Here is a 167358-nt window from a genome sequence, read left to right on the forward strand (position 1 = left end):
CCAGCCAACTCGGCTTCGGCTTTCTCCCGGATCGGCGCATCCACCCACACCGGCAGATCCGTGAAGAATCCCCGAATGATCGCACTATGCTCGCCACCAATAACACCGGCAGCTTGGCCGGCCGCGACGTGCGGCATCCGCGGCGCCAACAGCTCACCAGTCAACGACCTACGCTCACCCAACTCCTCGGCATCCCTGAGCCGCCGCTTGGCGTCTTTGGGGCTGATGCGTAGTGCGGTGGTCAACACATCGCTGAAATTCTTCGCGCCCAACTCTTTCGCCGACCCGTCGCGGATCAACGTCCCGATCAGGCGGTGTTCGATCACCGCCTGGCGGCGGGTCAGCGTCTCCAACCGGGCCAACACCTGCACCACGTCAGGACCGGCCAACCCGTCCCACGACACCCCGGCCAGCGCCTCGACCGCACCCTCCAGCCCCGCCAGCGCCTCCAGCACTGCCTCCCGACCAGAACTCATACCCCGAAACTAGCCCGCCCCACCGACAGAACCTGATCACCTGAAACTAAAGTGACACAAGTGATCTCGGTGATTTCAGTACGGCCGGTGAAGGTGTGCAGAACACGCGAAACCGTCGGTGCGCTGGTGGGCGGCATGCACTGTCGCAGCCGAGTTCTACGTCAGTGCGAGGTAGGCGCCGAGGGCGATCATTGTGGCGGCGATGACGCCGTCGAGGATCCGCCACGTCATCGGTGCGGCGAACAGGCCGCTGAGCCGGCGGGCGCCGAACCCGAGGCTGGCGAACCACACCGCGCTGGCGGTGGCGGCGCCGATCCCGAAGAGCCAGCGGCCGTCGTTGTGCTGATTGGCCAGCGTGCCGAGGAGCACCACGGTGTCCAGGTAGACGTGCGGGTTGAGGAAGGTCAGCGCCAGGCAGGTCGCGAGCACACCGGCCAGGCGTGCCGGTGCGGTCTCGGTCGGATTGAGGGCGCTCGGCCTCATCGCCCGCCGTGCCGCGAGCATTCCGTAGACCGTCAGGAACACCGCACCGCTGATCTTGGCGACTGTGACGATATCGGGGTGGGTGGCGATCAGGGCGCCGAAGCCGCCGATACCCGCCGCGATCAACGCCATATCCGAGACCGTGCACACCGCCACCACGGGCAGCACGTGCTCCCGCCGAATACCTTGGCGCAGAACAAAAGCATTCTGGGCGCCGATCGCGGCGATCAGAGTGAACGCCGTGACGAAGCCGGTGCAGAAGACGATCAGCGGGGGAGCCACCCGTCTGACGGTAGGGACTCCCAGTGGGTCAGTACAGCTAAAGTTTATTGTGTTGCATTAGAAGGTCTAATGTGGCTGCCAACCTGTGGGGCGCGCGGGTGCGCGACGTGTAGGTTCTCGATCTCGATGTCGAAATTCTCAACTTCGTGTCGGACGGATATCGGATCCGACACCACGATGAGAATCTAATTAGCCGCATTGAGCGCTTCGTTCCAGGTCATTTCGGAGTTTCCGCTCAACGCAGACTGCAGCCTGACACGCTGTACTCACGGCGCCCATGCCCTTCTTGCAAGCTTCACCTAGGACTGACCCGTACGGCATCGTGCGCGGAACTCCTCTGTGCCCTAGTCATTTGGAGTGGTATCTGCCCATGTATCACCACTGCTGACCACCCGGCATAGCCCTACGAGCTGGTGGCTACAGGCGCGCTGCTTCGCCCACTTGACCGCCCCGTCATCTCAATGTCAAAGGTCTGCTGCGCCGTGCGCATGCGCTCGGCGTACACAGGATCTTGCAGACGCGCCCACATCTCGGTTTCGGGAACATCTTCGACGTGGCTCGTGACCCACCAAATATTGCCGAAGGGATCCGCGATCCGGCCACCGCGTTGGCCAAAGGCGTCATTCGCGATTGGGGTGACGATGCGACCGCCGGCAGCAGTCGCACGAGCAAATGCATCGTCTGCATCGTGGACGAATACCCTGAGCAGACTTGGCATCACGGGCCAATCTGGACGACGGTCGAAGGCCAGCAAAATGGTGTCGCCCACCTTCACCTCGGCGTGCCCGATCAAGCCATCAGCCGTCGAGACCCGGCCCAGCTCCTCCCCATCGAACGCCTGCGAGACGAAGTCAAGTAATGCCCCGGTGTCGTCGGTGACTACCCAGGGGGCGACCGTGGTGTAACCGGAAGGGGCGGCGTTTGGCTGCTGACTCATGGGATGCCTCTCATTGACTTGAATCGCTTCGGATTTGATGTGTCGATTTCATCAACTTGGGGATCGTCACAGCTCAGTGCCGCTCGTCGTTTAAAGCTGGTTAGCCGCGTATTTACTGGAGACATATTGTGCTGCAGCATATTCCACTGCGGTGACGTCAGCGCTGAACTCGAAAGAAAGTAGCCTCGGCGCGGGCTCGATCCTTCCAGCAAAGACGAATCCTCACCGGTCAGGGCATCCAACCGGGGAGCAGTCCCAGACTTTGTTTGAGCGGGCAGTGTCGAGACGGTAGTCGGTGACCCGACTGGTGTAGAGCCGCTCGCCCAGATTGGCGGCCGCTGACACCGGATCGGTTGGATCATTGACGATCTCGCCCCGAGAGTTCGCGTTTCCGACGACGACTCCGACGAGATCCTGGTTCAGATAGCGCGTGAGTTCCTGGAATTGGGCGATCACGCCCTGCGTCGCACCCAGATAGCTCTCCTCACAGGAGATGACGACGCCCACCTTCTTGTTCATGATGCCGTTGATGACCTGATCTTGTTGCGGCGCACTGTTGGCGGTGTAGCAGAAGAGACGGTCGAACACGGTCTTGAGCCGTGCGGGCATCCCGTAGAAGTACAGCGGCATCGCGAAGACGATGCCGTCAGCGGGCAGCATCTTCTCCAGTAGGAGCGTTTCGTAACGATCATCGAGGCTGCACAGGCCATCTGAGCTGCGCCGGCAGTGCCGGCAGTTGCCCAGCATCCGTTCCACGTAGTCGCCGAGGAACACGTGCTCGGCATCGTGTCCGGCACGGACGGTCCCGTCGATGGCCGATTGGGCCAGGACGTGGGAGTTGCCGTCTTCGCGTGGGCTTGAGCTGATGACCAGCGTCTTCATGGTTACCTTTCGGAGATAAAAGCTTTTTTCATCGGGCTGGGGAATTGGTCTCGAGAAGCCCGAGACCAGAGGTCGGCTGTTACGGGGAGGTGCGAAGCGTCGAGCGGCGGACGTTGAGTTCGGTGGGTACGGTCACTGTCTGTTCGGCCGGCTCGTTGCCGTCGAGGAGATCGATGAGCAACGCCACAGCACGTTCTCCGATGGTGCGCGGGTGACAGAACACGCCGGTGATCTCCGGAGTGGTCAGGTTGAAGGTGCTGCTGTCGACGCAGCTACACAGCCCCAGGTCGTCGGGGATCCGCACGCCGAGGTTAGTTGCCTCGTGCATGACGTCCAGGGCGATGTCCTCCGAACCCGCATAGATGGCGTCGGGAGGGTGGGGACCCTCGAGTAGCTGTCGCAGTGCGGCTTTCGCGGAGGTCTCCGATCCGGTTTCGATGGTCTGGGCGGGAAGGCCGTGGTGGCGGGTGAACTCCGTGTAGCTGTCGAGGACGTCGCGGGTGTAGGAACGATGACGGTCGGTGATCATCGCCGCCGGCCGGTGAAAGCCCTGCGCCCACATCTGTTCGAGGGCGTGGATGGTCGCGCTGCGATGGTCGTTGTCGACGACGTACGCGCGGTGTTGGCGGGTGGCGGTCCGCCCCGCGGTGACGACGGGATGTGAGGCTGTCCACTGAGGTTCGAGTAGGCCTTCATCACCGTGGGGATCGACGATGATCGCACCGTCGACACCGAAGCCGCTGATGGCCATTGGGCCAACTCCGGCGGGGGTGAGGACGAGGGCGTATCCGCGGCTGCGTGCCTCGGCGGAGGCACCGTTGAGCACTTCGAGGAAGTACTCGGAGTTGGGGATCAGCAGACTGGACTGGCTGGTCGAGTCGAACGGTGCGATCTGGATGGCGATGGTGCGGCTGCGGTTGGTGACCAGTTGTTGTGCATGCACATTCGCGGTGTAGCCGAGGTCGGTGGCGACCTGCAGGACACGCCGTCGCGTCGATGCTCCGATGCGTCCCTGGTTGCTCAATGCGTGGGAGACGGTCGTCAGCGAGACTCCGGCAGCGGCCGCGACGTCGCGGATGGTCACCGCCACTTCGACCTCCTCCGCCGGTACCCGGTCCATTGTGTCAGAGGTAGGAGTGGACAACACTCAGCCCTTTCGGGGCGTCGTCGCGTCCGGCAGCGGCCTGAACAGCTCGGGACGTTCCGGATACATGCGTAGGGCGAGCGGGTAGAGAGCAGCGGCCACGACGCCGGCCACCAGAAAGCCGGTGTCCAACCCTCCGAGAAGAGCCGCCCCTGGGCCGGTGAACCACTGATTGTTGGTGAACATCAGTCCGGCGGTCAGTGCGACCAGCCACACCCCGATCCCCACGAAATTCAGTCCGCCGGTGAACCAGTAGACGCCGCCTTTTTCGCCTCGGTTGAAGACCTGCAGGTCGTCGGTGCGGTAGTAACCGCGCCGATGGAAATGTCCGATGGTCAAGATGACGATCCAGGGGATCGACGAGCAGGCCAGCAGCGTGAGGAAGACGGCCACACCGTTGGCCAGGGCGGAGTTGAAATGTCCGAGGTAGACCAGGATGGTGGCCAGCGAGCAGGCCAGCAGTGTCGCTTGGACGCGGTTGAGTTTCGGAATGATCGCCGAAGTGTCGAGCCCGGTGCCGTAGGTGTTGATTACGGCCTGGGCGGTCCCTGATGCGAGGCCGACGTAGATCAGGGCGGGGACGAACCACAGTGGAGAAGCGTCCACCAGCGCCAGCACATACGACGTATCCGCACCGGGAACGGCACCGGCGAACAGTGCCACCGAGGTGAACACGCCCCACATGAACGGGCCACCCATGCCGAACAATCCGCCGATGAACAGTGCTCGCGCGATCGAGATGTCGGGGTGTTTGCGCGGGGAGATGTGTCGGGTCCAGTCGCCGGCGTAGGGGCCATAGGATGCGACGGTCGAAGCGCACAGCAGCGCCGAGAGCAGCCACGCGGCGGGCATTGATCCCAGCGCGTACTCATGGGTGCCGGTGTAGTCGGGGTCGAAGTGCCCGCCGAAGACGAACAGCCCGACGATCAGACATGCTCCGGCCGTTGGGATCATGACCCGCTGACAAAACACCATGCTGGAGTGTCCGAGCACCGACACGATCGTGACGACGACCGCCAGCACTGCGTAGGCGATGAGGCGGACTGTATCGGTGTCGGTCAGACCGAAGAATCGTGTCAAGGCACCGGCCAGGGCATCACCGCCGGTCCAGATGCTCAGTGCGGCAAAGGCCACCGATGCCGAGGCTTCCAGAATCGAACCGATCAGCCGACCGGCGACACCGAAGAATGCCCCGCTGGCGACCGGGTTGTTGGTGCCGCTCCGGGGGCCCATCAGGCCGGTCGGGGCCAGCAGCGCTGCGCCGACGGCAGAGCCGACCACGACCGCAGAGGCTGCCTGCCACCATCCGAGGCCGAAACTGACGGGGAACCAGCCGATGATGATCACGCTGAAGGTCAGCGATCCACCGAAGAGGATGCTTGTCAGATTGCGCGGTGACGAGTGGCGTTCTTCTTCGGGAATGAACTCCACACCATGTTGCTCGATACGCCCGACTCGGTCTTTGATGCCCGGGGTATCACCGGTCAACGGTCGCTGCGCGTTGGGCGCAGACTCGGGGCTGTGACGGGTCATGTCATTTCCTTGTGATTAGTGTCCGTGAACCAGCCACCGAAACGGCTCGAGATGGCGTTCGTCGTCATTGATCAGCGCTTCGGGATGCCACTGCACACCAAGCACTCCGGGTGCCTCCACCGCTTCGATCACACCGTCATGGGCCCACGCGGTCGCGGTGAGTAGGCCGCCGACGTCCTTGATTGCTTGGTGGTGATGGGAATTGACGTGATCAAGGCCCGCCAGGACGTTGTCGGCCAAGGATCCGACCTCGGCTTTGATGCTGTGCCGCAGGGTCGCGTATCCGCGGTCGTGGCGCTCGTCGATGTGGCCGTCGAAACCCTCGGACGTGAGATCCTGGATGAGGCTCCCGCCGGTGGCCACCGCAAGCAACTGCGCCCCACGGCACACGCCGAGGATTCGCTTGTCGGTGTGCAACGCGTGCACAACCGCCCGCACCTCCATTTTGTCGCGCTGGGAATCCACGGCATCGAGGGTGGTCCGTCGTTCTTCGCCGTATTGCGCTGGGTGGATGTCACCGCCGCCGGAGAGCAACAGTACGTCGACACGACTGAGGGCGTCGTCGACCAGGTCCGAGCCGCCGACACTACTGGGGAGCAATAGCGGTGTCCCACCGGCTTTTAGGACTGCGGAGGTGAAGGCGGCGATGACGTCACCACGTTCGGTGGGCCCTACGCAGATGCCGACGGCGGTCACAGGTTCAGGAGGTAGGTCGCGCGCTCGGCGTCGCTGACTTGGCCGTGGCTACGCTGCCACTCACTACGCTTCATCGCGACGTAGTCGGTGACGAACGCGGGGTGAAAAACGCTGTGTGTCAGTGGGTCTGCTTCGAAGGCATCTATTGCGTCGATGAGCGTGCGGGGAAGAACATCGATGGCATCGTCGGTGTAGGACACGATATCTTCTGGCCGGCCGGGGTCGACGCCGTCGCGAATCCCTTCCAGTCCTGCGGCCAGCATGAATGCCGCTGTCAGATAGGTGTTCGCGGACGTATCTACGCTGCGGTTCTCGATGGCCGGCCGATTGGCGGGAAGCCGCAACATGCAGGACCGATTGTTGTGACCGTAGCTGATCTTCGTCGGTGCCCAGGAGAAGTTGCCGTCGGCAAGGCGTGGCACCAGTCGGCGGTAGGAGTTGGTGGTCGGATTCGACAGCGCCGCCAGTGCTTTGGCATGTTTGAGAACTCCACCTGCGAAGTGGAGCGCCTCCTTGCGCCAGCCGGAATTTCCTGTTCCGGTCTTGAAGACGTTCTCGCCACTGTTGCGATCTTCGAGGCTCATGTTGAAATGCGCACCCGAGCCCCAGAGCTCGGCGAACGGCTTGGGCATGAAGGTGGCTAACAGGCCCGTCTCTTTGGCAGCCTGCTTGACCAGAAGGCGGAACAGGGTCATCCGGTCAGCCGATGCCACCACTTCGTCATGGGCGTAATCGAATTCGTACTGCCCCTCGCCTCCCTCGGCGTCGAAGCTGAACAGCCCGAAACCAAGGTCCTCCATGTAGCTGGTGACCTTGTCCAGGAACGGCATCGCGTCCAGCGCGACTTCAAGATCGTAGGCGGGGGTGGGCTGCAGAGCTCCGCTGATCGCGATCGGATTGAGGCGCCCGGCGCTGATCGATTCGGGCTTGAAGACATAGAACTCCGGCTCGATACCCAACTGGCAGACGTAGCCCATGTCTGCGGCCTCGGCGGCGATCCGCTTGAGCACAGAGCGGGGACATAGTGCGAACGGATCCTGCCCGCCGACAGTCATATCCGCGACCATCCAGGCGAAGCGCCGATCCCAAGGAAGGATCTTCAGCGTGGACAGATCAGGCAGACCCACCACTTCGTCTTCGACGGGATTCATCCGGCCGATGCCACCCATCCCACGCGGCGTGTAGCGTTCGGAGCCGGCGACCAGATTCGGTAGATGGTCGATGGGAACGACTTTCGACTTGGGACGCCCCAGAACATCGATCCAGCAGCCGACAGCGTATTTGACGCCCTGCTCGGAGAGCTGGTTGGACAGCGTGGTGTGCTCGGTCGACAACTCGGTAAGTGTATCCATGTCTATCTTCCTTCGGTGGTGTGCTGGGTGGAAATGGCATCGAGTGCGGCGGCGGCATCGATGAAGGGCTGCAAGGGCGCTCGCGCGAGTCCGGCGCCGATTTGGCCGCCGTGTGCCCCGGCGATGCCGATATCCATCACCGGTGAAATGCCGGTCTCGACGACGTACCGAACATCGATACCTGTCGGTGTTCCGCGAAAGCCGAAGAACGGCAAGCGGAATATCGGACTCGTCGTGTGTGTGATGGCATACATGTCGGTGTTGGCGCCGATCATGTTCTGCACTCCGCCCTGATAGTCCTGCAAGGTGAATGCGGCGGTTTGCGCGAATGCGCCCAGGCCGGCAACCTCGGTGATGATGCTCTCCCCACCCATGAATTGCGCGTCGGCAATGGTGTACCCGTCGGTCAGCTTGTAATGCTCGAACTGGGGGAGCGGCCCGGTGAACCATTGGCCGTCCAATCCGGAGACCTGAACGCCAAAGCTCTTGCACGACATGGCCATCGAAGTGACAATCGAGGACCCGGGCACGCCTGCCATCCGCTTTGTCATCACCTTGGCGGCGGCCATGGCCGGGCGGAGAAAGAAGTAGTCGCCTGCGGTCAGGTAGCTCACCAGTGCCGAACCGTGTTCGCCTGCTGCCAGAAGAGCGGGCATGATTTCGCGCAACAGCAGCAGAGACGCCGCGGTGTTGCGGCTGTGCAATTCGTCGCCCTGACGTAGTGCGCGCTGCATGATCGGCAGCAGGGCGATTCCGCCGGTCTGCCGGATCACCTCGCCCAGGGCCGGGCCGATGACGTCGGCCAGGAAACGTAGGTTGTCCGCTACTGCGTTGTCCCAGACTCCATAGTTGAGACGGTTCGGAAGTTCCCCTTCGAACAGGGTGCAGAATGCCCGCTCGCCGCCGACGCCGTCCTCGACGACCACCACGGGCATCGAGGCCGAGGTCACACCCGCGAGTGATCCGACACACGAGTAGTCCTGGCAGCCGGCCACATCGACCTCGCCACGGTCCAGGGCGGCGGCTGCCGACTCGAGGTCCGGTGCCAACCCTTCGTAGATCACGCTGCCGAGGATCGCGGTGCGCTGTCCCCCGCTGTAGTCACTCCAGGCCATCGTGGGCCCCGACGTCAGCACGAGTGAACGACGCATGCCGGGGATGGCGTCACCGGCGGGTCGGACGTCGACAAGCCGGGGTTCGGCTGCCTGAAGTCCGGCAAGGGCGGTGTCGTTGGGGGATGAGGCGAGTTCGGGGGCCGGGGCGACAGCAGTCATCTGAAAACTCCTTGGTTAAGCGTTTTGGCAGTGGTAGTTCACCGCTTTGAAAAAACGTTTTGTCAGATGATCCACGCCACAGTAGGACGTGTCAATAGGTGATCAACCGCATGTGTCGCGGCGGCTTGCGCATACAGCTGACAGCCGCCCCGGCACCAACCGGGGCGGCTGTCAGCTGTCGCGGGGCCTCAATTTGGCGAGCCTGACCTCACAAACGTGCGCAGGCGGGTCAGACGGCCTGTTGGAGAAGTCGGCGGGTGTGCTCGCCGATGACGTCGGCACCGACCGGGTCGGTCCCACCTCCCGCCTGGTGCCCCCACACGCTGGGTATGCGTACAGCGGTTCCGTTCGGGATGTGTTTCGACGCGGCCTCCTCGTCCTCGGGAGGGAAGTACAAGTCGGTCTCGCATGGCAGCGTGATGAGTTGGGCCTCAATCGATTCGAGCGCCGCGGCGAGGTCGCCGCCGAAGCGTGGACCACGGGACACGTCAGCGGTGATCCAGGTGTTGAGTTGACTGAGCACGTTGGTGATGTCCAGACCGGAGAAGTTCGCGATCCAGAAATCAGTGGTGGTCTCTTCCGAGGATGTGAAACCGAGTTGGCGGTAGACCTCTTCGCGATGAAACGCCTGGGAGAATCCCCAACTCGCAAAGACCCGAGCGAACGTCTCCAGGGCAGCGGGGGTCGAGCCGCTCGGATTGGGATCTTCGACCATCGGTGCGCCAAGTGTCGCTCGCAAGCCGTCGACGAAAACCCTGCAGTGCGCTGGCGTTTTGGGCGCTCCGCAGAAGGGGAGCGCACGTTTGACCATGGTCGGGTGGTCCACGGCCCACTGGTAGGTCTGGATCGCTGCCATCGAACACCCGAGCACCAGTGCCAATTCGCTCAGCCCGAACTTCTCGGTGACGAGACGGTGCTGGGCGGCGACATTGTCGCCGATGGTGATGGCCGGGAATCTCGGACCATCAAACGGTGCGGCGGTGTTGGACGGTGAGGAGGACAGCCCATTGCCGAAGGTGTTGGGGACGATCACGAAATAGCGGTCGGTGTCGAGTGGGCGGCCTGGGCCGATGAGCCACTCGTTGGATTCGTGTGTTCCGGCGAACCAGGTGGGGAAGACGATCGCGTTGTCACGGTCGGCGCTGAGCTCACCGTAGGTGGCATAGGCCAGGATTGCCTCGGGCAGCATCGTGCCGCTTTCCAGGGTGAAGTCGTGGAGGGTGAGTTCATGGAAGGCCAATGGTTGCTCCTTGTTTTGTGTTGTGTTGCGGACCAATTGATTTCATGCGAAAAGCTGGAAATCTGACGATGCTCGGACGGCGAGAACGGGTGCCAGGAGGGCGCTTTCCGCAGGTTTGCTCGCAAGGACCTCCATCAGCATTGTGACGGCCTGCCTGCCCATGCCGTGCATGTCCGACCGCACTGAGGTCAACGGCACCGAGAGTTGCCGAGCGATCGTGATGTCGTTGAAACCCACCACTGCGAAATCTGTTCCGACGACCCGGCCGTGTTGACGCGCCGTCGACATCGCACCGATCGCCGCAAAGTCATTGACCGCGAACATGGCTGTCAACGCGGGTCGGCGGCGTAGGAGTTGATCTGCCGCCTCGGCACCGGACTCCGCGTCGAAATTCGATTGCGCCACCATATTTTTGGGAATGTGGATCCCGTGTTCGCGGAAATAGTCGACGAATCCGCGCTGCCGATCGGCGCTGGTGCTGGCGTACGGCTGTGCCGCGACCACGCCAACCTTTCGATGCCCCTGTGCGTAGAGGTGTTCGGCAGCCATTCGACCGCCAAGGTAGTCGTCGCACGTCACTGATGCGTGCCCCTCAGCTCGGCGGTTGACCAGCACGTAGGGAACTTTTCGGGTGCGTAGTTCGAGGGCGATGGCACCGTCGAGATGGGAGTCGGCCAGGATGATGCCATCGACTCGGCGTGAGAGTGCCAGCTCCAGCTTCCGGTTCTGGATCTGCGGATCATCGAACGTGTTCGTGACGAACGTGGAGATGCCGACCTCGGCGGCGGCCTCGTCGATACCTTCATAGATGGTCGACAGGACGAGATCGGACAGCCGCGGCACCAACACCGCAACCTGGTTTGTCTTTCTCGTCCGAAGACCGGAGCCCATCGGATTGGGGCTGTAGCCGATCTCCTTGGCGTACTGCCTGACACGCTCGACCGTGCGCGGCGAAGCCGCCTTTGTGCTGTCAGCGGAGGAGGCGTTCAAGATCCGAGACACGGTGGATACGTGCAGGCCGAGGGAGGCAGCGATTTGCTGCAGAGTAGCCGGGGAGGAGTCTGGCATCGTCATCGGCTCCAATTCGTGGGCTTGACAACATGTTCTGGATCACACTAGCGTTTTCGGCACCGCAACCCAAACGTTTGGGGTATCGCTGTCACCGTACACCCAAACGTTTGGGTAGAGCAAGAATCCTCAGTGGAAAGGGTCATCGATGTCCGTCAGTCCCGTCACGATCGCAGTAGTGCAGATCGACCCCAGCGTCGGTCTGGAGAATCGAGAAACCAACCTCGCGAACGCGATGCGAGCGGCTGAAGAGGCGGCAGCCAACGGCGCGAATCTGATTGTCCTGCCTGAACTGTCATCGTCGGGTTATTCGTTCCGGGACCGCGCGGAGGCATTCGCGCACGCTGAACCAGTGGACGGTTCGTTCATCAGCACGTGGTGTGACTTCGCGGCTCGCCGTGGCGTCCACGTCGTGGTCGGATTCGCCGAACTCGATGGCCGGAGGTTGTTCGACAGCACAGCGCTCATCGATCCTCACGGAGTGGTCGGCACCTACCGTAAGACCCACTTGTGGAACGAAGAGAAACTCTGGTTCACACCAGGTGATCTGGGGTTCCCCGTCTACGAGACGGCGATAGGCAGAATCGGGATGCTGATCTGCTGGGACATCTGGTTCCCGGAGGTGCCGCGGATTCTCACCCAACAAGGCGCCGATATCATCTGCTCAAGCAACAACTGGGTGTGGACACCACCACCGCTGTTCGACGATGCCGGCCGCTGCATGGCCAATTACCTGACCATGACCGCAGCGCACAGCAACAACGTGTTCATCGCCGCTGCGAACCGAGTCGGTATCGACCGCGGAGCCCAGTTTCTGGGTTGCTCGATGATCGCCGGTACGAACGGATGGCCCATCGACGAAATCGCCGGGCCCGAAGAACAGACCATCGTCTACTCGTCGGTCGATCTCACGAGCGCGCGCAGTGCCCCGATCTGGAACAGTCTCAATGATCTGCACCGCGATCGGCGCACAGACTTGTATGACTCCATGCTCGGATACACCCGAGGCCAAGGCTTTCCGCGATGATGCGATCCGCGACCAAGCGTTCACCGAGCAAGGCCGAGTGCGGGTCCCTGCTGAGTGTCGCCGCGGTCGCCGTCGTGCTGTCAGCTGCGGCTGTGTCGGTGCTGCCCGCGCTGGCGCAGGCCGCGGCAGGCGCGAACCACACTCACCATTGGATCGCAGCAGTCTTGTCGCGCAGCGGGCAGACCGGCATTGCCATCCTGGAGAACCTGGCTGATCCGACGTTCTACGGCGCAGCGGCAGCCGGGGCGCTGATGTTGGCCGGCGGGGGAGTTGCGTACTCGCTACAGAAACGGCGGACTCGGTGGGCAGGGTTCGCCATCGCGTGCGATTCCGGCCTATGGCCATGGATGGTGACAGCCGGAATTCTGGCGCTGCTCCTGAGCCATCTTGGGTGGGGCTGGACGCAATCAGCAGCCACCCCATGGCAGCCGCTGTTCGTTGCGTTCGTATCGGTGACGCCCGCGGTGGTGCTGATGTACGGGAGGGGCTGGAAGGTGGCGGTCACCGCGGCATTCTTGGGAGCCGGGATGACGGTACCGGCCGCGATCGCGGCCGCGCGTTACGTGTGTATCCCACTCGGCATTCCGGCGGTCGCCGGATTCACTGCGGCAATGACCGCTACGGCCATCGTGGCGTTCGCCGTATGTCGTTGGCTGCCATGGCTTGAGCGGGGTGCGGGCATCCCTGCGTCGACCACGCACCGGCGCGTGGTCGACGACGCGCCAGACCCGCCGTCGGGCGCTCGCCACCAGCCGGCGTCGTGGATGCTGCGCCGCATCCTCGCAGACTTCACCGAGGCCCCGTTCTTCGGGAATGAGTGGGCCAGTGCAGGACTGATTATCGGTGGTGTCGGTGCGTACCTCGCCGTGCAGCCGACCGACGGTGTGGCCGCTCTTTTTCCTCAGATTCTGGCAGCGCAGCTCGCGGCTAGCACACTGTCGGTCATGGTCTGGCGCGGTCGTTGGCTGGTCCACGGCTGGTACCCCAGTTTCGTGCCCATCGTCTCGGTCGCGCCCGCCGCTGTCATCGCCTACGGTGCATCGATCATTCCCACCGCAGTGGCGGTTCTGCTCGGAGTTCTCGTCGGGCCTCCGCTGGCGTTCAAGATCGGAAACGTTGTGCCCCAGCATGTTCACAGATTCGTCGGCTGCACCGGCGCGATGGCGATCTGCACGGCGACGATCATTCCTGTCATCGGTCTACTCGGATGACCGCCACCAGATTCGATCCGGTCAGCAGTCGTCCGCATGCGCATGGTGAATCACGGTCCATCCGCGGCCTGGCCGCAGACCTCAACACCGGTTCGACCACCTCGACGAAGCTGGTCCAACGCGCGCTCGCGATGATCGACGCGGTAAACGGTCAGCTCAACGCTTTCAGTTACGTCGATCGAATCGGTGCGCTCACGCGTGCGGCGCTGCTGGATCAGGAGCGCCGCACAAAGGCACAGTGCGGGCCGTTACACGGCATCCCCATCGCGGTGAAGGATGTCATCGACGTCGCAGGCATGCCGACCGAATGCGGATCGGCTCACATGGCCGGACACATCGCGGCCGCTTCGGCTCCCGTCGTCCGGCAACTGGAGGCGCTGGGAGCAATCGTGCTCGGGAAAACCGTCACCCACGAGTTCGCCTACGGCCCGACCGGCGACAGCGCCCACCGCGGCGCTTCGAGAAATCCCTGCGATGCCACTCGTATGACCGGTGGTTCCAGCGGGGGAAGTGCGGCCGCCGTCGCAGCCGGCATCGTTGCGCTTGCGATCGGGACCGACACCGGAGGGTCATGCCGCATTCCGGCGGCGCTGTGCGGTGTCACGGGCTTCAAACCGCAGTACGGCCGGTTGAGCATGGCCGGTGTCTTTCCTCTGGCGCCGAGCCTGGACCACATCGGATTCCTTCTGGCCGATCCCCTCGATATCGAAATCGTCAGCCGAGAACTTGGACTGGGATCGCAGGAAGCGGCGCACATCAATCGCCCGGTCACGGTCGGCTGGCTGGACCCTGAACACCTCGGCCCGGCCGATCCCGCAATTGTCGAGTGCTGTCAATCGAATCTGCGCGACCTCGACCGCGCGGGGGCTATCCGTCTCGTCGATGTCGAGTTGCCGGACCCGCAGCGCCTACAGGTGATATTCGAGAAGATCCAGAGTTTCGAGGTGACGGCTGTCCATCGGAACATGATGCGGAGTTCTGCTGATCTCTATCAGCCCGATACGCTGGACCGGTTATCCAACGCGCAGCGGATCACGCGCCACGAGTACATCGAAGCGACAATCGCGCGTTCGAATGCGGTCACAGACGTTCTGCGGGTCCTGCAACGTGATGCAGATGTGTTGGCGACGATCACCACCCCGCTCTCGGCGCCCGTTCTCGGAGAACGTCATTCACACATCGCGGATCGCACTGTCGCCACCAAACAGGCGCTCCTGTCCATGACGGCAATCTGGAATCTTGTCGGGGCTCCGGCCGCCAGTATCCCGGCGGGCCATATCGACGGGCTGCCGATCGGTATGCAGCTGGTGACGGCGCGCTCGATACAGCCAGTGCTGGACTTGGTGACTGCGCTGGCGGCACGCGCGGACCAGATGGCCAATGTCGACGTTGATCTACCCGGCATGTCCGGTGCGTCGTGATGATCAAGGCTTCCGAGGCGGCTCGAGGCGCGACGCAAGAACGGCAGCGCCATCACCGGTCAACTGCCGCAGCGCCCACGGGCGGCCGGCCAGGACTGAGGCGAGGTGCGCGGCTTGGCCGATCACGGTGGGGCCATCGCTACGGCGCGCCCACGTGGAGTCGGTGGTGATGAGGTTCAGGCCTCGCGCGCGGATTGCAGCCGGGACGAATGGGTTGGGTATCCGCACTTCGGTGTCCAGTACCGCAGCGACCGACGCGGCCGGGATTGTGCAATCTCTGCCCAGTGCATAGGTGATGTCCAGTTCGTGAATGATGTGATCACCCAGTAACAGTCGCCGGGGGAAGACACGGCCGACGCCGCGAGCCTGCCGTGTCAGCGCGGTGAGATCATGGAGCAGGTCGGCTGGTTTCCGTTGGGTGGCCAGTGCGTGCGCCATGTCAGTGTTGGCTTGGTCGAATGACCCGCGGTGCCGCAGCGTGCTGGCCACAATCGACGAAAGCGACGCAGAGTAGCCGATCACGAGATGGGCCAAGACATCGTGATTGGTCCACGCGGTGCACAGGCTGGGCTGAGTCCATTCATCGTCGGTGAGGGATGCCAGGAATTCGGTGAGCCGGGTGTCGTTGTCCCGCAGCATGTCAGCCGTTCTGGACATTCAAGTGCTCCTGAAGGAATCGGGTCTGGTCGGCAAGGAGGTCTGCCACCAGTGGCTGGTGATACACCTGGAAATGATCCCCGTCGTAGTGACGGACGACGCCGTGCGCCGCTCGATGCCCAATCTCTTCGGCGTGGCGCGGATCTATCAGCGTCTCCCTCTGCGACACGCACACCAGCAGGGGCGCAGCGATATTCGCAGCCCGGCGTTTGGCGCTGGTCGCAGCGATGGCAACGATGTCGGCGGCGGCGATGCGGTTGTCGAAAGTGGCATCGGGTGGGACGGTCGAGTACCAGCCGTCGGCGGCACCGCTGATGGTGACTGCTGCGGCAGTGCCCGGTTCACCGACGATGGGGACATACCTGCGGCCGGCGCCGCGTATCCGGCGCAGGATGTCGTCGAGGATCGCCGGGGTCAGGCGGATGGCGGACCGCCAACCGCTGCGGACCAAGGTGGCCGGGCCGTGCACGATCGGGCACTGCACGACGACCACGGCAAGGTCGGCACGCGCACCGGCCACCCGGAGTACGTGCATGGCTCCGAGACTGGTGCCCCACAGACCGACTCGAGGCGCGTCGATGCTGTGGTGGCCCCGCAGATAGTCCAGCGCCGCCCCGACGTCCTGTCGGTGCCGGCGCATGCTGAAGTGCTGGCGGGGTACTCCCGCGGATTCGCCGGTATGCCGGTAGTCGAAGGCCAGGGTAGCCACCCCCGCGCGTGCGAAGTGTTGTTCGTACTGCGACAGCGCCATGTCGTGGGTCGCGCCGAGACCGTGGGCAAGGACAAGACCCGGATGGGGCCCCGAATCTTTGGGCAGTGTCAGCCACCCGGAGCAGCGCGAGCCGTTCGAAGCGAATGACACCCTCGAGGTGGTGATGGGTTGGTTCACGTGGCATCCTCCAGTTATAAGTACGGCGTACGTATAGATGTAGAACACGTACGCTGTACGTGTCAAGGGCCGGCGGAGGGAGAATCCGGCGATGCAGGCACGGTTCACTGTTGCTGAAGTTCGCGCTCACAGGACTGGGATCGTCGACCGCCATCGGCTCGGCGCGTTCAGCATGCGGTCATTGGCCACCGCTCTGGGTACCGAGCCGATGACGCTCTGCAACTACGTCAAGGGTCGCGATGAACTTGAGGGACTGGGCGCCGAGGCTGTTCCGGCGGACGTGAAACATCCTCCGCCGTGCGGTGATTGGTTGTTCGACGTCAGCCCCGAAGAGCTGGCCGCTCCTGAGCCCAACCAGGTCCCGCGGTCGCGCCGCCCACCACGTCGAGCGACGCAGTGGTTCGTCCAGTGCAATCCATAGCCATTGGCGATGGATAACGGTGATTGTTCAGGACTGCTGCAAATCAGATACGTTTCGCTGCCGCAACTGGCACAGCGGGCGACTCGGTGGTCGACGATTCACCGTCGACCGGCCTGCGTCTTAAATCAGCACCACCGTGCCGTTCTAGGTCTGTCACGAAGTTGAGAAAGCCGGGTTCGCCAGCAACTTCGAGAACCAACAACGACGGTCGGTGTCGTTTCTCAAGCTGGGTGGCAATGTCGTATCTGGAATGGCGCAGAATGACGACGTCGCTATCTGTATGAACAATCGTCTCCAACGGGCACTGTCGGCCACCGCATCGATCGGTGGGGACAGGCGACAAGAGGTTGGGTTTGAAGGTCACCTTGCGAGCCCGCAATCGCAAAATGGTGCATAGCGAGATCCGACACCGCGACACTGCTTGCGTTCGAGCTGATTGTTCGAGCCGTCACTTCGTAGGATTCGTTCTCGCTGAGATTGATCAACACCCACACTCCGCTGGTCGCGGAGATGCCGCACGGCGGCTTCAAGCATTCCGGATACGGCAAGGACCTGTCGATGTACGGACTCGAGGACTGCACCCGCATCAAGCACGTCACGGCCAACATCGACCTCTGAGCCACGTTTCGCTTCGAAAAGGGCAAACGCTGGCTCTCAAAATGTCGGTGGGTTCTGCGCGGTTGCCCTCCCGTCGGGCGTTGCGGGGATGGACGGAAATGCTGGGCCCGCGCCTATGGTGATGCTCGGAACTCGGTGATCATGAAGGTCTGGCCATCGCGCGCTGCCGGTCGGTCTGGGTCCGGGGCCACGTTCCGCTGACGGCGTTCGGTCACAGCAGCCCTAAACTGCGACGGCCGGAGCCGACCGCCGGGGTCGGATCGGCCCCGAGCGTGTGGGTAAGGATGTCGTAGTAGACGTCGCGGAAGTCGTTGGTGGGCTTGAGATCTCCGTCGTCCAGGTCGGTGAGGCTGGGTTCGTCGCCGAAGAAGCCGCCGCGCACGGGTGCACCCGCGACGAAGACGGGACCGGCGGTGCCGTGGTCGGTGCCCTGTGAGGCGTTGGCGCGTATGCGTCGGCCGAACTCGGAGTACGCCAGGACGACGACGTCCTTGCCGTGTGGATCGGTGGCCATCTGCTGCAGAAACGGAGTGAGGGCCTCGTCGAGGGTCTGCAGCAGTCGCTGTTGGGTGCCGCGTTCGTCGGCGTGGGTATCGAAGCCCCCTAGCGAGACCATGTAGACGCGGGTGGGAGCCGCAGCGGTGATCGCCTTGGCGACCACATCGAGCTGAGCGGCCAACGGGTTGGCTCCGCGACTGGCGGGCTGACCGAGGTGAGCGAAGGCCTTGTCGGAGGCCTGGGTGGTGCGGTATGACGCCGACACGGCGGACATGACGTCGGTGTCACGGTCGTCGGGGGCGCTCAGCGCCTCGATGGTGGAGGCGAACCGGCTCGCCGACGCCGCCGTAGTGGTCGGCGACAGGGCGGCGGCCGTCGTCTTGGCGCCGACGGCCATGGGCGGCAGCACGGCCCCGATGTTGACGGCCCGCAGCGGATCGTCACCAGTACTGTCCAGCCAGCGTCCGATCCAGCCGGTGCTGACGGGTTCGTCCGGCGAGGCGGTCTGCCAGATGTCCATGGACCGGAAATGGCTGTGGTCGGGCTTCGGATAACTGACGCCACGCACGATCGCCAGGTGCCCGTCGCCCCATGCGGTGTGGAGGCCCTTCAGCGCCGGATTGAGACCCAGTTGATCGTCGAGGTGCAGCACGTCGCCGGGCGCGTAGGCCAGGTCGGGACGCGCGTCGTGATAGGCGTTGTCCGCGTAGGGAATCAGGGTGTTGATGCCGTCGTTGCCGCCGTAGAGGGTGACGATGACCGCGACGCCGTCGCCGTCTGCCAGGGGTCGCCGCTGAGCGGCGTCCATCAACTCCGGCCATGACACGGCGGCCGCACCCGACAGCAGGCCCAGCGCACCGACGCCGGCGCTGGCGCGCAGGAACGTGCGGCGAGTCAGTTGCGGCATGGGTCCTCGCTCACGACGTCAGGTATTCGGGGGTGTTGACCGCCGCGGCCACCAGCATGGGTGGCTTGCCGGTCAGCGGCTTGAGCGCCTTGACCGAGCGGTCGGTCCAATCGCCGATGCCGATCAGGTACCCGACGGCGTCGATGCGGTCGGACGCCACTGCCTGCTCGATGGGGGAGAGGTCCCCGGCGGCCGCCAGCGTGGCGGCAGTCGACATGCGCACGCCGGCGCTGACGGTGGACAGCCACACCTGACCGCGGGGCCAGCCGCCGACGTCCGGTGGATAGAAGGGCTGCTGCCCAAGGGTTTTCAGCGCCGCCACCGAGGTCTTGACGCGTTTGTCGTCCATCGGCACGCGCAGCGACCGCGCCACCCCGACCAACCATTCGACCGGGGTGTTGACCAGACCGGGTCGGGCGGTGATGAACTCCTCATCGGTGAGGATCGCCTGCGTCAGCGCGTACAGATCGCGGCCGGGCCCGTAGGCGCCCAGCAGGCGTGCCAACGCGGCCGCCGAAGGCGCCGTCTGACTGGCCAGCTGTTGCCACAGCCGTCCAGTGATGTAACCCGCCGATGCGGGTTGGGCAAGGACCGCGTCGCAGAACCCGGCGGCATCGAGATTGCCGGTAGCACCGAGGAAGGACTTGCCGCTGGAGTCGTGGCGCCCGGGGACCAGGCGCGGATCCCCGTCGCCGAGCACCCATCCGGTCAGTGCTCGCGCACCGTTGCGCACGTCGGATTCGGTGTAGCCGTTGCCGTGTCCTAGCGCGAACAACTCCATGAACTCGCGCGCAAGGTTCTCGTTGGCGGATTTCGCGGTGTTGGTCTGTCCGTCCAACCACTGCATCATTGCGGCATCGGTGAGCATCGAGTAAGCCAGGGTGCGGAAGTCGCCGAGCTTGAGGGTGCGCAGCTTCTGATTCTGTGCGCCCATCCACGCCGCCATCCGTACCTTGGCCGCCGAGGTGGCAAAGTGGTTGTGCCACAACAGAGTCAGCTTTTCGTGGATCGGCTCGTCGACGGACACCATCCGGCGCATCCACCATTGGGACAGCTGGGAGGTCTGTTCGCCGAGTGCGGCGTTGTACTGCTGGTGTGCGGACCGGGGTGCGGCCTTGCCCGGCGGCGTCGGTGGATCCAACGACGGCATTGGCGTCGCACGAGCGCCCTGGTCGGCGTCGGGGTCGACTGCCAGGGCTTGGGCCACCTGGGTCGGCCAGTCCTGCTCCACTGCGGCGTCGACTGCCGGACCGGAGGTGCCGAAACCGGCCCGGCGCAGCATGCGGGCGGTGGCGTTCCACTGCGGGGACTGGATGGGCATCGTTATGGCCGTGGGACGGCAAGTCCGGCGCGCGGGTGTGTGCATCGCATGCCACCAGGGTCACCGCCCAACCTGAGGACGACCTGAAGTGGCCGCAATTGGCAGAAAACACCCAGCTGGCGCGGAACTTAGCCTGCGAGTACCTGTTCGCGCAGGATGTCCGCGTGTCCGCAGTGGTGGGCCAGCTCGCGCAGGACTTGCAGGTAGACCCATCGAAGCGTGCGCGGCCCGGCCGGGTGGCCGGTCACGACAGTATCCAGCGGCAGGTCTGCGACCGCTGTCCGGGCAGTCGCGCACACCATTCGATGGGCGGCCGTGACCGACGCGACAGTGTCGTCTCCGGTGAGCCGAAAGGACTCGTCCGGGCTCTGTACCAGACCGAGCTCCTGGCGGGATGTGCCTCCGACACATTCCTCGAACCACACCCGCTGCATCCACGTTACGTGCTTGAGCAGCCCGAGAAGCGTCGTCGCCGACGGGACGAGGCGACGACGGGCCTGTTCCTCGGTGAGGCCCTCAAGGGTCGCCTCGATGGCCCTGCGGTACTGCTCGACAAACGCGTCGAGCTGGACTCGTTCATCGCCCAGAAGCACATCGAATGAACTCATCGGCTTCTCCCATCATGACGTTGACGATCGTCAACTCCGGATCCGGTCGCGCTGAATCCACCTCCCAGGTCCGCAGCGCGGACCAGGCGACGTCCGGGTTACCGTACCGTCAATCGATAGCCGGTCGCGATCGATAACGGTGTGGGGTAAGACAAAATCGCGCTCCGTGTGCCACCCTGTTTCGATGGTCGAGGTGTTGATCGCCGAACGCGGTGACCTTGGTGGAGCGGAGCTTGATGCCGCGGAGAGGTTGGTGCGGAGCGCATTTGGATCCAGCTTCCGATCCCATGATTGGTTACATGCCGTCGAAGGCGTGCACGTGGTCCTTACCGCCGAGCAGTCCCTGGTGGCTTTCGCCGCCGTGGTCGCCAGGACCCTGCACCACAATGGCATTGCCTTTGATACCGGCTACGTCGAAGGGGTCGCGGTACGTGCCGACCAGCAGGGGTGCGGGTTGGGCCGCCTCGTCATGGACCATGCCGAGAACATCATCCGCACTCGCCACCAGCTCGGTGCCCTCAATGCGGTCGAGACCGCCACCGACTTCTATGCCGCCCGCGGCTGGCGGGCCTGGACCGGACACACCCAAGCAGTTGGCCCCGCAGGCGTCATCGACACCTACGATCACGCCGACCGGATCTACCTGCTGCACCCCGCCGGTGTGGACCAACCATTTGACAGCGAAACCGCTCTCATATGCGACTGGCGGCCCGGAGACCTCTGGTAGATCCATTACGTCTGCGGTTGGCATGGCGTAGGTCGGCCAGACTGCGACGGGGAGGATGAGTCATGCTTCGCGGAAAAGTAGTGATGATCACCGGTGCGGCGCACGGGATCGGTGCCAGCATGGCGCGGCTACTGCACAAGCGTGGTGCGCGCCTGGTGCTCATCGACGTCGACGAGCACGGTCTCCGCACGCTCGCAGGTGAACTCGGAGACGATGTTGTCGTCTGTGTTTGCGCTGACGTCAACGACTTTGACGCGATGCGGGCTGCCGCAGAGACCGCAGTAGACCGATTTGGTGCGATCGACGTGGTGGTCGCCAACGCGGGCATCGAACACTGGGCCCCTGTGCAGACCGTAGAGCCGGCGGCCTTCCGGCGCGTGATCGAGACCAATCTGATCGGCGTGTTCCACACAGTCCGCGCAGCTCTGCCGTCGATCATCGATCAGCGGGGCTACGTTTTGATCGTGGCGTCGGCGTCGTCCTACACCGCCGTGCCTGGCATGGCGGCCTATGGCGCGAGTAAGGCCGGCGTCGAGCAATTTGCGAACGTGTTGCGGATCGAGGTCGCACACCACGGCGTCGGGGTCGGTTCGGCGCACATGTCGTTGGTCGATACGCCGATGCTGCGTGAAACACAGTCCAGTTCAGCCGAGTTCACCATGCTGCTTGCAGCATTGCCGGGACCGTTGCGCCGGACCGTCACGGCCGACAAGTGCGCGGTACGGCTCGTCGACGCGATCGAACACCGAAAGCGGCGCGTCGACGTTCCCAGATGGGTTGCTGCCGCGCGCTGGCTCAAGCCGGCACTGTCGACCCCATTCGCGGAACGCACGCTGAGCAGACAAATGGCCCGCATCGAAGTGACTTGAATCCGGATCTCCAGAGCCGCTTCGCGATTCGAGACTGGATCTGAGCGGCTTCGAATCATCGGTAAGATCCGGTCGTTCTCGTCGGATGCCGAATGCGGCCTTCAGGCCGATGTGTTCTCGTCATCTATGCTGCGGAGCTGCCCCTGGCGGATCAACATGTTCATGGCCTGCTGCCATCGCGTGAGTTGCGCTGTGGTGGCGAAAGATTCGGGAAGATGTCGGTCGATGTGCGTGCGCAGGGTGATAGCGCCGAGTACGAGGATGAGCGGGTTCAATGCCGCCCAGGTGTAGTCGAGGTCGGCACGGGTCAGCTGCTGCTCGGCGTGCTGCTTCCAGCGGGCTTGACCCATGGCCACCAGGCCATCGAAAATGACCGTACCGATCTGGTTACCGTCGATGAGTGTGCGCCCGACGTAGTCGACGACGTCCGGCCGATTCAGGATCAGGTTCGTCACCCGCTGGCCGAATTCTTCCACTGGATCCACCGGCAGGGAGGCGGGGGGCGTGGCCAAGCTGGCGTCGAGCACAGCCATGACATGCTCGTCGACGGCTTTGATCAGGCGGCCCTTGGTGCCGTAATGGTGTTGTACCAATCCGATGGACACCTCGGCTTCGCTGGCGATCTGCCGCAGGGTGGTCGTGGCGGTGCCGTGATCGGCAAAGCATCTCAACGCGGAATCGCGAATTCGCTCCGCACTCGATTGGTCCTCCCTGTCGGGGTCGCCGCCCAGGGGAGGCCGGCTATTCACGGCTCCACGCTAGTTACAGCTGGACAATACGCTCGTACCGTCACACAATATGGGCGTATTGGCGTGCCGGGTCGAGGGGTCTCGGCGGCCAAGAGTGAAAGGCTCTCAATGGTGAAAGCTGGCCTTAGTGCCGAAGAGATCGCGTCACTCAACGCGCGGGCTCGGGTTGTCGGAAACCGGATCGGCTGGGAACTGCGATTTGCCGCGGCCGAGAACCCAGACTTCGCGGGTTTGACGGCCGGTGCAAAGCAGGTTTTCGTGGTGGGGCCCGCGAACGTCGCTGATCTCGTGGTACACGACATCATCGAGATCCTCGATGGGCTGCTGCGTGGCAGCCGCCGCATCCTCGATGAAGAGGTTCCGCGCTTGGTCTGATGGGTTGCTGCGCTACCGACCGGAGCGGGGCTGCCGCACGGCGGAACCTCCAGGTGTGGGCTCCCGGCCGGGATAGCCATGGTGGGAGGTCCTACTCCTGCCGTCCCCGGCGATGTTCTGACCCGGCGGTGGCGTCCGTCATGTCCGCGTCTCCTGTCGTTTGAGTCACGGTTCTCGGGGATAAATCCTAGATCTTCTCGATGGGGCCGGGTGGGCACTGCTCCTGCGGACTTGCTGTCAAGGCGAGCCTGCGACCGGCCAGGAAGAGTGTCATGCGCCGAGAACGTCGTTGCAGCTAAGTTCTGCAGTCGGCTGACGGTCATCTGGGCCGCCGACCTTGCGGTCAGACGGTCGTGAACCACGGGTGATCTCAGGCGATCGGACGCCATGCTGAGAGAACCGCCCCCCGGTACCAACCCTCGCGGCTGCGGATCTGAACACCGACAAGGTTCTGCGCGTTAACGCGGCTGTCGATGATGTGTTGGTCGTCGATGTAGATGACCACGTGCGAAGCCTGATTCGTATTTCCGTCGGGATGCAGAAAGATCAGATCGCCTGGCTCGAACGGGCCGTCTTGCGGAATGCGTTGTCCCATCGGGCCTGCGGTTCCTGCGAACTGGTGGTGGACGTCGCCATCGAACTTGATGCCCAGGCCGTAGTTGTATACCCAGGCGGTGAAATTCGAGCAGTCCAGGCCCCGCCCGGCATCCCATGCAGTGAGCCCGTCTGGCACGTCGGTGTCGGGATTCTCCTCGGGGGCACCGGCGAAGGTCGAGTTCGAGGGGTCCCAGCCCGGGATGTGGTGATGGCGGTACTGCAGCCCCAGCGGGTTGTCCGGTGAGTTGATATAGCGCATGGCCACGGTAAGAATCCGTTCCTGCATCCAGGTGGTGGGAGCGCAGCCCGCATCGTCCGGGACTGCCGGCGGCGGCAAGGTATCGGCCCTTGGGCCCCATCCCCGGTTCGAGTAATGCCCGTCAGCGTCGGTCTGGTACCAGTCGGCCGGCGGGACCTGAGTTTGTGGCAGTTCGTCTCGGCTGGCGAAATCCGCGGACAACGAGGCCTGGTTACAGGTGAAAGCGTAGGGCTGCGCGCCGGGCTCGGCACGAGCGAGACCGGCGGACGCCCCGACGGCCAGCGATGGACCTGCGAAAAGGCCTACGCACAGAACCAAGACGAAAAAGCGCATTCGATTTCTCACAGCCCTCTGCTCACTCTGGGGTCCCACCAACGAGGTAATGCTAAGCGGACAAATAGGTTGGCGAGCCGCAGCACGCCTTCCCGGTGTCCTGCGGGGATCAGATTTCGTCGAGGCGCGGGTAGAGCACCTCTTGGGTGATGAGCTGGACCGCGGCGGCGATGGGGATGGCGACCAGCGCCCCGACGATTCCCAGAAGCGCACCGCCGATGAGGACTGCCACCACGGTGATCAGTGGGGGAACGTTGACGGCGCGGCCGATGATCCTGGGGACCAGCAAGTAGTCCTCGATGAGTCGGAAGGCGACGAAGAAGACGATGGTGGCGAGGCAGACCGGTAGTGACACGGTCAGTGCGACCGCGGCGACCACCACGCCCGCGATCGTGGACCCGACGACGGGAACGAGGTCGAGTAGCCCGACGAAAATCCCCAGCAGGAGTGGATAGGGCACATGGAATACGGTCAGCCAGATGAACGTCGCTGTCCCGGTGATGACCGAGATGAGGACGTTGCCCAGGACGTAGGCGCCGACCTTGGCGAACACCTCGTCGCCGATGAGAATCGCGCGAGGACGGCGGGTGTTGGGTATCAGCCGGTACAACGTGGTGCGGATGCGGGGCATGTCGAACAGGAAGTAAACCGTTAAGACGATGACGATCAGGCTGTCGGCGACAGCGCCGAATACCGCGGTGCCGGCGCTGATGATCTCCTCGAAAGCTGATCCGCCCGAGCTGTTGATGGTGTCGGTGATCCGCTGCTGCAGATGGAATCGGTCGTTGAGTCTGCCGATGGCCGAGGAGTGGTCCTGGGCTCGTTGTAAGTAGTGCGGTGCCTCGGTGATGAGCTGTTGGCTCTGCTGCACCAGAGGAGGGATCGCCGCGGCGACGAAGGCGCCGATCAGGGCCAGAAACAGGACGAAGACGACAGTGGTGGCCGCCCACCGGGGCAGTCTGAATTTGACGAACCACGAGGCGACGGGTTCGAGCCCGAGTGCGAGGAAAAACGCCACGCCGATCAGGATCAGGATCGACGACATCGCCGCGAGCATCTGGACGGCGGCATAGGTCAGCGCGACGCCTGCGGAGGCGACCATCCCGATGTAGAAGGGCGACTGCCGATTGAAGCGGCGGCCGAGCGATCCGAGCGGCTTGTCCTCCGAACTCATTCCGGCGGCGATCACCTCGGCTTCAGCGACGGGCCCTTCGTCGTCGTCGGTCCCGGCTGCGGGGTCGTCGGTGACTCCCGTCATGGCCATCGCCCGTTAGGGGCGTCGGACCAGCCGCAGTACCCACAGCAGGATGACAGCTCCGAGGATTGCCGTGAACAGGGTGAACCACCAACCGCCGTTCGCGGTGTCGACGACGAAGCTCAGCAGGAAGCCGCCGATGAGAGCTCCGATGACGCCCACGACGATATCCACGAGCAGACCATCTTTGGTCTTCATGATCTTCCCCGCGATCCAGCCGGCCAGTGCGCCGATGATCAGATAGCCGATCCACCCGACACTTGTCAGTGTGCTGGAACGGGCCAGAAACTCTGTCGCAGCCAACGGATCCACAGGACTCTCCTCACGCCGTTCCGTCCGGCGTGCTCGACGGACCGTGTCGGTGTAACCATTTGCCGTGCGGACGAAACCAAATCGGCGTTAACCGCCGGCCGGCCGAGATGTCGCCACGTCGAAACCGCCGTCTCGGGGTGACGGGGAACCGAGAACTCGGTGAATTCACAGGTGTCGCTACCTGAATTCTGGTAACTAACTTCGGGTCAGCTGTTGACGGCTGTGTCAATAGCGGAGAGCATAGTGTCGCTAATTGTTGTAATTGCAACATGTGGGACGCCCCTACCGGGCGCTGCTTTGGCCCGCAATGACCGGGGTGAAAGAGGGGGCCGAACGTGCTTTCGCCGTCCAGCGGAGGCGAGTTGTCGACGGCTGCCGCCGGTGTCGGGCTCACGATGGTCTATCAGCCCGTCGTCACATTGTCGACGGGGCAGGTGGTCGGCTACGAAGCGTTGGCCCGCTGGCCCTCGTTGCGCGATCCTGCTCCGCAGTGCGTCTTCTCCCACGCCAAGGCGGTCGGGGCACTGGTCGATCTGGAGCGACAGGTGATGCGAACCGCAATCTCGGGTGCGGCGTCTCAGGGCCTTCCGGACTCGGCGACATTGCTGATCAACTCTGAACCCGCGAGTTCGTACTCTGCCGACTACGGCGATGACGTGATCGACGATGGGCTCGGCCGCTTTCAGATCGTCGTCGAGTTGACCGAACGCCACCTGCTCGCCAACCCGGCAACTCTGCTGAAGAAGGTCGCGGCGCTGCGGGCCCGGGGCTGCCGTATCGCCCTCGACGATGTCGGAGCCTCCCACGAATCCCTTGCGCTGCTTGATGTTGTCGGCCCTGACGTCGTGAAGCTCGATATGACCGTCGTACAGGCAGCGCCGCATGTCGACCAAACCCGCACCCTGGCAGGTGTTCTCGCGTACCGCGAAAACACCGGGGCGGCGATCGTGGCAGAGGGCATCGAAACCGAAGCCCACTACCGTCGAGCGGTGACTCTCGGCGCCACCCTCGGTCAGGGATTCCACCTCGGCCGGCCTGGATCCATCGATCCCGCGGCCGCAGGGGCATCGAATCCGTCGCTGTCTCGCCTCCGGCCCCCGCCCGTTCAGCCGAGGGGATCGGTGTTCGATCTCATCGCCACCGGAGCCCCGACGTTCACCGTCGACTACGACACCGCACAAGCGCTGACTCAGACCATCGCGCGCAAATCGCGGCATCACGTGATCAACCAGCCCATCGTCCTGACGTCAGTGCCCAGTGCTGCCGAATATGCCGAACTGCGAACAGGATTCCGCGCTCTGGGGGTGTCGTCACCACTGGTCGCGGTGTTCGGGATCGACATGCCCGACGGGCCCCTCGGGGACGGCGTCCGCGGGGTCCGTCTGGAGCCATCCGACCCGCTGGGGCGGGAAACGGCATTGGTCACACTCGGTTGTGATGTCGCCACAGCGCTTGCCGCCCGTCCGCGTCGCGACGTCACCACCGGAACTCGTGGGATGCCGCCGTACGACATCACCATCACCCACAACCGGGATCTGGTCACCCAAGCGGCCCGTACGTTCCTGGGCAGGATGACCTGAGTCGAGCGCCGCCCCGTCGGCGATCGAGGGTAGGCGAAGCTCTTGGCCGTGGACCGACACCACTTAGAGTGCTCGTATGCACCACGGGGGTTCGTCATGACTGGGGAGACGTTTGGCAGGTACCGCCTGGAAGCGCTGCTGGGCGAAGGCGGCATGGGCCAGGTGTACCGAGCGTTCGACGTCGACACCGACCGCATCGTTGCACTCAAGGTGCTGCCACCCCAGCTGAACCACGATCCGGAATTCGAGCGGCGGTTCCGGCGGGAGGCGCAGATCGCCGCAGCCCTCAACGATCCGCACATCATCCCCATCCATCAATACGGCGAGATCGAGGGCCGCCTCTATGTCGACATGCGGTTGGTCGACGGTCGCGATCTGAGCAAGGTCATCGCAGAGGACGGCGGCCGATTGCATCCGGCGCGGACGGTCGCCATCGTCGAGCAGGTTGCCACCGCGTTGGACAGTGCCCACACGGCAGGGTTGGTGCATCGCGATGTCAAGCCGTCCAACATCTTGATCGCCGCGCGGGATTTCGCGTATCTCATCGACTTCGGCATCGCGCGCGGGCTGACCGATACTGCGATGACGAGTGCCGGACACACGGTCGGCACGCTGGCCTATATGGCGCCCGAGCGCTTCAGCGGAATTGCCGGACCGGAATCCGACATCTATTCACTGACCTGCGTGCTGTATCAATGCCTCACTGGCCGTACGCCGTACGCGGGTGACAGCGCGGAGCAACAACTGGCCGGGCACCTGTCGGAGTCACCACCTCCGCCGTCATGGGACGGTCCGCACATCCCGCCTGCGTTCGATGCGGTGATCGCCAAGGGGATGGCCAAGAATCCAGCCGACCGCTACCGGTCCGCGGCCGAGCTCGCCGCCGCGAGCCGCGCGGCGCTCGGCTCGGTTGGCCCCACGATCAACGCCCAGCTGTACGTACCGCCCACGACGGGGGCGCCCGCGAAACGTTCGAACGCTGCCCGGTACGCGGTGATTGCGGCGCTGGCACTGCTGGTCGGTGGTTACGTCCTGGTCGCATTCCTGACCAGGGATGCATGGACCGTGGGCGGTCCGCGCGAACGCACTCACACGGCGTTCACGGCGGACTCGGCTGATGGGGCGACGCCGACGGCGACCGACTGGTCCAAGGCGAGAGATGTCATGGCGGCCAGGATCACACAACTGGGCGGCTCGAACACGGCGATTGAGATCGGTGCCGACGGCATGGCTGTCACAACCTCGGGCGTCGACAAAGACCAGCTGGAGGGCATCGGTGCGGTGGGGCAGTTCTACGCTCGGCCGGTGATCCATGCGATCCCGGCGCGGGCTGATCCAGCTCCACTGCCCAAGGACCCCACCGAAGGGGATACGGCGCAACGCATTGGATATGAGAAGCAACTGCGGCAGGCCACCGACCCGGCCATCCAGATGCTGGCGCTGCAGTTCGAAGCCACGCGGTGCGAAGAGCCCGATGATCTTGCCGGACATGATGATCCGAATCTTCCGCTGGTCACCTGTGCTCAGGACGGCAAGTCCGTCTATCTGCTCGACAAAGCGCTCATCCGCGGTGATCAGATCAAGACCGCTCGTTCCGAGCAGGTCAAGGGAAGTGACGACTACGCAGTCGGCGTGGATTTCATCCCCGACGTGGCGGCACAGTGGGCGAAGTTCACCGCCGCCAATATCGGCATCCAGGTCGCCTTCATGATCGACACCAAGGTAGCCACCGCCCCGCAGATCCAGACGGCCGTCCCTGACGGGCGATTGGAGATCACCGGGTTCGACGCGCAACGGGCCTCCGCACTGGCGGCGATGCTGGCCGGTGGCGCACTCCCGATGCCACTGTCACTTGCGTCGGCGACGACGGAGCAGCTGCCTGCACAGCTGTGGACCGTGCCCCGCATCGTCTTGCTGGTAGGCGGAATCGCGGTGCTGCTGGTGGTGATCGGTGGTGTGCTGGTGGTCAGGCGGTTCTGACCCCGAAACGACGAAGGCACCCGCTGCGCGGGTGCCTTCGTCAGGTTGTCCAGCGATCAGTTGTGCACGTTGGTGTCGACCTGCGGGACGACGACGCTCGAGCCACCGTTGACCTGGTTTACCCACTCGTGGTGTCCGAGGTCGGCCTGTGCCGGTGCGGCCAAGCCGATGATGGCGGCGATGAAACCAGTGGCGACAACGCTGGCAAATCCGAACTTCTTCATTGTGGTGCCCTTCTTGTTCTTGCTCATATCTTCGAGCCTGCCGGGTAGAACGCGATGTTCGCGGCCATTAATTCCCATGGCAGCATCTTTGCGACGGTTGGCAGAAACAGGGGCCCCCAACGGCTTTCGCGCTGGAAATCGGGTGACGGGCGCCACATGCTCGACTTGCCGCCGGGTTTGCTTCGTGTGATCCCGGTTACGGCAGATCGGTCTGTGCGGTGCCCTGTCTTGCGGTCAGACGATGTCGAAGTGCGTCGCGCCGAGCCCACCGGCCGGGCTGTAGTCGAGGTAGATCGGGCCCAGGCCGAACGGGATATTGCCGGTGTTGGGACGCGACGAGTTCGCGGTCGTGTCGTCGTAGACGTTCGGACTGTTGGAGTCGGTGATCGTGTAGGTGTAAAGCAGCGTCAGACCGTCGGCGGTGTACACACTCACCCTGGTGCCGGGCTTGAGACCCGACCCGGACTGGGCGCTGCCGGCAACCGAGGACGGGAGGCCGCCGTACACGCCACCGGAATCGATGTTGGTCTTCAGCGGTTGCAGCGCCCCGTCGTTGATCTGCACCCGCACATCACCGATCGGCGCACCGTTGACCGAGCCGCGCGACGGCAGCGGGTTGGGGCCGAACACCACCAGGCCGTAGGAGCCGATGATGTTCTGGTACAACATCACCCCGTCTTTGAGCTCACCGGGGAGCAGTGCGTTCAGCGTGGGGCCGGAGCCGGAGTTCGCCGCTATTCCCAAGGTTCCCGCGACCCCGATTCCGGCGACGCTGTAATTGTCATACGCCGCTTCGGATTCGGGATCGACGATCATGATGTTCGCCGGCGCGGTGATCGCTCCGTTCCCGAAATCGATCGTCGTCTGATAGGTGTGATAGTCGTACCCCACCGACACGGTGTCGTCGCCGTAGCCGCTATGGCCGGACCCGGTGGCCGGACCGAGGTTTTTCTGGCCCACGTACTTGTTCAGGATGGACAGTCCGGACGAGCCGGTGTCGAGTTGTACGGGCACGACGGGACCGCCGTTGACCGAGATGTAGATGATCTGCTGGGTGGTTTCCACAGTGCGCAACAGGCGCACCGCATAGACCTGACCGTTCTGCTGGGCTTGGCCGATGAGGCCGGCAGCCTGCGTAGCTGCCGTCGATGCCCCGAAGAGCCCGACCAGCGGAACGGACTGGGCGGCGGCGCTCAGCGTTACTCCTGCCAGCGAGGGCAACATCAGGGTGCCCAGCAGGGACAGTTGGGCCACCTGGTGAGCCACCGGAATGTTCTCGGTGTTGGCCACTGCGGCCTGGGCGCCGTCGATGGAGTTCTGCCACGTCGTCAGTGACCACGCGGATTGGGCGAGAAGTGCTTGGGGGACAAGAGAAACCAGCCCCGCGACGACGTTGCCCGAACCCCAGGTCTGCGCTTGCAGGAGGCTCTGGGCGGCAGCGATCTGTTCCAACGCCAGCTTCACGGCGGCGCCGGGGACGATGACCTGGTTATCGGGTAGGTAGGACTCGTTTCCCCAGGTGTCCTTGGGCGTCTCCGTCCCGGTGCCGGTCGCCTGAGCTACCGCGGTGGCTTTCGGCTTGACCGCTGCCGGGCGACTGGCGCGGGCCCCTGGTGCGGCGGGTGACACAGACGCTGCCGGCCCCGCTGTGGCTGCCGTTCGCGCCGGGCCGGCGGCCACGGCGTGGTTTGACGACGACGCGACGGTGCCGGCCTGCGGTCGTGAATGCGACCGGCTGGCAGTGGATTTGGAGCTTGCGGCCGAGCTGCTGTTGGATGCGCCCGTCGAGCCGGAGGTACTGCCGGACTGTCCGGTGTCGGCGACAGCGACCGCGCTACCCGATGCCAGCGCGGCGCCGATTCCGAGTGTGATCGCACCAGCGCCCAGCCACGCGTACTGGTGTCGAACCTTCTTCGATTTCTGTGTCATCAATGTCCCCGGCCCTGTGTCGAAGCGTGCTTACGAAGTTCCGCCGTTGTTTCCGCTTGTGCCTCGGTGGCCGGCCACACCCGCGGACCCGCCGCTGCCGCCGGACCCCGGCTCGGCGGAGGCCCCGTGTGGGGCAGAGGCGTTGCCGCCGTTGCCGCCGTTGCCACCGGTACCGGCGAACATCCCGCCGAACCCGCCACTACCGCCGGCCCCGCCCTTCGCGGTGCCGGCTCCATCAGCTGTTCCGCTGCCGCCGCTGCCACCCCGGCCGCCGGTCCCGAGGAACTGGCCGCCAGGGCCGCCTGGCGCGGCAGTGCCGCCGGTTGCATCGCCGTCGCCGGTGGAGCGTGCGTCGCCGCCGTTGCCGCCCCGGCCGCCGGTCCCGAGGACAGTGATGTCGCCGCCGATGTTGTTACCGCCGGTGCCGCCGTTGCCGCCCTGGGCGTTTCCGTGCACGGAATCGGCTTTTCCGCCGCTGCCGCCGGATCCGCCGGTCCCGACAATGGCAGCACCGCCGGAGTTTCCGAGGCCGCCCTTTGCCTCGGCCGTATTGGTAGCGGTGGCTGCTCCGCCGCTGCCGCCGCTACCGCCGGTACCGATTGTGGTGCCCCCGCCCTGACCGCCGGTGCCCCCGGCGGCATACGTGGTCAACTCGCTCGAAGAGTTGGCGGAGCCGCCGATCCCGCCGGCGCCGCCATTTCCGACGACGGTGGTTCCGCCCGTACCGCCGGCGCCGCCGCCCGCCGTCCAGTTGTTCGAGATGCCTTCGCCGCCGCTACCGCCGGTGCCTGCACTGCCCATGACCGCAGACCCGCCCGCACCGCCGGCGCCACCGGTCCCACGGGCGCCATACGAATTGCCCTGCCCGCCTGCACCGCCGCTACCGCCGCTGCCGAATGTGGCCTTCCCGCCGACGCCGCCGACGCCGCCGACGGCGACTTCCTCCGTGGCGTAGGCCGTACCGCCTTCTCCGCCGCTGCCACCGTCACCGCTCCAGGCACCGCCGTTGCCGCCGTTGCCCCCAGCCCCGCCGACCGTGATGATGTCGTTGGCGTACCTGTTGTCGTTGGCGCCACCGGTTCCGCCTGCGCCGCCGTTGCCCAGGATGGCGCCACCGTTGCCGCCGTTGCCCCCATTGGTGGCCGCCGACCGCAGGACCCCGGTGCTGGAATAGACGGCGGCCTCGCCGCTGCCGCCGTCGCCGCCATTGCCGATCAGCAGGCCGCCGTTGCCACCGTTGCCGCCCGCTTTGGCCTCCGTGGCCAGCGAGCCGTTGGGGAAGTAGGTGGCCTGAACGCCGTCGCCGCCGTCGCCGCCGTTGCCGAAGAACAGGCGCCGCCGTTGGCGCCATTTCCGCCGTTACCGCCGAGCAGTCCGCCGTTGCCGCCGTTGCACGCATTTCCGGTGCAGTTCGAAGCTGCGTCCAGGCCGTTGCCGATCAGCCACCCGCCCGGTCCGACGACCGGCGAAGCGGCCTGCACCGCGGCGATGCGATCCGCGGAGGACGCGGCAGCCTGATCGATGGAGCCGTGGCCGCTGAGCAACCAGAAGTCGGTGTCTGTCGAGCTGGTGTCCGGACTCAGCGGGATCAGCGAATACTCGGTCGACGCCAGCTGAATACCGGAGACCGTCACGGGCGTCGCCGCGGTTCCGCCGAGCGCAGCGGCGATGCCGCCGGCCGCGGCGAACCCCACGAATACGCCAGTGGCAAGCCACGGTATCGAGCGTCCGCGATTGTCCAACCGGTGTTCGACCACGGCGTTCCCCCAACCTCCCGCTGGGCGCTCAACCCAGGTGATCACAGCTATGTCCCCAATGGGTATGAATACATATTGACGCGTGTGGACCCTAGGACTCTTCCTTCGGGCCGGTCAAGGCTCGTTACCCTTGCTAATGTGCAGATGGACGGTCAGCAGCTCGCCGCGTTCGCGGCCGTGATCGAGCTCGGCAGTTTCGATGCCGCGGCAGATTGGCTGCACGTGACACCGTCGGCGATCAGCCAACGCATCAAATCCCTCGAGCAGCGGGTGGGCCAAGTCCTCGTCGTGCGCGAAAAGCCCTGCCGGGCCACCGCTGCCGGTATTCCGCTGCTGAGGCTGGCCGCCCAGACCACGATGCTCGAAGGCGAGGCACTTGCCGAGGCGACAGGGGAGCGGCCGGATCTGACCAGAGCTGCGATCGCGGTCAATGCCGACTCGATGTCGACGTGGTTCACCAAGATTTTCGACGAGCTCCCCGATGTGCTGTTCGATATCCGGATCGAGGACCAGGACCACTCCGCACGATTGCTTCGAGAGGGGGCCGTCATGGGCGCGGTGACCACCGAGCGAACTGCGGTGCCGGGATGCCGGGTGCAGAAGCTGGCGGTGATGCGCTACATCCCGGTGTCCACCCCGGCCTACGTCGAGCGGTACTTTCCGAGGGGCTTCACGGCCGAGAGCGTCGCCGGTGCCCCGTCCTTGGCCTGGAATCGTGCCGATGCGCTGCAGGACACCTTGGTACGCAAGGTGTTCCGTCACTCGGTGGCCCGACCGGTGCACTATGTGCCGACCGCAGAAGGATTCACCGGGGCGGTGCGAGCCGGCCTCGGTTGGGCAATGTTCGCCGAACAGCAAGCCGAGTCCGAACTGGCGCAGGGGTCGCTGGTCCGGGTCGCCGATGCATATCTCGATGTGCCGTTGTACTGGCAGTGCTGGAAGCTCGAGAGCAGATTCATCGCCAGGATCACCGACGCAGTCCGGTCGGCCGCGATGCACCGGAACCACGACTGAGTGTCTACCGCTCGATCGTCTCCATCTGCGCATCGGAGCGCACTCTTGGTGTGCGTCCGGCATTTTTTGCATAAGTTCTACACAGCCTGTACCTAACCGGGTCGGCGTACGTTTGAAGGTGGGAGTCGGTGGCAGCTACACCAGCCGCTTCCGTTATCCCGTAACAGCTTTGGATCCGCGGGGCGATCCATGGCACCGATACCGGTACAAGTTACAGAGGTTCTCATGAGCACTATGAAACGCATCGCTGCAGGGGCCGTCATTGCGGGTTCGCTCGGATTGACCGCCCTCGGACTCGGCTCGGGACTGGCCAACGCCGCACCGTCCCCGGCCGCCGTCGGGACCGGCTGGGCGCAATGGGGCCACGGCGGCCCCGGTGGTCCCGGTTGGGGAGGTGGCCCGGGCTGGGGCCCTCCGCCACCTCCTCCGCCACCACCGGCCTACGGCTACGGCGGATATGGATACGGGTACGGCGCTCCCGTGGATGCCTGCGTCAACGGACCGCTTGGATTGCTGCACGTCTGCGTCTAAACGGCCCGACCACACCTGCCCGCTCCCGGTTCGCTCGGAGCGGGCAGGTGCTTCTGTGCAGCTGAGAGCATAAATCAGGTCGGAAAACGATAGGACTGCTACCGTTGAGTTGTACCGACGCACTCCTGTGTTGCCGTCGGATCATCTGCCGCAAGGGGGACGAGAATGTCAATGACCACCAAACTGGTCGCCAGCCTTTGTGGTGCGGCGGCAACGCTGATCGTGGGAGGCGGCCTTGCTTCCGCTACCCCGGACACCAACGCCATCGTCAACTCCACCTGCAGCTACCCGCAGGTGATGGCCGCGCTGAACGCCCAGGACCCGGCGGTTGCCGCCAAGGTGTCGTCCAACCCCCTGGCCACCGCCTGGCTGCAGCAGCTTGTAGCAGCGCCACCGCCGCAGCGGCAGGTGATGGTCGACCAGGCAGCGGGCGTCCCTGAGGTCCAGCAGTACAGCGGGTTGATCGGTCAGGTCGCCACCAGCTGCAACAACTACTGAGCAAGACGACAAAAACCCACCTCCGAGCGATTGCTCGGAGGTGGGTTTTTGTCGTCAGAGGTTAGAGCAGGCCGAGCAGCTGCAGGTCGGTGATGTACTTGACGATCACCGGTGCTGACAGGTGTGGGATGTCCTTGTCCGGTCCGATCTTGTTGTCCTGCACTGCTGTACGGAAGTGGTCAGCCGGTGCTAGTGATCCGTTGATCGGGTGTTCGGGCTTCTGATAGTTGTGAATCAGCGGCAGTAGCGATGCGGCCCGTTGCTTCTCGGGCAGTGCCCGCAGCGTCGTGTCGAAGCGGGCCAGCCATGCCGAGTATTCGGGGACCCGGACCATCGGGTAGCCGGACTCGATCAGCCAGTCGACGAACGTGTCCATACCGATACCGTCGTCGTAGGGATTCATCACGTGGAAGGTTTCGAATCCTCCGGACGCCACCGTGACGTTCACCCCGATAGTCGAGATGGCCTCGGCGATGAATTCCACTGGCAGACCGTCGAAGTGGGCCCGCTGCCGGTTGCCGTCCGCGTCGAGTTCGTAGAACGAGCGCGGAGCCACGCCGGTCGCGACCAGGCTCAGCATCATCCGGGTGAACATGTCCGGCACGTTGAGCTGTCCGGCGTAGGTGGTATCCGCCATGATCATGTCGCAGCGGAACACCGACACCGGCAGGCCGCACAGATCATGGGCTTCGCGCAGCAGGACCTCCCCGGCCCATTTGCTGTTCCCGTACCCGTTAGCGTAGTTGTCTCCGACCGTGCGGGTGGCACTCATCTGCCGGATGTCGGTCTCTTCGACGAAGCGTCCCGGTTCGATACCGTCACCCACACCGATCGTCGAGACGTAGACGAACGGTGTGATTCTGGTGGTCAGCGCGATGCGGATCAGTTCCGCGGTGCCGACTGCGTTGGGGCCGAACAGCTGGCTGTAGGGCAGCACGTGATTGACCAGCGCCGCGGGATCCACGATGAGGTCGACGGTGTCGGCCAGCCGCTGCCAAGTCGCCTGTTCCAGACCGAGATTGGCTTCGCCCTTGTCGCCGGCCAGCACTTCGAGGTGGTCGGCGGCCAGCGACCGGTAATGGTCCAGCAGGCTCGGGTCCCCACTGTCGAAGGTCGCGTCCAGGCGCGCACGGGCATCCGCGTCGGACTTGGCCCGCACCAGGCAGATCACCTTGCCGTCCACCAGGTCCATCCGCTCCAGCCACTGCAGCGCCAGATAACGGCCGAGGAAGCCGGTGGCACCCGTCAGCAAGACCGTGCGGACGTCCCGGCTGGGTCCGGGTAGCGACGGAGCGGCCGCCAGGGTTGCCTCATCGAGGAACTTGTCCAGCGTCAGGTCGGTGGCGTGGACCTCGGTCGCGTCCCGACCGTGCACTGCGTCGTAGGTGGGCCGCTTGGTTCCGCCGGCCCGCTGTGCCTCGACATACGCAGCGATGGAAGACAGATCGCTGGCCGGGCTGACGATCACCCCGACGGGAACATCCACGTCGAAGATCTCGTGTAGCAGATTGGCGAATGTCAAGGCAGACAAGGAGTCTCCACCAAGGTCGGTGAAGGCTGCGTCGGGTGCGATATCGGCCGAGCCGGTGCCGAGCAATGCGCTCGCGGCTCGACCGACGGTCTCCAGCACCGGTTGCTGCGCGCCGCTCTGGCGCAAAGTGCGCAGCACGTCCGCCTGACCGTCGGCCAGGTCGACGTAGAGCTGCTCCAGCGCGGCGCCGTAGTGCGCCTTGAGCTGCGGGCGGGCCAGCTTCCTGATGCCGGTCAGCAGTCCGTTTTCCAGCGTGAACGGTGTGGTCTCGACCAGAAAGTCGCGTGGGATCTCATAGGATTGCAGAGCGGACTCTCGTGCGACGGTCTGAAGTGCCTCGGTCAGAACGGCTTTGACCGCGGCTGGGTCGCCGCCGACACTGGCCAGGGCGTCAACGGTCGGGACGATGACGGCCAACAGGTACGAGCGGGCGCTGTTGCCGTAGACGAAGATCTGCCGCACCGACGGGTGCGCACCGTAGGCCGCTTCGAGTTTGGAGACGGTGACGAACTCGCCCTGGGACAGTTTGAGCACGTTGTTGCGCCGGTCCACGTAGGTCAGGTGATCGGGTGCGATCTCGGCGAACACGTCGCCGGTGTGATACCAACCGTCGGTGTCGAACAGCTCCGCGGTCACTTCGGGTCGCTTGTAGTAGCCGGGGATGACATCGGTTGACTTGACCCATAATTCACCGCGCGGATGCGGGCGGTCGGTGGCGAAGTAGCCGAGTTCCGGCACGTCGACCAGCTTGTAGTCGACCAGCGGTGGGCGGCGGATCTGGTCGTCGACCAGGACGACACCGTCCTCGGTCGAGCCGTAACCGTTGATCAGGTGGATGTCGAGGAATTCCTCCACCCAAGCCCGCAGCTCAGGGGAGATCGGCGCGGAGCCCGTCATCGCCGAGAACTGGCGCCCACCGATCAGGCTCTCGCGCTGCTCGGCCATCACCTGCAGCTCGATCTCGGCTCGCTCGGCCGGAGAAGACCCGCCGGCGCGCCGGTCCACTTCACCCTGCACCTCTTGGAACAGCATCTCCCAGATGCGGGGGACCAGGTCAAGTTTTGTGGGCCGGACCAGCGCCAGATCCTCCAGTAGGGTCGACAGATCACTCTTGGCGGCGAAATACGCTGTGCCACCGACACCCAACGTCGAATACAGGATGACGCGGCCCATCACATGGCTGACCGGCATGAAGCTCAAGGTGATCGCGGGCAGCTTGCCCTCGGTATCCCAGTCGGGCCGGAACCAGCCTCGCCAGCAGTTGGCCATCAGTCGGTCCGTGTACATCGCACCCTTGGGGGTACCGGTGCTGCCGGAGGTGTAGATCAACAGGCGCAGCGCTTCGTTGTCACCGGCTTCGGCGCCTGGGCCTTCGCTGTGCTGGGCGCCTTGGGCGATGACGTCGTCCAGGGCTTCGACGCTGACGTTCAGCTCGGCCAACCGGGCGGCGGCGGACTCGAATGCCTCACGGTGGTCGTCGACCTGGGGGTGATAGTCGAAGACCACCAGGCGCTTCGGCGCGTGAGCGGTCGCGGCCAGCTCGACGGCGTCTTTGAGGTGATCGACACTGGACAGGATCGCGACAGGTTCGGTCTCGACCAGGATCGGGTGCAGCTGCGCCACCGGTGCGCTGGTCTGCAGGGGAACGGCGACTGCTCCGGTCAACGACAGCGCCATGTCGACGACGGCGTAGTCGGCACTGGTGAAACCGAGGGTGGCCACGCGGTCCCCTGGCTGCACGGGGTTGTCGGCCAGGGCGTCGGCGAGGGCACGGACTCGCGCCCAGGTTTCGCGGTAGCTCACGGTGTCGAACCGGGGTTGCAGCTGGGCTACGGTGCGGCCCGAGGCGTCGGTGACGAACTCGACGGCGCGCTGACCGAGCGCGGGCCGGTCGGCGTAGCCGGTCATCACGGTGCGGATCACATCGCGCAGCGCCACGTCGGCACCGGCGACTGCGGCGGCGATTGCTGGATCAGGCTGGGCGGCAATGAGTTGCGCATCGCCAGAGGTCAGCTTGTCGAAACGACGAAATAGCCGGGCCTCACGGCCGGTAGTGGGGGCTGACATGCAAATCTCCTCTGACAATGAAGTATTCAATTCCTGGTCGGGCACATCCGTTCGTGCCACCTCACCGAAAAATACGTAAGCAAAGCTAAATATTCCTGGAGATTTGCTGTGAGGTGCGCGCCTCCGGGTGAAGGTGCTGGTCCAGTTCTCGCCCATCGTGTCGCGGTGACGTTTCTCACCGTCGCGGGGTGCGCCGGCTTGCGTTGTCGGAACCTCGAGGCGGTCGGGTCGACGGCCGACGCTGACACCGCGCAATCGGCGCGAGACCGCGAGGACACCGCGAAGTAACGCGGCTCTGTTTGCCTATCAGGAAGCAAACAAAGGGAGATGTGATGTTCCATCTGGGGTGGTTCCTGAACTTCGTCGCAGACGAGTGGAACGGGAACTGGGGCGACGGCGGGCGCGACTTCACCGGCGACTTCTACGTCGACGTGGCCCGTGATTTCGAGCGGGCGAAGTTCGACTACATCCTGATCGAGGACAAGCTGATGGTGTCCACCGCTTTCGGCGGCACCATGGAACACGACCTCAAACACGGCATCAACCCCAAGCACGACCCGGTTCCGCTGGCCGTCCTGATCGCCGCCGCGACCAAGAACATCGGGGTCATCCCCACCATGTCGACCAGCTTCTACCCGCCGTTCATGCTCGCCCGGTTGTGCAGCACGATCGACCACATCGCGCGCGGACGCTTCGGCTGGAACGTCGTCACTTCCGGCGAGGATCGGTCGGCGCAGAACTTCGGGATGGACAAGCTCTACGAACACGACGAGCGCTACGCGATGGCCAGCGAGTACCTCGAATTGGTGACCAAGCTGTGGGAGTCGTGGGAACCGGATGCGATCGAGCGTGACTACGAGACCGGGACGTACGCAAACTACAAGAAGGTCAACACCATTGACTTCGAAGGCAAGTACTACAAGTCCCGCGGGCCGCTGAACACCGCCCCGTCGCCGCAGTACCGCCCGACCATCGCCCAGGCCGGCGCCTCGCCCCCAGGGCGCGAATTGGCCGCCCAGCACGCCGATACCATCGTCGCTCCGTCCAGCGGAGCCGAGGCGATGAAGGCCTACCGCGACGATATCCACAAGCGGATGAAGGCCAATGGTCGCGACCCGGGAGAATGCAAGGTGCTCTATCTGGTGTCGCCGATCGTGGCCGACACCCACGACGAGGCGCTGGCCAAACGGGACCGCTGGTTCACCACCGATTCCTATATCGAGTACATGCTGGCCGAGATCTCGTCCATCACCGAAATCGACTTCGCCCAATTCGATCTGGACAAACCGGTGCCGCCTGTCACGACCAACGGAGAGCGGGGATCCCTGCAGGCATTCCTCGCCGGAAGCGAGGGGAAGACGTTGCGCGAAATCGTCACCGGCAACGGGCTATCCGGGAAGGTTCCGCTCGTCGGCACGCCCGCCGAAGTGGCCGACGAAATGGGTGAGCTGATGGAAGAGGTTGGCGGCGACGGCTTCCTGATCACCAGCCCGGTGATGCGGCTCAACCGACGCTACGTCACCGAGATCACCGACGGGCTGGTGCCCGAGTTGCAGAAGCGGGGCCTGACCCGGTCGGAGTACACCACCACGACGCTGCGAGAGACGCTGCGCGAGTTCTGACCGTGCGCGAGTTCTGACACGAGGGTGACCGGTCTCCGATGCCGCGCAGGACTCGGGCGAATCAACCAGGTCCGAAGTCGTTGATACAGATCTGAACAACTACCACTGGGATCAGACGAAAGGACGCGAACCGTGCCAACACATGACCGCCCGGTACGCGGCGGTTCGGTCAGGCGGGCCAGCCCCACTATGCCCGTCCGCCCGGAATTGGCCTACCAGCGCCAGCGGCCCCGGCCGGACCGCGTGAACAACTCGGCGCGGCGCACCTACGACCTGCTCCGCTCGACGCTCGTCACCGGTCGCAACACGAGCCTGGGCGAGCGGGAACTCACCGACGCCTTGTCGGCGAGCCGCGATACCGTTCGCGCCGTTCTGCAGCAGCTCGCGCGAGAAGGGATCGTCACCCGTGAGCCCAAGAACGGGACGCGGGCCAACGGCTCGATACTGCTGCGCATCGACGAGCTCAACACCCTCGACCAGTTCACCAGCGATCCGTCCACCCGTGTCGAGGTCCGTGCACTGGAGTGCCGGCCGCTGGGCTGCCCGCCGATGGTGCGGGACCGTCTACGCCTGCCGGACGGCTGGACCGTGCTGATGATCGAAAGCCTGGTGTTGCAGGAGGAGCAGCCTCTGGGACTGACGGTCAACTACATCGCGCTCGGTGAAGACCAGTCAGCCGATTTCCACGTCGACGAGCCGGATGTCCTGCTGATCCTGGAGCGCCAGCTCGGGGTACGGATCGGGGCCAGCAGCACCACAGTCGGGGCTGTCGCAGCGGACGAGCAGAGCGCCGCGCTTCTCGGATTGGAGGTGGGCGCGCCCATCGTGTGGCTGGAGGACGTGATCGAAGACGTCACCGGCCAGCCGCGGGCACTATCCCAGCTCCGGTTGCGCGGTGATCGAGTTGCCTTCTCGGCCACGGCGTATCGGCCCGGCGCCTGACTCCGCGGGGGACCGGGACATTTCGCTCTCGCTAAATGCAAGGGTTGAGCAAGTTTCTGCCTGATGGGAGAGTGCGCACATGACAGTCGTCGTAGTGGGAAATCCGAAACCGAAGTCGCGAACGCGGGCCGCCGCCGAGTTGGTGGCCGAAAAGCTGACAGGCGCCGTGCCCGAGCACGTCATCGATGTCGTCGACCTCGGCCCGGGATTGCTGGGCTGGGGAGACCCGAAAGTGGCCGAGGCCAAGGAAATCGTCAAGTCCGCCGATGCGCTGGTGGTGGCGTCGCCGACGTTCAAGGCCACCTACACCGGACTGCTCAAGCTGTTCCTCGACCAGTTCGGGGCGGGCGAACTCGGCCAGACCACCACTTTTCCGGTCATGCTTGGCGGCTCGTGGGCACACGCGCTGGCCCCGGAGCTCACCTTGCGGCCTGTGCTGGTCGAGATCGGCGCCAGTTGTCCGGCGCCGAGTCTCTACCTGCTCGACTCCGATTACGAGGCATCACCCGAGTTGGAGAAGTGGCTCGATATCGCCCGGCGCTTCGCCCCGCAGGTGTTGTCATGATCACGGCGGTCGACGGCAACTTCGACCAGGCCCTGCTGCGGCAGGCCTTCGGCGCGTTCCCCAGTGGCGTGACGGCTTTCTGCGGCCTGATCGACGGCGTGCCCGAAGGGATGGCGGCGAGCTCCTTCACCTCGGTTTCCCTCGATCCGCCGCTGGTGTCGGTGTGCGTCGCCAACACTTCGGCGACGTGGCCGAGGCTGGCCGAGCTCGAGCGTCTCGGGCTCAGCGTGCTAGCCGACGAGCACACCACCGTCGCGCGGTCGTTGGCATCGAAGTCCGGTGACCGGTTCGCCGATGTCGACTGGACCTCGACCGACACCGGCGCCGTATTCGTCCACGGCTCGACGTTGTGGCTGGAGTGCGTACCGTTCAAGCGTGTCGAGGCCGGCGATCACGAGATCGTCGTGTTGCAGATCGTCGCGCTGGCGGTGTATCCCGACGTCGCGCCGATGGTGTTCCACCGCAGCAACTTCCACGGGCTGGCCACCGCAGGCTGATGTTTCTCGGCGGATGCGCCGTTAGCCGGCCATGAATTCCGAATACGCCGACGCGAGATCCGGCGGCAGTGCCTGGACGTGGCACTCATCCTGCGCGTTACCGATCGGCGCCAGGATGCCCCGCAGGTCGTTGTACTCACCCGGGTTGCTGCCGAAGTAGTTCCGCAGAGTCGCCGACGCCTCGCCGCGCGGCTGGTTCTGCGCGGTCATCACGGCTTGGTTGGCGCCAGGGTGAGCGGCCAGATAGGCCTTCGCCGATGTCGACGTCGTAGCGACGGTCCCGGCGATCCCGGCCGGGCTGCAGTCCTGCGGCTCGGCCATCGCGGACGGTGCCGTCAAGGTGGCAGCCGCGAGGCCGCCGATGGCGCAGGCACTGGCGAAACGAACGAAAGTCATGGTGGTTCCTTACTTGCTCGCTGGCAGGTCATCCCCCGATCCCTGCCAGAGGCCTACCCGAAGCCGGCCGATTCAACACAACGGCCGACATCACCGCAGTTCAGCCGCCGCGAAACCATGATTCGAGTAGGTCGGCTCACGTTCTCCACGGCGAATAGTCGGCGATGAGCTGTTCCTGGGTTGGGCGCTGATCCTCGGGTACATGCTCCAGGTTGATCCGGATCCGGTACCAGATCGAACTCGGCCCGCGCATCCCGTCGACCAGGATGTCCGTCGGTTCCAGACGATCGGCCGGTCCGGGGTAGCGCTGCTTCCAGGTCGCCAACGCGATCATCGCCTCGTCCTTGGTTTTGGTCCGGGCGATCTCGATCAACGGCTTGGACGAGACGCGGTTGCCGCTGCCGTCCGAGCGTCGAGCACCCTTGGGCGCCCTCTCCGCGGGGCCCAGTTCTTCGGCCAGCGCAAGTAGTCGGTCCAAGCCGCCGGCGGCGGAGTCCATGCCGGCCCACGGATCGCCGATGGCGGCGAAGCGTTGGGGCACGGTGACGGCCGTGAACTCCTCGGGCCGGCAGCCGGGCACCTCGGCCCAGTGCAGGGGCGTCGAGACCCTGGCGTCAGGTAGCGCCCGAATCGAGTAAGCCGACGCCACTGTGCGGTCCTTGGCGTTCTGATTGAAGTCGACGAACACGCCATGGCGCTCTTCCTTCCACCAACGACTGGTGGCCAGCTCGGGGGCGCGGCGCTCGACCTCCCTGGCAACCGTCTCGGCGGCCAGCCGAACCTGCCGATACGGCCAGTCCGGTGCGATACGGGCGTAGATGTGGAACCCGCGGGATCCCGAGGTCTTGGGCCACGCGGTGAGGCCGTGGTCCTCCAGGACCGCGCGGGCGACCAGTGCAGTGTCCACGATTTGTTGCCAGTCGACCCCCGGCATGGGGTCCAGGTCGACGCGCAGTTCGTCGGGATGTTCCAGATCGCCGGCCTGCACTGGGTGTGGATTGAGGTCGACGCAGCCCAGGTTGACGGCCCAGGCCAGGCCGGCGGCATCGTGGATGACGGCTTCTTTCGCCGAGGTGCCCGAGGCGTATTTCAACTCCGCGACGTCGATCCAGTCGGGACGCTTCTCCGGGGCCCGTTTCTGGAAGATCGCCTCGGCATTGATGCCCTTGACGAAGCGTTTGAGGATCATCGGCCGCCCTGCGACACCGCGCAGTGCGCCCTCGGCGACTGCGAGGTAATAGTTGACCAGATCGAGCTTCGTCAGGCCCATCTCGGGGAAGACCACCTTGTCCGGATGGGTCACGGACACCTCGCGACCGGCTACCTCCAGCAATAAAGGACCGGCCATACCAGTCATGGTATTTCCCAACCTGGCTGCGACGCCCGTCACATATTGTGGTGGCATGCCGAACCTCACAAATGTGCCGTTGCAGATAGCCGCCAAAGCGCAGCAGTATTTGGAACGAGGGTCGGCCGAGCTGCACTACGTCCGCAAGATGTTCGAAGCAGGCGTGTTCAAGGTGGAGCACCCGCAGAACATCGCGGGCATGGTCGCCGATATCCGCAAGTGGGGCGAGTTCGGCATGATTCCGGCCCTCAACGCGCGCCGCACGCCCGACGGGATCGCGATCATCGACGACGACGGTGAGATGACGTTCCGCGAGCTGGACGAGGCTGCGCACGCGGTGGCCAACGGGTTGCTCGCGATGGGCGTCAAAGGCGGCGACGGCGTTGCGCTGCTGATCCGCAACCACCGCTGGTTCCTGGTTGCCCTCTACGGAGCTGCGCGTACCGGTGCCCGGTTGATCCTCCTCAACAGCGAATTCTCCGGACCTCAGATCAAGGAAGTGTCCGAGCGCGAAGGCGCGAAGGTCATCATCTATGACGACGAGTACACCTCTGCCGTGGCCAAGGCCGAGCCGCCGCTGGGCAAGATTAGGGCGCTCGGCAAGAATCCCGACAAGGACGAGCCGTCCGGGTCCACTGACGAGACTCTCGCGGAGTTGATCGCCCGCAGTAGCAAAGGCCACGCGCCGAAGGCGACGTCGCATTCGAAGATCATCATCTTGACCAGCGGCACCACCGGCACTCCGAAGGGCGCCAACCGCAGCTCGCCGCCGTCGCTGGCCCCCATCGGCGGGGTGCTCTCGCACGTGCCATTCAAAGCGGGCGAAGTGACGTCGCTGCCAGCGCCCATGTTCCACGCGCTCGGCTTCCTGCATGGCACCATCGCGATGATGCTCGGCTCAACCTTGGTGCTGCGCCGGCGGTTCAAGCCGTCGACCGTGCTGGAGGACATCGAAAAGCACAAGGTGACGGCCATCGTGGTGGTGCCCGTGATGCTGTCGCGCATTCTGGACCAACTCGAGAAGACCGATCCCAGGCCGGACCTGTCGAGCCTGCGCATCGTGTTCGTCTCGGGCTCCCAACTCGGGGCCGAGCTGGCCACCAGGGCCATGAAGGATCTCGGTCCGGTCGTCTACAACCTTTACGGCTCAACGGAAATCGCGTTCGCGTCGATCGCGCGCCCGCAGGATCTGAAGAAGAACCCGGCCACCGTCGGGCCCGTCGTCAAGGGGGTGAAGGTCAAGCTCTTCGACGAGAACGGGAAAGAGGTACCCAAGGGCGAGGTGGGCCGGATCTTCGTCGGCAACACCTTCCCGTTCGAGGGGTATACCGGCGGCGGCGGCAAGGCGATCATCGACGGACTGATGTCCTCGGGTGACGTCGGGTACTTCGACGAGCACGGACTGCTCTACGTCAGCGGTCGCGACGACGAGATGATCGTGTGCGGTGGCGAGAACGTATTCCCCGCCGAGGTGGAGGACCTCATCAGCGGCCACCCCGAGGTCGTCGAGGCCACCGCACTCGGCGTCGAGGACAAGGAGTGGGGCCACCGGCTGCGGGCGTTCGTCGTGAAGACCGAGGGCGCCACCGTCGACGAGGACGCCATCAAGCTCTACGTCAAGGAAAACCTGGCGCGTTACAAGGTTCCGCGTGAAGTGATCTTCATGGACGAGTTGCCGCGCAACCCGACGGGCAAGATTCTCAAGCGGGAACTACGCGAGATCGAGGTCGACAGCTAAGGGCGTGAGGGCAGCTGATCACGGCCCGTTGACGTAATTCGACAGACACCACGGGTTGCCCCGGCAGGCGATGATCGCGCCCGCATCCGGGGCAGCACCGCGAACACGGTTCTGCCGCGGTGGCAGGTTGCAGTTCTGCACGTACGGATTCAGCGGGATCACGCCGTTCACGCAGGGTGCCGCGGTGACCGCCGCGGGGGCGGCCAGCTGTGGCACCACGACGAAACCTGCTGTTGCAGCGGCACACACCAGCAGACGTGAAAGTCGTCGAGCGGAAATTCGCATCCTGCCTCGACGGTACGCCTAACTACGGATCGCGCGGCAGGCCGAGGAGTCGTTCGGCGATGATGTTGAGCTGCACTTCGGTGGTGCCGCCGTAGATGGTCGTGGCACGGCTCCCGAGTAGCCACTCCACCCATTTGCCGGACAACGTCTCCAGGTCGCCGACGACGGCGTCGGTGCCGAAGGACTCGACTGCGAATTCCGCGTAGCCCTGGCCCGTCTTCATCGACAGCAGCTTCGAGATCGCCGCCGACGGCATCGCGTCGCCACCGGCGAGCGTCAGCAGCGTCGAGCGCATGTTGAGCAGCTTCGCGGCATGGCCCTCCGCGATCAGTTGGCCCGCTCGGTTCTGAGCGATCTGATCGAGCTGACCGGCCTTGACGAATTCGACGAAACCGTCCAGCGTGGCAAGGAATCCGGGCTCGCTGCTACCGATCGACACCCGTTCGGCGGTCAGTGTGTTGCGACTGACTTCCCAGCCGCGGTTGACCTCGCCGAGCACCATGTCGTCGGGCACGAAGACGTCGTCGATGAAGACGGTGTTGAACATCGCGTTGCCGGTCAGCTCGCGCAGCGGCTTGACCTCGACACCCTCGCTCTTCATATCGAGCAGGAAGTACGTAATGCCATTGTGTTTCGGAGCGCTCGAGTCCGTCCGCGCGAGCAGCGCTCCCCACTGTGAATACTGTGCGCCGGTGGTCCAGATCTTCTGACCGGTGATCCGCCAGCCTCCTTCGACCTTGGTGGCCTTGGTCGACAGGCTGGCCAGATCGGAGCCGGCGCCGGGCTCGGAAAACAGCTGGCACCAAATCATTTCGCCGCGGAACGTCGGCGGCAGGAAGCGTTGCTTCTGCTCGTCGGTGCCGAACGCGACGATGGACGGGATGATCCAGGCGGCGATACCCATCGGGGGCCGCTTGACCTTTCCGGCCGGGAATTCCTGCGCGATGATGATCTGCTCGATCGGGCCCGCGGCGCGGCCCCACGGCTTGGGCAAATGAGGCTGCACCCAACCGCCCTCGGCGATCGCGACCAACCGCTCTTCGCGGGAAAGTGCTTTCAGGCCGGCAACTTCGGCGCGAATCTCCTCGCGGAGCTTCTCCGTGTCCGGGTCGAGATCGATGTCGATGCTGCGCATACCGGTACTGGTCGCCGTGTCGACAACGAGTTGCGGGTAGTCGGTCGCGCGACCGAAACAGGCGGCCAGCAGCAGCGCCCGGCGGTAGTACACGTTGGTGTCGTGCTCCCAGGTGAACCCGATACCGCCGTGCACCTGGATGCAGTCCTCGGCGCAGTGCTGGGCGGCGTGCGGAGCCAGCGTCGCGGCGACTGCGGCGGCGAAGCCGGCATGCGCGTTCTCGTCACCGTTGCGGGCATCGTCGATTGCTCGGGCGGCGTCCCACACCGCCGCCGTCGCACGCTCGGTGACGGCGATCATCTGCGCGCACTTGTGTTTGACGGCCTGGAACTGGCCGATCGGCCTGCCGAACTGTTCGCGGATCTTGGCGTAGGCCGCTGCGGTGTCGGTGGCCCAGCGCGCGACACCGATCGCCTCGGCCGACAGCAGGGTCGACATCAGTGCGCGCGCGTCGTCACGGCTCAGGTTGCTCAGCACCCGGTCTGCCATATCTGCACCGACCTCGACGGCGTTGACCCGCACATGGGCCACCGGCCGCAGCGGGTCGATGCTGGTGACGGGTTCGATCTCCAGGTCGGCGGCGTCGAGGACCACCCACTCTTCACCACTGTCGATAGATACCGGCAACACCAGGATCGAGGCCTGCGCGGCGGCGGGCACCGCGCGCACCTCGCCCCGGATGACGAGTGACTCGCCCTGCCGGGTGGCGGTCAGACCGGAATCGATGGCGTACGCGGCGATCGCGTCACCGGACGCGAGATCGGCCAGCAGGGGTGAGTCGGGGTCGTGTGCGGAGATCAGCGCACTCGCGATCGCCGAGGGGACGAACGGTCCGGGTACTGCGCCGTAGCCGAACTCGGCCAGCACGATCGCCAGCTCGAGGATGCCGAAACCCTGGCCGCCGACGGACTCGGCCAGGTGCAGACCCTGCAGTCCCTGCTCGGCGGCGGAACGCCAGTATGGCGGCGGGTTGACGATCGGAGTTTCGAGTGCTTCGTGCAGGACGTCCGACGGTGCCACACGCTCAACCAGCGAGCGCACCGAATCGGCGAGGTCGACATGTTCGGAATTGACGGCGATCGGCATACGTTGCCCTTCCCTCTTAACCGGTTGGTTGGGAAAGACACTACCTCTGGGTCAGATTCGATTGACCACGGAGTACGGTGCTAATCCGTCGCGCAGCCGGCGGCAGTTGTTGATAGCTGCGACGAGGTAGCGCGTCATGGTGTCGGCGGTGTACCAACTGACATGCGGAGTGAGCAGCACGTTGTCGAGGCTCAGCAGTGGGTTGTCCGGTGCGACCGGCTCTTCGGTGAACACGTCGAGAGCGGCCGCCGCCAGCTGTCCGCTGCGCAGGGCCTCGACCAGTGCGCCTTCGTCGACCACTCCGCCCCGTGAGGTGTTCACCAGAATGGCGCCGGGCTTCATCTTGGCGATCGCCTCCGCGTCGATCAGCCGTTCGGTGGCGGGGGTCAACGGCAGGTGCAGCGAGACGATATCGCTGTTCTTGAGCACTTCGTTGAGTGTTGTCCAGTGCACGTGGAACTCGTCCCGGGTGCTGCTGGTGTGGATGACGTGGGTGCCCATCGTGCGGACGATCTGTTCGACCCGCTTGGCGACGTTGCCGTAACCCACCAGGCCGACGGTGCAGCTGCCGAGGTCGCGCACGTTGTCGCCGAGCTCGGGGTCGGCCGGCCAGCCCCGGCCCTCCCGGGTGAGCCGGTCGAGCTGGGGGAGCCGGCGCAGCGCGGCGAGCATCATCATCACGGTGGCCTCCGCGACCGAGGGTGCGTTGGCGCCGGGCATATTTGCGACCGCAACACCGCGTTTGGTCGCGGCCTCGAGGTCGATGGTGTTCACCCCGGCGCCCAGCTTGTGGATCAGTTTCAGTTTCGGGGCGCGCTCCAGATCGGCATCGGTCAGCGGTCGCAGCACGTGCCAGATGACCGCGGCCTCGGGAAGCTCACGATGCAGTGCCTCGTCATCGTCCTCGGCGACCCATCGAATATCGAGCCAATCCGCTTCCGCGGCAACCTGGTCGGCGACTTTACTGCCTGGCGTAAAATGCGCGAGAACCCTCAGTGCCGCCTTTTCGCTATCCATTGCGCGATCGTATAGGGGGCACCCGACTCGTCGGACCGCCCGCTCGGCGCAGGTTAACCACGGTAGAGCGCCGGGTCGGCGAATCCGTCCAGGATCGACGTCAGCTGATCGACGAGTTCGCCTGTTTCCATGGGTATTTCGCCGGCCAGCCAGGCACTGATGGTTTGGCTGACGCCGCCGACGACGAAGTGGGCGGTCGCGCTGACGCGACTGTTCTGCTCGACGCGCAGCGCCGCCTGGATGTGCTCACCGGACAGCATGGCGAACAGTCCGCCGTGCTCGCTGCGTTTACGTAGCACGATCGCGTTGGAGAGCCGAGCACTGAACAGCAGCCGGCCGATCCGCGGGTCGGCGGCAATGGTCGAGACGATGTTGGTGATGCCGGCACGGTTCTGTTCCTGAAGGGGAGCCGCGGCCACTGCGGCCTGAGTGGTGGCGGCCAGTCCGGCGGTCACCGTATCGACTACTTCGGCGACGAAGGTGTCCTTGTCGGTGAAGCTCTCGTAGAAGTAGCGCAGGGCCAGGCCGGCCTGCTGACACACTGCCCGGACCGTCAGCTCATCCGGCGCTGCCGCACCGCCGAGCAATTCCAGCCCTGCGTCGAGAAAGCTGCTCCTGCGCTGGGCAAGCCGCTCTGGTGCCTCGACCCCGCGATAGCTCCGGACCTGCGCCATGACGACCATCTTGACACCTGTCGGCTGCGCAGGGCAATATCAGGAAACGGACGTTCTCACATTTGGTTCAGGGGTGATCATGGCGGTCAGAAACTCGGTGCGGCAGCTGAGGATGCGCCGGGGCGCCGGCCTCGAAGACGGCATGATGGGCGTTGCCCTGCTGGCCGGGGCCGCGAACGTGATCATGCAGTTGGGCCGGCCCGGTGTCGGTTACGGCGTCATGGAATCGCGCGTGGAGAGCGGGCGTATCGACAAGCATCCGATCAAGCGGGCGCGCACCACCTTCACCTACCTTGCGGTCGCGTCGATGGGAACCGACGAGCAGAAGAAGGCCTTTCGTCGTGCGGTCAACGGCGCTCACGCCCAGGTGTACTCGACCGACGATAGTCCGTTGTCCTACAACGCTTTTGACAAGGATCTTCAGCTGTGGGTGGCGGCCTGCCTCTACAAGGGCGGGGTCGACGTGTATCGGACCTTCATCGGCGAGATGGACGACGAGACCGCCGACCTGCACTACGCGCAGGGCATGTCACTGGGCACCACGCTGCAGGTGCCGCCGGAGATGTGGCCCGCCGACCGCGCCGCATTCGACAGGTACTGGCAGGAATCGCTTCACCAGATACACATCGACGATGCGATCCGGGAGTATCTGTACCCGATCGCCGCCAGTAGGATTCGCGGTGTCCGCCTACCCGCCCGGATGCAACAGGCCTCGGATAACGTCAATCTGCTGATCACGACAGGCTTTCTGCCACAACGCTTCCGAGATGAAATGCGGCTGCCGTGGGACCCGCAGCGGCAGCGCCGCTTCGATCGGCTGATGAAGGTGATCGGCACGGTCAACAACGCCATGCCCCGGTTCGTGCGGCAGTTCCCGTTCAACGTCCTGCTGCGCGATCTGGACTGGCGGATCAAAACGGGCCGACCCCTGGTTTAGCCATCATCGTGTGAGTGGTCGGTGTCTCCCGCTTGACCGGTTCATGTGTGCGAGGCTCGTGGCACCGCAGCTACACGCAGTAGCCTCGGCGGGATGCGTACCGACGACGACAGCTGGGACATCACCACAAGCGTTGGCTCGACGGCATTGTTCGTCGCCGCCGCCCGTGCTCTTGAGGCGCGGAAGCCGGATCCGCTGGCTGTCGATCCCTATGCCGAGGTGTTCTGTCGGGCGGTCGGCGGCAGGTGGGCCGACATCGTCGACGGCAAAGCGCCCGAGAACAGGCTGCGCACCGAATGGGGCAGCCATTTCGTCGATTTCCAGGGCGCCAGAACCCGCTACTTCGACAATTACTTCGTCCGGGCCGCCGATAGCGGTGTGCGTCAGGTCGTCCTGCTGGCGGCCGGGCTGGATTCCCGCGCCTACCGGCTGCCGTGGCCCAAGGGCACCGTGGTTTTCGAGCTGGATCTGCCGCGAGTCCTCGACTTCAAGGGCCGGGTGCTCGCCGATCGTGGTGACCACCCGACGGCGCAGCGCCGCGAGGTCGCCGTCGACCTACGCGACGACTGGGTCCGAGCCCTGCTCGATGCCGGCTTCGATCGGACCACACCGGCGGCGTTCCTCGCCGAGGGGCTGCTGATCTACCTACCCGCCTCCGCGCAGGGAGAATTGTTTGCTGGAATCAACTCGCTCGCCTGCTCGGGCAGCCATGTGGGTATCGAGGAGGGCGAGCCGATGCCAGATCAGGCATTTGAGTTCCTCAAAGCCCGCGAACGCGCCGAGGGCAGTGACGACATCTTCTTCGGGCTCATCTACAACCAGCAGTACGCCCGTGCTGATGACTGGTTCGGCGAGCGCGGCTGGACCGCGAAGGCGACCCCGCTGGCTGACTATCTCACGCAGATGGGGCGCGCGCTCCCGCCCTCAGATTCCGAAGCTACTCAGATGATCCGGTCCAACACTCTGGTCAGTGCAGTAAAAGCCTAGTTCGGCGACCCGGACGCCACCGTTCGACGATCTCGACTGTTAGGTTATGCGATGCTAACTTTTTGAAGTTAGCGTAGGCATATCTAACTGAAGGAGACGGCGGGAGCCGCGCCATGCTGCGCCCGCTCACATTGCCCATGGATATCGGTAGTGACACCCTCGCGGTGCAGGCCGGCGCGCGGACGCCAGGCCGGGTGGACGGCGACGTCGTCAGTCGGTTCGCGACGTGCTGTAGAGCGCTGGGTCTGTCGGTTTACGATCGTCGCCGCCCCGCCGATCTGGTTGCTGCGCGATCGGGATTCGGTGCGCTCACCCGGGTCGCGCACGACCAGTGCGACGCCTGGACCGGATTGGCCGCAGCCGGTGACACCTCTCTTCGCGTCCTGCACGCTGTGTCCGACACCGCCGCCACCGCAGGCGTGTTGCAGCGCCAGGTCGAACTGGCCCCGGAATCCCTTGGCTTCCAGTACGACGCCGGGTTGTACCTGCAGTTCCGCGCGACCCGTCCCGCCGATTTCCCGCTGGCCTATGCCGCGGCGCTGGCCGCGGCCGGCCGGTACGCCGAGGCCGCTGTCTTACTCCCCGGTGTGACGTCGCTGCAGTCCCGATGGGTCGCGGTGGCAGTGAACTACCGGGCGCAGCGCTGGTCGGATGTCGTCAAGCTGCTCACCCCGATCGTCAACGACGACAGCCTCGACGAGCTCTTCGCACACGCCGCCAGGATCGCCCTCGGCACGGCGCTGGCCCGGCTCGGGATGTTCGCACCCGCGTTGTCCTATCTGGAAGATCCGAGCGGACCGGTGGCGATCGCCGCCACCGACGGTGCCTTCACCAAGGCGCTGGCGCTGCGTGCGCACGGCGACGAGGAGACCGCCGCCGAGACCCTGCAGGACCTCTACGCTGCGAACCCGGAGAACGAGCAGATCGAGCGGGCGCTGTCGGATCCGTCGTATGGCATCGTCATTTCTTCTGCGGCGCGTATCGATGCGCGTTCTGACCCGTGGGACGTCGAGACCGAGCCCAGTGAAGCCGATTTCGTTGATCCGGGTGCTCATGAGCGTAAGGCGGTGTTGCTCGCCGAGGCCGAGGAGCAATTGGGTGAGTTCATCGGGCTCGATGAGGTCAAGGATCAGGTGTCGCGGCTGAAGAGTTCGGTGGCGATGGCGTTGTTGCGCCAGGAGCGCGGTCTTGCGGTGGCGCAGCGTTCACATCATTTGGTGTTCGCGGGTCCGCCCGGGACCGGTAAGACGACCATTGCGCGGGTTGTGGCGAAGATTTATTGCGGGCTGGGGTTGTTGAAGAAGGAGAATGTCAAGGAGGTGCATCGGGCTGATCTGATCGGTCAGCACATCGGTGAGACGGAGGCGAAGACCAACGCCATCATCGACAGTGCCCTTGACGGGGTGTTGTTTTTGGATGAGGCGTACGCCTTGGTGGCCACTGGTGCCAAGAACGATTTCGGGTTGGTGGCCATCGACACGTTGTTGGCGCGGATGGAGAACGACCGCGACCGGCTGGTGGTCATCATCGCCGGTTATCGTGCTGATCTGGACCGGTTCCTCGATACCAACGAGGGTTTGCGGTCGCGTTTCACTCGCAGCATCGACTTCCCGTCCTACACCGCTGCTGAGTTGGTTGAGATCGCCAATGCTATGGCGGGGCAACGGGACAGTGTCTTCGAGCAGGCCGCTCTTGATGATCTGCAGGCGCTGTTCGGGCAGTTGGCGGCCTCGTCGAGCGCCGATGCCGCCGGTGTCGACCGGCGCAGTCTCGATATCGCCGGTAACGGCCGGTTTGTCCGCAACGTTGTCGAGCGCTCCGAAGAGGAGCGCGAGTTCCGGCTCGATCACCGGGAGAACTCGGTCCAGGCCGGCGATGACATCTTCACCGACGAGGACCTGATGACCATCACCGCCACCGACGTCCGGACCTCGGTGGTACCTCTGCTGCGTGGGCTGGGATTGACGGTGCCCGCATGAGCGACGACACCTCCGGCGATGACGACCGCCGCTCGTTCACGGCCCGCACCCCGGCCAATGCGAATCCCGACCGGGTGACCTACCGGCGTGGTTTCGTCACCCGCCATCAGGTGACGGGATGGCGATTCGTCATGCGCCGCATCGCGTCCGGCGTGGCGCTGCACGACACCCGGATGCTGGTCGACCCGCTGCGATCCCAGTCGCGGGCCGTGCTGATGGGCGTGCTCATCCTGATCACCGGAGTCATCGGCTGTTTCGTGTTCTCGCTGATCCGGCCCAACGGCGTCGCCGGTGACAACGCGGTTCTCGCCGACCGGGACACCGCCGCCCTGTATGTCCGGGTCAACGAGGAACTACATCCCGTACTCAACCTGACTTCCGCCCGCCTGATCGTCGGCAAGGCCGTCAATCCGGTTCAGGTGAAGAGCTCAGAGCTGGACAAGTTTCCGCGGGGCAACGTGATCGGTATCCCTGGCGCGCCCGAGCGGATGGTGCAGAGCGCATCGCGCGACGCCGACTGGACCGTCTGCGACGGAACCGGTGCCGCGCCGCAGGGCGTGACCGTCATCGCCGGTGCCCCCGCCGTCGGTGGCGAGCGTGCCGCGAACCTCTCCGAGGGCAACGCTGTCCTGGTGAACAACGGGCCGGCCAGTTGGCTGTTGTGGGACGGGCGCCGCAGCGCCATCGATCTGGCCGATCGGGCAGTCACTTCCGCATTGGGATTCGGAGTGGATATTTCTGCCGCTCAACCGATCTCGGCCGGCTTGTTCAACGCGATCCCGGAGAGCGCGCCGCTGGCCATGCCGCCGATCCCGGCAGCGGGCACGCCGCCGCAGTTCCCGCTGCCGGTGCCGGCTCCGGTCGGGGCTGTGGTCGTCGCCTACGGGGCCGACGACGCGCTGCTCTACTACGCGGTTCTGCCCGACGGTCTGCAGCCCGTCTCCCCGGTGCTCGCGGCGATACTGCGCAATACCGATTCCTACGGCCTGAGTCAGCCGCCGCGCCTGGGTGCCGACGATATCGCCAGGATGCCGGTTTCGCGGGTCATCGACACTGCCGCGTATCCGGCGCAGCGACTCACGCTGGTCGACGCGCAGGCCGCTCCGGTCACCTGCGCGCGATGGACGAAACCCGTTGATGCCGCCACGAGTTCGTTGTCGCTACTGTCCGGCTCGGCGCTGCCGCTGGCTGACGGAGTGCACACGGTCGACCTCGTCGGCGGCGGACAGGGTGGCTCTGCCGCCCGGGTCGCGCTCGCACCCGGTTCGGGATACTTCGTGCAGACGGTCGGTCAGGAGCCGGCGTCGCCGGCTGCCGGCTCGCTGTTCTGGGTGGCCGACACCGGTGTCAGGTATGGCATCGAAGCGGGCTCGAATCCCGATGACATCGACAAAACCGTTGCCGCACTGGGGTTGACCCAGCCGGCGACCCCAGTGCCGTGGTCCGTGCTCTCCCTGTTCTCGCCGGGGACTGCGCTGTCGAAGGCCGACGCGTTGACGGCTTATGCCGGGACGGAGAACCGATGAGCAGGCTGATCTTCGAGGCCCGTCGCCGACTGCCGCGCCCCCGGTCGCGGCAGGGCACGATCACCATCGAGGCACCCCCTGAGTTGCCCCGCGTCGTGCCGCCGTCGCTGCTTCGGCGCGCGCTGCCCTATCTGATCGTCATCCTGATCGTCGGGATGATCATCGCGCTGGTCGCCACCGGAATGCGGCTGGTGTCGCCGCAGACGCTGTTCTTCCCCTTCGTGCTGTTGTTGGCCGCCACCGCGCTCTACCGAGGCACCGACAACAAGATGCGCACCGAAGAGGTCGACGCCGAGCGAGCCGACTACCTGCGCTACCTCTCGGTGGTCCGTGACAACGTGCGGGCTCAGGCCACCGCACAGCGGGTTGCGCTCGAATGGTCGCATCCCAACCCTGCTGCGCTGGCGGGGATCCTCGGTGTCCGCGGACATCGTCGGCAGTGGGAGCGTGATCCCCACGACTCGGACTTCTTGGTGGTGCGCACAGGTCTGCACGACGTTGCGTTGGAGACCACTCTGCGGGTCAAGGACAGCGCCGACGAAATCGATCTGGAACCGGTGTCGCACAGCACCCTTCGTGGACTGCTCGACACGCAGCGCACGGTCCGCGATGCCCCGACCGGAATCGACCTGACGAAGGTCTCGCGTATCACGGTGCTCGGCGACTCTCGCGAACAGGCGCGGGCTGCGGTGCGGGCCTGGCTGGCGCAGGCCGTCAGCTGGCATGACCCGTCGGTCCTCGGCGTCGCGCTGGCCAGCCCGCACCTGGAGTCGGCAGACTGGTCATGGCTGAAATGGCTACCGCACGTGGACATTCCCGGCGAGATCGACAGCCTGGGCCCGGCTCGTTACCTTGCCGCCAATACCGACGAGCTGATCGCGAAGATCGGCCCGGTCCTCGCGGGCCGTGCACTCTTCGGAGGTTATGACGGCGCCGCCGACCAGTCGCTGCGCCATCTGGTGATCCTCGTCGACGACCCCGGATACGACCTGAACAGCTCGGTGCTGTCCGTCGGACTGGCCGGCGTCACGGTGGTGCACCTCTCGGATACACCCCCGCACCGAGAGCAATACCCGGACCCGGAGCGGCCGATCCTGCGGGTCGCCGACGGCACCGTCGAACGCTGGCTCACCGGCGGTTGGCGGCCCTATGTCGACCACGCCGACACCATGACGACCGACGAGGCCGCACATCTGGCCCGGCTGCTGTCGCGCTGGGATTCCAACCCCACCCACGCCGGTCTCCGCTCCGCGGCGACCAGAGGCGCGACGTTCACCACGCTGCTGGATATCGCCGACGCCTCCGAACTCGACGTCCCCACACTGTGGGCGCCCCGGCGCCGGGAGGACGAACTGCGGGTCCCGATCGGCGTGACCACCACGGGGGAGCCGCTGTACTTCGATCTCAAGGACGAGGCCGAAGGCGGGATGGGCCCGCACGGCCTGATGATCGGCATGACGGGATCGGGTAAGTCCCAGACGCTGATGTCGATTCTGTTGGCGCTGTTGACCACTCACTCGGCGGAGCGTCTGATCGTGATCTACGCCGACTTCAAGGGGGAGGCCGGTGCGGATATCTTCCGCCACTTCCCCCAGGTCGTCGCGGTGATCTCCAACATGGCCGAGAAGAAGTCGCTGGCCGATCGATTCGCCGACACCCTGCGTGGCGAGGTGGCCCGGCGCGAGACGCTGCTGCGCGAGTCCGGGCGGCGTATCCAGGGCAGCGCTTTCAATTCGGTGACCGAGTACGAGGCGGCTCGCGATTCCGGTGCGCCGGGCACCGCCGACCTCCCGCCGCTACCGACGCTCTTCGTTGTCGCCGACGAGTTCACGCTGATGCTGGCCGACCATCCCGAATATGCCGAACTCTTCGATTACGTTGCCCGCAAGGGCCGCTCGTTCCGTATCCATATCCTGTTCGCATCGCAGACGCTGGATGTCGGCAAGATCAAGGACATCGACAAGAACACCTCCTACCGGATCGGTCTGAAGGTGGCCAGCCCGGCCGTGTCACGTCAGATCATCGGCGTCGAGGATGCTTACCACATCGAATCGGGTAAAGAGCACAAGGGCGTCGGCTTCCTGGTGCCCGCACCGGGAGCGGATCCGGTCAAGTTCCGCAGCACCTACGTCGACGGGATCTACGATCCGCCGCGTGCGCTGAAATCGTATGTGGTGCCGATGGTCCCGGAACCCAGGCTGTTCACCGCCGCGGCGGTCGACGTCGACCAGGACCTCGTCGTGCTGCCCGATCATGACGACGAGTCGGTCGGGCCGCCCAGGAAGTTGATTGCAACCATCGGTGATCAACTCGCCGCCTACGGCCCGTACGCACCGCCGCTGTGGCTGCCGCCGCTGGACGAGCCGATCCCGTTGACGTCGGTGCTCGCCACCGCCGGGGTTCCCGCGGGGATGCTGCGCTGGCCGCTCGGCGAGATCGACCGGCCCTTCGAGATGCGCCGGGATCCCTTGGTCTTCGATGCGATGTCCGCGGCGGGCAACCTGCTGATCCACGGCGGACCCAAATCAGGCAAGACCACGGCGTTGCAGACCTTCATCCTGTCTGCCGCCGCCCTGCACTCGCCCGACGAAGTGTCGTTCTACTGCCTGGACTATGGCGGCGGGAAGCTGCGTGATCTGGAATCGCTGACGCATGTCGGCAGTATCGCGTCGCCACTGGAGGGTGAGCGGATACGGCGGACCTTCGGTGAGCTCGAGGCGTTGCTGCTGGCGCGCCAGCAGGCGGGGCATGGTGGCGGGCCCGTCTCCCGGGTCTTTTTGGTCATCGACAACCTCTACGCGTTCAGTCGCGACAACACCGACCAGTTCAACACCCGTAATCCGTTGCTGGCCAAGGTGACCGAACTGGTGAACGTCGGGCTGGCGTACGGCATCCACGTCGTCATCACCACCCCGAACTGGCTCGAGGTCCCGCTGGCCATGCGTGACGGGCTCGGCCTGCGGCTGGAGCTGCGATTGGCCGATCCGCGGGACAGCAATGTCCGGGTGGCCGGCGCGCTGCACCGGCCGGCGGAGAGCGTCCCGTTCGAGCAGCCCGGTCGCGGCCTGACCATGGCCGCCGAGCATTTTCTTTTCGCCGCACCACAACTCGACCAGATCGCCGCGATCAACGCCCGATATCCGGGCGCTCACGCGGCCGGGGTGCGGTTGTTGCCCACCGATCTCGATCCTGGCGAGGTGGCCCCGCTCTACCGCGGCCAGGAGCAGGTGGTGATCGGCCAGCGTGAGGACGATCTCGCCGCGGTGGCGCTCGACTTCGCCGAACAACCGCTGCTGATGGTCCTCGGCGACACGAAGTCGGGAAAGACCACCCTGCTGCGTCATCTCATCCGGACCATTCGGGAGAACTCGACGGCCGATCAGGTGGCGTTCACCGTGCTGGATCGCAGGCTGCACCTTGTCGAGGAGCCGCTGTTCCCCGACAACGAATTCACCGCGAACATCGACCGGGTGGTTCCGGCGATGTTGGGTCTGTCGGCCATCATCGAGGGGCGCCGCCCGCCGATCGGGATGTCGGCCCGCGAACTGTCCGGCTGGAGCTATTCGGGGCATATCCATTACCTGCTGATCGACGACGTCGACCAGATCCCGGACAGCCCGGCCCTGAGCGGACCTTACGTCGGGCAGCGGCCGTGGACACCGGTGATCGGATTGCTCTCCCAGGCGGCCGACCTCGGTCTGCGCGTGATCGTCACCGGCCGGGCTACCGGTTCCGGGCATGCCTTGATGACCAATCCGTTACTGCGACGGATGAACGACCTGCAGGCGTCGACCCTCATGCTCTCGGGCAACCCGCAGGACGGCGGCAAGATTCGCGGTCACCGATTTGCGCGGCTGCCGGCCGGACGTGCGGTGCTGCTCGATGACAGCGATTCGGCCACCCACCTTCAGCTCGTCCACCCACGAGTCGCGCAGCACAGCGGCTCGCCACGCAGGGAAACAGGAAGGGAATACCCGTCATGACGCTTCGAGTCGTACCCGAGGGACTGGCAGCCACCAGCGCGGCCGTCGAGGCTCTGACAGCCAGGCTCGCCGCCGCCCACGCCGCCGCCGCGCCGCTGATCACCGCAGTGATCCCGCCGGGGGCTGACGCGGTATCACTGCAGACCGCAGCGGGATTCAGCGCCCAAGGCAGCGAGTACAGCACTGTCGCCGCGCAGGGCATCGAAGAACTCGGCCGCTCCGGCGTCGGCACGGGCGAATCCGCCACCAGCTACGCCACCGGTGACGCGCAGGCTGCCATGACTTACCTGATGGCCCGCGGCGGCCGATGACCGCCCCGGTCTGGTTCGCCGCACCTCCGGAGGTGCACTCGGCCCTGCTCAGCAGCGGCCCTGGGCCCGGGGCGTTGTTGGCGTCGGCAGCTGCATGGAGTGCGTTGAGTGCCGAATACTCCAGTGCGGCAGCCGAGTTGGCGGCTCTGCTCGGGTCGGCGCAAGGATCCTGGCAGGGCCCGAGCGCTGAGCAGTATGCGGCCGCGCACGCGCCGTATCTGGGCTGGCTGACGCAGACGAGCATCGACGGCGCCGCGGTGGCCGCCCGACAGGAGACAGCAGCTGCCGCCTACTGCGCGGCGCTGGCAACCATGCCGACGCTGGGCGAGTTGGCCGCCAACCACGTCGTGCACGGGGTGTTGCTCGGCACGAACTTCTTCGGCATCAACACGATTCCGATCGCGGTGAACGAAGCGGACTACGCCAGGATGTGGATGCAGGCTGCGGCGGTGATGAGCGGTTATCAGGCCGTTGCCGGGACCGCGTTGGTGTCGGCGCCCAGGATGAGCCCAGCGCCGACCGTGCTGGTGCCCGGCGTCGGTGAGGCGGGTGACGCGGCGGCCGATGCAACCGGGACCGCCGCGCAGGCGCAGGCCGCGGAAGCCGGCCAGGCGATGGGCAACCCGATCGCCGACTGGCTTGAGCAGTACATCAGATCGTTCCCCGGCGGCGACATGATCTGGGACTTCCTGACAAATCCCGTCGAGACGATCGAGCAGATGCTCACCGACCTGTTCACCAACCCGTCGGGCTTCTGGGTGGCGTGGGGGCCGTTGATCTCCGCGCTCGTCTACCAGGTGATCTTCCAGCCCCTCGGCTGGACGACGTGGGGGCTGATCCTCTCGTCGCCGTTCCTGATTCCCTTGCTGGCCGCCACCTCGTTGGCCATGCTGGGGCTGCTTGCCCTGGTTCCGCCCGGGCCCGTTGCCATGCCGGACACCACGATTCCTGGGCGGGATCAGAGCAGCTGGCCGGTGGCCGGCATCGCGCCGGCCGTTCCGACAGCGCCGACGGCCGCGCTGGCCGGCAGTGCCGCCCCCGCCGTCCCCGCAGCACCCGCGGTGGCCGCACCTGCAGCCGCCGCCCCGCCCGTCGCGGTCACCTACGCCATTCCCGGTCTCGATCCGGACGAGCGGTTCGGCCCAACGGTCGGTGGCGGTAACGCCGCCAAAGCGCCCGCCTCGGGTATCGCCGCGGCAGCGGCGGCAGTCGCCCTGGCCTCGGCCGTTGCGAAGGCACGGGCCCTCCGGCGTCGCGGCGTGTCGATCAAGGGGCGTGGGTTCCGCGACGAGTACATGACGATGAACGGCCGACCGGAGGCGCCGCGCACGGAAAGGTCGACCGAAGGACCGGCCACGACCCAGGCCTCGCAGCAGGGCGGAGGCAGCCTCGGGCAGGCCGGTGGTTTCGCCGGGACCGCGGGCAGGACCCGAACCGCCGACACTGCCGGGCTGACCACTCTGGCCGCGGACGCTTTCGGTAGCGGCCCGACAGCTCCGATGTTGCCCGGTAGCTGGGGCGCTGCGCCGGCCGGGGAGGGGGAAACACCTGAGCGTCCCTAGCACCGAAAATCACTGAAGCCAACAATGATTGGAGAACAATAGGATGAGTCTTCTCGACGCACACATTCCGCAGATCATCGCCTCGGAGGCGGCGTTCGGTACCAAGGCGGCCCTCATGCGCAGCACCATCGGGCAAGCCGAGCAGGCCGCGATGTCGGCGCAGGGATTCCACGTCGGCGAATCGTCTGCCGCCTTCCAGTCCGCGCACGCCCGCTTCGTGGATATCGCGGCACGGGTCAACATGTTGCTCGACGTCGCCCAGGCCAATCTCGGTGACGCCGGCGCCACCTACGTCGCCCAGGACGCGGCAGCGGCCAGCACCTACGGCAGTCACTGAACGAGCTGAAAGGAACGAATCACCATGTCGCAGATCATGTACAACTACCCGGCGATGCTCGGCCATGCGGGTGAGATGTCCGGCTTCGCCGGTGTGTTGCAGGCCGTCGGTGCGGATATCGCCAGCGAACAGGCCGCGCTGTCCAACGCGTGGGCCGGCGATACCTCGATCACCTACCAGGCCTGGCAGGCGCAGTGGAACCAGGCGATGGAGGATCTGGTCCGCGCCTATCGCGCCATGGCCGGTACGCACGAGACGAACACCATGTCGATGCTCGCGCGGGATCAGGCCCAAGGCGCCAAGTGGGGCTAGTCCGGTACTGCCGTGGCTAACGCCGTCGAGCTGACGGTCGACGCGGCGTGGTACATCGCGGATGCGGTGGGGGCCGGCTCTTTTCCCTGGGTGCTGGCCATCACCCCGCCCTACCAAGAGGTCTCCGAACGGGCGGCGTTCACCGCCAGACAGATCGGTGAACTGGCCCAACTCGGGGTCGTCGCCGCCGACACCGGGCGGATCGACGCCGAGGTCGCCGGGTGGATCAAGGCGGTGTGTTATCCGGACCGCTGGCTCGAATTGCGTTATGTCAAAGTCAGTTCCGGCTCCGCCCCGGACGACGCATCGATGCTGCGCGGTTTCGTGGCCCGCCGTGGTGTGCGGACTGTCGTCGCGATGCGCAGTGCGCAGCTGGTCACCTTCACGGCGATGGACATCGATGATTCGTCCGCACTGGTGCCCGTTCTGGCGGCCGGACTCTCGGCGCGGGCACCCGCCCGCTTCGCCGAGTTCGCGATGCCCGCCAAAGTTGGCGCGCGGGCGGACGAACAACTGCGCGGAGGAGCCGATCTCGCCGGGGTGCTCGACTACCTCGGCATCCCCAGCTCCGCCAGGCCCGTGGTGGAATCGGTCTTCTCCGGTCCACGTACGTACGTGGAAGTCGTTGCCGGCCAGCGCCACGCTGGCACCTCCACCACCACTGAGGTCGGTATCGCCGTCGTCGACACCGTCGAAGGCCGAGTGCTCGTCAGCCCGGCCCGAGCGTTCGACGGCGAATGGGTGTCGACCTTCGCGCCTGGAACACCCTTCGCGATCGCCCTGGCCCTCGACAATCTGACCGCGACTCTGCCTGAGGGGCAATGGTTTCCGGCCGCCCAACTCTCCCGTGACTTCACCACCCGCAGTAACTGAGCTCAAGAACGAAAGAGAAGAACCGAACTATGACAGAACCCACGGGGTCATCGGGGACGACTGTGCTGCTGCCGATCGTGCGGGTGGCGATAGTCGCCGACAGCCGGATGACGGAAGTCGCGCTGCCCGCCGAACTACCGCTGCGCGAGATCCTGCCCGCGGTGCGCCGCCTGCTGCAGACCGGCGACGACGACTCCGCCGACTGGGATGACCGGAGCACCGGCGGCGCGCAGCGGCTGAGCCTCGCCCCGATCGGTGGAGCGCCGTTCAGCCTTGACGCCAGTTTGGACACTGTCGGAGTCGTCGACGGGGATCTGCTTGCACTGCAGGCAGTGCCGGTGGGACCGGCAGCCCCGGGCATCGTCGAGGACATCGCCGACGCTGCGGTCATCTTCTCCGAGTCACGCACGAAACCGTGGGGCACCCGACACATCCAGGCGATCGCCCGCACCGGCGTGGTGGCGCTCGTCGCGGCTGTGACGGGCCTGGCGGCCGCGCACAGTGTGGTCACCGGCGCGGCGGCTGGTCTTTACGTCGTCAGCGCGCTGGCCGCGGCCACGGTCGTGGCGGCGCTGCTGTTGCGGGCCAGGGCGTTACGTCCCGCCGGCGAAGTGTCGATCGTCGCGCTGGCGCCGATCGCCGCCGCATTCGTGCTCGCGATCCCCGGTGGCGTCGGGGCCGCGCAGGTGCTGCTCGCCGCCGCCGGGGTCACCGCCTGGTCGCTGATCTGCCTGATCCTGGGCCGGGACGGCTTCGAACACGAGCTGTCCTTCTTCACCGCTGCCACAGTGGTCGGTGCGGGTGTCCTGCTGGCCGCAGCCGCAGCGTCGGTCTGGCAGCTGCCGCTGGTGACCCTGGGTTGCGGCCTGGTCGTGCTGTCACTGCTGGTCACCATCCAGGCTGCGCAACTCTCGGCACTGTGGGCCCGTTTTCCTCTCCCCGTCATTCCCGCGCCGGGTGACCCGGCCCCGTCGGCACCGTCGTTGCAGGTCCTCGAGGATCTACCGAGGCGCGTGCGAGTCAGCAACGCCCATCAGACAGGTTTCATCGCCGGCTCGGTGCTGCTGGCGGTCCTCGGCTCGCTCCTCGTTGCCGGCCGTCCGGAGGCGCCCGGTGGATGGGGCTGGTACCTGGTCATCGCCATCTCGGCAGCTGCCGTGCTGCGCGCCCGCGTTTGGGACACCGCCGCGTGCAAGGCGTGGCTGCTAGCCGAGCCGTATCTCGTCGCGCTCGCTCTGGTGGTCGTCTTCGCCACCCAACACCGCTACGTGGTGGCATCGGTGACCCTGGCCGTGCTGGCCATCTTGGTGCTGGCCTGGGTCGTCGTCGCGACCAACCCGCGGCTGGCGTCGCCGGAGAGCTACTCGCTACCGATGCGCAGGCTGGTGGGTTTCATCTCCTCGGCTGTCGACGCCTCGCTGATCCCGGTGATGGCCTATCTCGTCGGGATCTTCACCTGGGTGATCAATCGATGAAACCCGTCGTACGGGTGGCGGCAGCCGGTCTCACGGTGATGCTGCTGGCCAGCCCGTCTGCGTGGGCCATCAGCCCACCGGTCGTAGAGGAGTCGGCGGCGCCGCCGTCGGGCAGTACCGGGCCCGCAGTGCCGATGACGCAGCGGACCGAATGTGTCACGACAGGCGTATTACCCGGCACCCTCGACATGCCCGGGGCTGGCGCGGCACCAGCGCAGACCATGCTGAATCTGTCTGATGCATGGCGCTTTTCACGCGGTGAGGGGCAGACGGTCGCCGTGATCGACACCGGGGTGCGCCGCGGTCCGCGGCTGCCGAACGTCGAACCCGGCGGCGACTATGTGGCCAACACCGACGGACTCACCGACTGCGACGGCCACGGGACGCTGATCGCCGGCATCATTGCGGGGCAGCCTGGTGACGATGCGTTCTCCGGGGTGGCGCCCGGCGCGCGGGTGCTCGCGATCCGGCAGACCTCATCGGCCTTCGCGCCCCGCACTCCGACCGAGGATCCCGCACTGGCCCGGGCCGCCATCGACACCGCCTCACTGGCCCGGGCTGTCGTGCACGCCGCCGATCAGGGTGCCAGTGTCATCAACATCTCGACCGTGACGTGCCTGCCTGCCGACAACACCGTCGACCAGGCGGCGCTCGGCGCAGCGCTGCGTTACGCGGCGGTGGACAAGGACGTGGTGATCGTCGCGGCCGCGGGCAATGCCGCCCCGTCGGGGCTGTCCGGTGGCGCCGCCTGTGAATCCAATCCGCTCAACGGATCCGGCAGCCCCGGGGATCCGCGTGACTGGGCTGGGGTCACGTCGGTCTCGTCGCCGTCATGGTGGCAGCCCTATGTGCTGTCGGTTGGCTCGACGAGTTCAACCGGTCAGCCGTCGGCATTCACGATGGCCGGACCGTGGCTGGGGATCGCGGCGCCCGGTGAGAACGTCGTCTCCCTGAGCAACGGCGACGGCGGGGGACTGGCCAACGGTATGCCCGGTGGCCGTGGCGAGCTGACCAGCCTCAGCGGGACCAGTTACGCGGCGGCCTATGTCTCCGGAGCGGCCGCGCTGGTCCGCAGCCGGTTCCCGGACCTCACCGCGGCACAGGTGATCGACCGCCTCACCGCGACCGCACATCGCGGCGCACAGGCCCCGTCGAACGTCATCGGGGCGGGCAGCGTCGATCCGGTGGCGGCGCTGACCTGGCAACTGCCCGACGTCGGCCCCACCGGCCCCGTGCCGGCTAAACACATTGCCGCGCCGGCACTACCGGCTGCAGAGAACCACACCTCGCGCACCGTCGCGTTCGCCGGAGCGGCGGCCCTGCTGCTGGTTGTCGGTGCCACCGCGTTCGCCGCGCACCGTCGAAAGGAACAGGATCAGTGAGTCGAGGGCGGATCGTCCTGCCAGGATCGGGCCGAATCACACTGGTGCTGTTAGCCGTTGTGCCGGCGGCCATGGCCTACCCGTGGCGGGCCACCAACGAGCGCTGGATCCTGGGGATCGCTATCGGCGTGGTGGTCGTGCTACTCAGCTGGTGGCGTGGTCTGCCCGTGACGAGCATCGCGCGCCGGCGGCTGAGTCTGCTGGCCGGGCGGGCCGGCCGCGAACCGGGCGCACACACACTGGTCGACCGCTCGGCAGCCGATGCACGGACGACCGCGGTACTGCGGGTGTTGCATGACCGGGACGGCGAGCTGCCGTTGCCGCTGATCGCGGAATACCTCGATCGCTATGGCATCCGCTGTGAGACCGTGCGCGTCACCAGCCGGGATACCCCCGTCGGGCGGAGCACCTGGATCGGACTGACCGTCTCCGCGGCCGCGAATCTGGCTGCGCTGCAAGCACGGTCGGCCGACATCCCGCTACGGGAAACCGCCGAGATCGCCGCCCGTAGGCTGGCCGATCACCTCCGTGAATTGGGTTGGGCCATCAGCACCACCGATGTCGACATCCCCGATCTGCTCGGGCCGCAGGTCACCGAGCGGTGGCGAGGTGTGCAGGACGGCGCCCACGGCTACATCGCCGCCTACGCTGCGCCGGCACAGCCGGACACCCTGGCGCAACTGTGGTCCGACCCGGTTTCCGAAGTGTGGACTGTGCTGCAGTTCAGCGGTTCCGGCGATGAGGTACTGGTTTCGGTGGCCTGTGCTGTGCGCTCGGACGACCTTCCCGCCGCGCCGCCGGTACCGGGCCTGATTGCTCAACATGGCGCGCACCGCACGGCGCTGGCAGCACTGCATCCACTATCCACCGGTTACGTTGTCGCGCCGACAGTTTCGTGGCAGTCGGTGGCTGGACTGAGATGGCCGGCTAGCCGGATTCCGGTCAGAACATGAACGTCCGCAGGAACCTGGTCATCCGGCGCAGGTATTCCGGCTGGCTCACATGCAGGACGTGATTGCCGGGAAACCAGTGCAAAGCACAGCGGTCCCAGTGCTCCCAGAGGGCTTCGGCCTGCTGCGGTGGGGCCAACCGGTCACCGAGTCCGGTGATGATGAGCCGCCGATCCTTCGGCACGCGCGGCGCGTAATTCAGCGGTGAGTGGTACGACGAGGCCGCAGCCGACTCAACCTTGCTGACCCCGCCTGCCTTGCGCCCCAATGTCACCAGCTTGTTCGCCGGGAACCAGTCGTCGAAGGCCGATTCAGGCGTCACCAGCGGAACATTGGGGATGACGGCGGCCAGCCGGTCGTCGGCAGAGGCGATCAGCGACGAGGTGTACCCGCCCAGGGACATACCGGTCAGGGCAATTCGCCCGACACCGGTGTACTCCAGATAATCCAATACCGATCGGAAATCATGCACGGCCTGCGCCATGGATTCGGCGAACCCCGCCATGCCGTTGGCGAAACAGCCGTAACCGCTGAACGGCGAATACTTCTCCGCGCGACGACCGTGGAACGGCAGCGTGTACAGGACGATGTCGTAGCCCGAGCGGAAGAACCAAGGCAGCGAGAAGAACAGCCCGTTGAACATGTAGGCGGAGCCGAGGAAGCCGTGGATCACGCACAGTGTGGGCCGCGGCCCGTCCTCGTCGTGGCGCCAATGCTGGGCGTGCACAACGTTGTTGCGTTCGAGGCGCTGCCACCGGAGCCGCATCGCGGGATTGACCGGTTCGAAGCTGCTGGTGAAGCGGAGGTGTTCGACGTGGCCGTGGGCCATCCAGTTGGCCAGCGGGTTGGCGGCCCGCGCCGAGACCGCGGGGGCCACGGTCGGGGCCGGAAACGACGCCGTGCTGTCCTGGCGGGCTGCGAGATCGGCGTAGAACGCCAGGTTGTCGCGTTCGGCCTTGAGCTCGCTGCGGCGCAGGGTGGCGGCGATTACCGGGGGCAACATCGCAACTCCCACCAGGGACGCCACTGCGGTGCGCAGGCCGATATCGGCCACCACTGACGCGTCGACGATGGCGCGCTGTCCTGCGGTCAGCTCGGAGCGGGACGGCAGACCGCGGGAATCGGCGTCGCCGCCGGGGATATCGGGAACGAGGGCAGGTGCATCGACAGGTGCGGCCACGATCGCGATGCTAGCCGCCGGCCGAACTCAGACGAGGTGATACACCTTGGTGCCGCCGATGTTGGCGACCGGATAGTGCGCGACCACCCACTCTGCGATCGCCCGCCCGTACGGTGCCATCGCGTGGCCGCGCCCGCTGTCGACGAAGTAGGTGATCTGGCCGGCGCGAACATCGTCGATGAACTGGTCCAGCGTCGGCACCGGGTCGTCGCTCCAGCCGCCGATAGCCATCACCGCCGTACCCGAGGTGACTTCCAGGGCCGATGCCGACTGTGACCCGATCACCGCAGCTGACCAGCGAGTGCTGGTGCCCCGCAACGCCTCGCCGAGGGCGATGTTCGTCTGCAGATCCCCCAGCCGAAGGACCGGCGATCCGAAGCGATTCCCGACGGTCGGCCACATCGTGCCGGTGTGCACGGCGCTCGGGATCGCGCCGTCGTGCGGGGTTGCCGCGGTCGCGATCGCGAATGCCGCGGTGCCACCGAAGCCGGCCAGCAGACCCGCGATGGCGGCCACGGGCAGCAGACGCGGCCACCGGGGCGACGCGGCGACCACCGCGGCGATCCCGGCGGCGGCCACGACTCCGATGCCCCACCGCAGCGATATCGATCCGAGATCCGCGCGGTGGAGCATCAGCACACCCCAGGCGGCACTGATGGCGATCATCGCGGCCATCGCCGCCCGGCCGTCCCAGTTGGTGCGCCGCCGCCACGCCCACACGCCGCCGAGACCGATCAGAGCGCCGACCGCCGGCGTCATCGCCACCGTGTAGTACGGGTGGACCATGCCGTCCATGTAGCTGAACACCACGCCGCACAACACAAGCCAGCCGCCCCAGGTGACCAGTGCCGCTTTCTCGTCGCGGCTCAGCAGGTGACGTACGCCCAGGTAGACGCCGAAACACAAGGCGAACAGGGCCACTGGGAGCAGCCACGAGATCTCGTTGCCCATTTCGGCGACGAAGAGCCGATGCAGGCCCGATTGGCTGCCGGAGGCGCTGTGGTGTGCGGGTGCGACCGGTGGTGCCACCTCGCTGGCCGGGGTCGGGGTCTGGGGTGGGACAGCGGTCCCGTGCCGTTTGCCGCCGATGAGGCGGTTGACACCGTTGTAGCCCAGGGCCAGGTTCAGCACACTGTTGTCGCCGGAATTGCTGATGTAGGGCCGGGCGTCCGTCGGCCACAGCTGCACCGTCAACACCCACCACCCGGCGGCGACGATCAGCGTTAGGCCCGCGAAAACCAAGTGAGTCAACCGTTTCCACCACAGCGTCGGCGCAAACAGCAGGTAGGCACAGGCAAACGCCGGCAGCACCAGCAGGCCCTCGAGCATCTTGGTGAGGAAGGCGAACCCCAGCGCCACGCCGACCAGAGCAAGCCAGCGCCACGATGCCGTCTGCACCGCGCGCGCCACGCAGTAGGCGCCGATGGTGATCAGCAGCACCATCAGGGCGTCCGGATTGTTGTAGCGAAAGATCAGCACCGATACCGGCGTCAGCGCGCACGCCGCGCCGGCCAGCAGGCCCGCGGCCGGACCGAGCTGCGGATCGGCCACCACCCGCCGGACCGCGGCGTAGAGGACGCCGACGGTCGCGACGCCGATCAATGCCTGCGGGGCCAGGACCGACCACGAGTTCATCCCGAACAGCCGTACGGACAGCCCGCTCACCCACGTCGCCGCGGGTGGCTTGTCGACGGTGACGAAGTTGTTCGGGTCCAGGGAACCGAAGAACCACGCCGACCAGCTCTGTGCGCCGGACTGCGAAGCGGCAGCGTAGAAAGCGTTGCCGTACCCGTTGGTCGACAAGGCCCACAGATAGAGAAGCGCGGTGACAGCCAGCAGGGCGGCGAGCGCAAACCGCGGCCAGTGTGGTGCGGTGGGGTCGATGGGCTGCTCGGCGGAGGCAGCCGGCCGCGCTGCGGGGCTGTCGGCGATGGCAGTCACGGGCATCACCATGTACGACGCGCCTGACGCGCGGCCTGCCCGCAAGCTGCGAACTAACTGGGAGTGAGGCCGAACAACCGGGCGCCGTTGTGGTGGAAAACTCCGCGCAGCCAGTCGTCATCGACCTCGTCGATGCTGGTCAACGCGGTCATGGCGGTGGCGTAGCCGTAGGGGATGTTCGGGAAATCGCTGCCGAACAGGATGCGGTCGCCGAGGTCACGCAGTCGCGCCGTCTCGGCGCGGGGGAATGGCATCGTCTCGTCGGCGAACGGGGTGAACACCATGGTGGTGTCCAGTCGGACGCCGGGGTGCTGTTCGCAGAGGTCGAGGAACTCCGCGTATTCCGGCATGCCCATGTGGGCGATGATCAGGACCAGTCGTGGGTACCGGCGTAGCAGGGCGTGGATGCGGTCGGGCCCGGTGAACTGGCCGGGCGCCGGGCCGGAGCCGCAGTGGATGACGACGGAGGTGCGGGCATCCTCGATCGTGCCCCAGACATCGTCGAGCAGTGGGTCGTTCGGGTCGTAGTTGCCGACCTGGATGTGGGCCTTGAAGATCCGGGTGCCGCCGTCGATGGCACTTTTGACGTAGTCGTCGGCGCCGGGTTCGGGATAGAACGTCGCGGTGTGCAGGCAGTCCGGGGTGGCCGCCGCGAACTGCGCAGCCCACTGGTTGAGCCACGCGGCCATCTGCGGCTTGTGCGGATAGACCAGTGAGGTGAACGCTTGCACGCCGAACTCGCGCAGGGTGGTGAGGCGGTCGGCTTCGTCGGTGCGGTAGGTGATCGGCCATTCCCGCCCCACCAGCGGACCCGCGGAGTCGAAGTATTGCCACACCTTGTCCATCACCGACTTCGGCATGAAATGGGTGTGCACGTCGACGATGCCGGGCAGGCCAAGGGAGGTCCAGATCTGATGGACCGACTCAGATTCGTTCATCGGTCATAGATGATGTCACCATGCCGATTCCCTGGGACCCTGACGTCTACCTGGCCTTCGCCGATCATCGCGGTCGACCCTTTTACGATCTGCTGGCCCGGGTCAATGCCGTTCGGCCGCGCCGCGTGGTGGACCTTGGTTGTGGCCCCGGCAACCTCACGCTGAGTCTGAGTAAGCGTTGGCCCGACGCGACGATGGAGGCGGTGGACAGCTCACCGGAGATGGTCGAGGCGGCCCGTGAGCGCGGGGTCGACGCCGTCGTCGGTGATGTCAGTGCGTGGACGCCTAAACCCGACACCGACGTGGTGCTGGCCAATGCGGTGCTGCAGTGGATCCCCGGGCACGTCGAGCTGCTGGTCCGCTGGGCCCGAGAACTCGCCTCAGGCTCGTGGATCGCGTTCCAGGTCCCCGGCAACTTCGACGCGCCGTCGCATCTGGCCGTCAAGGAGGTGGCGCGGCGGGCCCCGTTCGCGAACCCGTTGCGGGATATGCCGTTTCGCGACGGGACGATCGTGCAGACACCCCAGCGGTATGCGGAGATCTTGACCGACGCCGGGTGCACTGTCGACGCCTGGGAGACCACCTATATCCACGAGTTGACCGGTGAGACACCGGTGCTCGACTGGATCAGCGGCACGGCTCTGACATCGGTCAAGAGCCGGCTGTCACCCGAGGACTTCCAGCAATACCGCCACCAGTTGGTCCCGCTGCTTGCCGAGGCTTACCCGGCGCGGCCGGACGGCCGGACGTTCTTCCCGTTCCGCCGGATTTTCGTGGTGGCACAGGTCAATTAGGGGTAGTCGCTTGCGGAACCATCGGTGCGGTCGACGGGATCCACTGCGACGCCGCAAGTCGCGACGCAGTCACCTCACACCGTCGTGATGCCGTACTGCTTGAGCCGCCGATAGAGCGACGAACGCGCCAGTCCTAGTGCGCGGGCTGCGTGCACTCGATTGCCGTCGGCATCTCTCAACGCCGCGATGACGGCATCGCGGTCGGCCTGCTCAAGCGGTGAGAGCGCGCGTCGTGCGGTGGTGTGGCAGTAGCCGGGCAGATCGTTCTCTTCGATCACGCCGACCGGTCGCTTCTTGAGCGCGCTGGCGAGAGCCTCTTGGAGTTGGCAGATGTTGCGGGGCCAGGTGTACCGCTCGATAAGTCGCATCGCGTCGGCCGAGACTCGTACCTCCCGGTGCGGAGCCATGTCCCTGAGTACCCGGGTGGTGATCGCGGCCAGGTCGGCTGTCCGGTGCCGCACTGGAGGCACGATGACCGAGGTCTGGAAGTATGGCAGCAATTCGTTGAAAGGCAGCCCGGAGTCCAGGCTTTCGGACACGGTGGCGGCGACGGAGACAGGCAGTTCAGTGTCCAGGGCGGCGAGCATAAAGGCACTGAGCCGCTCGACGCCCTCGGTGCACAGCGTGTCGATATTGCGAAAGATATAGATGGTGGGCACGCTGCTTTCCGCCAGCGAGGCCGCCGGATCGTAGGCAGTGGCCGCGATGTCGGCGGCATCGAAACTGATGCTGCGGCCCCCCTTCTGCAGGGCATGGAAGACCTCAGTCAGCAGGGTGAACTTGCCGCTCCCCGCTTCGCCCATCACCAGTAGGGGCTGTCGTTCGCGCAGTCCCGCCTCGATACGCGCGGCCGCCGCCCGCCACGACGCTGTCCTGTTCACGTCGACAGGCGAGCTTGCCTCCGCCGGGCGGCCGCCCAGGTTGCCGATGCACGACCTGGGACCTCCTGTCGGTGTTGGAAGAACACCGCCATCCGATGGCGGGTGGCGTGGTTTCGCGGCCCGTGGCGCCGACACGTCGTCGATCACCAGCACCATCCCGGCGGTGTCATTGCCCACCATGATCCGGCTTCCGCGCATGCGCACCGTGATGCCCGAAGGCATCTCCACTTGATCGTCTACCTCGTCGTGGCGGGCCATCAGGAACCGCGCGTGCTCCTGCAACGCCATCTGGTCGGCGGCATCAAGGAGCCGCTGGGCCTGGGCATTCATCGTGACCATACTGTCGCCGACGGCCATCACCGCCAAGCGCGAACGCGCGTCGGTGCGCAGATATGTGTCGAAAAGAGCCTGCTGGCACTGGCTGTGGTCGACCAGCAGTTCGCGTTCGATGTGCCGCGCGGCCGAGCGGACCAACGAGTGCATGAGCGGGCTCGAATGGTCTGCCAGGCTGGACATATCGAGGACACCCTCGATGCGTCCAGTGATCGGATCGCGAATCGGTGCGCCCGCGCAGGCGAAAATCTGCAATGCGTCCGCGTAGTGCTCGGGGCCCCGGATGTGGACCGCTTGCCCGGATTCCAACACCGTGCCGATGCCGTTGGTCCCAGTGTCGGTCTCGGCGTAACCAAATCCACTGTTCAGCGAGACGTTGTCCAGCAACAACCCAATGGTTCGCGAAGTGTCGGTGCGGCTCAGGATCCGGGCCCGGTTATCGGTCAGCGCCACACTGAGTGCCAGATCCGCCGTCTCGTCGATGAGCCGGGTGATCACCGGGGTGGCGCACCGGACCAGCCGCGACGCCACGTCCAAGTCGTCGTGATATTGCGGAACCAGTGCAGTGTTGCCCACTCCCGCGGACGCGCTGCGGCGCCATGACGCGGCGATGTGGTCGGGGACTCCGTTGGTTGCCTCGGCGCCGGAACTGAGGAATGCCGCACGCGCGGCCGCGATCTCCAATCGCCGGTTGGCCGAGTCGGGCATGAGAAACCTTCCTGGCAGTGGTGGTCATCACATTCTTGCAGCAATGTGGCCGGACTCAACTGTCCGACTTTTGGGACACCGCTGACCCTTGAGACATCCGTCACAGTCGTTTGCACGGTCAGTCCATCCGACTCCGAGGCGGCGAAAGCCCGAGCTGACGGACGACGACCCGGGAATCAACTCCGCCGACAGGGACCCATGGGAGGGCCATGAATCACCTCATCAACATCGACAACGGTGGCACGCTCACTGATATTTGCGTCTGGGACGGGCAAGGCTTCTCGTTCACCAAGACACTGACCACCCCATTCGATCTATCCCAGTGTCTCTTCGACGGTATCGAGAAGGCGTCGGCCACGCTCTACGGAGAAAAGGACCTGGTCCGGCTGCTGCACCAGACCCAGCACATCCGTTACTCGACGACGCAGGGCACCAACGCATTGGTGGAGCGCAAAGGGCCGCCGATCGGGATCGTGGTCGAAGACCCCACCATCGTCGACGACTTGCGTGTCGGTGCCGAGGCCGAAGCCCTTTTCGATGATCTGATCGGCACTCGGGTCGCCGTAGTCGACCTCACTATGTCGGCGGAAGACCTCGCCTTCGACGTGGTGCAGAAGGTGAACCAACTCACCACCGACGGCGCAGCACGCATCGTCGTGGTCGGTGAATCCCGGGAATCTGAACAAATCTTGCGAAATATGTTGCTGCGCAAGTTCCCCCGGCACCTGCTCGGCTCGGTGCCGCTGCTCTACAGCTGGGAACTCGTCGGCGACCGTCGTCGCGACCGGCGCACGTGGTCGAGCATCCTGAACTCCTTCCTGCATCCGGTGATGGAACGGTTCCTCTACCAAACTCAGCACCGACTGCGTGAGCACAAGGTCACCAACCCGCTGCTGGTGTACCGCAACGACGGCGCCTCGTCGAGGGTGTCCAAATCCGTCGCGCTGAAGACGTACTCTTCCGGTCCGCGCGGCGGGCTGGAGGGCACCCAGGCGCTGGCCAACAGTTACGGATTGACCCACGTGCTGATGATGGATGTCGGCGGCACCACCACCGACGTCGGTTCGGTGACCGGGGGCGCAATCGCGACCGACGAGCGCGGCGCGATTGGCAATGTGCCGATCTCGTTTCCGATGAGCAACGTGGTTTCGGTCGGCGTAGGCGGTAGCTCGATCATCGGGGTCACCGATGGCCGGCTTACCGTGGGACCGCGTTCGGTTGGCGCGGCGCCCGGACCAGCCTGTTTCGGACTCGGTGGCACCGAAGCCACCATCACCGACGTCAACCTGCTGCTCGGAGTTCTCGACCCGGGGACCTATCTCGACGGCCAGTTGCATCTCGACGCCGACCGGGCTCGGGCGGCAATCACCGAGACAGTCGCAGATCCGCTCGGAATCAGCGTCGAAGAGGCGCTACTGCGGATGGAGACCGCCTATTTCGAGACGATGGCGTCGGCCATCACCGCCCTTGTCCGTGAGGACACCACGCTGGCCGCGTTCGGCGGTGCCGGGCCGATGAGCGCGTGTGGGGCGGCACGGCTCGCCGGCGTCAAACGCGTCCTGATCCCGCGCCTGGCGGCGGTGTTCTCGGCCTTCGGGATCAGCTTCTCCGATGTCGGCAAGTCCTACGCGGTCGGTGTGCCCGGCGCGACAGCCGAATCTGCTGCGGCCACCTACGACGACTTAATCGTGCGGGCCGAGCGGGACATGTTCCAGGAGGGGTACCAGCTCTCCGACTGCACCGTCGAATGGGTGCTCGCGGAGGAGACTCCAACAGGTGACACCGTTGCGACCCGCCCCTACCGGCGCGGGGATCCGGTGGACGCCGGCGCCGTCCAACTGTCGCTGCGGCTCGATGTTGTCGCTGCCCTGCCCCACCCGGCTCTGATCGGGGACAGCGCGGTCGAACCCGTCGACGCGGTCTCCGACGGGGTCCGACCGGTGCGTTCGGCCGCCGACCGCGTCGACGAGGTGAGCGTGTACCGCCTCGCCGATCAGGCGCCGGGCGCCCGCGCGGTCGGGCCGGCGATCGTCGAGGGGCCGTTCTTCACCGCCCGTGTGCTCTCCGGGTGGCGGTTCGACGTCACCTCCAACGGCGACCTGATCCTGACCGATACCCACTGACCTGCCGTACGGGCAGAAAGGAAGCAATCATGCGAGTCCCGATGACCGAATACCTGCTGATCGACCTGGACACCGAACGCTGGGTGTGTCGGGTGTGCGAACGGGACCTCGGTGACGCAGGAGGCAACTACAAGCCGGGAACCCTGGTCTACGACCGTGATCCGCGGGAGATCCACCAGCCGATCATCGATCCGGAGCGCTACGAGTTCACCTTCTCCCCGGATCCGACGTACTGCCGGATCCTCGAGTTCTACTGTCCCGGCTGCGCAACCCAACTCGAGACCGAATACGTGCCGCCGGGCCACCCCCCGACAGTCGACATGGTCTTCGACCTCGAGGCCCTGCGCAAGCAGTGGCAGCAGCGCGGTCTCGACGCTGAGGCGGTTTTCAACTACGGGCCGGGAGCGGACGCCCAGAAGTACACCGCTGCGCTCAAAGCCACCGGCCACATTCGCTGATCCAAAGGAGACCTGGCAATCATGAAACGAATTTCCGTCGATATCGGCGGCACCTTCACCGACTGTTTCTTCGTCTGGGACGACCAGTACATCGAGGCCAAGGCGCTGACCACCCATCACAACCTCGCTCTAGGTTTCAACGAGGCGCTCGATTTGGCCTGTAAGAGAGCCGAACTCGACCGCGGTACCGTCCTCGCCGAGGTGGATTCGGTGCGTTACGCGACGACACTGGGCACCAACGCCCTGATCGAACGCAAGGGACCGATGGTCGCTGCGATCGTCACCCACGGGTTCGAAGACACCATCCCACTGTCGCGCGGGCGTGGCTACGGTGAGGGCCTTGACTCCTCGATGCAGCAGAACCTGCCTGCCGCCGAGCGGCCTGATCCCTTGGTGCCGCGCCGGCTGATCCGCTCGGTCAAGGAGCGGGTGAACTCGGCAGGAAAGGTCGTGGCCCGCCTCGACCCACAGGACGTTCGCAACGTGGTGCGTGAGCTGGTCGACGCCGGAGCCGAGGCGCTCGTCGTGTCGCTGACGAACGCCACGGAGAACCCTGAGCACGAGTTGCAGATTCAGGAGATAGTCCTGGAGGAGTTCCCGCTGCATGAGCTGGGCGCAATCCCTATTCTCTTGGGCCACCAGGTTTCTGGTCGCAAAGGTGAGTACGTTCGCGCGACGTCGACGATCGTCGACGCGTTCCTACACGAGATCATGTTCCACGCGCTGAGCCAGCTGTCGAACAACCTGCGCGACTACGGTTACGAGAAGCCGATGCTGGTGGTTCACAACTCCGGCGGTATGGCGCAGATGAACTCCACCGATGCGCTGCAGACCATCCACTCCGGCCCGATCGCCGGAGTTGGTGCGGCGGAGCATCTGTCGAACGAGACCGGGTTGGGTCATGTGATCTCCACGGACATGGGGGGCACCTCGTTCGACATCGGTCTGGTCCCCGAGGGCGGGGTGAAGCACTATGACTTCCTACCCACCATCGACCGTTGGCTGGTCTCGGTGCCGATGGTGCACCTGGACACCCTCGGTGCAGGCGGTGGCTCGATCGCCTCCTACGACCGCATCCACGATGCCATCAAGATCGGTCCGGAGTCGGCGGGCTCCAACCCCGGACCTGCGTGCTACGACCGGGGCGGGCTGCGGGCCACCGTGACCGACGCCGACCTGCTACTCGGTTACCTCGATCCGGACAACTACGCCAACGGCTACATCAAGTTGAATCCGAAACGCTCGGTGTTCGCGATCGAGGAAACTCTCTGCGACGAACTGGATTCCGACGTACTTGATATCGCCAAGGAGATCAAGCGCGGCGTCGACGAGCAGATGGCGATCGGGATCGGCAAGGAGCTGCGGGTGCGCGGCTACCTCCCCGAGGACTTCACAATGCTGGCCTATGGCGGCAACGGACCGCTGCACGCCTGTGGTATCGCCAAACATGCTGGTATCAAACGCGTTCTGGCGCCACCTTTCTCGTCGGTGTTCTCGGCCCTGGGGGCCGGAAATATGCGGCAACTGCATTTCCACGAGCGCGGTGCGCACGTGGTGCTGTACAACGCGACCAGCCGCGCCCTGTACGACAGCTATGGCGAGTTCAACGAGATCGTCGCCGAACTTGAGGCATTGGGCCGTGAAGACCTCGTCCGCCAGGGCTTTGCCGCCGAGGACGTCCAGTACCGACTTGAACTGGACATGCGGTATGGAAACCAGTTGCTCACACAGGCAGTGACTCTCGACATCAATCGAATCAACGGCGTCGGGGACGTGTTGCACGTCATCAAGACCTTCGGTGAGGTGTACAGCCACCGGTTCGGCGCGAGTTGCGCGGCCCCCGAGGCCGGCATCAGGGTCGGGACGGTGCGGGTGGCGTCCTACGTCGAGGGTGACGTCGTGCGCTTCGAATCACTGGAATACGGTGGGCCGCGGTGTATTCCGGTCGCCGTGGGCCGGCGGGCGGCTCATTTCGTCGACACGGACGGCGCCGTGGACACCCCGGTCTACGACCAGCACGCGCTGACCCACGCGCATGTCATCCCGGGTCCGGCGATCGTCACCACCGAAAACACCACCTTCCTCGTCGAGCCAGGCTGGCGCCTCGAGCCGACCAGCCAGGGCGCGGTGTGGTTCCTGCAGGACTGACCGGACAACAAGAACAGGATCAATCATGACCACATTCGACGATCGGCCTCAAGACCTCTCCGAGCTGGAGCAGGAGTGGGTCGACAAGTTCATGGACGAGACGACACTGTTCCTCGGGCCGGACCCGGAGATCATGCGTTCACACAGCATCGCCGAGCGATCCGTCTACGAGGAGGCCTGTATCGCCAAAGGCGTTGATCGGGTGACCGTAGAGCGAGTGCGCAAACGCATCGCGGGCGCACTCGACGAGGGCTACGAGATGTGCGAGGCGCAGGGCGCCGCGCCGGGAGCGAAGTGGGGCGACCTCACCACAGCCATCTACACGGCCGCCGGTGACGTTTCCTACCTGTCCTGTCACGGGGTGATCGCGTTCTCCGCCATTCTGCACCACCCGATCCGGTACATCATGAAGTACTGGAAGGACGAGCCCACCGTCGGCATCGACGAGGGCGACGGATTCATTCACAATGACGCCCGGTTCGGCAATGTGCACAACACCGACCAGTCAATGATCATGCCGATCGTGCGTGATGGCGAGATCATCGCCTGGGTCGCCGCGACCATCCATGAGGGCGAGAACGGCGCCTGCGAACCCGGTGGCATGCCGTCGGGTTCGGAGACCGCGTTCGACGACGGGCTGCGCATGAGCCCGTTCAAGATCGTTGAGCGCGGCCATCTGCGCCGCGACCTGCTGACTTTCCTGCAGCATTCGGTCCGGGATCCGAAGCTGCAACTCGCCGACCTGAAGGTCAAGATCGGCTCGGTTCGCCGCATCATGGAACGCGTCGACGCCATCATCGAGGAGGTCGGTGTCGAGGCCTTCGTCGGGGCACTGCGGGTGACCATCGAGGACGTTGATGCCGAAGTGCGCCGCAGGATCGGCGAGTTACCGGATGGGACAGTGAGTTTCAACCAGTTCATGGACAGCACGTTGAAGGAGAACATCCTTATCAAGATGGCGTGCAAGATCCACGTCAAGGGCGAGAAGATGACCATCGACCTGCGCGGCACCGGCCCCGAAATCCTGAACCGGGCCATGAATTCGCCGTTGTGTTCGGTGAAATCGATGATGATGCAGGCAATTCTGGCATTCTGGTGGCCGGATCTGCCGCGCTGCACCTCGGCGATGAGTTGTATCGACATCATCTCCGACGAGGGGACCTGGGCCGACGCATCCTATGACGCGCCGATGGGGCAGTCGCTGCAGGCGTCCTTCCGTGGCTTCTCGGCGCTGCAGTCGCTCTACGGCAAGATGCAGTTCTCCACCCCGAAGAAGCACTCCAACGTGGTGGCGAACTGGTTCAACCAGATCAACACCTTCCTCTGGGGTGGCATCACCCAGCACGGGGACTCGGTGGGAAACCTGTGCGCCGACCTCAACGGCATGCCGGGTGGGGCCAAGCCGTTTCGGGACGGTGAGGACGCGGTCTCGCCGCTGTTCTGCGCGATGGCCGACACCGCCGAACAGGAGGTCATGGAGGAGGAGGTGCCCTTCATGCAGCTGGTATCCAAACGCCTGGTTCGCGACAACATGGGATTCGGCAAGTTCACGGGCGGCATGGGTTACGAGATGATCGTCGCCAGCGAAGGCAGCCCGCACTGGGGCTTCATGACGGTGACCTCGGGAGCCAAGTTCTCCTCGATCTACGGCATGTTCGGCGGCTACGGTTGTGGCACCTACCCTCTGTCAATGGTCAAGGGGGTCAACGCCTATGACGCCATCCGCCAGGATTCCAGCAAGTTCGATCTGTCCATCGAGAAGGTCATGAACGAGCGGCCGTTCGAGGGCGGAAAATACATGACGTCCCATATGGGTCTGCAATTCGACGTCGCCAAGGACGGTGAGCTGTACATGATCTCCCAGGGCGCCGGCGGGGGTTACGGTGATCCACTGGAGCGGGATCCCGCAGCGGTGATCAACGACGCCGAACTACGCCGGATCAGCCCCAAGGTGGCCCGGGACATCTTCGCGGTGATCTACGACGAGAAGACGTTCCGTATCGATGCCGAAGCCACTGAGGCAGCACGTGCGCAGGCTCGGAAGGACCGGCTGCACCGAGGCAAGCCGTATCAGGAGTTCGTCGACGAGTGGGTCACACCCGAGCCGCCGAAAGACATGCTCTACTACGGGTCCTGGGGCGATGACACCGATGAGCTGACCGCGACGGTGTTCGGGATTGACGGTCCGTCCCGGGTCACGGCGACCATCGACGAAATGCCGATCATCATGGTGCCGGACCGCAGGGAAGTGAAGATCACGCACCTCGAGGCGCGGATTGCCGAGCTGGAATCCAAGCACGGCGAGAACATCCGACGTCTGACCTGACCCGGCCCGGGGCGGAGCCGAAAACTCCGCCCCGGATCGGATCGTCCTGCCCAGCCCGGCGCGCAACCTGAGGAGAACCATCATGTTCACGAAGTTCGACGATGTCCTGACGAGTCCCCCTTCGGGACGGTCGGTCCCGTTGATCCTCGACCATGCGGCGTACGGGTCGACACGGATCCTGCGCGGAGCTCCCGTGCCATGGTCCGAACCGGTTGAATGCCAGAGCTATTTCGGCCAGGCCCAGGGGCTGTTGCGGCCGGACACCACGCTGGTCGACATTGGCGCCGCCTACGACCAGCAGTTGTCTACGCGGCCGGGTCTCATCGACGCCATGGGTGCACGCAGCCGCACAGGGTACGCGTTGAAGACCCTGTTGGCCGACGACGATCTGACCGCCTGCGCGACCCGGTTGGTCGAAGTGCTCGGCAAGACCAGTCGACAGCCGGTCGTGCTGCAGATACCCGCGCCGCTGCGCTGGCTGGCGCTGGCCCAATCTCGCTGTGGTAAATCCGATTTGACCGGAATCGAGCCAGACCACGGTGAATCGGCATCGATGTACCTGGCCGACTGGCTGCGGCGTTTCGAAGCTCTGCCGATCACGCTGCTGCTCCTCGACGGCCGTCGTAACGACGACCCGGCGTTGACCGGCCTCGTGCCGGAGGATCTGGTCGCCTACACACCGGTGGTGAACGCGGTCGAGCACTACCGCTGGGGTTTGGCCATGCGGACGGACGACGAATTGACGTTCCACGGCGGCGCACCGGGTGCTGTTGTACCGCAGTCGTTCTGGACTGACGGCATCGTGCCACCCGGACGCGCCCTGTTCGCCGAGGTGCCGGCCGACGCGGAGCCCGAGACCGTACTGGCCCAACTGGCGCGTCTCCACTGAGGACTGAGAATGGACCTTGCGGCGCTCGACGTCGCCGCTACGGCTTTAAACAAGTAGCGCGCGCCACTGCCACCGAATTGCTTTGACCAGCAGCACTCTTCACCGAAGGAGATCGTAGTGAAAGCCCTTGTCTACCACGGAGCCGGCTACAAGTCGTGGGATACCGTCGCAGACCCTCAGATCGAAGCTCCTACCGATGTCATCGTGAAGATCGATGCGACGACCATTTGCGGAAGCGACTTGCACATCCTCAAGGGAGATGTCCCCGCCGTCCGTGAAGGGCGAGTACTTGGGCACGAGGGTGTCGGCACAATCGTGGAGGCCGGAAGTGCCGTGACCACATTGCAGGTCGGCGATCAGGTGATTCTGGCTTGCATCAAGAACTGTGGCCGTTGCGACTATTGCCGACGCGGCGTCCACTCGCACTGCGCCGGAGGTGAAGGCGCCTCCGGAATGGGCTGGATCTTCGGTCACCTCATCAACGGCACCCAGGCCGAGTACGTTCGGGTTCCCTACGCCGAGACATCTGCGCACAAGCTCCCTGAAGGAGTGACGCCGGCGCAAGGTGTGATGCTCTCCGACATCCTTCCCACTGGGTTCGAGATCGGAGTTCTCTATGGCCGAGTTAAACCCGGTGACGCCATCGCCGTCATCGGTGCTGGCCCGGTTGGCCTCGCAGTAATGACCACTGCCGGTCTGCAGGGGGCCTCACGGGTCATTGCCGTCGACATCGACGAGAGTCGTGCGCGGGGGGCCCTCGACTTCGGTGCGACACATTGGGTGAACTCGAGCGACCCCGATTGGCGCGACAAGGTACTCGCGCTGACGGGCGGGCACGGTGTCGACGTCTCGGTCGAGGCGGTGGGAATACCGGCAACATTCCAGATGGCGCTCGACATTGTGCGACCTGGTGGGAATGTTGCCAACGTGGGAGTCCACGGTGGCTCGGTCAGCCTTGCGCTCCAAGACTTGTGGATCAAGAACATCAACATATCCATGGGCCTGGTCAACACCGACACCTTACCGATGCTGTTGCGATTGGTCGCCGACGGCGCGTTGAACGTCGACAAGTTTGCCACGCATCACTTCGAGCTCGGCAACATCCTCGCCGCCTATGACGTCTTCGTCGACGCGGCCAAGACCAAAGCGCGCAAGGTGATTCTCCATGGTTGACCTTCGCAGTCGACATCGGCCGCCTCAGTCGCATCACGCCTGGCCTGAACCCAACAACGGTTACCCAGGTCGCAGGTGAACTACCGCAGGCTGTTCAGCAGCTCCAGCACCTGAGCGACCAGCGCGTCGATATCGGCGCCGGTGGTGTCCAGCACGAGGTCGGGGTTCTCCGGTGGCTCGTAGGGGGCGTCGACACCGGTGAGCCCAGTGAGTTCGCCCGAGCGGGCCCGCGCGTAGAGACCCTTCGGGTCCCGCTTCTCGCATTCCGCCAGTGACGTCGCGATGTACACCTCGATGAACGGCAGTTTGGCCGCCTCGCTGAGAGTGCGGGCGATCTCCCGGTCGGATTTCAAGGGCGACACCAGCGAGGCCAACGCCACCACTCCCGCGTCGGCGAGCAGCCGGGTCAGGTGCCCGACCCGGCGGATGTTCTCCGCGCGGTCACCGGCAGAGAAGCCGAGGTCATCGGAGAGACCGTGGCGCAGGTTGTCGCCGTCGAGAAGATAGGCGACCTGCCCGGATTCGACCAGGGCACGTTCCACCGCGACGGCCACGGTCGACTTGCCCGACGCGGGCAGCCCGGTGAACCAAATGGTGGCGCCCTTCTGGCCGGTCTTGCCCCAGCGGTAATCGCGGTCGAGAGAGGAAGGATGCCAACGGATGTCGTTGCGGGTGGCGGAGCCCGGCTTGACCTCGCGGGCCTCGGTGATGGTGCCTGCGCCGACGGTGTCGTTCGACGATTCGTCGATCAGGATGAAGGCGCCACTGTCGCGGTTGTCCGCATAGGGATCGGCGACGACGATCGAGCTGGTCCGCAGGGTCACCGAACCGATGTCGTTGAGCGCCAGCTCGACGGGGCCGTCCAGTTCGTCGAGCGTCTCGGGGTCGAGTCGGGTGTGTAACGCCTGAACGGTGGCCCGCACCGTCCTGGTGCCCTGCTTGAACGCCAGCCGGTCACCGGCGCGCAGCGGCGTATCGGCGAACCAGCACACCGTCGCATCGAGTTCCCGCGCGAGTACCGGCAGTGACGCATCCTCCGCGGCGCTGACGAAGACGTCGCCGCGCCCGACGTCGATATCATCGGCCAATTCGATCGACACCGACAGTGGCGCAACGGCAGTCGAACGGTTGTCGTCAAGCGTGTCCACGGCAGTCACGGTGGAGCGGGTGCCTGCAGGCAACGACACCACCTCGTCGCCGACCTTGACCGTGCCCGCGGAGAGCCGGCCGGTATAGCGCCGGCGCTGCTCGGCGGTGGGACGCGAGACCCACTGTACCGGGAACCGCAGCCGAGACGCCTCCGGCTGAGGGGCCGAAAGTTCGACTTTTTCAAGGTATTCCAGCAGAGTCGGGCCCTGATACCAGGGTGTCCGCTCAGAGCGGTGCACGACGTTGTCACCGTGTTTGGCCGCGATCGGGATCACCGTCAGTTCGGCGTCCCCGAGCCGCGCGGCCATCTGCCGCAGCTCGACTTCGACCTCGGCGAACCGCTCTGCGCTGAAATCGACCAGGTCTATCTTGTTCACCGTGGCGACGAAATGTTTGATGCCCAACAGCTTTGCGATTCGGGCATGTCGCCGGGTCTGCCGCAACACACCGGCGCGGGCATCGACGAGCAGGATCGCGACGTGCGCATTGGAGGCGCCGGTGAACATGTTGCGGGTGTAGCGCTCGTGCCCGGGGGTGTCGGCGAGGATGTAGCTGCGGGATTCGGTGGAGAAGAAGCGGTACGCCACGTCGATGGTGATGCCCTGCTCGCGTTCGGCGCGCAGACCGTCGGACAGCGCGGCCAGATCGGCCACCCCTTCTTCATCGGTGACGGCTTCGAGGTGATCCAGCGGCAGGCTGTCGGTGTCGTGCATCAGCCGACCGATCAACGTGCTCTTGCCGTCGTCGACCGAACCGGCCGTTGCCAGTCGAAGTAGTTGCCTGGTAGCTACTTTGGTGGTTGTCATCAGAAGTAACCCTCGCGTTTGCGGTCTTCCATTGCGGCCACCGAGGTGCGGTCGTCGGCCCTGGTCTCGCCGCGTTCGGAGACGGTGGCGGCCGAGATCTCGGAGATGACGCCGGTGATGTCGGTGGCATGCGAGCGCACCGCGCCCGTGATGGTCAGGTCGCCGACGGTGCGGTAGCGCACCCATTCGACTGCTGCCTGCTCGTCGCCTTCGGGCTGTACGTACTGCGAGACCGCGAGCAGAATGCCATCGCGGTGCACCACTTCGCGTTCGTGGGCGAAGTAAATCGACGGTAGCTCAAGGTTTTCCAGCTCGATATAGCGCCAGATGTCGAGTTCGGTCCAGTTGGACAGCGGGAACACTCGGACCTGCTCACCCTTTTTGATCCGGCCGTTGTACAACGACCACGGTTCCGGGCGCTGGGCGCGCGGATCCCATTGGCCGAACTCGTCGCGGAAGCTCAGGATGCGTTCCTTGGCGCGGGCGCGTTCCTCGTCGCGGCGGGCGCCACCGAATGCCGCGTCGAAACCGCCGGCTTCCAGCGCATCCAGCAGGGTGCGCGTCTGCTGGCGGTTACGCGAGGCCGTCGGGCCCGGATCAGGCACCCGGCCGCTGTCGATGGTTTCCTGCACGGAGCCGACGATCAGCTTGTGGCCATGCTCGCCGAGACGACGGTCCCGGAATGCGATGACCTCGTCGAAGTTGTGGCCGGTGTCGATGTGCAGCACCGGGAACGGCAGCGGCGACGGCCGGAAGGCCTTCTCCGCCAGTCGCAGTAGCACAATTGAGTCTTTACCCGCGGAGAACAGCAGCACCGGGCGTTGTAGCTCGGCCACTACCTCGCGGATGATGTGGACGGCCTCGGCTTCCAGCAGCCGCAGCTCGTCGACCTGAGTGTCGTCCACCGTGGTCGTCATACCGGGAGCCCCTCTCGTTCCGCGTCGATCTTGTACCGCTCTACCCATTCATCGGAGCGCTGATCCGCTTGGCGCTCAAGCACCGGTTCCGGCGCCAGTCGACGGTCGAGACCGAGCGCTTCGAGCACATCGCCCACCACTTCGGTCAGATTGCGCCAGAGCACGGGATACGACACGTCGATGTGGTCGACGTCCTCCTCGGCGAACCAGGTCCGCCAACCCTCTTCCTGAGCGCGCAGCATGGTGACGACGTGCGCGATGGCGCCGGCGTGGTATTCCGCCCGGGCGTCGCGGGCCGGGTCGGGGCGGCCTCGCCACACCCTGGTCTGCACAGCCCGCCAAAACGACACCGCCTGGGACACGACGTCGGGCCGGTACACGTGCACCAGGACCGGGTCGGATCCGACGACATCGCGGATGGCGGACAGCAGCCCGTCGCCGGAGCGCTCCGGGAGGTCCTTGGCTCGTTGCAGCAGTAGGGGAGTCTGGTTCCACATCAGCTTGCCGCCCCACACCCCGTTGGGGGTGCGTCCGACGGTGCGGATGTAGTCGCGCCAGATCTCTGCCGGTGCGATGTCCGGCTTGCCCTCGATGAGAGGGTCGAGCAGGCGCAACACGGATTCGTCCTGGAGGTCGGCGAACCATTCCCGGGGCTGTGGTGACATCGAGGTGTTGGGCAGGTACTGGAAGAACTCCTGGGGTTCGCCGGCAACGCCGGTAGCGCGAAGAGATTCGACGAGCAGCGTGCTGCCGCTGCGCTGCGACGCGAGAACCAGATAGGCGTTGGGGCTGGCGGCCATGGGCGTGAGCCTAACGGCAATTGAATTGCGTTGTCTGACGGGTGTTTTTGATCGCCGTGACTTTAACTATTGCGCGGAATTGGTTTCAATGCCGCGCTCTTCTGCGATGGCGGACCGGCTGGGTAAGCGTAGGCCTTGGATATGCGCATAGGTCTGGACGTATCGTTCGGCGATGCGGGTACCGGCGAACTCCGACGGGATGACGTCGCCCGTTTTGACGCGCCAGTCGTTGAGGAGCAGCGCGAGCTCGCGTGCGACGGCTTCCATTTTCTCGTTGACCTCGCCTTCCAGCAGATTGGTCGTTTCCGTTGGGTCGGCGTTGAGGTCGTAGAGTTCGCGCGGCGGCCGTGGGCTTGTCACGTAGGGGGCCACCGCCTGCCCTGGCGCGCTCTCCTCGATATCCCAGGGCAGATCGAGTAGTGGTCGTTGCGCGTAGTTTTCGATATAGCTGTAATCCTTGGTGCGAATCGCTCGGATTGGATCAAACGAATCGTGATACGTCTTTGTCGTGAAGACCTCGGTTCGAATTTCGTTGCGGTCTTCCGAGGTGTTCAACAATTCCGATGCGTGCGACAGGCCGTCGATATCGTCCGGGATGGCGACCCCGAGTAAGTCGAGCAGCGTTGGGACCACGTCGACGCCGCTGAACAGGTCGTCATAGGTGCTGCCTGCGAGCTGGCGTTTGCGTGGCGGACGGATGATCGCCGCGATGCCGGTGCCCGCGTCGTAGAGCGTCGATTTGGCCCGCGGCATCGCCGGTCCGTGGTCGGTAAGGAAGATCACCCAGGTGGAATCGGCCAATCCGGTGTCATCGAGGGTGTCGAGCAGCTGGCCGACAGCGGCGTCCGCGGTGGTGATGGAGCCGTAGAAGTCGGCGAGATCCTGCCGGACGGCGGGGGTGTCGGGGAGATAGCCGGGCAGCTCGACGCCGCCGGGATCAGCGGGGTCGTAGCGGTCGTGTGGGTACGGCCGGTGAGTTTCGAAGAAGCCGGCCGTCAGCAGGAACTTCTGATCCGGCGCATTCTGCAGCCACTCCGTCGCCCGTTCGGCGACGTATTCGCAATATGAATTCGACACGTCGAACTCGTCGAAGCGCAGCCGCGCCGGAAAGCTGGTCTCGTGTTGCATGCCGAAAAGTGCGGTGTGCCAACCTGCTTCGCCCAACAATTGGGGCAGCGTACGAACGCCGGTCCGGTACTCCCAGCCGTGGTGAGCCAAGCCGACAAGCCCGTTGGTCTGCGGGTAGCGGCCGGTGAAGATCGAACCCCTCGACGGCGAGCACAGCGGCGCGGTCGCATGTGCGCGGGTGAACAGGATCCCTTCGGAGGCCAATGCGTCCATGCGTGGGCTCACCACGTCGGGGTGACCATAGGCGCCGAGGTAGCGGCCGAGGTCGTGCCAGTGCACGATCAGTACGTTCTCGTCGGAGGTCACCCCGCTAGCTTGCCTGTCCACAGTCGGATATTCATCCACAGGCTGCGGAATCCGCGCCAGACTTGTCGGCATCACCGGCATAATCGAACACATGTTCGATATCGATCAGTTGCCTTCGGCGTCCGCGGTGGTGGCCGCGGATGATGCGGGCCTTATCGATGCGATGGGTGAGGCGGCCAAGTTGGAAGCCGCGACGATGGCGCGGCGGTTGGCGGCGATGGCGGAGTTGTATCACCGCCGGGAACGCCAACACGGCGCCGAGCGCAACGGCCTGGTCGTCGACGTGTGGGCCGGTGTCTGTGCTGAAATTGCGGCCGCTCAACACATCAGCCGCGGCCGGGCCGAGCATTTGCTCGACATCGCGGTCACGCTGCGCACCAAGTTGCCCAACGTCGCGGTGGTGTTCGCCCAAGGGCGGGTGGACTATCGGGTGATCGCCGCCGCGGTCTCGCGGACCTCCCTGGTGAACGCCGGCGATGCCGCCGGCGTCGATGCCCTGTTGGCGCGGGGACTGCCGCACTGGTCCACTCTGTCGAACAAGAAACTCGCCGACAAAATCGACTGGTGCGTCACCAAGGTCGACCTGGTCGCCAAAAAAGACGCCCGCACCGCGGACGAGGACCGCCACATCACGATCGGCCCCGACCGCCGCGGCACCGCCGAGATCTCGGGCACCCTGCGCGCCCCCGATGCCATCGCCCTCAATGCCCGCCTGGACGAACTGGCCGCCACAGTCTGCACCCACGATCCGCGCTCCAAGGACCAACGCCGCGCCGATGCCGCTGGCCCCCTGGCAGCCGGCGCGGACCGGCTGGCCTGCCTTTGCGAGCGCGACGACTGCAAGGCTGCCTCGGCTGAACCAGTGGCGAGCACCGTGGCGATCAACGTCCTGGCCGAGCAAGCCGCCCTTGACGGGCAATCTGACACACCCGGCTACGTCGAGGGCTACGGCCCCATCCCCGCCGAGGCCGTCCGCGACCTCGCCCACACCGGCGCCAAGATCCGGCCCGTCCGCCATCCCGGGAACACCCCACCGGAACCCCAGTACCGGCCCTCAGTGGCGCTGGCTGAGTTCATCCGGATGCGTGACCTCACGTGTCGGTTCCCCGGCTGTGATGTGCCCGCCGCATTGTGCGATATCGACCACACCGTGCCCTGGCCCTACGGTCCCACGCACGCCTCGAACCTCAAATGCATGTGCCGGTTTGACCACCTGATGAAAACCTTCTACCCCGGGCCGGGTGGTTGGCGCGATGTTCAGTTCCCCGACGGAACCGTCGAGTGGACCTCGCCTACCGGGCACGTCTGGATCACCAAACCCGGTGGCGCACTGTTCTTCCCGCAACTGGCTGAGCCCACCGGGAAACTCGTCGTGCCCACCGATGTCCCACCCACCTCTAGTGGAACGCTGATGATGCCGACCCGCGACCGCACCCGCGCCGAAGAGCGCCGCATCCGCGTCGAGTACGAGCGCGCCCGCAACTACAAACGTCTCTACACCGACGTCGAACCGCCACCCTTCTAGGTTTGCGCAGGTAAAACGTGCTCGCCTGTTTTGTCGGTACTCAGGCATAACGAGCAGATAAATCCGTCGTGTACTGCGGATTTCAACATGTCGGGCCGCTCGTATTCGTGGTGGCAGACGTGGCACAGCAGGTGCTCGCCGGACGGGTTGCCCAGTTCGTCGAACATCGGGAGATCGATGCCGTCATCGGTTCGGCGCAGGTAGTACTTGCCCTTAGTCGCGACAGCGATGATCGGGGGTAGCACCAAGCCGAGCACGATGGCCACCAGCGGCGAGTACGGGGTGAGCGCGGAGCCGAGGAGCCCGAAGAAGGCCAGGATCGAGACGCCCGCGGCGATCAGCATCGAGCCGAAACCGACCGGGTTGAAGTTGTAGAGCATGCCGCGGCGGAACTCCGGCACCTTGGGCGACAGCTTCAGCAGGTACTTGTTGAAGACGATGTCGGAAGCTACCACCACCACCCAGGCCATACCGCAGTTGGCATAGAAGCCCAGGATCGTGTTGAGGAAGTCAAACATGTTGGCCTCCATGAGAATTAGCGCGATCAAGAGGTTGAAACCCAAGAAGACCAACCGGCCGGGGTAGTGCTTGGTGACGCGGGTGAATGAGTTGGTCCATGCCAGCGAGCCCGAGTAGGCGTTGGTGACGTTGATCTTGATCTGGCTGATGACAACCAGGCAGACGGCCAGCGTGAGGGCCAGCCAGTTGGGCAGGAAGTTCTTGTAGATCTCCAGGAACTGGTGCACGGGCTGGTTGGCGATACCGGCACCGTTGGCGACGTTGGCGATCAGGTACACGGCCAGGAACAGACCGACGATCTGCTTGATGGCGCCGAAGATGACCCAGCCGGGGCCGGCCAGGAACAGCCAGGTCCACCAGCTGCGCTTGTTCGCCTCCGTCTTCGGGGGCATGAATCGCAGGTAGTCGTTCTGCTCGGCGATCTGCGCGATGAGCGACAGGCAGACGCCGGCGGCCAGCAGGATCGAGCCGATGTTCGTCGCGCCGTTGCCGTCCTCACCCTGGTAGGCGAAGAAGGTGCTGACCGAGTCCGGATGACTCACCACCAGGTACACGAACGGTGCGACCATCAGGATCAGCCACAGCGGCGTCGTCCAAACCTGAAGTGTGGAAAGCACTTTCATGCCATAGATGACCAACGGGAAGATGATCAGGGTGGAGGCCGCGTACCCGAGCCATACCGGGATCCCGAGACCCAGTTGCAGGCCCTGGGCCATGATCGAGCCTTCGAGGGCGAAGAAGATGAACGTGAACGTCGCGAAGATGACGTTGGTGACCACCGAGCCGTAATAGCCGAAACCGCTTCCGCGGGTGACCAGGTCGAGGTCGATGTTGTATCGCGCCGAGTAATAGGCCACCGGGAAGCCGGTGGCCATGATGACCACGGCGAAGATCAGGATGCCCCACAGAGCGTTGGTGGTGCCGTACGCGATGCCGATGTTCGCGCCGATCGCGAAGTCGGCCAGGTAAGCGATACCACCCAGCGCCGAGATCCCCACCACCCGCGTCGACCATTTGCGGTAACTACGCGGCGCAAAGCGCAGCGTGTAGTCCTCCAAGGTCTCCTTGGTGGCGGTCATCGTGTCCAGGTCGGCTTCTTCGACCTCGGGCACCGGCTCGTTGCTGGTCTCCGTCATGGACTGCCTCTCCCTATAGCGCTGGGAGGACAGTAAATTCAGGGTGTTTCAACAATGTGACGCGCGTGTTCCCGTCACAAAGCATTGGATTGACGCTGGCGTCAAATGCTGTCAGATACCGGAAGTTCCTGGAACATGCAGCGCACCAGACGGATCCGCCAGGTCCCACAGGGTGGCGTAAATCGACTGTTTCAGGGCGTAGCCCTGATCCTCGATGTTCAACAGATCGACCACCTCGTCAAAGCCGTAGTAGAGCAACGAAACCGGCTGTGTCGTCAGCAGCAGCTGGTTGACGGTGGTCTGCACGGCGGTGCCGCCGCCGCTGGCGAGGGCCTGCAGGATCGCGCTCACCGGGATCGGCACATTCACGTAGGGGATGACCTGGCTGGCCCGGTAGACGGCCTCATAGGCTTCACGCACGATCGGCGCGATGGCCGCCGGAAGCGCTGCGACGATGGCCTTTTCGGTGTCCAGGACCGAGGCGGGCATATCGGTCGGCCACGGGTCATCCGCCCGGAACGGGTCGGATCCCTGCGCATCGGTGGTAGCGGCGACGTTCGACACCGCGGCGGCCGCGACGGCGGCTGCCGGAGCTGCGCCGGACTTCGCGTAGGAGGCGGCCAGCGCGACGTTGTCATCGGGGGTGACTACCTCCTCGCTTGACCCAGCTGGGGTCGACGACAGCGGCAGGCCCGATTCACCCTTGTTGTGCAGCAGCCCGAAGAAATCGATCAGATCCCAGCTGGACGTGTAGAACCAGTCCTTGAGCTGCTGTCCCTGATATTCGAGGTTGAACACGTCGGCCAGCTCGTCGTAGCCGTAGAAGAGAATCGCCACCGGCTGAAGCGTCACCAGCAGGTTGTTGATGATGCTCTGGGTGGCGGTCTTGAACAGCACCGGATCACCGCTGGTGAGGTTGGGGAACTGAGCCACAACGTTCGAGAGCGGCAGCACGATGTTGACCCACGGGATGATCTGGCTGACCCGGTAGCCGAACTCAAATCCTTCCCGGACCAGCGGCTGGAAGATCGGGATCGGGTTGAAGAGGTCGACGACGCCCTTCTCCAGCTGCCAGATCACGTCCGGCATGCCCTCGGGGATGGGGTCGCCGAAGCGGAACGGGTTCAGATCCCACGGCACCGGAGAGGTGTTCGGGACGTACCAGGTGTCCGCGGTCGCGGCGGCCATCCGGACCGAAGCTGCCGACGAAGCATTCGCCAGAGGCTTCACCAGCACGGCGGCGGCCTCCGCTGCCTTGGTGGCAAGGTCGGCCAACGGGGTGGCGGCTGACTTGGCGCCGGTCTCGACGACAGGTGTGATCACCGTCGGCGTTGTGGCTTCGCTGGGTGTAGCGGAGCCGTCCGTGACGACGACGTCAGCCGGTTCGGTGGCCGCCAGCTTCGCACCGGTGAACTGCTTCTTCAGATCGTCGATGGCGCCGGCCGGGTCGAACTTCGGCTTCGTTGCCGGCGCAGTGGAATCGGCGGCAGCCTTGGTCTGAGTGCGCTTCGGGCCGGCGGTGTTGGAGGTCTTCTTCTCGGATTTGGCGTCCTTGGCCGTGGCCGATGACTTCGACTCGCTCGAGGCCGGCTTGGAGCCATCGGCATCGGCATGCGCGGTGCCCTGTCCGGCCACTGCGATTGCTGCGCCCACGCCAGCTGCGATCGCAGCTCCGCCGACATAGCCGATGTACTTATTTGACGCCATCGTCATCCTCTCCTTCGACAAAGGCATCGTAAAGGGTCCGAGCAAACAAAGCAGAACCACTGATGTGGTTACGTGTAAGGAGTGAGCCAACGGACGGCAGTGACGGCGGCGAGCGCCGCAGCGCTGTACATCGCGATGTGGATTGGTTGGCTGCAGGGTTGGCGGTGGCTGGCCGCAGTCGACAACTGGTTTCTCAACGGGCTGTACCCGATCGGCGCGGCCCACCCGAACTGGGTGACCTGCTGGAATGTGTTCTGCACCGTGGTCGGGCCGACCGCGTTTCGCGTCTTAGGCGTCGTCGTCATCATCTGGCTGTTGGCCCGCCGCTACCTACGGGTCGCGCTGTTTCTGGTGCTCAGTGTCGAACTCGCCGGTTTGGTGGCCGAGACCGCGAAACATCTCGCAAACCGGCCGCGGCCTGCGACGGCGATGGTGGACGCGTTGGGGACGTCGTTCCCGTCGGGTCACGCAGTGGGTGTCACCGCGGCAGTGCTGGCGCTGCTGACCGTGGCGTTCGCGTTCGTCGGGCCGCGCTGGCGGGTGCCGCTGGCCGTGCTCGGCGCCGTCGTCATCGTGGCGATCGGGGTGGGCCGGGTGGTCCTCAACGTGCATCACCCCAGCGACGTGCTGGCCGGTTGGGCGCTGGGATACCTCTGGTATCTGGCCTGCCTGCTGCTGGTGCGGCCGTTTCCGCTGGTCCGGGTGGGCGTCAGCGCAGCGGCCGGTACACCGGTAGTCCCCGGTAGCGGGTCGTGAAGCTGATGTTCTCGAATTCATGGCCGACCTCGCCGTCGCGGGCAACCGATATGGGTCCGTCCAGCGAGGTGAACGAGAATTCCGGCACCTGCAGCTCGTGATAGAGAGGGCTGCGCGGCAGGCGCCCGAACGCGAGAGCGCCGAGGATCCGGGTTCTCGCGAACTTGCGACCGGTCTCCAGGAAGCGGACGTCGATCAGGCCGTCGTCCATCCGGGTCCGGCGCGAGGGCGCGAAACCGGGCGGTAGGTAGATGGAATTGCCGACGAAGAACAGCGACGTCTGCAGCGTCTTGTTGTCGTAGCGAATCCGCACGGGGCTGTCGTGGCGCAACGTGTGCAGCATGGCGTAGACCCCGGCCAGGGGTTTGCCGATCTTCTTTTCCAGCTTTTCCCTGGTCTGTACGAACAGGGGGTAAGCGCCGATGCTGGCGGTGTTGACGACGATGAACTCGTGGTTGAGGCAGACCAGGTCGACACACGACACGGTCCCGTTACGGATGGCGGCGACGGTTTTCCCGACGGTGTCGCACCCGAGATCCTTCGCGAAGTGGTTGAACGTGCCGGCCGGAAAAACGGCCAGGGGCAGCTTGGCATCGGCAGCGACGCCCGCCGCGGTCGACACGGTTCCGTCGCCACCGCCGATCGCGAGCACCTCGGCGCGCCCGGCTGCGTCGCGCAGCATCGCCTCGGGCTCGTCGTCGGGGCCGAGCTCGATGATCTCGGCGTCCGGGAGGGCGTCGCGCACTTCGTCGAGGACGCGGGCGCCGGTGCCGCTGCCGGAGGCCGGGTTGATGATGACGACGACGCCCTTACCTGTCGGGCGCTTGGGGGTGTCGACAGTCAGCGGTTCGGTGACGGGCAGCCTGGCCTCGACGATCGGGGGGACCAGGCGGCCGCCGAGAACCGCGACACCGGCACCGATGCCGAAGCCGGCGATGACGTCACCCGGGTAATGCGCGCCCGTCGCGACCCGGGACAGGCCCACGAGACCGGCCAGCAGGGCCAGCGCGAAGCCGGCCGGCGGGCTCTCCAGCCCGACTCCGACGGCGAAGGCGGCTGCACTGGCGGAATGTCCGGAGGGCAGCGAGTTCGATGTCGGGAAATGCCGGATCTGGCGGGCCAGGGGCACCGACGTGCGGGCCGGGCGGGGGCGGGTCCACAGCCGTTTCGCCAGTTGGTTGGTGAACAAGCTGGTGATGCCGAGGGACAGGACGCCGCGGACCGCACCGCGTTGCATGGCCGGGCGTTTGGACGCCATCAGCGCGGCGGCGATCGCGAACCAGAGCTTGGAATGGTCGGCTGCACGGGTCAGCGGCGGCATCGCACTGTCGAGTAGCGGGGTGTCCGACTCCGCGATCGCCTCGAACACCTCCCGGTCGAGAGTGCCCAAGCCGTGGGTGATCTGCCGGAATCCCTGATTGCGTCGACGCGGCCAGCGGTTCATCTGACCCACAGTAAAGGCTGGGGTCAGCGGTCTTTGTCGTCGCCTTCGGCCTTGTCGTTGGCTCGATCGCTCGGGATGACGATGCGTTTCGACGCGACGGTCTTGCCGTCCACCTTCTTCGCGACGGTGGGCGCGCTGGGCGGAGTGGCGATCCGGCCCTGTACGGGGGCACCGTTCTTGACCGACGGGACGGCGACCCGCTTGGTGGCGGCCTTGTCGTCCTTGCCGTCTCCGCCGCCGCCCATGCCGCCGTGCGGCATCATCGGCATACCGCCCATGCCGCCCTGCGTGGCGGTTGGGGTTGGGCCCGACGCGGCCGCGACCGGTGGCATCGAACGGCCAGAAGTCGGTGTGGTGGTAGCCGACGGGGTGGCCGGCGGGCCGAGCATTGCCGTCGGGCTCGTGGTGCCGAGGCCACCTCCGCCGCCAGAGCCGCTCCCGCCGCCACCTTCACCGAGTTTGGCGGCATCCTCTCCGGCTGGTAGGCCGCCAAGTCCTTGTCCCGCAAGGTCTTCCGGCATCTTGCCGCCCGCGTCCTTCATGGCGCCCATGCCCTGCTGGAGTAACTGCTGACCGGTCTGCGCAAGCTGCTGGGGGATTTGTGTCAGCGGTTGCATGAGCCCGCCCATCGCTCCGCTCAGCGCCCCGCCGACGCTACTGAGCATCTGCGGAATCTGTTGTGCCATTTGACTTTCCTGGCCGAGGCCATCCATCTTCCCGGCTTGCTGTGTTTCCTGCTCTGGGAACTGAGTGGCGGCATCGGCGGAGGCGGCTGTGCGCTTGGTGTGGCCTGCTTCTGCGTCGGCTTGGTCCTTGGGGTCATCGAGTGCGGCCGCGGCGCTGAGCAGTGCCCCTGCCAGTTCGGCCGGGGACATGCCGGTAATCGGTGTGTCCGCGGTAATTCCCGGCGGTGGCGGCAAAGTGGTCAGTTCGCCCCATTTGGTGGGATCGATCTGTGTTGTGTCACCACCGCTCATCGCGCACCTCCTTGAGTCGCCATGCTCAGCGCCTGGAACCAGGCGAAGTGGTAGTTCAAGGCTGTTTTCTGCTTGGTAAGTAGCGCCTCGATCGCGGCGAGCAGCTGCCAATTGCCGACGTCGTCGGCGTCTACGTTGTCAGGGTAGGCGGTGAGCACCTTGTGGCCGCTCGCCGTGAGGTGTTCGAGCAGCATGTCCAGTTCGGAGTCGAGCACTCCAGTTCCTGCTGCGCCGACCTTCGTCAAAGTGTGTGCGAGCCTTGGCAATCCGTCACGCCAATTGGTTGCCTGTGTCAATTCCCAGTTGAGTTCATCGATCTCCGGCACCTGCCGGGCCCGAAGTGATGTGGGCAACGGGTCGACGTCCTTTTCTGGAGGCAGGTAGTGCCCCGGTGTCCAGGTCGCTGTCTCCGTCGTTTCACCGAGCAGGTGTTCCAGGCTGCCGCGTCGGCGCTCCGGGGGCAAAAGCTGTACACCGGAAGGGATTTCGATGTGCGGTGGGATCCAGCCCGACGCCAGGTCGGTCAGCAGCACTGTACTGCCGTCTTCGCGGTCGCCGATGGCCCAGGCCAGCTTTGGCTCTTGGCGGGCGACGAAGTCGACCAGCGACTGCAATCGGCGCTGGGCGACCGACTGCTTGGATGCCGCCCCAGCTACTGCGCCTGCGGCGGTTGCAGCGACAGCGCTCTCGGTGATTCCGGCGCTCGAAATCGGCGGCGCTGACACGACGGGCTGCTGCTTGACGACGGCAGGTTGGCCAATCGGGCTTTGTCCGCTCGCCGGGTTGACTGGGGCTGAAAGCGGGCTCGCCGCAACGGGTGCCGCCGGGATCGGTGCTGCGGGGGCTGACGCGGTAGGCGGACGGAGGTCCGAGCCGTAGGTGGGTAGCGGACCTGCCGGGGCTGCGGACATGCCGCCGCCAGAGGGCGCCATGGGTGCCACCGGCGCCGCCGATGGGGCGGCGTACATCTGTGATCCAGTGTCAGCGGCCGGGGTGAATGTCGAGGCCGGCTGGCTGTATGCCTGCGCTGACTCGAAGTTGTAGTGACCGCCGGAGGAGGGTGCGGTCGAGGGGGAGATGTTGGTGGCGGCTGGAGGTGTCAAATCCCCGTGCGCGACCGGTGAGCTATTAGCAAGACCGTGCGACAGCGCCTCGGCAGGACCTGACATCGCCCCGCCCGACTGCGCGCCTTGATTGAAGCTCTGCGCCAAGCCTTCTGGGGTCAAGCCGGCTTGTGGGCCGCCCAGTCCCGAACCTGCAGAAGGGCCGCCGCCTGCATTAGATCCGCCGAAGCCGCTGCCGGCGCCCGCGCTTGCGCCGCCGCCACCTCCTCCAAAAACTGAGCCGCCGCTGGAGGCCACTGGGCTAGTTGTGCCCGCCGTGGCTGGTGGAATGCCACCCGGCGCACCGCTCGGTGCTTGGCCCACAACGAAACCTGGCTGTTGGGTCGGCGCCCCTGGCGTTGCAGGCGGAGTGGATGTCACACCCGGAACATCCATACCCTTAGAGAAGCCCGCCTGTTGGCCTAAGAGGTTGGAAGCCGGTGGAGGGCCAGACGAGGGTGGTGCGCTCTCTGTTGAGGGCGTCGTACTGGAGTCAGTCGACGAAAAGCCAGTTAATTGATTGGTCGACCCTTTGCCGTCGTGCTGGAGAGTAGATACCTGTCCATTCGTTCCTGCGTTCGGCAGAGACGGATCAAGCAGATTCTTGACCTGCTGAGTAATCGAGTCCAGGTTTGGCTTCGGCGCACCCGATAGGTCTAGCCCAAGTTCCTTGGCCAATTGATCGGGTGTGCGCGAATCTCCTTGAGCGGTAAGAATCTTCTGTACAGCGTCTTTTATTTGATTAACGTGCTGGGTTGAGAGGTGGCCCGAATACGTCTGAGATTGCAAACATATTTCACTTATCTTAGCCAGTTTTGTCGCTGGATCGGCCTTAGTTCTAAGAATGTCATCTATAACTGTGTTGCCGTCTTCTGCAACTTGTCGGAGGCTGGACCGAAGGCTGTCCAGTGTTGTGGCCGCACTTTGGTAGGAATTTTTCTTGACGCCATTTTTCTCTGACACGTCGCCAGCATGCATCTCTCCTTGATGAAATGCCTGCCTAGCAGCATCCGCTGCGTCCCCCTTCTCTTCGGCTAGCGGGCCCTGTCTAACATTTGCGAGCTGGTTTTGATAGTCCTGAAATAACTGTTCAATGACGCCCCGGTTACGGGAAGAGGCGACTGCCGCCTCGGTAGATGTTCCACCAGGCCAAAAGAGGCCAATCAGCTGCGGAGTCCATTTACCGGGGGGGTAATCTGCCGGTATCATTTACAAGCCTGCGCGATTGCCTGATCTGCTGAGTCGAGTTGATCAAAAGCAGGCTTTAGGGTCGGATCGTCGCCCTTAATTTCGCTTAACTGCGCCAAAACTATCTCGTCCCACGCCGAAGTTAGCTCGCGAAGATTTTGGGCGATGTCAGAAGGGGTCGCAGGGTTGCTGTCGAGAGTATCCGAAATGAACCTAGAGGAGAATTGAGTAGCCAACCTAGTATTTACAGCAATAACAAAAGTCATAGTCGGATCGGGACTATTAAGGCTGGCGGCTTTCGAAACAGCCTTGGTGGTCTTGTCGTAGGCTGAGCACGCAGCCTTCTTGGCTTCTGTTATCTGTTCCTCGCTGAACTGAGATTTCGAATCTGGAGGACTAGCGGGGTGGGCTTCGTTGGCCGGCCGAAACCACGCTCCGATGGCAACTGCAATCGCGACCAACGCCACAACTAGCGAGATAATGACCGGCCCTCGTGATTGCTTCGGAGGAGCAGCGGGCCATCCAGGTGGTGGGCCCTGCGGGGGACCAGGAGGAGGAGGAGGCCACTGTCCTCCCGGACTGTTTCCGTACGGCGAGGCACTCATGCCTTCGATGGTATCGCCGATTTGCCAGACCGCTAGTCACTCGGGCCTAAGGTGGAAGGGTCCGTAAGGCCGTTGCCTGGCGACGGTCGGCGCTTCTAGCCTGAGCTTGGAAATGCCCTCATCTTCAAGCTTTCGCTAATGTCTGCGGCCGACGAATCGAGCTTGGCGTAGAACGGCGCGTAGTCGGGTGCGCTACCTGGGGCGCCCGCAAGTTGAAGTAGGACGATGTGGTCCCACGCGGATGCCGTGTCTCGAACGCTCGTGGTTAGATCCGATGGTGTGGCTGGGTTGGCGCTGAGCTTCTCAGTTATGTATCGGGACGAAAACTGAGTCGCCAATCGAGTGTTGACCGAGATGACGAACTTCAGCGTCGGGTCGTCGCTGGACTGTGTTCCGGCATCGAATCATCCTGCACCCTAAGTGCAGGGTTGCTGATCGACCTGCCCGCTGCTTGGTGAGGCGTTCGCCGCATCGAGGTGGCACGTGCGCGGTTGCTCGGCCATTGCATCCGTTTTCCGATTTTGGCAACGTACTGCGCGGTTTGACGTGCCGCATCTCCTTGTGCATTAAATAGCGCAGCGCCCATTTTTCCGGCTTTTACGATAGGCGCTTCCTTCGAGGCCAGGATGTCATCCAGTGCTTTGTTGCCTGTTGCTGCGGTATCGCGAAGTCCTGAGCGGAGTCCCTCCAAAGCGGTAGCTGCATCGGAGAATGCTTTCTTCTTGACAGAATTCTTCTCTGCGATATTCCCGGCTTGAGTTTCTCCGCTCAGAAATGAACCCACGGCCGCCTCGGCTGCAGCGCCGATCTGCTCTCCCAGTGGACCCGTTCTTGTAGTTTGTAAATCAATCTCATAGTTTTGAAAGGCTGTTTCTACCGATGCGCGGTTCCGTGATGACTCGGTCATTGCATCTGTTGTCTGTCCGCTCGGCCAGTAAAGACCGACTATTGCGGCCGACCATCTTCCAGGTGGTAGGTCGCTCATTTGCAGGCCTCGACCAATTTCGCATCGGCGCTATCTATATTGCTATAGAGAGGATCGAGCTCGGTCTTCGGTGCATCGGCTAGCTGGGCCATAAGAACTTCGTTGTAAGCGTTCGCGAGATCTCGGAGATCAGATGCTAGTTGAGGTGAGCCAGCTGGGTTTTCGCGCAGTTTGTCATACATAAAGTCTGAAGCGACATGTGTCGCCAGGCGAATATTTATTGCGTATACCTGTTGAAGCACGGGGTCGTCGCTAGTCTGACCGCCGGCGCCGTTTACCGATCGGAACATCTTGTGGTAGGAATCGCATAGCGCCTTATTGGCATCCGAGGTTTGCTGAGTCGTGAACTGTTGCGGCGCAGTTGTCGATTGTGTAGTTACATCACTGTGTGCGGTTCTAAACCAGGCTCCAATCGCAACGGCTATCGCCAGCACCGCAACAATCAGCGAAACGATGACAGGTCCCCGCGACTGCTTCTGCGATGAGACAGGCCCAGCAGCTGGGGAAGTGAAAGGAGACCCCGCTGGCGGCCATTGTCCCCCGGGCGCAGTTCCGTACGGCGGATTAGTCATGCTTCGATGTTAGCGGCGTTTGGCTCTGCCGCTAGTCACCTCTCGCAGACTGCGGACGCTTCCGGCTAAGACCAGCTCGGCGAGGCCTGGTCGCACGTGTTGGTACTCGCCCGGCAACACTGGCCGTTGCCATGTCTTCGCTCTAGCTGTGAGCGGTTGCGATTCCTACATGCACATCGGGCCGCCAGCAGGCTGGCCGGGATCACGCTTTGAATCGAATCGTCCTGCACCAAGCTGAAGAAGCTGTGTTTCTTGATAGGCCAAAGCAAGTTCTCGTGTAGATGTTGCTGTTTGGGGTGAAGCGGCAGGAAATGCGGCTAGCTTGGCTAACAAATAATCGCCGCTTAGGGCGCCGGCAAGCCGATTGTTTAGGGTTATGGCGAAAGTGACCATAGGGTCGCCGCTCTTCTGTGTGCCTGCATAGGATTAAGGCGGCAGACCGGCAGGGGGCCCTGGTTGTGGCCAATTTCCCCGGGCGCGTTTCCATACGTCGGGCTTATCATCCCTTGATGTTAGCGGTGATCCGTCTCACCGCTACTCACCTTGTTGCTGATTGCGGGCGCTTGGGGCTAAACCTGGCGAGCCAAACATCGTCGCGATGCCTGTGCGCCCTATCTGATGCAGTCACGCCCCTGGCGTAACCACTAACCGATGGGCTCAAATCTGTATAGAAATTTAGCTTTCCGTCTCAGGCTCGCGACTAAATGCTCGTAAGAGCAGTGTTGTTGATCATCGTCGGAGCTACCCGTATCTCCGTTAGGTGCAAGCTTCTTGACACCGTTTTGTTCTAATCAGTCGCCTACATGTATCACTCTTTGGTGAAGCGCCTCCCTTGCGGCATCCAGCCGCTTCCCCTTGTTCGTCTGCTAGCGGGCCCTGTCTAACATTCGCGAGCTGGTTTTGATAGTCCTGAAATAACTGTTCAATGACGCCCCGGTTACGGGAAGAGGCGACTGCCGCCTCGGTGGATGCTCCGCCAGGCCAAAAGAGGCCAATTAGCTGTGGAGTCCACTTACCCGGGGGATAGTTCGCCGCTATCGCCTGCAGGCCTGCATGACTTTATCGCCAGCCGCTTCAAGTCTGGTGAAAGTTGGACTGAGATCGTCATTTTGTGAACCTGGAATCTGGGCAAGCACGACTTCGTCCCAGGTGGAGGGTAATTTCTGAGCAGCCGCGGCCAGGTCTGATGGGGTTGCTTCGTTTTGGCTAAGGGCATTGCGTAGGTAATTCGCAGAAAACTGTGTCGCAAGGCGTACGTTGACTGGTATGGCGAATTTTAACGTCGGATCGTCCGTCGGCAAACTGCCGGCGGCACTGACCGTTTTGAACGCTTTGTCGTAATCATCGCAGATTGTGGTCTTCGCCCTAGCTACCTGCTGTTCGGCGTACTGCGGCGCCGCCTCCACGGGTGCGGCGGCCTGAGCGGCCGGTCTCAGTAACGCGACGACTCCAAGCGCAATCGCGATCACGATCCCAACGAACGCCAGGACCATCGGGACACGCGAGGGCTTGGGCGCGGGCGGCGGTCCCCAAGTCGGTTACGGGGACCGTAATACAGCGGGTTTGTCATGGGCGAAACGAACAAAAACCGCGAATGGGCCAGCACCATCACGAACGCCCACACCGCGACGCGTCGACCCCTGACCGCGTCGAACCACATCCCGAGGCGGCCATAGTCGATCTGGGCTTCGCTGCCCGGCGGCACCGGCCCGCGTGCCACAGTCACTCTCTCACGTGTCGACTCCTCGGATAGGTTCGCCGAAATCCACCGTCGTACAGAGGATTCCGACGCTGCGACGCCATGGTCGTCGCGCAGTCGCTGCGCCACCGTCGCCGCACTCACCTCCGCTTTGAGCCAGCCACGGATCCGGTCGCGGTGCACCTCGATACCCGGCCAGGTCGTGGCCCGCAGACCCGGATCAGCGACCTCGGGAAACCACCGCGCGACATGCGCCGCCCACGCCGCGTCGCTGACCGGTGCCCCGCCGGGAGTCAACGACTCCGCGATGGCCGGTGCCAGATACTTCGCGATCGTCTTGCGGTCGATGCCCAAACTCTCCGCAAGCTGGCGCTGGGACCGACCCGCGTGCCAGTGGGTCAACAACTCGATCAGGTCGAACACGTCGAAACTTCTCCTCGCCATCGGCGCCCTTCCTCACGAGTCGAACCGTGAGTCGAGCGAACCTGTGTACGAGGCCCACGAGCGGCTGCCACACCGCCCGGGTGGCGGAATTACGTGACGGACGTGATGGGGGAATTCCGTGACGGACAACCCCTCAAGCTGGAGGAATTACGTGACCGCTGACACCTGCAGAAGGGCCGCCGCCTGCATTAGATCCGCCGAAGCCGCTGCCGGCGCCCGCGCTTGCGCTGCTCCCGCCGCCCCCGAAGCCGCCGCCGCCAGACGCGAGGCCGCCGCCACCGGCGCCGAGTCCGCGCCCTCCTGCGGATCCACTCCCGGTGAGGAATTGGGGCCCGCCGCCCGGTGCTATTGCGCTACCCGGCGTGGGTGAGCCTTTTAGTGCGCCGCCGATAGCCGCGGCCGGTCCGCCCGGGGGCGCAGCGGCGGGAAGTGCCGCTGGGTTTGAAACCCCCGCTATCTGGCCGCCCGCTAGGTCGCCGGCTCCTTGCAGGTTCGCGCCAGGTGTACCGGTAGGCACATTCGGTGAGCTGACGGCGTTGGCAGGGGCTGAAGCGCTGCTTGTTGATCCTGGACCTGCCTGTTGTCCGAAGAGGTCGGCGCCAGCGAGGTTTCCTGCGGGGGACTCTGCTGTTCCCGCAGTCTGTTTGAGCGTGTTTTCAACCTGCTGCGTTAGCTCCTCTTTACTGAGCGGCGACGGTACAGCGAGGTTTAGGCCAAGTTCCTTCGCCAGTTGATCAGGCGTACGTCCGTCGCCTTGTGCGGTGAGTACTTTCTGTACAGCGTCCTTAATCTGGTCAACGTGTTGCGTTGTCAGATGGGCTGCGTACGTTTGCGATTCGACACAGATCGTACTGATCCTTGCTAACTTTGTAGCTATATCGCCTTTAGCTTTTATGATCGCAGCGATAGCGTCGTTACCCTTTTGTGCAACCTCGCGAAGATTCGATCTCAAGCTCTCCAGAGTTGAGCCAGCTCTGCTATACGAGTCCTTCTTTACGCCATTCTTTTCTGCGAGATCGCCCGCATGAATTTCACCCTGATGAAAGGCGTTTACCGCGGCATCGGCCGCGTCGCCAAGTTCATTAGCTAGTGGGCCCTGCCTGACATTTGCAAGATCGCGTTGATAGTTCTGAAATAGCTCTTTGGTGGATCCTCGGTTTCGCGAAGATGCGTTTGCAGCCTCGGTATATGCTCCACTTGGTCAATACGGGCCAATGAGTTGGAGAGTCCATTTTCCGGGAGGATAGTCCATCATTGGCAGGCCTGAACATACTTAGCATCAGCTGCATTTAGTTTGGCGTAGGCGACGTCCGTTTCTTCCTTTGGGGCCAATGCAATTTGGAGGAGTGTCGCTTCTTGATATGCTGTAGCGGTCTCGCGTACGGCTGTTGCCAGCTTATTTGAGGTGGCTGGATATTGATTAAGGGTGGCAAGAAAATAGCCAGCACTCGCAATCGAGCCAACTCTGATATTGACCGCGATAACAAATTTTTGCGTTGGGTCGTCGCTAGACTGGCCACCGGCGGTCTGAGTCGCGCGGTTTACTAAGTCGTGCGCGGCACACACTGCCGCCTTCGCGTCAGAGATCTGCTGGTCGCTGAAGTTTGTTGTCGCGTCAGGCGGTGTCGGAGGCACAGGCGTCGGCTTAAACCATGACCCGACGGCCACCGCCACCGCGATCAGGGCAACTACAAGCGAGATCACGACTGGCGTACGAGACTGTTTCGGAGCAGGCGCCGCCCAGCTAGGTGGTGAAGCCTGCGGAGATCCAGGAGGCGGCCAATGTCCTCCCGGAGTGTTTCCGTACGGCGAGGAACTCATACCTGCGATCGTATCGCCGTTTTACCGCACCGCTAGTCACTCGCGGCGGATCACGGCCAGGCCCTCTTGGTGACCGCAGTCGAAGCGCTTAGCTCTGCCAGTCGAAAGGCGCTGATGCAGCGCGCAAGCGGGTCGGCATCCACGAGTCCGACGCCCAGCAAGCTGCTACGACGACGTAGTTGTAGCTCGATTCGGTTATCGCTTCTGTCGCCTGTTCACTCGGCGAGTAACGCCCGACCAATTGGGGCCAACCACTTACCAGGGGGTGGATCCGTCATTTGCAGGCTTTTTTGGCTTCTGAATCGGCAGCATCCAGTTGAAAATTAAACTGCTGGAGATCAGCTGGCTGCGACCTCGCAAGTTGTGCAAGCACTATTTCGTCGTATGCCGATGCCGTCTTTCGAAAGGTGCCCGCTAGGTCTGGCGGCGTTGCGGGATTTTATGTAAGCGCCTGACGAAGGTAATCAGAATTGACGTGGGTGGCAAGACGAGTGTTCAAGGCAATGATGAGTTGGACATTTGGATCGGTGCTGGATTGACCATCAGAGCCGGCTAGCGCCGCATAGGCCTTGTCATAGGCCTCACACACCGCCTTCTTCGCATCCGCAACCTGCTGCTCGCTGTGCTGCGGTGCGATCTCCGCCGGTGCGGCGGCCTGAGCGGCCGGTCTCAGTAACGCGACGACTCCAGGCGCAATCGCGATCACGATCCCAACGAACGCCCGGACCATCGGGACACGCGAGGGCTTGGGTGCGGGCGGCGGTCCCCAAGTCGGTTACGGGGACCGTAATACAGCGGGTTTGTCATGGGCGAAGCGTGTCTACCTGCAGCGGAAGCACTATTCACGCTGGAGAACCGGGCCAAAGCCGCCCAGAATCGTGTCTAAACCTTTACTTGACCTTCCGATGCCCAGGCCCAAGCATTGACAGGGTGGTGCGTCGACTCCTTCATGCGTTGCTCGCATCTGCGTGCGCAGCGATGCTGGCCGTTTCTTCTGCACCTCTCGGCACGGCGGAGACCACCCCGTGGTTCGCCAACCAGGTCGGCGGCGCCACTCAGGTGATCTCAGTGGTGGGCACCGGCGGTTCGGACGCGAAGATGGACGTCTACCAGCGCACCGCGTCTGGCTGGGAGCCGGTCGCGGCCGGCATCGCGGCGAAGATTGGTGCGAAGGGCATGTCGGCCGATCACACTGACGGCTCGATGATGACGCCGATGGGCTTCTACAGCCTGGACTTCGCATTCGGCACCGCGCCGAATCCGGGCGGTGGCTTGCAGTACGTCCAGGTTACCCCGGACTACTGGTGGGACGGCGACATGAAAAGCCCGACCTACAACACCATGCAGGTGTGCAAGAAAGCGCAATGCCCGTTCAGCACAGACCCGGCCAGCGGTACCGAGAACCTCGACATCTCGGCCTACAAACACGCCATCGTGATGGGTGTGAACAAGGAGCGCGTGCCCGGTAAGGGCGGCGCGTTCTTCGTACACACCACCGACGGCGGATCGACCGCGGGTTGCGTCGCGATCGACGACGCCACCCTGGTCAACATCATGAAGTGGCTGCAGCCCGGCGCCGTGATCGCGGTCTCCAAGTAGCCACCTTCACCTAGTTACAGCGCCAGCGCCGCACCAGGATTGATTTTGAAATCCAGCGCTTTGAGCGACAGCTGCGCGTCGTAGGTCCGGTCGTATCCGGTGAGGCTCAGCTTCCAGCCGTCGGGCGTGCGCCGGTACTTGTCGCGATAGAAACCGGCGCCGATCAAGAGGAAGTCGAGCTCGGGCACGATCACCTTGTCCTGCAGGTACCAGATGGCGGTCGCCTCGTCGCCGTCGATGGCGATTTCGGGATGGGTCACCCGGTGTTCGGTGATGACGTTCGCCGGCAGCGACGTCCGCATGTACTCGACCAGCGACTCCCGGTCGGTGAAGCTGTGTGTCTCGCCGAGTGACGACCCGTAGTTGCCGATGATGTCCTCGGTCATGGTGTCGGCGAAATCGTCCCAGTGCTTGGTATCGAGCGCGCGCATGTAGCGGTACTTCACGACTTTGATGTCTTCCAGATCACCCATGGGACCCATTGCAACACACATCACAGCACGGGCAGCGACACAGGTAGCCGACTACGTGTGCGCATAGTCGCGAGCGTTCTCATCGCGGGTATCTTCGGCTTGGTCACCGACGCGCTGTCCGACGCGGCCGGAATCGTCATAGTCGTGGCAGGCATTGCGGGCGCCACACTGGTGAAGAAGTTCGTCCCGGCAAGGAGTCCACACATGAGCAAGCTGGCCATCATCTACTACTCGGCCACCGGCCACGGCACGAACATGGCCTACCGCATCGCTGAGGCGGCTGAGGCCGCCGGCGCCGAGGTCCGGGTCCGGCACATCGCCGAGACCCGCGAGCCGGAGACCTTCGCGCACAATCCGGCGTGGACCGCCAACTACGAGGCCACCAAAGACCTGCCCGTGGCGACCGGTGAGGATATCGACTGGGCCGATGCCGTCATCTTCGGCTCACCCACCCGGTTCGGTTCACCCGCCTCGCAGTTCCGCAACTTCATCGACACCCTCGGCGGCTTATGGGCGCAGGGCAAGTTGGCTGACAAGGTGTACGCGGGTTTCACGTCGTCGCAGACCGAGCACGGCGGCCAGGAGACCACGCTGCTGGCGCTCTACATCTCGCTCATGCATTTCGGTGGCATCCTGGTCCCGCCCGGCTACACCGACGGGATCAAGTTCGCCGACGGAAATCCCTACGGCGTCAGCCATGTCACGGGCCCGGAGAACAAGCTTGAGATCAGCGAAACGACCGCTGCGGCACTGGATCACCTGGCCCGGCGGGTGGTGACTGTCACCGATCGTCTGGTCGGTTCCGCTGCAGATACTGGTTAGCCATCTCGACGAGCGTTCGCCGCTCACGTTCCCAGTCGATCGGCCCGTGGATGATCATCTCGACCAACACCATGCCGCGCAGTGCTGCCCAAATAACCTCGGCGACAGCATGGTCGGCTGGATCGTCGGAGATCAGCCGGCCCAGGCCGCTGATCGCGTCGTTCATCTCCAGGAGATGCCGGCGGGAGCTTTCGCCGAGGGAGCCCCGGCTGGCCCGCAGGATCTCGAACGCCGCCAGCGACGTCGGGCTGCTGTAGCAGTTCCAGGCGATGTCGACGACGGTCTCGATGCGTTGTTGCAGGGGAAGGTCGCTCACGGGCGCTGACGACAGGCTCTCCACCAGTTTCGCCACCCCGTCATCGACGACCGCCATCAGCAGGCCGTTGCGATCACCGAAGTGGTACTGGATCACGCCCCAGGTAACGCCAGCACGCTCGGCGACGTGCTTGGCCGTCGCCGCCGAATATCCCTCTTCGACGATGCATCGCACGGTCTCGTCGATGATCTTGACGCGCGTGTCGTCGCCACGCTTGCGGGGCGCGGAGGTGCTGCGAGTGGGCGTAGACGAAGTTGTCATTGTTGACTTTATAACATTGATCGCTCTATGTTTGGGGCGTGACTTCAGCCCACAGTCGCTTTGCGTCGCTGTCCAGCGACGAGCTCACCACTTTGGTCCCTGAATTACTGCTGCTCGGTCAGCTCATCGACCGATCCGGAATGGCCTGGTGCATAAGCAATTTCGGCCGTGAGGAGATGCTGCAGATCGCCATCGAGGAGTGGATGGGCGCCAGCCCGATCTACACCAGGCGGATGCAGAAAGCGCTGAGGTATGAGGGCGAGGACATCTTCACGATCTTCAAGGGCCTTCAGCTCGATATCGGCGCCCCGCCGCAGTTCATGGACTTCCGCTACACGGTGCATGACCGTTGGCGCGGCGAATTCCATCTCGATCACTGCGGAGCACTGCTCGACGTCGAACCGATGGGCGAGGACTACGTCCGCGGGATGTGCCACGACATCGAGGACCCGACGTTCGACGCCACTGCCGTCGCCACCAACCGGCGCGCGCAGATCCGGCCCATCCACCGGCCACCGCGGACGCCCGTCGACCGCAGTCCGCACTGTGCCTGGACCGTGATCATCGACGAGTCCTACCCGCCGGTGGAAGACCACCCGCACTTGGCGACAATCGCCGGAACCAAAGCTGCCAGTTGGGAATTGGCGCCGATCGACCCTAGTGACGACGGGCAGTCGGACTATTCGGGGCCACTCCTGGCCGATTTCGACTTCGCCGCGTTCTCACACTCGGCACTCGTGCGCATGGCCGACGAGGTGTGCCTGCAGATGCACCTGCTGAACCTGTCCTTCATCCTGTCGGTCAGCAAGCGCGCCGAGGGTGATCTTCTTCGGGAGATCTGCACCAAACAACTGATCGGCCTGGCCGGTATTGCCGCCGAGCGGATCCACAAGGCGCTCAAGCTGCCTGCGGGCGCCGAAGGGGTGCTGCGAGTGCTGGAACTGCACCCCATGCTGAACCCCGCCGGCTACGTCGAGGCCGATATCGATGCGGGCAGGCTGCACGTCCACCGCTGCGCGTCCCATGACGACGGCGCTTGGATCTCGCTCTGCTCGCCGGCCTCGGTCCAGCCTCTGCAGGCCATCGCCACCGCTGTCGACCCGCATCTCGAAGTTCATGTCACCGGCACCGATACCGACTGGACCCTGGAACTTCAGCACAGCGACACCGTCGCCACAGTGCCCTCGGAAGTCGAGGTGGTCAAGTTCAGCGGCGGCGCCACCTGGGAGTTCGAGTCCCGGAAGTCTCTGCCGCTGACCGTGGTCTGAGCCGATGCCCTATCGGGTCGTGCAATGGGCCACCGGAGCGGTCGGCCGGGAAGCGCTGCGGGGCATCCTCGACCATCCCGATCTCGAGCTGGTCGGCGTCAAGGCCTACTCCGAGAACAAAAAGGGCGTCGACGCCGGCGTACTGGTGGACCGGCCACACACCGGGATAACAGCCACCACCGACATAGACCAGCTGCTGACGAACACCGTCGACTGCGTGCTCTACACCCCGCGCACCCCGTCGGTCGACGATGTCTGCCGAATTCTGTCCTCGGGCGCCAACGTGGTTACCACGGCGTTCGCCTTCCACCCCGCCAGCACCGAGCCGGCCGATCGCGACCGCCTGCTCGCAGCCTGCCGGACGGGCGGCAGCTCCCTGCACGGAACCGGTCTGAATCCGGGAAATCTCGGCGCCGTCCTGCCGTTGGCGATGGCCGGCATGTGCCGCGACATCTCGGCGGTGACCATCCAGGAACGGGCGGACTGGTCGATGTATGACAGCGTCGACATCACGTTCGGGCAGATGATGTTCGGCGCTGATCCGGCCGACGTCACCGCCGAGGTGCCGAGTCTGGCCTATACGAGTGATCTTTTCCGCCAACAGGTTTGGTTACTCGGTGAGTCGCTGGGCGCGGATTTGGACGAGGTGACCACCGAGCTGGAAATCGTCCCGGCCAGTGTCGACCGCGACGTCTTCGGCACGACGTTGAAGGCGGGCACCGTCGCGGGACAGCGGTGGCGCTGGACGGGCCGTCGCGCCGGGCAGGCGGTAATCCAGGTCGAAACCCTGTGGACGGTGGGGGAGCGGCAGCCGAAACATTGGCCGACGCCGCAGCACGGCTGGACGATCACCATCGAGGGCACGCCGTCGATACAGGCGCACGTGGTCACTCTGGCCAGCTTCGTGCGCGATGTGCCTCTGAGCGATCACGTACAGGCGGCGAGCGTGGCCACGGCTATGCAAGCCGTCAACGCGGTACCCGCTGTCTGTCAGGCAGCACCCGGCTTCGTGACGATGGCCGACATCCCGTTCGTCTGGAACCGCGCCGCTGCGGGTTCGCCCCACCTGTGAAGGCCTGTGAGCAGGCTATGAGTGCGGGCACAAGCGAGTGTCGGGGGCGTAGCGGCCTCTGAATGACGGCTATCGTGTGCTCTGCCCGCTGATCGTCGGAATGCAAGGTGTACGTAGTGACCGACCCGCTCGGGTTGTCGATCGGGACGACCAACCTGGTCGCGGCGCGTGTCGGAAATCCACCGGTGACGCGCCGCTCAGTGTTGACCCTCTACGGCCACCGGCCCGCTGAAGTCGGACTCCCGTCCGAGAACCCCAACCTGACCGAATCCGGCCTGGTGATGCGCGGTTTCGTGGAACGCGTCGGCGACCCGGTTCCGCTGGTCGCGGTCGACGGATCGACTCATTACGCCGACCGGTTGTTGCTGGAGGCGCTCGGCGCGATGACCGACACCGTGGGCGGTCTCTCCCCGACCTCCGATGTGGTTCTCGCCGTCCCCGCCTACTGGAGTCCCGCCACAGTGCAGGCGTTCGGGGCCGCGCTGCGTGCGGACCGCAAACTCGCGCCCAACGGGACGGCGCCGCGGCTGGTCTCGGATGCTGTCAGTGCGCTGACCGCCCTTCAGGTCAACCCCGGGCTGGCTGCCCGCGGCGTGGTGGCCTTACTCGATTTCGGTGGCAGCGGCACCAGCATTACCCTGGCCAACGCAGAGCGAGCATTCCAGCCGATCGGTGAGACGGTCCGCTATCCCGATTTCTCCGGAGATCAGATCGACCAGTCCCTGCTCACGTCGGTGCTCGCCAATATCGCGGGATCCGGGACTGCCGACCCCGCCGTCACGACGGCTGTCGGGTCGTTGGCGAAGCTGCGCGACGAGTGCCGACGCGCCAAGGAGCGACTCTCGGCCGAGACCGCGACGAATCTCGGAGCTGACCTGCCCGGGTTCCGCTCCGACATCAGACTGACCCGCGCCGAGTTGGAGGGCCTGATCCAAGGCCCGCTCGACGGTGTCATCGCAGCGTTGGATGACCTGTTGTCCCGGAACCGGATGGGCTGGGCCAACCTGAGCGCGGTCGCCACCGTCGGTGGCGTGGCGGCAATTCCGTTCATCACCGAACGCCTCTCCGAACACATCAAGGTTCCGGTGGTCACCACACCGCGTCCCGACCTCGATACCGCGGTCGGCTCGGCGCTGATCGCCGCCCGCGGCCCTGACGCCGACGCGCCTACCGGCATCGCGACCGCGATGGGGGAGCCCGCGACCGCGGGCATCGCCGGGGCGGGGCTCGCTGTGTTGCCCGCCGACTCGCCCGCTTCCTCGACGTTCCGCGCGCTGGCATGGTCGCAGGACGATGACGGCGCCGACGAACCGGTTCCCTACGAGGGCCCTGACCACTACGATTCGCCGAGCCAGAACCCCTACGGTGGGAACTCAAATCCCTACGCGCTCAACGGAACCAGCGCCCGTCCCCGGATCGAGTACGCACCGTCGACCGGCATGGTCGAATCTCCCGGGCGGCCGTGGTACCGGCTGCCTCAGCTGGCAATCGGCGTCGCCGGGCTGATCGCGCTGGTCGCTGTCGGCGGCGTGGCGTACACGCTGACCACCGACTCCACCAGCACCACTCCGACCACCGCGCCCAGTGTGACTGCGCCGGTGTTGTCGACCACCACGGCACCGCCGCCGCCGCCACCTGCGCCGGAGATCGTCACCACCGAGGCGCCGCCCCCGCCGCCTCCGCCGGAGACGGTCACTGTGGCGCCGCCCCCGCCGGTGACCGAATACATCACCCCGACAACGACGACGACCACCACAACGCCGCCGACCACGACGACGACCACGCCGCCCACTACCACGACCACCACGACCACGCCGCCGACTACGACCACCGAGACGACCACGACGACCGTGCCGATGACGACTACGTATCTGAACATTCCGTTGCTGCCGGTGCCGATCCCGATCCAGGTGCCCGACCGGAACGCTCCGACTCAGCCCTGAGCAACCCGCTGTCGCGGGTGGTCGTGGCGCGGCTCCCGGTTTTCGCGCACACTGGGGAGATCACCGCGGTCAGGAGGACCACCATGGCGAACAACGGGCCGTTTGGATTCGATCCGGAAGATTTGGACCGTATCGTCCGCGAAGCGGGCGAGGGTCTACGCGAAGCATTCGGCAAAGGCGGTCTGGGAGTGTTCTTCGACCAGGCGGCAGGTCGACGGACCCGGCCCGAGCCCGAGACGGCCGGCGAGACCGGCGACGGGGTGTGGGCGATCTTCACCGTCGGCGACAACGGTGGGGCCACCGTCGAGCAGGTCTATGCCAGCGAACTCGATGCGCTGCGCGCGAACAAACACAACACCGATGCCAACCGTAAGGTGCGATTCCTGCCCTATGGCATCGGCGTCAGCGTGCTCGACGAAGCGGAATCGGAACCTTCCGCCGAGGAGTGACTAGCCACATTGCGCGGATGATGGCAGGCCCCCCTGGCTGAGCAGATATCTCTCGCCCAGTGGGGTGGTCGGGGCGGGGAGATTACTGCGCCGCGGTCGCAATCGTCTGCAGTGCCCCGTAGCCTGCCTTGACGGTGAAATCCCGGTGCAGGATGCCGAAGTTCTGCTCCCGGTCGGCAAGGTTGGTTCCGGAGTCGCGGATGGCGTAGACGAATGCCGGTCCCAGCCAGGCGGTGTCTCAGGCAGTCTGCAAGACGATCGAAATAGTCTGGGCTTGAACAGCTTCGGAGACGGCAGTGGGATCCGTGCCGGTTGCGCCCCGAACTCGGTGAGCCAGATCAGTTTTGCGGTGTCGCCCCCGGCGACCATCACAGCGCGCATGGGAGTCAGTTGCTGGAAGGCGCTCCATGACGCCGTCGTCGGGTCGTTAGGCAGGGACGGATAGGTATACGGGTGCATGGCCAGCGCGTCCAGATACTTGTTGGCGCCGCCGGAGTAGATCCCTTTGACGAACGTCACCGGTGCGATATCGGAACCGTTGTCGACGGCAGGGGACAGCCCGGCCGAGATCACCGTCAGCGACGGTTGGACGCCCTTGATGGCGGTGTAGGCGGCGGCCGGCAACTTGTTGTAGGTCGCAATGTTGGGCTTGGGCTGGAAGAACGAGACGATGTTGGGCTGGCGTGTGACTGTCGGTTGATCCGGTGGCCCATTGCGGCGCATAGGTGAGCTAGCCCAGCGGGGCCATTCCCCTGCTGGTTATCGCGTTGATGATTCGGTCGGTGTTGGTCCAATTCTGGTGTCCCTTAGCGGCTTCGATTGCTGACCAGTCGACGTCGATCCTGATGGCCCGCATGCCCGCGGTCTTGGCGAGGTCGAGTTCACGGCCCAGGTCGGCGTCGGACAGGCTCAGCAGGGGCCCGCCACCACAGCCAACGACCGCGCCGTAGCGAAGGTAACCATTAAATGCGCAGTGCTGCAAAGGATTTAGTGAACAACGGTCGGCAAGCATCAATCGGCAGCGGGTATTCGAAATTAGCTAAATATGACGGCATCGGGAAGTTTCGCAGCGTGCGGCCATCGATGCCAGTTCGCGCGTCCATAGCTGATTCGACTGAACTAGGTTTACAACGTGATGAACGCTCGGAGTCCGCAGTGCCCCTGCGGCAGCGGGGATAGCTACCACGGCTGCTGTGAGCCGCTGCATCACGGCGAGCGACAGGCTCACACCGCCGAGGAACTGATGCGGTCGAGGTACTCGGCCTACGCGCGCGACGACACCAACTACCTGTTCCGCACCTGGCATCCACGAACGCGACCACCCGAGGTCAGGATCGACCCGGGTATCACTTGGACGAGCCTGGAGATTCTGGATACCGACGGCGGCGGCCCCGAAGACGATCGAGCAGAGGTCGAGTTCGCGGCCCACTATACGACTGCGGCAGGCCGCGATGCGCTGCATGAGCGCAGCCGATTCGAGCGTCGGGCCGGCCGTTGGTTTTACGTCGACGGCGACTACTGAGCAAATTGCGGATAAACTCCGGGTACGCCTTTGGCGAGCCCCGCTTGCACTCCGCGACTCGTATCGTCGGCAAGAACCTCATATGCTCCGGCCGCGATGCCATCCAGGGCGAGGGCGGCGACGTCGGCCGGATTCGATTTCGGGCCGTCAAGACCGGCTGCCATATCGGTGTCCATCAGGCCGACATGCAGAGCGGTCACGACAATTGCCGAGCCGGCCAGCTGCGCCCGTGCCGCATTCGTCATCGACCAGGCCGCCGACTTCGAGGCGCAGTACCCACTGAGATCCGGGAAGCTCACCCACGACAGCACCGACAGGACGTTGAGCACCCCGCCGCCGCCGTTGCCCGCTATCACAGGGGCGAACGCTCGGATCATCGACAGAGTGCCGAAGTAGTTGGTCTCCATTTCCCGGTGCGCGCCACCGAGGTCGTCGGAGGTCAGCAGGTTGACGTCGGCCGCGATACCGGCGTTGTTCACCAGCAGCGTGACGTCACCCGCGGATGCTGCAGCGGCGGCGACAGAGTCCGGGTCGGTGATGTCCACCGCCAGGGGGATGGCCCCGTCGATCGTGACGGAATCCGGATTACGCGCCCCGGCATAGACCTTGGCCCCACGCTGGAGAAGTTGAGTGGCGAACTGCGAGCCAAGCCCGCGGTTGGCGCCGGTGACAAGTGCAGTGCACGAGGAAATATCCATCGGCTCATCTTGCGCCTCGACGTTGTCGGTCGCGGTGCTAACGCGAGTTGATGCTGTCGCTGTCCAGTAGCAGTTCGCTCTCTGGCACCTCGATTCCGGCCGGTGTGGCCGGATCACGGTGTGTACTACGCCAGAAGGCGCAGGCGCTGACGGCCACCACCCCTACGAACACGAACAGATAGGTCGCCGGCAGGAGCTGGTCCCACAGCCCGGGATGGCGTAGCGACATCAATCCAGCCTGGGGCGGGGAGCTGGTGGAGGCCACGAACCATCCGCCCAAGCAGGCTGCGAGCAGCCACAGCGCCAGCGCGGCGAGCCGCGAGCGGAACCCGTAGGCGCGCAGACCCAGGTGAACCAGGAGCGGGACGAACCAGACCCAATGGTGGCTCCAGCTGAACGGTGAGGCGGCCGCGGTGCCCATACCCACGATCGCGACTGCCAGCAACAGCTGACCGCGACGCCACGCGACAGCGGCGATCGCCACCGCGGCGATTGCGAGTACGGCCGCGACCACGGTCTCCCATCCGGTGGCCCAGTGCAGCCGCAGGAGCAGCCCGCGCAGGCTGGTGTTGGCCAGTGGGTCGCTGGAAATGCGCCGGACGTCGTCGAATCCGCCCTGTAACCAGAAGAAGCGCGAATCGGCAGGTAAGAAGGCGAAACCGACCACCACCGTCGCCGCGAAGGTGACTGCTGCGGTCGCCGCTGCGCGTCGGCGGCCGGTGGCGAACAGGAAAATGATGAAAAGGGCAGGCGTCAGTTTGATTCCGGCGGCGATCCCGATCCCGATCCCCGCCCATTTGCGGGAGGCGGGGGCCAGCACGTCGGCGATGACGATGGTCATCACGACGAGGTTGATCTGGCCCAACTGCAACGAGAGCCGCACGGGTTCCAGCCAGAGCACCGGCGCCAGCAGCAGGGCGGTCAGGCTCCAGAGGCCTGCGGTGTTCGTCATGCCCGCGGCCACCAGCATGCGCCGGACCAGGTAGCCCATACACGTCACATTCACCAGCAAGCCGATGGTCAGCACGGCCGACTGGCCCAACCCGCTCAACGGTAGAAAGCACAGCGCCGAGAAAGGCGTGTAGTCGAACAGCATGGTCTGCGAATTACCGGTCAGGCCAATCGAATACAGGTCCTGGCCGTCCCACACCCGAAGCGCGCCGAACCGATAGACCAACAGGTCGACCTGATCGGCCAGGCTCGGCCACTTCAGATACGCGGCCATATACAGCGACACCGCCACCAGGAGGACGATCGGGCCGAGCACCCGGACCGACCGAGTGAGGGTGCGTGGATTCAGCCGGTCCTGCACGATAGAGCGGCTCCTTCGTCGGTGGCGGTACCTCTGGACAGGCAATTACGGTGCGCGAGGATAGCGGTCGAGCCTGACCATCATTGCCAGGGATCGGCCTCGACAGGCCGGGCCGCTAAGATCGGCACCGCAGCTGGTCTGCTGCGATGATCCGCCCCGGTGGCCCGTCGCAGCATCGAACGCCATTCGCTTCGGTAGGGATGTCGTGAGAGGGAACCCGGTGAGAATCCGGGACTGTCCCGCAGCGGTGAACAGGAACGACCGCCGTCATCAGCACTGGTACGCAGAGATGCCTCTGCGGCTGGGAAGCGACGGCCAGTAGGAACGTCCGAGAAGGCGTGTGCCTGTGAGTCCGAAGACCTGCCAGTTGTGCCGGACGCGCCGCGTCCGGCGGCGCATCGCCTCGTGGAATGGGCGTATGGCCGTAATGGTCGCCCGAGCGCGCAAGACGCGCCGCGGTGTCGGTTCGGCTGCACGTCTGTTGGCGATGTCCACTCGTCGCACATTGAAGGACGTCTCGTGACCGCACCACAACTATCGATCGCACCGTTTACCGCCACGATCCTCGGCTCCCCGCGCATCGGGCCCAACCGTGAGCTCAAACGCGCCACCGAGCGCTACTGGGCCGGCCGCATCGACCAATCAGAACTGGCCGCCGTCGCCGCCGGCCTGCGCAGGGACACCTGGGCGGCCCTGGCCGCCGGCGGGCTGGACTCGATTCCGGTCAACACCTTTTCCTACTACGACCAGATTCTCGACACCGCTGTTCTGCTGGGGGCGTTGCCCCCGCGGGTCAAGACAGTGGCCGATCCGTTTGACCGGTACTTCGCCGCCGCGCGGGGCACCGACGAGATCCCGCCGTTGGAGATGACGAAGTGGTTCGACACCAATTACCACTACATCGTTCCGGAAATCGGGCCGGACATCGAGTTCGGTCTCTCGCCGGAGAAAGTCCTCAGTGAGCTGACAGAGGCTCAGGAGCAGGGCATTTCAGCACGACCGGTGATCATCGGGCCAATCACGTTCCTCGCGTTGAGCAAACCGGTCGACGGTGCCGCGGCGCCGATCGAACGACTCGACGAGCTTGTTCCGCTCTATATAGATCTGCTGCAACAACTCTCGGCGGCCGGGGCGCAATGGGTGCAGATCGACGAGCCGGTCCTGGTGACCGATATCGTCGCCAACCCCGCCGAGCTCGCCGAGCGGACCTATGCAGCGCTGAGCGCCGCCACCGAGCGGCCGTCGATCTTCGTGGCCACGTACTTTGGCGCTCTCGACGCCGCCCTGCCCGCGCTGGCGCGCACCGGTGTCGAGGCGATCGGTGTCGACCTTGTGGCCGGTGGAGACAATGCCGTCGCCGCAGTGCCTGAGCTGGCAGGCACGCTGCTGGTCGCCGGCGTCGTCGACGGCCGCAACATCTGGCGCACCGATCTGAGGGCGGCGCTCGGCCGGCTCGCGGCGTTGCTCGGATCGGCGAAAGCCGTTGCGGTATCGACCTCATGCTCGACCCTGCACGTCCCGTACACCCTCGATCCGGAAACCGAGCTCGACGACGCGCTGCGCAGCTGGCTGTCCTTCGGAGTCGAAAAGGTCTCGGAGGTAGCCATTCTGGCCAGAGCTCTGCGCGAGGGTCCGCAGGCCGTGGAAGCGGAAATCGCCAGCTCTGATCGCGCCATCGCCTCACGTAAGAGCGATCCGCGCTTGCGCAACGGCGATGTCCGGGCACGTTTGCAGAGCATCCTGGCCGCCGGTGATGGCCGCGGCCCGGCGGAGACCCGGCGGGAGCAACAGAATGCCCGCCTGCACCTACCGGATCTACCGACGACAACCATTGGCTCGTACCCGCAGACCACCGAGATCCGCAAAGCTCGGGCCGCGTTGCGGGCCGGCGAGATCGACCAGGTCGAATACACCAAGGACATGCGCGCCGAGGTTGCCTCGGTGATCAAGCTGCAGGAAGAACTGGGCCTCGATGTGTTGGTGCACGGCGAGCCGGAACGCAATGACATGGTGCAGTACTTCGCCGAACAGCTCGACGGATTCTTCGCGACCCAAAACGGCTGGGTGCAGTCCTACGGCAGCCGGTGCGTGCGGCCACCGATTCTGTTCGGCGATGTAAGCCGTCAGAAACCGATGACGGTCGAATGGGCTACCTACGCCCAGTCGCTGACCCACAAGCCGGTCAAGGGCATGCTCACCGGACCGGTGACGATCCTGGCGTGGTCGTTCGTCCGTGACGATCAGCCGTTGGCCGACACCGCCAACCAGATTGCGCTGGCCATCCGCGACGAGACGGTCGACTTGGAGGCGGCCGGCATCGCCATCATCCAGGTGGACGAGCCCGCGCTGCGAGAGTTGTTACCGCTGAGGTCAAAGGACAAGGGCGACTATTTGTCGTGGGCGGTCGGTGCATTCCGGCTCTCGACGTCCGGGGTGAGCGATGCGACCCAAATTCACACGCACCTGTGTTATTCGGAGTTCGGTGAGGTGATCGGTGCGATCGCGGACCTGGACGCCGACGTCACCTCCATCGAGGCGGCGCGGTCACATATGGAGGTGCTCGACGACCTCAATGCGGTCGGCTTCTCGAGCAGTGTCGGCCCGGGTGTCTACGATATCCACTCACCCCGGGTGCCAGGCACGGCCGAGATCGCGGAATCGTTGCGCGCCGCACTCAAAGCGGTGCCGGCCCAGCGGCTTTGGGTCAACCCTGACTGCGGGCTGAAGACTCGTGGTGTCGACGAGGTGACCGCGTCGCTGCGCAACCTCGTCGCTGCAACCGCCCAGGTGCGCTCCGAGAGCTGACGGTCCGCCCGGGGCGGGCGGAACGTCAGCCCCGGGCACACCCGACGCCAGTCATCGCTTCCACCGCCTTTTCCGCAACCGACAGGAATACCCAACAGTGGTAATGGACCAGTCCAAGCCGACAGTGACCGTGTGCCGCGGATGCTGCTGCGGCACGACGAAGAAGCACCCGACGATCGACCACGACGGCCAACTGGCTAATCTGCGGAACCTCGTCGAGGGGGTTGGCAACCTGCGAATAAGTGACTGCCTCGGACCGTGTAAGCGGTCGAACGTCGTCGTAGTTTCTCCGTCGCGACGCGGTCATCGTGCCGGCGGTAGACCTACGTGGCTCGGTGACGTCCTCGACGCGCACGCAGAATCCGCCATCTCCAAGTGGCTCCGCGACGGCGGACCCGGTATCGCACAGCCTCCGGAAGAGCTTGCCCTGTACCGCTTTCGACCAGCGTCGAGGGAGACGACGAGCCCCCGCCTGGACTGAAGCGCCCGCCGCGAGCGATGATGCCCTCGACTAGTAGGTGGCCAGGGGGCGCCGCGAATCCGGTTTCTAGGGTTGTGATTACCTCCACGGGAGCGGCCGCGCCGGGGCCGGGAGCGACGCCGCGGGGGATCGGCTCCTGTGGTTGCGGTTCAGGCGATCACGAGGATCAGGTCGCCGCCTTGGACCTGCGTGGGAATCGAAACAGCAACGCGTTGAACGGTTCCGGCATTCGGTGCGGTGATCGCGGCCGTCATCTTCATTGTCTCGATGGCGGCGATCGCCTGACCGGATTCGACCCTGTCGCCTGCGTAGACGTTGACGGTGACCACCCCCGCGAAGGGGGCGGCGAGGTGGCCATGCCGAGTTCGTGGGCGGCCCGGAACGCCCTGATCGCGATCCCACCACGGTTGGCGACCAGTATCTTGGCGATGGTCGACTCAGGCGAGGGCACGTTGGGGTTGGCCCGAGTAGTCACTGAGCGGTCGGATCAGCGCGTTCGACGCGGCTTGTTCCATGATATGAGCGGTCCAGCCCGTGATCCGGCTCATCACGAAGATCGGGGTGAAGCTGGGGATGTCGAAGCCCATCAGGTGGTACGCCGGCCCGGTCGGGAAGTCGAGGTTGGGTTTGATGCCGTTGGTGGCCAGCATCCCGCTTTCCAGAGTTCGGTAGATGTCGAGGTACTGCTGTCCGCCGCGGGCGGCGACGACACGCTCCAGTGCCGCTTTCATGGTCGGTACCCGTGAGTCGCCATTGCGGTAGACGCGATGCCCGAAGCCCATGATCTTCTCTTTGCGGGACAGCTTGTCGTGCAACCACTCCGAGGCTTTGTCGGCGGTGCCGATCTCGATCATGTCATGCATGACCGCTTCGTTGGCCCCGCCGTGCAATGAGCCCTTCAGTGCCCCGATCGCTGCTGTGACGGCGCTGTAGATATCGGACTGGGTGGAGGTCACCACTCGGGCGGCGAAGGTGGAGGCGTTGAAGCTGTGCTCGGCATAGAGCACCATGGACTGCTCGAAGGCGTGGAGGATCACCGGCTCGGGCACGGTGCCGCAGCACATGTTGAGGAAGTTCTGCGCATAGCCGAGCCCGTGATGCGGCGCGATCGGTTCGAGTCCGCGGCGGCGCCGCATGTCGGCGGCGACGATGGTCGGCAGAATCGCCCACATACGAAGGGACTTGGCATAGTTCGCCGCCTCCGAGCTGTTGTCCTCGTCCGGGTCCTCGGCTCCGAGATAGCTGATTGCGGTGCGCACCACGTCCATCGGGTGACATGTGTCGGGGAGCTTGGCCAACAGGGAATGCATCGACCGGTTGAGGCCGCGGCTGGCCCGTTCCCGCTGGCTGAACAACTGCAGTTGTGCGTCGGTGGGCAGCTCGCCGTGCCACAGCAGGTAGGCGACCTGCTCGAAACTGCACCGGGCCGCGAGCTCCTGCACGGGGTATCCGCGGTAGGTCAGCGAGTTCGTTTCCGGTACCACTTTGGAGATACTGGTGGTGTCCACGACGACACCGGCCAGACCTTTATAGATCCGGGGTCTTTCGCTGGATTCGGCGACCGTGCTCACGGTGTCACTCCCTGCAGTGCGAAGTTGTAGATGTCGGAATCGAACTGGTTGTAGTCGTGGTAGCGCAGCAGTTCGTAGAGCCGGCTGCGGTGCTGCATCTGATTGACTAGCCCGGATTGACTTCCGGTGGAGTCGATCTCGCGTAACCCGGCCTCGACGGCGAACATGGCCAGGCGCAGCGTTGTGACGGGGTAGATGACGACGTTGTAGCCGATGTCGGAGAGCTGTGTCGCGGTCAGCAGCTCAGACTTGCCGAACTCGGTCATATTCGCCAGCAGTGGGGTGTTTACCGCGGCCCGGAATTGTGCGAATTCCGCGGGCGTGGAGAGGGCTTCGGTGAAAATGAGGTCGGCTCCGGCGTCGGCGTACGCGCGGGCCCGCTCGATCGCCGCCGGTATCCCCTCGATGCCGGCGGCGTCGGTGCGGGCGCAGATGACGAAGTTCGGGTCCCGGCGCGCGGACACCGCCGCCCGGAGGCGTTTGACCATCTCCGAGGTCGGCACCACAGCCTTCCCGTCGAGGTGACCGCAGCGTTTGGGGTTGACCTGGTCTTCGAGGTGCAGGCCGGCGACCCCGCTGTCTTCGAGCACCGTGACCGTCCTGGCGGCGCTCATCGGTTCGCCGAACCCGGTGTCGGCGTCGATCAGGGTGGGCAGTTCGGTGACCCCGGCGATCTGCGCGCCGCGCCCCGCGACCTCGGTCAGCGTGGTCAGGCCGATATCGGGCAGACCCAGATCGGCTGAGAGTACCGCACCGGATACGTACACACCGTCGAATCCGATCTCGGCGATCAGTTTGGCGACCAGCGGGGAGAACGCCCCCGGAAAGCGGTGCAGCCGGCCGGATTCCAACGCGGACCGAAAGCTGAGCCGTTTCTGGGCAGCCGAGGTGGCAGCGCCGATCAATCCGCTCATCGGAAGATGCCCGACGGAATCGTCGGCGCCTTGTCGAGTACCCGAGGATCGACCAGCACGTTGAGCGATCCCAGCGCTCCGGGCTTCAACCCGGGCAACTCGTCGGCGACCGTCAGGAACCGTTGCTGCTCAGCCGATTCGACGACGCCGTCGGCCAGCTCGGTGAATTTGGCGATGTACTGCTCCCGTTCGAACGGGCGGGCGCCCAGCGGGTGTGCATCGGCGACGGCGAGCTCGTCGGTGATGACCTCTCCGTTGGTGAGAGTGATTTCTGCGCGGGCCCCGAACGCCTTCTCGGCGGGGTCGGCGGAGTGATAACGGCGGGTCCACTCAGGATCCTCGACAGTGCTGATCTTGCGCCAGAGCTCGACGGTATCTGGCCGGTGGGCGCGCTCGGGAGCGTAGGACCGTTCGTGGTGCCAGCTGCCGTCTTGCAGGGCGACGGCGAAGATGTACATCACCGAGTGGTCCAGCGTCTCCCGCGATGCATCCGGGTCGAACTTCTGCGGATCGTTACTGCCGGTGCCGATGACGACATGCGTGTGATGGCTGGTGTGCAGCACGATCTTCTCGATCTGGGCCAGATCGCCGACGCGGTCGCGCATCCGGCGAGCCAGATCGATGGGTGCTTGGCTCTGATACTCCGCAGAGTGTTCTTTGGTGTAGCTGTCCAGAATGGCGCGCTTGGGCTCATCGGGGGCCGGCAGCGGCACGGTGTAGGTGTGCGCCGGTCCCGAGAGCAGCCACGAGATCACCCCGTCTTCGCCCTCCCAGATCGGTGCCGGCGAGCCCTCGCCGCGCATGGCGCGGTCGACCGCCTCTATCGCGACCTTGCCGGCGTATGCGGGCGCGAATGCCTTCCAGCTGGAGATCTGACCCTTGCGAGATTGGCGGGTCGCCGTGGTCAGGTGCAATGCCTGTCCGATGGCGTCGTAGATGGTCTCCGGGTCGAGACGCAACATGGTGCCGACACCGGCTGCGACGGACGGTCCGAGGTGCGCAACGTGGTCGATCTTGTGCTCGTGCAAGCAGATTCCTCGGACCAGGTCGATCTGGACCTCGTAGGCGGTGGCCAGCCCGCGGATGAGATCGGTGCCGCGTACTCCGAGTTGCTGGGCGACGGCGACCAGCGCCGGGATGTTGTCGCCCGGATGCGAATACTCGGCGGCCAGGAAAGTGTCGTGGAAGTCGAGTTCGCGCACGGCCACCCCGTTGGCCCATGCCGCCCATTCCGGCGAATAGGTGCCCGCCACGCCGAACACGCCGGCGCCATGCCGGGCCGGGTGGGCCTGCGCCTGTGTGCGTGCCACCGTCACCGGCCGGCGGGTCACCGAGACGGCGGACACCGCGGCGTTGTCGATGATGCGGTTGATCAGCATCGCCTCGGTCTCGGGCGGCACCGAGACCGGGTCGGCCGCCACCTGGGCGATCTTCCAGGCGAGGTGTTCGGTGCGGGGGAAATCTTCGGCGCTGCGCCGGGTGCGGACGTGGTGATCAAGCATGATCCGCACGCTATGCACGCTGGTTGATACCCGAAAGTACCTGTATATGCGTAATTGTGTGTCCTGATCGGCACGCGTTTGCGAATCTTGTGTAACGCGGTTGGGCTAGGCTCACGAGCGTGGCGAAGACATTCGCCGGCGCGCGATTGCGGCGCTTGCGGGAAGATCAGGGGCTGACCCAGGCGGCACTTGCTCGCGCCGTCGATCTGTCCACCAGTTACCTCAACCAACTGGAGAACGACCAGCGGCCGCTGACGGTGCCGGTGCTGCTGAAGCTGGCCGAACGCTTCGACCTGCCGACCAACTACTTCGCTCCGGACTCCGATGCACGCCTCGTCGCGGATCTGCGCGAGACGCTGGCCGACAGCCCGGCCACCGACAATCAGATCGAGGAACTCGTCGCCCGGATGCCGGACGTCGGGCAGACACTGGTCGCCCTGCACCGCCGATTGCATGACGCCACGACCGAATTGGAGGTGTTCCGCGGTCGGGCAGATCTGGATGTGTCGAGCTCTGTCCAGCGGCCGATGCCGTTCGAGGAAGTGCGTGATTTCTTCTACGACCGGAAGAACTACATCGGCGAGCTCGATCGGGCGGCCGAGGCGCTGTTCACCCGCCACGGGATGGCGATCGGCGGTCTCGATACCCAACTGGCCACCCTGCTGGCCGAGCAGCTTGACATCACGGTCGTGATCGACGGTGGAGATGCATTGAGCCCCAACGTAAAACGCTCCTATGAGCCAGCGACAAAGCGGCTCTATCTGGCTCGCTGGTTGGCACCAGGACAGCGGGCCTTTCAACTGGCCACCCAGTTGGCGCTACTCACCCACTCCGAGTTGATCACCGCGATCCTGGCCACCGATGACCAGCTCACTATCGAAGCCCGTGAGGTGGCGCGGATCGGCCTGGCCAACTATTTCGCCGGGGCCTTCCTGCTTCCGTACCGGGAGTTCCTGGCGGCGGCGGAAACATTGCGCTACGACATCGACCGGTTGGCCAGGCTCTTCGAGGTCGGCTTCGAGACGATCTGCCACCGCCTCTCCACTCTGCAGCGACCCGACCGGCGGGGGATCCCGTTCATCTTCGTCCGGACCGATAGCGCAGGGAACATCTCGAAACGTCAGTCTGCCACAGCATTTCACTTCTCCCGCGTCGGCGGGAACTGTCCGCTGTGGGTGGTGCACCACGCCTTCGGCCGCCCCGGCCAGTTCCTCACCCAGGTCGCGCAGATGCCCGACGGGAGGTCCTATTTCTGGATCGCCAGGACCACCGATTCGCCGGCCGAACGTTACCTGGGGCCGCAGAAGAACTTCGCGATCGGATTGGGCTGCGATCTCGCGCACGCCGACAAGCTCATCTACAGCGCCGGAATCGACCTGAGCAACCCGGACACCACCGTGCCGATCGGTGCGGGATGCAAGATCTGCGATCGGCCCAGCTGCTCACAGCGCGCCTTCCCGTATCTCGGCGCGGCGGTGTGCGTCGATCAGCACGGCAGCAGTAATCTGCCCTACCCGCCGTTGTCCGGATAGTGTCGTCGAACTTCATGCATGATGACTGTTCGGTGAACAGCATCGAACAGGGACACTGTGAATTGTCCGGCGCCCGGAACCACTGGAATTATTGACGTCGTGAATGCATTCGTATCGGTCTACTGCGATTGGTCGGCGACTGAAGAGGTCGTGCGGACCGCCACTGAAGGGCTGGCCCTGCCGGCCGGCGTCGAGCGGGTCACCGTGGCGTCGAGTTCGGACACGCTGGGGTGTCGCGTCGCCGTCGATCTCATCGGCAGCTTCGACGAGCAGTCCGAAGGCCGGGGGATCGCTCGCCGCTACGCGGAGCAGCTATCGCAGGAACTGGGGATGCCCGCATTCGCGCTGTACGACTTGATTACGGCCGGCCGCTCAGAATGGTGAGCCGATCCGTCGCCCTTTCGCCGCGCGAACATTAGACGTTGGTGAGACGATCGTCGCGTGGTCGATGACGTAGGAGCGGCTCAGGCGCGACTGTTGCTCAATGCGCTGTACGAACAGGTGGCCAAGATTTCGCACCAACTCGAGTCGGCGGAGTTGCGCGGTCCGCGCACGTCGGTCCGAGGTGCGGGGTGTGACCGCCGCGAGCAGTCCGCGCTCCGGCGAGATCTGTACGAGGCGCACCGCCTCATCGACGGATTGCACCGAAAGTTCCCCGATACCGATCCGCGGCTGCGTCGGGCGAACCCAGTGGCGGGCCGACACCTGGTGGGAATTGGGCAGAGCCCTCAACCGTGTAATTAAGCGCCGTAGTCGGGGCGCCCGAAGCGAAATCGCCTTCGCGCCCGGACGATTACGCGATGTCGGACAGGCGGGTCACGCCGGGCCGGATCGATGCTGGCTGCCAGCAGCTCGTGGCGACTGGCGGTGCCGAGCAGATAGCGATATCGGCGGCGAATTCTTAGCATCCGCGTCGGCGAAAATTCATTGGATCGCTATACCGTCCGGACGGTACAGTAAGCCCCGGTCGTGCGCTGCGACCGACGTGCAGATCCAAGGAGGCTCTGGTGGGCAGCTACATGCGGTTACTTCGGACTCCCGGTGTATTCCGCGTGACGATTTCTCAGCTGTTCGCGCGGCTGCCGTTGGGGATGCTGTCGCTGGCAATCCTCATGCACGTTTCGGCGACCACCGGCTCCTACGCGCAGGCCGGAATCGTCGTCGCGTGCGTCAGTCTGGCGGAGGCCATCGCGATGCCGGTGAGCGCCCGACTCACCGGGGCGTTCGGAGTGACACCGGTGGTGCTGTCGGCGGCCGTGATCAACGGCATCGGGTTCGTTGCGTTGGCGCTCGCGCCCGCACATCTGCTCTTGCTGGCGATACTGGGAACCCTTGTCGGAGCGACGATTCCGCCACTGATGCCGGTGGTGCGTGCGCTCTACCCGCGGATGGTTCCCCCCGATACCGTGCGCGCGTTGTTCGCCTTCGACACGACTGCCCAGGAATTGATCTGGGTGACCGGCCCAGTGATCGTCACCGTGTTGGCCTCACTGGTGTCCACCGCGGTACCGCTGTTGGCTGCGGCGGGTATCACCGTGACCGGGTCCGTCGCCTTCGTGCTCAGCCTGCAGCCGGGACAACCCTGGATCAAACGTAACCGGTCTCCGTTCGGCCGCGTGCTGGCCCGCCAAGAAGTCATCCTGGCCCTGGTGGCCAATCTCGCTCTCGTCGCATCGTTCATGGCGATGGAAGTAGGAGTCGTCGCCCAGCTCGGGCACGCGATGGCCGGCGCGGCGATATCGGTGTCGAGCCTCGGCTCGTTGATCGGCGGCCTTCTGCTCGGTCAGCGCCGACTCGGCCTTGGCGCGTTGGTCGCTACGCTGGGCGTTGTCATGGTGGGGACCGCGCTCACTGGACTCGTCACCGGTCCGCTGCAGTTCGTGGCGCTGTTCGCCGCCGGATTCGGCTTCGCGCCGGCGATGGCAGCCCTGTATCACGCGGTGTCTCGTGGCGTCGAAGAGCAAGCCGCCGCGGAGGCGTTCGGCTGGCTCAACACCGGCGCGTTGGCAGGCGGGGCGGCCGGAACCGCGTTGTCGGGTGTTTTCAACGACGCCTGGGGCCCGATCGCGTCGTATGCCCTGGCGACCGGGCTGGCCGTCGCGGCGGCGGCCAGCCCGCTGATCGCACGGCTCGCCGGCCCGGTCCGGGGGTTCAGCGCCGAAGAACCGGTAGTTCCAGCATCTGATCCGGAAGCCGGATGCGGGTTAGTCTTGTCGCAGGACAAACCAGACGCCCGGGCCTCCCAGGAGGCAGACGACGAGAGTGCGCAGTGCCATCCAGGGATCGACGCGACGACCTGTTAGATGCCGCCGAGCAGGTCTTGAGCCGCGGCGGGCCCCAGGCGTTGACACTGCAGGCGGTCGCGGATGAGGCCGGTGTCTCCAAAGGCGGCCTGCTGTATCACTTCTCGAACAAGAGTGAACTGGTTCGCGCCTTGGTTGAGCGCCTGGTCGACGATACGAACGGCAACTTTGCGCGCTGGGACGACGGTGAACCCGGCTCCTACACGCGAGCGTTCATCGCCAGCACCTGCCACAGCCTGACCACCCCGAACGCCGACAAGGTGCTTCGGCGGTGGTCGGTCATCCTGGCGGCCAGCACCGAGCCGGGAATGCAGGAGCCGATCGCCGAGGCGTTTGAGACGTGGATGCAGCCTCGACCTGGCCTGGACGAGTTTCCGCAGCGCGCGCAGATCGCCCGACTTGCCGCCGATGGACTGTGGTGGAATGCCATGTTCGTCAAAGCTTTTCGCGATCCTGAACTTAACAAGCGAATCAGTGCCGCGCTGGTGGATTACGCCGAAGGCCGAGACCACACAGACGACTAGCCGTCCCCGCCGGGAATAAGACGGTGCGAAACGGCGTCAAGATCTCAGGTGACTACACCATCGCTCGGACGCTACGGCGCATATCTGCTCGTTCAGGATTATGAAACGCGGTCCCTCGCATCGCGAGTGAAGGGCCTTGAGGACAGTGGATATGGCACGGTGTGGATCGCCGGCAACGCCCCTGGGGACCTGACCATCCCGGAATCGTTCCTGGCCGAAACGGAGTCGATCGCGGTGGGTACCGCGATCGTGAACGTCTGGGCGGAGGAGGCCGACGGTGTGGCAGCGTCCTTTCACCGAATAGACGCGCGCTATCCGGGACGTTTCGTCCTCGGCGTCGGCATCGGACACCGCGAGATGAGCGGCGACGTGTATCAGAAGCCGTTCCCCACATTGACGAAGTACGTCGACCGGTTGCTCGAACTCGGCGTGCCCGGTGATCAGATCATCCTCGCGGCGCTGCGATCGAAAGTGTTGGCGCTGTCCAAAAACAAGACCGCGGGTGCACTTCCGTACTTCACGACGGTCGAGCACACCAAGAAGGCACGCTCGGCGCTGGGTTCCGATCGGACCTTGGCGGTGGTGCAAATCGTAGCTACCGGCGACGACCGCCCCACGAATCGCTCTGCTGCGCTGGAGCACTCGTCGTTCTACCTCGGCCTGCAGAACTACGTGAGCAATCTGCAGGAGAACGGCTTCCCCGATCTGCGGGTGGGAGACGAGCCGAGCGACGAATTGCTGCAAGCACTCATCCCGCTCGACGGAATCGACAGCAGCCTGGAACGGATCCGTGAACACGTTGCGGCCGGAGCGGACCACGTGGCCATCATGCCGCTGCCCACGGCGAATGATCCGTTCCCGGCGCTCGAGTTGTTTGCCGCCAGATTACGGGCGTAGTCGCGAATAGCCTTCTAGACCAAGGCTGTTATCGCACTGGTGGGTCGACGGGGGTCAGGGCTATCGGCACCCAGTGGGTCCCCGGCCCCTCGCCTGGGCAGCCGGCTCCGTCCACGGTCAGGGTCCGTTCTCCGACGAAGCTGCCGTCAGGATTCGGGATGAGAAAGTCCGAGCGGGTGGACTTCATCGCGCTGGCTGGGTTGCTGCGATCGCAGAAGTAGGGGTATTCGCCGCTGGTTTCCCAACGATCGTTGTTCCATCGGTACTCGAAAACCGCGGGAGCGCCTGGGTTGCGGACCTGGTCGTCCGCGTTGTCCCAGCGCGGAACGCAGCCGTTCACGTCGCAGTGAGTGGTGAATTGGACGGGAAAGGCGATCGGGTCCATCGGTGTGGGCGTGCCGTTGAACGTCTGCTTCGAGAAGTCGATGACAACGTTGTAGTAGCCGTAGAGCGGGGGTGGCTCGGCGCGGTCGGCATGAGCGCTTGGCGGAACGATCACCACAGCACATGCGAGAGCAATACCGATCGGCAGGGGCTTCACCATCCGGCAGGCATAACACCTTTTTGGGTGCGCGTTGGTGGAATGCTCTGTGCCGGTGGAGGCCGCTAGCCGGGAAACAGTTCGTCGTGGTTGCGCTGGGCGGCCTCACTGATGCTCACAGCTCGACTCCGTCCGGGACGCGGTACTCGTCGTCGGTGACGTGCTCACCCCACTGCGTTTCGAGCTGCCCGGATGTGGGGTCCGGAGCCTCCCACATCGCGAGGTGTGTCATGAAGTGAGTGGGAGCCGCTCCGTGCCAATGCCATTCGCCGGGTGGCGTGTACACCGTGTCGCCGCGTCGCATCACCACGACCTCGCCACCACGCGACTGCACCAATCCGATGCCGTCGGTGACATGCAGCGTCTGCCCGCAAGCGTGGGTGTGCCAGGCAGTGCGGGCGCACGGGGCGAACCGGACCGTGTTGACACGCAGCCGCGACGGTTCCTCACCCCTGGCGATGACATCGAAGTACACATCGCCGGTGAACATCTCGGAGGGGCCCTTGGCGGACGGGCCCGGGGGGATCTTCTGCATGGCCATTCCTCATCTGCTTGGTGCGGAGCCAGCTGAGCGACTCAACACTCAGTCAACCTGCGGTTGTGCTGTGGCGCCAGTGCCTGACGTTCCAGGTATCGGCAGTACCCCCTACGGGGCCGGTGGCAACGTCGGGCAACGGCAACACCGTGGTGAATCTCTGGGGCGAATCTGGTTGCGTTGCGTTCGCCCTTTGTCCGTGGCTCGAATCCAGAGCGGAACAACGACTTCGGGCCAGTTGCGGCGAGCACCATGTCGCCGAGGACATCGCCGAAGCCAGGTTCGTGCCCGCCCAGCGTTCATCGGGTGTCTTCCTGGACCATCTGGACCGCGCTGTCGAACACGGCGCGCGCATGCAGTTCGAACAGCGCGATCAGGTCGACGTTGTCGCCGCCGATTTCCTTGGCGATGAACAGTCCGTCGGCGGCTGAGCTAGGGCGTAGGTGGTCAGCTGATGAACCTGGGCATCGGTGAGCCCGGGGGTCAGGGTACGAATGCAGCCGGATGAGATCGGGCGAATCTTGCATTGGTCGCTGCTCTACATGGAGCCGATGACGGGAATCGAACCCGCGTATTCAGCTTGGGAAGTGGATCCGAGGGGATTTCGCGAACCTTGGCGCGTTCGTCGAGGGCTGTTTAGCTGCGGAAATCGTTCGTGACCGTTCGTGCTGGGCCGAGCCCATCTCGTTGAGTTGTGACACGCTCATTACAGGCTGTGGCGTCACTGTCCGCTGTCCTCCGCTGGGTCGAAGTGCGCGCTCTGACGGCGGCTGAAGTTCGTCAGGGCGCGGCTATCAGTTCGAGCGCGATGTCGATGAGCATGTCTTCTTGGCCGCCGACCATTCCACGCCGGCCGGCTTCTTCGAGCAGGGTGCGAGCGTCGACGTCGTAGCGGGCGGCGGCGGTTTCGGCGTGGCGCAGGAAGCTGGAGTACACACCGGCGTAACCCAGGGTCAGCGTTTCCCGATCAACGCGGACCGGCCTGTCCTGCAGGGGGCGGACCAGATCATCGGCGGCGTCCTCCAGGGCATGCAGGTCGCATCCGTGGTGCCAGCCGAGCTTGGTGGCCGCGGCAATGAACACTTCCAGCGGGGCGTTGCCCGCACCTGCACCCATCCCGGTCAATGAGGCATCAACTCGGTTGGCTCCGTGCTCAACTGCGACGATCGAGTTGGCGACGCCTAGGGAAAGATTGTGGTGGGCGTGGATGCCGATCTCGGTCGTTACTTCGAGGGTTTGGCGCAGCGCGTCCACCCGGTCGGCGATCTGGTTCATCGTCATTGCGCCGCCGGAGTCCACGACGTAGACGCACGTGGCGCCGTAGGACTCCATGAGCTTGGCTTGTTCGGCCAGTGCCGGGGGCGTGGTCAGGTGGCTCATCATGAGAAATCCGACGGTGTCCATGCCGAGGTCGCGGGCGGCGGCGATGTGTTGGGCGGAAATGTCGGCTTCTGTGCAGTGGGTAGCGACCCGCACGACGGTGGCACCGGCGCGGTGGGCGTCTGTGAGGTTGTGCACGCTGCCGATTCCCGGCAGCAGCAAGGTGGCGACCTTGGCGTGGGTCATCACCTCGGCGACGGCCTCGATCCATTCCACGTCGGTGTGGGCGCCGAACCCGTAGACGCAGCTCGATCCAGCCAGTCCGTCGCCGTGGGCGACTTCGACGGAGTCCACGCCGGCGGCGTCCAGCGCGGCGGCGATGCTGGCCATCTGCTGGAGTGTGTATTGGTGGCGGACGGCGTGCATGCCGTCGCGCAGGGTGACGTCGCTGATGTAGAGGCGCTGAGTCATAGTGTGGCTCCCGCATTTTGGGGGAAGTGGGTGGCGATGCGTTCGGCGGTGGCCAGGGCGGCAGAGGTCATGATGTCGAGGTTTCCGGCGTAGGCGGGCAGGTAGTGCGCGGCTCCAGTGACTTCGAGCATCGCGGTGACTCTGGTACCGATGAACGTGCCGGACTCAGGGATTTGCAGCGGGTTGTCGGCGTCGAAAGTCTCGAACTGCACGCGTCGTTTGAGTCGGTAGCCGGGGACGTAGGTGGTGACCTTGACGACCATCTCGTTCACTGCCGTTTCGATCGAGGAGTGGTCGGGTTCGCCTTCGACGAGGCAGTACACGGTGTTGCGCATGAGGATCGGGGGGTCGGCGGGATTGAGGACCATCACGGCCTTGCCGAGCTGGGCCCCGCCTACGGATTGCAGTGCTGCTGAGTTGGTTTCGATGAAGTCGTCGATGTTGGCGCGGGTGCCGGGTCCGGCGGATCTCGATGAGATCGAGGAAACGATCTCTGCGTAGGACACGACGCCGCACTGCGATATGGCGGACACGATGGGCACGGTGGCCTGCCCGCCACAGGTCACCATGTTCAGGTTGGGGGCGTCGAGGTGCTCGTCGAGGTTGACCACCGGCACGCAGTACGGTCCGATCGCGGCGGGCGTCAGGTCGAGCATCCGCACGCCGGTCGTTTCGAGTGTGGCCCAGTTGGTGCGATGCGCGCTGGCAGAAGTGGCATCGAAAACCAGTCGGATATCGCCGAAGTGCGGCATCTTCATCAACCCGTCGACCCCGCCCGCAGTGACGGGGACACCCAACCGCTGGGCGCGGGCCAATCCGTCGGAGTCGGGGTCGATGCCGACCATCGCGACCGCCAGAAGGGGTCCGTCACTTCGCAGAATCTTGATCAGCAGATCGGTGCCGATGTTGCCCGAGCCGATGATGGCCACTGGCCACTTACGCTGTGATGTCATGGTTTTCCTCTAGTGGTCTAGTCGAACCGCAGGGTCACAGAACCTAGGCCGCTGATGGCGGTGGCTGCGACGTCGCCGGGGTGGACGAACGCCGCGGAAGTGAAGGAACCGGACATCACAAACTGTCCTGCGCACAGTTCGGTGTCGTAGTCGGCCAGCGCATTCGCCAGCCAGGCGACCGCGGCGGCCGGATCGCCCATCACGGCATCTCCAGTGCCCGAATCGATCTCATTACCGTTGAGGTGCAGGGTCGCGCGGGCCTGGGGGAGGGCCAAGTCGTCGGTGTAGGAGATCCAGTCGCCGAGGGCGACCGCGCCGGAGCTGGCGTTGTCGGCGACAGTGTCGGCCAAGGTGAGCTTCCAGTCGGCGATTCGGCTGTCAACGATCTCCAGCGCGACCGCCACGGCCTCGGTGGCGGCGTAGACGTCGGCCGCCGTGACCCCGGGGCCGCGCAGCGTCGAGTGCAGCAGGAAGGCGACTTCGGGTTCCACACGTGGGGCGCAGAACCGTTTCGCGTCAACGCTCTGCCTGACCACCATGTCGTCGAGGATGTAACCGAAGTCCGGCTCGTCCACACCGAGCAGGGATTGCATCGGCAAGGAGGTGAGCCCGATCTTGCGTCCGACCAACGTCGATCCGGCGACCAGGTGGCGGCGCAGATTTATCTGCTGCACCGCGTAGGCGCCGCCAACGTCGAGGCCGGGGTAGCTCTCGGTCAGGGGTCGGATCGGTGTGTGGTGTGTGTGGGCGCCCCACAGATCGGCGGCGATCGCATCGATGATCGCGTTGTCAGTCATCGGTGTCCTCACCCGTGAGGCGTACCGCCATGTCGTAGAGCGCGCGGGCATGCAACTCGAAGAGTGCGATCAGGTCGACGCTGTCGCCACCAATCTCCTTTGCGATGAAGAGCCCGTCGGCCCCGGCGATCGCGTACGTGGCGACCTGATCGGCGTGCCCGTCGCTGAGCCCGGGAGCCAGCTCGCGGATCCCGTCAACCAGGATGCGGAACGCCTGGTCGCGCACCTCGATGAACATCGCGCGGGCTCGCGGTTCGACGGGTCGGCGCTCCAGGCCAAGCATGAGACCGAGCCGGATGAAGTCCGGAGAGTCCGCCAACGCCTTCGCAATCTGTGCTGCCGCGCCCGCTAGCCGTTCTCCTGGAGTGCCGGCGTCCGGGAATTGCCACGCCGCAAGCCAGGTGCCGAAGCTGCGTTCGATGACCGCAGCGAGCAGGTCGTCCTTGTCGGTGAAGTGCCAGTAGATCGAGCTGGCCGGTAGTCCGCACTTCTTACTGACCGCGCCGATGCTGGTGCCCTCGTATCCGCGTTCTGCGGCAATTTCGGTGGCGGCGTCCAGGATTCGTTCGCGCGACAGTTCGCCGTCGGCGCGTTTGCGGCGCGGCTTGGGTGCCTTGTCTTCTGCCATCTTCGTTCCCTCGGTCGAACACTTGACTCCGTATCGATCACTACATTACCGTAGTGATCGCTACAGGTGCAAGCCTTCGTGATGAGGGCCGGACTGGATGAGGACTTTCATGAACGACGTTCCTACCTACGACGTAGCGGTGATCGGCTACGGCCCCACCGGAGCCACGGCCGCCAACCTGCTCGGCCAACTGGGCTTGAGGGTGGTGGTGATCGAACGCGATCCGGACGTTTACGGACGGGCCCGCGCTATCTCCACTGATGAAGAGGTACTGCGAGTTTGGCAGTCCGTTGATCTAGCCGACCGACTACAGGCCGACATGCTGCCCGACCGGCCAGTGGCCTTCGTCGACTCCGCTGGGGTGCCGTTCATCGAAACCACCATCACCGCACGCGGATGCGGGCATCCTCCGCAGCAGTTCATCTACCAACCGGCGATCGACCATGTGCTACGTGAAGGAGTAGAGCGGTTCGCCAACGTAGAGGTACTCCTGGAACGGGAATGCTTGCGTACGGCCAATCGCGGCGATCACGTCGAGCTGCTGATCGGCGACTTGAGCACTGATACCATCACCCGAATCCATGCGTCCTACGTAATTGCGGCAGATGGAGGTTCCTCGCCGACGCGCGGTTCACTGGGCATCGGGTACTCCGGTCGGACCTTCGCCGAACGCTGGGTGGTCATCGACACCAAGGTGCTTCAGGAATGGGATGGCCACGATCGCTTGCGGTTTCACTGCAACCCCGACCGACCGACGGTGGACTGCCCGACACCGTTGGGGCATCATCGCTGGGAGTTCCCAGCCCGCGCAGGCCAAGACGAGAAGACCCTGACCTCCGAGGACGCGATATGGGAGGTGCTGCACGAGCAGGGCATCACCGAAGCGCAGGTCCAGATCCTGCGTGCCGTGGTCTACAGTCACCACGTCCGCGTCGCCGACCGCTGGCGCGTCGGACGCGTCTTCCTCGCCGGTGACGCCGCCCACGCCATGCCGCCGTGGATCGGACAGGGCATGTCCGCCGGGGTACGTGATGTAGCCAACCTGTGCTGGAAGCTGGCCGCCGTCCTGCGCGGGCTGGCGCCAGACGCGCTGTTGAATTCCTATGAGGCCGAACGCAAACCGCACGTCACCGAAGTGACCCGCCGCGCCGTGTTCGTCGGCCGGGTGATCACCGAGCGTCGCCGCGGCGTCGTGGCGCTACGCAACCACGTCGTGCGGGCGCTCACCAAGCTTCCCGGCGCTCTGGCACGCGGGCAGAAGCTGTGGTGGATCCCCGACGCGCACTACGACGACGGCTTCTTCGTCGTCGGAGGTCACGACGCCGTCGGCTGGCAGATCCCTCAGCCCTGGGTGATCAATAGTCAGGGCGCAACCAAGCGTCTCGACGACGTCCTCGGCGGGAACTGGACCGTCGTGCATACAGGAGCAATCCCGGCCGGTGCGCACGCTTGGGCGGAGGTTGGGGCGACGGTAATCCGGCTGGTCGGCCCGCACGACGCGACGGTCGGAGACTGTGTACGCGACAGCGGGGCTACCCTCATCGGTTGGATGGCCGAGAAGAGCGCTTCCGCCGTGGTCGTTCGACCCGACGGATTCATCTACGCCGCAACAACTGCCGGCAACTCGCTACCGGCACCGGCCACCGGATTCTCCCCCGCCCCCGTAGCCGCCCCCGTCATCCCGATCTACAACGGAGTCACCGCATGAGCACCACGACCCTGACCGAGAACACCATCACCGTCGGCGGCAAGCAGATCTACTTCGCCGAAACCGGCACCGGCCCCCCGGTAATTCTGCTGCACGGCGGCGGTCCCGGCGCATCCGGCGTCTCCAACTACTCCCGCAACATCGACGCCCTTGCCAAGGACTTCCGCGTCATCGTGCCCGACCTGCCCGGCTACGGCCGCTCCAGCAAGGGCATCGAGGGCAGCGACCCGTTCGGCTGCCTCGCCAATGGAATTCGCGGACTGATGAACCACCTCGGCATCGACACCGCCCGCCTCGTCGGCAACTCCTACGGCGGGGCGTGTGCCCTGCGCCTGGCCTTAGACACCCCCGACCGGGTGGAAAAGATGGTGTTGATGGGACCTGGCGGCATCGGCACCACCCGTGCCCTGCCGACCGCGGGCCTGCAGAGTCTGCTGGCCTACTACAGCGGTGACGGTCCATCGCGGGACAAACTGGAGACGTTTATCCGCGAATACCTCGTCTACGACGGAGATTCGGTGCCCGCTGAGGTCATCGACACCCGCTACCAATCCAGCATCGACCCCGACGTGGTCGCCAACCCGCCCCTGCGCCGGCCCTCCGGGCTGCTCGCGCTGCGGACGCTGTGGCGGATGGACTTCACGCGCGACAACCGCCTAGCCCATCTGCAGACCCCGACCTTGGTGGTGTGGGGCAGCGCCGACAAGGTCAACCGGCCGGCCGGCGGCCGGATGCTCGCGGACACCATGCCAAATTGCGACCTGCTGCTCGCAGCCAATGCCGGGCACTGGGTCCAATGGGAACGCGCCGACTTCTTCAATGACGTGACCCACGCGTTCCTGAGCGCATGAACGTCTTCGGCAAAGCGCACCTCGGGTATCTGGTCATCGAGACCGAGAAGTTCTCGGATTGGCGACGTTTCGGCGAAGACGCCATCGGCATGCACTGCGACGAACTCTCTACCGAACACATGCGGTTCCGCCTGGACGACCACGAATGCCGCTTCCTTCTGCAACGCGGTCCCGCCGAGGACGTCGTCACCATCGGGTGGCACATCGACGATCACAACACCGTCGATGAGATCGTCCGGCGGGTCACCACCGCCGGCATACCCGTCGCCGAAGGCACCGACGAGGAAACTGCACTGCGCGGGGTAGAGCGACTGTTGCGTTTCCCTGGCCCGAAGGGTCTGACACAGGAGGTCTTCACCACGGCGAACACCGCCGCCGCACCGCCACGCATCCGTCATCGCGGGTTCGTCACCGGCTCCGCCGGGATGGGGCACGTGGCGATCACGTCTACCAAACCTGCCCAATTGCACGGGTATTACGACACCGTCTTCGATGCCCGGCTATCGGACTTCATCGACGAGACGATCAGTGGCGTCAAGCTCAAGATCCGGTTTCTACGGGTCAACGAACGCCACCACTCCGTCGCGATCGCCGCCGTGCGCGGCCTACCGGTCAACCCGATCCGCACCCGGGTACAGCACCTGAACATCCAAGCCGCCGAACTCGACGACATGGTCGACTCTTACCAACGTGTGACCGCGTTGGGCTTCGACATGGCCCTGGCCATCGGGCAGCACACCAATGACCGCGAATTGTCCTTCTACGCGATCACCCCGTCGGGCTTCGAATGGGAGGTCGGCTGGAACCCCATCGTCGTCGACGAAACCACCTGGGAACCCACCACCCACCAAGGCATCAGCATCTGGGGCCACACCCCCGTCGGGCAGACCGTCATCGACAAACTCGCCCAGTTCAAGACCGGCGCCCAATCACTCCTGCACCGTGAAGACACGGTGCCCGCACTGGCCGGCACCAGCATCCGCACCTGACGACGAGGACTCCTATGCGTATCGACACCCACCACCACCTCATCCCACCCGATTACCGAAAAGCACTGCAGCGAGCGGGAATCGATGACGCCGGAGGCCGCGCGCTACCGGACTGGAGTCCCGAAGGCTCGTTGCAGACGATGGCCGACCTCGACGTCAGCACTGCCATCTTGTCGGTATCCACACCCGGCACCACGTTCCTGCCCGACACCGCCGACGCAGCCGCGCTGGCCCGCGACCTCAACGACTACACGGCCAGCCTCGTCACCGGCGACCCCGACCGGTTCGGGTTCTTCGCCACCATCCCCATGCCACACATCCAGGAGTCCGTGGCTGAAGTGGTGAGATCGCTCGACGAGTTGCACGCCGACGGCGTCGTCCTGCTGGCCAACAACGCCGGCACCTACCTCGGCCAAGACGGACAGGACGACCTGTTCGCCGCCTTGGACGCCCGATCAGCGGTGGTCTTCATCCACCCCGCCGACCTCCCCGGACCCGTCGTACCCGGGGTCCTACCGTTCGCCGCCGACTTCCTGCTCGACACCACCCGCGCGGCATACCTATTGGTGCGCAACGGAATACGACGCAAATATCCCAATATCCACTTCATCCTCAGCCACGCCGGCGGCTTCGTGCCCTACGCCAGCCACCGCATGGCCGTCGCCATCATGGGTGACACCGGCCGCAGCGCCGCCGACAGCCTCGATGACTTTGCCAGCTTCTATTTCGACACCGCACTGTCCTCCAGCTACGCCGCTCTACCGACTCTGCTGGCCTTCGCCAAACCCGGCCACGTCACCTTCGGCTCTGACTGGCCGTTCGCGCCCATCGCCGCCAGCAAGCTCTTCGCCGCGGGACTGGAAACCTATATCGGAATGGACACCCAAACCCGCATCGACGTCGAACGCGCCAACGCCCTGCGACTTTTCCCCAGACTCGGTACGGCCGCAGCGCCGGCGCCGGCATCAGGATTCGACTGCATCAAGCACTACGCGAGCCGATTCGTCATGCGCGGCCTCACCAGACTCATCAACACGACCTAGTCGGTCAGTTCTATGTGGAGCCGATGACGGGAATCGAACCCGCGTATTCAGCTTGGGAAGCTGATGTTCTGCCATTGAACTACATCGGCGATGGCGCGCAAGAAGGATAGCAATCCTGTTCCGTCGGTGGTGACCGGCCCAAAGCCTCACCCAGGTCCCTGGCTCAGGTCGTCACCATTTGATGACGACCTGACGCAGACACACCCCGTCGAACTCACCTCGATACGCTCGTCGGGTGCTGCTCTCCGATCGCGATATCAGGGCCGAGTTCACCGCTGGCCGACTGGGCATCGAACCCTTCGACGACTCGCTGGTGCAACCGTCGAGTGTGGACGTCCGCCTCGACAGCTTGTTCCGGGTGTTCAACAACACCCGGTACACCCATATCGACCCCGCGAAGCAGCAGGATGAGCTCACCACGCTGGTCGAGCCCGGCGAGGGTGAGCCGTTTGTCCTGCATCCCGGCGAGTTCGTGCTGGGCTCGACGCTGGAGATGTGCACGCTGCCCGATGACCTGGCAGGCCGGCTCGAAGGTAAGTCGTCGTTGGGTCGGCTGGGGCTGCTGACGCACTCGACGGCCGGATTTATCGACCCGGGCTTTTCCGGCCACATCACGTTGGAGCTGTCCAATGTGGCCAACCTGCCGATCACCCTCTGGCCGGGGATGAAGATCGGCCAGCTGTGTCTGCTGCGGCTGACCAGCCCCGCCGAGTATCCCTACGGCAGCGCGGCTGTGGGATCCAAGTACCAAGGTCAGCGCGGCCCGACGCCATCGCGCTCGTATCAGAACTTCATCAAGCTGAGCTAAGGAGTAGCCTCGAACCACCGGGTCTCGGGGGACCCTCACCGCCGCGTGGCACTAGAACTTCATCGGGTTCCAGCTAATAAGGCTTGATGTAACACCGCAGGGTGGAACGACGATGAACAACTAGTTGATCACAGCCGCGGAGCGAGTGCCCGGTGTAAGAACGAGCTGCACAGCAAACTATTTTGGAGGGGCAGTGGAGATCGTACTTGGTGTGTCCATGACCCCAACGACGGTCCGCATGGTGCTGGTCGAAGGCGAAAAAGCCGACGGAGTCACCGTCGACCACGACGTCTTCGAGATCTCTGCCGATGACCAGTCGGCAACCGCGCCAGAACAGGTCATCGCCGCAATTCTCGGGACCAGGGAGAGCGCCGTCGAAGGCGGCCACCGTCTGGTTTCGACGGGTGTCACGTGGCGTGACCATGCGGAGGCCGCCGCACTTCGGAACGCCCTGGTGGCCCGAAACATCGACGACGTGATGTTGGTGTCCGAACTGCACGCCGCGGCAGCGCTGGCGCAGGCAGTCGGTAGCGCGGTCGGCTACGACCGCACCGCGCTGCTGTTCCTCGAGCGTGACACCGCGACGCTGTCGGTCGTCGAGACCGCCGACGGCTCGGTCGTCAAGGTCCAACGCCAGGATCTGCACACCGAGGACGCCGTCGCCGAGTTGGCGGCCATGATCGCCGGTCTGACCGACCTTCCCTCACCGCCGCAGGGCGTTTTCGTTCTCGGATCGGGCATCAGCATCGGTGCCATCAAGCTGCAGCTCGAATCCGCGACGTCCCTGCCGGTGACCGCGCCCGACAGTTCTGAACTCGCACTCGCCCGCGGCGCCGCCCTTGCCAGTGCGAACGCCCCTCTGTTCGAGGCTTCCACGGTCGGCCTGGCCTACGCCAAGGGTGGTGACGGCACCACTGCCGGCGCCTACGCCGCCGGTCTGGCCGCCGCCGATGCCACGCAGGTGGCCGGAGCCGGCTATATGGAGGGCGCACCGGCCCTGGCCTACAGCGCTGTCGACCCCGAATCCGGGGTGTTCCCACAGCTCGACCCCAGCGGAGAGTTCGCTCAGTTCGAACGGGAGGCGCCAGAACCCGCCCAGCAAGAGGGGCGTAAACCGTTCCTGCTGGTCGGAAGCGCCCTGACTTCGATCTTTGTTCTCGGTGTGACAGCTCTGGTCATTTCGCTGGCGGTCAGTATCCGCCCGACCGTCGACCAGCGGCCCAGCCCCGGTGAGAATGTCATCGTCCCGACCCAGGCGCCTGCCGCAGCACCCGCCGCGCCGGCACCCCAAGCTGCGGTCCCAGCTGTCCCGGCGCCTCCGCCGGAGACCATCAAAGCCCCGATGCCCGTCGTGCAGCAGGCGCCGGAACCTCAGGCGCCCCGCACGGTCTACGTCCAGCAGCCGGCCGCCAAGCCGGTGGTCCCCGACGCCCCCGCGCCCGCTCCTGCGCCCGAGGCTCCGGCGCCGGCCCCCGAGCCGGCCGCTCCGCCGGCTGTCGCACCCCCGCCGGACGCGGCGCAGCCCTACGTCCCGCCCGTCTACATTCCGCCGATTCTCCAGCTGCCGCGGATTTTCCAGCCGCCCTGGCAACAGCAACAGCAGCAGCAGCAATACCCGCAGTACCCGCCGCAGCAGCAATACCCGCAGCAGCAATACCCGCAGTATCCGCAGCAGCAGCAACCTGAGGCACCGCAGTGGCCGCAGCAGGGCTCGGGGTCCGGCTACGGACGCGGTGGTTACGGTGACGGCGGTGGTTACGGTGACGGTGGAGGCCGCGGTTCGCAGGACGGCGGCGGTCGTGGTTCCGGCGGCGGAGGCAACAACGGCATCCTGTGGCCGTTGCCGATCTTCGGTGGACACTAGACATCTTCTGTTCGTGTTCCGCTCAGTGTCATGATGCAGTCAGCTCATTCGCCGGGCATATATCTGCAGTATGCGATGCACCGTCTTCGGTACGGGCTACCTGGGGGCGACGCACGCCGCCGGAATGGCTGAGTTAGGGCACGACGTACTCGGGGTCGATATCGACCCCGGCAAGGTTGCCAAGCTGGCGGCGGGTGACGTGCCGTTCTACGAACCTGACCTGCCAAAGATGTTGCAGGACAACATTGCCGCCGGCCGGCTACAGTTCACCACCGACTACGACATGGCCGCCGACTTTGCGGATGTTCATTTCCTCGGTGTTGGAACCCCGCAGAAGAAGGGTGAGTACAGCGCCGATCTGCGACACGTTCACTCCGTCATCGACGAGCTGGTGCCGAAACTGACGAGATCCGCGGTGATCGTGGGCAAGTCGACGGTTCCGGTGGGCACCGCCGCCGAACTGGCCGAGCGGGCGCGCGCCCTGGCTCCCGCTGGTGTCGACGTGGAGATCGCCTGGAACCCGGAGTTCCTGCGCGAAGGGTTCGCCGTCCACGACACGCTGCATCCAGACCGGATCGTGCTTGGCGTGCAAAAGGATTCGGTCCACGCCGAAGCCGCGGTCCGCGAACTGTACGCTCCGCTGTTGGAGACCGGAGCGCCGTTTCTGCTGACCGACCTGCAGACCGCGGAGCTGGTGAAGGTCTCGGCGAATGCCTTTCTGGCAACGAAGATCTCGTTCATCAACGCGATCTCCGAAGTGTGTGAGGCAGCTGACGCCGATGTCACGATGCTGGCCGACGCACTGGGCTACGACCCGCGCATCGGCCGCCGATTCCTGAACGCCGGACTGGGTTTCGGCGGTGGCTGCCTGCCCAAGGACATCAGGGCCTTCATGGCGCGCGCCGGTGAGCTGGGCGCCAATCACGCGCTGACCTTCCTGCGCGAGGTCGACAGCATCAACATGCGCCGCCGGGCCCGCATGGTCGAGCTGGCGACGACGGCCTGCGGCGGATCGCTGCTCGGCGCCAACATCGCGGTGCTCGGGGCCGCATTCAAACCGGAATCCGACGATGTGCGGGACTCGCCGGCGCTGAATGTCGCTGGGCTGCTTCAGCTCAACGGCGCCGCGGTCAACGTCTACGACCCCAAGGCGATGGAGAACTCCCGCAAGATCTTCCCCACGCTGAACTATTCGACCTCGGTGCTGGAGGCCTGCGACCGCGCCGATGCGGTACTCGTGCTCACCGAATGGTCGGAGTTTGTGGAACTCGATCCGCACGATCTGGCGGGGACCGTGCGCTCCAAGGTCGTCGTCGACGGACGGAACTGCCTGGACGTCACACGCTGGCAGGCCGCCGATTGGCGGGTGCACTGCCTCGGGCGTCGCGTAGCCTGACCAGGTGGATTACGCCGCGAAGCTCATCGACGAGCATCGAATTTTCGCCGACACCGTCGCCGCCGTCGACCCGGCCGCGCCGGTACCCACCTGCCCCGGCTGGACCGTGCAGCAGCTGTTCCGGCATGTCGGTCGCGGCGTGCGGTGGTCGGCACAGATGGTGGCCGACCGGGCGACCGAAGGGCTCGATCCGCGTGCCGTGCGCGACGGTAAGCCGCCCGAGGATCCCGAGGCCGCCACCGACTGGCTGATGGACGGGGCCGCAAAGCTATTGGAGGCCGTCGACACCACCGGCGCCGACATCGCGGTCTGGACATTTCTCGGGCCCAAGCCGTCCGCCTGGTGGGTCCGGCGACGGCTGCACGAGGTGGTCGTCCACCGCGCCGACGCGGCCATCGCCGCTGGAACCGGCTTCGAGCTCGCACCCGCGCTGGCGGCGGACGCGATCAGTGAATGGCTCGACATCACCACCCACCCCCGGCCGGGCGCGGCGCCCCCGCTGGAGGCCGGTCAGGCGCTGCACCTGCACGCCCACGACGAGGGCCTCGGTTCCGCGGGGGAGTGGATGATCACCGCCGATGCCGACGGCGCCCTGAAGTGGTCACATGGGCACGGTAAGGGCAGCGCAGCCGTGCGCGGCCGGTCTGTCGACCTGCTGTTGGCCATCACCCGGCGCCGGCCGATCAGCGAGTTGGACGTCGAGATGCTCGGCGATGACGCGGTCTGGCAGTCCTGGCTGGACCGCACGGCGTTCTGACCGCGGCCACCGGGTAGTTTGCAAGACATGACGACTTCGGAGATCGCCACCGTTCTGGCCTGGCATGACGCGCTCAACGCACGCGACCTCGATACCCTCGTCGAGCTGTCCAGCGACGATATCGAGATCGCCGACGCGCACGGCGCCGCACAGGGGCACAACGCCCTGCGGGAATGGGCTGCCGACTTCGACGACACCGTGACCGTCGGGCGGATGTACGTCCACGACGGCGTGGTGGTATTCGAGCAGACCCTGGACGACGGCACCACCCAGGCCTCTGCGTTCCGGGTGGTCCACGACCATGTCACGTCGAGCTTCCGCCACGACGACCTGGAGTCGGCGCTGGCGGCTACAGACCTGACCGAGGACGATCTGGACGCGTAGTCGCCAGCAGCGCGGCGATACCCGTCGTCAGCGGAACTGACAGGGCCAGCGCGATTCCGCCGACGGCCGAGCGGGCGATCTCGATGGCCACGCTCTCGCTGGTCAATACATCACCCAGGGACCGGTTGGCTACGCTGAACAGCAACAGCAACGGCAGTGAACTGCCGGCGTAGGCGAGCACCAGGGTGTACACCGTGCTCGCGATGTGGTCACGTCCCACCCGCATGGCGCCCACGAAAATCGTTCGGCGGGAATTGTTTTCGGTGATGTTGGCGAGCTCGAACACCGTCGAGGCCTGCGTGACGGTGACGTCGTTGAGCACACCGAGCGAGCCGATGATGAACCCGGCGAGCAGCAGGCCGGTGATGGAGACATGGCCCATGTATGCGGCCACCTCGTTGTTCTGATCTTCGGAGAGCCCGGTCAGGTGAGCCAGCTCGATGGCGCCCCACGACAGGACGGCCGCCAACAGCAGCGACGTCAGGGTGCCCAGCAGCGCGGCGCTGGTGCGCAGGCTGACCCCGTGCGCCAGATAGATGACGGCATACAGGATTGCTGCCGACGCGACCAGGGCGGTCGGCACCGCCGGAGCGCCGTCGCGCAGCGCGGGTAGCAGGAACACCACCAGCACCAGAAACGCGACGATGATTCCGACCATCGCCAGCAGCCCGCGCCAACGGGCCACCGCGACGATCACGACGGCGAAGGCGGCGGCCAGTATCACCAGCGGCCAGGTGCGCTCGTAGTCGTAGAAGGCGTAGCTCGTCGCGCCCTGCTGGTCCACCTGGCGACTGATCCGGATGGAGTCACCGGCGGCCAGGCTGGGCTGACCGGCGCCCGGGGTGAACTCCAGGAGCGTCTTGGCGCCTGCGTTCGGGCCGGAGTCGATCGCGACGAGGTTCTGCACGCACTGACCGCTGCCCGGCACGCCGGGCGCCGCAGAGGCGGTCAGTACCTGGCCCGACGACGGGCTGCCGCAGTTCGCCAGCGTGCTGGACTGCACCTGGCCGGCCTCGGTGGTCACCGCCCCGCCGGAGGAATTCTGGAACGGCAGTGGGATGGCCACCTTCTGCTGGCTCGGCCACAGCAGTGCGGCACCGGCGATGACGGCGATCCCGATCGCGACGAGCAGCCCGACGACGATCTTCGCCGCCAGCGGGCCCAGCGGGGCCGGACCCGAATGCGAGTGCGAATGGGAGTGCGCCACAGCGACAGGCTAGCGGCGGATCCTGCGAGGATTACTGTCGGTAGCTCACCAGGAAGTTACCCAGTCGCTCGATAGCGCTGGACAGGTCCCTGGCCCATGGCAACGTCACGATGCGCAGGTGATCCGGTGCGGGCCAGTTGAATCCGGTGCCCTGCACCACCAGGATCTTCTCCTGCAGCAGGAGATCGAGCACCAGCTGCTCGTCGTCCTGGATGTCGTAGACCTCGGGGTCCAACCGGGGGAACGCGTACAGCGCGCCCTTCGGTTTCACGCACGACACCCCGGGGATTTCGTTGAGTTTGTTCCAGGCGACATCGCGCTGCTCCAGCAGTCTGCCGCCGGGCAGCACCAGATCCTCGATGCTCTGGTGACCACCTAGCGCGACCTGAATGGCATGCTGCGCAGGCACATTCGGGCACAGTCGCATATTGGCCAGCAGGCTGATGCCCTCGATGAAGCTGGTGGCATGCTCCTTGGGGCCGGTGATGACCAGCCAGCCGGACCGGTAGCCCGCCACGCGGTATGCCTTGGACAGGCCGTTGAAGGTCAGCGTCAGTACATCGGGTGCCAGCGATGCGAGGCTGATGTGTTCGGCGTCGTCGTAGAGGATCTTGTCGTAGATCTCGTCGGCGAGCAGCAGCAGCTGATGCTTACGCGCCAGTTCGACCATCTGCTCAAGGATTTCGCGTGAATATACCGCGCCGGTCGGGTTGTTCGGGTTGATCACCACCAGCGCCTTGGTGCGGTCGGTGATCTTCGATTCCACATCGGCGATATCCGGCTGCCAGCCGTGGGTCTCGTCGCACAGGTAATGCACCGGCGTGCCGCCGGCCAAGGCCGTCGACGCCGTCCACAGGGGATAGTCCGGCGCGGGCACGAGTACCTGATCGCCATTGTCGAGCAGCGCCTGCAGGGTCATGGTGATCAGCTCGGAAACCCCGTTGCCGAGGAACACGTCGTCGATATCGAACCGCGGAAAACCAGGTACCAATTCGTAGCGGGTGAATACCGCGCGGCGGGCACTGGCGATGCCCTTGGAATCGGAATACCCCTGCGCCTGCGGAAGCGCCTGAATCATGTCGCGCATGATCACGTCGGGCGCCTCGAAACCGAACACCGCGGGATTGCCGATGTTGAGTTTCAGAATGCGGTGCCCCTCGTTTTCCAACCGGGCGGCGTGATCGTGAATGGGCCCGCGGATCTCGTAGAGCACATCCTGCAGCTTGCTCGACTGCGTGAAGATGCGCTGCCGGTCAGGATGGCCGGTGTTCTGCCACGGCAGCTGATTGGTACTCACGGTAACTATGGTCCCACGGCTGTCGACGCATTTTTTCCGGGGCGATGACGCAACTGCAGGTGAACCGCCTGAAGATCGCGTTTCGCTCTCATTTGGGCGACATGGCGGACACGCCAGAGAGTTTCCTGTGCTCGTTGCCGAATTCGGACTCCGGAACCTGTTAACTTCCTGAAACACATGGTCGGGAGCAGGGGAATGAAGCAGACAATCACACGCACGTTGGTCACCACATTTGCGATGACGGCGGCCGCCGTTACCGTTGCCGGCACTGCCCTGGCCGATCCTGCACCGTTTAACGGCACGTATTCCGGCGGCGACCCTTATAACGTCTGGACCGTGACGACCAACTGCCCGACCGAAGGCTGCACCGGCACGGTGGCCAGTAACCAGGGCTGGAGCGTCCCCACCACGATGACGGGCGGGACGTGGAACTTCATCGTCACCAAGCCCGACGGCGTCATCTGCGACGACGGCACCTACGCGCCCGCCTACATTTCACTCGCGGTCAATCCCGACACCCTGGCCGGTGTGATCACCAGCGACTCCAATTACAGCTGCCCGGGCGGTCAGATCACCCAGAGCCCCTTCCAGCTGCAAAAGATCGGCTGACCCACCGTTCCGCGGTGGCTGCCTGCTCAGTGCAACGTGGGGCCGTAGACCGTCCGTACAACGTCGGGCGGCACCAACCGGGCTAGCGCTTACCGGGGCGGCGAGCACCCTTGGCAATGCCGAGGCCCTTCACCGGCGGTTCGTCGCCGACGGTCGATGCATCGCCACCGGTAGAGCCGTTCGGCGACGCTTCCGGCTCCGGCTCGGAATCGGTCCCCGATTCGGAATCAGGCTCCGGCTTGGGCGCCGGAGCGACGGCCGGGCTCTTCTTCGCGCCGGGACGACGTGCGCCCGAGGCGATTCCGAGCCCCTTGACGGGTGGTTCCGGCTTGGCGTCGGCGGGAGCCTCCTCAGCCGGAGCAGCGGGTGCAGCCGGAGCAGCGGGTGCGGCGGGTGCAGCCGAGTCGGCGGGTGCGGCGGGTGCAGCCTTCTTGGCGCCGGGACGCTTCGCGCCTGCCGCGAGGCCCAGACCCTTCGCCGGGGCCGCGGGTGCGGCCGACACGGCGGCTGCTTCAGCAGGTGCCGCTTCAGCGGGAGCGGCAGGAGTTGCCGCGGCGGGTGCGGCCGCAGTCTTCTTGGCGCCCGGGCGTTTTGCGCCCCCCGCGATGCCCAGCCCCTTGGCCGGGGCAGCAGGTGCGGTCGGAGCTGCGGGTGCAGCCGAGTCAGCCGCCGCGGCGGGCGCGGCCTTCTTGGCGCCGGGTCGCTTGGCGGCACCGGCCATTCCGAGGCCCTTGACCGGGGCCGCGGCCTTCGCAGGTTCGGCGGCGGTCTGCGGCTCAGGTGCGGCTTCTTCGGCTGCAGGTTCGGCTTCGGGCTTCGCCGCGGGAGCGGCTTCTTCCAGCTCCGCGGCCCTGACGGCCGCAGCTTCAGCCGCGGCACCCTTGGCGGGCAGCTTCACCTCGGACAGATCCAGCGAACCGAGCAGAAGTTGGGCGACGTCGAGGACCTCGACCTTGTCGACCTCCCTGGCGGCGGACACATCGTCCACACCGTCGGTGATCATCACACGGCAGAACGGGCAGCCGGTGGCAATCGTGGTCGCCCCGGTGTCCATCGCCTCTTCGACGCGCTCGTTGTTGACGCGCTTGCCGATGTGCTCTTCCATCCACATCCGTGCGCCGCCGGCACCGCAGCACAGGCCGCGGTCGGCGTGGCGCGGCATCTCCGTCAGCTTGGCGCCGGATGCGCCGACCAGCTCCCGCGGTGCGTCGTAGACCTTGTTGTGCCGGCCCAGGTAGCACGGGTCGTGGTAGGTGATCTCCTGGTCCAGCGACTTCACTGCGACCAGCTTCTTGTCGCGGACCAACCGGTTCAGCAGCTGGGTGTGGTGCAGGACGGTGAAGTTGCCACCGACCTGCGGGTATTCCCGGCCCAGGGTGTTGAAGCAGTGCGGGCACGTGACGACGATCTTGCGGTCGACGCGCTCGACGCCCTCGAACAGGTCGTTCAGCGTCTCCACGTTTTGGGCGGCCAGCTGCTGGAACAGGAATTCGTTGCCGGACCGTCGCGCTGAGTCACCGTTACAGGTCTCGCCCTCGCCTAGGACCAGGTACTTGACCCCGGCTACCGCAAGCAGTTCGGCGACGGCTTTGGTGGTCTTCTTGGCGCGGTCCTCGTAGGCGCCTGCGCAGCCCACCCAGAACAGGTACTCGAAGCCCGCGAAGCTGTCGACGTCCTTGCCGAACACCGGCACGTCGAACTCGACCTCGTCGATCCAGTTGGTCCGGTCCTTGGCGTTCTGGCCCCAGGGGTTGCCCTTGTTCTCCAGGTTTTTGAACAGCACGCCCAGTTCGCTGGGGAACTCGGACTCCATCATCACCTGGTAGCGGCGCATATCGACGATGTGGTCGATGTGCTCGATGTCGACCGGGCACTGCTCGACGCAGGCGCCGCAGGTGGTGCAGGACCACAGCACGTCGGGGTCGATGACGCCACCCATTTCGGCGGTGCCGACGAGCGGTCGGGTGGCCTGCGCGGGACCGGATCCGGGCACCCGGCCGAAGCCGGATTCGGGCACATGGTGGCCCTCCTCCTTGACGGTCTCCATGTCGAGACCTTCCAGGGGCCGTTCCTTCTCGCCCAGGATGTAGGGCGCCTTGGCCATCAGATGGTCGCGCAGATCCATGATGACGAGCTTGGGAGACAACGGTTTTCCGGTGTTCCAGGCCGGGCACTGCGACTGGCAGCGACCACACTCGGTACAGGTGGTGAAGTCGAGGTAGCCCTTCCAGGTGAAGTCCTCGATCTTGCCGCGGCCGAGCACCGCATCCTCGGCGGGATCGTCGAAGTCGACCAGCTCGCCCTTGTATTCCACCGGCAGCAGCGGGCCCAGCCCGTTGGGCAGCCGCTTGAAGGTGACGTTGATCGGCGCCAGGCCGATGTGTAGGTGCTTGGAGTGCAAAACGATGAGCAGGAAGATCAGCATGACGCCGATGTGGCCCATCAACGCGATGGTTTCGATCCACTCATTGGCGGTGTGGCCAAGGGGCGCCAGCGGCGCGGCGACGGCGTGCGAGAAGAACGCACCCCAGCCGTACGGGAAGGCGTCGCCGAGGACGTTCACCGACGCCCCACGGAAGATCGCGTAGGTGAAGATGACCAGGAAGATCATGAACAGGATCTCCCACGCGCCGCCGGTATGGGAGCCGTAGAACCGGGACGAGCGGCCGTGGGTCTTCGGTTCGGAGCGCAACCGGATGATCGTGAACGTCAGGATGCCGAGCAGCACGGCGACCGCGAAGAAGTCCTGCAGGAAGCCCAGAGCGTCCCACCGGCCGACAATCGGGATGTGGAATTCCGGGTTGAACAGAACTCCGTAGGCCTCTAGATAGACCGTCGCAAGAATGAAAAAGCCCCACATGGTGAACAAATGGGCGAGGCCGGGGATCGACCATTTCAGCAGCTTTTTCTGACCGAAGACTTCGGTGAACTGAGCCTTGATGCGGGCCGGGATGTCGTCTTTGCGGCCGCTCTCATCGCTGACGGGCTGACCCGAGCGAATCAGTTTGGTCAGCCACAGCACACGGCGTGCGGCAAACACCAGCACGATGGCGGTGCCCAGCAGGCCAACGATCAGCCGGCCCCAGTCGAGAGCGCTCACGGACTGCCTCCCATTCGAAGTTACCCAAGGGTAACTTAGTGTAAGTTACTCGTCGGTAACTTAACCTCGGTCCAGCTCATAGTTGCATCCCGGCCATTAAGGCCGCTAGCGAGGCTGCCCTAAGTTGGGCAAATGTGGTGTGCGTCTCAGCTGTGCGAAGTCAGCATTGCCCGCAGCATCGACAACATTTCCGAACGCGAGTCCGCGCCCAGTCGTCGACGGATTCTGGCGACGTGATGTTCGACCGTCTTGGCCGAAATGAAGAGCTGTGCCCCGATATCGCGGTACGGCATCCCGAGCAACAGCAACTCGGCGACTTCGCGTTCGCGCTCGGAGAGAACGGCACTACTGGGGGCGCCGGTCGGGCGCGGCGGGCCGTTCGTCGGCGTCGCCGGTTCGGTCGACAATCCGGACGGGCCGATATCGGGCAGATCCTGACCAGAGGTCGATTTGAGATCGCGGGCGACCTGCAACATGGCGCCGGACACCCGTGGATCCGGAGCCTGCAGGGCGGCCTGGCCGGCGAGCCGGGTGGCATCCCAGGTCAGTCCGAATTGGGCCAGACCGTGGGCGGCCGCGGACACGTCGTCGACATCGATCTGATTGGCCAGCACCCGCAGCCAGGCCCGGCCGCCGCCGGCCAACGCCTTGGCGAAACCGCTGTGGCCCGCGGCCGCAGTCAGAGCCTGCCCATGCGGTGCCATCGACTCCGGTGAATTGGCCAAGATGGCCGCGTGCACACCCGCCCAGTGTAGGGGCAGCGACCAGGACAGCGGGTTACCCAGCGCGCTGAGCAGACCGAATGCCTGATCCAAGGTGTGTGACAACCGGTCCACCTGACGCAGGCGCGCGGCCGAGACCCATATTTCGCCCAGCGGGAGCAGGGAGAACAGGTCGATCGAGTACTCCGCGAGCACTTCCATCGCGGCATGCCAGTTCTTCTGCACCCCACCGGCGTCGCCGCCCCGCCGGGCGATCCCGGTCCTCAGCGCCGCCGCCCAGAGTGCGTCGCGCCGGTGCAGGCCGGCGTCGGGCACGCTGGCGACGTCGGCGGCGGCGGCCTGCAACTGGCCGTCCTGCATCCGCACCCACCCCAGCAGCAGTCGGTGCCGGTGGCTGAACATCCCATCCTGGACCGCGCTGCGCGCGGCTCGACCGATGACACTGCGGGCGCGGGCCGGATCGCCTGAATGCAGCGCGGCGAGGGTGACGAGTGCGGCCGGGCTATCGGGCATTGCCTCGGTCGCCGGTTGATCAGCACCGATGGCTTGGCCGAGGCGGGCCACCGCTACTGCGTACGGCTGATCCACGGTGAGCAACAGACCTTCGGCGAGGCTGCGGGCCGTCCGGGCCGCCGATGTCGGCGGCCCGCTGTCCTGGACCCGCAACCCGTCGCGGGCCCGCTCGAGATCGCCGGTCGCCGTCAATACCACCGCTCCGGCCGCGCCGATCACCGCATCCGGTTGCGGGCCGAGCCAGGCGAATAGTTCGGCCGCCTGGCCGCTGTTGCCGTCGTGCATGGCGACGCTGGCCGCGATCCGTACCGACGCGGCCCGCACCGCAGGGTCCTCGGCGCTGAGCAGGGTGTCGGCCAGCGCGGCGGCCCCGGCACAGTCGCCGGACATCGCCAACGCGTCGGCCAGCGGCGCCGCCACGTTTGCCGCGCCCGCATCCATCGCCGCCTGATAGAGCCGCGCGGCTTCGTCGGGCTGACCGCGCAGCTGGGCCGCTTCCGTCGCCAGCACCGAGGCCAGTTGCGGGTCGCGTACGCCGTGCTCTGCCAGTTGCAACGCGAGACCTGTTGACAGTGTCGACATTTCGGCCTGCGAGCGGAGTAACGCGGATTCGATGTCGTGGTGGCGGACCGTGCCGACCAACTGGCCAAGTGCCCGGTGCACGGTGGCCAGAAAATAGGTGCCGTGTGAGGGGTCCAGCAGTCCGGTCGCGTGCGCGAGGTCGACCTGTGTGTGGGCATCGCCGATCCCGATCGACAGTGCGGCGGCCACATCGGCGGGGCCCAGCTCGGGGCTGAGCGAGGCGATCAGCATGGTCTCCAGGACTCGGTCGTCCAGGCTGCGCAACCGGTCGGTGAGCGCGAAGAACGCGGTCTGGGCGATCGCGGGCGCGGGCCCGGCAACGTCGGTCGCCAGGACGCTCTCGACCAGAAAGGGCAGCCCGGCGGTCGCCGCCATCACGTTCGTGACCGTCTGGGTGTCCTCGATGCCGACCTGCCCGCTCAGCTCGGCGCGCGACCAGGCACCCAGCGCGACGCGCGGGCGCTCCCGCTCGATGGTGGTGGCCAGCGCCCGCAAGCTGGGCCGGTGGTCGTGGCGCTCGGCCGCCACCACCAGCGTCACCGCTGGGTCGGCGGCACACTCGGTCAGCGCGTGAAGCTCCTCGTCGGCCAGTAGATGGGCATCGTCGATGACGATCGCCGACGCCGGATCGCCGGTAGCGGGCGGGCGGGTCAGCACCGCTGTCCCCGTCGCGCGCAGTGCATCGCGGACGGCGGCCAGCACTGTGCTCTTCCCGGTGCCGACGCCGCCGGTGACGAGGAGTTTCAGCGGTGTCTCCGGCGCGGCGACGAGCTCGCGCACCGCTTCCTGCGCCGCTGAAGGAACCTCAGACACGCGGACGCTTACCTCTGCGCGGGTTCCGGCGGCGCGGTGGCTCCGGTCAGGATCGTCGTCGGAGGTGCCGCCGTGGTGGTCGGCGGCGCAACGGTCGTGGTCGGCGGGGGTTGGGTGGTGGTCGGCGGTGCGGTGGTCGTCGTCGGCTGGGTCGTCGTCGTTGTGGTAGTCGGTGGCGTCGTGGTGGTGGTCGTGGTGGTTGTGGTTGTGGTGGTCGTCGTCGTGGGCGATGTCGTCGTTGTGGTGGTGGGGTTTGTCGTCGTCGTCGTAGTCGACGGCGGCGGAGGTGGCGGCACCAACGAGGTGGTGACTTCGCCGTTGGATCCGGTGACGGTGACGGTCTCACTGGTCGGCGGCACCGTCGTGGTGGACTGCCCCGGCAATGTGCTGGTCTCCGTAACGGGGGTGGTGTCGCTGCTGGTGCTGGTCAGTGTGATCGCCAGGCCGCCGATCGCCAGAAGTGCGGCGGCTGCGGCCGCACCGAACAACAGGGGCGGACGCTTGTACCAAGGCAGCGGCGGCGGGTCGGCGTCGAACGGAGCGTCCGGCTCTCTCTCGAACTCGACCGCGGGGCGCGCCGCGGTGCCGCCTTGGTTGACGTCGAAGGTGTAGTCCTCGCCGGAGTACGGCACCACCGGTTCGCCGGCAGGGGCCTCGTCGTCCTGCGACCAGGCGAGCGGAGCTGCTGCGGCGGACGGTGCCAGCCCCGTCGGAGCCAAATCTTCCGCGGACGCGGCCGGCGCGAGCCCAGTCGGGATGTCCGCCTCGGATACCGACTGCGCCAGCCCGGTGGGTGCGTCCGGTGCCGGGCCGCGCTCGGCGAGCACGGCGGCGCCGACGGCGGCGGTCAATGCCGGCTCGGGTGTCGTGACGACGGGTACGCGCAGCTGATCGGAGAGCTGCTGGGTGATCATCGGGATGGCCGCGCCACCGCCGAAGGACGCCACCGCAGCCAGGCTGGCTGCGGGAATCCTGTTGCGCTCCAGCACATCTCCGAGGGCGTCGAGGAAACCGGCCAGCGGCGCCTCGATCAGACTCTCCAGCTCGGCGCGGGTCAAGCGGACATCGGTTGTGCTGCCGGGCAATTCGGCGTGGATGACCGTGGCGGTCTCGGCGGACAGCCGTTCCTTGGCCGCTCGGCATTCCCCACGAAGCCGTGTCAACGCACCGACTGCGGCGGTGCCCGCGGGGTCAGCCAAGCCGGCGTCGGACATTCCGGCCAGCACATGATGGAGGATGGCCTGGTCGATCCCGTCGCCGGAGAACTCGCCGAAGCGGGTGACCTCCCCGATGGGCCGCAGATCGGCGCCCGCATCAGCCAATGCGATGGTGGTGCCGCTACCGCCGAAATCACACAGTGCGACAACACCTTCCGACGGCAACCCGGGGTCGCTCTGCAGCGCTGCCAGTGCGGTCTCAGCATCCGAGATCAGCTCCGGCGGTGCACCGTCGGAATACAACGACTGCTTCCCACGCAGCGCCGCCCGCAGGGCTCCCACGACGGCCGGGCCCCAATGGGCCGGTACCGCGATGGACACCTTCTGCGGCGCCCCCGCGCCTTCGCCGATTGTGCGTGCTATCGCCTCGAGTGCTTCGGCGGCCAGCACGTCACCGTGATGCGGTGAGCCGTCCTGCGCGACCAACGGCACCGGGTCGCCCACCCGCTCGACGAAACCCCACATCACCATGCCGCGTTCGGTCAGGTTGGTGTTCTCGCTCGGCAGGCCGACCTCGGGCGGTCGATGCTCGAAGAGGGTGAGCACCGAGCGGCGGGTGACCGGGGCCCGCCCCGTTCGTGCCGCCGACAGGTTGGTCAGCCCGATCGACAACCCCAGCGAGTCGCTCATGGGGCAAACCTTAGCGGCTCGCCACGGGGGATCCCGGCAAGCTGGCGGGCGATCCCCCTAAGGGTGCGGATCCCCTAACGGTGCACCCCCTAACGCAGGCGTCAAAAGAGTGGTATCGGCACCGATCACGAAGTGGTCTCGGCTGGATAGCATTTGGGAACCGACTGAACTGTCACTGTGAAATACCGGGTGCTGAGGGAGAAGACGTGTCATGGCAAACGAGCTACTCGACTTCGTGATGTCACTGGTGCGTGATCCCCAGGTAGCCGCACAGTACGCCGCCGACCCGGCGCAGGCCATTGCCAATGCGCATCTGACGGATGTGACCAGCGCAGATGTCAACAATCTGATTCCCATGGTGTCGGATTCGTTTGCTTCGTTCCCGGGAGCCGCGTCGGCGTTCGGCGGTGACTCCGGCGCCACCGATGGCAACGTCTGGACGAGCGGGGCAGCCACGGCCGCGTTCGACGCTTTCACCCCGCATCTGGGTGACCTGCCCGATCACGCGACCACGGCCCTGCACGATCTGTCCAGCAGCGTCATCGACACCCAGTCGCTGGACCAGTCGGTCGCCCAGGCGAACCCGTCTCAGCTGGTGTCCGACGTATCCGGCGGTAACGCTGTCGCCGGTCTGGAAGGTTTCGACCCGTCCACCCAACTGCACGAATTGGGGGTCGACCCCACCGCCATCGATCCGAGCGCCCTCGGCGTCGACGATCACGGAGTCTTCGACCAGTTCACCTCCGATGTCCACCACTTCGATGCCGACGCCTCGGGCTTCGACCTGCACAATTAGCTCCACCTAGGTAACAAGAACGCCGCCGGCCTGGTGCCGGCGGTGTTTTTTTGTTTCCCCCAACAACCCCCTAATCCCCTAATAGGGGGTCATCTGTGGCCCCTGGGGGCGGGCCGAAACGTACGGGTTCGCACCCCGTTTCCGGGGCTTCTGCGGATCCATAACGTGTATTTCAGATCGCCGGCCGGACCGGCGAGACCGAAAACCAGAAAGGCACTCACATGACCCTCATCGACTGGATCCTCAGCCTGTTCCGCAGCGAAGATGTCGCCCAGGCGTTCGTCGCCGACCCGGAGCAGACCCTGCGCGACGCCGGCTTCGCCGGTGTATCGGCCGCCCAGCTGGGTTCAGTCGCCGCGACCGCGGTACCTGGCCTGATGCTCGGCGGCGGTGACCCGATCGTCGGGCTGCAGCGCGCCGTGTCCAACCAGTACGGCTTTGCCCCGGCCGCTGATTACTCACCGCAGAACAACCTGCTGTCGCCGAGCTTCGCGCCGCAGACCAACACCGATCTGCTCAGCCACAACGACACTTCGCTGCTGAGCCCGGACCAGGCGGCCGGCGCCAACGCGCAGCAGGGTGCGTTCAACCTGGGCTTCGGCGACATCACCTTCGGCGACAAGACCACCAACACCGCCACCAACGGCGGCGTCGTGGTCGCCGGCGACAACAAGGGGGACATCGTCAGCGGCGACGGCGCTGTGCTCGGCAACAACAACGAGGTCAACAACGGCGACGTGCTGGCGGGCACCGGCTCCAACGTGGCGATCGGGCACAGCACCGTCGAGGACAGCGGCACCACCGCGACCGGCAACGGCACCGTCATCAAGGACAACGACGGGACGGTCCTGCATAACGTAGAAGCCAACGCCGCCAGCGGGGGGTCGGCCAGTGCCGGCAGCGGCGGTGGCCTGCTGGGGATCGGAGTGGGCAGCTCGCACGGCGGCAACGCCGGCGGCGGTGGAATCGTCATCAACAACCCCACCACCACCACAGCCAGTGGCAATACCACTGCCAGTGGCAACGGGAGCGGCAATGTGGTGGACACCTCGGCGCACACCACCGAGCATGTCTCGGTGGTCAACCACACCGACACCACTGTCGGGGTCGACGATCACGCCAACAGTCCGGCGCTGTTCGACACCGGCCTGGCGAGCAACAACTCTATGGACACCTCGCTGGATAACAGCCACGCGCTGTCGCTGGCGGGCAGCCACCCCGGGTTCTGATCATCGGCAGAGTTCGAGCGAGTCGGCGGGGACCTTCAGGGTCCCCGCCGTTTCGTGCGCCTACGGTGGATGGGCGGCGGGGTTTGGAAAGACAGATGGGACACCACAGTGACGCAACCGGATGACCCGCGCCGGGTAAAGGTGATCGTCGAGCTGATCGAGCACACCAGCCGCATTGCCGAGCTCAACGAGCGCGGCGATCTGCGGCAACGACTGGACGCCGCGCACAAGCGGATTCTCGACCCCCAGATCAGGGTGGTGATCGCGGGTCAGCTCAAACAGGGCAAAAGCCAGCTGCTGAACTCGCTGCTCAATCTGCCGGTAGCCCGGGTCGGAGATGACGAGACGACCGCCCTGGCCACCATCGTCACGTTCGGCGAACCGGCGTCGGCCGATCTCGTCGTCGAACCGCGTCCAGGCGCCTCGGAACCTGAAGTCATCAACATCCCGATCGCCGATATCAAGAACGACCTGCGTCGGGCACCGCAGGCCGGCGGCCGGGAGGTGATCCGCGTCGAGGTCAAGGCGCCGAGCCCCCTGCTCAAGGGCGGGCTGGCCTTCGTCGACACCCCCGGCGTGGGTGGGCACGGCCAACCGCACCTGTCGGCGACGCTCGGGCTGCTACCGGATGCCGATGCGATGCTGATGGTCTCGGACACCAGCCAGGAGTTCACCGAACCCGAGATGCGGTTCATCCGCCAGGCCTACGAGATCTGCCCGGTCGGGGCGATCGTCGCCACCAAGACCGATCTCTATCCCTACTGGCGCCAGATCGTCGAGACCAACGCCGGCCATCTGCAGCGGGCCGCAGTGGCGATGCCGATGATCCCGGCGTCGTCGCTGCTGCGCAGCCACGCCGTCCAGCTCAACGACAAGGAACTCAACGAAGAGTCGAACTTCCCGGCGATCGTGCGGTTCCTGTCCGAGAAGGTGCTCTCCCGGGAGAACGACCGAGTGCGCGAGCAGGTACTCGGCGAGATTGCCGCCGCCGCAGAACATCTCACGCTGGCGGTCAGCTCGGAGCTGTCGGCCATCAACGATCCCGATGACGCGCGGCGGCTCACCGAAGATCTGGAGCGACGTAAGCAGGAGGCCCAGGATGCTTTGCAGCACACCGCGTTATGGCAGCAGGTGCTCAACGATGGCATCTCGGATCTGACTGCCGACGTGGACCACGATCTGCGTTCTCGATTCCGGGCCATCACCAATCACAGCGAGAAGGTGATCGACGCCTGCGACCCGACGCAGCATTGGGCCGAGATCGGCGCTGAGGCCGAGGACGCGGTGGCCACCGCCGTCGGCGATAACTTCGTCTGGGCGTATCAGCGGGCCGAGGCGCTGGCCAGTGAGGTGGCCAAGACCTTCGTCGAGGCGGGGCTGGACGCCGTCCAGATGCCCGAGGTCAGCGCGCGTGAAATGGGTGCCGGCTTTGAGGGGCTGAAATCGCTGGCAAAGTTGGAGTCCAAGCCGATTGGCAAGGGGCACAAAGCAATTACCAGTATGCGTGGGTCATACGGCGGGGTGCTGATGTTCGGCATGCTGACCTCCGTCGCCGGCCTGGGCATGTTCAACCCGCTGTCGTTGGGGGCCGGCCTGTTGCTGGGCCGCAAGGCCTACAAGGAAGACATGGAAAACCGGATGCTGCGGGTCCGCAACGAGGCGAAGACCAACCTGCGCAAGTTCGTCGAGGACGTGTCGTTCGTCGTCGGCAAGGAATCTCGGGACCGACTCAAGGGCATCCAGCGTCAGTTGCGCGACCACTACCGCGAGATCGCCAACCAGACCACCCGCTCACTCAACGAATCGCTACAGGCCACCCTTGCCGCGGCGCGGATGGAAGAGAACGAGCGCAACTCCAGGATCCAGGAGCTGGAACGTCAGCTCAACATCCTCACCCAGGTCACCGACAACGTCGAGAAGCTCAGGGTGTCGACGGTGCCGACGGCGCTGTGAAAGGCCGGGTGCCGGGATAACGGGGGTCGCGGGTCGTCGTGTTCAGCCCGGGGGAGTCAGAGGGCGTGTCGGTGCCCGATGTCGTCTCGCCCGGAACCCCGATCTCCGTGGTCGACAATCGGCTGGTGGGGAAGGTCGTCGACGATTCTGAGGGCGTGATCACGAACGGCTGCGTCGTGCGGAGCGTCTGCTCGGTGGTCACTGGGGTGGTGTAGACGGTGGTGTCCGGCTGACTCCAATTGTCGGACATCTGCACGACGGCGACGACGAGCGCACCGATCAACACCAGACCCGCGACGCCTGCGGAGAAGATGGCCGCGGGCGTGCGGTACCAAGGCTCATTGTCTGCGGGCACGGGCGCCGATACTACTTGGAGGCTGCAGCAAGGTGCGGGCCGTAAACTCCACGGTCAATGAGCACGAGCGATCAGGTCCGCGCCATTCTCGGCGGCACCATCCGCGCCTACCAGGGTGAACCCGCGTTTCGGGAGCGCCCGGATGTCTTCAACGAGCTGGAGGCAATCGGCTGGCGGCTGAACCAGCCGATTCGCATCGCGCTCGCGGGCACGCTCAAGGCCGGCAAATCGACGCTGGTCAATGCGCTGGTCGGCGAGAACATCGCTCCCACCGATGCGACCGAGGCCACCAGGATCGTCACCTGGTTCCGGCACGGCCCGACGCCGAAGGTGACCGCCAATCACTACGGCGGGCGCCGCAGCTACGTGCCGATCACCCGTGAAGGCGGCGGACTGACGTTCGACTTCGGCTCGCTGGATCCCAACGATGTCGCCGGCCTCGACGTCGAGTGGCCCGCTACCGAACTGATCGACGCCACGATCATCGACACACCTGGAACGTCATCGCTGTCGCGTGATGTCTCCGAGCGCACCCTGCGGCTGTTGGTGCCCGAGGACGGAGTGCCCCGAGTGGATGCGGTGGTCTTCCTGCTGCGCACGCTCAATGCGGCGGATATCGCGCTGCTCAAGCAGATCGGCGAGCTGGTCGGCGGGGCGTCGGGCGCGCTGGGTGTGATCGGGGTGGCGTCGCGGGCCGACGAGATCGGGGCCGGCCGCCTCGATGCCATGCTGTCGGCGAACGACGTGGCCAAACGATTCACCAGCGAAATGGACAAGACGGGCATCTGCCAGGCGGTGGTGCCTGTTTCGGGCCTGCTGGCATTGACCGCGCGGACGCTACGGCAGAGCGAATTCGTCGCGCTCGAGAAGCTCGCGGGTGTCGATGCCGCCGAGCTCAACAAGGCGATGCTCAGCGTGGACCGGTTCGTGCGCGAGGACAGCACGTTGCCGGTCGACGCGCCCACGCGCGCGCAGCTTCTCGACCGGTTCGGCATGTTCGGTATCCGCATCTCTATCGCGGTGCTGCGCTCGGGGATCGGTGACTCGGTGGCGTTGGCCGAGGAGCTGCTGGAACGCAGCGGGTTGGTGGCGTTGCGCGATGTCATCGACCAGCAGTTCGCCCAACGCTCCGAACTACTCAAGGCGCACACCGCGTTGCTATCGCTACGGCGGTTCGTGGAGTTGAACCCGATTCGGGCGACGCCGTACATTATCGCCGATATCGATCCACTGCTTGCCGATACTCACGCGTTCGAAGAGCTCCGCCTGCTGAGTCAATTGCGTTCGCGGCCAACGACGTTCAACGATGACGAGATCGCCTCGCTGAGACGGATCATCGGCGGCTCGGGGACGGACACCGCCAGCCGGCTGGGCCTGACGCCCGAGGAGCCCTACGACGGTCCGCGAGCGGCGTTCGCCGCGGCGCAGCGCTGGCGGCGGCGTGCCGAACATCCGCTCAACGACCCGTTCACGACACGGGCCTGCCGCGCCGCGGTACGCAGTGCCGAGGCACTGGTGGCGCAATACGCGTCGCGCGGCTACTGATCAACCCTGTTTACTGACCTCCGCCACCGGAACCGGGCTGCGGGAAGAGTGTCGGGAACCGGCGCGACGGCGAGACCGTAACCGTCTCGGTGACCGTGCTGGTGCTGGTCGTCGGAGGCGTCGTCGTAGTCGTGGTGGTTGTCGTGGTCGGCTCGGTGGTGGTGGTGGTGGTGGTCTCCGACGGCGCCTCGGTGGTGGTACTGGCCGGCGATTCCGTGACCGTCTCTGTCGAGCCGGGTCCAGGTGCCACTGGCGCCGTACCGGAATCGGACGCCGACGTCGCCGCCGTGGTGCTGGAGGTTGCAGATGTGGTGGTGCTGCTGGTGCCGGTGGTGCTCGACGAACCGCTGGTCAACGAGATGATCGCGTAGACCGCGAGCGCCAGGATGATGACCGCGACCGCGCCGAGCCCGACCAGTGCGGCCGGCTTGCGGTACCACGGTGTCGGTGGCGCGGGGACTGGGCCGGTGCCGTATTCCGGCTGGTAGCCGTAGCCGGTCTGGCCGTAATCAGGCTGCTGCGGAGTCTCGCTGTACGCCTGGCCACCGGTACTGCCGTAGTTGGCGTACTGGGTCGGCTCACCGTAGATATCCGGGTCGTCGGGGTTTCCGTTCTGCGCCACGGGGATCGATAGTAACGCGGGTCATTGCTGGCCGGGCTGACCGGGGAAAGCCGGGCGATGCGACGGCCGCACGACAATGTCCGGTCCGCGGGTCTGCGGCGTGGTGACATTCGGCCGGTCGTTGCCGTTGTTCTGCGGGTATTGCGGGTAGTAAGGCCGCGAGTTGCCGGTCTCCGGGGGAGGCGGTGGAGGTGGCGGTGGTGGAGGTGGCGGTGGCGGTTCAATCGCCGACGCCGTCGTCGTCGGGGTGGCCGACGTGGTGGCGAGAGTCGTCGAGGTGTCCGTCGTCGGCTCGTCGGAACTGTTCCAGCTACCGGACACCAGCAGCACGGCGGCGATGATCATGGCGATGACGGCAAGCCCGATGGCGCCCATCGCGATGATTGCGGATCGTGTTCGATACCAAGGTGCTTCGGCCCGATAGGCACCCGGCGCGAACGGATCGAAATCGTCGTATGGCCGTGGCGGCGTGAACGGCGGCGGTTCGCGCCAGGGCTCGCGGCCAGACGTGCCTACGGCGCGCAGTGTCGGGTCGGTCGGGGAGTCGTCGTCGTACGGGTTGTCGGAGGTGTCGCGTTTCGGGCTGGTGTCGCGGAAGAAGAAGTCCTGGAGAGGCGGGACTTCCTCGTCGGGCACGCCGCCGAAGACAGGGTCTTCGATCACCGGGGCCGTCGGCGTTTGGAAGACATACGCCGACGCCTGCGCAGTGGGCTCCGGTTCGGGTGCCTCGACATGCGCAAGTGGTGGCGCCGGTGGCGGCGGTGGCGCCTCATCTACGGCGGGAGGTTCTTCGTAGGTCGGTGCCGTTTCGAACGTGGCACTCCCGAAAAAGCCCGTTGGGCTGCTCGTATACCGCTCGTCGGAGAAGAATGCGGTGGACGCTTGGCTCTGTTCAGCCGTGCCAGCGCCGGTTTTTGTACCGGCTAGGTCGTCGCGAGACGGCCTCTCACCGGCGGATGGATCGGCGGAAACGTCGTCCTCATAGCGGCTGCCGGTGAAGAAACCGGCAGCCTCAGGGGGATCGTATTTCGCCACAGCTACTGATTTTAGCGGTGCCGCCTGCGCAGATGCGGGAGATGCGCGGTTAGCCCAGTTGTTTCACCACGCCGTCGGCGAAGAGCTCGAGGTGATCGAGGTCGGCCATATCCAGCACCTGCAGATAAACGCGCTGCACGCCGGCGTCGCCGAACATGCCCAGCTTGTCGACAATCTCTGCGGGTGTCCCGACCAGCGGGGTGTTGGTCTGCAGTTCGTCGACCTCCCGGCCGATCGTCGCGGCGCGTCGCGCGACCTCCGCATCATCGCGGCCCGCGCACAGCACGAAACAAGCCGAGTACGTCATCGAATCCGCCGATCGTCCGGCATCCGAGACCGCGGTGGCGACCCGCTCGTACTGCGTCTTGATGACGTCGAGACCCGAGAACGGGATGTTGAACTCCGTGGCGAATCCCGCCGCGAGGGCGGGCGTCCGTTTGGCGCCCTGGCCCCCGATGATGATCGGCGGGTACGGCCGCTGCGCGGGCTTGGGAAGCGCCGGCGAATCGACGATCGAGTAGTGCTTGCCGGTGTAATCGAACTTCTGGCCTTCGGGCGTCGACCACAGACCGGTCAGGATCTCGAGCTGTTCGGTCAGCCGCTCGAACCGCTCGCGCAGCGCCGGAAACGGGATGGCGTAGGCGGCGTGTTCTTCGTCGAACCAACCCGCACCGATACCGAGATCGACTCGGCCACCGCTCATTTCGTCGACCTGAGCCACCGAGATGGCTAGCGGTCCGGGATGGCGGAATGTGGCCGAGGTCACCATGGTGCCCAGCCGGATACTCGTCGTCTCCCGGGCAATGCCGCCGAGAGTCACCCAGGAATCCGTCGGCCCCGGCAGTCCGTCGCCGCTCATCGCGAGGTAGTGGTCGGAGCGGAAGAATGCTGAATAGCCCAGCGATTCAGCTGCTTTGGCGACGGCTAGTTGGTCGGCGTACGAGGCGCCCTGCTGAGGTTCGACGAATACCCGGAAATCCACGCAGTCAGCTTAGGCCGGATTGCTCGGCTCCTCAGCGGACTCGTTCCTCGCCCGCATCGGTCGCCGGGCGGCGCGCTAGAACGATTCCACGCCTTCGACCCGAACGAACATTCCGTGACCCGTCCTGTCGTTGGTGAACCTGGTGCCCGCTTCCTCGGCGGCGATGGTCCAACCCTGTGCTTCGTAGGTTTGGTAGTCCAACGTGACCACTGGGATGTTGCCGAGATTGCCGACAACCCACTTCATGTTTCCGCTGGAGGTGATGCTGACGCCGTTGGCCTGTTCACCGTCGATGGTCGGGGAATTCTTGAACTCGGTTTCACAGCCGACGGCCTCGCTGTTGAGCTGGCAACGGGTCTTGCCTGATTTGGTCTCGATGTAGACGTAGCCCTGGTCGTTGGGGGGCAGGGTTCCGACAGGCGGAGCGGCGACGGGGGTCGACGGCGACGGCGGTGGCAGCGGGTTCGCGGGCGCGGCGGTCGGCGTCGACAGCGACGGGCGCGGCGTCGGGAAATCAGGCTCTGCCTGGGTGCCGCAACCCGGGCAAGATGCGGTGCCGTCGGTGGTGTTGCTGCAGCCGGCCAATGCGGCCGCAGCCACCAGTGCAGCGCTTGCGAACGCAAGTCGTGTCTTCTCCGATACCCGCACTAAATCTCCCTAAGCCGTGTGGTCCAAGGTACCCAGCGTGTGACGCGAGTTAAACCCGTGGCCATTGATGTTTATGAAGATGTGAGGTTGCCCGCGAAGCGGCAGCTAGATTCGGGTCATGGCCAACTCCAGCGGACTGCTGCTCAATCCGAACACCCACGACCCACAGCAGTTCGACGCCGAGACACGACGCCAGCTCAAAGCCCTGATCGAATGGTTCGAAGCGCGCGGCAAGACGAAGCTACTCCAGGATGACCTGGAAGCGGCGTGGGTGACGGACTTCCTGGAGTTCATCAAGCACGAGCGCATCTTCGCGACCTTCCTGACCCCGTCCGAATATGCCGACGGCGACCCGAACAAGCGCTGGGACACCTCGCGCAATGCCGCGCTGAGTGAAATCTTCGGGTTCTACGGCTTGGCCTATTGGTACGCCGAGCAGGTCACCATCCTGGGGCTCGGGCCGATCTGGCAGAGCAATAACAAGGAGGCCATGCGGCGGGCTGCTGACCAACTGGAGGCGGGCGGGGTGATGGCGTTCGCGCTCTCCGAACGTGACCATGGCGCCGACATCTACAACACCGACATGCTGCTCACGCCCTCCTCGGAACAGGGGATCGCGTTCCGGGCGTCGGGGGAGAAGTACTACATCGGCAACGGCAATGTGGCAGGGATGGTTTCGGTGTTCTCCCGCCGCACCGATGTCGAGGGCGCTGACGGCTACGTGTGGTTCGTCGCCGACAGTTCCCACGAGAACTACGAATTGATCGGCAACGTCGTGCACGGCCAGATGTATGTGAGCAACTTCCGGCTCGACGGCTATCCGGTGCGCGAAGAAGATATCCTCGACACCGGCCCCGATGCGTTCTCGGCGGCACTCAACACTGTCAACGTCGGCAAGTTCAATCTGTGTAGCGGGTCGATCGGCATGTGCGAACACGCCTTCTACGAGGCGATCACGCATGCGAACAACAGGATCCTCTACGGCAACCCCGTGACCGATTTCCCGCATGTGCGGGCGAGTTTCGTCGATGCCTACGCCCGGCTGATCGCGATGAAGTTGTTCAGCGACAGGGCAATTGATTATTTCCGGAGCGCCAGCCGGGAAGATCGTCGCTACCTTCTGTTCAATCCGGTGACGAAGTCGAAGGTCACGTCCGAAGGCGAAGTCGTTGTCACTCTGCTGCAAGATGTTCTGGCAGCCAAGAGTTTTGAGAAGAACACTTATTTCAGTGAGGTCGCTCGACTCATCGGTTGCCTGCCCCGCCTGGAGGGCACCGTGCACGTCAACGTCGCGCAGATCCTGAAGTTCATGCCGAACTACATGTTCAACCCGGCCGAGTATCCGGCGATAGGTACCCGCGACGATCCGGCCGACGACGTGTTCTTCTGGGGCCAAGGTCCGGCGCGGGGCGCCTCCAAGGTGCAGTTCGCGGACTGGGCGCCGGTTTACGAAAAGCATTCGGACATACCGAATGTGGCCCGGTTCTACGACCAGGTGCTGGCATTACGTGAGCTGCTTACGGTCGCCGCGCCGGACGCCGATCAGCAGGCCGACCTCGACTTCGTACTGGTAGTCGGGCATCTGTTCACCCTCGTTGTCTACGGTCAGTTGATTCTGGAACAAGCTGAGCTCATCGGACTGGATCGCGATCTTGTCGACCAGATCTTCGACTTCCAGATCCGGGACTTCTCTTCCTACGCTGTTGCCTTGCATGGCAAGCCGAGTTCGACTCAGGCGCAACAGGACTGGGCGCTCGCCGCGGTGCGTAAGCCGGCTGTCGACGCCGAGCGGTTCGGCCGGGTATGGGAGCAGGTCAAGGCCTACGACGGGGCCTATGAGATGCGCCCGTAGTTGCGCGCACAAAGGTGACTACTGCTAGTGCCAGCCTCAACCTAGAATCACTGCACAGTTGATCTGCTGAGCAGGAGGGGCCGTGGGCGACATATTCAAAGTGGACGTGGACGCGCTGAAACGTGCTGGTTCTACGGTTGCCGAGCAGGCGACCAACCTGTCGACTTCGCATCGTCAGTCGATGATCGATCTCAGTGATTCCGAATCAGGCTCGGTCGGTTCGTCCGCGGACGCACTGGTTGGCATGGCCAGCGAGTGGCAGCAGATCGCCGACAAGCACACGAAGGCTATCGATGATCAGGCCACTGCCATGCACGGCTCAGCGGACATGTTCGCCTTCATGGAAGAGCAAGCGGCGCAGAAGCTTAAGGCGATCGGCGACCAGGCCGACGGTGTGAACGTCGACCTGTAGGTCGCTACTGACTCTGGGCAGGCCAGCCGGGTGAGGCGGGGAGGGTCGGGAAGTCCGAGCGTGGGCGGTCCGCTGAAGTGAGATATTCGCGGCGGTCGAGCGGCTCGGGCGATTTCGTTGTACAGGCGTCGAGGTCCTGGGTGTACTCCGGCCACTCCGATTGGAGGTCCGTCGAACCCGCCGGATGGAGACTCCCGATTACCCGCCATTGGCCGAAGATATCGATAAACGGATAGTTCGACGGCCCGCGTTGTGGTGGTAAGACCTGCGGTGCAGGGGGCGTCTGCAGGTCGACTCGGTTGACGTAAACGCCGGTATACGGCGGCGGGTTGCCTTTGATCCGGTATTGGGCATTCGGCTGCGCTAGGGCCGTTCCGACGGTCCAGTAGCAAGATATGACCGCGACATCGCGTCCGGTCTGGTCGATACGCAGGATGTGCTCCTGAGCAGTGCCCACTCTGGGAGTGGGGTCGGGGTCAGGCTCGGGCCAGAGGGCGATTGTCGAACGCGGAGCGGAGCCAACGGGTTGATTTTTGTCGACCGCACGATCGAAACCCGGGTATAGGTAGTCCAAACTGCCGCCGAAAGACGCGACTAGGTAGGACTCGGTATAGGCTCGCGCGACGACGGCGGGGCCAGCTTGAAGGTCAATGCCCGGTTCGGCGGTCCAGACGTAGTGGAAGTCCGACAAGGTGGCGGGCCAGCGGTCGGGCAGTTTGTCGGCCGTCGGGTTTGGTTGAGCAGTGCAGCCGGCTATCAATGCTGCCGTTATCAGGCCGATTAGAAAAAGCCATGACCTCACTTTTCAGGCTCCGGTCGCTGCACGGCGTTCGGGTCGGCGATAACGGCGTTGTACTGGGAGGCCATGTTCTGTTGCTGATCGATGATTCCAGGTACTGCAGGTGTCAATGGCCAAGTTGAAGTATCCGTTGGTGGCCGGATAAATGTATCCACCCCGTGCGGTGATTCTTAGGTCGGTGTGGGTTTGTCCTTCCGGTGT

148 protein-coding genes, 1 tRNA gene, 4 pseudogenes and 1 riboswitch are annotated in these 167358 nt (G+C 65.1%); of the genes and pseudogenes, 72 read left to right on the forward strand and 81 right to left on the reverse strand.

The features are described 5' to 3' along the window. From H7J73_RS19745 to H7J73_RS19795, 11 genes are all read right to left on the reverse strand, one after another. On the reverse strand, positions 1–476 hold a 476-nt coding region (locus H7J73_RS19745; protein WP_264069310.1), incomplete at its 3' end, for a DUF222 domain-containing protein. A 156-nt stretch (positions 477–632) separates the two neighbouring features. Next, positions 633–1241: an L-lysine exporter gene (lysE, locus tag H7J73_RS19750; protein WP_264069312.1), complete on the reverse strand. Its 609-nt coding sequence runs from the start codon at positions 1239–1241 to the stop codon at positions 633–635. Positions 1242–1644: 403 nt separating this feature from the next. Continuing rightward, complete coding sequence (locus H7J73_RS19755) at positions 1645–2178, reverse strand: VOC family protein (protein WP_264069314.1); 534 nt, start codon at positions 2176–2178, stop codon at positions 1645–1647. Between the two features lie 222 nt (positions 2179–2400). Next, a complete protein-coding gene (locus tag H7J73_RS19760) occupies positions 2401–3060 on the reverse strand; it encodes a flavodoxin family protein (RefSeq protein ID WP_264069315.1) in 660 nt (219 codons plus the stop codon). Positions 3061–3139: 79 nt separating this feature from the next. Next, positions 3140–4180: a LacI family DNA-binding transcriptional regulator gene (locus tag H7J73_RS19765; RefSeq protein WP_264069316.1), complete on the reverse strand. Its 1041-nt coding sequence runs from the start codon at positions 4178–4180 to the stop codon at positions 3140–3142. A gap of 27 nt (positions 4181–4207) precedes the next feature. Continuing rightward, positions 4208–5737 carry a purine-cytosine permease family protein gene (locus H7J73_RS19770; RefSeq protein WP_264069317.1) on the reverse strand — a complete coding sequence of 510 codons (1530 nt, stop codon included), beginning with the start codon at positions 5735–5737 and terminating at the stop codon, positions 4208–4210. 15 nt (positions 5738–5752) lie between these two features. Then, a complete protein-coding gene (locus tag H7J73_RS19775) occupies positions 5753–6433 on the reverse strand; it encodes a gamma-glutamyl-gamma-aminobutyrate hydrolase family protein (RefSeq protein WP_264069318.1) in 681 nt (226 codons plus the stop codon). Continuing rightward, positions 6430–7785: a glutamine synthetase family protein gene (locus tag H7J73_RS19780; protein WP_264069319.1), complete on the reverse strand. Its 1356-nt coding sequence runs from the start codon at positions 7783–7785 to the stop codon at positions 6430–6432. The genes H7J73_RS19775 and H7J73_RS19780 overlap by 4 nt, the downstream gene beginning before the upstream one ends. Before the next feature lie 2 nt (positions 7786–7787). After that, a complete protein-coding gene (locus H7J73_RS19785; protein ID WP_264069321.1) occupies positions 7788–9059 on the reverse strand; it encodes a YlbE family protein in 1272 nt (423 codons plus the stop codon). A 229-nt stretch (positions 9060–9288) separates the two neighbouring features. Then, positions 9289–10299 carry an alpha/beta fold hydrolase gene (locus H7J73_RS19790; RefSeq protein ID WP_264069323.1) on the reverse strand — a complete coding sequence of 337 codons (1011 nt, stop codon included), beginning with the start codon at positions 10297–10299 and terminating at the stop codon, positions 9289–9291. A gap of 42 nt (positions 10300–10341) precedes the next feature. After that, entirely contained in the window at positions 10342–11373 is a 1032-nt protein-coding gene (locus tag H7J73_RS19795) for a LacI family DNA-binding transcriptional regulator (protein ID WP_308207434.1), read from the reverse strand. Between the two features lie 142 nt (positions 11374–11515). On the opposite strand from H7J73_RS19795, the gene H7J73_RS19800 reads away from it, so the two are divergent. From H7J73_RS19800 to H7J73_RS19810, 3 genes are read left to right on the forward strand one after another with little or no spacing between them, the layout of a single operon-like run. Continuing rightward, entirely contained in the window at positions 11516–12394 is an 879-nt protein-coding gene (locus tag H7J73_RS19800) for a nitrilase family protein (RefSeq protein WP_264069325.1), read from the forward strand. Continuing rightward, positions 12391–13605 carry a hypothetical protein gene (locus tag H7J73_RS19805; RefSeq protein ID WP_264069326.1) on the forward strand — a complete coding sequence of 405 codons (1215 nt, stop codon included), beginning with the start codon at positions 12391–12393 and terminating at the stop codon, positions 13603–13605. Before H7J73_RS19800 ends, H7J73_RS19805 begins: the two co-directional genes overlap by 4 nt. Further along, positions 13602–15026 carry an amidase gene (locus tag H7J73_RS19810; protein ID WP_264069327.1) on the forward strand — a complete coding sequence of 475 codons (1425 nt, stop codon included), beginning with the start codon at positions 13602–13604 and terminating at the stop codon, positions 15024–15026. The genes H7J73_RS19805 and H7J73_RS19810 overlap by 4 nt, the downstream gene beginning before the upstream one ends. Before the next feature lie 3 nt (positions 15027–15029). Here H7J73_RS19810 and H7J73_RS19815 read toward each other — a convergent pair whose 3' ends face one another. Together H7J73_RS19815 and H7J73_RS19820 are read right to left on the reverse strand one after the other, a co-directional pair. Further along, positions 15030–15683, reverse strand: a complete 654-nt coding sequence (locus H7J73_RS19815) for a maleylpyruvate isomerase family mycothiol-dependent enzyme (RefSeq protein WP_264069328.1) — start codon at positions 15681–15683, stop codon at positions 15030–15032. Beyond that, entirely contained in the window at positions 15667–16572 is a 906-nt protein-coding gene (locus H7J73_RS19820) for an alpha/beta hydrolase (RefSeq protein WP_264069329.1), read from the reverse strand. Before H7J73_RS19820 ends, H7J73_RS19815 begins: the two co-directional genes overlap by 17 nt. A gap of 181 nt (positions 16573–16753) precedes the next feature. On the opposite strand from H7J73_RS19820, the gene H7J73_RS19825 reads away from it, so the two are divergent. Continuing rightward, positions 16754–16993, forward strand: coding sequence for a hypothetical protein (locus H7J73_RS19825; protein WP_264069330.1), 240 nt, complete (start codon positions 16754–16756; stop codon positions 16991–16993). A 480-nt stretch (positions 16994–17473) separates the two neighbouring features. Further along, positions 17474–17611: pseudogene (locus tag H7J73_RS19830) on the forward strand (aldehyde dehydrogenase family protein); the annotation flags it as partial. Positions 17612–17822: 211 nt separating this feature from the next. On the opposite strand, the gene H7J73_RS19835 reads toward H7J73_RS19830, so the two are convergent. The 3 genes from H7J73_RS19835 to H7J73_RS19845 all read right to left on the reverse strand — a co-directional run bounded on the left by H7J73_RS19835 (position 17823) and on the right by H7J73_RS19845 (position 20945). Beyond that, entirely contained in the window at positions 17823–19016 is a 1194-nt protein-coding gene (locus tag H7J73_RS19835) for a DUF1501 domain-containing protein (RefSeq protein ID WP_264069331.1), read from the reverse strand. Between the two features lie 10 nt (positions 19017–19026). Further along, positions 19027–20337 (reverse strand): DUF1800 family protein, encoded by a 1311-nt coding sequence (locus tag H7J73_RS19840; RefSeq protein WP_264069333.1) that lies wholly within the window; start codon positions 20335–20337, stop codon positions 19027–19029. Between the two features lie 128 nt (positions 20338–20465). Then, positions 20466–20945 (reverse strand): DinB family protein, encoded by a 480-nt coding sequence (locus H7J73_RS19845; protein WP_264069334.1) that lies wholly within the window; start codon positions 20943–20945, stop codon positions 20466–20468. Between the two features lie 184 nt (positions 20946–21129). On the opposite strand from H7J73_RS19845, the gene H7J73_RS19850 reads away from it, so the two are divergent. Together H7J73_RS19850 and H7J73_RS19855 are read left to right on the forward strand one after the other, a co-directional pair. Beyond that, positions 21130–21672, forward strand: coding sequence for a GNAT family N-acetyltransferase (locus H7J73_RS19850; protein WP_264069335.1), 543 nt, complete (start codon positions 21130–21132; stop codon positions 21670–21672). 62 nt (positions 21673–21734) lie between these two features. After that, a complete protein-coding gene (locus tag H7J73_RS19855) occupies positions 21735–22541 on the forward strand; it encodes an SDR family oxidoreductase (protein ID WP_264069336.1) in 807 nt (268 codons plus the stop codon). A 101-nt stretch (positions 22542–22642) separates the two neighbouring features. Here H7J73_RS19855 and H7J73_RS19860 read toward each other — a convergent pair whose 3' ends face one another. After that, a complete protein-coding gene (locus H7J73_RS19860) occupies positions 22643–23290 on the reverse strand; it encodes a TetR/AcrR family transcriptional regulator (protein ID WP_264069337.1) in 648 nt (215 codons plus the stop codon). A gap of 111 nt (positions 23291–23401) precedes the next feature. On the opposite strand from H7J73_RS19860, the gene H7J73_RS19865 reads away from it, so the two are divergent. Next, a complete protein-coding gene (locus tag H7J73_RS19865; protein ID WP_264069338.1) occupies positions 23402–23665 on the forward strand; it encodes a hypothetical protein in 264 nt (87 codons plus the stop codon). Between the two features lie 370 nt (positions 23666–24035). On the opposite strand, the gene H7J73_RS33730 is transcribed toward H7J73_RS19865, so the two are convergent. The 3 genes from H7J73_RS33730 to H7J73_RS19880 form a co-directional block, all read right to left on the reverse strand. Then, positions 24036–24866, reverse strand: coding sequence for an NlpC/P60 family protein (locus H7J73_RS33730; protein ID WP_264069339.1), 831 nt, complete (start codon positions 24864–24866; stop codon positions 24036–24038). Positions 24867–24963: 97 nt separating this feature from the next. After that, positions 24964–26112: an AI-2E family transporter gene (locus H7J73_RS19875; RefSeq protein WP_264069341.1), complete on the reverse strand. Its 1149-nt coding sequence runs from the start codon at positions 26110–26112 to the stop codon at positions 24964–24966. A gap of 12 nt (positions 26113–26124) precedes the next feature. After that, positions 26125–26421, reverse strand: coding sequence for a GlsB/YeaQ/YmgE family stress response membrane protein (locus H7J73_RS19880; protein WP_264069342.1), 297 nt, complete (start codon positions 26419–26421; stop codon positions 26125–26127). 335 nt (positions 26422–26756) lie between these two features. On the opposite strand from H7J73_RS19880, the gene H7J73_RS19885 reads away from it, so the two are divergent. Together H7J73_RS19885 and H7J73_RS19890 are read left to right on the forward strand one after the other, a co-directional pair. Then, positions 26757–28001: an EAL domain-containing protein gene (locus H7J73_RS19885; RefSeq protein WP_264069343.1), complete on the forward strand. Its 1245-nt coding sequence runs from the start codon at positions 26757–26759 to the stop codon at positions 27999–28001. Positions 28002–28097: 96 nt separating this feature from the next. Next, positions 28098–29981 (forward strand): protein kinase domain-containing protein, encoded by a 1884-nt coding sequence (locus tag H7J73_RS19890; protein WP_264069344.1) that lies wholly within the window; start codon positions 28098–28100, stop codon positions 29979–29981. 56 nt (positions 29982–30037) lie between these two features. Here H7J73_RS19890 and H7J73_RS19895 read toward each other — a convergent pair whose 3' ends face one another. The 3 genes from H7J73_RS19895 to H7J73_RS19905 all read right to left on the reverse strand — a co-directional run bounded on the left by H7J73_RS19895 (position 30038) and on the right by H7J73_RS19905 (position 32935). Further along, a complete protein-coding gene (locus H7J73_RS19895; RefSeq protein ID WP_264069481.1) occupies positions 30038–30232 on the reverse strand; it encodes a hypothetical protein in 195 nt (64 codons plus the stop codon). A 207-nt stretch (positions 30233–30439) separates the two neighbouring features. After that, positions 30440–32134: a PecA family PE domain-processing aspartic protease gene (locus tag H7J73_RS19900; RefSeq protein ID WP_264069345.1), complete on the reverse strand. Its 1695-nt coding sequence runs from the start codon at positions 32132–32134 to the stop codon at positions 30440–30442. 30 nt (positions 32135–32164) lie between these two features. After that, positions 32165–32935, reverse strand: coding sequence for a hypothetical protein (locus H7J73_RS19905; RefSeq protein WP_264069346.1), 771 nt, complete (start codon positions 32933–32935; stop codon positions 32165–32167). 205 nt (positions 32936–33140) lie between these two features. On the opposite strand from H7J73_RS19905, the gene H7J73_RS19910 reads away from it, so the two are divergent. Further along, a complete protein-coding gene (locus H7J73_RS19910) occupies positions 33141–33308 on the forward strand; it encodes a hypothetical protein (RefSeq protein WP_264069347.1) in 168 nt (55 codons plus the stop codon). A gap of 40 nt (positions 33309–33348) precedes the next feature. Here the strand turns inward: H7J73_RS19910 and H7J73_RS19915 are convergent, their stop codons facing one another. Further along, complete coding sequence (locus H7J73_RS19915) at positions 33349–33936, reverse strand: hypothetical protein (RefSeq protein WP_264069348.1); 588 nt, start codon at positions 33934–33936, stop codon at positions 33349–33351. Positions 33937–34035: 99 nt separating this feature from the next. On the opposite strand from H7J73_RS19915, the gene H7J73_RS19920 reads away from it, so the two are divergent. From H7J73_RS19920 to H7J73_RS19930, 3 genes are all read left to right on the forward strand, one after another. Beyond that, positions 34036–34905, forward strand: coding sequence for a LysR family transcriptional regulator ArgP (locus H7J73_RS19920; protein WP_264069471.1), 870 nt, complete (start codon positions 34036–34038; stop codon positions 34903–34905). Positions 34906–35130: 225 nt separating this feature from the next. Then, positions 35131–35436, forward strand: coding sequence for a hypothetical protein (locus H7J73_RS19925; RefSeq protein ID WP_264069349.1), 306 nt, complete (start codon positions 35131–35133; stop codon positions 35434–35436). Between the two features lie 171 nt (positions 35437–35607). After that, on the forward strand, positions 35608–35934 hold the full coding sequence (locus tag H7J73_RS19930; RefSeq protein ID WP_435405538.1) for a hemophore-related protein: 327 nt from the start codon (positions 35608–35610) through the stop codon (positions 35932–35934). A gap of 61 nt (positions 35935–35995) precedes the next feature. Here the strand turns inward: H7J73_RS19930 and car are convergent, their stop codons facing one another. Beyond that, positions 35996–39532 carry a carboxylic acid reductase gene (car, locus tag H7J73_RS19935; protein WP_264069351.1) on the reverse strand — a complete coding sequence of 1179 codons (3537 nt, stop codon included), beginning with the start codon at positions 39530–39532 and terminating at the stop codon, positions 35996–35998. Positions 39533–39864: 332 nt separating this feature from the next. On the opposite strand from car, the gene H7J73_RS19940 reads away from it, so the two are divergent. The 4 genes from H7J73_RS19940 (at position 39865) to H7J73_RS19955 (ending at position 43158) form a co-directional block, all read left to right on the forward strand. Next, complete coding sequence (locus H7J73_RS19940; RefSeq protein ID WP_264069352.1) at positions 39865–41154, forward strand: NtaA/DmoA family FMN-dependent monooxygenase; 1290 nt, start codon at positions 39865–39867, stop codon at positions 41152–41154. A 132-nt stretch (positions 41155–41286) separates the two neighbouring features. Further along, the gene (locus H7J73_RS19945; RefSeq protein WP_264069353.1) at positions 41287–42096 is read left to right on the forward strand and encodes a GntR family transcriptional regulator; all 810 of its coding nucleotides are present in this window, start codon (positions 41287–41289) and stop codon (positions 42094–42096) included. A 79-nt stretch (positions 42097–42175) separates the two neighbouring features. Further along, the gene (locus H7J73_RS19950) at positions 42176–42661 is read left to right on the forward strand and encodes an NADPH-dependent FMN reductase (protein ID WP_264069354.1); all 486 of its coding nucleotides are present in this window, start codon (positions 42176–42178) and stop codon (positions 42659–42661) included. Beyond that, on the forward strand, positions 42658–43158 hold the full coding sequence (locus H7J73_RS19955; protein ID WP_264069355.1) for a flavin reductase family protein: 501 nt from the start codon (positions 42658–42660) through the stop codon (positions 43156–43158). Before H7J73_RS19950 ends, H7J73_RS19955 begins: the two co-directional genes overlap by 4 nt. 21 nt (positions 43159–43179) lie before the next feature. On the opposite strand, the gene H7J73_RS19960 is transcribed toward H7J73_RS19955, so the two are convergent. Beyond that, entirely contained in the window at positions 43180–43554 is a 375-nt protein-coding gene (locus tag H7J73_RS19960; RefSeq protein ID WP_264069356.1) for a heme-binding protein, read from the reverse strand. Between the two features lie 136 nt (positions 43555–43690). Next, the gene (locus H7J73_RS19965; RefSeq protein ID WP_435405539.1) at positions 43691–44902 is read right to left on the reverse strand and encodes a DNA polymerase domain-containing protein; all 1212 of its coding nucleotides are present in this window, start codon (positions 44900–44902) and stop codon (positions 43691–43693) included. 55 nt (positions 44903–44957) lie between these two features. Between H7J73_RS19965 and fadD2 the strand changes: the two genes are divergently transcribed. Beyond that, positions 44958–46640, forward strand: a complete 1683-nt coding sequence (fadD2, locus tag H7J73_RS19970; protein ID WP_264069358.1) for a long-chain-fatty-acid--CoA ligase FadD2 — start codon at positions 44958–44960, stop codon at positions 46638–46640. Positions 46641–46658: 18 nt separating this feature from the next. Here the strand turns inward: fadD2 and H7J73_RS19975 are convergent, their stop codons facing one another. The 4 genes from H7J73_RS19975 to H7J73_RS19990 are packed head-to-tail and all read right to left on the reverse strand — an operon-like array spanning position 46659 to position 50846. Then, positions 46659–46925 carry a hypothetical protein gene (locus tag H7J73_RS19975; protein WP_264069359.1) on the reverse strand — a complete coding sequence of 89 codons (267 nt, stop codon included), beginning with the start codon at positions 46923–46925 and terminating at the stop codon, positions 46659–46661. A 22-nt stretch (positions 46926–46947) separates the two neighbouring features. Beyond that, entirely contained in the window at positions 46948–49146 is a 2199-nt protein-coding gene (locus tag H7J73_RS19980) for an acyl-CoA dehydrogenase family protein (RefSeq protein ID WP_264069361.1), read from the reverse strand. A gap of 51 nt (positions 49147–49197) precedes the next feature. After that, positions 49198–50163, reverse strand: coding sequence for a 2-hydroxyacid dehydrogenase (locus tag H7J73_RS19985; protein WP_264069362.1), 966 nt, complete (start codon positions 50161–50163; stop codon positions 49198–49200). A gap of 53 nt (positions 50164–50216) precedes the next feature. Continuing rightward, on the reverse strand, positions 50217–50846 hold the full coding sequence (locus H7J73_RS19990; protein WP_264069364.1) for a TetR/AcrR family transcriptional regulator: 630 nt from the start codon (positions 50844–50846) through the stop codon (positions 50217–50219). Between the two features lie 70 nt (positions 50847–50916). Between H7J73_RS19990 and H7J73_RS19995 the strand changes: the two genes are divergently transcribed. The 13 genes from H7J73_RS19995 (at position 50917) to eccE (ending at position 67454) form a co-directional block, all read left to right on the forward strand. Further along, complete coding sequence (locus H7J73_RS19995; RefSeq protein ID WP_264069365.1) at positions 50917–51774, forward strand: oxygenase MpaB family protein; 858 nt, start codon at positions 50917–50919, stop codon at positions 51772–51774. A gap of 93 nt (positions 51775–51867) precedes the next feature. Then, positions 51868–52761 carry a class I SAM-dependent methyltransferase gene (locus H7J73_RS20000; RefSeq protein ID WP_264069366.1) on the forward strand — a complete coding sequence of 298 codons (894 nt, stop codon included), beginning with the start codon at positions 51868–51870 and terminating at the stop codon, positions 52759–52761. A 137-nt stretch (positions 52762–52898) separates the two neighbouring features. Further along, complete coding sequence (gene eccA, locus H7J73_RS20005) at positions 52899–54740, forward strand: type VII secretion AAA-ATPase EccA (RefSeq protein WP_264069472.1); 1842 nt, start codon at positions 52899–52901, stop codon at positions 54738–54740. After that, the gene (gene eccB, locus H7J73_RS20010; protein ID WP_264069367.1) at positions 54737–56266 is read left to right on the forward strand and encodes a type VII secretion protein EccB; all 1530 of its coding nucleotides are present in this window, start codon (positions 54737–54739) and stop codon (positions 56264–56266) included. Before eccA ends, eccB begins: the two co-directional genes overlap by 4 nt. Then, on the forward strand, positions 56263–60249 hold the full coding sequence (gene eccCa / locus H7J73_RS20015) for a type VII secretion protein EccCa (RefSeq protein ID WP_264069368.1): 3987 nt from the start codon (positions 56263–56265) through the stop codon (positions 60247–60249). The genes eccB and eccCa overlap by 4 nt, the downstream gene beginning before the upstream one ends. After that, positions 60246–60560 (forward strand): PE family protein, encoded by a 315-nt coding sequence (locus H7J73_RS20020; protein ID WP_264069369.1) that lies wholly within the window; start codon positions 60246–60248, stop codon positions 60558–60560. Before eccCa ends, H7J73_RS20020 begins: the two co-directional genes overlap by 4 nt. Continuing rightward, positions 60557–62122, forward strand: a complete 1566-nt coding sequence (locus tag H7J73_RS20025; protein ID WP_264069370.1) for a PPE family protein — start codon at positions 60557–60559, stop codon at positions 62120–62122. Before H7J73_RS20020 ends, H7J73_RS20025 begins: the two co-directional genes overlap by 4 nt. Before the next feature lie 43 nt (positions 62123–62165). Beyond that, positions 62166–62459: a type VII secretion protein EsxS gene (locus tag H7J73_RS20030; RefSeq protein ID WP_264069371.1), complete on the forward strand. Its 294-nt coding sequence runs from the start codon at positions 62166–62168 to the stop codon at positions 62457–62459. Between the two features lie 24 nt (positions 62460–62483). Further along, complete coding sequence (locus H7J73_RS20035; RefSeq protein ID WP_264069372.1) at positions 62484–62771, forward strand: WXG100 family type VII secretion target; 288 nt, start codon at positions 62484–62486, stop codon at positions 62769–62771. Positions 62772–62783: 12 nt separating this feature from the next. Further along, complete coding sequence (locus H7J73_RS20040) at positions 62784–63644, forward strand: ESX secretion-associated protein EspG (protein ID WP_264069373.1); 861 nt, start codon at positions 62784–62786, stop codon at positions 63642–63644. A gap of 29 nt (positions 63645–63673) precedes the next feature. Continuing rightward, on the forward strand, positions 63674–65119 hold the full coding sequence (gene eccD / locus H7J73_RS20045) for a type VII secretion integral membrane protein EccD (RefSeq protein WP_264069375.1): 1446 nt from the start codon (positions 63674–63676) through the stop codon (positions 65117–65119). Beyond that, complete coding sequence (mycP, locus tag H7J73_RS20050) at positions 65116–66501, forward strand: type VII secretion-associated serine protease mycosin (RefSeq protein WP_264069376.1); 1386 nt, start codon at positions 65116–65118, stop codon at positions 66499–66501. Before eccD ends, mycP begins: the two co-directional genes overlap by 4 nt. Next, the gene (gene eccE / locus H7J73_RS20055; RefSeq protein ID WP_264069378.1) at positions 66498–67454 is read left to right on the forward strand and encodes a type VII secretion protein EccE; all 957 of its coding nucleotides are present in this window, start codon (positions 66498–66500) and stop codon (positions 67452–67454) included. Before mycP ends, eccE begins: the two co-directional genes overlap by 4 nt. Here the strand turns inward: eccE and H7J73_RS20060 are convergent. Genes H7J73_RS20060 through H7J73_RS20070 form a run of 3 tightly spaced genes read right to left on the reverse strand, consistent with a single transcriptional unit; the run spans position 67444 to position 71510 of the window. After that, positions 67444–68631: an alpha/beta hydrolase family protein gene (locus H7J73_RS20060; RefSeq protein WP_435405540.1), complete on the reverse strand. Its 1188-nt coding sequence runs from the start codon at positions 68629–68631 to the stop codon at positions 67444–67446. The genes eccE and H7J73_RS20060 overlap by 11 nt on opposite strands. 27 nt (positions 68632–68658) lie before the next feature. Further along, complete coding sequence (locus H7J73_RS20065) at positions 68659–70578, reverse strand: ArnT family glycosyltransferase (protein WP_435405542.1); 1920 nt, start codon at positions 70576–70578, stop codon at positions 68659–68661. Positions 70579–70625: 47 nt separating this feature from the next. Then, positions 70626–71510 carry an amidohydrolase family protein gene (locus tag H7J73_RS20070; RefSeq protein WP_264069380.1) on the reverse strand — a complete coding sequence of 295 codons (885 nt, stop codon included), beginning with the start codon at positions 71508–71510 and terminating at the stop codon, positions 70626–70628. A gap of 20 nt (positions 71511–71530) precedes the next feature. On the opposite strand from H7J73_RS20070, the gene H7J73_RS20075 reads away from it, so the two are divergent. Next, a complete protein-coding gene (locus tag H7J73_RS20075) occupies positions 71531–72304 on the forward strand; it encodes a trans-aconitate 2-methyltransferase (RefSeq protein ID WP_264069381.1) in 774 nt (257 codons plus the stop codon). 74 nt (positions 72305–72378) lie between these two features. Here the strand turns inward: H7J73_RS20075 and H7J73_RS20080 are convergent, their stop codons facing one another. Next, complete coding sequence (locus H7J73_RS20080; protein WP_264069382.1) at positions 72379–74226, reverse strand: sigma-54-dependent Fis family transcriptional regulator; 1848 nt, start codon at positions 74224–74226, stop codon at positions 72379–72381. A 209-nt stretch (positions 74227–74435) separates the two neighbouring features. Here H7J73_RS20080 and H7J73_RS20085 point away from each other — a divergent pair, with 209 nt between their 5' ends. The 6 genes from H7J73_RS20085 to H7J73_RS20110 all read left to right on the forward strand — a co-directional run bounded on the left by H7J73_RS20085 (position 74436) and on the right by H7J73_RS20110 (position 83343). Next, positions 74436–76349 (forward strand): hydantoinase/oxoprolinase family protein, encoded by a 1914-nt coding sequence (locus H7J73_RS20085; RefSeq protein WP_264069383.1) that lies wholly within the window; start codon positions 74436–74438, stop codon positions 76347–76349. A gap of 29 nt (positions 76350–76378) precedes the next feature. Then, entirely contained in the window at positions 76379–76807 is a 429-nt protein-coding gene (locus H7J73_RS20090; protein ID WP_264069384.1) for an acetone carboxylase subunit gamma, read from the forward strand. Between the two features lie 21 nt (positions 76808–76828). Further along, entirely contained in the window at positions 76829–78955 is a 2127-nt protein-coding gene (locus H7J73_RS20095; RefSeq protein ID WP_264069386.1) for a hydantoinase/oxoprolinase family protein, read from the forward strand. A gap of 25 nt (positions 78956–78980) precedes the next feature. Continuing rightward, a complete protein-coding gene (locus tag H7J73_RS20100; RefSeq protein WP_264069388.1) occupies positions 78981–81281 on the forward strand; it encodes a hydantoinase B/oxoprolinase family protein in 2301 nt (766 codons plus the stop codon). Between the two features lie 82 nt (positions 81282–81363). Next, complete coding sequence (locus H7J73_RS20105; protein ID WP_264069389.1) at positions 81364–82170, forward strand: hypothetical protein; 807 nt, start codon at positions 81364–81366, stop codon at positions 82168–82170. 117 nt (positions 82171–82287) lie between these two features. Beyond that, entirely contained in the window at positions 82288–83343 is a 1056-nt protein-coding gene (locus H7J73_RS20110) for a zinc-dependent alcohol dehydrogenase family protein (protein ID WP_264069390.1), read from the forward strand. An 80-nt stretch (positions 83344–83423) separates the two neighbouring features. Here H7J73_RS20110 and cysC read toward each other — a convergent pair whose 3' ends face one another. From cysC to H7J73_RS20130, 4 genes are all read right to left on the reverse strand, one after another. Further along, a complete protein-coding gene (gene cysC / locus H7J73_RS20115) occupies positions 83424–85301 on the reverse strand; it encodes a sulfate adenylyltransferase subunit CysN (protein ID WP_264069474.1) in 1878 nt (625 codons plus the stop codon). Then, on the reverse strand, positions 85298–86215 hold the full coding sequence (cysD, locus tag H7J73_RS20120; protein ID WP_264069391.1) for a sulfate adenylyltransferase subunit CysD: 918 nt from the start codon (positions 86213–86215) through the stop codon (positions 85298–85300). The genes cysC and cysD overlap by 4 nt, the downstream gene beginning before the upstream one ends. Beyond that, positions 86212–87015 (reverse strand): trehalose 2-sulfotransferase, encoded by an 804-nt coding sequence (stf0, locus tag H7J73_RS20125; RefSeq protein ID WP_264069392.1) that lies wholly within the window; start codon positions 87013–87015, stop codon positions 86212–86214. The genes cysD and stf0 overlap by 4 nt, the downstream gene beginning before the upstream one ends. Before the next feature lie 66 nt (positions 87016–87081). Further along, on the reverse strand, positions 87082–88470 hold the full coding sequence (locus H7J73_RS20130) for a sulfatase family protein (protein ID WP_264069393.1): 1389 nt from the start codon (positions 88468–88470) through the stop codon (positions 87082–87084). A gap of 70 nt (positions 88471–88540) precedes the next feature. Here H7J73_RS20130 and H7J73_RS20135 point away from each other — a divergent pair, with 70 nt between their 5' ends. Beyond that, positions 88541–89974 carry an HNH endonuclease signature motif containing protein gene (locus H7J73_RS20135; protein ID WP_264069394.1) on the forward strand — a complete coding sequence of 478 codons (1434 nt, stop codon included), beginning with the start codon at positions 88541–88543 and terminating at the stop codon, positions 89972–89974. On the opposite strand, the gene H7J73_RS20140 is transcribed toward H7J73_RS20135, so the two are convergent. Both H7J73_RS20140 and H7J73_RS20145 read right to left on the reverse strand, forming a co-directional pair. After that, complete coding sequence (locus H7J73_RS20140; RefSeq protein WP_264069395.1) at positions 89971–91629, reverse strand: purine-cytosine permease family protein; 1659 nt, start codon at positions 91627–91629, stop codon at positions 89971–89973. The two genes, H7J73_RS20135 and H7J73_RS20140, sit on opposite strands and share 4 nt — an antisense overlap. A 111-nt stretch (positions 91630–91740) precedes the next feature. After that, on the reverse strand, positions 91741–93336 hold the full coding sequence (locus H7J73_RS20145; protein ID WP_264069396.1) for a ribosomal eL19 family protein: 1596 nt from the start codon (positions 93334–93336) through the stop codon (positions 91741–91743). 81 nt (positions 93337–93417) lie between these two features. Here H7J73_RS20145 and H7J73_RS20150 point away from each other — a divergent pair, with 81 nt between their 5' ends. Further along, positions 93418–94092, forward strand: coding sequence for a phosphatase PAP2 family protein (locus H7J73_RS20150; protein ID WP_308207435.1), 675 nt, complete (start codon positions 93418–93420; stop codon positions 94090–94092). Here H7J73_RS20150 and H7J73_RS20155 read toward each other — a convergent pair. The 3 genes from H7J73_RS20155 to H7J73_RS20165 are packed head-to-tail and all read right to left on the reverse strand — an operon-like array spanning position 94046 to position 97238. Beyond that, entirely contained in the window at positions 94046–95536 is a 1491-nt protein-coding gene (locus tag H7J73_RS20155) for a bifunctional phosphatase PAP2/diacylglycerol kinase family protein (RefSeq protein ID WP_264069397.1), read from the reverse strand. The two genes, H7J73_RS20150 and H7J73_RS20155, sit on opposite strands and share 47 nt — an antisense overlap. A gap of 23 nt (positions 95537–95559) precedes the next feature. Further along, on the reverse strand, positions 95560–96513 hold the full coding sequence (locus H7J73_RS20160; protein ID WP_264069398.1) for a hypothetical protein: 954 nt from the start codon (positions 96511–96513) through the stop codon (positions 95560–95562). Continuing rightward, complete coding sequence (locus H7J73_RS20165) at positions 96510–97238, reverse strand: DUF5632 domain-containing protein (protein ID WP_264069399.1); 729 nt, start codon at positions 97236–97238, stop codon at positions 96510–96512. The genes H7J73_RS20160 and H7J73_RS20165 overlap by 4 nt, the downstream gene beginning before the upstream one ends. Positions 97239–97392: 154 nt before the next feature. Here H7J73_RS20165 and H7J73_RS20170 point away from each other — a divergent pair, with 154 nt between their 5' ends. Continuing rightward, positions 97393–97557 carry a hypothetical protein gene (locus H7J73_RS20170; protein ID WP_264069400.1) on the forward strand — a complete coding sequence of 55 codons (165 nt, stop codon included), beginning with the start codon at positions 97393–97395 and terminating at the stop codon, positions 97555–97557. Positions 97558–98821: 1264 nt separating this feature from the next. Here the strand turns inward: H7J73_RS20170 and H7J73_RS20175 are convergent. The 7 genes and pseudogenes from H7J73_RS20175 to H7J73_RS20205 all read right to left on the reverse strand — a co-directional run bounded on the left by H7J73_RS20175 (position 98822) and on the right by H7J73_RS20205 (position 105660). Next, positions 98822–99271: a hypothetical protein gene (locus tag H7J73_RS20175; protein WP_264069401.1), complete on the reverse strand. Its 450-nt coding sequence runs from the start codon at positions 99269–99271 to the stop codon at positions 98822–98824. A 502-nt stretch (positions 99272–99773) separates the two neighbouring features. Beyond that, positions 99774–100316, reverse strand: a complete 543-nt coding sequence (locus tag H7J73_RS20180; RefSeq protein ID WP_264069402.1) for a hypothetical protein — start codon at positions 100314–100316, stop codon at positions 99774–99776. A gap of 74 nt (positions 100317–100390) precedes the next feature. Then, positions 100391–100966, reverse strand: a complete 576-nt coding sequence (locus H7J73_RS20185; RefSeq protein WP_264069403.1) for a hypothetical protein — start codon at positions 100964–100966, stop codon at positions 100391–100393. Between the two features lie 1034 nt (positions 100967–102000). Then, positions 102001–102459 carry a hypothetical protein gene (locus tag H7J73_RS20190; RefSeq protein WP_264069405.1) on the reverse strand — a complete coding sequence of 153 codons (459 nt, stop codon included), beginning with the start codon at positions 102457–102459 and terminating at the stop codon, positions 102001–102003. A 74-nt stretch (positions 102460–102533) separates the two neighbouring features. Beyond that, positions 102534–103088: pseudogene (locus H7J73_RS20195) on the reverse strand (IS21 family transposase); the annotation flags it as partial. 1272 nt (positions 103089–104360) lie between these two features. Then, positions 104361–104813 carry a hypothetical protein gene (locus H7J73_RS20200; protein WP_264069407.1) on the reverse strand — a complete coding sequence of 151 codons (453 nt, stop codon included), beginning with the start codon at positions 104811–104813 and terminating at the stop codon, positions 104361–104363. A 556-nt stretch (positions 104814–105369) separates the two neighbouring features. Further along, the gene (locus H7J73_RS20205; protein WP_264069408.1) at positions 105370–105660 is read right to left on the reverse strand and encodes a hypothetical protein; all 291 of its coding nucleotides are present in this window, start codon (positions 105658–105660) and stop codon (positions 105370–105372) included. A 248-nt stretch (positions 105661–105908) separates the two neighbouring features. Here H7J73_RS20205 and H7J73_RS20210 point away from each other — a divergent pair, with 248 nt between their 5' ends. Then, positions 105909–106529, forward strand: coding sequence for a L,D-transpeptidase family protein (locus H7J73_RS20210; protein ID WP_264069476.1), 621 nt, complete (start codon positions 105909–105911; stop codon positions 106527–106529). A gap of 14 nt (positions 106530–106543) precedes the next feature. Here the strand turns inward: H7J73_RS20210 and H7J73_RS20215 are convergent, their stop codons facing one another. Beyond that, entirely contained in the window at positions 106544–107002 is a 459-nt protein-coding gene (locus H7J73_RS20215; protein ID WP_264069411.1) for a nuclear transport factor 2 family protein, read from the reverse strand. A 204-nt stretch (positions 107003–107206) separates the two neighbouring features. Between H7J73_RS20215 and wrbA the strand changes: the two genes are divergently transcribed. After that, positions 107207–107824 carry an NAD(P)H:quinone oxidoreductase gene (gene wrbA, locus H7J73_RS20220; protein WP_264069478.1) on the forward strand — a complete coding sequence of 206 codons (618 nt, stop codon included), beginning with the start codon at positions 107207–107209 and terminating at the stop codon, positions 107822–107824. Here wrbA and H7J73_RS20225 read toward each other — a convergent pair. After that, positions 107784–108401 (reverse strand): TetR/AcrR family transcriptional regulator, encoded by a 618-nt coding sequence (locus H7J73_RS20225; protein WP_264069413.1) that lies wholly within the window; start codon positions 108399–108401, stop codon positions 107784–107786. The two genes, wrbA and H7J73_RS20225, sit on opposite strands and share 41 nt — an antisense overlap. A gap of 38 nt (positions 108402–108439) precedes the next feature. Here H7J73_RS20225 and H7J73_RS20230 point away from each other — a divergent pair, with 38 nt between their 5' ends. The 4 genes from H7J73_RS20230 to H7J73_RS20245 all read left to right on the forward strand — a co-directional run bounded on the left by H7J73_RS20230 (position 108440) and on the right by H7J73_RS20245 (position 113133). Continuing rightward, positions 108440–109669, forward strand: coding sequence for a hypothetical protein (locus H7J73_RS20230; RefSeq protein ID WP_264069414.1), 1230 nt, complete (start codon positions 108440–108442; stop codon positions 109667–109669). A gap of 4 nt (positions 109670–109673) precedes the next feature. Next, positions 109674–110741: an NAD(P)H-dependent amine dehydrogenase family protein gene (locus H7J73_RS20235; RefSeq protein WP_264069416.1), complete on the forward strand. Its 1068-nt coding sequence runs from the start codon at positions 109674–109676 to the stop codon at positions 110739–110741. A 116-nt stretch (positions 110742–110857) separates the two neighbouring features. Further along, complete coding sequence (locus H7J73_RS20240) at positions 110858–112684, forward strand: Hsp70 family protein (RefSeq protein ID WP_264069417.1); 1827 nt, start codon at positions 110858–110860, stop codon at positions 112682–112684. A gap of 83 nt (positions 112685–112767) precedes the next feature. Further along, a complete protein-coding gene (locus H7J73_RS20245; RefSeq protein WP_264069418.1) occupies positions 112768–113133 on the forward strand; it encodes an Rv0313 family protein in 366 nt (121 codons plus the stop codon). Here H7J73_RS20245 and H7J73_RS20250 read toward each other — a convergent pair whose 3' ends face one another. Both H7J73_RS20250 and H7J73_RS20255 read right to left on the reverse strand, forming a co-directional pair. Further along, positions 113134–113856: a hypothetical protein gene (locus H7J73_RS20250; protein WP_264069419.1), complete on the reverse strand. Its 723-nt coding sequence runs from the start codon at positions 113854–113856 to the stop codon at positions 113134–113136. Between the two features lie 7 nt (positions 113857–113863). After that, on the reverse strand, positions 113864–114115 hold the full coding sequence (locus H7J73_RS20255) for a hypothetical protein (protein ID WP_264069420.1): 252 nt from the start codon (positions 114113–114115) through the stop codon (positions 113864–113866). 153 nt (positions 114116–114268) lie between these two features. Between H7J73_RS20255 and H7J73_RS20260 the strand changes: the two genes are divergently transcribed. Beyond that, the gene (locus H7J73_RS20260; RefSeq protein WP_264069421.1) at positions 114269–114655 is read left to right on the forward strand and encodes a YchJ family protein; all 387 of its coding nucleotides are present in this window, start codon (positions 114269–114271) and stop codon (positions 114653–114655) included. Here the strand turns inward: H7J73_RS20260 and H7J73_RS20265 are convergent. Both H7J73_RS20265 and H7J73_RS20270 read right to left on the reverse strand, forming a co-directional pair. After that, positions 114649–115353, reverse strand: a complete 705-nt coding sequence (locus tag H7J73_RS20265; protein WP_264069422.1) for an SDR family oxidoreductase — start codon at positions 115351–115353, stop codon at positions 114649–114651. The genes H7J73_RS20260 and H7J73_RS20265 overlap by 7 nt on opposite strands. 37 nt (positions 115354–115390) lie before the next feature. After that, positions 115391–116665: a glycosyltransferase 87 family protein gene (locus H7J73_RS20270; RefSeq protein ID WP_264069423.1), complete on the reverse strand. Its 1275-nt coding sequence runs from the start codon at positions 116663–116665 to the stop codon at positions 115391–115393. 143 nt (positions 116666–116808) lie between these two features. Beyond that, a riboswitch (cobalamin riboswitch) is annotated at positions 116809–117047 on the forward strand. Positions 117048–117205: 158 nt separating this feature from the next. On the opposite strand from H7J73_RS20270, the gene metE reads away from it, so the two are divergent. Further along, positions 117206–119470 carry a 5-methyltetrahydropteroyltriglutamate--homocysteine S-methyltransferase gene (gene metE, locus H7J73_RS20275; protein WP_264069479.1) on the forward strand — a complete coding sequence of 755 codons (2265 nt, stop codon included), beginning with the start codon at positions 117206–117208 and terminating at the stop codon, positions 119468–119470. A gap of 630 nt (positions 119471–120100) precedes the next feature. Here the strand turns inward: metE and H7J73_RS20280 are convergent. The 5 genes and pseudogenes from H7J73_RS20280 to prpD form a co-directional block, all read right to left on the reverse strand. Then, positions 120101–120304 (reverse strand): annotated as a pseudogene (locus tag H7J73_RS20280) (biotin/lipoyl-containing protein); the annotation flags it as partial. Continuing rightward, positions 120208–120426 (reverse strand): biotin carboxylase N-terminal domain-containing protein, encoded by a 219-nt coding sequence (locus H7J73_RS33870; protein WP_353962005.1) that lies wholly within the window; start codon positions 120424–120426, stop codon positions 120208–120210. The pseudogene H7J73_RS20280 and the gene H7J73_RS33870, both read right to left, overlap by 97 nt. Beyond that, positions 120389–121522 carry a bifunctional 2-methylcitrate synthase/citrate synthase gene (locus tag H7J73_RS20285; protein ID WP_264069424.1) on the reverse strand — a complete coding sequence of 378 codons (1134 nt, stop codon included), beginning with the start codon at positions 121520–121522 and terminating at the stop codon, positions 120389–120391. The genes H7J73_RS33870 and H7J73_RS20285 overlap by 38 nt, the downstream gene beginning before the upstream one ends. Continuing rightward, entirely contained in the window at positions 121519–122436 is a 918-nt protein-coding gene (gene prpB / locus H7J73_RS20290) for a methylisocitrate lyase (protein WP_264069425.1), read from the reverse strand. Before prpB ends, H7J73_RS20285 begins: the two co-directional genes overlap by 4 nt. Continuing rightward, positions 122433–123938, reverse strand: coding sequence for a 2-methylcitrate dehydratase PrpD (gene prpD, locus H7J73_RS20295; RefSeq protein ID WP_264069426.1), 1506 nt, complete (start codon positions 123936–123938; stop codon positions 122433–122435). The genes prpB and prpD overlap by 4 nt, the downstream gene beginning before the upstream one ends. A gap of 119 nt (positions 123939–124057) precedes the next feature. On the opposite strand from prpD, the gene H7J73_RS20300 reads away from it, so the two are divergent. The 6 genes from H7J73_RS20300 to H7J73_RS20325 all read left to right on the forward strand — a co-directional run bounded on the left by H7J73_RS20300 (position 124058) and on the right by H7J73_RS20325 (position 129194). After that, positions 124058–125470, forward strand: coding sequence for a short-chain fatty acyl-CoA regulator family protein (locus H7J73_RS20300; RefSeq protein ID WP_264069427.1), 1413 nt, complete (start codon positions 124058–124060; stop codon positions 125468–125470). 99 nt (positions 125471–125569) lie between these two features. Further along, positions 125570–125854, forward strand: coding sequence for a hypothetical protein (locus H7J73_RS20305; RefSeq protein WP_264069429.1), 285 nt, complete (start codon positions 125570–125572; stop codon positions 125852–125854). Between the two features lie 57 nt (positions 125855–125911). Beyond that, positions 125912–126214: a hypothetical protein gene (locus tag H7J73_RS20310; RefSeq protein ID WP_264069430.1), complete on the forward strand. Its 303-nt coding sequence runs from the start codon at positions 125912–125914 to the stop codon at positions 126212–126214. 263 nt (positions 126215–126477) lie between these two features. Continuing rightward, positions 126478–127773: an MFS transporter gene (locus tag H7J73_RS20315; protein WP_264069431.1), complete on the forward strand. Its 1296-nt coding sequence runs from the start codon at positions 126478–126480 to the stop codon at positions 127771–127773. After that, the gene (locus tag H7J73_RS20320) at positions 127740–128297 is read left to right on the forward strand and encodes a TetR/AcrR family transcriptional regulator (protein WP_264069432.1); all 558 of its coding nucleotides are present in this window, start codon (positions 127740–127742) and stop codon (positions 128295–128297) included. Before H7J73_RS20315 ends, H7J73_RS20320 begins: the two co-directional genes overlap by 34 nt. A gap of 48 nt (positions 128298–128345) precedes the next feature. Next, positions 128346–129194 (forward strand): TIGR03620 family F420-dependent LLM class oxidoreductase, encoded by an 849-nt coding sequence (locus tag H7J73_RS20325; RefSeq protein WP_264069433.1) that lies wholly within the window; start codon positions 128346–128348, stop codon positions 129192–129194. 28 nt (positions 129195–129222) lie between these two features. On the opposite strand, the gene H7J73_RS20330 is transcribed toward H7J73_RS20325, so the two are convergent. From H7J73_RS20330 to H7J73_RS20360, 7 genes and pseudogenes are all read right to left on the reverse strand, one after another. Then, positions 129223–129738 carry an MBOE_33420 family protein gene (locus tag H7J73_RS20330; protein WP_264069434.1) on the reverse strand — a complete coding sequence of 172 codons (516 nt, stop codon included), beginning with the start codon at positions 129736–129738 and terminating at the stop codon, positions 129223–129225. Positions 129739–129850: 112 nt separating this feature from the next. Beyond that, positions 129851–130270, reverse strand: a complete 420-nt coding sequence (locus H7J73_RS20335; protein ID WP_264069435.1) for a (R)-mandelonitrile lyase — start codon at positions 130268–130270, stop codon at positions 129851–129853. Between the two features lie 299 nt (positions 130271–130569). After that, positions 130570–130766 (reverse strand): annotated as a pseudogene (locus tag H7J73_RS20340) (TetR/AcrR family transcriptional regulator); the annotation flags it as partial. A gap of 284 nt (positions 130767–131050) precedes the next feature. Then, on the reverse strand, positions 131051–132061 hold the full coding sequence (dmpG, locus tag H7J73_RS20345; RefSeq protein WP_264069436.1) for a 4-hydroxy-2-oxovalerate aldolase: 1011 nt from the start codon (positions 132059–132061) through the stop codon (positions 131051–131053). Next, positions 132058–133014, reverse strand: a complete 957-nt coding sequence (locus H7J73_RS20350; RefSeq protein ID WP_264069437.1) for an acetaldehyde dehydrogenase (acetylating) — start codon at positions 133012–133014, stop codon at positions 132058–132060. Before H7J73_RS20350 ends, dmpG begins: the two co-directional genes overlap by 4 nt. Before the next feature lie 17 nt (positions 133015–133031). Beyond that, positions 133032–133811, reverse strand: coding sequence for a 2-keto-4-pentenoate hydratase (locus H7J73_RS20355; protein ID WP_264069438.1), 780 nt, complete (start codon positions 133809–133811; stop codon positions 133032–133034). Beyond that, positions 133804–134439: a TetR/AcrR family transcriptional regulator gene (locus tag H7J73_RS20360; RefSeq protein ID WP_264069439.1), complete on the reverse strand. Its 636-nt coding sequence runs from the start codon at positions 134437–134439 to the stop codon at positions 133804–133806. Before H7J73_RS20360 ends, H7J73_RS20355 begins: the two co-directional genes overlap by 8 nt. 109 nt (positions 134440–134548) lie before the next feature. On the opposite strand from H7J73_RS20360, the gene H7J73_RS20365 reads away from it, so the two are divergent. From H7J73_RS20365 to H7J73_RS20380, 4 genes are read left to right on the forward strand one after another with little or no spacing between them, the layout of a single operon-like run. Further along, positions 134549–136147 carry a bifunctional 3-(3-hydroxy-phenyl)propionate/3-hydroxycinnamic acid hydroxylase gene (locus H7J73_RS20365; protein ID WP_264069440.1) on the forward strand — a complete coding sequence of 533 codons (1599 nt, stop codon included), beginning with the start codon at positions 134549–134551 and terminating at the stop codon, positions 136145–136147. Next, positions 136144–136998, forward strand: coding sequence for an alpha/beta fold hydrolase (locus tag H7J73_RS20370; protein WP_264069441.1), 855 nt, complete (start codon positions 136144–136146; stop codon positions 136996–136998). Before H7J73_RS20365 ends, H7J73_RS20370 begins: the two co-directional genes overlap by 4 nt. After that, on the forward strand, positions 136995–137987 hold the full coding sequence (locus tag H7J73_RS20375) for a VOC family protein (RefSeq protein WP_264069442.1): 993 nt from the start codon (positions 136995–136997) through the stop codon (positions 137985–137987). Before H7J73_RS20370 ends, H7J73_RS20375 begins: the two co-directional genes overlap by 4 nt. A gap of 14 nt (positions 137988–138001) precedes the next feature. Then, positions 138002–139030 carry an amidohydrolase family protein gene (locus H7J73_RS20380; protein WP_264069444.1) on the forward strand — a complete coding sequence of 343 codons (1029 nt, stop codon included), beginning with the start codon at positions 138002–138004 and terminating at the stop codon, positions 139028–139030. A 15-nt stretch (positions 139031–139045) separates the two neighbouring features. On the opposite strand, the gene H7J73_RS20385 is transcribed toward H7J73_RS20380, so the two are convergent. Then, positions 139046–139119 (reverse strand) — tRNA-Gly (locus H7J73_RS20385). 146 nt (positions 139120–139265) lie between these two features. Between H7J73_RS20385 and dcd the strand changes: the two genes are divergently transcribed. The 5 genes from dcd to H7J73_RS20410 all read left to right on the forward strand — a co-directional run bounded on the left by dcd (position 139266) and on the right by H7J73_RS20410 (position 144239). Beyond that, complete coding sequence (gene dcd, locus H7J73_RS20390) at positions 139266–139838, forward strand: dCTP deaminase (RefSeq protein WP_264069445.1); 573 nt, start codon at positions 139266–139268, stop codon at positions 139836–139838. A gap of 193 nt (positions 139839–140031) precedes the next feature. After that, positions 140032–141702, forward strand: coding sequence for a DUF7159 family protein (locus H7J73_RS20395; protein WP_435405541.1), 1671 nt, complete (start codon positions 140032–140034; stop codon positions 141700–141702). 70 nt (positions 141703–141772) lie between these two features. Further along, positions 141773–143098, forward strand: a complete 1326-nt coding sequence (locus H7J73_RS20400; protein WP_264069448.1) for a UDP-glucose dehydrogenase family protein — start codon at positions 141773–141775, stop codon at positions 143096–143098. A gap of 4 nt (positions 143099–143102) precedes the next feature. After that, a complete protein-coding gene (locus tag H7J73_RS20405) occupies positions 143103–143855 on the forward strand; it encodes a maleylpyruvate isomerase family mycothiol-dependent enzyme (RefSeq protein ID WP_264069449.1) in 753 nt (250 codons plus the stop codon). 27 nt (positions 143856–143882) lie between these two features. Then, entirely contained in the window at positions 143883–144239 is a 357-nt protein-coding gene (locus H7J73_RS20410) for a nuclear transport factor 2 family protein (RefSeq protein ID WP_264069451.1), read from the forward strand. On the opposite strand, the gene H7J73_RS20415 is transcribed toward H7J73_RS20410, so the two are convergent. Together H7J73_RS20415 and H7J73_RS20420 are read right to left on the reverse strand one after the other, a co-directional pair. After that, a complete protein-coding gene (locus H7J73_RS20415) occupies positions 144205–145446 on the reverse strand; it encodes a YibE/F family protein (protein ID WP_264069452.1) in 1242 nt (413 codons plus the stop codon). The two genes, H7J73_RS20410 and H7J73_RS20415, sit on opposite strands and share 35 nt — an antisense overlap. Before the next feature lie 31 nt (positions 145447–145477). Continuing rightward, positions 145478–146752, reverse strand: coding sequence for a pyridoxal phosphate-dependent aminotransferase (locus tag H7J73_RS20420; protein WP_308207436.1), 1275 nt, complete (start codon positions 146750–146752; stop codon positions 145478–145480). A 186-nt stretch (positions 146753–146938) separates the two neighbouring features. Here H7J73_RS20420 and H7J73_RS20425 point away from each other — a divergent pair, with 186 nt between their 5' ends. Beyond that, the gene (locus H7J73_RS20425; protein ID WP_264069453.1) at positions 146939–147352 is read left to right on the forward strand and encodes a hypothetical protein; all 414 of its coding nucleotides are present in this window, start codon (positions 146939–146941) and stop codon (positions 147350–147352) included. Positions 147353–147434: 82 nt separating this feature from the next. On the opposite strand, the gene H7J73_RS20430 is transcribed toward H7J73_RS20425, so the two are convergent. The 3 genes from H7J73_RS20430 to H7J73_RS20440 form a co-directional block, all read right to left on the reverse strand. After that, a complete protein-coding gene (locus H7J73_RS20430) occupies positions 147435–150452 on the reverse strand; it encodes a heterodisulfide reductase-related iron-sulfur binding cluster (protein ID WP_264069454.1) in 3018 nt (1005 codons plus the stop codon). A 146-nt stretch (positions 150453–150598) separates the two neighbouring features. Further along, the gene (iniR, locus tag H7J73_RS20435; protein ID WP_264069456.1) at positions 150599–153082 is read right to left on the reverse strand and encodes an isoniazid response ATPase/transcriptional regulator IniR; all 2484 of its coding nucleotides are present in this window, start codon (positions 153080–153082) and stop codon (positions 150599–150601) included. 8 nt (positions 153083–153090) lie between these two features. Continuing rightward, a complete protein-coding gene (locus H7J73_RS20440; protein WP_264069457.1) occupies positions 153091–154929 on the reverse strand; it encodes an Hsp70 family protein in 1839 nt (612 codons plus the stop codon). A gap of 211 nt (positions 154930–155140) precedes the next feature. Here H7J73_RS20440 and H7J73_RS20445 point away from each other — a divergent pair, with 211 nt between their 5' ends. The 3 genes from H7J73_RS20445 (at position 155141) to H7J73_RS20455 (ending at position 158907) form a co-directional block, all read left to right on the forward strand. After that, positions 155141–155725 (forward strand): Rv0340 family IniB-related protein, encoded by a 585-nt coding sequence (locus H7J73_RS20445; RefSeq protein WP_264069458.1) that lies wholly within the window; start codon positions 155141–155143, stop codon positions 155723–155725. 221 nt (positions 155726–155946) lie between these two features. After that, complete coding sequence (locus H7J73_RS20450; RefSeq protein WP_264069459.1) at positions 155947–156954, forward strand: IniB N-terminal domain-containing protein; 1008 nt, start codon at positions 155947–155949, stop codon at positions 156952–156954. 108 nt (positions 156955–157062) lie between these two features. Beyond that, positions 157063–158907, forward strand: a complete 1845-nt coding sequence (locus H7J73_RS20455; protein WP_264069460.1) for a dynamin family protein — start codon at positions 157063–157065, stop codon at positions 158905–158907. Here the strand turns inward: H7J73_RS20455 and H7J73_RS20460 are convergent. Beyond that, the gene (locus H7J73_RS20460; RefSeq protein WP_264069461.1) at positions 158876–159262 is read right to left on the reverse strand and encodes a DUF5129 domain-containing protein; all 387 of its coding nucleotides are present in this window, start codon (positions 159260–159262) and stop codon (positions 158876–158878) included. The two genes, H7J73_RS20455 and H7J73_RS20460, sit on opposite strands and share 32 nt — an antisense overlap. A 57-nt stretch (positions 159263–159319) precedes the next feature. On the opposite strand from H7J73_RS20460, the gene H7J73_RS20465 reads away from it, so the two are divergent. After that, a complete protein-coding gene (locus H7J73_RS20465; RefSeq protein WP_264069462.1) occupies positions 159320–160807 on the forward strand; it encodes a dynamin family protein in 1488 nt (495 codons plus the stop codon). A 10-nt stretch (positions 160808–160817) separates the two neighbouring features. On the opposite strand, the gene H7J73_RS20470 is transcribed toward H7J73_RS20465, so the two are convergent. The 4 genes from H7J73_RS20470 to H7J73_RS20485 form a co-directional block, all read right to left on the reverse strand. Continuing rightward, positions 160818–161429 (reverse strand): hypothetical protein, encoded by a 612-nt coding sequence (locus tag H7J73_RS20470; protein WP_264069463.1) that lies wholly within the window; start codon positions 161427–161429, stop codon positions 160818–160820. A gap of 21 nt (positions 161430–161450) precedes the next feature. Then, the gene (locus tag H7J73_RS20475; protein ID WP_264069464.1) at positions 161451–162464 is read right to left on the reverse strand and encodes a hypothetical protein; all 1014 of its coding nucleotides are present in this window, start codon (positions 162462–162464) and stop codon (positions 161451–161453) included. Positions 162465–162513: 49 nt separating this feature from the next. Continuing rightward, positions 162514–163446 (reverse strand): LLM class F420-dependent oxidoreductase, encoded by a 933-nt coding sequence (locus H7J73_RS20480; RefSeq protein WP_264069465.1) that lies wholly within the window; start codon positions 163444–163446, stop codon positions 162514–162516. A 75-nt stretch (positions 163447–163521) separates the two neighbouring features. After that, positions 163522–164094 (reverse strand): hypothetical protein, encoded by a 573-nt coding sequence (locus H7J73_RS20485; protein ID WP_264069466.1) that lies wholly within the window; start codon positions 164092–164094, stop codon positions 163522–163524. Between the two features lie 118 nt (positions 164095–164212). On the opposite strand from H7J73_RS20485, the gene H7J73_RS20490 reads away from it, so the two are divergent. Continuing rightward, positions 164213–165946 carry an acyl-CoA dehydrogenase family protein gene (locus H7J73_RS20490; protein ID WP_264069467.1) on the forward strand — a complete coding sequence of 578 codons (1734 nt, stop codon included), beginning with the start codon at positions 164213–164215 and terminating at the stop codon, positions 165944–165946. A gap of 82 nt (positions 165947–166028) precedes the next feature. Beyond that, on the forward strand, positions 166029–166358 hold the full coding sequence (locus H7J73_RS20495) for a WXG100 family type VII secretion target (RefSeq protein WP_264069468.1): 330 nt from the start codon (positions 166029–166031) through the stop codon (positions 166356–166358). A gap of 4 nt (positions 166359–166362) precedes the next feature. On the opposite strand, the gene H7J73_RS20500 is transcribed toward H7J73_RS20495, so the two are convergent. After that, positions 166363–166815, reverse strand: coding sequence for a hypothetical protein (locus H7J73_RS20500; protein WP_264069469.1), 453 nt, complete (start codon positions 166813–166815; stop codon positions 166363–166365). Between the last annotated feature and the right edge of the window lie 543 nt (positions 166816–167358).

It is taken from the genome of Mycolicibacterium komossense, from assembly GCF_025822605.1.
Taxonomy (GTDB): domain Bacteria; phylum Actinomycetota; class Actinomycetes; order Mycobacteriales; family Mycobacteriaceae; genus Mycobacterium; species Mycobacterium komossense.

What these genes read in the sequence shown, in the direction of transcription:
- stf0 (WP_264069392.1), bottom strand. Translation starts at nt 87,015, where the DNA reads ATGGCCGCCAGCCCCAACGCCTATCTGGTTCTCGCGTCGCAGCGCAGC.
- H7J73_RS20245 (WP_264069418.1), top strand. Translation starts at nt 112,768, where the DNA reads ATGGCGAACAACGGGCCGTTTGGATTCGATCCGGAAGATTTGGACCGT.
- H7J73_RS20235 (WP_264069416.1), top strand. Translation starts at nt 109,674, where the DNA reads ATGCCCTATCGGGTCGTGCAATGGGCCACCGGAGCGGTCGGCCGGGAA.
- H7J73_RS20080 (WP_264069382.1), bottom strand. Translation starts at nt 74,226, where the DNA reads ATGCCCGACTCGGCCAACCGGCGATTGGAGATCGCGGCCGCGCGTGCG.
- prpD (WP_264069426.1), bottom strand. Translation starts at nt 123,938, where the DNA reads ATGCTTGATCACCACGTCCGCACCCGGCGCAGCGCCGAAGATTTCCCC.
- H7J73_RS19905 (WP_264069346.1), bottom strand. Translation starts at nt 32,935, where the DNA reads ATGGGCAGTGCAGGCACCGGCGGTAGCGGCGGCGAAGGCATCTCGAAC.
- H7J73_RS19810 (WP_264069327.1), top strand. Translation starts at nt 13,602, where the DNA reads ATGACCGCCACCAGATTCGATCCGGTCAGCAGTCGTCCGCATGCGCAT.
- H7J73_RS19890 (WP_264069344.1), top strand. Translation starts at nt 28,098, where the DNA reads ATGACTGGGGAGACGTTTGGCAGGTACCGCCTGGAAGCGCTGCTGGGC.
- H7J73_RS20145 (WP_264069396.1), bottom strand. Translation starts at nt 93,336, where the DNA reads ATGGCGTCAAATAAGTACATCGGCTATGTCGGCGGAGCTGCGATCGCA.
- eccCa (WP_264069368.1), top strand. Translation starts at nt 56,263, where the DNA reads ATGAGCAGGCTGATCTTCGAGGCCCGTCGCCGACTGCCGCGCCCCCGG.
- H7J73_RS19805 (WP_264069326.1), top strand. Translation starts at nt 12,391, where the DNA reads ATGATGCGATCCGCGACCAAGCGTTCACCGAGCAAGGCCGAGTGCGGG.
- H7J73_RS19955 (WP_264069355.1), top strand. Translation starts at nt 42,658, where the DNA reads ATGATCACGGCGGTCGACGGCAACTTCGACCAGGCCCTGCTGCGGCAG.
- fadD2 (WP_264069358.1), top strand. Translation starts at nt 44,958, where the DNA reads ATGCCGAACCTCACAAATGTGCCGTTGCAGATAGCCGCCAAAGCGCAG.
- H7J73_RS19985 (WP_264069362.1), bottom strand. Translation starts at nt 50,163, where the DNA reads ATGGATAGCGAAAAGGCGGCACTGAGGGTTCTCGCGCATTTTACGCCA.
- H7J73_RS20135 (WP_264069394.1), top strand. Translation starts at nt 88,541, where the DNA reads ATGTTCGATATCGATCAGTTGCCTTCGGCGTCCGCGGTGGTGGCCGCG.
- H7J73_RS20350 (WP_264069437.1), bottom strand. Translation starts at nt 133,014, where the DNA reads ATGACATCACAGCGTAAGTGGCCAGTGGCCATCATCGGCTCGGGCAAC.
- H7J73_RS20410 (WP_264069451.1), top strand. Translation starts at nt 143,883, where the DNA reads ATGACGACTTCGGAGATCGCCACCGTTCTGGCCTGGCATGACGCGCTC.
- H7J73_RS20020 (WP_264069369.1), top strand. Translation starts at nt 60,246, where the DNA reads ATGACGCTTCGAGTCGTACCCGAGGGACTGGCAGCCACCAGCGCGGCC.
- H7J73_RS20440 (WP_264069457.1), bottom strand. Translation starts at nt 154,929, where the DNA reads ATGAGCGACTCGCTGGGGTTGTCGATCGGGCTGACCAACCTGTCGGCG.
- H7J73_RS20185 (WP_264069403.1), bottom strand. Translation starts at nt 100,966, where the DNA reads ATGACTAATCCGCCGTACGGAACTGCGCCCGGGGGACAATGGCCGCCA.
- H7J73_RS20070 (WP_264069380.1), bottom strand. Translation starts at nt 71,510, where the DNA reads ATGAACGAATCTGAGTCGGTCCATCAGATCTGGACCTCCCTTGGCCTG.
- eccD (WP_264069375.1), top strand. Translation starts at nt 63,674, where the DNA reads ATGACAGAACCCACGGGGTCATCGGGGACGACTGTGCTGCTGCCGATC.
- H7J73_RS20095 (WP_264069386.1), top strand. Translation starts at nt 76,829, where the DNA reads ATGAAACGAATTTCCGTCGATATCGGCGGCACCTTCACCGACTGTTTC.
- H7J73_RS19770 (WP_264069317.1), bottom strand. Translation starts at nt 5,737, where the DNA reads ATGACCCGTCACAGCCCCGAGTCTGCGCCCAACGCGCAGCGACCGTTG.
- H7J73_RS20090 (WP_264069384.1), top strand. Translation starts at nt 76,379, where the DNA reads ATGCGAGTCCCGATGACCGAATACCTGCTGATCGACCTGGACACCGAA.
- H7J73_RS19845 (WP_264069334.1), bottom strand. Translation starts at nt 20,945, where the DNA reads ATGAGTTCATTCGATGTGCTTCTGGGCGATGAACGAGTCCAGCTCGAC.
- car (WP_264069351.1), bottom strand. Translation starts at nt 39,532, where the DNA reads ATGTCAGCCCCCACTACCGGCCGTGAGGCCCGGCTATTTCGTCGTTTC.
- H7J73_RS19755 (WP_264069314.1), bottom strand. Translation starts at nt 2,178, where the DNA reads ATGAGTCAGCAGCCAAACGCCGCCCCTTCCGGTTACACCACGGTCGCC.
- H7J73_RS19840 (WP_264069333.1), bottom strand. Translation starts at nt 20,337, where the DNA reads ATGCCCATCCAGTCCCCGCAGTGGAACGCCACCGCCCGCATGCTGCGC.
- eccB (WP_264069367.1), top strand. Translation starts at nt 54,737, where the DNA reads ATGAGCGACGACACCTCCGGCGATGACGACCGCCGCTCGTTCACGGCC.
- H7J73_RS20065 (WP_435405542.1), bottom strand. Translation starts at nt 70,578, where the DNA reads ATGCCCGTGACTGCCATCGCCGACAGCCCCGCAGCGCGGCCGGCTGCC.
- H7J73_RS20105 (WP_264069389.1), top strand. Translation starts at nt 81,364, where the DNA reads ATGTTCACGAAGTTCGACGATGTCCTGACGAGTCCCCCTTCGGGACGG.
- H7J73_RS20250 (WP_264069419.1), bottom strand. Translation starts at nt 113,856, where the DNA reads ATGCGCCGCAATGGGCCACCGGATCAACCGACAGTCACACGCCAGCCC.
- H7J73_RS20190 (WP_264069405.1), bottom strand. Translation starts at nt 102,459, where the DNA reads ATGGTCCTGGCGTTCGTTGGGATCGTGATCGCGATTGCGCTTGGAGTC.
- H7J73_RS20335 (WP_264069435.1), bottom strand. Translation starts at nt 130,270, where the DNA reads ATGCAGAAGATCCCCCCGGGCCCGTCCGCCAAGGGCCCCTCCGAGATG.
- H7J73_RS20355 (WP_264069438.1), bottom strand. Translation starts at nt 133,811, where the DNA reads ATGACTGACAACGCGATCATCGATGCGATCGCCGCCGATCTGTGGGGC.
- H7J73_RS19850 (WP_264069335.1), top strand. Translation starts at nt 21,130, where the DNA reads ATGGTCGAGGTGTTGATCGCCGAACGCGGTGACCTTGGTGGAGCGGAG.
- dmpG (WP_264069436.1), bottom strand. Translation starts at nt 132,061, where the DNA reads ATGACTCAGCGCCTCTACATCAGCGACGTCACCCTGCGCGACGGCATG.
- H7J73_RS20160 (WP_264069398.1), bottom strand. Translation starts at nt 96,513, where the DNA reads ATGAGCGGTGGTGACACAACACAGATCGATCCCACCAAATGGGGCGAA.
- H7J73_RS20465 (WP_264069462.1), top strand. Translation starts at nt 159,320, where the DNA reads ATGAGCACGAGCGATCAGGTCCGCGCCATTCTCGGCGGCACCATCCGC.
- H7J73_RS19875 (WP_264069341.1), bottom strand. Translation starts at nt 26,112, where the DNA reads ATGACGGGAGTCACCGACGACCCCGCAGCCGGGACCGACGACGACGAA.
- H7J73_RS20100 (WP_264069388.1), top strand. Translation starts at nt 78,981, where the DNA reads ATGACCACATTCGACGATCGGCCTCAAGACCTCTCCGAGCTGGAGCAG.
- H7J73_RS19815 (WP_264069328.1), bottom strand. Translation starts at nt 15,683, where the DNA reads ATGTCCAGAACGGCTGACATGCTGCGGGACAACGACACCCGGCTCACC.
- H7J73_RS20445 (WP_264069458.1), top strand. Translation starts at nt 155,141, where the DNA reads ATGGCAAACGAGCTACTCGACTTCGTGATGTCACTGGTGCGTGATCCC.
- H7J73_RS19785 (WP_264069321.1), bottom strand. Translation starts at nt 9,059, where the DNA reads ATGACTGCTGTCGCCCCGGCCCCCGAACTCGCCTCATCCCCCAACGAC.
- H7J73_RS20365 (WP_264069440.1), top strand. Translation starts at nt 134,549, where the DNA reads ATGAACGACGTTCCTACCTACGACGTAGCGGTGATCGGCTACGGCCCC.
- H7J73_RS20380 (WP_264069444.1), top strand. Translation starts at nt 138,002, where the DNA reads ATGCGTATCGACACCCACCACCACCTCATCCCACCCGATTACCGAAAA.
- H7J73_RS19895 (WP_264069481.1), bottom strand. Translation starts at nt 30,232, where the DNA reads ATGAGCAAGAACAAGAAGGGCACCACAATGAAGAAGTTCGGATTTGCC.
- H7J73_RS20075 (WP_264069381.1), top strand. Translation starts at nt 71,531, where the DNA reads ATGCCGATTCCCTGGGACCCTGACGTCTACCTGGCCTTCGCCGATCAT.
- H7J73_RS19940 (WP_264069352.1), top strand. Translation starts at nt 39,865, where the DNA reads ATGTTCCATCTGGGGTGGTTCCTGAACTTCGTCGCAGACGAGTGGAAC.
- H7J73_RS19800 (WP_264069325.1), top strand. Translation starts at nt 11,516, where the DNA reads ATGTCCGTCAGTCCCGTCACGATCGCAGTAGTGCAGATCGACCCCAGC.
- H7J73_RS20205 (WP_264069408.1), bottom strand. Translation starts at nt 105,660, where the DNA reads ATGGTCCGGGCGTTCGTTGGGATCGTGATCGCGATTGCGCCTGGAGTC.
- H7J73_RS20000 (WP_264069366.1), top strand. Translation starts at nt 51,868, where the DNA reads ATGCGTACCGACGACGACAGCTGGGACATCACCACAAGCGTTGGCTCG.
- H7J73_RS19995 (WP_264069365.1), top strand. Translation starts at nt 50,917, where the DNA reads ATGGCGGTCAGAAACTCGGTGCGGCAGCTGAGGATGCGCCGGGGCGCC.
- H7J73_RS20370 (WP_264069441.1), top strand. Translation starts at nt 136,144, where the DNA reads ATGAGCACCACGACCCTGACCGAGAACACCATCACCGTCGGCGGCAAG.
- H7J73_RS19975 (WP_264069359.1), bottom strand. Translation starts at nt 46,925, where the DNA reads ATGCGAATTTCCGCTCGACGACTTTCACGTCTGCTGGTGTGTGCCGCT.
- H7J73_RS20180 (WP_264069402.1), bottom strand. Translation starts at nt 100,316, where the DNA reads ATGACCGAGTCATCACGGAACCGCGCATCGGTAGAAACAGCCTTTCAA.
- H7J73_RS20490 (WP_264069467.1), top strand. Translation starts at nt 164,213, where the DNA reads ATGGCCAACTCCAGCGGACTGCTGCTCAATCCGAACACCCACGACCCA.
- H7J73_RS20360 (WP_264069439.1), bottom strand. Translation starts at nt 134,439, where the DNA reads ATGGCAGAAGACAAGGCACCCAAGCCGCGCCGCAAACGCGCCGACGGC.
- H7J73_RS20155 (WP_264069397.1), bottom strand. Translation starts at nt 95,536, where the DNA reads ATGAACCGCTGGCCGCGTCGACGCAATCAGGGATTCCGGCAGATCACC.
- H7J73_RS19925 (WP_264069349.1), top strand. Translation starts at nt 35,131, where the DNA reads ATGAGCACTATGAAACGCATCGCTGCAGGGGCCGTCATTGCGGGTTCG.
- prpB (WP_264069425.1), bottom strand. Translation starts at nt 122,436, where the DNA reads ATGAGCGGATTGATCGGCGCTGCCACCTCGGCTGCCCAGAAACGGCTC.
- H7J73_RS20400 (WP_264069448.1), top strand. Translation starts at nt 141,773, where the DNA reads ATGCGATGCACCGTCTTCGGTACGGGCTACCTGGGGGCGACGCACGCC.
- H7J73_RS20330 (WP_264069434.1), bottom strand. Translation starts at nt 129,738, where the DNA reads ATGGTGAAGCCCCTGCCGATCGGTATTGCTCTCGCATGTGCTGTGGTG.
- H7J73_RS19950 (WP_264069354.1), top strand. Translation starts at nt 42,176, where the DNA reads ATGACAGTCGTCGTAGTGGGAAATCCGAAACCGAAGTCGCGAACGCGG.
- H7J73_RS19780 (WP_264069319.1), bottom strand. Translation starts at nt 7,785, where the DNA reads ATGGATACACTTACCGAGTTGTCGACCGAGCACACCACGCTGTCCAAC.
- H7J73_RS19965 (WP_435405539.1), bottom strand. Translation starts at nt 44,902, where the DNA reads ATGGCCGGTCCTTTATTGCTGGAGGTAGCCGGTCGCGAGGTGTCCGTG.
- H7J73_RS19960 (WP_264069356.1), bottom strand. Translation starts at nt 43,554, where the DNA reads ATGACTTTCGTTCGTTTCGCCAGTGCCTGCGCCATCGGCGGCCTCGCG.
- H7J73_RS19900 (WP_264069345.1), bottom strand. Translation starts at nt 32,134, where the DNA reads ATGACACAGAAATCGAAGAAGGTTCGACACCAGTACGCGTGGCTGGGC.
- H7J73_RS20025 (WP_264069370.1), top strand. Translation starts at nt 60,557, where the DNA reads ATGACCGCCCCGGTCTGGTTCGCCGCACCTCCGGAGGTGCACTCGGCC.
- H7J73_RS20085 (WP_264069383.1), top strand. Translation starts at nt 74,436, where the DNA reads ATGAATCACCTCATCAACATCGACAACGGTGGCACGCTCACTGATATT.
- H7J73_RS20265 (WP_264069422.1), bottom strand. Translation starts at nt 115,353, where the DNA reads ATGGATATTTCCTCGTGCACTGCACTTGTCACCGGCGCCAACCGCGGG.
- eccA (WP_264069472.1), top strand. Translation starts at nt 52,899, where the DNA reads ATGGATATCGGTAGTGACACCCTCGCGGTGCAGGCCGGCGCGCGGACG.
- H7J73_RS20225 (WP_264069413.1), bottom strand. Translation starts at nt 108,401, where the DNA reads ATGACAACTTCGTCTACGCCCACTCGCAGCACCTCCGCGCCCCGCAAG.
- H7J73_RS20260 (WP_264069421.1), top strand. Translation starts at nt 114,269, where the DNA reads ATGAACGCTCGGAGTCCGCAGTGCCCCTGCGGCAGCGGGGATAGCTAC.
- H7J73_RS20030 (WP_264069371.1), top strand. Translation starts at nt 62,166, where the DNA reads ATGAGTCTTCTCGACGCACACATTCCGCAGATCATCGCCTCGGAGGCG.
- H7J73_RS20215 (WP_264069411.1), bottom strand. Translation starts at nt 107,002, where the DNA reads ATGGGTGATCTGGAAGACATCAAAGTCGTGAAGTACCGCTACATGCGC.
- H7J73_RS20375 (WP_264069442.1), top strand. Translation starts at nt 136,995, where the DNA reads ATGAACGTCTTCGGCAAAGCGCACCTCGGGTATCTGGTCATCGAGACC.
- H7J73_RS20035 (WP_264069372.1), top strand. Translation starts at nt 62,484, where the DNA reads ATGTCGCAGATCATGTACAACTACCCGGCGATGCTCGGCCATGCGGGT.
- H7J73_RS20450 (WP_264069459.1), top strand. Translation starts at nt 155,947, where the DNA reads ATGACCCTCATCGACTGGATCCTCAGCCTGTTCCGCAGCGAAGATGTC.
- wrbA (WP_264069478.1), top strand. Translation starts at nt 107,207, where the DNA reads ATGAGCAAGCTGGCCATCATCTACTACTCGGCCACCGGCCACGGCACG.
- H7J73_RS19930 (WP_435405538.1), top strand. Translation starts at nt 35,608, where the DNA reads ATGACCACCAAACTGGTCGCCAGCCTTTGTGGTGCGGCGGCAACGCTG.
- H7J73_RS19920 (WP_264069471.1), top strand. Translation starts at nt 34,036, where the DNA reads ATGGACGGTCAGCAGCTCGCCGCGTTCGCGGCCGTGATCGAGCTCGGC.
- H7J73_RS20140 (WP_264069395.1), bottom strand. Translation starts at nt 91,629, where the DNA reads ATGACGGAGACCAGCAACGAGCCGGTGCCCGAGGTCGAAGAAGCCGAC.
- H7J73_RS19835 (WP_264069331.1), bottom strand. Translation starts at nt 19,016, where the DNA reads ATGCCGCAACTGACTCGCCGCACGTTCCTGCGCGCCAGCGCCGGCGTC.
- H7J73_RS19990 (WP_264069364.1), bottom strand. Translation starts at nt 50,846, where the DNA reads ATGGTCGTCATGGCGCAGGTCCGGAGCTATCGCGGGGTCGAGGCACCA.
- H7J73_RS19760 (WP_264069315.1), bottom strand. Translation starts at nt 3,060, where the DNA reads ATGAAGACGCTGGTCATCAGCTCAAGCCCACGCGAAGACGGCAACTCC.
- H7J73_RS20210 (WP_264069476.1), top strand. Translation starts at nt 105,909, where the DNA reads ATGCTGGCCGTTTCTTCTGCACCTCTCGGCACGGCGGAGACCACCCCG.
- H7J73_RS20425 (WP_264069453.1), top strand. Translation starts at nt 146,939, where the DNA reads ATGAAGCAGACAATCACACGCACGTTGGTCACCACATTTGCGATGACG.
- H7J73_RS19980 (WP_264069361.1), bottom strand. Translation starts at nt 49,146, where the DNA reads ATGCCGATCGCCGTCAATTCCGAACATGTCGACCTCGCCGATTCGGTG.
- H7J73_RS19855 (WP_264069336.1), top strand. Translation starts at nt 21,735, where the DNA reads ATGCTTCGCGGAAAAGTAGTGATGATCACCGGTGCGGCGCACGGGATC.
- H7J73_RS19795 (WP_308207434.1), bottom strand. Translation starts at nt 11,373, where the DNA reads ATGACGATGCCAGACTCCTCCCCGGCTACTCTGCAGCAAATCGCTGCC.
- cysD (WP_264069391.1), bottom strand. Translation starts at nt 86,215, where the DNA reads ATGACGACCACGGTGGACGACACTCAGGTCGACGAGCTGCGGCTGCTG.
- H7J73_RS19765 (WP_264069316.1), bottom strand. Translation starts at nt 4,180, where the DNA reads ATGGACCGGGTACCGGCGGAGGAGGTCGAAGTGGCGGTGACCATCCGC.
- mycP (WP_264069376.1), top strand. Translation starts at nt 65,116, where the DNA reads ATGAAACCCGTCGTACGGGTGGCGGCAGCCGGTCTCACGGTGATGCTG.